This window comes from Yoonia sediminilitoris, from assembly GCF_003058085.1.
Classification (GTDB): domain Bacteria; phylum Pseudomonadota; class Alphaproteobacteria; order Rhodobacterales; family Rhodobacteraceae; genus Yoonia; species Yoonia sediminilitoris.
Genome location: NZ_QBUD01000006.1, coordinates 1 through 206,659 on the forward strand (window position 1 = coordinate 1; position 206,659 = coordinate 206,659).

Genomic DNA, 206,659 nt, shown 5'->3' on the forward strand with positions numbered 1-206,659 from the left:
GACCAGCACCTCACCGGCACGCGGGCCGTCAAGGTTGACCTCCATGATCTCAAGCGGCTTTCCAGCTTCAACAGCAACGGCGGCACGTGTTCGCATGACAGGGGACCTTTACATTGAATTTCAGACATTGCACCGATTGTGGCACGCAAAAGTCGTAAGAGACAAGGACAAGACGGTCAAGCGAGCGCTGCATTTGGCCCCGGTTGGCTGTTCTTTTGCGCCAGCAAGCCTAATTCATGGTAAAAAGATCCGCAGCAAGGCAGGAAAAGGGCAGAGCATGGGTAAGCGTGAGCAGGTCGCCTTGGTACCCGAATGGGAGTATGTCGCGGATAGCGTGATGGGTGGCGTATCACAGGGCGAACTGACGTCCGGACGTGTTCAGGGCAGGACGGCGACACGACTGCATGGCCAAGTGTCATTAGAGAACAACGGCGGGTTCCTTCAGATGGCATTTGATCTGCGCCCTGATGGCGGTGCCGTTGATGTCAGCGCGTGGTCAGGCATCGAAATGGACGTTTTTGGCAATGACGAAACCTATGACCTGCGGTTGCGGACAACCCAGTTGGCCCGTCCGTGGCAATCTTTTCGCGCTACTTTTGAGGCCCCGAATGTCTGGACAGCCTTGCGCGTGCCCTTTGCCACATTCAAGCCGCACAGGATTGATGCAGACTTTGATCCGACCGGTTTGCGGCGCATGGGCGTGCTTGCCGTCGGTCGTATATTCACCGCCGACGTAGCTGTGGCGGGCGTCAGGCTCTACCGGTGATCTTTGTCACGCAGATGGGTCAAGACCCATCTTACGCTGCTTCAAAAGCTGATTTCGAAAGTCGCCCCTGACCCTTTGACCAGCCGTATTTCCGCCCCATGCGCCGCCAGCATCCGCTGCACGATTGCCAGCCCCATCCCGGTGCCCCCACCATCGCGGTTGGTGGTGAAAAACGGTTCAAAAATGCGCGCCTGATTACCCGGTGAAATCCCCGGACCATCGTCAGACACAAGTAGCCGGTCAAGATAACACGACATGGTTACACTTGCGGCGCCATAGGTTTGCGCGTTCCCGATCAGATGCGTGCAGACCACATGCATCATATCATAGCTGAGCGGGATCACCCCGTCCTGCGCCACGCTGACGATGGGCCAGTCCGATACCAACTCAGACAATCTGCACCTGCCTGACTGCATCGGCTCATGCGCCCGCGCAAAGGCTTTTTGCTTTTCCAACAGCCCTTCCATACGGGCCGACGCGGTTGCTATGTTTCCCAGTAGTTTAGTGCGATCCTGCGCCGTCAGCCCGTCACTATCCAAGAGTTCTGCCGCCCCGCGGATCGCGCTAAGGGGCGATTTCAACTCGTGGGTTACGTGATCCGCGTAGGACCGCAATACAGCCTCGCGCCCTCGCAGGGTTGCTGTCATCCGCAGAACAGCCTCGCCCAGTTCCGAAAACTCTGGCGTGCCAAAGTGCGCGGGCGGGTCAATCTGCCCTTCGCTGCGCGCAAAAGCGGTCAGGCTGCGCATCGGCTGCAAGACAAGACGCCACAGAAAATAGCCCAGCACGGCTGTCGCCACAAATGCCATCCAGCCGATCATCCATGCCGTTTCGCCCCAGCCCAATACACTGCCCGCGACCCGGAAATATCCAATGCCGACCAGCGGCAGAAAAAACACCGCCGCCAGCGTGCCCCCCAGCACAAAGGCCAAAGGAGGCCGCCATTTGGTGGTTATCCGCCGCGGCATGTGCCCATCCGAATGCCGACGCCATGCACTGTTTCGATCGCATCCGCGCAACCTGCCGCCCCGAGTTTATTGCGCAGATTACGTAGGTGACTGTCCATGGTGCGGTCACTGACATGGACGTTTGTGCCATAGATCGCATCCACCAGTTGCGGCCGCGACAAGACATTGTCAGGATAGCGCATGAGTTGCGCAATCAGCTCCATCTCGCGGGCCGTCAGCGTCACCGGCGCATCATTGATATGGCAAAGGTGCCTGTCAGGATCGATGCTGAGCACGCCGCGCCGCATCACAACCTGACCCGGTGCGGCAGGTGCTGTACGCTTCATGATCGCGCGGACCCGTGCCACCAGTTCACGTGGCGAAAACGGTTTTGGCACGTAGTCATCGGCCCCCAGTTCAAACCCCACCACGCGGTCAATCTCGTCCGCCTGGGCCGTCAGGAACAAGACAGGCACGTCCGAATCCTTGCGCAATTCGCGGCAGACGCTCAGCCCGTCCATTTCGGGCATCCCGATATCCAGCACAATCAGATCGGGGGTCAGGCTTTGCGCCTTTTCCAATGCCTCGCGCCCATCGACAGCCTCGGCCACCGCGAACCCGGCTTGCGTCAGCGCAATCCGCACCACATCGCGGATTTGCATATCATCATCGGCCACCAAAATCATTGCGACACCTCCAATTGCGCCAAACTACGGCGCAGCATCGCATTGCGGTAGCCCCATTCGCGCCAATCCTGCGGGATATGCAAGCGCGGGCGGCTGCGGTGGCATGGTGACGTGCCCTGCGCAAGCTCGAATGCGACAATCGCAGGCAGCGCCCCTTCGCTGAGCGTGCAAACATAGTGGTCACGCGGTCTGTCGTCGGCCAGATTATGCCGCGCGATGATCCCGTCGATGCTGACCAGCGACATCATATAAAGCGCCAACACCCCCAGCCCGCCTGCCCGCAGACCAAACCAACCGACTGTCTTGCGGCCTATCATCTGCACCAGCATCAACAGCAACCCAACAGCAACGACACACATCCAGACCAGCGCCGCCACCCGCAGCCGCGTCAACCCGTAAGCGTCGATATAAAGGTCGAGCCGCAAGAGCGAGGAGACAACCAGCAAGACTGTTTGCCCAACCCAAAGGTACATCAACCCACGCACCCACGGCCGATCTGTCAGGAATGGCTGTGCAATCAACGCAAAAACCCCCGCCAGCAGCGCCGTTACCAGCAGCGGATAGGCACCTTGGTGCGTGTACCGGGCATATGTCATTCCACCGGGCAAGCTGACGCCGCCCCAGATGACCCCAATATCCATGAAGGTCTGCACCGCAAAGATCAGGTTGAAGACCACAAGTGCGCGCAGCACAGACCGGGCGTTGAACAAGCCAAGTTCAAAAGCCCTGAACTGCCGCTTTGACGGGTGCTGAAGTCCAAGCACGGACAACCGCAGGAACGGCCAGACCATCAGGGCGACGCCCAGCCAGAACAGGTGACGTGGCAGATCAAGTGAAACCCGGTTCAATAGCGCCATGGATCGCATCCAACCTTCGACAATCGGGTTGGCCGCCACAAGCAGCAGCAGGAACACGCCGCCGACCCCGACAGGCAGCAACCAATCGAACAGGGCGGATTTCACTGTGCCGCCTGTCGGGACCGCAAAGCGAATGCCCATCGCGTCACGCCATACCTGCACGGCTCCGCGCCCTGGCAGACGAAACATGGCGGAGAGGATTGCCACCATCGGGGGCTTTCCAAGCGCTGCATGCGCGGCAAATCCCAAAAGCCCCGCAATGGCCAAACATACTGACAGAAATTGAACCTGTATAAATGCGGGGATCAGACAAACTGTCAGCGCGCCCCAGCCAATGGCCAGATGCGACCAGCCAGTCTTGCCACTCAGCGTCATGTGGATCGCCGCTGCAATTGCGATAATCCAGCCAACAAGCCCAAGTCCCGCATCAGCGTGCCACAACAAGACATCAGCCAGCGCGACAATCACCAACATCACGACTGCAGGCGCACGCCACTTGCCTTGGCCATCATCGTCCAACCACCAACCGTCTTTTGCCAAACCTCGGGGCACGCCTCGCACAACCATTTTTCTAATCCTTCACTGCTCTTGTTGAGCGATGTGTTAAGGATCAAACGTGCATGTCAGGTCAGACAAATGTGCAGAAAATGCTTAGAGCGCGTTGATTGTATTCCAGCCGCTCGACGAATCCGTTCCCGCCCGGCTTTTGGGCCGGGCAGCCCCCGCCCCTCCCGTCGCGCCAGAGGCACGCCAATTGAATGCGGCATGCCTTCGGCATGACGGGAGGGGGCTTAACCCCACCCGGGGTCAGGGGCTGCCGTCGGATTGGTGCATGCCGCTTGTCAGGACACCTTATTGCTGCGCCGCTACACGGATCGCACGGATGTTGTCGCCATAGGGCGCGGGATTGGCGACGGAGCCACCCCGAAACACGGCTGAACCGGCAACCAGTACATCGGCTCCTGCATCGACAACCAGCGGTGTAGTCGTCGGATCGACACCGCCATCAATCTCGATATGGACCGGGCGATCACCGATCATCGCGCGCAAGGCACGAATTTTCGACGTCATATCAATGAACTTCTGGCCACCGAATCCGGGGTTGACCGTCATCACGCAAACCAGATCAACCATGTCCAGCAGTTCCGATACGGCTTCGGCAGGGGTGCCGGGGTTCAGGGCAACGCCTGCCTTCATACCCGCACCACGGATAGCTTGCAGGGTGCGGTGAATATGCGGGCCTGCCTCCACATGGGCGGTCAATACATCGGCCCCGGCTTTCGCGAAATCGTCGATATAGGGGTCCACCGGCGCAATCATCAGATGCACATCCATCACACCCTTGATATGGGGGCGGATGGCCGCGCAGGTGGCGGCCCCAAAAGTGATGTTGGGCACAAAATGGCCATCCATCACATCCACATGAATCCAGTCCGCGCCTTGCGCTTCGACAGCCGCACATTCGGCACCGAAATTTGCAAAGTCAGACGCAAGGATCGACGGGGCGATTTTAACGGTGCGATCAAAGGACATGTGGAACCTCATATTCAGTTGGGTGGGCCATAGCATGCACAAGGCAGAGTCTGGAATACCCCAACGCCATCCGATTGCCTGAAATTCGCGCATTTCGTCCACGCAGACGATTTATGCTGCGCCGCAGCAACCCATCTGCTAGTTTGTCCCTATGTTATTTACATTGAAACACAGCGATATCTTGAACGGGAATGCGCAGGTGCATCTGGCGCGGGCGACATTGACGCCAACCCGGCCCAAGGCGCTGCATGATCACGATTTTTTCGAACTGTTTTGGGTGCAGAACGGCAAGGTCCGGCATCATCTGCAAGATCGGGCGGAAACGCTGACCGAAGGCGACTTGATCTTTATGCGTCCCGGACAGCCACATGCACTGCAAGGGCGGGGGGAACATGCGCTGATCGTGTCTATCTCGATCCATCCGGGGACGATCAAGGCGCTTGTCAAACGCCACCCCGGTCTATGCGGCCACCTTTTCTGGGCCAAGGGGCCCATTGCGCAGACACACCGGAACATCCGGCAACTGGCCGCGCTGAACCATGCGGCCGTGCAATTGGAGCAAAGCGACTGCGGATCGCTGGCCGCCGAAGGGTTTCTTTTGCCACTTTGCGCCGAATTGACCGCCGACAACTTCCCCCCGGACATGCCAGGCTGGCTGACCGAGGCCTGCCGCGCGGCCAAAGACCCCGCGACCTTCAGGGACGGCGCCGCCGGACTGGTGGCCCTGACCGGCAAGGCACATCCTCACGTCAGCCGGATGATGCGCAAGCATCTTGGCATCACCCCATCGGATTACGTGAACCAGCAGCGCATGGCGTTTGCCGCCCGCGCACTCATCACAGACGCTGAACCCGTCGGACAGATCGCGGCAGACTGCGGACTGCCCAATATGTCGCATTTTCACAAGCTGTTCAGGGCCGCCTATGGGCACACGCCACTGCAATATCGACAAAAATACCAGCGGCAGATTATCCAGCCGGTCTAAACATTTGACCGTCCGGTCAAAACTTGCCAAGACACTGCCAAAGTGTAACGCTGTGATGGCAATGCGAGGGAGGCCGACTTGCAAACAACCCAATCCCCGACCTTGACAACATCGCAGTTGCCGCAGGTCCACGAACCCCGCAATGACGGCATCCCGCTTGATCTTGATTGGGTGATGTCGGCGCAAGCCAACACATCGGCCATTGAGCGGCGCGCAAAGACCCTGCCTGGAAGGCGCAGCGTCAAGAAGGATTATCAGGCCGCATGGCTGTGCAAGGCCATCAGCCTGATGGACCTGACAACCCTTTCCGGCGACGATAGCGAGGGCCGCGTGCGCCGCCTGTGCGCCAAGGCCCGCCAACCTGTGCGCGCCGACATTCTAGAGGCCTTGGGCATGCCGGACCTGACGACCGGGGCAATCTGCGTCTATCACGAGATGGTCGCCACCGCCGTTGATGCTTTGCAAGGGTCGGGCATTCCTGTTGCGGCTGTCTCCACCGGGTTTCCCGCAGGTCTGTCGCCGTTCCACCTGCGCATCGCTGAAATTGGCGAAAGCGTTGCCGCCGGAGCGGCCGAAATCGACATCGTGATCAGCCGCCGCCATGTGCTGACGGGCAACTGGCAGGCGCTCTACGATGAAATGCGCGAAATGCGCGCCGCTTGCGGTGATGCCCACGTCAAGGCGATCCTTGCCACGGGCGAGCTTGGCACGCTGCGCAACGTCGCCCGCGCCAGCCTGGTCTGCATGATGGCGGGCGCTGATTTCATCAAGACGTCTACCGGCAAAGAGCCCGTTAACGCCACCCTGCCTGTGACCCTGACAATGATCCGCGCAATCCGCGACTATCAGGACCGCACAGGCATCAAGGTCGGATACAAACCCGCAGGCGGCATCAGCAAAGCCAAGGACGCGTTGGTCTATCTGTCGATGATCAAGGACGAACTGGGCGACCGCTGGCTGCAACCTGACCTGTTCCGTTTCGGCGCATCCAGCCTGCTGGGCGATATCGAACGCCAACTCGAACATCATGTCACTGGCGCCTACAGCGCCCAGTGGCGGCACGCAATCGGATGAGCGCGCACCAATCTCACGCAATCCGCCCGGCGGTACGCTGGGCAACCCCCGACCGGCCCCGTCACATTGAAACTGTGCTGGGAAGACGTCGGCGGGGGCTTCACCACCACCCGCGGCCGGGAGCCGCCCTCAGCACTTGGGCAGCAGCATCATGACTATCAAAGAAATCTTCGACACTATGGACTACGGCCCCGCCCCCGAAAGCAGCGCCGAAGCCCTGCAATGGCTGGCTGACCATGGCGGCATCGCCGGCCATTACATCAACGGCAAATGGGGCACGTTGCGCGACGACTTCCCCTCCAACAACCCGGCCACGGGTGAAAAGCTGGCAGGCGTCACCAAAGGCACGGCAGAGGAGGTCGCCGAGGCGGTCAAGGCCGCGCGCAAGGCGCAACCCGCGTGGGCCAAGTCGGGCCATAAACGCGCGCGCGTCCTCTATGCCATCGCGCGGCTGATGCAGAAACATGCGCGTTTGCTGGCCGTCATGGAAACGCTCGACAACGGCAAACCGATCCGGGAGTCCCGCGACATCGACGTGCCCCTTGCGATCAGGCACTTCTACCATCACGCAGGCTTTGCCCAACTGATGAAAGACGAACTGCCTGACCGCGCGGCTTTGGGTGTTTGCGGCCAAATCATCCCGTGGAACTTTCCCTTGCTGATGTTGGCATGGAAAATCGCACCCGCCCTCGCGATGGGCAATACGGTCGTCCTGAAACCGGCTGAATACACCTCGCTCACTGCGATGATCTTTGCGGAGATCTGCACAGAAGCAGGCGTGCCCCCCGGCGTGGTCAACATCGTGACCGGCGACGGCGAAACCGGTGCGGCGCTGGTCAACGCCGATGTCGACAAGATCGCTTTCACAGGCTCTACCGAAGTCGGGCGCAAAATCCGCGAGGCCACAGCCGGGTCAGGCAAGGCCCTGTCCTTAGAACTGGGCGGCAAGTCGCCCTACATCGTCTTTGACGACGCCGACATGGATTCAGCGGTCGAAGGGCTGGTCGACGCCATCTGGTTCAATCAGGGGCAAGTCTGCTGTGCAGGGTCGCGCCTTCTGGTGCAGGAAGGCATCGCCGGCCGCTTCTATGCCAAGCTGAAATCGCGGATGGACGGGCTGCGCATCGGCGACCCGCTGGACAAATGCATCGACGTGGGTGCCATCGTGGACCCGGTGCAGCTGGACCAGATCACAAGAATGGTCGGCGACAATACCGAAGGCGAAACATACCAGACCAAAGCACCCGCCGGCTGCTTCTATCCGCCCACGCTTATCACCGGCCTGTCCCCAGCATCAACGCTGATGCAAGAGGAAATCTTTGGCCCGGTGCTTGCCGCAACGACCTTCCGGACACCGTCCGAGGCGGTGCAAATCGCCAACAACACGCGCTATGGGCTGGCTGCATCGGTCTGGTCGGAAAACATCAATCTGGCGCTTGATGTCGCCCCCAAACTTGCCGCCGGGATCGTCTGGGTCAACGGCACCAACATGATGGATGCCGCTGCTGGCTTTGGCGGGGTCCGCGAAAGCGGCTTCGGGCGCGAAGGCGGCTGGGAGGGATTGTCTGGCTACACCAGACCCAAGCGCGACAGTAAACCGCTCAGGAAAATCGCGGCCTTCACGACCGAAGACGGCACCCCCGCCGACCCGCTTGACCGGACCGCCAAACTCTACATCGGCGGCAAACAGGCACGACCCGATGGTGGCTATTCCAAGCCGGTCTACAGCCCGAAAGGCAAGCTTCTGGGGCATGCATCCACAGCCAACCGCAAAGATATCCGCAACGCGGTCGAGGCCTGCAATGCGGCCAAAGGCTGGTCAAAGACCACCGGCCACCTGCGGGCGCAAATTCTCTATTACATCGCTGAAAACCTCTCGGCCCGCAGCGACGAATTCGCAACCCGGATCAACAATATGACCGGCAACAAAACCGGCGCGGATGAAGTTGAAACCGGCATCCGGACGCTCTTCACATATGCTGCATGGGCCGATAAATATGACGGGCAGGTGCATGGAGTGCCAATTCGCGGCGTGGCACTGGCCATGAAAGAACCGGTCGGGAACATCGGTATCCTGTGCGACGACGGACAACCGCTCGCCGGACTGATCAACGCAATGGCGCCAGCCATCGCCATGGGCAACCGCGTGGTGCTCGCTGCCAGCGAACCCTTCCCGCTTGCCGCGACTGACTTCATCCAAATCCTTGAAACGTCTGATGTGCCCGGCGGTGTTGTCAACATCATCACCGGTAGCCATTCCGAATTGGCACCAACGCTGGCCAGCCATCTGGACATTGATGCCGTCTGGTCCTTTTCGAGCAGCGACCTGAGCGGTGTGATCGAAAGGGCAAGTGCCGGAAACCTCAAACGCACGTGGGTCAACAACCAACAGGCCATCACACCAAGCGCGCAAGATTACCTTGCCGCCAGCACCGAGGTCAAAAACATCTGGATCCCCTACGGCGAATAGCCCCGGCTTCTTATGGCCAAAAATATCCTGGGGGAGGCCGCAAGGCCGGGGGCAACGCCCCCATCCCAAAAATCATGTCGGCGCAGCCGTCATTTCTTTGAACGCCACGTGTCCAGCCAGCGGCGCAAACGCCCGCGCTGCTCGGCCACGCCAGCCTGCACTTCGTCCAGCTGATCGCCCGCCGCATCCATCAACGGATCAACCGAACGTTCACGGAACTGCGCCCAGGCTGCACGCACAAACATCAACGCCACCATCAGAAAGATGAAGAACGCGATATTGACCCAAGGGATGGGACGGTAGTCAGGACTGTCGATCTCACGGATCGAAATCGCGTTGGGGAAGATCGTCAGGAACCGGTTGCGCCAGCCATAATGGGTAATCACAACCCATTTGGGCGCCTCAGCGGTCGAGACCAGTTGCTTGGCCTCACCCTGCAAATCACGGGTATCGAACTTGAAATAGGGCGGCCAGATAAACCCCGTATCCTCGTTGCGATAGATCATCACATCGTTGACTTCGCTGCCACGGATCAGGCCAAACAGGTAGGTCGGGCGCCGCACCGCATCAATGAACAGCACATCGCGGTTGGCGGCCTCGGCACTGCCGCTGTCGGCCTGCGCAAAAAAGATGCGGTTGAACCGCCCGAAATCCTGCCGAATTGTATCGGTGCCGGTGATGCGGCCCACATCCTGACCGGGCAGCACATAATGCAGCAGGCTGCCAAGCAGCACGAACACCACAATGCGAATGATCATCTTGAACTTTTGCATGGGTCTGCCTTCTCGTTAGTTGACGATATAGATGATCACCGAAATCGCGATCACGGGAACAACAAAAACCAAACCAATCAGTTTGGGGCGGATGGAGTTTTCATATTCAGTCATACCCTTGGCGACGAACGCATCCCTGTCCTCAGGGCCTGCGCCTTCGGGGGGGTCTTCGTCAAACTGGTCTTCCAACCGTTCGCGCCGGACCGACTTTGAATAGAGCGAAATTGAAAAATAGATGATCGTCAGGGCGATTGCACCAAACACAACCAACTTGATGAATTGCATCAACGTCTCCTTCCGACGGCACCCCATGGGCCCACTCGGGTGATCAAGTCAGCCCGTGGCCGCGCCTCTGGCTCTTCCATCGCGGCCTCGTGACCGAACAATTCCGCACGGGCCCCTGCCTTATCGACTTGGTACTCGCGGGCAAGAAAATCAACGACATAGTCCTTCTTTTCATCCGGCCAGTGCGCGTATGACCGATAAAACAGTTCTTTGTGGCAGATGAACAACTGCCTGATGTCCAGCGGCGACAACTCCGCCAACAGCCTGTTGACCAAATCGGCGTCCGCATGGGGTTTGGCGCGCAAAGTGTAGAAATAGGCCGGATGCTCTGATGTGATCTTGGGCCATGGCCCGTCATCTTCTGCCCAGCGCACAAGTGCGGCCAGACCCTGCCACTCCTGAGGAAGGTCACGCGCATATTGTTGCCCCAGACGGCGCAGGTCGCGGCGGGTCGCGCGGGTCAAATCCGCGCCCATGTCGGCTGCAACGGACATGACGATAAAATCCATCTTCTGGCGCAGAATGGCCGAGGCGTCGATCCCTCGGGCCTTGATCACGCTTTCCGTCAGGTCGTTCAATTTCAGGAACTTGGCGATGGCAGACCGATCATCAAGGGTGAAGGTATAGGGAATGGGCAGATCATCCAATCTGTCACCTCCCACAATCGCCGCCGGGTGCGGGACTGACCGAAAGACATAAATCCCGCCAAAATGATCGGTCCAGAAGTTGTCCTGCGAAAATTCCATCCGCTTGAGCCGGACCGGATTGCGCATCACATCGCCCGTCTTTTTGGCCATGCCGATCATCTGGGCGATCAGCACATCATTATGCCATGCGTCATCCTCGGTCTTGAAGCGGTTGATCATCTGGCCCAGTTTTTCGGCATCGGCCACAGTGCCGCTGGTGGTGTCGGCTTCGACCCTGACCTTGCGGATATCAAACAGGCGCGCGGGCGTATCCGACAGGTAGACCGAATTTACCAACTCGCCCGCGACCGCGTCACGGGTTGTCAGGGCGAACAGTTGTGCTTGGTTTTCCATAATGAACTGCCGCAGGATGCTGCGCGACGTGGAGAATTTCGCATTCAGCAAAGGGGCTGTCACCTGATCGGTCGTCAACAAAATGAACTGCCGGTTCACGCCCTGATGGTTCAGGTACAGATCATCGCCAAGCTCGTCCCCGACTTCCGGCGAATAGCCCGAAATATCGATATGAAACACATCCAGCGCGGTTTGTTTGCCGCACAGATGCATCAATGCCCGATTGTACCGTTCAACCAGCACCGGACTGTCCACGCGGACCAGATTGCCAAACATCAGGCCTTTTTCAATCAAACGGTGCATTCATATTCCCCAAGACCCAGAGGGCATCAACCCCGCGGCCCAACCCATGTGTATCATGCTACCACGTTTCCTTCACCCATTTGCGCGGCAACCCCGCGACCGACAGGATCATGATCGGTGCCCAGATCATCGCGGCAATCAACCCAAGTCGTCCGAAAAAGACGATATTGGCAAGCGCGCCCGCAGCCATAATTTCCGCCATCGGGGCGCCCTGCCACAGATACAGACAGAAAAAGAACGCAGCGCTGGCAGCGAAAAGCAGGATGCTGGACAGGAACGCATTGAGGAACAGCGGCTTGACTCCTTCCGGTAGAAATCGCGCCAGAATGCGCGGCACGGCAAACCCCAACGCGGCCAAAACAAGCGCAGGCAAGAACAGACTATCTGACAAAAGCTGCTCCATCAGCGCGCCTTACTCTGGCCGGCCACCTGCCGTGCGCCTTGCATCAGTCTTGCCCCTCCAGATACCGCCTTTTCGCTTCTTCCTGCCGTCCGAAATCGCGCACCATATTTGCGATCGCGACCTCGTCGGACTTGTCAGCATAGCGGAATTCGCTGTCGGCGTAGCGGTTGATTTCCTGTATCACCATGTCCACCGTAATTGGCTGGCGCAACTCTTCGATCATCGCCTTTTTGGTGTCGTAGTCTTTGAACAGGAACAACTCGGGGTCTTCCATCCATTCATCGGGCAGCTCAAAGTCCATCGCCCGCACCTTCACGGCATCCGTGATGTTCTTGATCGCGCGACCGGTGAAACGTTCGTCAGCCTCCTGAATAGCCTTCAGATAGGTCCCCATCTTGGCGATGGTATCCAACGTACCAATCTCGGCCGACACGCGGTCATAGACGTTCAGCAACCCCTGCTCTTTGGGGCGGGCGTGGCCTGCAAAGGAAGCCGCGACCGCTTTCTTGATCTCTTGCGCGCTGAAAACCTCATGTGCGCCAACGGGGATGTCATGGTTCTTGCCCATCAGCAGATACAGGATGTCGATGTAATCTTCGCGGGTTTGCGGCCCATCGACAAGAAAGCGGGCACCGGCGCGTTGGCGTAGCGCATCATCGACGTTTTCGGGATAGTTCGAAAACATCCCGAAGGTGCAGTTGCCCCGCACCACCGTGTTGGCCCCCGCAAAGCTTTCCATCAGGACAGCGGTAATTTCCAACTGGCCAGCCGATGATTGCCTGTCACCGCGCTTGCCCGCAAGTTGGTCAATATCGTCAATGGTGCCAAAGCCGATGACACGGGGATCAAGCACATTGTTGATAAAGGCCTTGGCATTCTGGCCCGACTTGCCCTGATAACTGTCGATATTGTCAGTGCTCAGGTTCTGATAGCGGAACGGATAGCCCGCGACCTGACAATAGTCGTTGATCAGACCCGCCATCATCTGGATCAGGGTCGTTTTCCCCGTCCCCGGCTTGCCGTCACCCATAAAGGTAAAGATGAAACCGCCCAGTTCGGCGAAGGGGTTCAGTTTGCGGTCAAAATCATAGGCCATGACCATCTTGGCCAGCTTCATCGCCTGATATTTGGCGATGTGATTGCCCACCACTTCGTTCGGCTTCTTGAACGTCATGGTCAGGGTAGAACCCTTGGCCTGACGGGCGGGCGAAAAGCCGTTGATCGTCAGATCATCCGCCTCGACCCGCCATGAGGCGTTGTTGAAGCTTTCCAACCGTCCCGCTGTGCTGGCACGGGCAGCGGCCTTTTCCATCAGTTGCTCGCAATAGGTCAGCGTCGTGGCGATGAATGTCGGTTCATCCTTGGCGAACTGGCCCAGTTTCTGGTCTAATTCCCACAGCGCACCGTGCAAGGCCAACGGCGCATTGTCGGTCAGCACCTCATCGACGCTGCCCACGTCAACGCTGGATTCGGTGGCATAGGTGGCCAGCAGGAAAGAGGTCGCATTGGCAAATGTATAAAGGGCGACAAGCGATTCGGCGGCCAGAAACTCGGTGAAGGCAACCGACTGCGCCTCTGGCAGGCGGCCTTCGAGGTTCTGGCGCTTCATTTCGGTCAGCGCAGTCATGTCCGAGAAATTATCCGCGACAGTAAGCGCTATCGACAGGGCGCGGCGCAAAGCATGGCCTACCGCCGCCTGCGCAGGCGAAGTCAGCGGATCATCATCATCAGTTTCGGCAATCCGGTCCAACAGGCGCACGCCACTGGCCGGTGCGGATGTACGGGACAACATGCCGGGCGTCGTGGATCGAAAGCGACGGCGCGTCGCGGCAACATCGGGGGACTTTTCAGGGGTCGTGACGGTCAGGCGGGGTTTGGCAATGCGCGGACTATGGTCCAGTTGCATCAACATTTCTGACGCCGGAATGTAATGCGCACGAATATCATCCTCGCGCAGTTCCATTTGATCACTTGATTGGCTCATGATGTCTCCGGAGTTTTCTACTTCAAAATATCGCGGTGTTCGGACAGGGCGACCCGTGCGATGACGTCTTGGGCACCGGACGAAAATGACGTGTCGGCAGCAGGTCCATCAATCTGGAACACCGGGGCCCGGTCGGGTGCCGGGGTGCAGGCCGCAAGCCAGACACCAAGAAAGCAGAGTCGGATCAGCATTATGACCTCCCTTTTAGCGATAACTCAGCACGCGTCCGCCATCATTGACGACAAACTTGCGCACATCATGAAACCCCGGCGGGTTGCGTTCGGCCAGCGCCTGATAGGGGCGTTCCGGCATAATCAGGGCGCGCTCCATGCGGCTGGCCCCGGTGTCGCCACCACCACCCGCAAACGGATCAAGCGCAAAAATCTGACGCTCGACCGACCCGAACCAGCCGGATTTCACATTCTCGACCCGCTCTGACACCAAATCCTCTTCGGTCCAGACCAGCGCCCAGTCGTCGCCTGCAGGCGCGTTGGCGGCGCGCAGCACATCGCGTAACGGGCCCGACTGCCGCGTAAAGGCGTTGGAGTACATCGGCCCGATGTGAAAACGACGCAGCCGCGTTGGGTGCAGGTCGTCAAAATCCTCGTCAAAACCGCGCGCGATGGTCAGCAGTTTCAGCCCGGCCACAGATTGCGCCATCAAATGCGCCTGCGCTTGAGGCCAGCGGGCTTCGTCCTTGGGCAGGCCTGTGCGACCTGTGTCCGCGACATCCATCAGATAGATCGTCGGCAGGTTGACCTGACTGTCATAGACCGCCCAATGGACCTGAAACATCCGTCTGTCATCGGCATTCCGAAGCCAGACTGCTTGCGGGTCATTGCGCGCCCAGAATAAATCGCCCTTCGCCAATTCTTCGTAATAAAGCCGTTGGGACAGGGCATATTGCAGTTTGGTTGGAATCTCCTGTTCGCCAAGGATCACACGGACCATTTCATCCTTCAGCGCTGCGACAGATGGTTGCGTCGCCAGATGCCTGTCGGCCTGCTGGGCATCATTGGCCATCTCAAGCAGTTCCTGATAGACAGGAAAGCCACTTTCGACCCGGTCAAACGTCAGCGCACCCGCATGGGCATAGCGGCCCGCAAAATGGTATTTGTGTGCCATCGCCCGAAAGGTCCAGTTCAACCCCGTCAGGTAACGGGCCAGAATTTCGATCTCGCGCCGGTCAAAACGCCCTTCGGCCTGCATCGTCGCGGCCACTTTGGTCAGATGCTGGGTGATCTTGGCGAACTTACCGAAATAGCGGCGGGTGACGCGGGTATCTTCCAGCTTCATGTGGTCGGATTGGAGGTCGGCTTGGGTCATGTCCTAATCCAACTCAAAACCAAGGTTCGTGCACTGCCGGCGATGCCGGGCCAAGACAACAAGTCAGCTCTCTGCCCCGTACTGGTTGCTATCGTGCTTCTCCACGATCTTCTGGAACCGGCGGATAAAGCGTTCGTCGGCCTTTGCTTTCTGTTCCAGCACATCGCGGGCAAAGACCATATGGTCTTCGTGGGCTTCCAGCATGTCGGCCATGCGTGCGTTGGTCGCCGACCCGATAGCGGCCATGGCTGTCTGTGCCTCTTGGTCCGTCTGCACGCCGATTTCGTTTATCTTGTGCGCCACGTCCTGCTGCTGGGCCGTCTTGAGCGACTTGAGCAAGGCGTCATAAAGCACAACCCGCTGCTTGGTATCTGTTTGCAACTTGTTAATCAGAACCATCTGCGTCGCTGCCTGATTTTGCAGTGAATCAATCCAGGTTTTGCCCTTTTCGATATAGCGTTCCAGCGTCTGCGATTTGGCAAGATAGACCTGCTCTTGCTGGACCATCTCGTTATATTTACCATTCAGCGCCTGCAATTCGGTTTCAAGGGCTGTGCGAGCGGCAGCATCCTGTTCGACGGCAATCTTGCCCTCCAGCGTGATAATCTCCGGATCGGCAGCCATGATATCGGCACGGATTTTTTCAAGATCGGCGACCGTTGCCTCGCGCTCTTCCAATGTGGCGCCAAGGTTCTTGTTCACCGTCTCTTTTTGTTCATTCAGGACTGCCAACTGCCCTTCGAGCAGTTGCATGATCACGTCTGATTTGCTGATCAGGTCCTGCAACTTGTCATCAATGGATGCCGTGCGCATCCGCTCCTGCCGCATGCTGTCGGCTTTGCCCTTGCTGAAAATCCCGATGAAGGTTTCCATCCCGGTTTTTGAGCGCATTTCATCGAAGTCTTTGGAAAAGGCGGATGTGACATCATCCAGACCCATGATCAGCTCGGCGATATTGGCATCCATTGCGGCGGTATGCGCGTGCACCTCGTCCAGCGTGGCATTTTCGATATCGACGGAAATATCCGTGCCCTCGGCCATTTTCTGGCGCGCGGCTTCTATCCGGCTGGTCATCGCAGAAATCTTTGACTGGGCCTCGGCGACCTGCTTTTGCGATTCCTGAATCTGGGTCTCAAAATTTGCCATTCACAATCCCTCTTTTTTATTCGCTCCCAGATACTTATGCACCGGGTCACAGGTATTCAATGAAATCACGTGCCTCGCACGCTCCCGTTTGGGGCGAGTGTGACCCGACAAAATGGCAAAGAAAAGGCCCCTAGCTTTCGTCAAAGACGGGTGGGCGATCCAGCGCTTCGGCCTCTGGCCCCAGCAATTCCTCGGCCGAGATAATCTTGGGTGGAAGTTCGACCCCGCGCTCATAATTTTCAGGATCAACGCGCAGCGATTCCTCGCGCGAGCGGATGTTGACCTGCATCGGCACCTCGATCTGGTCAAACAGGTGGATCACATCCTGATTGAACATGCGAATGCATCCGGCCGAACCGGAATTCCCAATGGAATCCAGATCGTTCGTGCCATGGATCCGGTAGAATGTGTCGCGATTGCCCCGGAACAGATAAAGCGCGCGTGCCCCCAGCGGGCTGCGCAAGCCCCCCGGGATACCGCCACGAAAGTCGCCGTAGACCTCTGGCTCGGTACGCAGCATGTTCTGCGTCGGTGTCCAGCCCGGCCACTTCCGCTTGAGCTTGATCGTGGCCATCCCGCGAATGGACCGCCCCGCGCGCCCGACGCCGACAGGATAGCGGGTCGTCGTGCCATCGGCCCGCACATGATACAGGAATTTGGCATAGGGATCGACATCGAGCGTATTCGGCCCCTGTTCTCCATTGTAAATGCCGGACATCCGGCGGTTCACGCCTTGCAGGTATCGGCTGGGAATGCCCGGCAGATTATAGCCTGAGTCTTCGATTGGTCCGTAGCCATCGATGAAATTGGTTGAACCAGCCGGCCCGGAGACCACAGGCGGCTGCGAGCAGGCGGCGACCGTGCCCAACATCATTGCACCAAAGGACCGTCTGGTCAGTTCACCTGTCGTTATCATTCGTCAAACACCTGTCTTGCGCGAATCATCAGATAGCATCACGGCACTCAAAGGCGATAGCCGCGGACGCATTACGCTTTGATTCTGTTGCAAAACGCGCGCTTTTGCGCTGTCTCGCACATATTGACCGCCGGATTATTCAGCGAAACCCAGCCTTTTGCCCAGATTTAGCCCGCGCAAAGCCTCTGCCGTTGGCATTGCCCGCTTGCCGGGACGTTGCAGATATGTGATTTCAACCGCCCCCTCGCCGCAGGCCACGGTAAAGTCGCCCAATAGGTCACCGGGCGCACCGCCACCCATCGCAAGCCGCGACCCAAGCAGTTTGACCCGCTCGCCCGATATGTCACACCAAGCGCCCGGAAAAGGCGAGAGCCCCCGGATCATCCGGTCTATCCGTTTGGCAGACTGGTGCCAGTCGATACGGGCCTCGGCCTTGTCGATCTTGGCCGCGTAGGTGACGCCTTCCTCAGGCTGCGGCGCAGGAGTCAGGTTAGGCAATTGATCCAAAGCGCGAACAATCGCAGCAGCACCCATGGCCGACAACCTGTCATGCAGTTCACCGGTTGTTTCTTCGAGGCCAATGTCGGTTTCTTCGCGCAACAAAACGGGTCCTGTATCCAATCCCGCCTCCATCTGCATGATGCAAACGCCCGTTTTGGCATCCCCCGCCATGATCGCACGGTGAATGGGGGCAGCCCCGCGCCAGCGCGGCAACAAAGATGCGTGGATATTGAGGCACCCCAATCGCGGCGCATCCAGAACCGCTTGGGGCAGGATCAACCCATAGGCAACCACAACGGCAATATCGGCGCCCAGCGCGGCAAAATCATCCTGCGATTGTGCATCTTTCAATGATGCGGGGCAACGCACGGGCAACCCCAGCGCCTCGGCCCGTTTTTGCACCGGGCTGGGCCTGTCTTTCTTGCCACGCCCTGCCGGGCGCGGCGGTTGGCAATAGACGGCCACAATCTCGTGCCCCGCCCCGACCAGCGCATCAAGCACCGGGACAGAAAATTCCGGGGTTCCCATAAAGACGATGCGCACTTGGTTTACCCCTTTGCTTGCGGTGCTACGGGCGCAGTAGGGCAAAACCGCTGGCTTCGCAAATACCGCCCGCGCAGTATCTACCCTGCGCGTAGCTTGCGGGCCTTCTTGATCAGCATATCGCGCTTGACCCGTGTGAGCCTGTCAAAGATCATCTTTCCGGCCAGATGATCGATCTGGTGCTGAACAGACGTCGCCCAAAGCCCGACGAAATCCTTTTCCTCGGTGACGCCCTCGGCATTCAGAAAACTGACCGTCACAGCGCGCGGGCGGCTGAGTTTCGCCCAGACACCGGGCAGATTTGGTGACCCTTCCTCGTGGTCGCGCAGTTGTGTGCTGGCGTGCAAAATGCGGGGGTTTGCCATGCGCACTGCCTGCCCGCGCGTGTCAGATGCATCGACAACGGCCAAGGCCAGCCCAACGCCCAATTGTGGGGCCGCCAGTCCGACACCGGGCATGGTGTCCATGGCGATGATCATCTCGTCCCACAGGGCGCGCACGTCATCGGTGATCTCGGACACGGGCACTGCAGGCGTTTTCAGGGATGGATGCGGCCACATCACATAGGGACGATGGGTCATTGTTCTGTCCCTGTCTGGGTAATCAGTTTGCCGTCCAGATGGTCAAGTTCGTGGCAAATGCAGACCGCTTCAACATCTTCAAAACGCCCAGTCTTTTGCTGGCCATCCAAGTCCTGCCACGTCAGGTCAATCCAATGGGGGCGGGGCACAGCAAACGTGCGATCCGGGATCGAAAGACACCCTTCGGTGCCGACGGCCAAGTCAGCCGACATGTCGGTGATCCGTGGATTGACAAAAGCGCGGGGTGTCTTTGGCCCCTCTTTCCACGTTGTATCAATAACAAAGAGACGGTCGGTCACGCCAATCTGCGGGGCGGCCAACCCACGGCCCGGGGCGGCGTACATCGTTTCAAACATATCCGCGACGAGGCCATCCAGACCGGCATCAAAATGACGCACCGGGGTGCAAACCTGCGCCAAAACCGGATCACCAATATAGCGCAGCGCTAGGACAGCCACGGCTAACCCCTTGCCATTTCGCGCTTCAGCTTTTGCATTTTGCGGGTGATCATCTGGCGCTTGAGCGGCTTGAGGTAATCAATGAACAACTTGCCATCGAGATGGTCGATCTCGTGCTGCAAACAGGTGGCCCACAGCCCGTCAAACTTCTCGCGCTGGGTTTTGCCATCAAGTCGCATCCATTCGATCTCGACCTCTTTGGGCCGTTCCACTTCGGCATATTGGTCAGGGATCGACAGGCACCCTTCCTCGTAGACAGATTTGTCGGGCGACGTCCAAACGACGGTTGGGTTGATCAGAACCAACGGGTTCGGGCTCGCATCCTCGTCCTTTTCACAATCTGCAACGACCAGCCGCGACATGACGGCAACCTGCGGCGCGGCCAGACCAATGCCCGGTGCATTATACATCGTTTCAAGCATATCATCAGCCAACTGGCGCAAGTCATCGCTGACATTTGCCACAGGGTCAGCCATCTTTTTCAGGCGCGGGTCGGGATGGATAAGGATATTTCGTAAAGCCATGCGCGTGATTTAGTCTTTCAATCCGCTCACCGCAAGAAGCAGTGCAAATTCGCCTTGCACCTGACGGCTGCGTGCGTAGCTTGCCGCGTGACCAAACCGGAGAAAGCCCATGTCATTCGATAACGCCCCTGACCGCCGTAACACCCATTGTGAAAAATGGGACGGCATGGAGGCGATTTATGGTGTCAGCCCCGATGAAGGCATTGCCATGTGGGTGGCCGATACTGAGTTTCAGGCGCCCGATTGCATACAAAAGGCCGTCCAGGGCATGGTTGATCATGGGGTCTATGGCTATTTTGGCGATAACAGCGCGTATCTGGATGCGATCGGCTGGTGGATGGACACGCGCCATGGCTGGAAAATCGACCCTGCGTGGATCTTTACCACGCATGGGCTGGTGAACGGCACCGCAATGTGCGTCGATACCTTCACCAAACCCGGCGACGGGATCGTGCTTTTCACACCGGTCTATCACGCGTTTGAGCGGGTCATCAAAGCGGCTGGCCGCGAGGTCGTCTCGTGCGAGCTGGTCAACAACAATGGCCGCTACGAAATGGATTTTGCCGCCTATGACGCACAGATGACAGGCAAAGAAAGCATGCTGATCCTCTGTTCGCCGCATAACCCCGGCGGGCGGGTCTGGTCGCGGGCCGAACTGGAAGATGTAGCTGCCTTCGCGCAGCGCCATGGCCTTATGTTGGTGTCAGATGAGATTCACCATGACCTGACGATGCCCGGTCAGCGCCATACCCCCATGGCTCTTATAGATGGAATTACCGACCGTCTGGTCATGATGACGGCCCCCACAAAGACCTTTAACATCGCGGGCTGCCACACTGGCAACGTGATTATCGAAGACCCTGATCTGCGCGCGCGATTCGCGGGCCGCATGGCCGCGTTGGGAATATCACCCAACAGCTTTGGCTTATTCATGACGACAGCAGCCTACAGCCCCGAAGGTGCGGCCTGGGTTGATGATTTACAGGCCTATCTGGATGGCAACCGCAAGCTGTTCGACGCCGGGGTCAACGCCATCCCCGGACTGGCATCAATGCCCCTTGAGGCGACCTATCTGGCGTGGGTCGATTTTTCGGGGACCGGCATGAGCAGTGACGAATTTACCGCCCGCGTCGAAAATCAGGCGAAGATCGCTGCAAACCGCGGACCAACCTTCGGGAAGGGCGGCGACAGCTTCCTGCGGTTCAACCTTGGCGCGCCACGGGCCCAGATTTCAGAGGCCGTGACACGGCTGCAAAGCGCATTTGGTGACTTGCAGTAGTTCAGGCACGGGGCAGAAACACCCCTACCCTCAATTGCTTACCGCGCGGCTGCAAACAGCCCCTTGCATGACCAGTTAGTCGCTAATTTTCCAGCAACCCGGCTGGCACAAAATCAGGCCGGACAAAATCAGCAGCAGGCTGGGTGACGACCGGGGTCGCCCACTTGAATTCAAAAACGCGCTCATCACCATCATCCGCAGACGACACGACAAGGCACTTATACAAATGCTGGGGACCATCATAAATATCAACATAGCCGCGCAGCCGGTCAGATCCATCAAGATCAAGCGCAAAGCCACTGTCCCAGAACCGACGGATACGGTACGTCTGATCACCATCATGTACAGAAAGACGACCTTTCGCTCGCCGCGCTGACTTTCGCGCCTCTTCCAGACCAAGGCGTACGGCCTCCGGTAAAAAACTAAACATCACAAACCCTTTCCACACTCCACCAATCATGGACTCCAAAAGGTAAATATCAAGTGACAAAATCCGCCGCATCGCGGCATAAACGTTGGAAATACCTTATTAACTTGCGTTAACCTTTGGGCGCAAAACATGCGGACGGGCCGCATCATAGAGCGCGCTATCAGGGAATCCGTGCGAATCGCTGAGGGCTGGGCCAACAAGGATCAAGGCAGTGCGTGTGATCTTGGCCGCGCGCACTTTTTCGCGGACATCGGTCAGAGTGCCTCTGATGATCTGCTGATCCGGCCAGCCGACCCGATAGATGATGGCCACAGGGCAGTCCGCACCATAAAACGGGATTAACTGCCGCTCGATCTCGCGCAAGGCGCGCACGCCCAGATGAATAGCCAATGTCGCACCGGTGCGGGCAAAATTCTCAAGCGTTTCACCCGCAGGCATCGCGGTCGATTTCATCGACATGCGGGTCAGGATGATGGATTGGGCCACCTCCGGGATCGTCAGTTCGGTACCCAAAGCGGCGGCAGCAGCAGCATAGGCGGGCACGCCGGGAATGATCTGGTAATCGATGCCATCCGCCTTCAGGCGCCGTATCTGCTCGGCAATGGCGCCATAAAGTGACGGATCACCCGAATGCACACGGGCCACATTTTGCCCCTGCCTATGGGCCTCCAATATTGCCGCATGGGTTTGATCCAGCGTCATGGGGGCCGTATCCATGATACGGGCACCCGATGGGGCGCAGGCCACAACCTCTGACGGCACAAGCGACCCTGCATATAGGCACACAGGACATTCCCCGATAATCCGCGCTGCCTTGAGTGTCAGCAACTCCGGGTCGCCAGGTCCGGCACCAATAAAGAAAACGGTCATATCATCACCTCCAACGGGATGGCGGGTGGGGCGCATGTCGCATAGCGACACAGCGTCACCCTGCCAGATCCCCATCAATCTTGCGGGCATAGCCGCGCGGCGTGTACATGCGCGGCCCCTCACCCAATGCCGCCAACCGCGAATGGGACGACCCCACCAGAACCACGGTCAGCATATCAACCTCATCCACCTCAAGCGCATCAAGACGGCGATAGCGGATTTCTTCCTCGGGGCGCCCCAATGACGATGCAAGCATCACCGGCGTATCTGCCGGGCGATGCTGTAACAAAATATCACGCGCCTCGGCCAGCAAGGTCCGGCGGCGCTTCGACACCGGATTATAGAAGGCAATGACAAAATCGCCTGCGGCGGCGGCCTTCAGACGCTTGAGAATATCATCTCGCGGGGTCAGCAAATCCGACAATGAAATGGCGCAGAAATCATGGCCCAGCGGGGCACCTGCACGGGCAGCCGCCCCTTGCAACGCACTAACACCGGGCGAACAAATCACCTCAACCCTGCGGGCAGCGTCAGAGACACCCATCTGATCCTGTGCGCGGTCCAGCAATTCAAACACCAGCGCACCCATCGCGTAAATCCCCGCATCGCCAGAGCATACAAGTGCGACATTCTTGCCTTTCCCCGCTTGTTCCAATGCATAGCGGCAGCGGTCCTCTTCTCCGCCCAGCGGAAAGTCCGACCGCTCTTTCCCGACGGCTAGCGGCCCCAACAGATCAATATATAGCCCGTAGCCCACCAGCTCTTCCGCCTCGGACACCAGCCTTGATACTTCCGGCGTCCGCCATGCCGCCTGTCCGGGACCGATGCCGACAACAGACAAGCGCCCGCGCGACCGGCCACCCAACCCACTAATCGGCGCGTCAGTCTGCGCAAGCGCACAGGTCGCATTTCCCGATTTACGTTTTGGCAGACGCAGCGTCCCGGCCGTACCGGCCTGCGCCAGCGCCGCCGCTTCAGACACGCCATGTGTGCCCACTTCGGCAAAGACAACGTCTGACGGATGCATCAGACGGTCAGTCAATGCTTCCAGCTCGGCAGGCTCAAAGACACGCAATGGCACGTCAAATGCAGTGGCCAGTGCGATCACACCTGGCTCATCCGCTTTCAGCGACAGCGTATTGACAGAGTGGATAGCGGCAGGGGCAACACCCGCTTCTGCCAGCCCATTGGCTACCAGATCGGCCAGTTCCTCCACAGGACAATTACGGGCACATCCGACGCCCAGCGCGAACCGCTGCGGCGCAAACTGGATATGACCGGTGCCCAAGTCCGGCACAGGTGCAACAGAACAGGTAATGCGCAAGCCATCCCCCTGTGGCAGGCCCTGCAACCACGTGGCCTCTCCTGCCTCGGGCCCTTCCAACTGTGCGCCCGCACCCGACAGCAAAATCGCCATCGCCTCTTTGGCGTGCTGCGGGTTGACCAATCGCCAGCCCGCAGGCGGCTCATCCAGCGCCACGCCAAGGGCCACATCGCCTGCCGTCGTCACGGCCGCAACGGCACCCAGCGCATGCGATACCTCGCGCGCCAAACGGTTGGCACCGCGATGCCCGCCCAAAAGCGGCACCACGACCGCGCCATCATCAGACACCGAAATAACCGGCGGCTCTGTCACTTTATCGGACAGCAAAGGCGCAACCGCGCGGATTAGAATGCCTGATGCACACACGCCGATAACCGGCACACCCGCTGCAAAAAGATCGCGCATATGATCTAGTGCATTCGCAAAAAATGCATCGGCCCTGTCAACACGTCCCGCACGGCCATGCACCTGCGCACCCAAGGTGGCTGCGACGCGGTGGGCCACAGCCTCGCCCGCGCGTGACAGGGCCAAAACAACCGGTTTCAAAGCCATGGATCGGCCCCCTTGGTCAGAAGTATCATCGAAAAATAAGGCGCTTTGTCGGGGGCATCCGCCAAAGGCAATATAACCTCATCAGGCAATGTCGCGCGCGCGGCATAACGGGCCTTAGCCGTCAGGCCCAAATCAGCGATGACAGCGCGTATCTTGGGCAAATGGCGGCCAACTTTCATGATCACCACGCTCTCTGCCCCTTCAATGCGGGTCCGCAGTTCAGCCTCGGGCAATGGGCCCGGCAGGATCGTCAGACGTTCATTGCGGGCCACCAACGGCATGCCTGCCCGCGCGGCACAGGCTGTCACCGACGTGACACCCGGCACGACCTCAACATGATATCGGTCGCTCAAACGGGCGAACAGATACATGAAAGAGCCGTAGAAAAACGGGTCACCCTCGCACAGGCAAATCACGTCCTCTCCTGCATCCAGCGCCAGCGCAATCGATGCGGCGCCAGTATCATAAGCCGCCTGTGCCGGCGCACGTTCAACAGACATCGGGACATCCATCGCAATCTCTTGCGCATCATCCGCAATCAGGTCAGCCGCAATCGCGCGGGCAAAACTTTGCGCACCCGCCAAGGTCGGGTAAGCCACAACGCGGGCCGCCGCGATCAATCGGGCGGCGCGCAATGTGATCAGATCCGGGGCACCGGGGCCAAGGCCCACACCATACAGCGTCCCCTTGCGGGACGGCGGGTGGGACGATGACGCCAGCCGAGTGTCACCGTCCGTCATCGCTTCACCAAACTCCATTGGGTGACAGGCATCGACGGGCGCCAGCCGGTCATGCTGCCAACAGGTTCTGCGCGATGGACCGACAGCTTCACCAAATCACCGCCATATTCCTTTTGCAGCGCAATCAACACAGCTTCGCTTTCCAGCGTCACGGCATTGGCCACCAAACGGCCCAAAGGACGCAGGGCCGCCCATGCAGCGTCAAAGGTCTGCACACTCAAACCGCCGCCAATGAAAATCGCATCCGGCGGCGCCAATCCGTCCAGCGCCTCAGGCACAGTGCCGTCAATCAACTCCAGCTTTGGGACACCCAGGGCCAGTGCATTGGCCGCGGCCATGGCGCGCCGGTCCGCGCGCGGCTCAATCCCTACTGCACGTGCATAGCGGGCGGCGCGCATCCATTCGATGGCAACCGATCCGCAGCCGCTGCCAATGTCCCACAGTAACGCCCCGCGCATTGGCATCAGCTTGGCAACCGTTGCTGCGCGCACCTCTTGCTTGGTCATCGTGCCGTCAGACTGAAACAAATCATCGGCCAGCCCCGGCACACGTGGCAGCAAGGCCGCATCAGGGGCGGCAACACATTCCACCGCCAGCGTGTTGAAGGCCGGCACGGTATGGTCCCAGCTTTCTGCCACCCCGTCAAAGCGCGCCTCATCCTTGCCACCCATCGCTGCAAGCACGGTCATCCGCGACGCACCAAATCCCCGCGCAGTCAAAAACTGCGCAATTTGTGATGGTGTCTCGGCCCCTGTGGTGAGGATCAACAGACGCACATCCGGCTGGATAAAGGCGATCATCTGCTCGACCGGGCGACCATGCACGGTCAGCGTCTCCACATCAGGCAAGGACCAGCCCATGCGGGCCGCTGCCAGTTGAAAGGCCGACAATTGCGGATGATAGACAATCTCGGCAGGCGGAATTGACCGGCCAATGCGGGCGCCGACCGAATACCAAAGCGGATCACCTGTGGCCAACACGACAACGCGCTGGCCGCGCATCTTCTCGATCGTGGCAATCAGCGCATCAAACGGATGCGGCCAAGCAACGCGCCTGGCAGTCAGATTATCGGCCAGTGAATGGTGACGCTCCCCCCCCACAATGACCTCTGCCGCTTCTACAACGGCACGGCTGGCGGGGGTCAGACCGTCCATGCCATCTTCGCCGATCCCGACAATATGCAGCCAAGGGTCAGCCATCTTCGGGCACCCCCACAGCCAAGGCATTCACAGCCGCAGACGCCATCGCAGACCCCCCGCGTCTGCCGCGCAGGGCCGCAAAGGCACAGCCGCGCGGGTTTGCAGCCAGTTCGGCCTTGCTTTCGGCAGCCCCCACAAACCCCACGGGAAAGCCAAGGATCACCGCAGGGCGGGGCCAGCCTGCGTCAAGCAACTCCAGCAGATGAAACAGGGAAGTCGGCGCATTTCCGATGGCGACGACAGCCCCGTCAATGTGATCGCGCCAAAGCTCAACCGCTGCAGCAGAGCGCGTATTGCCAATGCTGGCAGCCAAGTCCGGCACGGCGGGATCATTCAGGGTGACGATCACATCATTTTCGGCAGGCAAATAGCGCCGGATGATCCCCGCGCCGACCATTTCACAGTCACACAGCACAGGCGCGCCCGCTTCAAGTGCGGCGCGACCGGCGGCTGCAACGTCAGCGGAATAGGCAAGACGGTCAGCCACTTCAACCATACCGCAGGCGTGAATGAGCCGCGTCAGTAGCGGATGCAGATCAGGCGGAAAACGGTCCAGCCGGGCCTCGGCCCGGACTGTCGCAAAGCTTTGCGCATAGATTGCTGCGGGGTTTGTTTCGTAGGGACGCACGGGCGGTCCTTGGCAAAGAAGGGTTTGTGCCGGGGCAACCGGCAGAATGATGAGCGACAAAAAGAGCGTTACGCCTTTTTCGTTTTACGTGCGCTTTCCGGACCGTGCGGATGGTGCGCATGGGGATAGACGGCGTGGTGATGATGGTGGTGGTCATGATCGTGATCGTGGCTATGCCCGTGATCATGGTGGTGGTGATGGTCGTGCTGCGCCTCAAGTCGGCAAAGCCCTGTGCAGAACGTGTCACACAGGGCGCAATCGGCCACGTTTGACCCCGGTGCATTGGCACCCTGCCCTTCAACGTGGTGATGGTGACTTTCCTGCACCGCGCCGACCTCGCTTTCAAAGCCAACAACCTGTGTGCGGTATTTGCAAAGGACACAGGTGGGCGGCGGCACTTCTCCAAAGGCCGGATGGGTGCGGTCTGCTGCGCTGATTGTCCGCGTCGTGCCGTTTTCAAGTGCCAACACCTGACTGCGATAGCCGCACAGGCCACAGTTGGGCGGCGGATTGTCACTGTTCTGTTCCTTGATCCGTTCGGCAAAGGTTTCCAGAACCTTTGGATGATCGCCCAGATAACCCGCCTTGACGAAATCAATATCGGAGTGTTCTGCAGCGACCTGATCGGTAAAGCCGTAAATCCGGTCAATCAGGATGCCCGAAAACAGAAAATAGGGAAAGACAATGACGCGCTTGTAAGGCAGGCGCGCCACATGTTGCAGGCAGGGTTCGACAAGCGGGAACGTCACCCCCGAATAGCCGACCTCGCACCAGCCAAAACCCATGCCTTCCTGGACCATACGGGCGATCTTGGCGACATTGCCATTCGCATCCGGGTCAGAGGCACCACGACCAATCACGACCAGACAGGTTTCGGCCAACGGCAGTTCGCCCAAATCGGCATTCGCTTTGTCCACAGCCTCTTGCACCCGCCCGGCGGCGGCGGCGATCATCTTGGGATCGACGCCCAGCTCACGCCCGTAGGATACGGCAATATCATGCTTGGCGGCATAGGTATTGAGGACCGTGGGGATGTCGTTCTTGGCGTGCATCGCCGCGAAAAGCATACCGGGGACGGCAAGAATACGGTCGCAACCGGCGTCGCGCAAACGGTCCAGACCGTCACGGATGACCGGATTGGCAAATTCCAGATAGCCATAATCCGTGACCCAATCGTCAGGTAGATAGGCGGGCAACTTTTCGGCCAGCGTGGCAAATTCATCCACGGCTGACTGGCTGCGCGACCCATGCCCACAGATCATGACACCGGTTTTCATGCGGCTTCCTCTTCCATCTCTTCTTCGGCCTCAGCGTCAGATTCGGCCTTCTTGCCCTTCAGGGCGCCCCAGATCGCGGCAAGGCCAGCCAGTCCGATGGCCGCGCCGGCAACCCAATGGTCATGACCCGCAACATCAGCCCAGTGGCCGGGGTGTGCCGCCGCCGCAGTGGCCGCAAAGATCATGATCATGGACAGTCCAAATCGCATGTCGCATTCCTCTGTTTTCGCGTGACCAGAGGACCGGTAAACCGGTGTTCGGACGACGTGGTGCTTTGGCCCCCGTTCTGGGTCGACCGCGACACCTCCAACCGCTCTGGCCCACGTCGGGCTTCGTCATTCGTCGGTATAGCCACACAGTACAGGCGGGGCAAACCCATAAACGACAATCCGGGCAACGGTCCCGTCAGGGTGCTATTGTGCATATGCGCACCGTTCCTGCGCCCTGAGCGGTCTTTGTTCATCAAGGCTCATCGCCTATCTGACGGCAAACGAACTTTGAAAGGAACACAGAAATGGGCCAACTTGTAGACGGCATCTGGCACGATGTTTGGTACGACACCAAGAAATCCGGCGGGGCCTTTGTCCGGTCGACCGCGAAATTCCGCAACTGGATCACGGCAGATGGCTCTGCCGGGCCATCAGGAGATGCCGGGTTCAAGGCAGAAAGCGGACGCTATCATCTTTACGTGTCCTATGCCTGTCCGTGGGCCCACCGCACGTTGATCTTTCGTTCCCTCAAAGGGCTGACCGAGCACATCAGCGTTTCTGTCGTGCACCCGGACATGTTGTCAGACGGATGGACATTCGAGACAGACGATCATGGTGCCACGGGCGACACCCTGTTTGGCCTGCCGTTTGCGCGCGACATCTATCTGCGGGCCGACCCCAAGATTTCAGGGCGCGTTACCGTGCCTATTCTGTGGGACAAACAGCAGAACACCATCGTGTCGAATGAAAGCTCCGAGATTATTCGCATGTTCAACAGCGCATTTGACGAGATAACCGGCAACACCGACGACTACTGGCCACAAGACCTGCGCGCCGAGATCGAGCCAATCAATGCACGGATCTATGACACGTTGAACAACGGGGTCTACAAAAGCGGCTTTGCGACCACCCAAGAGGCCTATGACGCGGCTGTAGGCCCCCTGTTTGACACGCTTGACTGGCTTGAAGACCATCTGGGGAAGAATCGCTATCTGATGGGTGACAGGATCACCGAAGCAGACTGGCGGCTTTGGACAACATTGGTGCGGTTCGACATGGTCTACCACCTGCATTTCAAATGTAATCGCAAGCGGATCATGGATTATCCCAATATCATGGGATTTGCGCGCGAATTATATCAGTGGGACGGCGTGGAAGAAACAGTGAACATGGACCATATCGTCCGGCATTATCACTACAGTCACGATACGATTAACCCCAACCGGATCATTCCGACCAATCCGATAATCAACTGGCACGCTCCACACCAGCGTGGCTAGGGCACCCATAATGATGGACAATCGCGGCCAGGTCAGCTGGCGGGGTCGCGGTTTCAATCAGGGCGCGGGCATTCGCGCTGTGTGAAAAGATCGACCCATCAGAAAAGAACGTCGTATCGGTGACAAAGACCACGTTGGCGCGCGGCTGTCGGAACTGAACAAAATCGGCGACAGTCAGTGGGCTGCCCTCTTTCAACACAAGATCAATGACGACCACGTCGAAGGAGTCGCTTTGGACCAGAGCCAGCGCGTGCTGTCCCGTTTCGACATGAACGACCCGGGCGTTCAAACGCTCTAGGTGTCGCTTCCATATCTTGCCGAGTTCGGCGTTGCTCTGTACAATCAGGACGTGCATTTTTACTCCAGCAGCCTATGATTTCTTCACATAAGAACGGGATTCACTCAAAAAATAAATCCCAAATTCGCACTAAAATCTATGAATTCAGGTGTGTGCTGAAATCCCTAACGAAGTGTTAACACGCATTAAGATCCTTTACCAAAAGACAGGGATGGATAGCAAACCTTGTGATTCCGGCTGGAATCCGCTTGAAAGACCGCACGCAGAATGGGCGAATAGAAATGACGACATGGATCACGACGTGCGACACATGCAAATTGGACGGTTGGGAAGGTCGCGATACGGCCAAGACCGATGGTGAGTCTTTTGCGGAATTGATCGAAACTGCGGCCGCAGGGCAGGTCGCCGTCCGCACCCGCCGCGTGTCTTGCCTGATGGGATGCAAGAATGCCTGCAACGTCGCCATTCAGGGAAAAGGCAAGCTGAACTACACTTTAGGGGCTTTTGTCCCCTCGCATGAGGCCGCCGAAGGCATTGTGGCCTATGCCTTAGCCCATGCCGAAAGTGACACAGGTCGGATGCCTTTTCGCGAATGGCCCCAAGCGATCAAAGGCCATTTTGTGACGCGCCACCCACCACTGCCGGACGATTCATGAACCTGAAACGCGATCACGGTGGCGGGCTGGATGCGGCGATTGCCAGATATGGGGGAACGCGCGCGGACTGGCTGGACCTTTCCACGGGAATTAATCCCATGCCCTACCCAATGCCACGCCTGCCTGCCGATGCGTGGACGGCGCTGCCTGACGCTGCCGCGTTTGACAGGCTTTATGGGCTGGCACGCGGGTTTTGGCAGGTCCCCCAGAGGGCCGCTATTCTGGGCGCGAGTGGCGCTTCTCCCATTATTGCAGCCCTGCCGCGCATACTTCCCAAGGGCGAAGTCAGCATCTCGGGTCCGACCTATAATGAGCATGGCGCGGCCTTTCAGGCGGCTGGCTGGGACTTGGGTCAAGACCCAAGCCACGTGCTTGTTGCGGTGCACCCCAACAATCCCGACGGATACCTTTGGCACGCGGATCAACTGACCGCCCCCTATACCATCATCGACGAAAGCTTTGCCGATGTTGATCCTGCCGGATCCCTCATCCATCTGGCTGACCGTCCCGGCACGATCATCCTGAAGAGTTTCGGCAAGTTCTGGGGGTTTGCCGGACTGCGGCTGGGGTTTGCCATTGGCGACCCTGATCTTATTGCGCAACTGGCAGAGATCATCGGCCCCTGGCAGGTGTCCGGACCAGCGATTGCCATCGGTGCCGAGGCACTGGCTGACCCGCAGTGGGCCGATGAAACCCGCGCCCGCCTGTCCACCGATTCCGCACGCCTTGATAATCTGATGACCAGCAAAGGCGCAGAACTCGTCGGCGGCACGACCCTGTTCAGGCTCTACAAGGTGCAGGATGCCGCCGCAGCCCAGGCCCATCTGGCCAAAAGCCACGTCTGGTCACGCATATTCCCTTATGCCGGTGACTGGCTGCGTCTTGGCCTGCCCGGCCATGGCCGCTGGGCGCAACTGGAAAGTGCCCTTTGACACTGATCCTTGGCATGTTGCTGGATGCGGTTTTGGGTGAGCCACGCTGGCTTTGGTCGCGTCTGCCGCACCCGGCGATCCTGATGGGCCAGCTCGTTGGCTGGTTTGACCGGCATTATAACAGCGGCCAACACCGGCGGCTGTCTGGTGTGTTGGCAATGTTGGTCCTATGTGCCCTTGCAGGTGCATCAGGCTGGGTCCTGCACATGCTGCCCGGGCAAATTGTCGACATCGTGATCCTCGCCATTCTGCTGGCCCAGAAATCGCTTGTGCAACATGTTCAGGCCGTGAGTGATGCCTTGCGCCTGTCACTGGGTGATGGCAGGCGCGCCGTGGCCATGATCGTTGGGCGCGACACCCGCGACCAAGATGCCCCTGCTGTGGCGCGCGCAGCGATCGAAAGCGCGGCCGAGAATATGTCCGATGGCGTTATTGCCCCGATCTTCTGGTTTGCCGTCGCGGGGCTGCCCGGATTGCTGATCTACAAGATCACAAACACTGCCGACAGCATGATTGGCTACAAAACCCCCCGCCACAAGGCCTTTGGCTGGGCGGCCGCACGGCTGGATGATCTGTTGAACCTGATTCCCGCACGGCTGACGGCCCTACTGATCTGGCTCGTCACAAACCGGCCCGATGCCCGCGCCATTATTGCCGAAGCGCCCCTGCATCGGTCCCCCAATGCAGGCTGGCCCGAGGCTGCGATGGCCCACGGTCTGAATGTCGCCCTGAGTGGACCGCGCTGCTATGCGGGACAGATCATGGACTATCCCTTTGTGAATGATGAAGGTGAGCGCACCCTTGAGCCTGACCATATTGACCAAGCCGTGCAAGTGCTGTGGCGCACATGGGCGCTGGCGCTACTGGGCTTTGGCGCAATTGCGCTGCTGTAGTTTGCGCCCTTGCAAACGCCTGCTAGGGTTGCGTGAACCGAACGGAGTATCGTCATGCGCCTTGTCACTGCCCTTGCTTTTTCATTGCTCACCGGCGCTGCGTCCGCCCAGACTTGCGGCGGTCCGGTGCCCGCCTTTATCGCAGGCATCAAGGCCGAGGCGCAGTCCAAAGGCATTCCCGCCGCCACGATAGATGCATTTTTCCAAGGCGCGCAAATTGATCAAGGCGTGTTGAAAGCAGACCGCGCTCAGGGGGTATTTCAAAAGGATTTCATCAGTTTTTCCCGCGCCCTGATCAGCCAGAACCGGATTGATAACGGGCGCATCTACGGACAGCGCAACGATGCAACCTTTCGCGAGATCGAGCGGCGCTTTGGCATCCCGCGCGGCGTGCTTCTGGCCTTCTGGGCGTTTGAAACCGACTATGGCCAAGTCCAGGGCAGCTTCAACACCCGCAACGCGCTGCTGACGCTGGCGCATGATTGCCGCAGGCCCGACCTGTTCCGCCCGCAACTGATCGCGGCGATTGAGCTTTATCGGCGCGGCGGGATGGACCCGGCAAGTACAACGGGTGCGTGGGCCGGAGAAATCGGGCAGTTGCAGAAATTGCCCCGCGAGATCGTCGAAAAGGGACTGGACGGCGATGGCGACGGTGTGGTGAACCTCAAGACCTCATCCGCAGACGCGCTGATGACAGGGGCCAATGTACTGTCGTCGCTTGGATGGCGCCCGAATGAACCATGGCTCCAGGAAATCATCGTGCCCGCCGGATTGGACTGGTCGCAAACCGGACTGAACCACAAGGCGCGCGTGTCCGACTGGGCCGCACGTGGCGTGCAGGCACGTCAAGGGTCGCTGGGCCCTGCGAACCTGCCCGCTTCCATCTTGCTGCCAATGGGGCGCAACGGGCCTGCATTTATCGCCTATCCGAATTTTGAGGTCTATTTCGACTGGAACAAAAGCTTTGTCTACGTCACCACCGCCGCCTATTTCGGCACAAGGCTGCAAGGCGCGCCTGTCTATAACGCAGGCAACCCGTCCGCCCCGCTTAGCGGGCCACAGATGCAGCAGTTGCAACAAAAGCTGACAACACTTGGATATGACGTCGGAGGGATCGACGGAATTCTTGGGGCAAAGACACGCGAAGCCGTGCAGGCTGTACAGATCAGGTTGGGATTGCCCGCCGACGCATGGCCAACTGTCCAGTTGCTGAATGCGCTTTGATTTCCCGATGATTGCCTAGCTCCTGCACATCTCGTTTGTCTGCTCTGCAGGACAAAGCAGCCGGATGCTGACGCAGGTTTTATCCATTCGAGACCACTCAGAAAGGTCACTGCGATATATAAATCTTTAACGGAAAATGGCGCGGACTTGTATGCTCAAGTCAGCTTGTTGATTAAAAAGGGGGCGCTTGGCCCCCTCAGAATAGTGCCTTCAAACGTCAATCTTTCTCCGCGACGTTCTTCTTGCCCTTATCATTTGCTGGTCCGGCAATGTTACCCCAACCGCCCGTGAAATTTTTTGCTGGAACGCTTGCATTATCCCCAGATTGCAATGCGTCTCTCATATTTTGAGCCTTGTCTTTCTGAGTATGCCCGTCCGCGAATGCAGCGGTACACAACGCGACGGCGGTCACAGCGGAAATTGTGATAAGTTTCATCTTGCCTTCTCCCATTTGGTTAACATAGACTTGTACGCCGTGATGTAATTTTCGGATCACATTTTTTCCGATTGTAGCTTTGACCGCACGATGGTCATCCTTTGCCTGTTGCCGGATAATCGTCATGCTTTCTCCGGAAGAAGTGACATCGCCTATGAGATGGGACCGCTCCGGGCTGCAAGCAGACATTTGCACAAAGACCTCATTGGCGCGGAATTAAGATGGAGTCGCCGCCACAGCGTCTCTTGTCGTGGCGGTGTAGCCTTGGTGCGGCTAAGCCACCATCGCTGACGCCTTTTTCAGATCGACGGACACCAGTTGCGACACGCCCTGTTCGCCCATTGTCACGCCGAACAGACGATCCATCCTGCTCATCGTGACAGCGTGGTGCGTGATGATCAGGAAACGTGTGTCGGTGCGGCGGGTCATTTCGTCCAGCAGGTCGCAGAAACGGGTGACGTTGGCGTCGTCCAAGGGCGCGTCGACCTCATCCAGCACACAAATCGGGGCGGGGTTGGCAAGGAACACCGCAAATATCAGCGCCAGCGCCGTCAGCGTCTGTTCGCCCCCTGACAGCAGCGACAGGGTGCTGAGTTTCTTGCCCGGCGGTTGGCACATGATTTCCAGCCCCGCCTCAAGCGGATCATCGGATTCCACCAAGACCAGCTTGGCCTCACCGCCGCCGAACAGATGGGTAAAGAGCAGTCCGAAATTTTCGTTCACCTGCTCAAACGCTGTCAGCAACCGCTCGCGACCTTCCTTGTTCAGACTGGCAATGCCAGAGCGCAAAGCCGCAATGGCCGCTTCAAGGTCTGTCTTTTCGGACACCAGCGCGTCATGTTCGACCTGCACTTCCTTGGCGTCTTCTTCGGCGCGCAGGTTGACGGCGCCCAACGCGTCACGCTGGCGTTTCAGCGCATTGACCTGCCCTTCGACCACATCAGATGCGGGCATGTCATCGACCGCAACATCCAGTGTTTCCAACAGCTTGTCCGGCGTCACATCCTGTGCCTCAACAATACGCTGTGCTGCATAGGCGACGGTTTCGCGGGCTGCATCTGCGCGAGCTTCGGACCGTGCGCGGGCCTCGCGGGCCTCTGACGCCAGCCGTTCTGCGTCTCGCTCGTGATGGCTGATATCGCGCAGCACGGTTTCGGCTTCGGCCAGAACGTCGGCAGACTGTCTGCGCCGCTCTTCCGCTTCATCAATCGCGTCGGCCAGTTCCGACCGTTTGGCAGCAATCAGCTCCGGCGCTTCGGTGGCTTCGGCCAGTTCAGCCTCGGACGCGGCTTTGCGTTCGGCCAGTTCCGCCGTGCGCTTGTTTGCTGTCTCAAGGCGGTGCTTCCAGCCAGAGATTTCCTTCGTGATTTCCTGACTGCGCTTGAGGCGCGCTTCACCTTCGCGACGCACCTCGTCATGGGCAGAGCGGCGGGACATCATCGTGATGCGCGCCGCCTCTACAGTCATTTTGACATCTTCGACAGAGGCGCGGGCGGCATCCAGATCACCCAGATCACGGGCGGCTTTTTCCGCCTCTGCCAACGCCCTGCGCGCCGCAATCGCTTCCTCTTCGTGACGTTTCATCGCAAGGCCAAAGCTTTCCAGCTTGCCTTGGCTCAGGTTGCGGTCGGCCTCGGCGCGGCTGGCGGCGCGGTTTGCCTCGCCCACTTCGCGGTCAGCATTGCGGCGAGCCACACGGGCGGCATGGTCGGCTTCGGTCAGATCTTTCAACAGATCCGTCAGCCCCTCATGGGCCTCGGCTGCGGCCTCGGCTTTGGCGGTCGCGGTTTCCAGATCGCCCCGTAGCTCCGACAAGCGGTTCAGTTGCTGCAAGCGCAGCGCCGCCGCCGATGGTGCATCTTCGGCACCGGCGCGGAAACCGTCCCAGCGCCACAAATCGCCTTGCAATGACACAAGCCGCTGGCCGGGCTTCAGATCGGCTTGCAGGCGGGGGCCGTCGGCCTGTTCGACCAGACCAACTTGCGACATGCGGCGCGCCAGCACGTCGGGCACGGTGACATGGTCCGTCAGCACGGTGACATTATCGGGCAAGGGTTGCGCGGCAGAATAGGCAGGCAGCAAAGCCCAGCCCGACGGCGCATCGCCCCCCACGGCAGGCGCGCGCAAATCATCGGCCAAGGCCGCGCCCAGCGCTTTCTCGTAGCCGCTATCGACCCCCAACAGATCAAGGACCTGCCCACCCTCGGCGGTGTCACGCTCGACCATTTTGGCCAATGCATTGACCTCGGCACGCAGCGCGTTTGCCTCGCCTTCCGCCTCGGAGCGCAAGCCGCGCGCGTCACTTTCGCGGGCCTGTGTATCGGCGCGGGCTGCCTCTGCTTCGGTCAGCGCATCCTCGGCGGCCTCTGCGGCGGCGACAGCCTGTGCTTCTGCCTCACTGGCCGCAGCAAAATCGGCTTCGGCCGTAGCAAGGGCGGTCTGTGCTTGTGCCATGGCGTCTTTGGCGCGGGCGGCTTCGGCTTCACTCTTCTCAAGAGTGGTCCGGTTATCATCCAACAGACGCTGCGCCGATTGGTGGCGCGCGGCCAGGCGGGCAACATCCTCCGTCAACTGGGCTGAGTCAGCTTCACGCTGTTGCAGAATGCCTGCGGCTTCGCGGGCGGCTGCATGGGCTTCTTCCAGACGTTCCTCGTGGCCCTGACCTGCCTTGGCAATCTCGCGCGCTTCCCATTCAAGCCGCTCAATGGTTTCGCCAGCATCCTTGTTCAACCCGCTTTCACGGTCCATATCGCGGCCCAACTGGTCAATCCGGGCGCGCAAGGTCTCGATCATCTCGAGCGCACGTTCCTCCTGATCCTTCAGCGTATCACGCTGGACCTGCAGCCGCTGCAAGACAGCGGCAGCAATCGCTTCCTCTTCACGCAACGCAGGCAAGGCGTCCTCGGCGGTCTGCCGGCTTTTCGATGTCTCGCGGGCTGTTTTTTCGGCTTGCGCTGCGGCTGTGGTGCGGGCACGCAGCTGTTCTGTCGCGGCAAACAGAGCTTCATCCGCTTCCTTCCAGCGGCGGTACAGCAGCATACCTTCCGCTTTGCGCAGCTTTTCACCGATATCGCGGTATCGGGCCGCCTGTCGGGCCTGCCGGGCCAACTGCCCCAGTTGCGTAGCCAACTGCTCGATCACGTCGTCGACACGGGTCAGGTTTGTTTCCGCACCTTTCAGCTTCAGTTCGGCTTCGTGGCGCCGCTGATAAAGGCCCGAGATACCTGCAGCCTCTTCCAGAATCCGACGACGGGCCTTGGGTTTGGCGTTGATCAGTTCCGAAATCTGGCCCTGCCGGACAAGTGCCGGCGAATGGGCCCCGGTCGAGGCATCGGCAAACAGCATCTGCACATCTCGGGCGCGGACATCCTTGACGCCTACCTTATAGGCAGAGCCTGCGTCACGGGTGATCCGGCGCACAATCTCAAGCTGGTCGGAATCGTTGAAGCTGGCAGGCGCAAGACGTTCGCTATTATCGATGATCAACGAAACTTCTGCGAAATTCCTCGCAGGCCGGGTCGAGGCCCCGGCGAAAATGACATCCTCCATGCCACCGCCGCGCATCGCCTTGGGGCGGTTTTCCCCCATGACCCAGCGCAAGGCCTCCAACAGATTGGACTTGCCGCAACCATTGGGACCGACAACACCTGTCAGCCCATCCGCGATAATCAAATCGGTGGGGTCAACAAAGCTTTTGAAGCCATTCAACCTGAGCTTACTAAACCGCAACGGTATTCCGCCTTCTGATTCCACGAGGTAGGAAAAGTTGACCCATCTGCGGCACCACTGTCAACGCAGCCCCGCAGCATCTGGTCAAAAGTAGCGACTTATCCCCAAGATATTGCGGTTCTCCGCTTCTTATGGCCGAAAATATCCGGCCTTATGTATCAAATGCACCAAGTTCAGTCGAACAAATCATCTTGGTCGTTCAAGTCTTCCAGAACCTCCTTTACGGATTCAACCGCATAGGTTTCTGAAATAAGTTCATTGTCATAGCCATAGCGCATTTCAACCGCCACCATGCAGCGAAGTGCGTCTCCGGGCCTTACATCTTGTTTTCTGCTTTGGAAAGAATCAACGAACTCGCTGTCCTCCATGCGCACAGAAATGGACCTCTTCCCGTGACGAAGTTCCCATTTGGAATTTCCAAGGTAGTCAGGCTTTTTAACAGCAAGTATCATTTCCGCAGGCGGCATCTTGATTGTTTCTTTCGTCGCCAGTTCTGCCAATTCTTCTGGGTTAATATCCACAGTCAGATCAACCTCGACGCGACCTTCATCTCCCTCAAAGAAAATTCTGTCGTTAGGGCCAAGCATTTTCTTTGCATCTTGAAGCTGCTTCGCGATTTCCACTAGCCCAGACGGGTCAGGTGGCGCGTAGTCTGGCAATCGCCGTACATCTGTTTCAGCCGCTAGATCGCGTATCTCTTTTCTCAGTTCTTGAAGACTTCTAGGCGCATCGTCCTGATCTACCCACCGCAATACAACGTATTTGGCGCGAACTAAATACTTCCCAACGGCAGGTCGCCAATCGAGGTCCTTTAGGGCTTGGTCATCTGTTGATCTGAGTGCGTTCTTTAGCCAGACTTTCAAGCTACCAATTTCGACGTCTTCTAGGACCATTACAGGTGTGATGCTGGAATCTACCGATTTAGCAAGTATCCGGTCCAAAGCCTCAAAAGATCGAATTAGTTCAGTGGCGGCTGTGAACACTCTAGTTGGCGATTCCTCGCCCTTTTTGAAGTCCACAATGACAGCGAAGTCCGCATCTTCTGGCTTGCCAGGGTCGCGATCCGTGGTTGTAATCTTCGCCATTCATGTGCGCCTTTTCCTATAAGCGGATTTCTAAGCAACCTATTGACTCTAAACATAGAATCATAAACGCGGCTGAAAATCCACCCCTACTGATCTTATTGTTTAGGTTCCGCTCATTTTCCTGAACTCCCTTTTCAGAAAGTAGTGCGGCCAGTTGTGCATATGTTACACCCCGCCTCTTTAACTCACCCTTAAGCAGGTTTTTTGCCTTAGCCTCAAACTCAACATTTACAGGGTCTGACTTACGCAGCGTCATTTATCACCTCAAAATATCATCGTATTTAATGACATACACCCTTGTAATTGCCGATACAAGTATCCATATATGATGCACAACATCATCGGATATGGATACAATGGCCCAACACTTCCTCCTTTCAGCAGCATCTCGGACGCTTTCTTTGCGTTCGATTTACAAGGCTGGTGAGGATGCGGCCTATGAGACGTTCTGTCAGATGCGCTGGCCTGAGACAGGCGGTGAAGCCGTATGCCCATGCTGCGGCTTTGATGAAGCCTACAAGATCACCACGCGCCGCAAGTTCAAGTGTAAGGCGTGCCACCACCAGTTCAGCGTGACCAGCGGCACAATCTTTGCCAGCCGCAAAATGGACTTTGTGGACCTGCTGGCGGCGATCTGCATTCTTGTGAACGCTTCCAAGGGCGTGAGCATGGTTCAGCTTTCCCGTGATCTGGACTGCCAGTACAAAACGGCTTTTGTTCTGGCCCACAAAATCCGTGAGGCGATGGCGACAGAGGTCCACACGGGCGAAGTTCTTGAAGGTCACGTTGAGATTGATGGTGCATACTTTGGCGGTCACATCCGCCCTGAGAACGCCAAGAAGGACCGCAAGGACCGTCGCTTGAAGCGTCACCAGACAGGCAAGCGCCGCGTTGTAATTGCCATGCGTGAGCGTGAGGGACGTACCCTGCCATTCGTGGGCCAGTCTGAGGCCGAAGGTGTCGCGCTGGCGAACGAGAACGTCTCGCGCATGTCCACCATGTCAGCGGATGAAGCAAGTCACTGGGATGAATTGCACATGGGATGGCACGTTGACCGCGTGAACCACTCCGATATTTACAGCGACCACGGCAAGCACACCAACATGGTGGAAAGCTTCTTTAGCCGCCTGCGCAACATGATCGAAGGCCAGCACCACGGTGTTAGCCCCAAGTACCTGCACCAGTATGCAAACCACTCTGCATGGTTGGAAGACAACCGCCGCACCGACAACGGCACACTGGCGCATATCGTTGTGTCTAATGCCATGGACGCGCCCGTAAGCCGTAACTGGAAGGGTTACTGGCAGCGGGCAGCATAGTGACAGATGTTGTGAGAACATTTGTGAACGATACTAGACGACGCGATTATGGATATGGTAAACAAAAAATTGAGGCGGTCAGGTCACTACACCTGCCGCCTCTGTTTCGAACCAGCCATTTGGGGGCTAGTTTGTGTGATCACTCCATCTTTTCGCATGGGGGAGTCGCATCGTCAAGTCTCCAGATGGCGTTACCGTAACGCCAAAAAAGGAGATTTATCCTATGGCAAGCTTTCTTATTTCTTACGACCTCAACGGGCCGAATCCGTCTCACAAGCAGATGGATGATCTGATTCCGAAGATCGCGGCAACATATGGCCGCGTTCTCGAAACAGTATGGTGGGTTGAGTACTCGGGGACTGCAATGCAGCTTCGTGACCGGCTTCGCACCACTCTCCGGAAAGAGGATTCTCTAATGGTGTGTGAGTGTAAGGTCGCCGCATGGCACAATCTCCTGATTAATGATGCTGCCCTCAAGAAAGCAATTGAAGCAGCCTAAAGTAAGGCGACAAAATGACTCGGGGCTGGCCTCTTACTGGGCCAGCTTCCACAAACACCCATCCGGCCCACCCTCGCGCACAACCTTGCCATTGTCCTCTAGCCTCAAAAGCGCCTGATACGCGCGATTTCTGGCCGCTCTGAGCGATATCTCTGGCCTGTGGTCCATGACAAGGTGCGAAAGCTGCCACGTGCTTTGCGGACCGATCCTGAGACCGTCCATCACGATCCGCTTGGCCATACCCCGCTTTAGTGGCGCATTATGGGCGATCCCCGACCATTCAACGCCACGCATTAGCAGTAAGCCTTCTGCCACCTTGCCTTGTGGTCCGCCCTGCTTTGCCAGCGCCAATAGCGCGTTGTTGATTGTCCTGTCCTGCATGGGGGCAGCTTATCGCATTCCCCCACTGGGGGATTCACAAAAGTTGGTGCATTTGATACATAAGGCCGAAAATATCCCCGCCGGAGGCATCTGATCTGTCAACCTGCGCCGCCATCAACCCTGTAAATGTCGGTTTCCACCTTGACGCCTGCCCTTCCAAGGGCGCACAACATAAGCGCACGGTTCCCCGACAGCGCCAAGCGCCAGGGGATCAAATGGGAATGTGGAATGGTCGATCCGTACAGGAGACCACACGCCACAGCCGCCCCCGCGACTGTATGCGGAGAGTGCCTTGCTAAAGAGCCACTGGGCAACCGGGAAGGCAGCAAGGTGCATCGACCCGCAAGCCAGGAGACCAGCCATGCACCGGAGCAGTTGCTTCGGACGACAACAACGGACGGGGTGTTCCGTGGGGGTAAGGTCGCCGGACAGGTGGCCACTCCATGAAATCCCCCCTTTATTCACGATCCTAAAGGGGACAGACATGAAAAAGATTTTGACAACAGCGGGCTTGATTTTGGCCGCGACACCCGCTCTTGCACACCACCCGCTGGGCGGCCTGCCGATGGAGACCTTTACCCATGGGCTTGCGTCCGGTGTGGGCCACCCTGTGCTCGGGTTTGACCACCTGTTCTTTGTGGTCGCCATGGGTATCGCCGCACTCTTCACCGCCAACCGTCTGGCAACGCCTGCCGCCTATATTGGCGCGATGCTGGCGGGTTGCGCCCTGATGTATGCGGGCATCGCCATGCCCATCGCTGAAACCATGATTGTGCTGTCACTGATCGTGGTAGGGGGCATTGTGCTGTCCGGCAAGGCGCTGTCAACGCCGGTTGCGATGCTGGTCTTTGCAGGCTTTGGTCTGTTTCACGGGTCGGCCTTTGGGGCTTCCATCGCAGGCCAGGAAGGCGGCATCGGCGGCGCGGTTCTGCTTGGCTACCTGATCGGGCTGGGTGCGATCCAGTATCTGATCGCCGTCGGCGCTGGCTGGGCGATCCGGAAACTGGGCGCATCCGATGCACGGGCGATGAACGCACGCCTAGGCGGAGCGATGGTTGCAGGCGTCGGCCTGTTCCTTGCCCTCGAAATCGTCGAAGGCCCGCTGGTCGCGTTGATCGCAGCCTAAGACGCTCGCAAATCGACCTTGTGGCGGTCCCCTGCGGGGGCCGTCATTTGGCTTTGTCTACCCTGTCAGGAAACACCAAATGCCCGCCAAAATCCCCGCCACTGTGGTCACAGGCTTTCTTGGGGCCGGAAAAACCACACTGATCCGCCACATGCTGCAAAACGCGAATGGCAAGAAAATCGCTCTGATTATCAATGAATTTGGCGATCTCGGGGTGGACGGCGACATCCTCAAGGGCTGTGGCGATGACGTCTGCACGCCCGACGATGTTGTGGAACTGTCCAACGGCTGTATCTGCTGCACGGTGGCTGATGATTTCATCCCGACGATGGAAAAACTGCTCAACCGCACGGACAAGCCCGACCATATCGTGATCGAAACCTCCGGTCTCGCCCTGCCGCAACCGCTGGTGCGCGCTTTCAACTGGCCGGGCATCTCCACCCGCGTCACCGTTGATGGGGTCGTGACCGTTGTGGATGGCCGCGCCGTCCACGACGGCCAGTTTGCCCATAACGTCGCGGCAGTAGATGCCCAGCGCGCGCAGGACGACAACCTTGACCATGACACGCCGCTTTCCGAATTATTCGAAGATCAGATTGCCTGCGCCGATATGATCGTCGTCAACAAGACAGACCTGCTGGACCCACCCGAGGCCGACGCGTTGACGTCCCGTTTGCAATCCCAAAGCCGCGCGGGCGTGCAGGTGGTCAAGGCCTCCATGGGTGCCCTGCCCGTTGATGTGTTGCTGGGGCAGGGAATCGGCGCAGAGGACGATCTGGCCGCCCGCCACGAAATCCATCACCACCATCATCACGATGATGACGAAGATGACCACGATCACGCCCATGAACACGGCCATGACGAGTTCGAGAGTTTCATTGTCAGCCGCGGCGAAATTACCGATGCAACCGCATTTGCAGGTCAAGTGGCTGAGGTGATCCGCAGCCACAATATCCTGCGCCTCAAGGGATTTGTGGCGGTCACAGGCAAGCCAATGCGCCAAACATTGCAGGCGGTCGGGCCACGGGTCGATACCTATTTCGATCAGCCCTTTGGCGACGCACCGCGCGAAACCCGGCTGGTTGTCATTGGCGAAGCCGGCCTTGATCAGACAGCCATCACCGCCGCCCTCCAAGCCTGAAACCCGCCATGATTATCGTCGAACGCAGCGACCCGCATCACCCGCAAGCCAAGGCTTTGCTCAAGCAAAGCCACGCCCTGATGCAGGCGCTGTTTCCGCCAGAGGATAATTTCTATCTGGAAATTGACGATCTGGTTGCCCCTGATATCCACTTCTATACCGGCCGGATCGGCGATGACATCCTCGGCACCGGGGCATTGCGCATCACTCCCCACTACGGCGAAGTCAAATCAATGTTCGTCTCCGAGGCCGCGCGCGGCAAGGGCATCGCCGACGCCATCCTGCGCCAGATCATCGATCAGGCCCGCGCAGAAGGGCTGCCGGTCGTCAAACTGGAAACGGGCGATGTCTTGCATGCGGCCCACAGGCTGTATGCGCGCCATGGTTTTGTGGAATGCGGCACCTTTGGGCAGTATCTGGATGTGAAGTCATCGCTCTTCATGGAATTGAAACTGTGAAAGCCCTCACTGTCAGCGTGGGCGACTTTGATAGGCACCAATCTTCTTTCTTTGCCTGCGTGCTTAGCTTGATCTTGCAAGGACACATCTGATGCATCTGCTTGCGGCCACCCCCGGCGCTATCTCTGACGGGACAGAGCCGGTTGATCTGGGACAGACCCCTGCAGATGTTGTGATCATCTCGGCTGCGGATACCGAACTTGCCGCCCTGTCAGAAGCACGCGCGCAAATGGACGCGCCCCCCGGCCTGCGTCTGGCCAACATGATGCATCTGACGCACCCGATGTCGGTTGATCTGCATCTGGACGATTGCGCCACAAAATCGCGACTGGTGATTGCACGCATCCTTGGCGGCGCGGGCTACTGGAAATACGGGCTGACGCAATATGCCGCGCGCCTGTTCGAAGCAGGTATCCCTTTTGCCGCCCTGCCCGGTGACGACAAGCCTGATCAGGAATTGCGCGACCTCTCGACCGTTGCGGCAGAAGACTACGACAATCTCTGGTCCTATTTCGTCGAAGGCGGGCCGGAAAACAGCACCAACCTGCTGCGCTATGCCAAGGCGATGCTTGACGGCAGCGATAAACCGCTTGGGCCTGCGCCACTGCTGCGGGCCGGTGTCTATTGGCCCGGTGCCGGACTGGCAGGGCTGGACACGGCCCGGGCAGCATGGACCAATGGCGCACCCATCGTGCCCATCATCTTTTACAGGGCCTTGGTGCAAGGGGGCGGGTTGAACCCGATTAACCGGCTCACGCGCAGCCTCAGCCGGGCGGGGCTGAATCCGCTACCCATATTCGTGGCCAGCCTCAAGGATCCGGTCAGCACGGCTACGCTGAACAGTCTTTTTACCGCAGTGCCACCCGATGTGATCTTGAATTGCACCGCTTTTGCCGTCGGCTCTGCGCATGATGGTGACAACAGTCCGCTCAATCCCCTGCTCGCCAACAATGCGCCTATCTTTCAGGTGATCCTGTCCGGCAGCACCGAAAGCACGTGGGCCGACGGCCTGCACGGGCTGACCGGGCGCGATATCGCCATGAACGTGGCCCTGCCCGAAGTGGACGGGCGCATCCTGTCGCGTGCGGTCAGCTTCAAGGGCGAAGCGTTCTTTGACGAGGCGACAGAATGCCCGATTGCGACATATCAGGCGCAAGGGGACAGAATCGACTTTGTCAGCCAACTGGCGAAAGGCTGGGCGCAACTACGCCAGACGCGCCCAGCCGATAAGAAGGTCGCACTGATTCTCGCCAATTATCCCAACAAAGACGGGCGTCTTGCCAACGGAGTCGGGCTTGATACGCCCGCGGCCACGGTGCATGTGCTCAACCTGCTGCAATCACAGGGTTATGCGGTGACGCCGCCCGATGATAGCCGCGCCCTGATGGACCAATTGATGACAGGACCGACCAATTGGCTGACCGATCGCGCGGACAAGGAAGGCGGGGAATTTCTGACCCTCGACCTCTACCAGTCGTATTTCGCGGCACTACCATGGACGATCAAAGAACAGATCACGTCGCGCTGGGGCGCACCGGCGGATGATCCGTTCGTCCGGCCCGCGACAGATACGCAAAGCGCGGGGTTTGCGCTGTCGATCCACCGTTTTGGCAATGCGGTTGTCGGGCTGCAACCAGCACGCGGCTATAACATCGACCCGACCGATACCTACCATTCGCCTGACCTTGTGCCGCCGCACAACTATCTGGCCTTCTATTTCTGGCTGCGCCACCATTGGGGGGCCAATGCAGTTGTGCACATGGGCAAACACGGGAACCTCGAATGGCTGCCGGGAAAGGCGGTGGCCCTGTCGCAAGATTGCTGGCCAGAGGCCGTCTTTGGCCCCACACCACACATCTACCCTTTCATCGTCAATGATCCGGGCGAAGGCACGCAGGCCAAGCGGCGCACCGCTGCGGTCATCATCGACCACCTGACGCCACCACTGACACGGGCTGAAAGCTACGGTCCCCTGCGCGATCTTGAGGCGCTGGTTGATGAATATTACGAGGCCGCCGGGGTAGATCCGCGCAGGATCGACCATTTACGGCGCGAAATCCTGTCTTTGTCCGACGTAACAGGGTTGGCAAAGGATGCGGGCTTTACGGGGGACGGCGAAAGCGACCTTGGCAAGCTCGATGCGTATTTGTGCGAGTTGAAAGAGGCGCAAATCCGCGACGGGCTGCATATCTTTGGACAGTCGCCAGAAGGGCGGCAAGAGATCGATCTGGCCATCGCACTTGCGCGTGTCCCACGCGGCGACGGCAAAGCGGGCAATGCGTCGTTGCTTAGGGCATTGGCCCATGATCTTGGACTTGGCTTTGATCCCCTTGATTGCGACCTTGCAGGCATTGCTGCTGAAAAACCGCCTTTGCTGGACGATGGCACGACCTGGCGCACAAATGGCGACACAGTGGAAAAACTCGAAAATCTTTGCCAGCAACTCCTGCGGGATGGGGGGTGGGGCCATGTGGGGTTTGCCCCACGAGCGACACAACCCGTCCTTGACGCCATCAACAGCGACATTCTGCAAAGGATCAAAGCCTGCGGGCAGCTTGAGGGGGCGGGGCTCCTCAGCGCCCTCAAAGGACACTTCGTCGCCCCCGGCCCGTCCGGCGCACCGACCCGCGGGCGGCTCGATGTGCTGCCAACGGGACGAAACTTCTTTAGCGTGGACAGCCGGGCCGTCCCCACTCCAACAGCTTGGGCTCTTGGATGGAAGTCAGCAAATCTTTTGATTGAAAAACATCTTCAGGACCATGGCGATTGGCCACGCACAATGCTTGTCACGGCGTGGGGCACAGCAAATATGCGCACCGGCGGCGATGACATTGCCCAGGCACTGGCCCTGATGGGGGTCAAGCCAAAGTGGGATGCCGCCAACAGGCGGGTCACCGGCTTTGAAGTGCTGCCACAATCGGTTCTCGGTCGCCCTCGGGTGGATGTGACCTTGCGCATCTCGGGCTTTTTCCGGGATGCATTTCCGCAACTCATCGATCTGGTGGACAGTGCTGCGCGCGCTGTGCAATCGCTGGATGAACCCGCCGATCTGAACCCTGCGGCAGCCCGCACCCGGCAAGGTGAAAATGCAACGCGCGTCTTTGGGTCCAAACCCGGTGCCTACGGTGCTGGCCTGCAAGCACTGATTGATGAACGTATCTGGACCGACAAATCCGACTTTGCCGACGCCTATCTTGAATGGGGCAGCTATGCCTATGGGGCCGGTGCCGCCGGACGTCAGGACAGGACTGCGTTTGAAACACGGCTGTCACAGGCCGAGGCCCTCGTCCAGAATCAGGACAATCGCGAGCATGATATTCTTGACAGCGACGACTATTATCAGTTCGAGGGCGGTGCGGCGGCTGCCGTAAGCACATTGCAGGGCCGCGACCGGCCGATCTATCACAATGACCATTCCCGTCCGGAACGCCCTGTCATTCGCACCTTGGAAGACGAGATCGGTCGCGTTGTGCGCAGCCGCGTCGTGAACCCCAAGTGGATCGATGGAGTCAAGCGTCATGGCTACAAGGGCGCGTTTGAGATCGTGGCCACTGTCGATTACCTCTTTGCCTTTGCTGCCACGACAGGGACCGTCAGGAATCATCATTTCGATCTGGTCGAAGAGGCCTTTATCCAAGACGACACAACCCGCGACTTCATCGCTGATGCAAACGCCCCAGCCCTGAAAGAGATCGCCCAGCGCCTGCAAGAAGCCATTGACCGCAATCTGTGGCAGCCCAAATCAAACTCGGCCCGTGCCCGCATCGCGGGGCTGCTGTAGAAGGATGGGTCATGACCCATCTTACGCCCCTTCAAAGGTCGGCCCGGAACTGACAAAAATGGCGATCTGGCCACCTTTGGCTGTTGTACCATAGGCCAATTGATCGCCCCCCGTTACGCTTACACCGCAAAGGAGCCCCCGATGACCGAAGATACCGACCGCCACGCAATGAAAATGGCCAAGAAAAAGGCCGCCCGCGACAAGATCATGGCGACAAAGACCGACCAGAAGGGACTGATCATCGTACATACGGGCAAAGGTAAAGGCAAATCATCTGCCGCCTTTGGCATGATCTTTCGTTGCATTGCCCATGACATGAAATGTGCCGTGGTCCAGTTCATCAAGGGCGGCATGTCCACAGGCGAGCGGGATCTGATCCTGTCGAAGTTCACCGACATCTGCGCATTCCACACCATGGGCGAAGGCTTTACCTGGGAAACACAGGACAAATCCCGCGATACCGAAATGGCGCAAGCCGCCTGGGCCAAGGCCAAGGAACTGATTTTGGACGAAAGCAACCACATGGTGCTGCTGGACGAAATCAACATTGCCTTGCGATATGGCTATGTTGATATTGCCGATGTCGTCACATTCCTGCGTGACCACAAGCCTCACATGACCCATGTGGTCCTGACCGGGCGAAATGCGCACGAGGACCTGATTGAACTGGCCGATTTGGTCACGGAAATGGAACTGGTCAAGCATCCCTTCCGATCGGGAATCAAGGCGCAGATTGGGGTTGAATATTAAAACGTCACGCGAAAGGCCCGTCGTGCGGCAGGCGTGATGTGCTCTGAATCTGTAGGGTCAGAGCCCAAGGGCAGCCGAACCCTGGCCCCTGATTCAAATCAGGTCGCGGGGTACAATGAATGCCGCACAGGTCCCGGTTCCCCAATGCAATTGGGCCCAGTCATTGATGTCAAAGTCAATGACGGTCACAGCGCCGGTCGGATAGGCCGGGAATCGGTCATGATCCGGTGGTGTTGCGACCAACAGGTTTGCCGCAATGCCAATCCCCGGGTTATGTCCAATCAACCCAACAGTCTGCACCGTTTGCTTTCTGAGCAGATCAAGCAGCGTACCGGGTGCCGCATGATAGAGGTTTGGATCCAAAAGCAATTCCGGCGCATGTGACAGTTGCGCAAGGGCCAGCTTTGCAGTTTCCAGCGTCCGGGCGGAATCTGAACATAATACCAGATCAGGGCACAAACCCTGACCTGCCATCCAGTCACCGATAGCCGTTGCAGATTTCACCCCGCGATCGTTCAAGACCCGCGCGTGGTCGTCCGCATCAATGTCGTCCCAGCTTGATTTTGCATGCCGGATAAGTATCAGACGCTTTGTCATAGAAAGGCTTTCATGTGGAAGGCGGCTTGTTCCGGCAGGCGTCGCCCTTTGCCGACCGGGCAGGCATGCCGGGCAAGGCAGCCCGCTGTCATGCAGCTGTTTTCTGGCACCCGCAGGTGCGACTTGCAGGCCGCGACGTCATACCCATCAGCAAATGCGTCAACCGGGCAGGCAGACAGGCACGGCATGTCGGAACAGCTGTCGCAGGGTTTGGTGCCGCGGGCTGCCGGCATCTCTGCCTGCACCAGTAGGGCCCCGCGAAAAGACACAAACAAGCCCACTTGCGCATGAACCAGAAACCCGATGGGCGAGGCCCAGAACTGCCCGGTCCGCAAGGCCCATGTGTGGAATGGCTGATAGGGCGGCCCGCCAAACGGGTAAAGCGCGTGCCCCTGATATTCGCTGGCAATCCGGTCCAGATGCCTTCTTGACCAACGATCCAGCGCATCCGGCCCGCCACCTGCGTATTCAGAGCTTTGGCAGAAAGAGACCCAGAAATTGGGCTCGTCCGGCCCGATCAGCAGCAAGCTGCCTGTTTCCGCGGGCAGACCATCGGTGGGCGTTACAGCAAAGCTACCCAGATTTCGCAGGCCGATGTCACCAAGACTGTCGTCCAATTCAGTAGTGGTTTTCTTCATAAATGCGTCCAGCGTGGCGGTATACGTGGGGTCGGGCCATCACTGCCAACGATAACTGCGTTGCTACTGCACTGGTAGATGCCGCTGCCACCACCAAACATGCCTGTGTCCGAAGGAAAGGGGCTGTCAATGGTCTGCCCCATCACGCCAGCCGACCCGACAAGATCATATGTCGCTGTCTCAACCGCCCACGCCCCTGCCCCGCCCGCAAAACTGTCCGTATCAACCTGCCATGTGCCAAGCAGGCAATCATCAATGGCGAAACCGGCGGTGGCAGACAGGCACAGGGCGGCAGCCGTTGGCAAGATACGCATGATGCGCTTTTCCTTTGCGAGACGTCAGCAAACGATAACATGCGCAGCAAATTATGAAATGTCATAAAATCAGCGCGGTTCGCGGATGATCGATCCCGCACCATGTTCGGTGAAAAGTTCAAGCAGGCTGGCGTTTGGCAGACGCCCATCCAGAATCACGACGGCCCGCACGCCCTTTTCCAGTGCCTCAAGCGCTGTTTCGGTCTTGGGGATCATCCCGCCCGCGATTGATCCATCCGCGATCATGGCGCGCACCTGATCTGGCGACAGTTGTGTCACCACTTCGCCGCTGGCGTCTTTGACGCCCGGCACATCCGTCAGCAGCAAAAGCCGGTCAGCCCGCAGCGCGCCCGCGATGGCCCCGGCGGCCGTATCCCCATTGACGTTGAATGTCTCAAGCATGTCCATGCCCGTCGCCACGGGCGCCACAACGGGAATGATGCCCGCACTGAACAAATCGCGCAGCACCTGCACATTCATCTCGACCGGCTTGCCTACAAACCCCAGTTCCGGGCCGTCCGCTTCGGCCACCATCAGGTCATCGTCTTTGCCAGACAACCCAACGGCGCGACCGCCTTCATCCATGATCGCCTGCACGATGCGTTTGTTGACCAGCCCGGTAAGGACCATTTCCACCACTTCGACGGTATTTTTGTCAGTGACCCGCTTGCCCCGGATGAATTCGGATTTGATCCCCAGCTTGTCCAGCATTTCGTTGATCATGGGCCCGCCACCATGCACGACCACCGGGTTCATGCCGACCTGCTTCATCAACACGATGTCGCGGGCAAATTCCGCCATCGCAGTGGCGTCCCCCATGGCATTCCCGCCGAACTTCACTACCACGATTGCCCCAGAATAGCGCTGCAAATAAGGAAGCGCCTCGGAAAGCGTTCTTGCGGTTGCGATCCAGTCACGGTTCATATCTTGGGTCCTTGTCTTCATGCGATACCTGCGATGATGGCGCGCAGTGTCTTGATCCCGTCGCCCTTCTCCGAAGAGGTCAGGATCAGTTCAGGGTATGCGGCGGGGTGTTTGGCCAGTGCGGCGCGAGTCTTGGCCAGACTGTCCTCAAGCGCCTTGCCCTTGAGCTTGTCCACCTTCGTCATGACCACCTGAAATGTCACCGCAGAGCTGTCGAGCAGCGACATGATTTCTTCGTCCACGGCCTTTGCACCGTGACGCGCATCAATCAGCACGAAAACACGGCGCAGGGTCTGGCGCCCGGACAGATATTGTTTCAGCAAACGCTGCCACTTTTCGACGACAGGCAGCGGCGCATTGGCAAAGCCATAGCCGGGCAGATCGACCACATAGATGTCACCCGCCGTGAAAAAGTTGATCTCCTGCGTGCGGCCCGGCGTGTTGGAGGCGCGCGCCAGCCCCTTGCGGCCAGTCAGCGCGTTGATCAGCGAGGATTTACCGACGTTGGAGCGGCCTGCAAAGCAAATCTCGACCCGGTCCGCGGGGGGCAGACCATCCATCGCCACGACACCTTTGACGAATTCAGTTTCGCCTGCGAACAGCAGACGTCCCTTTTCCATCATGGCATCGTCAGGCTGCTTTGCCTCCGGGAAACGCATTTCCATTAATTCAGCACCTCTGCCCTGTCATTTATCGCGATCGTACCGGACTTGGTCACAGTGGCATAGATGCCAAAATTCTGGTGGTTCCAGCCTCTCCGCAATGCATCCAGTGTGTCGGCATCGCGCTTACCGGTGCGCGGATTGGCCATCGTCGCCTTGCAGCGTTGGATGGGGGATTGCACATGTAATTCTGCGCTGCCGATCCGCAGGGTCTTGCCGACCCAATTTTCTTCTTCCCATGCGTCAGTGCCATCAAGCCAGATGTTGCCCCGCCAGCGTTCGGTTTCCAGCGGTTGGCTCAATTGCGCCGCAACTGCTTTGTGGGACGCGCGCGTCATGATCGAAATTGAGGGAAAGTCAGTATCTGTCATGCCTCTTTGCGGGGCGGCGACCACAGCCTGTGGCTGCGCCCGGTCTGCAGGGCACAGGGGCGCGACCCATGACAGGAACCCTGCGTGTTCCGCAGGGTCATCGGGCCGAAAGCTGTGGCTGCCCAGTTGGTCATGCCGCAAGGTAACGGTGCCTGTGGTTTCATCAACTGTCGCCCAAATGCCCGCGAGCGTGGGCGTGCCCGTTGTAATCATAAAATTCCGGCACATGGCCCATTGCGGATCGTCGGCATTCCACTTGCTGGCGTCATGGGTCACGGCCCAACGCCTGTCCCAAGGCATTGTCTGCCCTTGGGCAAGCGTCACCGTTTCAAGCGCCTCGCGGCCGTGACTTTTGATCGGATGCCGCCAAAGCGCGGCGACAGTGACCATTTACTTGTCCTCGGACTTGCCTGTGGTCGCAGATTTGCCCCGCTTGAACCCGGATTTGATGTTTCCAAACACATCAGGTTTGTTCCCGAGGCTCCGCAGGATCACATACTGCTGGCCAAAGGTGATGATGTTGTTGGTAATCCAGTAAACCACCAGACCGGAGGCAAACGACCCAAGCATGAACATAAAGACCCACGGCATCCACGCAAAGATCATCTGTTGCGTCGGATCAGTTGGGGCGGGGTTCAGTTTTTGCTGCAACCACATCGAAACACCAAGCAGGATCGGCAGGATACCAATCATAATCAGCGCAAGGAACGACCCCGGCTCTGGCGCGGCCCATGGCAGCAGCCCAAACAGGTTCATCAGCGATGACGGGTCAGGCGCGCTTAGGTCCTTGATCCAGCCAAACCACGGGGCGTGACGCAATTCGATCGTGACAAAGATCACCTTGTAGAGCGAAAAGAAGATCGGAATTTGCAGAAGAATAGGCAAACAACCGGCAGCCGGGTTTACTTTCTTTTCCTTGTACAGCTTCATCATGCCCTGCTGCATGGCCGCGCGGTCGTCGCCGGCCTTTTCTTTCAGGGCTTCCATTTCGGGCTGCAATTCCTTCATGCGGGCCATGGAAACGGATGATTTATAGGTCAGCGGCAGCACCAGCGCCTTGAGGATAAAGGTCAGCGCAATGATCGACCAACCCATGTTGCCGATAAAGGCATTGAGGTAGTGCAGCAGCGCAAAAATCGGCTTGGTCAGGAAAAAGAACCAACCCCAGTCAATGCTGTCCAGAAATCCTGGAACCGGCGCTTCGGAGTCATCTTGGTAGTTGCGGATCGATTCCCATTCCTTTGCGCCCGCAAAAAAGCGGGTCGAAACAGTCGCCGTACCGCCTGCAGACACCACCTGAGGGGCCATGATTGCTTCGGCCTGATAAATGTCGCGATTGTCGAAATAACGCACGCTGGCCCGGAACGGCGCTTCGGCAGCAGGGATCAGGTTTGTCATCCAATAGTGGTCGGTCCAGCCGATCCAGCCGTTTTGCGTCACTTCCTTGCGCGCGTCGGGCCCATCTGGCTCGAAATCAACGATGTCGTCATAGTCTGTTTCGGTCAACTCACCGTCTGTCATCTGCACCAGACCTTCGTGCAGGATGAAGAAGTTCTTCATGTCGTCAGGTTCGGAATAACGCCGGATCAGGCCATAGGGCCGTGACGTGAAATCACCTGATCCATTGTTGATGACCGACTGATCAAAAGTGAACATGAACTCATCGTCAACAGAGATACGGGTCTGGAACTGCTGCCCCTGCCCGTTGTCCCAACCCAGCGTAACAGGCGTGTCAGGGGTCAGCGTGTCACCTTCGATCAATGACCAGATCGTTTCGTCGTTGGGGGCGCTTTCCGCGTCACCTGTCCAGCCAAACAGCGCCAGATAGGCATCTGTTTCGCCCACAGGCCGCATCAGGCGTACGGTGTCGGCACCCGGATCAAGCGTTTCGCGGTAGTTGGTCAGCGCCAGATCATCTATGCGACCGCCCCGCAGTGACAAGGACCCCGAAAACTGTGCAGTTTCAATTACGACACGCGCCGCGTCGGCACGGTCTGCGGGCGCTGTCGGGTCTGCGGCACCGCCGGACACTGCACCGTCACCGGTACCACTTTCCACAATTGGCACGGTTGACCCAGTTGCCGTTTCGCCCGCGACTTCGGCGGGCACATCGACGGGTGCCTCTGGTGGCGGAAAAATCAAGGTCCAAGCCAGAATAACGGCAAAGCTCAGCACCGTGGCAAGGATAAGGTTCTTGTTCTGGTCGTCCATGCGATAACCGCCCATTTTTCCGCGTCAAAGTCTGGGGGCCGTTCAACCCGCGCAGGGCGCAAAGGTCAAGCGGTTTTGGCCGAATAATGGGCAAATCCCCTAGTTGTTATAGGCGCGGGTCACATCTATTGACCCGATCACGTGTCGTTTTCACCCCTTTCAAGTTTGTTGGCAACATGAACCATTGCATGACCGCAGGTAGCTAACTACCGTCGCGCATTGGGTATTGGAGGAAACTGTGCTTGGCACACTAGACCACAAACTTGACGTAAAGCTGATTGGCCTGTTTTCCATGACAGGTCCCGATGCGCAGTCCGTTCTGCCAAAATCCCGCAAATCGTTGGGGCTTTTGGCGTTTCTGGCCTTCAACTACGACAAGCCAATATCGCGGTCTCGCCTGATTGACCTGTTCTGGCATGACCGTGACCCCGAGCAGGGGCGCGGCAGCCTGCGACAGTGCCTGCATGAATTGCGCAAATGTCTGGGTCCGGACCATCTGGATGCGCTTGAGGTGTCGCGCAATACGGTGCTTTTGCGCTCAGACGGGATCAATTTCGACCTGTGGGACCGTGACGGGCAGCTTGACTATACATTGTGCGAACCCCTTCTGGATGATCTCGACCCCGTCGCACCTGTGTTCGACGACTGGTTGTTTGAATGCAGGCGGGTTGTTCTGGCCGGGCAGATGCGCGAGGCCGAAAAGGACCTTGATGCACTTGATGTTACGCGCGACTCCGAGCAGGCGGAATTGATCGCACAAGCGATGACCACACTTGACCCCACCAACGAACCTGCCAGCCGCAGCCTGATGACCGCCCTTGCCGCACAAGGCAAATTGTCGGCTGTGCGCGCTGAATTCGACCGGTTGGAGCGCGCGCTGAAAGCAGACGGGTTCACTATCACCGAAACAACCAACCTTTTGTTTCGGTCATTGCAGGCCAGCCCGGACAGCCCGACCAGTCAGACAGTCGCCGCACACCCGATCAACCAGATACCCGCCATTGCATTGCAACTGACAAACACGCCCGGCGATGACAGCGTTGTCCAGATCTACGCACAGCCCTTGCTTGACGAATGTCTGATGCGCATGTCCAGCGTGCCAGAGTTGCGCATTGTCGCCCAAAGCGGCGATGATCTGTCTGCGGAAGTCAGCTTTGTGTTCGAATGCGGTATTCGCCAGAAGGACAACATCTGTCTATGTACGTTGCGCCTGATCGAGCGAAACACACGGCAAATCGTCTGGAGTTCGCGGCAGTCGATTGACGCGGACAAGTTTCATGAGCAGCTGGATGTGGTCGCAGATCTGACCACATCGGCCGTCATCGCAGCCATCGAGCGGTTCGAAACCCGACAGATGCACGCTCAAAACCTGCCGCCGCAAACACCCTACGCCTATTACCTGCGCTCCAAGGATACGTTCTTTAAGGCCGCTGATCCGGGCTACGTGAAGTCGGTCGAGGCCGATCTTGTAACGGCGCTTGAGATCGACCCAGAGTTCGAGCCAGCCTGCGCCCAGCTGATACAGATCTGGAACACCGGTGCATTCATGAGCGAACCGGGGCTTGATATGCAGCCCGGGCGGGTCAAGGCGCGCGCCTTGGCCGAAAGGTTACTCACGATCAATTCGATGCATCCAAACGCGCATATCGCGATGTCGTGGTGTCAGATGTGGACGCAAAATTTCGTCTCCGCCGAACGCCATATCGAACGCGCCATCGCATTGGCCCCCTATGAGGCGCACAGGCTGAACGCCATCGGCACCGCGCTTGTCTATCTTGGCCGTCTGGAAGATGCCGAACATTGGTATCATCAGGCACAAAGCCGGATGCTGCACGAACTGGACTACCAGCGTACCGATTACGGAGAGCTTTATTATTTCAAGCGGGATTATGAACTTGCGCTGAGCTGGCTGAACTTCGGCGAACGGCGCGCACCCTACCGCACCCATTTCTGGACCGCCCTGACGCTGGCCCAATTGGGCCACCTGAGCGGCGCAATGGCCGAGGTCGAGGCAATGACGTCATTGGTCGAAAAACGATGGGTCGGCACCACGCCCTGTAATGCCGCGAGCGTTGCAGAGTGGCTGTTGCAAACAGTCCCCCTGCGCCGCGAAACCGACCGCGATGTTCTGCGCGAAGGGCTCAGCAAGATCGGTCTTGGCAACGTGAAGTTCTAGGGGCAACCCCGTTCATTCTGACCCTATGGCTCGAACACCGCGCGGCGCATTCTTTTGTAGGACGGGGTCAGCGGCGGTGCAAAACTTTGGGAGATTGCGGGCAGTTCGCGGGTCTTGTCCTTGGAGATACGGTTAAGCATCGCAATCGCATCAAGGCGCTTTCGTTGCACATGCGCCTGCGCAAGCAGTGTTTGCAGCTTCTCGGCAGCGCTTTGGTCCGTGGACCCTTCGGCAGCAACCTTCGACCATGTGCGTTTGGGGTAATAGATCTTGCGAGATTTCTCGCTCAGCCGTTGGACCTCGAATGCGGTCAGCATACCCCTGTTGCGCAAAGCGTCCAATGTCGCATCAACGTCGACCTGTGCCACGTTCAGCGCAGGGTATCCCAACTCTGCCGGACCATGGTTGACGGCCACCTCGGCATCGGACTCCAGCCTGCCGTCATGGTAGGCCTCAAACACTTCGCCAATACCGATCATTCCGTAGGTTGACAGTTCGCTCGCGCGCAAGGCCCCCATGGAAGCCGCGCCATAGACGTGGCAACCAGCCGACAGCGCCTCAAGGATTTCCTTGTGCAATACCCCCGGACGAGACCCGAAAAACCCATCGACAATTCCGATAAACCGCGGCGGGCGATTGTTCTTCAGTAACCGCAGGACATCGCCACGCCCCACGGGGGGCATGAATTGCATCTGCGGGAATGTTTCGCGGTCCCTTCTGGTCAGGCTTGGTCCGGCAAAGATGATGGCAGAGTTATTCATGGTCCGCGCTCCTGTAACGATTACCGCGCGTTGGACCTTTGCTGGTGAGATACCCAAGACCGGGAACAAAGACGCGCACAACGTGGATCGGTAGATCCGCTTTACTCAGATCGACCACATAGATTTTTTCCAATCCGGCTGCGGTCAGTTTCCGGGTCAGAATATCGAGATCACCCATTGGCGATGTGCCTGCCGCGCACGCATCAAAACATCTTGTCTTGTCAGCGGTTTGCAGGTCTGCGGCCATTTCCAGAAGACGGCCCAGATTACCGTCAGCGATTGTGTCATAGCGGCGATCCGTCAGGTCATCGCGGGCACCCGCGATGCAGGTCAGCCGACTTTGCGCGGCTTCGGTGATCGCGCGCACAAGGGCAGTCTGCGGGTCAAGGTGACAGCCACAGCCCAAGCCCGGTTGCGCCCTCGGCCGCCCATGACCAGGCACGGACTGGTCGACCGAAAACAGGGTCGCACGCATGGCAGGCACGCCAATGTCGTTGGTCAGATCGTGGATAAAGACGTGGAAACCGGCACTTGCGATCAAATCCAACAGGGTCTTTGCATCCCCGGTGCACGCATCCAGCATGTGGGGATGGCACAGACGCGCGGCGCGATCCTGTGGGGTCATGTGGGCGAAATCGGCGATGCAGTCACGCTCGATCAATTCGTGCAGGCCGGACACGATCGCCTCAGTCAGGCTGTTGCCAGACGCCAGACCATTCGTTGTCCGATGAAAACCCTTGTGTTGCGGCGCTTGAGTGTAATCCTTGCCGATCAGATCAATCGGCAGCGCGACTACGCGGTCTGCTATGATGTCGCGCCCCTCCAGAATAGTTAACTCCTGATCCCAGACGGGCGGGTCTGACATCGGCAGACTCTCCAGATCGGTTGCCTCCATCAGGTCCAAGCCGCTGATTTGCTGGAATGGACCATCAAGGTTTTCGGCGTGCCAACCCTCAGCCGCCTCCATCGCGGCAGAAACACGGGCAGCGGGCAGCGTCATGCCCTTGCCCTGCGCCACAGACAAGGACCGCCCCAAAGGCCGAATAGCCTGTGCCACCGGAATGCCGATGCGGTCAAGCCCGGTGATATCGGCAAGCCGTGTTATCCCCATTCTGGGCAGATAGGGCGTGATTTTTTCCAGCGTGTCCTGTGGCGGACAAATCCGATGTTGCCAGCATTTCTGGCGGGTGTCGGTCAGGGCAGTCTGTACCCCGCCCGACACATCGGAAGAGCGCGTCTTAGTCATCAGAGTCTGCTGCATCGCCGAAGTCGGCCGCGTCGCCGAAATCTGCCGCATCGCCAAAGTCGGCCGCGTCACCAAAGTCGGCTGCATCCCCCGAACCCTTGATATTCGCGTCCTCACGCCCCGCGAACACGGCGGAAAAGGCGACCTCTTCCAGCGCGAAATCAGCAAGCTGGTCTTTGGTGATCCCTTCGTCATTGTCGCGGGTACGGCGCAATGCGGCAAGTGCACTGGCGTTTTCGGCCGAGGTCCGCAGAACATAGCAACAGCGCTTGTCATCCGCCGCAAGCCCTAGTGGGACAAAGCCGCGCGCCACAAAATAGGTGCCCACCGGATCATCGGGCTGCCGGAAAACAACCAGATGCGGGTTCCTCAATCCGCCGCCACTTGCCAAATTCACCTCTCCGAACCGCTCGTGGCGCTTTTCCGTGAAATCCTCGACGTTTGTAATGTTGCCCGCCAAGCCGGGAATCACATCATCACCAAGCGGGGTGACGCCCGTGCCGGTCACCTGATTGATCCATTCCTTTGTCGCGATGGCGGCTTTTCCGTTCTGTGTGTAAACAACTGCAAATATTTCTGACATTACTCTTCCCTTGGTTCACATTTCTTGCTGGGCGCCTTGCGCCCTTATTTTGTCGGCTATCTGGGGCAGTTGTTCAAGAAACCGCGCCTTTGCCTGGCTGTCGGGCAGGCTGGCATGAAGTGCCGCACTGATCCGGACCACATTCTCGTCGAATTGAACATCGGACCCATAGCTGATGACATCTGCGCCTCGGGCGGCCGCTGCGGCATCATGCGGGATCATATGCTGAATGACCTCCTGTTGCAGATTGATCAGCCAGCGCAGGTCCGGGCGATCTGCGATGCCAAGCTTCAGCCCGGGATCCCTCAGCAGGGCAAGCAGCTCCCGCGTGCCCCGATCTGCCGTGTGCCCGTCGAAATCGTCGGTATAGCGGATGGCCTGCATCAGTTCAGCCAGTTCACTGTGCTTGAGGATTGACGAAACTTTCTCCGTGGCCGGACCAAAAATCGGGCTTGCGTCGTCTGACTGGTAACTCACAAAAACGGGCCACGCATAAACAGGCCGCCCGACTTTGGGCAAATAGACGGTCTGAAAGGTGAAATCATGCCCGCCGCCGGGATGGTCATGCAGCCAGCCGGGGCGCACAAAGGGTATTGGCGTCCGGAACTCGACCTGCCCGTTGGGCAGCGTTGTAACGCTGGCCCTTTGCAACTGATTCATCCCGCCGCGACCGCCTAGCCGGATCGGCCTGAGTTTGTATTCGTATGACCTGCCGCGTCCGACATCCGACCAAGGGTCGCGGGATTCGCGCCTGACCAACAGGAACAACCGCCCCGACCCGAACCGAAAATCCAGATCATGGCCCATGCCCGTCACCATGTCAGCAGCGCCGCGCATCACGACGGTGCCCGTCAGCGGCTCGTAACAGGTCTTGAGCGACCCGTTCGCGTAATATTTGGCCAGAAAAACCTTGCGGTCGTTTGATCTGTCGAACCGGTCTGGGTCTACATCCAGTTCCATTTTCATCAGAAAATCACCCATGCTCGGGTTTGATTTGATCTTTAGCTTGGCCCGGCGACTATCGGAAAAAGCGCGCTGACCGGCGGCAATCTGGTCAAACGGGGCATGAAACAACTGCATTTTTTCGCGGGCTGTAAAATCAACACCGGCATCGGGCGCAAGGGACGCCTTGAAGGCGCGGTCAGAGCGGACGCTGCGCGCACGACTGCGCGCCGGCGCATCATTGATCGACGCAAAGTAATAGTCCATGACGCTGCCCAGCGGGTAAAAGGCCCCATAGTTGGTCCAAGACCTTGCGTGCGGTTCGCTGCGGCCCAAGGCAGGCCCAAAAAGATTACGCTGCCATGGGTGCGGCAGGTTCAGCAAATGTGTCAGTTCATGCAAGACCGCAAAGCGGATACGGTATCCAATGGCCTTGATATCCGCTTCGCTGGCTGTTGCGTGATCAAAGGGCACGTCGTTTTGCGCATTATAGGCTGTGATATAGCTCGACAGGATTTCATACGGAAAGATCGCGGCAACCGTGCGGTTTTGATGGGTCTGAACAGGGTTTGAAAGGCCCGGCACACGGCCCTGCGGGATATTGTTTTCATCGTCATCATCGTTCAGTGCCGAATAAAAAATATCGAAGGTGAACGGATGCTCTGGCGGGGCGTCCAACGCCCGCAAATAGCCATCAAGGCTGCCCAGAACAGGTTTACCAAAGACCTTGCCACCTTTGATTTTCTCGACCTTTGCGATTTCGACTGACACTCCCGTCTGGCTAAAGCTGTCCAGAACATCAAAATTCTCAGTCTCCGGCAGATATTTCCCCAACGCGAAATCAAGGACATGCTGCATGAACAGGTCCTTATAAAGTGTCTCGTCCAAGGCAGCGCGCAGAAAGATACGGCGGAAGGTGGGGGAATGACCAACCTGTTTCGACAGCGCACCATCCAGCGCTTTTTTGTCCCCGTTTATCAGGGAAAACTGGCAGTCACGAAGCGTGGCTGTTGGGGCAGTCTCATCAAACCGGCATGTGAGTACCAGCTTTTCACGGCGGCGTGTGCGCCCCTTTGATCGGGTCACGGCGCAGACAGCGGCCACGTCCCAACCCAAAGTATCCCTTGGCAGATACAGCGCCTCACTGCGCCAGGACATCATCCATTTGTCGGCGCGTTCATCCTCTGGCGTGGTGCCATCAAACAAGTCACCGCTGATCATGGCGTTGTCAGGATCGACGCGCAAAATCATGAGGCATTGCTTCTGGTGCGCACCACTCTGGAGCGTTACCACCAACTCGTAGCGGCCCTTGCGGGGGACAAGCAGCCCGCAATCCGCACTTTCCGCAGGGGCATAAAGCGTAGGATCATCCAAGAGCTGTTCAATTTGATTCATGCATTTTTCTCTCACCTAAGCCATTCAATGCGCAAACCATGGCCAAGGTTTGTCGATCACAAAAAAAGCTGCGTTGGCACACCATGGGGGACAAACATGGCGGCCAACGCAGGTGACGCGCAAGTCTAGGGGAGGTCAAGAACGCGCATCAAACTTTCAAAACTTTCAATCGTTACGCCGGAAATGGCTGTACTGTCTGTGGGGTGCCACAGCCCGGTCGTCGCACCACGCTGAAGGAGGGCGGAAGCATGATCGTTACTCAAAATACCAACTAACGTCTCTGCCACGAGGGTTGAGCCAAGTGGACCTAATCGTTTGCCCTGTCCGAGGATTTCAGCCTCTTTCAGGATGTAGACACAAAGTGGGGTCTGGCGGGCAAAAGTGCGCACAGCCGTCAGATCTGTTGGTGCGATGACAGGAATCTCTGTACCCTGTGTCTTGTTCAATTGTGCTATGCAGGCCTGCGCGGATGGCAGATTCAACCGCTGGTTCTGGTACAATGTGCGGCTGTCCAGTTTGCGGGATGTCGCTTGGCTGTCTGTGTTGGTCAGATGCGCCAAAGCGGGGGGAATCCCAAGCTTGAACTCCAACGGGATCGGCTGGTGCTCTGGCGCCGCCAACCGGCAGCCTGCCCGAAAGGCGCGGTAGAGGGTGGCACGGCCGTCCAGAACGCGCTTTAACACATCGCGGTCACAAATTTGCGGCAGATAATCGTGCAAGATGAGCCAATGATAATGCAGCCGCACCTCGCGACGTGCCCAGGCATGTACCTGCGCATAATCGTTGTCGGCACGGGGCAGTGGATAGCAATCCACGAATGCGTTGTGCAGACTCAGCAGCGCCAGATGCAGGGCCGATAGGTCTGGCGACCTGTCATTGCGGCTGTCGCCGATGACAGCGCGGTGCAGGTTCAGTGCGCCATCACGCCGGATGAACAATTCACGGGCATCTTGCGGCAAATCCAGAAGGTCTTTGCGTGTGATTGCCTCGTCTGCGCCCTGCTTCATCACCTGATGCAGGCGCACCAGATCGTGCGGCCCTTTCTGGCGCAACGCTGTGGCTGTGGCAGTCGCAGTCACTTCCGTCGGCGTGAACCGGCCAATCCGCATTTTTGCAGGGTCATTGCTGTCGCGCAACAGCGCGCTGAACCTGCGCAACGCGGGATGGGTGACACGCGGATTACCATATATACTGTCCAGCGCCAGACGACCCGACTTTTCATTGACCAGTACATGTCTGATCCGATTGCGGGCGCGCGGCGTGACCTGCGAGCCTGTCACGCGCAGATATTCGGGGTCAGTTGCTGTCTGTTGCGCAATATCGTTGAGGATAAACCGGCCGATATGGGCCATTGCCGCAGGCATCTGCCGTGGGCGTGCCGGTGTCAGTTCCGCGCAAAGCGCGTCAAGGCCGCCCAACGTAGTGTGATCGTAAGCTGCGCCATCGGCATCCGGAAACATATAATCGAAACCGGTGCAGTCGTCGGTGTCATGATCATGATGAGGGGCCCTTTCGTGTGGGGTCATGCAGTACATGCCTATTTGCCTTTGCCGTTAGGTTCTGTTGGTGCCCCGAAGGTCGAAAGCCCCGGGATCAAAGTTAACATCATCAAAAAGCACGCCCGTTAACGCTGGGTCAGCCAAACGCTACTAAATCGTTAAAACGACAGACCCCACGAAATTTGATAAAGCGGTTCAAATCCATATTTGCGCCGAAAAATCACGCAAAAACAGATACCTATAAGAATTTCAAATTTATTAACGTGGATTTGACGCGGGGTTCACCCGCACCTGATTAACTGTCTTTGCAGGCCAATATCGGGGCCAGCCGCACTGCATTCACAGTGTGTTTTGACGGTTAACCCTTGCGTTGCACAGGCAACCTGTGAGGACGATTGAGATGATGAATTTGACTGCATATGACCACACCCGGAGCCGCCAGTACCATCCTGATCCCGCGCTCGGACGCAGGCAGCACGCGGACTATCTTGACAGTCAAAGGCGGATGGCGACCCGCGTGGGGCTGGTTGCCATGGGGTTGCCCGTGCTGCTGGCCGCTGGTGCGCTGATTAGCGCAGCCTGTTTCCACGACTCGATGAGCCACTTTTATTACGCGCCTGTTCTGGGAAGCGTCTTTGTCGGGGGGCTGATATTGATTGGCGCCTTTCTGTTGGCCTACCAAGGCGAAAACAGCACCGAGAAATGGCTCGCGTCAATAGCCGGGATCGGCGCAATTGGTGTCGCGGTCATACCTGCAAACGGGCCCGGGTGCGCAATGACCGAATTGCATCTGCGCACCTCTGTCATCCTGTCGTGGGACGCGGAACTGATGCAGTTTGTGCCCGCGCAAGGCACCCCGATGACATTTGCCATGTTTCAGTATGCCCATATGCTGCATTCCCTCAGCGCAATCGGGCTGTTTCTATTCATGGCCTACTACGCATTCTTTGTCTTTACGCGGGTGGTGCCAGAGCGGCATTTGGAAAAAGACGGCAGGCTGACGCCTGCCAAGGCCGCGCGGAACCGGGCCTATCGTCTTTTTGGCGTTCTGATTCTGATCGGCATGGTCGGTTTGGCAGTGCGCGCCATTCTCTTTCCTCCCCAGCCGACGATTGATCCGGATTGGTGGAACCAGCATAATCTGACTTTCTGGCTGGAAGCGCTGGCAATCTGGGCGTTCGGGCTAAGCTGGGTGGTCAAGGGCCATGGGTGCGCGTTTCTCTGGCCCGACCCACAACCTGACAGACAAATGATGCCGCGGCGTTTAGGTGGCGCCGCGCTTGCTTTGGTGAGCTAGGCCACCTTTTCCAACCGCCACGCCTCCGATCGAGGCTTTTTTTGTTTCAGGATGAGCCGGTTGCCCTGTTTGCGAATGAGGGCGTTGCGCTGGCTCGTTCTGGCGCGCTACGCGCCTGACCCACCGGCAATTGCATCAGATCAACCGGAGACATGGGACGATGCAGTGCATAGCCCTGCACGAGGTCGACACCCGCCTTTTGCAAGCATGCGACATTGGATTCGGTTTCAACCCCTTCGGCGAGCAGCAGAAAGCCATTCGTTCGGGCCAGTTTTTGCAGCGGTCAATGATGATCCTGTTACTGGGCGCGGTTTCGATGTTTTCCACCAGTGACTTATCGATCTTGATCATCTCGCTCGGGTAGCGGGTGATGTAGGCCAGTGGTGAATATCCGCTGGCGAAATCATCGGTCGCTATTCTGATCCCCTGTTTTCGCAACGCAGACAGGTTCCAATGGACTGTTGGACTGTCCAACAGCAATTTGGTTTCCGTGACCTCAAGATACAGCCGGTTCGGGGCAAAACCCGTCCGGCGCAAGGTATCGGCAACGCGCTTTTCCAACGAATCCACCTGTAAATCCGCAGAGCTCATGTTGACGGTCAGGAAGCAGTTCGCGGGCCACCAACGCGTCTTTGCCAAGGTTTTCCGCGATTTTCCGGGCAAGTTCCCGGATCAATGCATCACCGGCGGCATGACCGAGATGATCATTGATTGTCTTCAGGTTGTCGGCGTCCGCAAAGATCATAACCGCACGGTTTACGACAAAGTCCGTTTCGGCCAAACGGGCCAGCGCGCGCTTGTTCAACTCGTTAGTGTTTAACAGTCCCCTCATGGTGTCATGGGTTGCCAGATGCAGAATCTTGGCGTCGGCCGTTGCCTCTGCGGTGACATCCTTGACCTACCCGCGTCAGGCTTGCCGGCCAGCCGGATCACCCGTGCGCCCTTTGTTTTCAAATGATTTCAGATGTTCTGGAAATCTTGCCCGTCGAAGGTTGCAGCGCACTCATCATCTTTTCAAAGTTTGCATTCAGCGTTGCCGCACCTGAAAGCTCAAGAATACCGCGCAAATTTGTCGGTGTTCTGTCGGGCGCGCGCGGACTCGCTGCCTCGCGCCTGGGACCGCGACGAAAGCGACGTGCAATGCGCCATCCAAAAACTGCAAAACAAATGACGATACCGGCCCAAACAAGAGTCAGATTTGTCAGTGTCCCGACATGGAGCTCAAGGCTGACCAACGCCGTGGCGTTCAGAATATTTGCAGTCATCATCAGTTCGGAGGTCGCAACGCGTATTTAATTATTATCACCAAAAGGTAAACGCAGCATCATGAAGGGCGCGAGTCGCTTCTACCTACCGGACTTTTTCAAAGGAAATGGCGACATCACCAATGTCGATGCCGTACCGCTTAACGTAGGCGCGATTGAATAGCCGGTCCTCGGACAGCAGCCACATCCAGTCGTCAAAGGTCACACGCATCGTCTCCACTGTGCCATCTGCGGATGGAATGGGCAGGTCGATCTCGTATTTCCAGTTGAACCGATTGTCCTGTTCCGTACCTGTGGCGGCTCCAATGACACCGGGTGCTGTGCCTTGCCAACTGTCCGGGCCGGTTTTTGTCAGTGTCCATATGCGTTGTTCCGTGGCGCCATCCTCGTAGTCGAAATCCTCGACCAGCCGGAGGCGGGACCCGTCCCAATCGCCCGTGATTGTCACCACAAAGCTGCGGCGCACTGTGCCAAAGATGTCCTGAAATTGCCCATAGGCCACAAGCTCGCCATCAAAGAATTCCTCAAGGTTCAGCTTTCGGTCACTGAGACTGGGGTCGTCGAATGACGGTTTGCCCGTGCAGGCCGTCAAAACAACAAGGGCGAGAACGATTAAACAGCGCATGGCATTTCCTTCAAAGTTGCCCTTTCTACGTCAGGTCGGTGCCATCAGATCAGAAACAGCGGCAAGATAGATCAGGCGGGGGTCGGTCGCATCGCCAAAGCGGAGATGGTCTGGCTTGCGAAAAGTCCGGCCACCGCCAAAGCGAACGGCCGCAAAGATGCACCATCTGCGTAACAAGCCAACACCAGATGATTTCATCGTGGCCAGCATCACCCTGTCGGCAAACCTCCTATCGCATCCGTTTGCCGTCCCGCCCGGTATCCCCTGCCACGCAACATAGAGGAAATCATGGACAATCGCGGCCTCCAGTCACAGGCCAGCACGGCTGACCAAGCTTCGAAACAGCGCGGGGACGCTGGTCAGGTCGGTGACAAATCCCGGCGGCACCGTGATTTCATGGGCCTGCCCATCCGCGCAAAGCCAGCGCAGACCAAGGGGCGCGCCAGTCAGATAAAGGTCCTCGCCCGCACGCGAGGCGCTGCCGTCGCGGGCAATGATCCCTTCGCTGGGGCGAAACAGGACAAGACTTTTGGTCAGACATGCATCCGTGACCGGGGTGTCTGTGACGGGGTATGGGTTCTGCGGGTCATAGGCGCAATCAAAGCATTTCATGGCAGGTCTTTCGCATTTTGGGAATGCGGGCCAGTCTATCGGGTGAGTTCGGTTCGCCGGGTAAACGGACCGCGCGCAGATTGCCCCTTGCCCGCACCGCGCCACGGGATTACGCCGGTGCTATGCTAGACGATGCTGATGATATCCACCCGCTGTTCCACGGCGCGCCCAAGACCACCGAGTTCAAGAAGCTACGCAAACGTATCGTCAAATACGTGCGTGAAGCAGTTGAACAATACGGAATGATCGAGCGCGACGCGCGCTGGCTTGTCTGCCTCTCTGGCGGCAAGGACAGCTATACCCTGCTGGCCGTGCTGTATGAGCTGAAATGGCGCGGCATCCTGCCTGTCGATATTCTGGCCTGCAACCTTGATCAGGGGCAGCCGGGTTTTCCGGCCACCGTCTTGCCTGCGTTTCTGGAAAAGATGGGCGTGCCGCACAGGATTGAATATCAGGACACCTATTCGATTGTGATGGACAAGGTACCGCAGGGACGCACCTATTGCGCGCTGTGTTCACGGTTGCGGCGCGGCAACCTGTACCGGATCGCACGCGAAGAGGGCTGTAGCGCCGTTGTGCTGGGGCATCACCGCGATGACATTCTGGAAACCTTCATGATGAACCTGTTTCACGGCGGCCGGTTGGCAACAATGCCGCCCAAACTGGTCAATGAAGAAGGCGATCTGTTCGTCTACCGGCCATTGGCACATGTGGCCGAGGCAGACTGTGAAAAGTTCGCAACGGCAATGAATTACCCGATTATTCCCTGCGACCTGTGTGGTTCGCAAGACGGGCTGCAGCGCCAGCAGGTCAAACAGATTCTTGACGGGTGGGAAGCAAATTCGCCGGGGCGCCGTCAGGTCATGTTCCGCGCCTTGATGAATGCGCGCCCGTCGCACCTGCTTGACCCCAAGCTGTTTGATTTTGCCGGGTTGGCCAGGTCTGACGACACGCAGCTAGATAGATAAAGGCCGACAAAGGCTTTGTTAAATGTCATGCCGGCTTGCGGTTTGAACGGCCCAGGGACGAAGCCGCTGGAGCGGCAACGGCACGTTTGCCGGATGTTGTGCTTTAGCCATAAGACAACTCGTTTTGCTATCTGTCGAATCCGTTTGATGATCGGTACCTATCAATCGTCAATCATCAGGTTCATGACAGAGGTGATAATGAGCCCGTCCCACTGCCCTTCGCAGGCCATACGCACGACACCCTGAAATCCCGCTTCCTGACCCGCATCAGAAAATCTGCATCAATACAGACCTGCAAGACTATTTGTGCGGGGTTCACACCGCTTAATTCAAGAAGGCCGCAACCTTTTGTTGCAGACTTCTTGATAACCGACAAAGCAAAGGTCGATTAATTATCGCCGTTCGTCTCTGACACCAGCGCACCGTCGGACCAGATGCCGGTGCTTTCCTGACCGTTGGCGAATGTCATTGTGCCCTCGCCTTCGCGGCGGCTGCGCACGAATGTACCTTCGTAGACGTCACCGTTGGAATAGGTGGCCACACCTTTGCCGTTGATTTCACCGTCGGCCCATTCGCCCGTATATGTGAAACCGTCAAGCATGGTGATTTCGCCCTGACCGTCGCGTTGTCCGTTGCGGAATTCGCCAACATAGACCGTGCCGTCGGCATAAGTAGCGGTGCCTGTCCCGTTACGCTGCCCTTCGGCCCATTCGCCTTCGTAGACGTACCCGTTGGCATAGGTCATCTTGCCTTGCCCGTGTGTTTTTCCGTCAAGGAACGCGCCCTCGTAGACCAGGCCATTGACGTAGGTGGCGACACCTTCACCGTTGATCACGCCGTCTTTCCACGATCCTTCGTAGACGGAGCCGTCAGGATAGGTGATCTTGCCGCTGCCATCCGCCACATCGTTCGCAAAGGTGCCCACGTAGACGGACCCGTCAGGATAGGTGACTTCGCCCTCGCCTTCGATCTGGCCGTCGACCCATTGACCGACGTAAACATATCCATCGCTGCCCCTGAATGTGCCAGTGCCATTACGCCTGTCGTTGACGAAAGAGCCTTCGTAGGTGTCGCCGTTGACATAGGTGACTTTGCCTTCGCCTTCGCGGCGGCTGTCAACCAGCGTGCCTTCGTAGATATCACCGTTTGCGTGGGTCAGCGTCCCTGCGCCCTGGATTTTTCCATCAACCCACTGGCCGCTGTAAACGACGCCGTCGGCCATGGTCATCGTGCCGATGCCGTCACGTTCACCGGCGACAAGCGTACCTTGGTAGACAGAGCCGTCCGCATAAGTGACGGTGCCTTCGCCTTCCTTGATGCCGTTGATCCAGTTGCCTTCGTAGATATAGCCATCGGGGCTGGTCATGGTGCCAACGCCATTGTGCATGGCGTTCCGGAACTCGCCCTCGTAGATAACACCATTGGCATAGGTCATTTTTCCATCACCGGTCATGTTACCATCGACCCAGTCGCCTTCATAGACGCTGCCATCGGTGAAGGTGATTCGGCCCTGCCCCTCGGGCTTGCCTGCGGCAAATTTGCCCTCGTAAACCGACCCGTTGGGGAATCGCGCCGTACCTTGGCCCCTGATTTCGCCTGCGACCCATTCGCCGGTGTATTCGAAACCGTTGGGCAGGCGGTAAGTGCCGGTGCCGTCCTGCTTACCATCGACAAAGGTGCCCTCGTAGACGCCGCCATCGTCATACTGCTTTGTTTGGACTTCTTGTGCGTGCGCGCCCACTGCCAACCCGGATGTCAGCAACCCGACGACGAGTGCCTTTGATAATCCAACCCTATGCATCAATATTCTCCGATCCGCTCCCTGCCCGCAAAATCCTAGTTGAGCGCTAACAGTCTGACAACGCCTAACCTGTGTTGAGCTGCGCAACTCTGACCTTCCGGCTTTTCACCGGGTGACATTCTGATACATGCATTGCAGCCTATTGGGACAAAACTATGACAAAAAAATTCCGGTTAACGCTTGCGCAACTGAACCCGACTGTCGGTGATTTGGCAGGAAATACAGCACAGGCGCGCGACGCATGGGAGCAGGCCAAGGCCGCAGGGGCCGATATGGTCGCCCTGCCCGAGATGTTCGTGACCGGCTATCAGACGCAGGATTTGGTGGCACGTCCGGCATTCGTCGCAGAATCGATGGTGCGTATTCGCAGCCTTGCGCTGGATTGTGCGGACGGTCCCGCCTTGGCGATCGGCGGCCCTATGCAAGAAGAGGACCGGCTCTATAACTGCTATTTCATTCTGCAGGGCGGCAAGATCAGCGCCATTATGCGCAAGCACTTCTTGCCGAATTTCAATGTTTTCGATGAAGTCCGTCTATTCAAAAGCGATGCCATTGCAGGGCCCTATACCATCGAGGACGGCCCCCGCATCGGCAGCCCGATTTGCGAAGACGCATGGTATCCCGACGTTTGCGAAACGATGGTCGAAAGCGGCGCGGAGATCCTTGTTGTCCCCAACGGGTCGCCATATTTCCGGGACAAGTTCGCGATCCGGATGAACAACATGGTCGCCCGTGTGGTCGAGAATGACAGGCCCCTTGTCTATCTGAATATGGTGGGCGGTCAGGATGACCAAATGTTTGACGGCGGTTCATTTGTGTTGAACCGTGGCGGCAGATTGGCCATGCAATTACCTGTCTTTCGCAGCACAATCGCCCATGTTGATTTCACACTGACCGATCAGGGTTGGGAAGCGGACGCGGGTGAAAAAGCCACACTTCCTGACAATCTTGAGCAAGACTACCATGTCATGGTCGAGACCTTGCGCGACTACATGCGCAAGACAGGGTTCACAAAGGTCCTGCTGGGGCTTTCCGGCGGCATAGATAGCGCCATTGTGGCCGCCATCGCGACAGATGCGCTTGGGCCCGAAAATGTGCGCTGCGTCATGCTGCCTTCGGAATACACCAGCCAAGGGTCGCTGGACGATGCTGCCGCAGCGGCCAAGGCGCTTGGCGTCAAGTATGATACGGTCAGCATTGCTGGCCCCCGCGCCGCCGTAACAGAGGCGCTCGCCCCGCTCTTTGGCGACATGCCCGCCGACCTGACCGAAGAGAACATCCAGTCCCGGATCAGGGGGTTGTTGCTGATGGCACAATCCAACAAGTTCGGAGAAATGTTGCTGACCACAGGCAACAAGTCAGAGGTCGCGGTCGGCTATGCCACAATCTATGGTGATATGGCGGGCGGATATAACCCCATTAAAGACATGTATAAGACGCGGGTTTTCGCATCATGTCGCTGGCGAAACGAAAATCATCGCGACTGGATGAAAGGACCCGCGGGAGAAGTGATCCCTGTAGCGATCATCAACAAGCCCCCGTCAGCGGAATTGCGGCCCGACCAGAAAGACGAGGACAGCCTGCCGCCCTATGACATCCTTGACGGCATTCTTAAGATGCTGGTCGATGATGAAGCATCCGTCGCGGAATGCGTCGCCGCCGGTTATGACCGGGAAGTGGTAAAAAAAATCGAACATCTGATCTACATCAGCGAATACAAGCGCTTTCAATCCGCCCCCGGCCCGCGCTTGTCCAACCGCGCTTTCTGGCTGGACCGTAGATATCCGATCGTAAACCGTTGGCGCGACAGCAGCTAAGGCAGATCGCAAATAGCGTGATTTCATGCTAGCGTTCCTTTTGCCTTGAATAGTGCAAAGCGGGGCGCGGCAATGGCTGAGAATAAGACCCATTTCAATGACGCATCGGTTGCTGGCTTCCTGCAAGCGGTCGCACACCCTGTGCGACGGGCAGATGCCTTGGCGCTGGACGCCATGTTCCGGCGCGTGTCCGGGTTTGAACCCAGGATGTTTGGCCCCACAATCGTGGGATACGGCCGCTATGCCTACACCTACGGTTCGGGCTACTCAGGCACCTGTCAGGCCACGGGGTTCAGCCCCAGAAAGGCGCATCAGGTTATCTATATCATGCCCGGCTATCAGGATTTCAGTCACATCCTGAAGCGTCTGGGCAAGCACAAGCTGGGCAAATCCTGCCTCTACATCAACAAGCTCGCTGATGTGGAGATGGCCGTGCTCGAAGAGTTGGTGGCAGCCGGATTGGCGGACCTTGGCAAGCGCTGGCTCGTGGAACCGACATGAGTTCAGGATGAATGGGCACTGACCTTGGTGAGTCCAGCCACCAAAGATGGACAATCGCATGCAGTCGTGACAAAGCACCCCTAATCAGGAGACACGCCATGACGACCACCAGATTCGCCCCTTCCCCGACAGGCTGGTTGCATATCGGCAACCTGCGTGCGGCCTTGTTCAACTATGCCATCGCCCGCCAGAATGGGGGCACCTTTATCCTGCGGATCGACGACACCGATCAGGAACGGTCGAAAGACGAATATATTCAGGGGATCAAGGATGATCTGACCTGGCTGGGTATGGATTGGGACCGGGTCGAACATCAGTCAAAACGTTTCGACCGTTATCAGGCCGCCAAACAGCGGCTAATCGACATGGGGCGACTATATGAGTGTTTCGAAACCCCCGTTGAACTGGACCTGAAGCGCAAAAAGCAGCTCAACATGGGCAAACCGCCGGTCTATGACCGGGCGGCGCTGTCGCTGTCGGACGAGGAAAAAGACAAACTGCGCGCAGAACGCGGATCGCATTGGCGATTCAAGCTTGATCAGGAACGGATCGAATGGACAGACGGGATCATCGGCGACATCTCCATTGATGCGGCCTCGGTCAGCGACCCGGTCCTGTTCAAGAACGATGGGCAAATCTTGTATACACTGGCGTCTGTGGTGGATGACACCGAAATGGGTATCACCGATGTTGTGCGCGGGTCCGACCATGTCACAAACACGGCCACGCAAATCCAGATGATCATGGCACTGGGCGGCACTGTGCCCCGCTTCGCACACCATTCGTTGCTCACCGGCCCGCAGGGCGAGGCGCTGTCAAAACGGCTGGGGACATTGGCGCTGCGGGATCTGCGCAAAAGCGGAATCGCACCACAGGCGATCCTGTCGTTGATGGCCAGATTAGGGTCGTCAGACCCGGTAGAACTACGGACAGACATCCGGGACGTTGTCGATAACTTCGACATATCAAAGTTCGGGTCGGCACCAACAAAGTTTGACGCCGAAGACCTCAAACCCCTCACCGCCCGATACCTGGGGACGCTCAGCCACCAGGACGTGGCCGACGTTTTAACGTCGGCTGGGGTGCCGGATGCTTTGCATGAACCCTTCTGGGAAGTCGTGCGCGACAATATCGGGACACTTGACGATGTTGCAGGCTGGTGGGCTCTCTTCCGCGACGGTGCAACGCCTCTGGTCGCTGAGGAAGACAAGGACTTTATTGCCAAAGCGTTGTTCCTGCTTGATAATCCGCCCTACAACCCGGACACATGGGCGCACTGGACGCAACTGGTAAAAGAAGAAACCGGGCGCAAGGGCAAAGCCCTGTTCATGCCGCTGCGCAAGGCTGTCACCGGGTTGGAACGTGGCCCGGAAATGGCAGACGTGATGCCGCTGCTGCAAACAAAGCCGCGTGTCTGAGTCTGGCAAACAAATAACCATTCGCCGCGAGCGCGGCTTTTTTGCGATCTTTCGCAAGCTGATTATCGATGTTGACGGCACGCCTGTCCTGAAAATCAAGGCCGGCGAGGAACATGCAACCTGCCTGCCCTCAAATGCGTCTCGACTTTGGATGCGTTTGGGCGGACAGCGATCTGAACCTTTTGACCTTGATCAGGTGAAAGAGCGGGAGCAGCTCGTGATTTATATCATACCGCAAAGCTTTCAGGACATGCGCAAAAGTAAATCGATCCCCTTCGGGATCAGGATTGAGCAGAGCTGAATGGTTGAACAGAAAGCCGTCTTTACCCAAGGAAACCTGTTTCGCCATATCACGGTGATGTCCGTGACCTCATCGGTCGGTTTGATGGCGATTTTCTTTGTGGATCTGGTGGACATGATTTTCATCTCCATGCTGGGCAAGGCCGAATTGGCCGCCGCCGTGGGGTACGCAGGCGCGGTTCTGTTCTTCACCACATCTTTCGGCATCGGCATGGCGATTGCCGCAGGCGCGCTCGTGGCCCGCGCATTGGGCGCAAATGACACCGATGAAGCCCGCCGTCGCGCGACCAACTCTTTGGTTTACGGCGTGGTATTTGGTGCCGTCTTTGCGGCTGTCGTCTGGTACAATCTGGATTTCCTTGTCAGTCTTTTAGGGGCGACAGGCGAAACGCGCGGTCTCGCGGTCCATTACTTGCAGATTATCGTGCCCTCGCTGCCATTTCTGATGATCGGCATGATCGGCGGTGCCATCTTGCGGGCACATGGCGATGCCCGCAGGGCCATGATGGCAACAATCTGGGGCGGCACCGTCAATGCCGTGCTTGATCCGATCCTGATCTTCGGGCTTGACTTGGAACTGACCGGAGCCGCTTTGGCAAGCGTTGCCGCGCGGCTGACCATCGCCGGCGTGGCGCTGTTGCCACTGGTCCGCAACCACGGCGGCCTGGACAAGCCAAGCATTGGCAGTCTGCATCTTGATCTGCGACCGATCCTTGCCATCGCCCTTCCAGCGATCCTGACCCAATTGGCAACCCCAATCGGGCAGGCCTATGTCACACGGGCAATGGCCGAATACGGGGAAGAGGCCGTCGCAGGCATGGCGATCATCGCGCGCATTACACCCGTTGGCTTTGGCATTATCTTTGCGCTGTCAGGTGCGATCGGCCCGGTCATTGGCCAGAACGCCGGCGCGGGCCTGACAGACCGGGTCAGCCGTGCATTTCGCGACGGGATCATCTTTACCGCTTTGGTCGTGATCATCGCGTCAACATTGTTCTTTCTTGCCCGACCGCTGCTGGCGTCGGTGTTCGAACTGGATGGCATCGCGCTGTCGCTGGTGTTCTTGTTCGCGGGTCCATTGTCATTGATGTTCTTCTTCAATGGGGTTTTGTTCGTTGCCAATGCCGCGTTCAACAACCTTGGCCGTCCCCTCTATTCAACAATCCTGAATTGGGGCCGGCACACATTGGGAACGATCCCCTTCGTCATGGTTGGCGCGGCGTGGTACGGGGCACCGGGCGTGTTGATTGGGCAATATGTCGGAGGTGCCGTCTTTGCTGTTCTCGCGCTGGTATTGGCCCGCCGCGTTCTGGCCGAACAAGGTCCACGCGATACTGTCGAACCGTTCGCGCGGCAGGCACGCCTGTTCAGTCTCTTTAACCGCCGCCACTAGGCGTTAGCAGAAACACCCCCGTCAGCTTTCATCCAAGCCGCTTGAGGTGATGATCAACCAAAGCCGTTTCCACAGCCGTCAGGCTTTGATGCCTTGGATAGCGGGGCGCGTCCCGATCATCCACAACCCCGGTTTCCCAGCCTGTCGTGGTGGAAAAGAAGTCCTCTACACCCTGTTCCCCGAACTGTTGCAGGAAACCTTGTGCAACAACGTCCAGGTAGCTTCGCAGGATCGGCTTTTTCTGCCCTTCTTCAGCCAGATTTTTCGGGCTGACCTGATAAATTGCGACCGGTCCAGCATGATCAAGCGTGCCGGTAATGTCGTGGCGGTCATAGGCCGCCTCCCTTTCATCAAGGGCCGCCCAGTCGGCACCCGGTACATGGGCCAGAATACCGTCAATCGCGTAGTCCTCGGACCGCTCGACTGACAGAAAGGCCGCGTCATAGTGTGTGGATGTACGCCAGATCCGATGCCATCCGCCCAAGCGAACAGGGCGCGATGCCGCGTAATTATGGGTGGCCAGATTGACCAGACTGCCATAGCCGAAAAATGCAGGATCGTTCATTCGCGTGCCCTGAGTACTTGTGCCGGTTTTGCCGCCAATGGCCGCCATGCAAAGGCAAGCCCTGCCAGCAGTGATGCCATAACCCCGCCAAAGATAATCAGCAAGGCATTGGACCAGATGACACTGTAGTCGCTTTCCATGATAAAGGTCGACACAGCCCACCCACCCAGAATGCCCGCGCCCAGCGCCACGACGCCCGCAGCCAGCCCCAATAGCCCGGCACGTAACGCAAAACTGGTCATGATCCGCCCGCGTGATGCCCCCAGCGTTTTCAGCACAGCCGATTCAAAAGTGCGCGCCCGCTCGCCTGCTGCTGCGGCCCCGATAAGGACAAGGAAACCCGTGACCAGAGTGATCAGCGCGCCATACCGGGTCGCAGCAGAAATACCGCCCACAAGTTCGATCACCTGATCAATTGCATCCCTGATCCGAATGGCCGTGATGTTGGGATAGGAGGTGGCCAGGTCACGCAGAATCTGCGCCTCGGCTTGTTCTTCTGCGTAGACAGTTGAAATCCAGCTATGCGGCGCGCCTGCAAGGGCCGCTTCGTTCATTGCCAGAACAAAACCAATGCCTGCGTCTTCCCAGCTGACGTTGCGAAAGCTGGTGACTTTACCCGTGATGTCGCGCCCCAACACATTGATCGTGAGCGTGTCGCCCAATTCCAGACCGATCTCTCGCGCCTCTTCCTCGGCAAAGCTGATTTGGGGTGGGCCGGTGTAGCCTTCTGGCCACCATGCCCCGCGTGTGACCTCTGTCCCCTTCGGCATCGCATCGGCATAGGTGATGCCCCTGTCGCCGCGAATAACCCAATGGCCGCCCGCCACCTCGGTTGCGGATTGGCCGTTGATCTGGGTGATGATGCCGCGCAGCATCGGGGCGGTATCGACCCGGCTGACGGCCTCATCGCCGTTCAGCCGATCCATGAAACCGTCGATTTGGTCTGGCTGGATATCAACAAAGAAATAACTTGGTGCGACCTCTGGCAAGTCATCGGCAAAAGAGCTGCGCAGGTTTCCGTCAATCTGTCCAACCGCAGCCAGCACAGTCAGCCCGAGACCCAGCGACAGGACCACGGATGTCGCTTCGCCGCCGCGCGCACCAATCGACCCTAGCGCCAGCCGGAGCGCAGGACGACCACGCGCAGGTTTGCGAAATCGCCGTGCGATCCAGCGGATAATGACTGCAGCGACCACGAGAATTGCAAGTGATCCCGCAATCCCGCCCGCCGTCCACAATGTCAGGAAAACCGTGCCGGAAAACCAAATCGCCGCACCGATGAGCGCCGCAATGAGCACCGCAATCGCCACGAGGTACTTGGGGGCAGGCAGGCTGCTGGACCCGGCGAACGCGTCGCGAAACAGCGTGGCTGCGCGAATCTCCTCGGTCTTGGCCAAAGGCCAGAGCGTAAATACAAGCGCCGCCAGCAGCCCGTAAATCGCGGCCTCGACCAGCGGCATGGGGTAGATGGCAAAGGCCGCCGGGATGGGCAATTGCGCCTCGATCACCGGAGCGAAAAGCACTGGCAGTCCGGCCCCAACGACCAAACCGATCATGATCCCCACAAGGGTCAGCACACCGACCTGCAAGAAGTAGGTCAAAAAGATCGTCTGGCGGGTTGCGCCAAGCGTTTTCAATGTCGCAATCACGCCGGTCTTGCCTGCCAGATATGACCGCACAGCGGCAGACACCCCCACCCCGCCGACAGCCAACCCGGACAGGCCAACCAGAATCAGAAACGCACCGATACGTTCCACGAATCGCGCGGCACCACCGGCCCCGCGACGGCTATCGCGCCAGCGCATCCCAGTGTCCCGAAATTGCGCCTCTGCGCTGGCTTCAAGCGCCTGCAGATCAGCGCCGGGCGGCAGGTCAAGCCTGTATTCGGTCGAGAAAAGCGTGCCCTCACTGATCAGTCCGGAATTCGCCAGATCATCCGTCAGCACAATTGTCCGTGGCCCGAGGCCGAAACCACCGGCCGAATTGTCGGGATAGCGGTCAAGCACTGCGCGCAGGGTAAAATCCTGCGTGCCAAGCCTGAAACTGTCGCCGGGGGTCAGGCCCAGCCGGTCGACCAGCACCCTTTCCATCACGGCGCCCTTGTCGGCCAATGCATCTGCCATCGACATATCGGGGGAAAGCTGCACGGCGCCAATCAGCGGGTACGCATCATCCACCGCCCTGATCTGGGTCAAGCCGCGCTCGGCCTCGCCGTTTCGCTCAACGACGGCCATGGACCGAAAATCGACCGTTTCAGAATATTCGTCCGAAATGCCTTCGATCCACGCCAATTCGGCGTCGCGGGCAAAACGGTAGGTGAATTCCACCTCTGCGTCGCCACCCAGAAGGGCAGCACCATCACGTTTCAACCCAGCCTCGATTCCTGCGCGTACGGTGCCGACAGCGGCAATCGCGGCGACACCAAGGGCAAGACAAGCCAGAAAAACGCGAAAACCGCGCAAACCGCCGCGCAATTCGCGTAGGGCGAACCGTGATGCGATGCGCAAACTCATTCTGCAGCCTGCGCCATGCCGGTGTCGACATGCCCGTCACGCAGGCGCACAATCCGGTCGCAACGCGCGGCGAGTTCCGCCGAGTGTGTCACCATGACCAATGTGGCACCGTGCCTGCCGCGCAAATCGAACAGCAAATCCATGATGGCCTTGCCGTTGGTTTCATCCAGATTCCCCGTCGGTTCATCCGCCAACAGCAAACGCGGGCGCGGTGCCGATGCGCGCGCAAGGGCGACCCGCTGTTGTTCGCCACCGGACATCTGGCTGGGATAATGGTCAATGCGGTCGCCAAGGCCGACAGCACGTAATTCCGCCTCTGCCCGGTCAAATGCGTCCTTTGCGCCGGCCAGTTCCAGCGGGGTTGCGACATTTTCCAACGCAGTCATTGTCGGGATAAGGTGGAAAGATTGGAACACCACCCCCATATTGTCCCTGCGAAAGCGGGCCAGCTGGTCCTCGTTCATTGCGGTCAGTTCCTGGTCCAAGGCCAGAATACTGCCCGACGATGCCTGTTCCAGCCCGCCCATCAGCATAAGGAGCGACGACTTGCCCGACCCACTTGGCCCGATGAGGCCCAATGTTTCCCCCGCCGCAACGGTCAGCGAGATGTCATGCAGGATGTCGACACGGCCCGCATTGCCATCAAGCGACAGGCTGGCATCAGTGATTGTCAAAACGGGGTCGGTCATGAAGCGTGCCTTTTTCGGGGTCGGTTCAACTGGATATGGGGCAATTCGCGCCCTGCGCAACCTGACAACGGCGGTTTTGCTAACAACTGGTGCGGCACAGGCGGATTCCCTCACGATTGCAGCACTGGGTGACAGTCTGACGGCAGGGTATGGTCTGCCACAGGGCGAAGGGCTGGTACCCCAGCTTCAAGAGTGGCTGGACGCACAGGGCGCGCAGGTGCGCATCATCAATGCAGGCGTCTCTGGTGATACGACAGCGGGCGGTTTGTCGCGGGTTGACTGGACGCTCACGCCGGACGTTGATGCGATGATCGTGACGCTTGGCGGCAACGACTATTTGCGCGGAATTGACCCGGCGGTGAGCAGGGCCAATCTGGACGGGATCCTGGCCAAGGGCCAAGCAGCCGGGGTCGACATGCTGCTGGTCGGCGTGAACGCCGGGTCAAACTATGGGCCGGATTATCAGGTCGCTTTCGAAGCGATGTACGAAGAACTAGCCGCGGAATATGATGTGCCGCTCTACCCGGGTTTCTTTGACGGGCTGCGTGCTGCGGCCGGATCGCTGGACGGGATTTCGGCATACATGCAAGCGGATGGGATTCACCCGAACAAGGCTGGCGTTGCACAAATCGTGCAGGATCTCGGGCCAGCGGTTCTTTCCCTGATCAGGGGCTGACGCAAAATCGTCTGGCGTGCGCTGGAACGCCAAATAACAGCTGGCTTGAAATTGAATTGAAACGCAAAAGGGCGCCTTGGCAGGCGCCCTTTTCGCAAAACTCCGTATCAACCATGAAAACAGGGCCGCCTATTGCGGCGCTGATCGCGGTTTGTGCAAATCCAGAATACCGGGCTTTGCGAAACCTTCAGTCGGCCAAAGTCAGGTTGATCGCGCTTTCGCGACCGTCGCGTCCTGCTTCAATATCGAAATTGACTTTCTGATCGTCCTTGAGACCCGTCATGCCTGACCGCTCAACGGCAGAAATATGAACGAAAACGTCCTTTGATCCGCCATCAGGTGCGATAAAGCCGTAGCCTTTTGTGGTGTTGAACCATTTGACAGTGCCTGAAGCCATGTCCTTGTCTTCCTTTTTTAGTGTCCGCTCGCGGGAGTGCAGCGGGGTGGCTCGTCAAACTTGGATCGATTGACTGGGCCTGAAAAGGTAAACAGTGGTCGATAGATTAACGTCGCGTCGTCAGCATGCCAAGAATGGCAACAAAATCAAGAAAATTGCAGAATTGTGATAAAAAACGGCGCCAAAGCGCCGCTTGAACGCGGTGTGCATAAAAATGCGCACCGCTTCGATTAAGAATTGCCCTTAGGCGAGTGCGATATTCACTGCTGATTCGCGACCATCACGGCCAGCTTCGACGTCAAAAGTGACCTTTTGATCATCGGCCAGACCTGTCAGGCCGGAACGCTCAACAGCTGAGATATGAACGAATACGTCCTTGCTGCCGCCTTCAGGGGCGATGAAGCCGAAGCCTTTAGTTGCGTTGAACCATTTCACGGTGCCATTAGCCATCGTGTTTTCCTTTGTTTTAGATGCTACCCGCGTGAATGCGGCAGCCTGGCGTAGTCAGATCAAAATCGAGAGACTGTAGCCGTAAGGGAAAACAGTGGGTCGAGTTGGATAACGTCTGCAACTCCCACTTGGGGCCTCTGGCTTAAGAATGCAAGGTAAATCGTTGTATACAAGCCAGGGGATGGATTGAAATCCATCTTACGGCCTTGCGCTGTTCCGCCTTACCAGTGCGGGGGTCGCTGGTCCGACAGAGGGACTGTACCCCCTGCGTCCAGTTCACGCGATGCTTCGCGTTCCATCAGAATGGCCAGCCTGCGGGTGACCAATGCAAGTTCGGTTTCCTGCCGCGCGACGATATCCGACAATTCGTCGACCGTGCGTGTCAGATGGGCGATTTGTTCTTCCAGATCAATCATGCTTGCCATGGCGGTTCTTTATATGGATTGAGGGGCTTCGAAAAGGGCAGAGGTCCGTGCAGGCCACGTTGATCGACCGGACGCATTGCCCCTGTGCCACAGGCGCGCTAAACGGCCCCAGAAGATGCAACCGGCAGGACAACTCATGGCCAAGCAAAAGAAACAACCCCGCCCCAAGGCGCTGCCGCCCAAGGGCTTTCGCGATTATTTCGGTGCCGAGGTAGAGGATCGCACAGCGATGCTGCGCAAGATTGCCGAGGTTTATCATCGCTATGGGTTTGATGCGCTGGAAACATCCGCTGTCGAAACGGTCGAGGCGCTGGGCAAGTTCCTGCCCGACGTGGACCGCCCCAACGAAGGCGTGTTTGCATGGGAAGAAGACAAGGACTGGCTGGCGCTGCGCTATGACCTGACGGCCCCTTTGGCCCGCGTTTATGCGCAGTATCGCAACGACCTGCCAACGCCCTATCGCCGCTATGCGATGGGCCCTGTCTGGCGCAATGAAAAGCCCGGACCGGGCCGGTTTCGCCAGTTTTATCAATGTGATGCCGATACGGTTGGGTCTGGATCAGTCGCCGCAGACGCCGAGATTTGCGCGATGCTGGCGGATACGCTTGAGGCTGTGGGGATTCCCCGTGGTGACTATGTGATCCGTGTGAATAACCGCAAGGTTCTGAACGGAGTAATGGAAGTTGCGGGGTTGTCCGGCGACGACAAGGAAGCCGAGCGTGGGATCGTTCTGCGCGCGATCGACAAGTTGGACAGACTTGGCACGGACGGCGTGCGCGCTTTGCTAGGTGATGGTCGTAAGGATGACAGCGGCGACTTTACCAAAGGGGCTGGCTTGAATGACGAACAAGCTGAGGTTGTGATGGGCTTTATGGATGCCAAGCGCGATACGGGCGTTGCGACGGTCGCACGTTTGCGCGAATTGGTTGGCGGTTCGACGATTGGGGCCGATGGTGTTGCCGAGCTTGAGATGATTGCTGGTCTGCTCGATGCCCAAGGATACACGTCAGACCGGATCGAAATTGACCCCTCCGTCGTGCGCGGCCTTGGCTATTATACCGGCCCAGTATACGAAGCCGAACTCACCTTCGAAATCGAGGATGAAAAGGGCCGTCCGCAGCGCTTTGGCTCTGTTGCCGGTGGCGGCCGTTATGACGATCTGGTCAAGCGCTTTACCGGACAACAAGTGCCTGCGACGGGTGTGTCGATAGGCGTTGACCGCTTGCTGGCCGCCTTGCGCGCCAAGGGGCGGATCAAGAGCACCGAAGTCGGCCCCGTTGTTGTCACCGTGATGGACCGTGACCGGATGGCCGACTATCAGGCGATGGTGGCCGAACTGCGCAACGCCGGTATTCGGGCCGAGGTCTATCTGGGCAATCCCAAGAGCTTTGGCAACCAGTTGAAATATGCCGATAAGCGCAATTCCCCTGCCGCTGTCATCGTCGGCAGTGACGAGATGGAAAAAGGCGTCGTGCAGATCAAGGACCTGATCCTCGGGGCAGAAATCGCCAAGAACGCGACGCTTGAGGAATGGAAAGACCGCCCCAGCCAGTATGAAGTGCCGCGCGACCAGATGGTCGCCAAGCTGCGCGAAATTCTGAATGGGCAGGGCTAATGCCAAACAGTCCCGAAACACGGACCGAGGCGCGGCGGCTGCGTGATCTGTTTGCCGCGATGGGCGCGCAGGTGGTCAAGGCGGATGTGCTGCAATCTGCTGACACGCTGCTTGACCTTTATGGCGAAGACATTCGCGCGCGTGCCTATCTGACCTCTGACCCGTTGCGCGGTGAAATGGTGCTGCGCCCTGATTTCACTGTGCCTGTCGTGCAGATGCATATGGAAAGTCAGGCGGACCCCGCGCGCTATACCTATTCAGGCAAGGTTTTCCGCAAGCAGGAAACCGACGAGAGCCGCGCAAACGAATATGTGCAGGTGGGCTTTGAAGTCTTTGACGGTCGCGACCCGGCCCGTGCAGATGCCGAAGTGTTTGCCAGTATCGCGGACGCGCTGGGCAGCCTTCCAGTACAGGCCGCCACGGGCGATATCGGCCTGCTGAAGGCCGCTGTCGAAGGCTTGCAGACAACCGATGCGCGCAAAAGTGCGCTGGTGCGGCACATCTGGCGGCCACGCCGTTTTCGCAACCTGCTGAACCGCTATGCGGGAAAGCTGCCGCCCCCTGCCACGCGGGTTGCCTTGCTGGGCAATCCCGACCCGTTTGCGGATGCAGGGCCGGAAATCGGTCTGCGCAGCCGGGCAGAAGTGGAAGCGCGCATTGACGCTTTGCGTGCGGATGCGGCCGCGCCGCATATTTCTGGCGAAGAGTTGGGCCTGATTGATGCAATCCTCAGGCTGCATGAGACAACGCCGAATGTTCTGGTTGAACTGGGTGACATCGCCGTCGATATGCCATCCATTCAGGCAGCAGTGGACCGGATGAGTGCCCGCACGGATGCGCTTGCCGCACGCGGTGTTGATGTGAACGGTCTGTCGTTCGAGGGCAGCTATGGCCGCACGTCGCTTGAATATTATGACGGGTTTGTCTTTGGTTTCACCGCCGTGGACAGGCCCGACATGCCGCCGATTGCCACGGGTGGCCGCTACGACGCGCTTACGGCGCAGCTAGGGCGAGGCCGTGCCGTGCCCGCCGTTGGCGGTGTCATTCGCCCTGATCTGGTGCTGGAGGTGGCGCAATGCTGAAATTTGGCGTGCCCTCCAAGGGGCGCTTGATGGAAAAAACCTTTGACTGGTTCGGTGCGCGCGGGATCACGCTGCGCAAGTCCGGCTCCGAGCGCGAATATGCGGGCGCGGTGGACGGAATCGACGGGGTTGAACTGGTGCTGCTGTCAGCAGGTGAAATCCCCCGCGAACTGGCCGCTGGCAACATCCACCTTGGGGTCACAGGGTCAGATTTGGTGCGCGAAAAACTGGCCAATTGGAATAGTCGCGTGGCAGAACTGGCCCCTATGGGGTTTGGCGGGGCTGACCTGATTATTGCTGTGCCGCAGGCGTGGGTCGATGTGGATACGCTTGACGATCTGGATGCGGCGGCGGCGGCCTTTCGCAAGACCCACGGCTTCAGGCTGCGGATCGCCACGAAATATCACCGGCTTGTGCGTGAGTTCCTGCGCGAAAACGGGGTGGCCGATTATCAGCTGGTCGACAGTCAGGGCGCAACCGAAGGCACGGTCAAGAACGAGACGGCAGAGGCGATTGCAGACATCACATCAACCGGAGAAACCCTGCGGGCAAACGGTTTGAAGATCTTGTCTGACGGAATGATCCACGCCAGTCAGGCGACACTTTTCCGAGGACGTCGCGAAGGTTGGACGAATGCCCAAAGGTCGAGCCTGAAAACCCTGCAAGAGCGTTTGCGTATTTCCTGACCTACATCCCGGCTGCCTGTACCCCATCGCGGCAGGCCCGGTCGAGCGAACTTGGCGCGTGGCGAGCCGTGGAAAGAGACTGTGCGAGGTCTTTTCCTTCCACAGCAGAACCGGCAGTTCTGGCCAGACTATAAGTCGCAACCTGCGCCGTCCCTTTCAATACCTGCCGGGACAGCGCCTGCACACCAAGATAGTCAAGATGACTGGCCAGCAATCCCGCACCTGCGGCTTCTTCACCTGCTGCATTCTGTTCACAGGCGCTGGCATCCGTTGACAGGAACGACCGGCAAATCATCGGCCGCGCATCATAGGCACGGCAAGTGCGGGTCGCCGGGTCAAGCGCGGGACAGGCATTTTCGTGCCACTCCCGTCCGTCAGGTTGGCCCTGCAAGGGGGCAAGTGCGGCGTGCAGGCGCTCTGCCTCGACTTCGGTGATCAAACCACCTTCGCCGCCGGTCAGGATACAGCAAAAGGCGCAGCCCTTCTGGCACGCGGCATTGCGCACCGCATCTGGTGGCGCCTTGAGCAATTCATCGCGCACAGCCATGCCCAAACGCCACGCAGCCTGGCCGTTGGCCATTTCCCCGATGACGTCCTTTGGCGGCAAACCATGGGCAAATGCGGTCTGAAGATAGGACAACAGGATGCGCTTGGTGCGACTCTCAAAGCTGGCGCTGACCCCTTTCATGTGCGCGCGCTCGACCCGCGATATCAGATCGGCAATCGTCACAGGGCCAGCTTTCGCGGCCTTGTTCGCAAGTCTTCGGGCAGCACGGGCAGAGGTTGGCTTCATCGTGATCGGCTCAGCCCTCTGCCGCGACCTGATCGCGCAAAAACCGGCGCAGGATTTTTCCTGACGCTGATTTCGGGATTTCATCGACCCAGCGTATCTGGTGCAACTGCTTGTAATGGGCGAGCGTTTCGTCGAAAATCTTGTTGATGGCAGCCTCATCCGGGGCATTTTCACCCTTCACCACAAAGGCGATTGGTTTTTCCCCACATTCGGGGTCAGGCAACCCAATGACGGCGGCATCGGTGATCCCGTCCATTGCGACCAGCGTTGCCTCAAGTTCGGCGGGGGCCACCTGGAACCCCTTGAATTTGATCAGTTCCTTGAGACGGTCAACGATGAACATATAGCCATCCGCGTCAATCATCGCGATGTCGCCGGTGCGCAGCCAGCCATCTTCGACAATGGTGTCTGCTGTGGCTTTGGGATTGTTCAGGTAGCCTTGCATGACTTGCGGGCCTTTGATCCACAACTCGCCCTCTTGGCCGACGCCAAGGTCTGCGCCGCTTTCGGGGTCAACGATGCGGCACAGCGTGTTCGGACATGCTTGCCCGGCGGCACCGGGACGGTTGGCCGCCACTTCTGTCAGATGTGACACGGGCGAGAGTTCTGTCATCCCATAGCCCTGCAACGACACGCAATTCAGCCGGTTGCCAACGGCGTTGGACAGTTCTGCGCCCAAGGGGGCGGCACCTGAAAACACCTGTTCGATCGACGACAGATCATAATTATCGATCAGTGGATGTTTTGCCAGCGCCAGCGCGACGGGCGGGACGATCCACATGCGGCGCGATTTGTAATCCTGACATATCTGCAAGAACAAAGGCAGATCAAAGCGCGGCAACGTGACCACGGCGCCGCCACCCGCAAGGTGGACATTCATGATGACCGTCATGCCATAGATATGGAAGAATGGCAGGAAACCCGCCGCTACTTCGCCCTTATAGAAGCCGCCGCCAGCAATAATCTGATCGACATTCACCACCAGATTGCGGTGCGACAGCATCACCCCCTTGGGCAGGCCCGTCGTACCCGAAGAATAGGGCAGAACGACAGTATGATGATCCAGATCAACGGGGACCTGCGCGGCCAGCGGATCACCCATCAGGGCCGCAAATTCCGGCGTGCCGATGGCAATGACATCCAGATCACCCGCCCCTGCGCGGGCCGTGTCCATGAAATCCGGAATGGTGAGCAAAATCTCGGCCTGCGAATCCGACAGCTGATGTTTGACCTCGTTTGCGGTGTAGGTCGGGTTTAGCGTCGTGATGGTGCCGCCCGCCCAAGCGACAGCATGAAAGATGACGCAATATTCGGGGATATTGGGGGCCATCAGGGCAACGGTATGGCCAGCACCCAGACCTGCCGCAGTCAACCCACCTGCCAGCCGCTTTACCTGATCCATGAACGCGGCCGCCGTCATCGTGCGCCCGCTTGGACCATCTATCAGCACGACTTCGTCCGGACGGTCGACAAGACCTGCAAAGACCCGCTCTGTAATGGATTGATCGTTAAGCGCCACGTCGGCGAAAGGGCTGGTAAATATTGTCATGTGCGTTCTCCTCCGCTTTCAATCATGGCACAGGAGCGCGGATGGGGCGAGACACTTTTGCGCGGAAGTTGCGCTGCAGCAAACCCGCAATGGCCGCGCGCGCCAAAGGCGCTGAAGTGCGGGATGAATAGGTCCTGACCCTAGCGCACACCGATAGCCGCGAGTGCCTTTGACAATTCGGGTGGAAGCGCCTCTTCGGCCTGTCGCCCATCGGGCAAGTCGTCGGGCGCATCATCAACCGGCAAGTACCGCCAGCCCTGAAAAGCGCGCTTTGGCGTCGCCTCAACCCGGATCAGACCGGGTTTGCAGCAAATCGCACAACGCCGGATCCCATCGGCGCCGATATATTCATCAAGGCGCAGTATCGGCTGGCGACACAGGATTACACCTTTGATGACCCAGAAGATGGAGCCGCCATTGAGGATTTCATCAGCCCGTTTCGGCCACATGCGTGTGATGTGGCGCGGCAAGCCATCGTCAGTCTGGGCGCGCTTGGTGTTTTGCCATGCGCTCAAGCCCGCCACGTCTTCGGTGCCGACAGAGAGCTTGAGAAGATGCACAGTTTTCGTCATTCGTCCCCCCCGGGATGAACCCTAGATGTAAAGCCATTGGGTGGCCAATCAATAGCCAGAATGCAAAAGGTTTATTTGGTATAAGTATGGATTTCAATCACAATATGTGGTATGCGAGTTCTCCTTTTCGAATCCTGCTCACCCCTTTATGGTGGGCTTCTGCCGTTCCCAAGCCAAGCATGAAAGTACCCGCAATGACCCGTTTCTCTGCCCCAATTGCCGAACAAATCTGGGATATGAAGTATCGGTTCAAGGAGGCCGACGGCACACCGATTGACGACACTGTCGAAGACACATGGCACCGGATCGCGAAAGCACTGGCAGCGGTGGAAAAAGACCCAAGCGCGTGGGAGCCGAAATTCTACGACGCGCTATCGGATTTCAAATTCCTGCCTGCTGGCCGCATTACAGCGGGCGCTGGGACGGCCCGGTCGGTCACGCTGTTCAATTGCTTTGTAATGGGCACGATACCCGACAGCATGGGGGGCATTTTTGAGATGCTCAAAGAGGCGGCCCTCACGATGCAGCAAGGTGGTGGCATCGGCTATGATTTCAGCACAATCCGACCAAGGGGCGCGGGCGTTAAAGGTGTGGCGGCGGATGCATCCGGCCCGCTGTCATTCATGGATGTGTGGGACGCGATGTGCCGCACAATCATGTCAGCAGGGTCGCGCCGGGGCGCCATGATGGCAACCATGCGCTGCGATCACCCCGATGTTGAGGACTTCATCACCGCCAAGTCGGACCCTGCCCGCTTGCGGATGTTCAACATGTCGGTTTTGATCACTGATCCTTTCATGGAAGCGGTCAAGGCGGATGGCCCGTGGGATCTGGTCTTTGACGGCGATATCTACCGGACCGTGCGCGCCCGCGACCTGTGGGACGGCATTATGCAATCCACCTATGATTATGCTGAACCGGGGGTGATTTTCATCGACCGGATCAACCAGATGAACAACCTGAGCTATTGCGAGACGATTGCGGCCACCAATCCTTGTGGCGAACAGCCGCTGCCACCGTATGGGGCATGCCTGCTGGGGTCGATCAATATGGCACGGCTTGTGGCCAATCCATTTGATCAGGGCGCATCGCTGGACGAAGATGCACTTGTCGATCTGGTCGCGACGGCTGTCCGCATGATGGACAACGTGGTCGATGCATCGCGCTTCCCGCTTGAAGCCCAGAAAGCCGAAGCAAAGGCCAAACGGCGCATCGGCCTTGGGGTCACCGGGCTGGCCGATGCGCTGTTGATGGTCGGGCTGCGCTATGGCTCGGCAGAGGCGGCGCGTCAGACCGACCGCTGGATGCACGCCATCGCCCGCGCCGCTTATCTGGCGTCGGTCGATTTGGCACGCGAAAAAGGGTCGTTCCCATTGTTTGATGCGGATGCTTTTCTTGCGAGCGGAGCAATGCAGGATATGGATGATGATGTAAAAGACAAAATACGTCAAAATGGCATACGTAATGCGCTTTTGACCTCGATTGCACCAACCGGGACAATCAGCCTTTATGCGGGCAATGTATCGTCGGGTATCGAACCTGTGTTTGCCTACAGCTACACCCGCAAGGTCCTTCAAAAGGATGGGTCCCGAACCGAAGAGGAGGTCGTCGACTATGCTGTGCAGATGTGGCGTGACCTGAAAGGCGACGCACCCCTGCCTGACTATTTTGTGAATGCCCAAACGCTTGCACCGCTGGATCACGTGCGGATGCAGGCAGCGGCCCAGAAATGGATCGACAGTAGCATTTCCAAAACGATCAATTGCCCCGAGGACATCAGCTTCGATGCGTTCAAAGAGGTGTACATGGCCGCATGGGATCAGGGCTGCAAGGGCTGCACGACATACCGGCCCAACGATGTGACAGGATCGGTCTTGTCTGTGTCTGACGAAAGCGCCCCCTCTGAAGCGCCCGAGCAGGTCCGCAATAGCGGCGACGGCGCAGAGGTCGTCTATATGTCAGAGCCGCTTGATCGTCCGCAGGAACTGGAAGGCGCCACCTACAAATTGAAATGGCCGGACAGCGAACATGCGATCTATATCACGGTGAATGACCTGGTCATTGCTGGCCACAGGCGCCCATTCGAAGTGTTCATCAACTCAAAGAACATGGAGCATTTCGCCTGGACAGTCGCCCTGACCCGCATGATCAGTGCGGTATTCCGTAGAGGCGGCGATGTATCTTTTGTCGTCGAAGAACTGAAAGCGGTCTTTGACCCCCGCGGCGGGGCCTGGATGGGGGGGAAATACGTTCCATCCATTCTGGCCGCGATTGGGGGGGTGATCGAAAAGCACATGATCTCCATCGGGTTTCTGGCGGGCGAAGGGATGGGCTTGAAGGCTGACCCAACGGCTGATGTAGTGGCCATCAATCATGGCCAGCGCGGTAAAGCATGCAGTTCTTGCGGAGCGTATGATTTGAGAATGGTTGAGGGCTGCATGACTTGCGGGTCGTGCGGCTATTCCAAATGTGGCTAGGCCTGCAAAAGGCGCGTTGTTGTTTGAAACGGCTGGCAATTCAGTGCCACTTTGGCTGAATTGTCTGCCACTTTTCAGGACTATTTCTTCCACTCCCCGCTAAGTCATTGAAATTGCTGAATGCTGAAAGCGCTGATCCGAATGGGTCGGCGCTTTCTTTTTGACGCCGCCAAGTCCGGTGGCACACCTTGCCCCCACCGCGAAAAACGGTGTTTGTTCAGGATATGAAAACGCACCGCCATACCCGCGCCATACGGGTTTCCTGATCTGCCTCCCCGTCGGGAGCGGTATCAAAGACATGCGACTTCATCTTCCCCGCCTCTTGTCGCGTGCTGTTGTTTCCCATCTTTCCTTGCCGGATATGGAAACTGACCATGAAACTTATCAAGACTATCGACATCCCCCCATTATGAAACCGATCCGAAAGTGATCGTTGAACACCTGACCACATTTTAGAAGAATATGCGAAAGGACAAAGTCGCGGCTGATCTCATCGGCGACGAAGAGCGATCCGGCGACTTCGACGTGACAGACTTCGAAATCTTCGGAGACGAATTGTCCGATACACACATCGGGTCGTGATCTCGAACCACCGACTGGTCCGTGCGGATGTCGATAGTGTGGCGTTCCTTTGGAAAGACTACCGTGTCAAAACTGGTGACCGCCAAAAGGTCATGCGCCTCGGGAGCTTTTGAAGCGCGCAGGATCATCGATGGCAGCTTTGAAAGTAAGGGCCGCAATCGGGCCAACGTCCGGAACAGTCATCATCCGCAGGCAGACGTTATCATTGCGGGCCGCGTTTGACCCGCCGATCCACGGCAAGATAGTATTGAAATATCGCAACGCGCGCGTCCAACAGCGGCAGCATTGCCTGAGACATTACCTCATCGGCGGCGATCAAAGGGCGCACGAGGTCGTCAAAGCTACCATGCTGGACAGTTTTTGGCAGGCGCTGTCCGAAGAACTTCAAAAATCCACGAACCTCGTTTGCCAGATCAATGGTTTTGTTGAGCAGGGCTTTGCAGCAGTTCAACAGAGCGCGTATTTTGTGGGCTTCACGGCTCTTCATATGAACCGGACTGAACCAACCTGTCCGCAATATTTGCGCAACCCCATGGACATCATTCTTATCTGCCTTGCTACGCATCGCAGACAGCCCGACGCTGACCTGCCGGGCTTCCATGCCGACAACGTCAAATCCGTCGTTGGTCAATCCATAGAACAGATGTTGACGCATCGTGCCCGCTTCAAAACCGATCCGAACAACTGGATGTGCGAAGCCTTTCAAGCAGTCCGTGATCTCATCAACGTCACATGCCAACTCGCGCTCGAAAATGATCGCGCCTTTGGTATCTACAATGCATAGCGCGCAGGTCCGCAGCGACACATCCGGTCCCGCGAAATAATCCATCGCCTTTCTCCCTTGTTCACAGCAATCCTGTGATCATAACGGGAGCTCGACCTCACAACAGAGGCAGCCCAATTACGCATGCTATGGGCCATCCTCGCTTGGTATTGGCTGTCAGGTTCATTATCGCGGCGACCCCCAAGTTTCTTGTAAAGAAAGACGCAGTTTGTATACGATCCAGAAAGACGGCCTTCGTTCTTAAGCAGCTCGTTCGGCGCCACGCACCGCGCGCCGGAACATGAGCTGCATCAACATATCTCGAGCCTCCTGATCCTGCATGAAGGCATTCTGCATCGCCCCATCTCGATGGAATGCCTGGATTGTACGGCGTATGAATTCAGCTTCAAATCGAGGTTGAACATCCCTAGGGTCATTGTTTAGAAGCATTTCCGCCCATGTGTCATCGTCGAGGATATCCTGGTTCACAGCCTCGAAACGGATGTAGTCTTCCTCACTGAACTCTGCTCCATGGCGTGAATTAAAGGCCTCGATGATCTCAGAAAGGGTTTTGGCTTCCTCCTCGGTGAACTGGTTCGCACCGAACCAATCGATTGGGCTGAATGAGGCATTGTCATCAGCTCCAAGGCTGGCATCTTGAGGGTCGCCCTGCTTCTCAAGCTTGTAGGCGTCCAGCTCCAGCATATCAACGGTAACCTCTGCACCCTGAGGTGCCTGACGGGTGTTCGAATTGTTTCGCTCAATCCAAACGATCGTCCGGAAATCTAGCCGGACTATCTTTCAACCGAACGTGACAAGCTGCTCGCGGCACCGGCTGTAAAACTGACCCGAAAGATTATAGCCCAGCGGGCGCTTTCGTCGCTTGAGGCGGAAGAGTTCAAACTGGTGCCGCAATACCAAGCCGATCACGAACTGGTAAAGACGGCGGGCGACATCGCGTCGACAATTTTTCACCCGGTGGTGACGGCACGCATGGGTGCGGATCCGGACGCAGTGGTTGAGGGTGCGCTCCGCGTGAACGGGCTTGCAGGCATTCGAGTCGTCGATGCTTCCGTGATGCCGCGCATTACATCCGGCAACACCAATTCTCCGACGATCATAATTGCCGAGAAGGCAGCTGAAATGATCAACGCCGCAGCGAAATCCCATGCTGGGGTCTAATTTTCAGTCACCGCGACTGGGAAAAGTAGGCCTTGGGCGTTTCTTTGCAGCGCATTCCACAAGAAACATCCAAAACGCCTCCCGAAACCATAGATTGCACAAATCGACTAGGAATACAGGCGCGCCGCACGTTAGAGGATTGCCAGCTTCCGACCATACCCAGCGCGAAGGCGAAGAACGCATTGAGGTCATCAATATGCACGTCGACGCTCTAGGCAATGCGGGCGTCTTCAGCCTGACGCTGGGCCAGTTCGGCCAGCGTGAGAGTGGCGAACGCGGCGGCCATGGCGGCGGCGGCAAGAAGGGTTTCATTTCGGCTGACCTTTGTTCTGTATCCCGCATCCCAGTGGTGCGATGGGCAGAACAAAGGCCGGTCAAATTCAGCCGAATAGCGATCAAAGCACATCCGAGGTTTTTATGTCTTCTACGGCGAAGTCGATCAGCGCGCGGATCTTTCGGGGAAGCGCCCGACCCTCCAGATAGACGGCGTTCACGGCTGTCGTGTCGCCGGCATAGGCCTCCATCAGCTCGACAAGGGTGCCGGCTGAAAGCCCATCACAAATCGCAAAACGAGGGGCGTAGGCGATGCCTAACCCGTTGGCAGCCAACTCTACCGCTGCACGGGCGGAATTGACATGGAAGCGCCCCTGCACCTGCGCTTCCAAATGCCCTTCACCCTTGTGAAAGACCCAGCGGCGTGGCGCGCGGCGGTTGGTGTCAATAATACAGGCATGATGCGCCAGGTCCCGCGGGTGTTCGGGGCGGCCCTGCTTGGTCAGATAGGCCGGGCTTGCGACCAGAAGAGAGCGAAGTTCGCCCAATTTGCGTTCCTTGAGCGAGAGCATCTCGGACCGCCCTATGCGGAAGGCAAGGTCGATACCGTCGCGAGCAAGGTCAGCATAACTGTCGCTCAGGCGCAAATCGAAGGTGAGGCCGGGATGGCCCTCGGCAAACCGTCGCAGCATCCCGACGACGTATAGCTCGCCGAAGGTGACCGGTGCGGAAATGCGGATGACCCCGGAAAAACCGCGCGAGCCCTCGGCCACTTCGGCCAGAAGATCATCAAGATCGTCAAGCAAAGCGGGAGCACGGGTCAGAAGGTCCTCCCCCGCCGGGGTGAGGCCGACCTTGCGCGTGGTGCGCTGAAAGAGCCGCACGCCAAGCCGCCTCTCCAACTCGGCTACGTATTTGGAGGTCAACCGGTTTGACACCCCGAGCTGAACGGCGGCGGCGGTGAAGGAACCGGTCTGTGCGGTGGCCACAAAGGCCTTGAGTTCATCAGTAAGGTCCATGGCTGCAAATTGCGAACATTTTGTTGATAGTCATTCAATAACTTCGCCATTTTGTTGAATGTTTGCAAGCCGTAAACAAGGGGCAGAACGCAAGTCGCATAGCGCTGCGGGAAAAAAGGAAAACAGACATGAAAATTGCAGTTATTGGAAATGGGAATGCCGGGTCAGGACTTGCCGCAGTGTTACCCGAGGCCGGGCACGATGTGGGCGTTTATGGCCGGGGTGACGATCTGGCACGCGAACGCGTGAAGCGCCTCGCGGGAGAGATCGGCCTTGTTCCCTTTGATGCCGGACCACTGAAAAACGCCCGCTACCTCGAGTCGATGGGCTTCACGAACATCCAGTTCGGCGACTTACTTGGCCACGGCGACGAGAACGCGCCGCAATGGCTTGCTACCTGAGCTTTAGAGGGAGACAAGATGATGACCAAATTTTCCAATGCCGAATACGCGGCGACCGTGCTGCGCGTGTCGACCGGTGTGTTGTTTCTGGCCCACGGGCTTCTGAAAGTGAACGTGTTCACCGTTGCGGGCACCGTCGGCTATTTCGAGAGCCTCGGCCTTCCCGGATTTTTCGCCTATCTTACCATCTTCGCCGAGCTGGCGGGGGGTGCGGCCTTGATCATGGGCCTGGCCACCCGGTTGGCCGCGCTGGGGTTGATCCCCGTACTGCTAGGCGCGACCTGGGTGCACTCGGCCAACGGCTGGCTGTTTTCGGGTGAAGGCGGCGGATGGGAATTCCCGCTTTACTGGGCCTTTGTGCTTGGAGCCATCGCCCTGCTCGGAAGCGGCGCCTATGCGTTAAAAATCCCAGGCCTGCAAAACGTGTTGGGCCGTTTCGCCTGAGCCATCGGGGGTGCCAAGAGGTGCCCTCACGCGACCTACGGAGTAATTTCATGTCTACTGCACAAGCCCTCAACGACCTAAAGGAGCAGCTCTCTCCGAGCGATCGGATGCCGCTTGTTTTTCTCGGTCATGGCAGCCCAATGAATGCCATCGAAGATACCGAATACAGCCGCGCCTGGACAAAGCTGGGCCGCACACTGCCTCGGCCCAAGGCGATCCTTGTTGTTTCGGCACATTGGATGACCAAGGGAACGACGCTGGTGGACGTTTCGGCCATGCCACGCACAATCCACGATTTCTACGGGTTTCCGGAAGCGCTTTTCGCAGAGCAGTACCCCGCCAAAGGTAAACCGGGGCTGGCGCGCGAAGTGGTTTCGCTGCTGGCCAGCCACCATGCGGAGGAAGACGATACCTGGGGCCTCGACCACGGGGCCTGGACGGTGCTGAAATACCTGTATCCTGATGCCGACGTTCCGGTGTTTCAGGTCTCGATCGACATGGGACGGGACCTTGATTACCAGCTTCAGATCGGCAAGGCGCTCTCAGACCTGCGCGATCGGGGTGTTCTGATCCTCGGGTCGGGCAACATCGTGCACAACCTGCGCGCCGTCCGTTGGGATGCGGGCAGCGCGCCGCATGAATTCGCACTTGAATTCGACACGCTCTTCGCTGAAAAGCTGGAGGATCGCAATTTTGCAGCACTGGCCGACCGGGAACGTCTGGGATCGTTGCTGCGCATGGCACATCCTTCGGTAGATCACTACCTGCCCGCACTCACCATTGCAGGCGCCTCTGACAACCGCGACGCGCTGACCTTCATGACCGACGATATTGACCTGGGATCGATCTCGATGCGCTCTTACGTGTTCCATGCGGCCTGAGGGGGACGAGAAGATGCTGGTCGATGGTAAATGTATGGAAAACGGGCAGCCGATGCAAAAGGCCGACGAAAAGGGCCGCTTCGTTCGGCAGGTGTCGCGCTTTCGGAACTGGATCACGCCCGACGGCAGCGCTGGGCCGACCGGCAAGGCTGGCTTCAAAACCGAAGCTGGACGCTACCGTCTCTATGTCGTGCTGATCTGTCCTTGGGCCTCGCGCACGCTGATTGCACCGCAAACTCAAGGGACTTGATGCAGTGATCGCCGATCACCGTGGTCGACCCGGTGATCGGCGATCACTGCTGATCCTTTGGCGGCTATCCTGGCAGCGACGAGGACCCACTGTTCGGCGCGCGCCATATGCACGAGATCTACACCCGCGCCGACCCGCACTTCACCGGGCGTGCCACGGTGCCGGTTCTGTGGGACGAAAAGTTGGGCGTGATGGTGAACATCGAGAGCGCCGATATCCTGCGCATGTTCGATACTACCTTCGAGCATATCGTGCCGTCCGACTACCGGCTTTACCCTCAGGCGCAGCGCACCGAGATCAACGCGCTGAATGCCGGGATCTATGACATGCTCGACAATGGCGTTTACAAATATGGCTTTGCGGGCACGCAAGAGGCCTATGACGAGGCCGTGGAGGGCGTCTTCTCGACGCTGGCGATGTTGGAAGATCGGCTGGAGGGGGACTGCCTTTTCGGCGACCTCCTGACCGAGACCGATATTCGCATTTTCGTCACCCTGATCCGATTTGACGCCGCCTATCACGGTCTCTTCAAGACGAACCGCCGACAGATTGCGGCCTATCCCCGGTTGTCGGCTTTGATGACGCGCATTTATCACCTGCCGGGCATAGCCGAGACGGCGAACATGGATCACATCACGCGCGGCTACCACTCAATCAAGGCGCTCGCCCCATAGGGCAGCCGTACCACCGGCCCCGACCCAATAATGGCGATGATTTTGGCTGAGTAAACGCTGGTACACTGTCCCCTTGGAGCATTGCGCCGGAGCGCGAAGTTCTTCGCTCCGACCGATTGCGGTTCAGGTCACACGGCTCCGTGTCAGATAGACCGGATCATCCCACAGCCGGTTGTCAAGGATATCCTGCAGGATGGTCGCGGCCTGCACGACATCTGCCGCGTCAATGAATAGGGGGGTGAAGCCAAAGCGCATGACATTCAGTGCCCGGAAGTCACCAATGACCCCCCGCGCAATCAGGGCCTGCATGGCCGGATAACCATTGTCATAGGCAAAAGACACCTGACTGCCGCGCTGCGCCCCATTGCGCGGGCTGATCAGGGTTAATGCGGGGCACCGCGTTTCGACCTCTTGAATGAACAGATCACATAGCGCGACAGAGGCAGCGCGCACATCACGCATGGTCGTCACGTCCCAGACGTTCAGCGCCTGCTCCAACGCGGCCATTTGCAGCACAGGTGGTGTGCCTACGCGCATCCGCTCAATCCCCGCGCCGGGCGTGTATGTCTGGTCAAAAGCAAAGGGGGCAGCATGACCCAGCCAGCCTGCAAGGGCCGGTTTGACAACATCCGCCAGATCAGGGCGCACATAGATGAATGCGGGCGCGCCGGGCCCACCGTTAAGGTATTTATAGGTACAGCCCACGGCGAATTCACAATTTGCGGCGGTCAGATCGACCTCCAGCGCGCCTGCACTGTGGGCCAGATCCCAGACCATAACCGCGCCTGCCCCGTGGGCCGCCTGCGTTATTGCCTGCATATCATGCTTGCGCCCGGTCCGGTAATCCACCTCTGTCAGCATCACCACGGCAACGCTGTCATCAATCGCATCAGCGACGGCTTCGGGGTCAACCACCTTTAGCCGATAGCCCTGCCCTTTGAGGTCGATCAGACCTTCGGCCATGTAAAGATCACTGGGGAAATTCCCATTGTCCGACAGGATCACCTTGCGGTCTGGGCGCATGGCCAACCCGGCCGCCAGCGCCTGAAAAACCTTGATCGACAAAGTGTCGCCCATCACGACCGACCCTGCAGACGCCCCGATCAAGTGCCCGACCCTATCACCGACGACTGCTGGCTGTGCCATCCAGCCGCAACTGTTCCAGCCCTTGATCAACTGGCCGCCCCATTGCGCCACAACCGCATCCTGCACCGCCGCGGCCACACCTTTCGGCAGGGGGCCAAGCGAATTGCCGTCAAGATAGATCATCCCTTCAGGAATATCGAAAAGATCTTTGCGGGGCAGAGTCATCGGATAACCTCTTGGGTCAGCGGACCATCGGGCTTGGCCAGCGACCCTATGACCGTAAAATGATCTTGGCCCGCCTCATAGACACTTCGCACATCTGCGCCTTTGCCTGCCCATCGTTCAGCTGCCATCCGGTTTTGGCGCAGGAACTCTGGCCGCTCATCCGCGCCGACCCAGAAGGTGACCGGCACGCCCGGCGCGGGATCAAGCTCAACCGGGCTTTCGCGCAATGCCTCGGTTTCAGTCAATTGCAGCGTATCGTTCATGGTCGTCTGCAAAAGCGGCGTCAGGTGATGCACCCCGCTGATCGGAAAAACGCGCGCAAGCCGTTGGGTGATATCATCGGGCAAGACGCCTTTGCAGGCCATCCGCGCGACCAGATGCCCCCCTGCCGAGTGTCCGGCAAGGACAAGCGGCCCTTTGGTTTGATCGGCCACGTTACGCACCGCCGCGGTGATGGATTGCGTAATTTCGCTGATCCGCGCTTGTGGTGCCAACGGATAGCTGGGGATTGCCACCTGCCAGCCATGCGCCAGACAGCCTGCCGCAAGATGCGACCAATATGATTTGTCCATCATGTGCCAATAGCCGCCATGCACAAACACCAGCGTGCCCTTGGGCGTTCCAACGGGCGCAAAAATATCCATCACCTCGCGTGGATCAGCACCGTAGGTCAGGTCAATCTGCGCCCGGCCCTGCGGCAGCAATTCATCACGCAACCGTGCGGCCTGTTGCACCCAGTCTGCGCGGATCGCCTCTGCTTCGGGGACGTAGCCCGAATTGTCGAACGCATCATTCCAGTCGATCATTGTCACGCTTTCCCCACCGCCTTGAGAGCAAATGCATAAGACCGCGCCGCATCCTCCAGCGCTGCAAACCGCCCGCTTTTGCCAAAATGCCCGGATGTCATGTTGGTGCGCAGCAGCAGGATGTTGTCGTCGGTCTTGGTGACGCGCAGTTTCGCCACCCATTTGGCCGGTTCCCAATAGGTGACGCGCGGATCTGACACCCCCGCCGTGACCAGCATTGCCGGGTAATCCTGTGCTGTGACATTGTCGTAAGGCGAATATCCTTTGATATCCGCAAACGCGTCTTTGCTTTCAATCGGGTTGCCCCATTGCGACCATTCGCCGGGTGTCAGGGGCAGCGTGTCGTCAAGGATCGTGTTCAAGACATCGACAAAGGGCACATCGCCAATCATCCCGGCCAACAGGTCCGGACGCATGTTCACGACAGACCCCACTAACAATCCGCCTGCAGAGCCGCCCTGAATGACGATCTGGCCCTTGCTGGTGTAGTGGGCCGCAATCAGCGCCTCGGCTGCGGCGATGAAATCATGGAAGCTATTGACCTTTTTGCCAAATTTTGCGTCCTCGTACCAGGCACGGCCCTTTTCTTCGCCGCCGCGAATATGGGCGATGGCATAGACAAAGCCGCGATCAACCAGCGACAGGCGGTTGGCCGAAAAGGACGCGGGCATGCTCATCCCGTAGGATCCATAACCATAAAGCAGGCAAGGCGCGCTGCCATCAATCGCTGTGTCCTTGTGATGCAGGATCGTCACCGGTACGGCAGCCCCGTCATGGCTGGGGGCCATGATGCGTCGCGTGACGTAGTCCGCGGGGTCGTGACCAGAGGGGATTTCCGTCGTTTTCCGCAAGGTACGCACGCCCGTCTCTAAATCAAAATCAAAAACTTGCCCCGGCGTCGTCGGCGATGAATAGGTAAAGCGGAACGCATTGGTATCATATTCGGGGCTGGGGTCCGCGCCCAGCGCATAGGCTTCCTCGTCAAAGGAAATAACCTGATGCGACGTGACCGGCTGCCCTTTGGCCAGATAGCAGATGCGCGGCAGCGCATTCGCCCGTTCCACCCAGATCATCCAGTCCTTGTGCGCAGACATGCTCACAATCATCCGGCCGGGTTCGTGCGGCAGCACATCCACCCAGTTTTCGCGCGACGGGGATGCTATTGGGGCTTTCACGATCTTGAAATCAACCGCATCGTCGGCATTGGTGCGGATCAGGAAGTGATCGCCTTGTTCTTCAAGTGAGTATTGAATGCCCGCACTGCGCGGCTCGATCAGTTTGGGGGCGGCCTCTGGCGTCTCAGTCGGGATGATCCAGACTTCGTTTTCGTCATTCATGCCGGTGTAGATGCCGATAAAGGCGCCTGACCGCGACCGGCCCACACCCAGACCGTAACGGGGGTCTTTTTCTTCATAGACCAGAACATCACTGGCGGGATCAGTGCCCAACACATGCCGGAACACTTTGGTCGGGCGGTGGTTTTCATCGACCTTGCTGTAGAACAGGGTCGTATTGTCGGCCCACGCGACGGACCCGACATCGGCGATCTGGTAATCACTGTCCTGACCGGTTGCCAAATCGCGGATGTGCAATGAATAAAACTCGGACCCGTTTGTATCTGCGGCCCATGTCATCAGGCTGTGGCCAGGCGACACTTCGATGTCGCCATATTCGAAATAGTCGTGTGTGGCGGCTTCGGCATTGGCATCAAACAACACGGTCTCATCCCCGCCATCGCGCGGGGTGCGCAGATAGACCGGATGTTCCGCCCCTTCCGCGTAGCGCCATTGATACGCATAGGGGCCGTGCTTGCGGGGGACACTTGAATCGTCTTCCTTGATGCGTCCGCGCATTTCCGCGATCAGCGTTTCCTGCAAAGTGGCAGTGTCGGCCATCGCCGCATCGTAATAGGCATTCTCAGCCTGCAAATAGGCTTTGATATCCTCGGGCAGTTTGTCAGGCTCGCGCATCGCCTCTTGCCAGTTTTCCGCGCGCAGCCATGCGTAATCATCACAAAGCGTGACCCCGTGGAAGGTCGCCGTTGCAGAGCGTTTGTCGGCCAGCGGCGCGCCGTCGATTGCGGGGAATGTCGGCTTCATGGGTCACCTCTTTGACGTTGTTTGTTGCGCAACCTAAAGACCAGAGGCGCAGCTGCAATGACCATTGTAATGCGCGCGATATGCATCAGGGACACAAAGGCCACGTTCTGACCCAATGCCAGTGTCAGCAACGCCATTTCGGTCAGCCCGCCGGGGGAATAGGCCAGAAAGGCCTGCGCCAACGGCATCCCGCTGAGCATTGAAATGGCTTCGGCAAAGACAACGGCAATCAGCAGCATCAGGAGCGACGCCAGCGCCGCTAGGCCAAGGTCGCGGCGGATTTCATGCAAGGTTGCCCCTGCAAAACGGGTCCCGATAATTGTGCCCATGGTGATTTGCGCTGCAATCACAAAAACGGTCGGCGGAGCAACTGTGACGATCTCGGTGACATGCGCAATCCCGCTGAAAATCATCGGGCCAAAGACGGGTGCCGCAGGCAGGCGCGCCACTTTCCCGAACCAGACCCCAAGCACCGCGCAAAGCGCCAACAAGACGTAATCGCGCACTCCGATCTCTGCCAGCCCGATCCAGTTGCTGGAGGATCCCCCTGTTGACACACCCAGCACGGCCCCGAAAAAAAGTGCCACGAACCCTATGACCAACAAAACTCGTGCGGCGTGTGCAAGGGCAATCCGGCGTTCGTCGCCGCCAGCTTCTCCTCCGATCACCAGCATTTCGTTCAAACCGCCCGGCGCAGCCGAAAAAAACGCCGTGACCGGATCGTACCCGCCGACCCGCCGGTAGACGAGGTAAGCCACACTGCCCGCAATCAGCAAAAACACCGGAAGCAGGATCAAGGTCGGCAACCATGTGGGTATCAAAGCCACCACTTCTGCCGTGACGCCAGCCCCCAGCATGACACCGATCACGGGGATTACAAAAGGGCGCAACCGGTTGGGTCCCGCAATTGGCGCACGCGCCAATGCTGCGATGGTATTGCCGATCATCGGCCCCAACATCCAGGGCAACGGCAAGCCCGCCACATAGGCGCAAAACCCGCAGGCCAGCCCGATAGCCAATGCCAGAAATTGTGGTGTCAATCCCGACATGCAAGACCCTTCATGCAAGCTACGGCATTCTGCACCTGTCGCGCGACTTTTTCTTGGCCGTTCATCAGCAGCACAGGTCTGGCCCACATTATATCCGGCGAAGCAAGTGGCACCGCACAAATCAGAGGAAATTTATCCATGATCAACCTATGGCCCCGCGAGAGAGGAGGGTCAACGGTTGGGCGGCTGTTCTCGCCACAGGCAGACCGCTGGTGGGCCACCCGCCCTAGGGTCAGGACCCATTCATCCTGCGTCGTCAGCGGATCAATATGGATCCGATGCCCATGTTCAGGTAGCAACCCGACATCATTGCGCAGATGCGCGCTCAGACCATCAATGCGCAGCGCTTGATCTGTCGTCACAGGGTCTGGCGGGTACTGCTTGCGGAACAACCGCGCGGCAACTGCCAGAAAGACCCTGTTGAAGCCGTGGTTCGCGATGAGTTCGTCTATGACAGCACCGGGTGATGATGACGATTTGAGAGGTAGAGCGTTCATAACTATCCCTTGTCCGCAGATACACTGCGGCCGTTGTTTTTAGGTTGGAAGTTGACTACGCACGACGCAGACGGACTGCGGCCATGGGCGCTTTACGGTTTTGATCGTGTTGGGGTTTGGTCGCCAAGCGACTGGAGGCGGCTACCGGTTTTGATCGCCTTGTTGTGACATGGTCACGGCTGCCAAAGTCGCGAAACGCCAATGGGTGATGTGTGAATTGTAGTACTTCATTAACACCCTCCCCTTAGCTGGCGTGTTTCGACCGGCAGTTGCTGAGCCTGTCCGGGAAAAAAACAAGTCCCTTTGTTTCGCATTCGGCCAACTGCGCCTTTGTGGCACTCACAAAGCGCATGGTTCACAGATCAGACTCCGCCGATATGATGCGTGCCGCGTTGTTTGGCCAAAGTCATTTGCTTCTGCCGCTCGCGAAAGCGGGCTTTGTCTGCATCGCTGGTTTCATCTGCGCATTGGTGACAGGCAACACCCTGTTCAAACTTGGGATGCTCCTGATCCGCAGGCACCAGCGGACGGCGACAGGCGTGGCACAGGATATGCGGTCCCTCGGACAGCCCGTGCCCGACACTGACGCGGGCATCAAAGACAAAACAGTCGCCATCCCATTTGCTGTCTTCCTGCGGCACTTCTTCGAGGTATTTCAGGATACCGCCCTTGAGGTGATAAACCTCATCCACCCCCTGCCCCATCAGATAGTTGGTGGATTTTTCGCAACGGATACCGCCCGTGCAGAACATGGCGATTTTCTTATTGTGGAAACGGTGTTTGTTTTCCTCCCACCACGCGGGGAATTCGCCAAAGCTCTTGGTTTGCGGGTCAATTGCCCCGTCAAAGGTGCCGATTGCGACTTCGTAGTCATTGCGCGTGTCAATGACGGCCACGTCCGGTGCGCTGATCAATTCGTTCCAGTCGGCGGGGGCCACATAGTTGCCCACGCGCGCCACCGGATCAACATCCGGCTGGCCCATGGTAACAATCTCGCGCTTGAGCCGCACTTTCATCCGGTGAAACGGCGGCGTGCTGGCGGTGCTTTCCTTCCACTCCAGATCGGCGCACCCCGGCAGCCCCTTGATATGGGCGAGCACTGCGTCGATCCCCGCACGGCTGCCCGCGATGGTGCCATTGATCCCCTCGCCTGCCAGCAACAGTGTGCCGTGGATGTCGTTGGCCTTGCACAAGCCAAGCAACGGCCCCTGTATGGCAGCGGGGTCTTCAAAGCGGGTGAAGTGATAGAGGGCGGCGACTGTAAACATGCCCCCGATTTACGCCTACGGGACATTTTTGCAAGGGGCCGCTACGCTTTTGATGCAGCAATCGCCAACCCGTCGGCCACGGCGGTAAAGGCTTCCGCCCTTTCAGGTAACGCATCCGGGAACATCGCCGTCATCACGTTTTCCACGACGTGTAATAGGCTAGAGCCGCCAACAAAGACGATCTTGGCAACCTTGTCCGGGGTCACATTGGCCATTTTCAGGGTTTCATCGGCGCAAGCACGGATTTGCGCCGCATGGTCCGCCAGCAGTTCGCCCATGCGCGCCTTGCTGAATTGCGCCCAAAGCTGCGGTTCGATCACGCGCAAATCAATGCCAGCTTCGGTCATATCGGGGCTGTTGATCTTGATCTTGCCCGCCTCGACTGCAAAGGCGATGTCATGGCCCAATTCCATCTCAAGCACGGTTTTCAGCCGCCAAAAGGGGATGGGGTCAATGCCCAGCTTGGCAAAATCCGCCGCCATCGACCGATTTTCAGCGGTATAGACAAAGGGGATTTTCTGCCATGTGGCCAGATCGTTGAAAATCGCGTTGGGGGCCGCGTGCCGACCATTGCCCAGCGCATTACGCACTTCACGGCCCCGCCCCAGCAACGGCATGACCTCTGCGATGCTGATGGCACGGTCAAAGTCCGTACCGCCCACGCGGACGCCGTGGCTGGCGATGATGTTGGTCTTGTCGCCCTCGCGCGCAAAGACCGAAAAGTCAGAAGTCCCGCCGCCAATATCGACGATCAGTCCAAGGTCGCCCTTGGCCAACGGGCCGCTTGCCAGTGCGGCGGCTTCGGGTTCGAACATGAACAACACGTCCTTGTAGCCCGCGACCATGTAAGCCTCGCGCAGGTCCGCTTCGGCTTGGGCATTGCGGGCCATATCGGTGGAATGAAACTGCACCGGACGCCCTGAAAGTGCCCGGTCATAGGTCTGGCCTGTCTGCGCCTCTGCGCGTTCGCGCAACATCTGCAGAAATCGCGCGACAACCTCGATAAGGGTCAGCCGTTCATAGGCAATCTGGCGCTTTTCGCGCATGAGCGGCGTGCCCAGCACGGATTTGAGCGCCCGCATGAAGCGCCCTTCGCGCCCGTCGATCAGGGCTGCGTTGGCAACCGATCCATAGGTCGTCACCTTGCGGTCGTAGTCAAAGAACACCGATGTCGGCAACGTTTTCCGCCCCGGCTCGACCTCGATCAGGTAAGGGCGATCGCCAGCCATGATACCAGCGGCGGTGTTCGAGGTCCCAAAGTCGATCCCAAGCGTCGCCATCAATGACCCCATTTTCGATGCGGAAAGACGCGCCGTTTAGGCGATTCACGCCATCACTGCAAGTCTGGTTGGGAGAGGGCGCAATGACCTTGACCGAACCTACAGGCACTTTCGGCGTGGCAAAGGGAAGACCGAGCAACTCCTATGAAAAAGGGGATGGAGAGGTATTCCCGAACAAGAAGTGCCAAAAGAGCCCCGACATCAGACATTACACAGCAGGTTAGAGCAGTCGGTTGGCTCAACCTATGCTGCGATCAACTTTTTCCATGCCTCGGTGTTTTCCAACCTCAGTGATGAGACAATTGCATTTCGGTTCGTTTCATCACTGCATCGCTCAGCGGCAGGGCGAGCAGAAAGCTGATCAAAATCGAGGGTTCGACCATCGGTGACTTGTGCACCGATACACCGATGATCCGCCAAGCCGTCAACAGCGCTGCAAAAAAGTGTCCTACCGGCGCTGATGGTCTCGATAGCGACAAGCCCATAAGCTTCCCAACGTGAAGGCATGATGACAGCGTCGACCTTTCGGTAGGCCTCTACCGGATTGGATGCCATGCCAGCAAAATGAATGCGCGGATCGCCTTGTGCAAGCGCGCGCAGGGATGTTTCTTCTTCGCCTTCTCCGAATATTGTAAGCCGCAAGTTGGCATTGTTGCTCTTGCGAAAGGCCTCAATCAGCAGATCAAAACCCTTTTGCCGGTCCAGACGTCCGATTGCTCCAAAATGCCTTAGATCGCCGCTCGCAGCAGGAAGCTTAAGAAATGCGCCTAGATCAGTATATGACCGCACGAGTGACAGCTTGTGGTCGGCAACAAGTGCATCATCGCGCATCCATTGACGCTGCCCATCGCTTACGGCGACGATCCTGTCAAAGAGCCCAAAACCTAGCCGAAGCAGGCTTTTGAAACGGCGTTCTTTTGCGACATTGTACTCCATAAAGGCGCGGGTATAGCTGTGCTCAACATGAATGAGTTTTGTTTGAGGATGAAAAAGACGCAAGGCCAACAGCGCCGGCAGCGTCCGCCAACTGATGGATAGATGCGATACAATCACGTCCGCATCAAAGCCTTTGAAAGCGACCTTTCCACGTGCAACCTGCCTCATGACGTGCGTGGCTTCCTTTGCCAGCTCGGGCGACGTCACAACATGATCAATTACGCGCATTACTCCGCCTGCGGTGGTATCGTCGATCAAGTGAACAACGCGCTGTTTTTCTGGCCGAACCATCACACCCGTCCTAGCCTAAGGGCGGAAAGCCCGTGCAATGTCTTTTGTCCCAGCGCCCTAAGCGCCAGAACCGCGGCATATGTTTCCACCGATTTCCATGGCTCTTCGATAAATGTCCACTTCGATGCGGCAAACCATCGGTCAGACCAGATACGTGCCTTGTCGCAGTCAAGGTCACTTACAGCACGTCTGCAAAGGTACCGCATCTGGTATGCGCGCGCTATTGGCGCATGTTTCGCAAAGAAGTCAGGGGCAATGGGCGTCAGTTTAGCCACCATTCGCTCCCACGCCGCCAGTTGCTTGTCTGTGCTTGCTGACAGCCCGCCCTGATTGATCCGGTAACGGGTCAGTCGTCCCTTTATGCCTTCAAATCTCCAGCTGGTGGTCAAAGCGATCCGAAGCCAACATTCGATATCCTCGGACTGTCGGAAAGTTTCGTCAAAATACCAGTCACGCTTGCTTTCATATCTTGGCCTATAGGCGATGTCTGCAAACACTTCAGCACGGATAACAGGGGCAGAGCCGTTGCCTACGGGATTGCGCTTTAGAATATGCACCGCGTCGACCCCCTGCAGGCGGGGCTGCTGTGCCCTTTTGATCGGACGTCCATTCTCATGCATCAGCTGGGAACCGGCGTAACTGACACCAATGGATGGATCTGCTTCAAGATGTCTGACGTGTGCCTCAAGTTTATGATGATCCCAAAGGTCATCGGCATCACAAAAGCCGATATATGCGCCTTTCGCGTGGGCGATCCCTGTGTTGCGCGCGCCCGCAAGGCCGCGGTTTGGCTGCCGCACGATACGTAACCTTGGATTTTCGGCAAAGCTTTGTGCGATTTGGAGGGTTTCATCCGATGACCCATCGTCGACAACGATGATTTCGAAATGCTGATAGGTCTGAACCAGAAGGGACCTGAGCGTTTCGGCAAGCGTGTTTGCGACGTTAAAGGCAGGGACAACGATGGTGGCAAGTTTCATGGCAAGTTCTCTTTCAAATTAGGAAAATAGGGCCCGCGCAACGCGGCGGGGCATCAGCGTGTTGGCGAAGGCACCCAATACAGTCAGCGCACCCCGTCGCGGCGGGGTCATAAAACCCCGAGGACTTTGCGCCAGCCCCGCAAGCGCAAATTTGAGTGTCAGAAATTTCCCATGACCCATGCGCAGCGCGCGTCGGGCAAGATAACGCTGGTGGATCGCATTGGCTTGACGCGTTGGCTTGGCCCCAAAACGTTTGGCGGTTGCAATTGCGAGCCTGCGCCCGGCTTCCATTGCCTTAAGGTTTGCCGACAATCCTGTCGGGCTGGCACGATACCAGACTTGCTGTGACTTACGCCCCAAGATCACACCACCCTGTCCGACGATGCGGATGAGCCACTCAAGGTCTTCGTTGTGAACCACGGCCTCATCGAAGGAACCATAGCGCTGCAAGCTGGACCGGCGAATGCTCAGGTTCGACATCGTGCAAACCGGGTTTTCACCAAGCAGATCATTGATCGAAAGCGCCTTGTCTGGAACTGTTGAAAACACGCGAGCGTCTGATGGATTGTTGTCAAAGAACGCAATCTGGCCAAAAGTTCCATCGCAGTGCGTGGTTTGAAAGAAAGCATCAACCTCTGCCAGCTTGGTCGTTGACCAAAGATCATCAGCATCACAGAAGGATATGATTGACCCTTGCGCGACAAGTTCGGCCCCAAAGTTACGTGCCGCGCTTGGCCCCTTGCCCGGGTTTTCAACCAGTTTGATCCGGTCGTCGTTCTTTGCAGCGTCGAGGATGCGCAGACGTGTGTCATCTGTCGATCCGTCATCGACACAGATCACCTCCCAATCCGAAACGGTTTGCAGACGAATACTCTCAAGGGTCTCGGAAAGTGTGTCTGCGGCGTTGAAACACGGAATGATGACAGAGAATTTCGGCATATCAGGCCCCTTGTTGCGTTGGGCCGATGTTGGCCAGAATCGTAGGAAGCGAAGCAATGGCCATCAAGATGAAGCTGGTGATGGCGTAGCCAGTTGCGACGGCCTGTAATCCATATGGTGACAAAATGACCGTGCTGAGGGACAGCCCCAGTGTAATTCCCACGGTGTTGAGAAGTTCGACTTGCGGTCGCCCTTCGCTCCGCAACCAACCAGCGGCGGCAGACCACATCGTCGTTGGAATGGCGACAAGGCATAGGACAGCGACGATACCGGCGACATCGTCCCAACCTGACCCGAAAAGGATCGGGACATAATAAGGCGCGAGCGCTGATTGCATCACGACAACCGGTGTGATCAGCGCAAGACCCAAGAGCATACTTTGCCGCAATGCTGCGACCTTGTTTCCGGCTTGACTGAGGTGAGGGAAAAGCACGGTCGAGAATGCCGTTGAAAACGCATTTGATAGGCTCAAGCCTGCATTAAACGCCATAAAATACAGGCCAAGTGCTTCTGCCCCCATCAGCGCGCCGACGATGATCTTATCTGCCTGCAGGCGCAGCGCTTTGACGACTTCAACACCGAGAACGGCCCAGCCAAACGTCACGAAAGGCATGAGCGGGGCGCAACTTGTGTTGCTGTCACGTTGCCAAGGGTGAAGCCTGCGCATCGCAATTAGCCAAATTGGCGCGGCCAGGAGCTTCGGCAGAACCAACGCAATGGCGCTGGGCCAGATCACGACAAGGACAACAGACATCAGGTTGGCTCCCACAATCTGTGCCCCCGAAATACCGGCCGTCGCGCGCAGCTTGCCTGCTCTCATGGCGAGTGCGGCCTGCACCAAGCCTGCGGGCATGAACAAGTACTCTGCAGCCAAGACAACGATGAGGGCGAATAGCATCGCGCTACTACCCCATGCGAAAATGATCGCGCCTATCGCCGTTTGCAGGACGAACAAGGCAATGCACCACGCCCAGAAAATCCGGTGCGCTGTGGCGCAGACCGACGAAAGATCCCTGTCCTTGGCTGCGATGATCCTTTGGCCTACGCCATTTTCTGTCACGGCCTTCAAGACGTCCCCAGCTGCAAATGCGGCAGCGGCCATGCCGATTTCTGCCAACTCCAACGTGCGTGCGACGGCGATAACCACGAGCAAGCGCGACGCTTTTGCCGCAACTTCAGAGGCGCCGTAAGCGATCAGGTTCTGTGCAAGTGTTTTCGTGGTCCAGGTCATGACGTGGGCTTTCCGTTGGTTGCCCTTCCTTAGACCGCACTTTGCCACCTTGTCGCTGTCCTGTTAGGCGAGGCTGAAGGCGCAAAAGCAAACACCGCTATCCGTTTGGGTAGGCCCGCTTTCTGATTGCCTGATGGACCGCTGTTCGCTGTTATCGTAACAAGGTGGCAGAATTTCATTAGTGGAGGGCGAAATGCCCAACCGATCTCGCTTTGGCATCCTTTTGTCCGCAATCCTCGCGGCTGGCTGCACCAGTTATGATGTACCCGACAATCTAGAGGGCATCGAAGTGGGAGAAGGTTATCAGGCGCAATATCGCGATATCGATGTTGCACGCGGTGACGCATCATTCCTGAGGTCGGCGGCAATCAACGCCAGCAAGTGCCTGCCTTTGCGTGGCGGATTGGATGCTGATGGCTTTGATGGCAAAGGCCGCGGCATCGCGGCCTTTGCGCTAGAGGGTGAGCGGCTGACGCGGAATGACCTTGTCGATATTCGCGTGGGAACTGACGAGACGTTCAATGGAAGTTTCGTCATCTCGCGCGACGGTACGCTCAAGCTTCCGTTTTTGCAGCCAATCCGCGCCCAAGGGCGCACCACAATCGAGATCGAAGACGACATCGCTCGCCAACTGCTGGACGATGCGTTCTATACAGAACGGCCAAGAATATCGGTCCGGGTTGCTGACTTTGCCTCTGTCACTGTCGGCGTGTTCGGCGCAGTCTTTGAGCCCCGGTCGGTTGAGATTGGTGGCGTATCTGGTGATCAGGTTGATGGCCGCAGACAAGATGCTCTGGGTGCCTCAAGCGAAGCCCGGAATCTGTCGGCCGCCTTGCGCGCGGCCGGTGGGGTGCGACCGGATGCTGATATTTCCGCGGTCGAAGTCCGGCGCGGCTCATCGCTTTTTCAACTTGATATGCGTGGTGTCTTTGAAGGGCGTAATGTCGTCGACATCATGCTTTTGACCGGTGACGAAATCCGTGTGCCCAGTCGCCAGTGTTTTCAAGAAAACCTGATGCGGCCTAGCCCGATCAGCCCGCCGGGGGTCAGCCTGTTCTTGTCCAACCTGACCCAACCGGCCACGAACAATGCATCCTCAGCCATTGGCCGCAGCGTACGCGAAGTCCCATATGGCACGCGTTATATCCAAGCCGTGGTGGACAGCAATTGTGTTGGCGGGGCCCGCAGCACAAGCGCCGACCGTTCGTCTGTTCTGTTTTCGCGCAACCCGATCACAGACGTGTCGGTGGTGATTGAACGTGATATCGAGGATTTGTTGCGCCGCGCGGATCGCGACGATTTCGACCCGTATTTGCTGCCGGGCGATGCCTTGGCATGCTACGACAGCACCATCACAAACGTGACTGAAATTGGCCGGGTGATCGGTATCGTTGGTGCGGCGGCTTTTCTGGGTCAGTGAACCCTAAAGGCTTGCTTTGGTGGTGAGCCAAACAGATTCGATTGCGCCAATAGTTAACCTGACACTATCGGGCTGACCAGAGTCCGCGGCATTCTCGACCGCGATAAGTGCATCGCGATATTGGGTTGCCCCAAAAACAGCTGCACTTCCAGCGATCTTGTGGCAACGAACCGCGATTTCCGGCAAGTCCTGTAGGTCGTCTAATTGTAGCCAGCGATTCAAATTTTCGGCCTCTACCATGAAGCTGCCCCTTAGTTTGTCGAAGGCTGCGGCTCCCAGCACCTCGCGCATTTCGTTCTGATGTTCGCTCTCCACCGGACTACCTTCAGGCGCACGCAATTTCGCCACCAGAGATCGGATCGCTTCTTGCAATGCGGCGCGCGACAATGGCTTCACCAAGACACCGTCCATGCCATCGGCAAGAAAAGCCGCTTGCTCTGACGCCATGGCATTCGCAGTCAGCGCAAGAATTGGCGTCTGGGCGTTTGGACTATTGCCATTGCGGATTTTGCGGGTTGCGGATCGACCATCCATAATGGGCATACTGATATCCATGAGGATCAAATCGAATGTTTCATGCTGAACCCGTGAAACTGCTGCGGCCCCATCGTAGACCTCTGCTGTTGTATGCCCCTCGGCTAGCAACATCTCACGGGCGACGGCACAGTTGATTTCGTTGTCTTCGGCAATCAAAATGCGCAGGCTCTCGATCATCTGGGGGGCTTTGGGTTTCGCCCGCTTCTGCACAACGGGGTGTGCCTTTTTCAAGTTGAGGCGTACTTCGAAAGTGCTGCCAACATGTGGCGCGCTTTCGACGTCAATCTCGCCGCCCATGGCCTTCACTGATCTTCTGACAATACCCAACCCCAAACCGGTACCACCAACGTTTCTATCGTAGGCTACACTGCCAGTGACAAAATCATCAAAGATTCGAGTTTTCAGCTCGCCCGCAATTCCAATGCCTGTATCACTCACGCGAAATATAAAATCAGCGCTGCCTTCGGTCATATTTTCGGTTTCCAATGTAATGGAAACACAGCCTTCATTTGTAAATTTGACGGCGTTCCCGACCAAATTCATGAGCACATGCTGAAGCGCGTCAGGATCACAAAGCACCCAATTGCTGGGCGGCCCCAACCAATCCCATTCAATTGTTGTGTTGTTCTTTGCCGCCATCCCGCTTTGATTATCGACAATCGACTGCACGAATGACGCCAAATTCATCGGGATCTCGCGCATTTTGGTGTACCCGACATCATAGCGCGACAGATCAAGAACATCCGTCACATGCTTGCGGAGCAGTTCACCGGATGTTTCCATATTCCTGATATATCGCATCTGCTGCGAATTCAGCTTTGTGTCTTGCATCAGCGTCAGATTGCCCAAAAAGCCGTTCAACGGCGTTCTGATTTCATGGCTCATGATTGTAAGAAACTCGGACTTCAGCCTATCTGCCGCTAGTGCCTGATCACGCGCTTCGATCAGTTCTTTCTCGGCGGCGACACGTATCGAGATATCGCGCAAGAAGGCGATAAAGATTTTGCCCGTTTCTGTTTCAGCGCTTTGGATAGCCAATTCGACGGGGAACAATCTGCCACTACTATGCTTTGCTTCCAGCTGAACTCGACCTTTGCCAACGACACGTTTCTCTCCGCCGGCCTTCATACGCGCCATACCGGCATCATGTGCTTCGATCATATGATCCGGTACAATAAGCGGACCGAGCGCTTTACCGATGACGTCTTCGGCAGCATGCCCGAAAATCTTCTCAGCGGCGGCATTGAAGGCAAGGATATTGCCGTCTTCATTTGCCACGATGACCCCATCCAGAGAGGTTTGAATAACAGTATCCATCCGCGCGGCGGTTTCCGCGGTTTCTCTTTGCTGTCTCGTTTTCTGTATGTTGAGGCGCCGCAAGTAGTACACGGTCAGCCCAAGCGCCAAGACGAGCAAAATAACTGCAACCGCAAGCTTAACAAGCGTCTGCGCAAAGTCGCTACGGCGTTGATCAGCGGCAGCGGCAAAGGAATCCAATGACGAATTTGCCAAACGGCGCACTGCAGCACGGGGCACATCCGAGTTCTCGATGATACTCGGCAAGGCCGCATTCAAAGCGGGGTCGTCGGCGTCTATGAATTGCACGGTGGTATCAAGGAACCTGCGCACCGCTGCCAATGCCTGTGAATAGGCCTCATTTTCAAGCAACGACCGGTAGACCGACGCGTTCTCCAATGTGTTGATCCTACTGTAGAATACGTCAAATCGTTGACGCACCATCGCAAGGTCTGCAGCCGATCCGTCACCGGTTACATGCAGCTGTTGGGAGAATTCCAGAAATTCAACTTCTGACTGGGCCAGCGTCCACTGGACGTTATCAGATCGCGCAGATTCGAGCTGGCGCAAGTCTTGAACCACAGAGACGGCAAGAAAACTAAAACCGATCAAAATGGCAAGAACCGCCAGCGCAAGATATGCGCGACGGATCCATCGCCTATTTGTTCGGGACGTTTTCAAACGCTCATCCTATTTGCCATTACAAGAGGCTTACTCGACTACTTCGATCCGGTCGAGTTGCCAAATACTGCGCGAATATATGACTTCTGACCGGTAGGCCGCACTGCTGTCATATGGGTAGACGACCCACAGTGGCCCCTTATCGCGCAGCGACATTGTCGCGTCGTTCAGCTTGTACGCGATGATCGGGCCACCCGCGACCGCATCAGAGACGGGGATTTCAACGGTATAGTCGTTGATTGCAGTGGCCAACAGCGTGCCTTGGGTGACGCCTATTGAGTCCATCAGCACATCTAATGCAACGCCTTGAAAAACTTGCTTACCCTCTGTCCAGATGGTGGCTGTTTCAATGACCGTGGCATCCAGTTCCATCAGCATCGCCAGATCGAAAACCACGGGATCTTTGTCGACCGTTCCGGTTATAGTCAACACCACCTCACCAGTCGGAACGGAGGCAGACTGCGCGGATGCGGTCGGCGCGACGAGGATGGCAAGGGTTGTCCAAAGCGCAAGAGCGCGAAAATAAGAAAGCATGTGATTGCTCCAAATATGAGTGCTGGAAACCAATGACATGATGCTTGCCGAAATTCACGGGCGTATAAGAGTAGCCACCTATCCATTCGGATAGGTGGCCCTAGATCACGCCGCCTGCTGCAATCCGGCTTGAAGCCCGTTCAGAAACTCTGCGTATTCTCCCGACAGTTCGGCGCGGTCCAATGCGAATTGCGTTGTCGCCTGCACAAAGCCCTGCACAGACCCACAATCAAACCGCTGCCCCGCAAAGCGAAAACCACAAACGCCCGCATCCGCCACATCCGCGTTGATGGCATCCGTGAGTTGCAGTTCACCACCAGCACCCGGGCCTTGAACGGCCAAGCGATCAAAAATTGACGGCTGAAGAATATAGCGCCCAATCACTGCCAGCGTTGACGGTGCCACTTCCGGGCGTGGTTTTTCGACCATCCCCCGCGCCTTTGCGATCTTGCCATTTTCACTATCGACATCAAGCACCCCATACGACGAAGTTTTGGCGCGCGGCACATTCATTGTCGCAACCATATGACCGCCGGTTTGTGCGTGCGCTTCAACCATTTGTGCAAGCGCACCGCGTGGCGCGCGAATAACATCATCTGGCAATAGTACGGCGAAAGGTTCATCCCCTACCGCGCGTCTGGCCAGCTTGACGGCATGCCCCAAACCGCGCGGTTGATCCTGACGCACGAAGGACAAAGTCCCCTCCGGCATCCGCGTTTGCTCAAGCGTTGCCAAGGCGTCCTTCTTGCCGTTCTTAGCAAGGCGCTGTTCAAGTGCAGCGGCCGTGTCAAAATAGTCTTCCAGCGCGCCTTTGCCTGCAGCAGTGACGAATATGAACTCTTCGATCCCGGCTTGGCGCGCTTCGTCCACAGCGTATTGGATCAATGGGCGGTCGACCAGCGGCAGCATCTCTTTGGGGACAGATTTCGTTGCAGGCAGAAAACGGGTGCCAAGACCGGCAACAGGGAAGACAGCTTTGCGGATATGGGTCATAGGATTGTCCATTAAAAACAGTTTATTAGTAAGCACCACGGCCGGAAATGACGGCACGAAATGTTAGAAGAATGAGGATGAGGTCAAGCATGATAGTTCTTGAGCGCGCATAGATCAGGTCCATTTCGACCATCTTGTCAAAGCTGACATTTGCCCGACCGGAAACTTGCCAGATGCCGGTGATACCAGGCTTCACTGCCAACCGGCCAAGTGCACGTGCGGGGTAAAGTGCGACTTCGCGAGGGAGTGCTGGCCGCGGCCCGACAATCGACATTTCGCCGCGCAAGACATTGATGATCTGTGGCAGCTCATCTATCGAAGTGCGCCTGATGAAACGCCCAACATAAGTAACCCGTGGATCGTTCCGTGCTTTGAAACATACGCCTTCGCGATCGGAGTCGCCCAAAACGGCGGACAGCCGAGCCTCTGCGTCGACATGCATCGAACGGAACTTGAGCATCGGAAACGTTTGTCCGTCCTTGCCCACGCGGGTTTGCCGGAAAAGCACCGAACCACCGGAGTCCAGTTTGATCGCCATGGCCGCTCCGAGCAGGACGGGCGACAATACAATCAACGCTGTAGTTGCAATGGCAATGTCCATTGCGCGGTTTGCCATTTGCTGCGCGGTCGTTTGGCGCATCGCACACCATGCAGCACGCGCAAGAAAAGTGATGTTGCCTACCAGATAGCGCTTACACATCCGCTTGGGTTCCATGGCCAGTCGCCAGATCCATTCCAACTTGGCCCGACGCACGAGTTTTGGCGCACGCATGACATTCCCTGCCAGAAAATCGAGCGCGGCACCGACGCCCAAGCACAATTGTGCATTCAATTGATCGGCATGGCGGTCGATCCAGAGTTCTTGCATTGGAACGCCAAGCGCAACGATGACAATATCCGCGCCGCTGCGGTTGATGTCCGCAATCACCGCGTCATTGTCACGCGCGCCTTCGAAACCGTCGCATGTTCCGGCAATCCTGAGATGGCGGATCATAGTCTGAAGTTTTGCGGCGGCCGCGTCTGCCGTGCCGGGCTTTCCGCCAAAGAGGTAGACAGATTTCCCCTGATCGGCTGCCGTTGCCAGCAATGCAGGTGTCAGATCTGTCCCGTTCAGGTTTTCGGTCAACTTGTCGCCTGTCATATGACCGGCAAGCGATACGCCAATGCCGTCTGGCAGCAGCATATCGGCACGGCGCACGGCATCAGCATACTGGCGGTCTTTCGACATGATGTTGCAGCAATGTGCATTCATAAAAAATGCATGGCGGCGGCCAGGTGCGAGCAGTGCTGACACTGCGGTCAACTGGTCGGCGTCAGCCAGGGTCAAGCCAAGGCTTGGCAAAAAGGCTGTGCTGATACCAGATTCAATTTTTGGTCGCTGCGCAGCTTGAAGGTCAAAAGTTGCATGTTTCATTTCGGTCGTCCCAAACTTGGTTGCGTTGGCGTCAAGCTGTGGGAAGCGCTGAAACTTCTCAACGAAGCGACCGGACAGGTCTGCGGGTCAGAAGAAGCTGAAATGGCACTTGTGGGGATCGATTGCGTCAAATTTGAAAGGCCTATACCCATTAGGGTAGTGGTCCTCACCCTATTGGCTGGTGACGTGGACGGAAAAATCAGTGCATAAAGAAATTGTAGGCACGCTATTGGAAAAGGAAGAGATGTTGCGGGTACTAATTGCGGATGATCATGACCTGCTGCGGGATACGCTCGTGCTATTTCTTGAAAGCGGAAACGGTATCAAGGCAGAGGCCGTCGGCACCTTGGACGAGGCGCACAAGCGTATCATGGTAGACGAACCCTATGATCTCATTCTCCTGGACTACAACATGCCGGGCATGAATGGTCTCAATGGCTTGTCCGAAACACTTGCCATGGAAGGCGGCCAAAGGGTCGCTTTGATCTCTGGTGAGGCAAAGCGCGAAATCGCCGAGCAAGCACTTGAGGCAGGCGCCGCAGGCTTCGTGCCAAAGACACTTGCTGCGAAGTCGATGATCAATGCAGTGCGCTTCATGGCGATGGGAGAACAATACGCCCCCGTTGATTTTATGACCGCAGTCGAAGATACACCAAACAACACCTTGGCTGACAAGTTGTCCCAGCGCGAACTTGAGGTTCTCAAAGGGTTAACCGAAGGCAAGTCAAACAAGGAAATTGCCCGCGATCTCGACATCACAGAACCGACGGTCAAATTGCACATGAAGACGCTTTTCAGGAAAGTAGATGCGACCAACCGAACGCAGGCCGCAATGATCGCCCGTGAAGCCGGGTTGTTCTGAACTATCCATTCGAATAGGCGCGGTTGCCGTTTGCGTTCAGGTTCGCGCCTTTCGCGCGCAAGCATTAACGGTACCGAGGCGTTAATGACATTTGGCAAGGAGATGCCAAATGACAATCGCGACCCATCCACCACTCACAGCCCCGACCGCCAAGCTCACTCATGGGTGGCTACGGCGCATTGTCATGGGCGGCAAGATAGGCGACCTGGGACGGTTGCCGCGCTACCTCGCGTTTGCTTTTCTGGGTGCTGCGGCTATCTGGGGCCCGATCACCGGATATCTGAAGACCGCTCCGCTTTCCTACAAATCATACACATCGCTCATTCTGCCCGGTTCAGGCGCTTCTGCATCGATGAATTTAAATGGCATTGGTCAGGCTTCTTCATTTGCAAACTCGCCTTTTTCCAGCAACGCGGTTAGCCCGACCGAGACCTACAAGAGGTTGCTGAATGCAGACCGTATATTGGACGCCGCAGCAACAACATTGAACATTTCACGGGCGGAGTTGGGCAAACCACGTGTCAATCTTGTCGATCAAACCAGTCTTATTCACTTCGAAATGACCGGCACATCGCCGATCGAGGCGCAGAAGCGTGGCGATGCAATTCTGGACGCCTTCTTTGCTGAACTGGATGCGCTTCGCGTTGACGAACAACAAACCCGCGAAGATAGCGGTTTGGCTGCCATTGTTGACTACCGCCGGTCAGTCGCGACAACCCGTGATGACATAGAAAGGCTCCAATCAGAGACGAACCTGCTTTCCGTTGTGCAATATGATGCTCTGCTCGCGAAACAAACCGAGCTAGAATCCGATGTGCGTCGCCAGCAAGCGGCGACTCTCGAAATGAAGGGTGCGGTAACAACGCTTGAAACTAGTCTTGGCATCGATGCCAAGACTGCTGCGATTACACTCAAGCTATTTGCCGATGACCAATATCGTGAGCTTCTGGCACAAGTTGCCCAACATGCAGCGGTTCTCTCTGACGTATCGGCGCAGTTTGGTGCGCAGCATCCCAAGGTAATTGATGCGCATCGCGCGAAATCGCATTCAGAAGATGCTGTAACGGCTCGTGCGGTCCAGTTGACAGGTCTGGCCGAAGCGCAGTTGGGCGCACTTGATGTTGCTCCAGACGGTGTGCGCGCGGCACTTCTTGCGGATCTGGTCGAGATGGACGCAAAACGGACGGGTGCGAAAGAACAGCTGGCGGCCATGGCAGCGCAGCTCGATGAACAGGCGGCGCGACTTTCGCAAATGTCATCGGCTGCGGCACGCCTACAAGATTTGCAGCGGGATTTTTCGGTGGCCGAGGCTGTATTCGCGACGGCAATTGCGCGGGCCGAGACGACAAAATCTGACGTCTATGCTTCTTACCCGCTAGTTCAGATTCTCGAAAACCCGTCCCTGCCGGAAAATCCATCTTCGCCCAATCGCAAACTCGCGATTGCAGCAGGCGCGGTCGCAACCTTGATGATGCTATTTGGTTTGATCCTTGGTTGGACAAGATCTGCCATCATCGGAACCCTTATCAAGAAGACGACAACAGCAAGATGACCGCCCTCAATCCGGCAGAACGACTGATCTACCGCACGTTGGTTTACACTTGGCCCCTCTATGCCGTTGGTGCCCTTTATGTGGTTGGACCAGTGCTGGCCTGGCTGTTGGGTTGTTTGGCAGCGCTATCTCTTTATCTTGGGCCGGCGATGCGTCCGGACTTACGTTCTACAGGGTCGATCCCACCGGTCATCTGGGCGTGGTTCATCGGTATGTTCGTCATGCTTGTTGCATTATGGGTCGGACATTTGGACTGGGCGATGGGGCTAAAGCAGACCATTAAATCCTCTATTGGATGGGCGAAGGGATGGGCCCTTATGGCACTGTTTCCGCTTGCGGGCGCCGTTTTGCCAATCAGACGCGAGGTTCTGATCAGGGGGCAATGTGTCATCGGACTAGGCACACTGGTTCTGGCACCAGTTCTCATAATCGCGCCTTACATCGGGCTTCCGGAAAGGATCTTTACCTCGCCACTTAAGGCGATCGGGGGTCCGGGACCGGAATATTTCAGCGTCTATTTCTTTACATTCGACCCGGCAAGCTGGACGCCACGTTGGCAATTCTATGCACCATGGTCACCCTTTGCTGCACTGCTAGGGGTGGTCATGGTCCTCTTCGCCCTCGAAGAACAGTCCCTTAAATGGAAGTCAATCGGGATTGCGGCTGGCACACTGATGATCCTCGCATCAAAGTCTCGCATGGGCTTGGTCGGTCTTGTCGCGTGCACAATAGGGCCGCGCATGATGCCCCTCATTTTGCGGGGATGGATGTGGCAGGTGGTAGCTGGCCTCACTGCATCGCTGGCGGTTCTTGGCCCTACACTGGTAAGTGCCGGGGCCGATGCTGTTGCTGCCTTCAAGGGCGCGCGCGCTGACAGCACCCGTGTACGCGAAACATTGCAAAGAATTGCAGGGGAACGTTGGATCAACGAAGCATTCTGGTTCGGGCATGCACGTGTCCAACCTGGATCACATGCGGTTGAGTATATGCCGATCGGCAGCCACCACACTTGGTGGGGCTTGCTGTTTGTCAAAGGTGTCGTGGGGTTTCTGGCGTTGCTTGTACCATTCGTTTGGCAGACCTGCCTAGCTCTGATCGATGCGGCCAAAGGGCCAAGAGGGCGTTTGCCGCTAGGGATCATGATGACGTTGACGTTGCTTTCATTTGGTGAAAACGTCGAGATTGAAGCGTACTTGCTTTGGCCTGGGCTTGTGGTGTTGGGGATTCACGCGCGGGAGTTAGGGCCCTAGTTAACGTGACCCCGGTGTCTGACGTCCACGTTTATGAACCATAGATCCGGATGGTTGGGTTCTGATTACCACCAACCTATCGTTTTCAAACGGTGCATTTCCATCAGACAATATCCGGCCTCCGCTCCTTCCCCCCGATGTAAAGGGGAAGGCCCTTCGATTTGAGATCGGTATCCACACGATGCCTTTTTCGGTGGCCAGCCGCTTTGGCACCCGCAAGCTACACACCGACTCTGATGAAATGCTGTTCAGTGCGACACAGCCTTGCCTGCTCAACGGCATTCCTGATCTGGCGCACCGTCCAGACCTCGCGGATCGCGCAATCGACGTCACGCTGCCGGTCATTACAGCGGCTATGCATTACTGCTATTCGCTGCGCCTGCAAAATCAAGCAACTGGCTAATTCACAGAGTGCGGGACAAAGCGTTCTTTCGCAGCGCGATGCATCGGTGCAGACCATGCGAGCACTAGATGTCGTCTGGAAGGTTTATAAAATCTCTAGGAGCACTCCCGTTATCGTGCTTAGCTCTTCTCAGTTTGTTCGGAAGTTCAAAACACAAAGGGGTTCACAGCATGCAGGTAATTGATTGGGATGCGATGTCTGCACCCTGGCTAAAGTCCGAGAGGGGCCTTGAGGCGGCGCACCAGACTGTTCTGGATGGCCTGATGCATCGTGCAGGACTTGAGACTGGTCAGAGGGTCCTTGACATCGGATGTGGGACAGGTGCCAGCCTTCTGGCTGCGGCTGAGGTTGTTGGAATGACCGGCCAAGTGACAGGCGTAGATATTGCCCCACCGTTGGCGGCTCGCGCACGAGATCGAGCCCCTGAAACGGTCGATGTCCTTGTAGGGGACGCGGGCACGCTCGAACATGACCGGGCGTTTGATGCGGCGATTTCACTGTTTGGCACGATGTTCTTCACGGATACTCCGGCAGCATTCGCAACTATCCGAAAAGCGTTGAAGCCCGGAGCCAAGTTCGTCTTCTCTGCATGGGGCTCTCCGCCACGAAACCCATGGTTTGGTATTCCGCGTTCTTCGGTAGAGGCACATGTTGGTGAACTTCCAAAACCCGACCCGACAGCGCCAGGTCCGTTTCGCTTCGCCGATGCACAGGCCATCGTCGAGGCACTTTCGTCTGTTGGCTGGGATGTGAGTGTTGACAGCGAAGCACTACTATTGCGGACGGGACAAGACTCAAATGGCCTGGCCGAGATGCACCTCAACATTGCTGAAGCGTTGATGCTGGCAAATCATGATCTGTCTCAGAACGACCGGGACGCAATCCGAGAGAACCTCCGAGTCGGCTTTAGTAATCACCAGGGCGAAGACGGTGTCCAAGTTCCTGCGGAGGTCCATTTCTTCACTGCGATCGCGGTCGACTGATCACCTTTCTTGCTGAGTCCTCAAGTTAACGGCGAAGCGCCCACCTTGATTTTGAGCTCCATGCTGCAGGCTGGGGGGATAGTGTCCAAAACTTGTGCTGGATGGTGGTGCTCACGTCATTGCTGCAACTCGGTTGATTTGGGCTCTCAGCCGCCGTTAGATCGGTCGCAGCATTTTGCCTGTCAGGTACCGCCACCGCCGTAAGGATCGGCCCAAACCTGCCGTTCACGCAAGCTCTCGACGCTGCAGCGCAGCTTCCCAGAAGCAGACATAGAGCTGCCAGTTCAGCGAAGGCGCTCTGGCGCGGCATCCGCAATCTCAGTTCGCCGCTGTCATTCCGACCATCATAAGATTTGTTGCAAATAAGACTCGAATTTGTGAGGGGTAGAATTGACTGAGTTCAGTTCAATTGCAGAATACGTGAATGTCGGTATGGTCGTGCCCATCGCTTTAGTACATTTCACCTTCGACGGGACTGTATTCCCTTAACTCGAAGGATATGAACGGCAGTGGGAAATAACAGTTTCCCACTTGCCGAAGCGATAACGCAGATAAGCGCGCACGCTCACTGGCCTAGGCCAAGCACAATGTGCCATATTTTCACCTCTTTAACTTACATCGAAAAACAGTTCGACACTCGTGGTTCACCTCGTGCGTTCCACATATCGGAGGCATTCGGTTCTAAGAGGATGTGCGATGGGCACCTGACACTAATATAAGTTCAGACTGTAGTCGGCAAGTAATTGCCTGATCAATTCGCGTTATTTGCTTTTCGTGCGTTTCTTGCACCCTGAGACGAAATCAGGACCCAAGCCGAGAAAGCCTTTTTGTCGACGTTGTTAGCCGTTCTCAAGCTGGTCACGCTAAGTCGCGCAATTTCGTACCAAGTCTCCGCATCGGCCTTGCTAAACCGAAGATTTGGATCGTAGTCAGCCTTGTGCCGATATTCCTGTAACTGTTGAAACGCATCTGCAAACTCGTGGATGCAAGCTGGAAATTCTACAGTGTTTGCTTGTTCGCATGCCTTCTTACAGATTCCATGGTTTAGACCACGGTAAACTTCCACCCATGCCTTGTTGGGCCGCTGACTTGGGGTTCTTCCGACCAAAGAGTTTGCACAAGTCCTAGCTAACGCATGAAACACAGCATAGTATGCTGAACTGATAGAACGGCGAATTTCGGATTGCGTCGGTCTTTTGGTCGTTGCCAACCGTTTCGCGACGGCAAGATGCCCGTCGGCAAGTTTAGCGTCAGGCATGCATGCCTGAGTTGATTTGTGGTGTAATCACCGGGAAGAATCCGGACCAATCAGAACCCAGAGCCTCGCGCACTTTTCCTGTCAAGCCAAAGTAACTTTTGGCCAACATTTCAGGGCGTTCTGTCGTTGTAATCAAGAGTTCGATCCGAATCTTGAGTTCATCTTGATCGACTTCGATTGAAGTCACTTCAATATTTGATGCATCATCAAGGTCAAATTTCGTCCGAATTACTGCTAAAATTTCGTCAGCCACAACCTTGTCCAACTTAGTTGGTGCAGTCATCACTTTCTCTCCCATTGGTAACGCCATGTTCATCCGACGTTTGTCGAAACACTATACACAGCTTTCGATGGTGTACACCGTATATGTAGGCTCATTGTGTCGCATTCAAGGCAAACGAGGGTAACGCGGAGTCAGATGTGATCACGAATTGGTTAAATTAGTATGAATGCTTTGCAATTTGGACTGGTTGACCAAACGTAACACAAAAGGCACAACAAACTCAGCATATCGCTAACAATTCCTGCCACCCCATACTCTATCCTGAGCAAAGTTGCTCAACTCAAAAATCATGATTTGTAAAATAAATCAAATAGATGGCCCCGTGGTTCAGCTGGATAGAGCAGCCTCCTCCTAAGCAAGGGCTTTGCCAGTGGTTTATAGATGACCGCTTGTCCCGTTCAACCGACTGGGTCTCGCAACTGCAGCGAAGGTCCCCAATCGGCCCTCTCAACCCTTTTCGCCCTTACTCTGTAGCACCGGCTCGCTGGGTGCAAACGCGCAAAGCACCCGTTGGAGCGTTAGTGTGTTGTTTTATTTTTATATTTCTTGGTAGCAGGAGCACGCAACTGACATTCCTGTCCGGCGGGTCGGCCGGCACTGACCTGACGCAAATCATCGGTTGGGGCGAACCGGCCCCCGACCTTGGGCCCGGTCCCGACCCAGACCCACAGCCCGGCAGCAACGATGACATCTTTATCATCGACAGCAGCTTTGTCAGAAACTGGACCGTGTCCCGCAGCAAGGTCGAAGACACAGACGGCGGCAACGACACTGATGCCCTTGATATCGCCTTCCTGTCGCGCGTCGATGGTGCGTTGACCTTGACGGAAGACTGGTTCGCTTGACGCGTTTGGCAGCAAGCCAAAGGACAAGAAACGCCTAAAAAAGCGTCACGAAAAGCCGGTATCGGGTTTTGTGTGAAACGCGTCAAAAGGGGTAATTGCCTCTGGACAAGTAGCTGTTAAATCCCGCACCTTGTACGCCATCAACAAAGTTGTCTGGGAGGACAGTAATGAATAAATTTTTGACAGCCGCCTGCGTGGCTGCATTCGCCTTGGCACCCGGTCTTGCGTCGGCTGCCTGTGACGACGGTGAAATCGTGATCAAGTTCAGCCACGTCACGAACACGGACAAACACCCCAAAGGTATCGCCGCCACGTTGCTAGAACAGCGCGTCAACGACGAGATGAACGGCACCGCCTGTATGGAGGTATTCCCCAACTCGACACTCTACACAGATGAAAAAGCGCTCGAAGCCCTGCTTGCCGGTGAAATCCAGTTGGCCGCACCGTCGCTGTCCCTGTTTGAACCCTTCACCAAGCAATTCCGCCTTTTCGATTTGCCCTTCATGTTCAAGGACATTGCCGCCGTTGACGCATTTCAGGCGTCCGAGACCGGGCAGGCCCTGAAGGATTCCATGCAGCGCCGTGGTTTGCAGGGCTTGCAGTTCTGGCACAACGGGATGAAGCAGATGTCGGCCAATGTGCCGCTGGTTGCACCGACTGACGCAAACGGCCTGAAATTCCGCGTACAGCCTTCCGATGTGCTGGTTGCCCAGATGGAAGCCATCGGTGGTGCGCCACAGAAAATGGCCTTTGCCGAAGTTTACGGCGCGTTGCAGCAGGGTGTTGTCGACGGGCAGGAAAACACGTGGTCCAACATCTTTGGCCGCAAGTTTTTCGAAGTACAGGACGGCGTGACCGAAACCAACCACGGCATCATCGACTATCTGGTCGTGACCAACGTGGACTGGCTTGAAGGTCTGGACGCCGATGTGCGCGACCAGTTCCTGACCATTCTGGAAGAAGTGACCACACTGCGGAACGCGGAATCCACAGCCGTGAACGAAGAAGCCAAGCAAAGCATTATTGCAGCTGGCGGCGTCGTGCGCACACTTGATGCGGACCAGCGTGCAGCATGGGTCGAAGCCATGAAACCCGTCTGGGCACAGTTCGAAGGCGACGTCGGCGCAGACAACATCGCAGCCGCACAATCGTTCAATAACTAAAGCAAAACGGGCCTCGCGGAAACGCGGGGCCCATTCCATGGGGGGGACGCGATGCATCACGACAGTTCATTCATAGATACGATCGAAGAAACACTGATCGCCGCAATCCTTGGCATCATGACATTGATCACCTTTGCCAATGTCGTCACCCGATATGTATTCAATTTCAATATCTTATGGGCGCTGGAAGTCACCGTTTTCCTGTTTGCCTGGCTTGTCATTCTGGGTGCATCCTATGCGTTGAAGAAAAGCGCCCATCTGGGTGTGGACGCGATTATCAACGCGGTTTCGCCTGCGGCCCGCCGGACACTTGGCCTGATGGCGGGCGCGTCTGTCCTGTTGTTCAGCACCATGATGCTCAAGGGCGCATGGGATTTCTGGGCCCCCTTCGGCGAGATGAAAGCAACATCCGGTCGCTGGTTCCCAACAGGTCTGGAAGACGTGCGCGGGCGCGGTTGGCTGGAAACGACATCGACCCCGATTCCCGATTTCATGCGCTTTCTTGAACCCATCTTCAACGAAGGCGAAAGCTACGACAAAATGCCACGGCTGGTCCCCTATCTGGTGTTGCCGCTTGGGATGGGGCTGATGTTCCTGCGCGCCTGTCAGGCAATGTGGAAGCTCTGGACCGGCGAAATCACCACTGTGATCGTCAGCCACGAGGCCGAAGAAGACGTCAAAGAAGCCGCAGCTACATTGAGCAGGAACTAAATCATGGAAATCGTACTGCTTTTTACGCTGGTCATCGGCTTTATGTTGATCGGCGTGCCGATATCGATGTCACTTGGCCTGTCATCCATCCTGTTCCTGCTGTGGTTCTCGGATGCATCGCTGGCATCGGTTGCCGCAACCCTGTTTGAAGCATTTGAGGGTCACTTTACCCTTCTTGCCATTCCCTTCTTTATTCTGGCGTCCAGTTTCATGTCGACCGGTGGCGTGGCCAAACGGATCATCCGTTTTTCCATCGCCTGTGTGGGCCATTTGCGCGGCGGTCTGGCCATCGCCGGCGTCTTTGCCTGCATGATGTTCGCCGCCTTGTCCGGGTCCAGCCCGGCCACTGTGGTCGCCATCGGGACAATCGTGATCGCCGCCATGACGCAGGCTGGCTATACCAAGGATTTCGCCGCTGGCGTGATCTGTAACGCAGGCACACTTGGCATTTTGATACCGCCTTCCATCGTCATGGTTGTCTATGCCGCTGCGGTCGAGGTGTCGGTCGGGCGCATGTTCCTTGCGGGCGTGATCCCCGGCTTGATGGCCGGTTTCATGCTCATGGTCGCGATCTATGTGATGGCGCGGGTCAAGAACATGCCTGCCGGTGACTTTGCGGGCTTTGGCGAGATTTTCGAAAGCTTCGCCGATGCCTTCTGGGGCTTGCTTCTGATCATCATCATCATGGTCGGCATCTACGGTATTCCCGGCATCACCGGGGCAATCTTTACCCCGACCGAGGCAGCCGCCGTGGCATCTATGTATGCCTTCTTTGTGGCCTGCTTTATCTACAAGGACATGGGCCCCCTGCGCCGTGGCGAAGAACGGCTGCGGTTCTATCAAAACCCCAAATCGATCATCACCGCCTTTTTCCACAAGGACACGCAGCGCACCCTGTTCGAAGCAGGCAAACTGACGATCACGTTGATGTTCGTGATCGCCAATGCGCTGATCCTCAAGCATGTCCTGACCGATGAACAGATTCCGCAAAAGCTGACGGCGATCCTTCTGGATGCGGGCTTTGGGCCGATCATGTTCCTCGTCATTGTGAACATTATCCTGCTGATCGGCGGCCAATTCATGGAGCCGTCCGGCCTGCTGGTGATTGTTGCGCCGCTGGTGTTTCCCATCGCGATCGAGTTGGGGATCGACCCCATTCATCTTGGGATCATCATGGTGGTCAACATGGAAATCGGGATGATCACGCCGCCTGTGGGGCTGAACCTGTTTGTGACCTCTGGTGTCGCAGGCATGCCGATGATGCGGGTGGTCAAGGCGTCGCTGCCTTTCCTTGCCGTGCTGTTCGTTTTCCTGATTATGGTGACATACATTCCCGCGATTTCGACAACCTTGCCGAATGCTGTCATGGGGCCGGAACTGATCATCGACTGACGGGGATTAATCCTCGATAAAGCCGGTGATCAGGTTTTCGCGCATCAACCGTTGCTGCAACGACCCGCGCGGAATGGCGATGGCTGACAGGTAGTCGGTCATCACGGCATCGCGCGTACGCACCAGTTTCACCGCCTCTTCAGGACTGATCGCGGCAAAGCGCAGAGTGCCCCCCGCTCGCAACTGACACAGCCGGTCCTGATCCACAGCAGCGACAACCGCGATTTTCGGATAGCCCCCCGTTGTGCCATGATCTGCCAGCAACACAGTAGGCACGCCATCACCCGCAACCTGTACTGAACCGCGCAAAATCGGCTCTGACGGGATACCAAGAGCGTCTTTCAATTCCAGCTTTGGCCCGGCAAGCCGCACACCCATCCGGTCGTAAGCATCTGTCAGCGCCCAGGTCTCGCCCAGAAACGCATCCAGCGCGCTTTGCTGAAAAAACTGGTCCTGCGGGCCCATAACGACACGCATCGGCCCGTCCGTCCGGTCAAATTCGGGGCGGGCAATATCGCCAATCCGTGCGTCCTCGACCCGCGGGTTTTGCACATCGAACATATCCCCTGTCCGCACGCGGCCACCGCCCAGCCCGGACAGGGCATGTGTTGCCGTATGGCCCAGCCATTGCGGCACATCGACGTCGCCTGCAAAAGCCAGATAAGCCCAACTGCCGGACGTGCCGGGACGAATAGTCAGCTTTTCACCCGGCTGCGCGGTAAACACGCTCCACGCCAGTCCCTGCTGCGCGCCAAAGTCACCGCCCGCGAGCGCAAGACTGATCGGCCCTTCCAGACACTCCAGCACCAAGCCGCCCATCGATACCTCAATCGTGGTGGCCCCGGCAGGATTGCCCAGCGCCGTGTTGGCGGCAGCAAATGACAACCTGTCCATCGGGCCAGAGCCGGGCACGCCAAAGCGCAGATGTCCGGTACGGCCTGCATCCTGAAAGCTGACATGCGGCCCTGCGAAGGTTATGCGGAACTTAGCCATTTGCGCGCACCGCCTTTTCATAGCTGTCGCGATCGATCCGCGTAAAACGCACCGGATCGCCCACATCAAACAAGAATGGCCTTGCAGGATCATCGCGCAGTATTTCGGTGGGCGACCGCCCGATAATCCACCAGCCCGTCGGCATCGTGACCGTCGAAACCAGACATTGCGCGCCAGCAATCAGCACACTGCCCTTGGGCACGTCACGCACAGGCGCCTGTTTGCGCGGCAGATGAAGGGCTTCGGGAACACCTGTCATATAGGCATAGCCCGGTGCAAACCCATACATGACCACATGCAATTCGCCAGCCAAATGGGCATCGATCACAGCTTCCTCGCTCAGTCCGGTCTGGTCGGCAACGGTGGCCAGATCAGGGGCAAGGTCGGCATCAAAACACACCTGCACCTCGCGCAATGTCCCTTCGGTTGAGCCGGCGACCTCGGTGCCCAGCAATGCCTGCACGGCGGCCTGCATCGCCGCATGATCGGTCACAAGCGGATCAAACACGACCATCAGGTTTACAAAGGCTGGCACAACCTCGACCAGACCATGGGGCGGATGTTGCGCCAGCACACGGTCAAGGCGCAGGACCGCATCATGCACCTGAGGGGTCATGCTATCGCCAAAAGCGACCAGCAACCCGTTGTCAGACACAGGCTTGAAGTCAGGAAATCCCATAATCAGATCTTTATAAACGGTTGCGGCGTGCGGCCCGCATCGCTTAGCCGCTGGCGAATTTCACCGGCCATTGCCACGGCGGCGGGTCCGTCGCCATGCACACAGATCGAATGTGCGTCCAGCTTGATCGGATCACCGTCGATGACAGGCATCAGGCCACAGTCAAGAAACGCCAACAGCCTGTCCGCGGCCTCACCTGCGTCATGGATCATCGCCTTGGGATGGCTGCGCGGCACCAACTGTCCAGACGACAGGTACCCCCGGTCCGCAAAGATTTCCGAATAGACCTTGGCCCCGCCCGCCTTGGCCACTTTTTCCAACTGCGTGCCGGAAATCGCAAGAATAGCAAGATCAGGGTCAATCGCGCGGATCGCATCGAAAATCGCCTGCGCAACCTGAGTATCAGCGGCGGCGAGGTTGGCAAGCGCCCCGTGCGGTTTCACATAGGCCACCTTCACCGGCACCAAGGCCGCCACGCCCATCAGCGCACCGATTTGCGCCGCCACCATGCGCCCGATTTCATCGGGGGCCATCGGGATCACGCGGCGACCGAACCCTTCGCGATCATTATAACCCGGATGCGCGCCCACAGTCACACCATGCGCTGCCGCAAGCGCCAGCGTCCGATACATTGTCTGCGGGTCGCTAGCATGGCCGCCGCAGGCGATATTTGCACTGGTCACGATCTGTAGCATGGCCGCATCATCACCCATGGGCCAAGGGCCAAACCCTTCGCCCAGATCGGAATTCAGATCAATCGCCATAAGTGCCCCCGGTGTTTTCCGAACGTCATGATAGAAACATTTTACAGGGATGGAAGCGGCTACACTGATTAACTGGCCATAAGAAGTCTTATAATGCGTCAGGATTGTTGCCGTGCCCGCCAGAGTGTGAAGAGCCCTGCGCTAACAACAATTGCGGCCCCGATGGCGACATTCGGCCGCAGCGTTTCACCCAGCAGGAAAATGCCGATGCCGCTGGCAAAGACCATTTGCAGATAGGCAAAGGGCTGGACTGCGCTTGCCTCGGCCACTTCGTAGCATTTGATCAGCAACCAGTGTCCGGCTGCACCAGTGATGCACAGCGTGATCATCCATCCCCAATCGGGGCCGGTCATTGGTTCCCAATACCAGATCCCGATTGCGGTCATGATCACCGCACCCGTTGTCCCGGTCCAAAAGAAGGATGTCGTCGCGCTGTCCCTGCGCGCCGCATAGCGCGTCAGCAGCCCGTAAAGCGCAAACATGAAGGCAGAGAGCAGGGGAATGACCGCCGCAGGCGCAAAAACGGTCGTGCCCGGTTGCAGGATCACCAGCACGCCAACAAAGCCGATCCCGATGGCGACCCAACGACGCCATCCGACCTTTTCACCAAGGATTGGCCCTGACAGGGCCGCAATCAGCAACGGGTAGCAGGCAAAGATCGCATGGCTTTCCACCAGCCCCAGCAGCACAAAGCCGCTGACCATGACACAGATTTCCAAGGCCAGCAGCGCGCCGCGCAGGATTTGCAATAGCGGCTGTTGGGTCGCTGCCGCCGCCGTGATCGACCCGCTCTGCCTTTTGGCGATGCTGATCACGAAGGCTGCGAAGAACCAATAGCGGATCATCACCACCATGATGACGTTATAATTGAGCGATAAATGCCGCGAAATCGCGTCCTGCACCGCAAAGACAATGGTTGTGGCGATCATCAGGATGATGCCGAGCCGGGTGTTATTCTGCATCGGGCATCCATGCGCGGGTCATGTGGCGTTTGCGGCCATAGCCTTTGGTGCGCTCGACTGTAAAACCCGCATCGGACAATGATTGCCGGACATGCCCGGCCGCACTATAGGTTGCGGCGGTGCCACCGGGCTTGGTGTGCTTTCCCACCTCGTACAGCAGATCAGATTCCCACAGTTTTGGGTTTTTTGCAGGTGAAAAACCGTCAAGATACCATGCATCAGCCTTGCTGCCCCAAGCAGGTACCGTGTCACGCGCATCCCCGATGATCACCTGCAAGACCGGCCCGTCAGGCAGAGCGATTGCGCCGGAATCAGGCGTCCACTCTGCCAGCAGTTTCGCCGCAAGAGGCGCGAGCGTGGGGAAGTGGCTAAGCGCGCTTTGCATGTCTTGCCCTGCCATCGGGAATGCCTCAAACGATGTAAACAGCAGTGGTCCGGGGCGGCCCGCGTCGATCCACGCTTGCCAAGTCACCAGAAAATTCAGCCCTGTGCCGAAACCAAGTTCGGCCACATGAAAACCGGGTGTGAACCGCGCTGGCAGGTCATTGCCGCCAAGGAACACATGCGTCGTCTCCGCCAGCCCATCGTCGAGCGAGAAGTACGGGTCGTCGAAGGCCCTTGCAATCGGCACTCCGTCCCGCCAGTCGAGTTTTGCTGTCTGGTCTGCCATGCGTCCATGCCCTAGATGTCAGCGCATCTTTGGGCGGAAGGGCGCGGAATGGCAACGGCTGATGTGACGGTAATGGGTGCGGGCATCTTCGGACTATCTGTCGCTTATGCTTGCGCGCGGCGTGGGGCCCGGGTGCGCGTGGTTGATCCTAATGGTGTCGCCTACGGTGCCAGCGGCGGACTTGTTGGTGCCCTTGCCCCCCACGTGCCCGAAAACTGGAATGAAAAGAAAGCGTTTCAATTCGACAGCCTGATCATGGCTGCGGAATTCTGGGCGGACGTCGAAACGTTGACAGGGCAAAAGGTCGGCTATGCCCGGTCCGGCCGGTTGCAGCCGCTTGCTGACGGTCGCGCCGTGGAACTGGCACGCGCCCGTGCCGTGACCGCGCAAGAGCTTTGGCAGGGCAAAGCACTGTGGGAGGTCCAGCCCGCAGGAGAGGCCGCATGGATGCCCCCGTCGCCAACCGGACTGGTGGTGCGCGATACGCTGTCAGCCCTGATCCACCCGCGCCGCGCAACGCAGGCGCTGGCACGAGCAGTCGTGGCGCTGGGTGGTGAGGTGACAAAAGATGCACGGCCCGAAGGTCAGGTCGTCTGGGCGACCGGGTGGCAAGGGATCGCCGCATTGGGCGGCGCAGGCGTAAAAGGGCAGGCAGCATTGCTCCGTTATGCTGCGGCGGGGCAACCACAACTCTTTGCCGATGCGCTGCACATCATTCCGCACGGGGATGGCACCGTCGCCGTCGGGTCCACCTCAGAGCGTGACTTTGATGATCCGCTGAGCACAGATGCCGGTTTGGACGATGTGCTGGCGCGGGCCGTGGCAGCCTTTCCTGTGCTGGCAAACGCACCTGTGATTGAACGCTGGGCCGGCGTGCGGCCCCGCAGCCGCAGCCGCGCGCCGTATCTGGGGCGGCATCCCGAGTTAGAGGGGCAGTTCGTGGCGAATGGTGGCTTCAAGATCGGGTTCGGAATGGCCCCCAAGGTAGGGCAGGTCATGGCTGATCTGCTGCTGGAAGGGCGTGATGTTATTCCAGACGGGTTCAAAGCGCTGGCAGGCTAAGAAGTGGTCCGATCACGCCATTCAAGGCGCGTTTGAAATAAGAGTACCCAACCAATTAAAAGTTACGATACCTTTGACCTCTTAGTGATTTGGTGATCCCGCAAACGACCTGTTGGCCGACTGCCTATCACAACCAGCTGATTTTTGATTGCACCGGGACGCGAAAACGCGGTCTACAATGTCGGGTCAATTGACCACTTTTGAGAAGTATACCAGCCTATCAACAGTCCAATGTTGTGTCCCGTTCCCATTGCGTCAAATGTTGACAATATTGGGTCCACTCGCGATGTCTCAGGTTCAGGAAGGCGGTCGAAAACTCGTTCCCTATGGCGCTGACAAGTGTCTTGTCCCGTTCGAATGCGCGTAATGCATCGAGCATATTGAGCGGCAGTTTCCTGGCCCCGCGCACCTTGTGGCCTTCGGTGTACATATCGATGTCCAGACGCTTACCGGCGTCCAGTTTCCGTTCGATCCCGTCAAGACCCGAGGCGAGCACCACTGCCTGCAAGAGATAGGGGTTGGCCGCGCCATCGGCGAGGCGCAGTTCCATCCGGCCGCCATCGGGGATGCGCACCATATGGGTGCGGTTGTTGCCGCCGTAGGTCACCGATTGCGGTGACCAGGTGGACCCCGATAGCGTCGTCGGCGCATTGATCCGCTTGTAGCTGTTCACTGTGGGATTTGTGATGGCGCACATGCCCTGCCCGTGCGCCATCAGCCCGCCGAGGAAGTGATAGGCCACATCAGACAGGCCCATTTCGTCATCTCCATCAAAGACGCAGGTTTTACCGTCCGTTGTCCAAAGCGAGTGGTGGACGTGGCAGCCGTTCCCGGTGAGATGGCTGAAGGGCTTCGGCATGAAAGTCGCACGCAGCCCGTGCTTTTCCGCGATCTCCTTGACCATAAACTTGAAAAAGGCGTGCTGGTCCGCAGTTTGCAGACAGGGGCCAAAGTCCCAGTTAATCTCGAACTGGCCATTCGCGTCTTCGTGGTCATTTTGGTATGGGCCCCAGCCAAGTGCGATCATGGTCGAGCAGATCTCGGCAATAACCTCATACCGCCGCATCAGGGCGGATTGGTCATAGCAAGGCTTTTCCTGCGTATCGCGCGCGTCGGAAATGTCAGAGCCATCAGGATTGATCAGATGGAACTCCGGCTCAACGCCGGATTGCAGCATAAAGCCCAAGTCAGCGGCTTTGCTAACGAGGTTCTTTAGCACGATGCGCGGGGCTTGTTCGACAGGCTTGCCGTCCATCCATGGATCGCCCGCGACCCAGGCGAGTTCTGGTTTCCAAGGCAGTTGAATGACACTGCCAGGGTCAGGCATCACCAACAAATCGGGGTCTGCCGGTGTCATGTCCAGCCATGCAGCAAAGCCTGCAAAGCCCGCGCCGCCTTTTTGTACACCCGCGATAGCTTCGGTCGGAACAAGCTTCGCCCGTTGCACGCCAAATAGGTCGGTGAAGTTACACAGGAAGAACTTGACGCCCCTCTCGGCGGCCCATGCGGCTAGGTCAGTCATCAGAAATCTCCCTTTCGTCCAGGTATCCAGTCGGTGCCCGCCAGTGGAACGCCTGCCATGGCGGCGGCTTCTATCGTCAAGGCGCAAAGGTCCTCGGGTTCAAGGTTGAGCACATGGTTCTTGCCGTTGGCGCGGGCGATGGTTTGCGCCTCCAGCGTCATAACCTTCAGGTAGTTCGCCAAGCGTCGGCCAGCCTGCAACGGGTCGAGCCTTGCAGCAAGGACAGGGTCTTGCGTGGTAATCCCGGCGGGGTCTTGACCCTCGTGCCAATCGTCATAGGCGCCGGCAGTGGTCCCAAGCTTTTGGTATTCTTCTTCAAGCGCAGGGTCATTGTCACCAAGGGCGATCAGCGCAGCAGACCCGATAGAAACCGCGTCCGCCCCAAGCGCCAGCGCTTTCGCCACGTCCGCTCCGGTACGCACCCCGCCAGAGACGACCAACTGCACTTCGCGGTGCATATCGAGGTCCTGCAGCGCCTGAACGGCGGGGCGGATGCAGGCCAAAGTCGGTTGACCGACGTGTTCGATAAACACGTCCTGCGTCGCTGCCGTGCCACCCTGCATCCCGTCAAGGACGACAACGTCAGCCCCGGCCTTCACCGCCAATGTCGTGTCAAAATATGGCCGTGCGCCGCCTACCTTGATAAAGATTGGTACCTTCCAGCCTGTGATCTCTCGTAATTCAAGGATCTTGATTTCCAAATCATCGGGCCCGGTCCAATCCGGGTGCCGACAGGCAGAGCGTTGGTCGATCCCTTTCGGCAAGTTCCGCATCTCGGCCACGCGGTCGCTGATCTTCTGGCCCAAGAGCATGCCGCCCCCGCCGGGTTTCGCACCTTGGCCCACGACGATCTCGATTGCGTCGGCCTTGCGCAGATCGTCGGGGTTCATCCCGTAGCGCGAGGGGAGGTATTGATAGACCAGCTTTTCGGAATGCCCGCGTTCCTCTGGTGTCATGCCGCCGTCGCCGGTGGTGGTCGAGGTGCCGGCGGCAGAGGCACCGCGCCCCAGTGCCTCTTTCGCCTGCCCGGACAAAGCGCCAAAGCTCATGCCCGCGATCGTGATCGGGATATCCAGCTCAATCGGGTTCTTTGCAAAGCGTGTGCCAAGGGTCACGCCCGTTCCGCATGCCTCGCGATAGCCTTCAAGGGGGTAGCGTGACATGGAGGCGCCAAGGAACAAAAGATCATCGAAATGTGGCACGCGTCGCTTTGATCCGCCGCCTCTGATGTCATAAATCCCGGTCGCGGCCGCCCGGCGGATGTAGGACGTCGTGTAATCGTCGAATGTCCACGGTTTGACCGGATGGGTCTTGGGTGTCTGATCCATCAATAAGCCCCCGCGTTGTCGATGTCGAAATTGTAAAGCTTTCTGGCAGATCCATAGCGGCGGAACTCTGATGGGTCTGCCTCGCTTTCGGCCTCTGCCAGCAGCGCGGCGAGCTTTTCGATATGCTCTGGCCGCATCTCCTTTTCGATGCAATCGGCCCCCAGCGATTTCACCGAGCCCCGCACAAAAAGCTGCGCTTCATAGATACTATCGCCAAGCGCATCACCCGCATCGCCGCAGACAACCAGCGTGCCGGATTGCGCCATGAACGCGCTCATATGGCCGATGTTGCGGTGCACAACGATGTCGATGCCCTTCATCGAAATCCCGCAGCGGCTGGAAGCATTGCCTTTGATCACCAGCAGCCCGCCATGCCCGGTCGCGCCCGCGTACTGGCTGGCGTCGCCTTCAACGACGACCTTGCCGGACATCATATTCTCGCAAACGCCGGGGCCGACAGAGCCCTTGACCCGAACCATCGCGCTTTTGTTCATGCCGGCGCAATAATAACCGGTAGAGCCTTTCACGGTGACCTCAATTCCAGCATCCAGCCCACAGGCGATGGCGTGCGCGCCCTTTGGATTGATGATCTCCCATGTGGTCTGGTTGGTCTGCGCGCCCTGCGATTGCAAGGTTGCGTTCACATCGCGCAGGGTGTCTTTCTCAAGATCAAGCGTTTGCATCAATGGCTCCAGAAATAGACGGTGGCGGGCTCGGGCTCCCAAACCTTGGCTGCGTCGATCCCCGGCAGGTTCACCAGCGCACGGTATTCAGACCCAAAGGCGACATATTGATCGGTTTCGGCAAGTACGGCAGGCTTGCAGGCAATCGGGTCGCGTAAGACGCCGAAGCCGTCCTTCGTGCCAACGACAAAGGTATAGAACCCGTCCAGGTCGTCCAGACCAGCCTCGAGCGCTTCGCCCAGATTATCACCCTGTTCCATCCGGTGGGTCAGATAGGCGGCGGCAACCTCTGTGTCATTCTGTGTCTGCACATGGGTGCCTTTACGGGCGAGGGCGCGGCGCAAGCGGTTGTGGTTCGAGAGGGAGCCGTTGTGCACAAGGCACTGATCCGCTCCGGTAGAAAACGGGTGCGCGCCCAAAGTCGTTACTGCGCTTTCCGTTGCCATGCGGGTGTGGCCTATGCCGTGACTGCCCGACAGATTGGGGATAGCAAAGCGGTCCGCGACGGTCTGCGGCATCCCGACCTCTTTGTAGATCTCGATCGCCTCGCCCCGCGACATGATCCGCAGGCCGGGATGATCGGCGGCAATCTTGGCCAGTACCGCTGCCACAATGTGACTGGGCATGCAGAGGATTGCATGGGTGTCGACCACTTGAATCTCAACGCCAAGTGCCTCGGCAAGACCCGCAAAGTCGGTGTTTGGATCGGCTGATTGAACTGTGATCTTGGTCCCCTCGCGATCGCGACGGTAGACGGCGATCCCGGCGCTGTCGGGGCCTCGGTCGGACATGGTGACAAGCATATCCGTCAACATCCCGCCCAGCCTTGGCTGCAGCGACTCATCCTTCAGGAACAATCCAACAATGCCGCACATATCGCCCCCGGAATTTGATTTTCTCGAAATTAGCCGGATGGTCGGAGATGTCGAGTGAATATCAACTGTGAAGAACCATTTATTCCCATTAGGAAATATTCGTCACCGATCATTCCTGCGAGTAACAGATAATCGACAGATACCGCGCTGGAAGCTTGGTCAACCGTTCCGGCCCGTGGGGTGCATCCGCATCAAAATAAAGGCTGTCACCGGGGCGCAGCACAAACGTCTCGGCCCCATGGCGGTAGGTCACTTCCCCTTCGAGCATATAAATGAACTCCATCCCGATGTGCTGGAAGGTTTCAAAGGTGTCGGATGTCTCGGTCAAAGTGATGAGATATGGCTCGACCAGTACAGAGCTCGATTGCGCACCAAGATGCCCCAAAAGCGTATAGTGATGCCCGGCGCGTGTGCCGGCACGCTCTGCCTCAACACCTTCCCCCGATTTGACATGCATCACCGGGCGATGTTCCTCAAAGCCTTGAAAGAGCGCGGTCAACGGCACGGAAAGCGTGTTTGAAATGACTTGCAGCATCGAGAGCGAAGGCGAAACCTGCCCGTTCTCGATCTTGGAAATCATCCCTTCACTCACGTCCATTTCGGATGCGAATTGCGCGATTGTCCAACCACGCTGCTTGCGCAGTACGCGTGTCTGGCGACCAATGGCCGCCTCCAATTGCTTTTCGCGAAACTGCGTCGTGTTGTGAGGGTCTTGTGAAAGCAGAGTTTTCATTGGTGCAGTATACCAAGACTGCACAGCACTGTCAGCCAGCCCATTCTTTATGCTCCTTCGGCTTCTGTTGCGCTTCCGGCGAATGCCAGTTGCTCCAGTAGCCAGGTCCGAAACTGCATCGCCTGCGCATTCCCTTCGTCAATCGACAGGTAATATCCTTCATTCCCGGGAATAGATGCGGGATGGGCGTGTTCAATCACCCCCGCTTCAACGGCATACTGTATCAGGAGTTCGCTCACCAACGCGACACCGTTGCCTTGTGAGGCGAGGTGCAGCGCCACTCCGTATGAATCGGCAAAGAGTTGCGGCTCGGGCACCTTCCCAATCTTGGCCGCCCATTCTTTCCAGCCGCTGGAGGTGCCTACGGCTTCGATGAGTGGCAGACTGTGCAGATCGCCGGCTACCGAAGGTGCCTTTACCGCGACCAAACGATTGGGGTTCAGTCGTTTGGCGTTCTTTCCGGCCTGCTTTTCTGATCCAAAGCGTATCTCTACATCTGCGCGGGCCGAGTTGAAGTCGTCGGGCCAGATCGCACTCAGGAACCGGATGCGAATATTGGGGTGTCTTTGCGTAAACGCGGCTAAGTTCGGGGCAATAACCCATTGGGTAACACTGATTGAAGCGGCGATGGTCAACAAGTTTGCGGCGGGGCCGGTATCAAAGGTGTCTGTTGCTGCGGATAAAATCCCTAATGCCGAGCCGACCTGAGGCAGCAATTTTCGCCCGTCATCCGTCAGTGACAACCCCCGCGCATGACGTGTGAACAAGGCCACACGGAGCCGTGTTTCCAATGCCTTGACATGTTGGCTCACTGCGGATTGCGTCAGCCCGATCTCATCTGCTGCGGCCGTGAAACTCAGATGCCGCGCTGCGGCTTCAAACGCACGGAACCAGGTCAGCGGGGGAAGTGATTTCTTCATGGGTCAAGTTAGCCAGTAATGTTTTTAATACCTAAGCCTACAAAACATTCGTTTGTCAAAAAAGCACTGTTCCTGAACAATCCCTCTCAGCGAGCAGGAGAGTGACATGCAGCCCGAGATCAGAAAGATCGTGACCTATGATGAACAGGTCTTCATCGAGGGGTTCAAAGCCACTGACCATCCTTGGCGGATGTTTGCCGTCGCGGCGGTCGTGAGAAACCCTTGGGCCGGGCGGTATGTTGATAATCTCAAGCCGGAAATTCAGGCCTATGGCCCTGTGCTGGGTGAGATGATGACAAATCGCATGATCGCTTTGGCAGGGAGTGGTGACGCGATTGAGGCCTATGGGAAGGCCGCCGTGGTCGGGCTGAATGGCGAGGTCGAACATGCCTCGGGCCTGATCCACACGTTGCGGTTCGGCAACTTCTATCGTGAAGCGGTCGGCGCGAAATCCTATCTGGTCTTCACCAATACGCGCGGCCCGGCCAATGCGCCCATCATGGTGCCCTTGATGGACAAGAACGATGCAGGCCGCCGTTCGCATTATTTGACCATTCAGTTTTCCATCCCGGATGCGCCGCGCGATGACGAAATCGTCGTGGTGCTTGGCGCCGCCACAAGCGGACGCCCGCATCACCGGATCGGAGACCGCTACCAAGACCTGAAGGACCTGGGCCATGACCTGGACAACCCGGCCGCGGTCTGACTTCGGCGCTCTGCGTGCGATCATAGCCGGAGATGGGCCAACCGTTCTGTTTATCCATGGTGTCGGCTTGCGGGCCGAGGCGTGGAATGCACAGATTGATGCGATGTCCGAACGGTTTCGAGTTGTTGCGGTGGACATGCCCGGCCACGGCGAAAGCCCCCCGCCCGGAGAGGATTTGAACCTGTCGGACTACACCGACGCTATCGCCCAAGGACTGGAGGCCCCAGCGTTGGTCATTGGCCATTCCATGGGTGCAATGATTGCGCTCGATATGGCCATGCGTCATCCTCATTTGGTGCGAGGCGTGGTCGCGATGAACGCAATTTTCCAACGGGACCATGCGGCTTCCAAGGCAGTACAAACCCGCGCGCGCAGCCTTGATGGGGTTACGGTGGCTGGCCCAAGCGGTCCTTTGACCCGATGGTTCGGGGACGCACCATCACCAGAACAAAGCGCGTGCCAGCGATGGCTGACAAGTGTTGATCCAGCAGGGTACCGCATGGCCTATACCGTGTTCGCCCATGAGAACGGACCCAGACCTTCCGCGTTGGCCGCGCTGACCTGCCCTGCCCTGTTCGTGACCGGGCAAGATGAGCCGAACTCGACCCCTGCCATGTCAAAAGCGATGGCCAATCTGGCTCCGAAAGGCCGCACGCAGATCATTGAGGGCGCTGCCCACATGATGCCAATGACCCATGTAGCGCAGGTGAACGCGGCTCTGTTGGATTTCGCCCAAGAGATCACGACATGAGTTTCCTTGAAACCCGCACCCGCAGCTTTGGCCTCTACCACGACGACACCCGGCGCGGCGACGCGCACTGCCTGACCGAAAGGACCTGACCCATGGAGTTTTCGCTTTTTGCGCATATGGAGCGCGTGACGCCTGACCAATCACACGAACAGCTGAACAATGAATTCATTGACCTGTGCAAAATGGCCGATGACGCAAGGATGCGTGCAGTGTGGACCGGCGAACACCACGGGATGGATTTCACCATCACGCCGAACCCGTTGCTTGCGCTGGTGAACTTGGCGAACCACACCAGCCACATCAAACTGGGCACGGGGACTGTGATTGCACCCTTCTGGCACCCGATCAAATTGGCGGGCGAAGCGGCCTCGGCTGACTTGATCACCAATGGGCGCATCGAGTTGGGCATCGCACGGGGTGCGTATTCCTACGAATATGAACGGCTTATGCCCGGCATGGACGCGTGGGAGGCCGGCCAGCGGATGCGTGAAATCGCGCCGCTGATCCCCAAGCTATGGGAAGGCGACTGCGCCCATGAGGGCACGTTCTTCCAGTTTCCCGCGACCACCTCGGCCCCAAAACCGATACAGGAGGGGGGGCCGCCTATCTGGATCGCCGCGCGCGACCCCAACAGCCATGAATTCGGCGTTCATAACGGATTCAACATACAGGTCACGCCACTCTGGCAGGGGATGGAGGAAATCGAAAGCCTCATGGACCGCTTCAACGCCGCCTGCGCCAGCTACGATGGCAAGCGCCCGAAGATCATGCTGCTGCATCACACTTATGTGGGCAAGGATGCAGCGGATGTGGAGCGCGCCGCCAAGGAACTGTCGCGATTCTACATTTATTTCGGCGCATGGTTCCAGAACAAGCGCCCGGTATCCCAGGGGTTGATCCAGGAACTCACCGAAGAAGAAATTGCTGCCAACACGATGATGACGCCCGAGAACATGAAGCGCGACCTGACCATCGGCACCGCGCAGGATGTCATCGACCAAATCAAACGCTATGAAGATCTGGGATATGATGAATACGCGTTCTGGATTGACAGCGGGATGAGCTTTGAACGCAAGCGCGAGTCTCTTGCGCGGTTCATCGATGACGTCATGCCAGCCTTTCAGTGAGAGATCAGATGGAACAGAAACCGCATTACCAGCTATTCATTGACGGCACGTGGGTCGACGGGGCCGAAGGCCAGATCATGGCGTCTGAAAATCCGGCCACGGGCGAGGACTGGGCGACATTCGCCTGCGCTGCGCCTGCGGATGTGGACCGTGCCATCGGTGCTGCGCGCCGCGCACTGGATGATCCTGCGTGGCGTGACATGACGCAGACCCAGCGGGGAAAGCTACTGTATCGCTTGGCCGATCTGATCGAAGAACATGCGCAAGGAATTGGCCGCGTGGAAACCATCGACAGCGGCAAGCTGTTGGCCGAAACCGCGACGCAATCGGCCTATGTGGGGGACTATTATCGGTATTACGCGGGTCTTGCGGACAAGATAGAAGGTGCTGTACTGCCCATCGACAAGCCGAACATGCATGTCTTTACCCGCCGCGAACCAATCGGCGTTGTCGTCGCCATCGTGCCGTGGAATGCACAGATGTTCCTGACGGCGACCAAGTTGGGCCCAGCGCTGGCGGCGGGCTGTTCGGTCGTGCTGAAAGCCTCCGAGGTGGCCCCTGCCCCAATGCTCGAATTCGCCCGGCTGATCGAGGCGGCAGGCTTTCCGCCCGGAGTGGTGTCTGTCATCACCGGGGATGCGGAAAACTGCGCCATCCCACTGACGCGCCATCCCGATGTAGACCGGATCGCCTTTACCGGCGGGCCCGAAACGGCGCGCCATGTTGTGCGAAATTCCGCAGAAAACTTTGCTGTCACCACGCTGGAACTGGGGGGGAAATCGCCCATTCTGGTGTTTGACGATGCCGATCTGGACGGTGCGGCCAATGGGCTGATCGCGGGGAATTTTGGTGCGTCCGGGCAAAGCTGTGTCGCGGGCAGTCGCGGTCTGATCCACAGCTCTGTCATCGAGGAATTGGCCGCACGGATCGAGGAAAAGATGAAAGACATCAAGATCGGTGATCCTCTGGCGGCGGACACACATATAGGCCCGCTTTGCACCGCCGCCCAGATCACCAAGATCGAAGCGACCTTGGACGCTGCCCGCGCGGGCGGCGCGCGCATCCGCTTTGGTGGTGCCAGAATTGACCGGCCTGGCAATTATATGGCCCCCACACTGGTGGAATGTCCGGACACCAGCATCGAAACGCTCAAGATCGAAATGTTCGGTCCGGTTATGTCCTTGCTGCCATTCGACACCGAAGAAGAAGCTATCGCCATGGCCAACGCGACACCGTTCGGGCTCGGTTCCGGAGTATTCACCCAAAACGTGGCCCGAGCCCATCGCGTATCCGCGCGGCTGAAGGCGGGGATTTGCTGGGTCAACACCTATCGCGCCGTGTCCCCGATTGCGCCTTTTGGCGGCTTTGACCAATCCGGATACGGGCGCGAGGCCGGAATGGACGCAGTGCTCGACTACACGCGGACCAAAACAACCTGGATCAGCACATCTGACACACCTATGGCCAATCCATTTGTCATGCGTTGATTGCAGTCCTGCCCGAATGCTGAACGCCTCAACAGTTGCTACGCCTTCGGCGCCCGGTCGGTAGGGACGTTTACTTTCCTTCAAAGTCCCAAGGACTGGAAGAAAGGCGGCCAGCGTGAAGCAATTGTGGTGCGATGGGTGCAATATTTTCAGCGCATGGCGAGCGTCGTGTGATCAGAGACAGGAAGTTGAATTTATACGGTGGTTCAGAAGGATCACCTGAATGCCCGGATCACTCTGCGCGCCGCTGCTTCGACCGGATCGTGAGTTTCCCTCAGGATCGTGACCCGGTCGAACCGGTCCGGGTCGGCATTCACTGCCTCGCGCAGGGCGGCGCCGAATGCCATGCGCAGTTCCGTGCCGATGTTGAACTTGCAAATCGCCGTATTGCGGGACAAGCGCTTGCGTTGCTCTATCGGCACGCCCGAGCCGCCATGGATCACCAAAGGCAGGTCGGTCACCGCCTCGATTGCGGCAATACGGGCCTCGTCCAGACCACCTTCCTTGTCCTGCTGCAAATGCACATTGCCCACAGATATGGCCATGGCATCTACGCCACTTTCGCGGGCAAAAACCGCGGCCTCTTCCGGATCGGTCCCATCTGATCCTTCACCGCCTGAATAGCCGACGAACCCGATCTCGCCCTCGCACGAAATGCCCGCCCCATGGGCCATTTCCGCAATGCGGGCGGTTTCGTCGATGTTCTGGCTCAGCGGCTTGCGCGAGCCATCATACATCAGCGAGGTAAAACCACTTTCCAGAGCGATCCTGCATTCGTCAAACGTATAGCCGTGGTCGAGATGGGCAACGACAGGCACCGACGCGCCTTCGGCCAGATGCCGAAACATCTTGCCCAAGATCGGCAGCGGCGTGTGTTGCCGGCAGGACGGGCCAGCTTGCAGTATCACCGGCGCGCCTTCGGCCTCGGCCGCAGCCACGTAGGCGCGCATGTCTTCCCAACCCAGCGTCACGAGCCCGCCAACGGCGTAACCCTGCGCAAGGGCCGGTTTCAGAACGTCTGACAGTGTGGCGAGCGTCATTTGAACTTCGCGATCATATCCTTGATGCCCGGGATCGTTTCGATCTGATAGGCATGGGTCGGCTGGAAATATTGTACCAGGCTGCGTTGGGTCAGACCGCCAAGGATGGTGAAATAATACATCTCGTACCCCGGCAGTACGGCGCAAGGATGATAGCCGTTGTCGATACAGATCGTCGATCCGTCGACGATGTGATAGGCATCACCCGGTTTGTTGTCCTCGCGTTGCAGCATCTGCACCCCCGAACCCCAGTTCGGCTTGAAGCGGAAATTGTAGGTCTCGTCATGCCGGGTTTCGTCCGGAAGTCGATTGGTGTCGTGCTTGTGCGACGGGAACCCGGACCAGCCGCCCTGCCCGACGGTGAACAGCTCACTCACCAGCAGGCGCCCCACTTTGTCATGCTGTTTCTGCCCGAGGATATGCTTGATCTTGCGGTGGGTCTTGGTGTCGTCGGAGCCGTATTGCACAAGGTCATGTTGTCGTACGTCAAATGGGTCCAGCACCTTGTCATATCTGGCTCCGGCGACAAATGTCTCGGTCGCGTCGGAAACGCAGACAATCGTGACCTTGGCCCCGACGGGAATATACACCCCTTCAGGTTCGCCATCCCAGACATCTTCGCCCCGGTTTCCTAGTGCGGCGAAAGAGACGCCCTCAACCTCCACATCGACGCTCCCGGTGGCGGGAACAATGCAGGTCTCGTATCCGGGAACCTGATATTCAAAGGCCTCGCCCCGCTTGAGCTTGACAATGTTGAAGTAGTTCAACGGCACCGTCGGGTCTTCGGCATCAACGATGGGTTTGTTCTGGTTATCAAAGGGGGCAATATGCATTTCGGGTCCTTTCAGGCCGCTGTCGGGCCGGGATGTTGTTCGAGGAAAGCATCCAGTTGCGCAGTCGTGGGCATGGCCGGAGCGCAGCCGGGCTGGCTGACGACGATCGATGCGCAGGCTGAACCGCGCAGAACCGCGTCCTTCAAGGAATGCCCGTCTGCGATCGAGGCCAACAGTCCGGCCATGAAACTGTCTCCGGCACCGTTGGGCTTGACCGCCGTGACCGGATAGATGCCGGTGCGAAACTCTTCGCCGTCTGCCATGGTGATCGCGCCGGCTTCGCCCATCTTGTAGATCACCATCCTGCCCTCAGCGGCCAGTTCGCGAGCCTTGTCCAGCCCTTTTTCGATCCCACCAGCCATGAAGCCAAACTCTTCGTCGTTGCCCACGATCAGGTCGCTCTCGGCGCCAGCGCGGCTCAGCACTTTGGCGGCAACCTCGGGCGACGGCCAGCTATAAGGGCGATAGTCAATGTCGAAGATCACCGGCAGCCCGACCTTGCGGGCGTTTTCAAAAGCGCGAAAGGTGGCCGAACGTGATGGTTCTGCCGCGAACACGGTTCCAGCGGTGATCAACGCTGAATGGGCACCATAATCGACCCGATCCATATCCTCCTCGGTCACCTGAAAATCCACCGCGCCGTTGCGGTAGATCACGTTCTGGAAATCCTCCATGCAGCTTTCATAAACCGCCAGAGACAAACGATACTCGCCGCCCAGCACCCGAATATGAGAGGTGTCCACGCCGTAATGTCTGAGCCGGTTCAACGCGAACCGCCCCACTGCATCGTCGGACACGGAGGTAATCAAAGCCGCCTTGCTCCCCAGTTTGACCAGCCCCGCACAGATATTGGCGGACGATCCGCCCAGATCAGCCCGAAAATGCGCGGCCTCTTCGCTTTTTACGCCCAAAGGATCGGCGAACATATCCATGCCCGCCCGCCCAAAAACGGCAAAGCAGTTGCCTTTGATCCCGTCCATCAGCGCAGACATCAGACGCCCTTCCGTTGCTTGTCTCGGGTACTTTCCCACTCCAGATGGGCCGCGCGCACCTTGTCGTTGTCTGTCACATGTGGCGTGCCGACCTCCCACCATGCGTGGCCTTCGGTGGTCCAGCCCTCATAGGCGTCGACCTTCATGACGATCACGTAGGTCTTGTCGGAGGTTTGCGCACGTTTGAACGCCTCGGCCAATTCGGCGGGGTTTGCAACAGTTTCTGCCGCTGCCCCCATCGCGGTGGCATGGGCTTCGAAGTCCACGCCAAAGGCGTGGGGGATCGTCGGCGCATCGGCAAGCAGGTTGTTGAAGCTTTCGTTGCCGGTGTTGTTCTGCAGCTTGTTGATGACGGCAAAACCGCCATTATCCAGCACCAGCAAGATCATCTTTTTCTGCGTGAGCACCGACGAATAGATATCCGAGTTCAGCATCAGATAAGATCCATCACCGCAAAAGCTGATCGTGTCCCGCTCGGGTTCGCGTTCGCTTTGCGCAATGCGGGCACCCCATGCGCCTGCGATCTCGTATCCCATGCAGGAAAATCCGAACTCCACGTCCACGGTCCCGATATCAAGCGTGCGCCAGTTGGCCGTGACCTCGGCGGGCAATCCGCCGGCTGCGGCCACCACCCGGTCGCGCCGGTCGCAAAGCGCATTCACTACGCCAATCGCCTGGGCATAGGAATTGGGCCGGTTGTCCCCGTAAGAGACGTTGTCCGCGACATAAGCGTCCCACTTGGCGCGTTCTTCCTGCGCGAATGTGATCCATTCTGCCGGAGCGTTGTAACCGGCCACAGCCGCGCCCAGTGCGCCCAGCGACAGCTTGGCATCCCCCACCACCGGCAGCGACATGTGCTTGCCCGCGTCATGGCGCGCCGCATTCACAGAGATAAACCGCGCGTCCTTGGCAAAGGCGGTCCACGATCCGGTGGTAAAGTCCTGCAAACGCGTGCCGACCGCAAGGATCACATCGGCCTTTTGAGCAATGGCATTTGCACTGTCAGAGCCGGTCACGCCGATCGGTCCGATATTGAGCGGATGATCATTAAGCATGTTGGCCCTGCCTGCGATGGTCTCTACCACCGGAATCTGGTGGGTTTCAGCAACCTCGGTCAGCGCGGCCACCGCTTTGGAATATTGCACACCGCCCCCCGCGATGATCATGGGGCGTTCGGCGGCTTTCAGCAGTGCCGCGGCATCGGCAATCTCGTCGGCATCCGGTGTCTGACGCCGAATGCGGTGCACCTTCTTTTCAAAAAACACTGCGGGGTAGTCATAGGTCCAGCCTTGAACATCCTGCGGCAAGCCCAGAAAGGCCGGCCCGCAATCGCCCGGATCCAGCATCGTGGCGATGGCGGCGGGCAGCGACTGGATGATCTGTGCCGGATGGGTGATGCGATCCCAGTAGCGTGTGATCGGTTTGAACGCGTCATTGGCACCAAAGGTGGGGTCGTTGAAATTCTCCATCTGTTGGAGCACCGGATCGGGCAGCCGTGTCAGGAATGTATCACCGCACAGCATGAGCATCGGCAGGCGGTTGGCATGGGCCAGCGCCGATGCCGTGACAAGGTTCAGCGTGCCCGGCCCGGCGCTGGCGGTGCAGAACATGAAGCGTTGGCGCAGCCATTGTTTGGCATAGCCCGCAGCTGCAAAGCCCATGCTCTGCTCGTTCTGACCGCGGTAAAGCGGCAGTTCTTCTTGGTGGTCATAAAGCGCTTCGCCCAGACAGGTAACATTGCCATGGCCGAAAATGCCGAATCCGCCACCACACAGACGCCATTGCTTGCCGTCGATCTCGATGTACTGGTTGGCCAGCCAACGGATGATAGCCTGGGCCGTGGTCAACTTTATTGATTTGTCCGCCACTTGGTTGCTCCTGCCAGATTGCCTTGAAATTCCGCTGTACGAATTGCCGCTTGCACGCATCCGAGTCGCAAGTTACAGCTTTTGCAATCGGTTGCAAATATTTTCCACGCTGAAAAAGAGGACGAGATGAGCGCATTGGGAGTAGGCATTGTGGGCGGCGGCTACATGGGCAAGGCACACTCCGTGGCCATGGCTTCGGTCGGGGCGGTTTTCAACACCAAATTGCGACCAAAACTGGAAATGATCGCCGCATCTTCCGTCGAAAGTGCCGAACGGTATCGCGAGCAATTCGGCTTTTCCCGCGCTGCGCCAAACTGGCAGGCGCTGGTCGCAGATTCGAAGGTTGGCGCCGTCGTCATCGCCTCGCCTCAGGACACGCATCGCGAGATTGCAGAGGCCGCGCTGGCACTGGGCAAGCCGGTGCTGTGCGAAAAGCCCCTGGCGGACACGCTGGAGGACGCCCGCGCCATGGTCGCTGCGGCCAAGGCCGCTGGCGTGGTCAATATGATGGGGTTCAACTATATCCGCACCCCCGCAAGCCAGTTCGTCCGTCAATTGCTTGATGACGGGGCAATCGGCGATGTCACATGGTTTCGCGGCGAACATACCGAGGATTTCCTGGCCGATCAGGCCGTGCCGCACAACTGGCGTTGTGAAGGCATCGCCAATGGCAATATGGGTGATCTGGCGCCGCATCCGATCAATGCGGCGCTGGCTCTGATGGGCCCGATTGCCGAAGTCATGGCCGAGATTGAAACCGTCCATCGCACCCGCCCGGGCGGCGCGGTCACCAATGATGATCACGCACAGATCATGTGCCGCTTTGCCAGTGGCGTGAAGGGCCACATCTATTCCAGCCGCGTCGCAACGGGGCGGAAAATGGGCTACGCCTACGAGATCCACGGAACCAAGGGTGCGATCCGCTTTGATCAGGAGGATCAGAACGCCGTCTGGCTGTACAAGGCAGAGGGGCCCGAAGCGACGCGTGGTTTTACCAAGATCCTGACAGGGCCCGCCCATCCCGATTATGAACCCTTCTGCCTTGGTCCGGGCCATGGCACGGGCTATCAGGACCAGATCATCATCGAGGCCAAGGATTTCTTGACCGCAATCGAAACCGGCGAAGCCCGCTGGCCCACGTTCCGCGACGGACTTGCCGTCGCCGAAGTGATCGACGCCGCATGGCATTCCGCGCAAAACGGGGCATGGGCTCCGGTTACGCAAGACTAAGGAGACCGCAGACATGACCATTCGCATCGGCAACGCCCCCTGTTCCTGGGGTGTTGAATTTGCAGACGATCCCCGCAATCCAGCCTGGCGCACCGTTCTGAAAGAATGTGCCGAAGCAGGATACAAAGGGATCGAGTTGGGCCCCGTGGGATTCATGCCAGAAGACCCTGCCGTGCTGGCCGAGGCGCTGGACGAATGCGATCTGGAACTGATCGGCGGCGTGGTCTTCCGGGCCTTTCACGATCCGGCGCAGTGGGACGACGTGCTGGATGGCACGCACCGCACCTGCAAGGCTCTCAAGGCCCACGGGGCGCAACATCTGGTCCTGATCGATTCCATCTCGGAGCGTCGCGCCCCGACCGCCGGGCGGGCGGGTGAAGCCGAACAAATGGACCCCACCGAATGGACCGCCTATCGCGCCCGTATCGCGGAAGCTGCACGCATCGGATCGCAGGACTACGGGCTGACCGTAGGCATCCATGCCCATGCCGCCGGTTTCATGGATTTCGAACCCGAACTGGAGCGCCTTCTGGATGAGGTCGACAGCGATATCCTCAATATCTGCTTTGATACCGGCCACCATTCATATGCCGGGTTCGATCCCGTGGCCTTTATGCAGCGCCATATCGACCGGATTTCCTATATGCATTTCAAGGACATCAACCCGGCTGTCAAAGCCGATGTCATTGCCAAGCGAACCGGGTTCTATGACGCCTGCGGCCAGGGGATTTTCTGCAATCTGGGTGACGGCGATGTCGACTTCCCCGCTGTGCGCCAGATCCTTCTGGATAACGGCTTTTCGGGGTGGTGTACCGTCGAGCAGGATTGCGACCCCACACTTGACCCCGACCCCGTCGGCGATGCCCGGCTCAATCGCGAATATCTTGAAAGCATCGGCTTCAACTAAGGAACAACGACCATGGCAAAGCTGAAATGGGGTATGATCGGCGGCGGAGAAGGCAGCCAGATCGGGCCGGCACACCGTCTGGGCGCACAGGCTGACGGGCTGTTTGAATTCGTGGCAGGGGCATTGGACCACCGCCCGGATGCCGGGCGCGCATACGCGCAGCGCCTTGGCGTCGCGGCAGATCGTGCCTATGGCGATTGGCAGGAAATGCTGGCGGGCGAAAAGGACCGCGACGACCGGATCGACCTCGTAACCGTCGCCACCCCCAACGCCACACATTTCGAGATCACCAAGGCCTTTCTTGAAGCCGGTTTCAACGTGCTGTGTGAAAAGCCGATGACCATGACAGTGGAGGAGGGTGAGGAAATCGTCCGCGTGGCCGGGAAATCCGGCAAGGTCATGGCCGTGAACTATGCCTATTCCGCCTATCCGATGGTGCGGCAGGCGCGCGCCATGGTCCGCGCCGGTGAGATCGGCAAGGTCCGTTTGGTGGTGAGCAATTTCAGCCATGGTCATCATGCGGATGCCGGCGACGCCGACAATCCGCGCGTCCGCTGGCGCTATGACCCGGTCATGGCAGGCGTGTCCGGTCAATTCGCCGACTGCGGCATTCACGCCATGCATATGGCAAGCTTCATCTGTGATGACGAGGTCGCAAGCCTGTCTGCGGACTTTGCTTCGACCATCGCCTCGCGCACGTTGGAAGATGACGCAATGGTCAATTTCCGCATGTCCGGCGGCACGGTAGGTCGGCTTTGGACATCGTCTGTGGCCATCGGTCGCCAGCACGGGTTCGAAATCCAGATATTTGGCGAAACCGGCGGTTTGAAATGGCACGCGGAACAGCCCAACCAACTGATCTATACCCCACTTGGTGGACGCACCCAGATCATGGAAAAGGGCGAAGGCGGGCTGCATGAGGACGCACAGCGTCTCTCTCGCGTGGCGATTGCTCATCCAGAGGGCTTCCCGCTGGCTGTGGCCAATATCTATTGTGATCTGGCAGATGCAATCCGCGGTGAAACGCGCGATGGCTTGCCCGGCGCTGCGGCTGGCGTGCGGTCCATGGCGGCGGTGCATACCGCGGTGGCCTCGGCCAAGGACGGGGGCGCATGGGTGGACGCAAGACCACCAATGTTTCGTTAAAGCGTTTCGCCCTTAGCCTGAGGCATCAGATAAAGGCGAAACGCCCAAAATATATGAACATTACAGTTCATTTCCCGAGGAGATGTGAGAAAGGTTCTTTGCGAAAAGCTGCAGGCTATTCTGTGCAGCGTGCAGCGCTCGACGATCCCGATATCACACCGCCGTTCGCCCGCATACGATAATGTCGATGCCGATGATATTCGTTTGAGGACCTGCAGAAATCCGACCGAAACTATGCATGACGCCTCTCCCCCGCGCACTCGGCCACTTTTTTCAACTTGATCGCCACAAACGTCCTGTCCAAGCGCACCGGTTCTTTGCTTGGAAGGGCGGATCGTCCGTCATCCATCGCGTTCTGCGATCCATTCGACTTCGGGCGCAAGGACAAATCGCCATTTGCGCAGCGGCCCGGCCATGACGTTGAGGTAATACATGTCAAACCCGTAAGGCGCACCGCACGGGTGGTGGCCGCGCGGGACACAGACGACGTCACCGTCCCTGACCGCCATGGTCTCGTCGAGGCTGCCATCATCGGTATAGACCCGCTGTATCCCGAACCCGTCGGATGGGTTCAGGCGATGGTAATAGGTTTCCTCAAGATAGGTGATACGGGGAAAGTCATCTTCATCATGTCGGTGGCTGGGGAAACTCGACCAGTGACCGTTTGGCGTAAACACCTCGGTCACCAGAAGCGCATCGCAATAATCCTCGGCTTCCATGGCAATATTGTTGATATAGCGCGTATTCGCGCCCGTGCCTCGCTCGGTCAGGGCAATTCCCTCGGGGCCAATCCGGCGTGCCGGATGCCCGCCCTCGCCCGGGGCCGAACAGACCGCGATCACGCAATCGGTTTCCGCCACGGCCTCCCAATCGGTTCCGTTTGGCAGGTAAAGGCAATGGGGCGGGGTTCTTTCGAACACATCCATGCGATCACCCAGAACGCCCCAATCCTGTCCGGCACCTCTGATGCGCGCCTTGCCTTCGACCATGACAAGGATCACTTCACGCGCGCCCGTCTCTTCGGCCACCGTGTCACCTGCGCGCAGGCGATAAAGACCAAAGCCTACGTATGTCCAACCGGCATTTGCAGGGGTTATGTCATGCACCTTGCCATGGGTGCCCGCGGGTCTCTTCAAAAGTTCGGCCATGGCGTCTCCCGATTATGGTAGCCTTTTGTGCTGATTTTCCATCAGAGCCGCCGCAAAATCGGCCTCGCTCATGCTTTCATCAAGCGCGCGCGCGAAAAGCTCTGCCTGACTTTCCGAGGCGAGCCCGCCAATGGGTGGATCGGTATCAAGATTGGTCGGAAACGGATAACCCTCGGCGCAGGCACCGATCACGGCGGCTCGGTCCTGTTCGCCTAGTCCCAGATCGCGCAGCGCCGGATAAAGCGCGCGGGTCATTGCTGTGCGGTCTATGCGCTCAAGGGTGCGGCCCATGGGTGATCCGATCTGCATCAGATTTGCCATGCGATTGATATCCTCCGAAGTATTGTCACCCGCCGCATGAAATAGCGCTGGATTGAAGAACAGCCCGTCACCCTTTTCCAGCGGCGCCTGCACATGGCGCTCTTCGAAAAGCGCGCGGAACGCGGGCAGCAAGGCCGCAACATAACCCGGCCCATACCGTTGCGAGTTTGGCAACAGCTTGGTCGGACCGCTTTCGATGGGCATGTCGCAATGGGCGACCGCCCCTTGCAGGGTCAGGGCCGGTGACAGGCGATGGGCATGGGCGGGAAACGACTGCGCCTGCGCCTCCGTCATGAAGCCAAGGTGATAGTCGCGGTGGCAGGTCTGCGCCTTGCCGCCGGGGCGCACGACGTTGATCTGGTTGGTCATCTGGTACCACGGGCCAAGCCATGCCTCACTTACCGCCGCGATGGCGGGTGCGGCGAAATACCGGGCAAAGACATCAGGGGCCCGCAGACACAGCTTTTGCAAGGAATTCCAAATCCGGTCGTTCGCGCCGCGTTCACCGAAATGATCGCCCCCGCTGCCGCCTGCGCGTTCCTCTTCGATGATCTGCTCGAAGACCGCCGTGGCCTGATCCACGGCCTCCAGATCCGGAACCGCGCCCTTTAGCACGACAACCCCGGACAGGTCACCGAGGACCTGCGCCCATTCTGCCATCAGCGCCTGCCGGTCGGCGCGATTGCCCAGCGCAGCGCTGGTATCAGCAGCCGTGTAAACCGGGATGTTCTGGACGACATCCGAGGCGAACCGCAGGTTTGATGCATCCAGCGGCTCTGAAATCAGCGCCTCGAACGCCTCGATCCTGCAATCGTCGGTCGCATAATACCCTGCCATCATATCTTCCTATCCGGGCTGCACGGCCGCGCCCGTTTCAACGGATTTCAACGCCGCCTCGGCAAGCTCCAGCGCCTTTAACCCGTCAAGTCCGGTGGTCGGCATGTCCGACCCGCTCTCCAAAGCCTGAACAAACGCGGCAATCTCGTTTGCATAGGCAGTCACATAACGGGTCATGAAGAAATTGAGCAGCGGCGGCCGGTGATAGCCAGAGGCGTCCGCGATCTCGATATTGGCCTCATGTGTGTTGCGCGCCGAAACGGACCCGTTTGAGCCGTGCACTTCGATCCGCTGGTCATAACCATAGGCCGCACGGCGCGTGTTGGTGATCGTGCATTGCTTGCCCGAGTCTGTGGTCAGGATCACGTTGACGCTGTCGTAATCGCCCAGCCTGCCGATCTCCGGGTCCGTCAACACCGAGGCGGCGGCCTGTACAGACGTGACCTCTTCCCCCAGAAGCCAGCGTGCGACATCGAAGTCATGGATCATCATGTCGCGAAAAATTCCGCCCGACCGGGTAATGTAGTCATAGGGCGGTGGCCCGGGATCACGAGAGGTGAGCGTGATCATCTCGACCTTTCCGATCCGACCATCATCAATCGCTGCCCTGAGCGCCATGAAATCGGGATCAAACCGACGGTTAAACCCCAGCATCAGACGGCCGCCAGTTGCCTCCACATTCTTTAGGCAGGTGCGCACGCGCGCCACGTTCAGATCTATCGGCTTTTCACAAAAGACAGCCTTGCCCGCCGCCGTGAACTGCTCGATCAGATTCGCGTGGGTGTCGGTCGGAGTGCAGATCACAACGGCGTCCACATCATCGGATGCAGCGATCTGGTCAATCTCGCGAATGTCGCAGTCAAACTCAGCGCGGATCTGCTTGGCCGCCTCGGCCATGGGTTCGGCCACAGCGACAAGTGCGGCGCCGGGCACAGAAGCAACCGCGCGGGCATGAACCTTCCCGATCCGGCCCGCGCCAAGAATGGCTATGCGCAGTGTCATCAGGTTGCAGTCTCCATGTATTCCTCGCCGGTTTTCGCACCGGTGATATAAGACACCACGTCCTCGCCGGTATAATCACCGCTCTTGATATCAAGATCGGCACAAATCCGGCCTCGGCGAAATACGATGATCCGGTCCACAAGATCAAAGACCTGACGCATGTTGTGCGAAATCAGAATGAGCGGCTCATTGGCTTCCTTCAGCGTGCGGATGATGTTTTCCACCTGCGCGGTTTCCTGCACCCCCAGCGCCGCCGTGGGTTCGTCCATGATCGTCAGCTTGGAGTGGAACGATGCTGTGCGCGCAATGGCCACACATTGGCGCTGCCCGCCAGACATGCGTTCGATCGTGTTGCGGATGTTGGGAATTTTCACCCCGGTCCGCTCCAGCGCATCCAGCGTATCCTGCCGCATCGCCTTGTAATCCAGCAAACGGAATGGTCCCAGCCAGTCCCACTTCGTCTTTTCGCGCCCGAGAAACAGGTTGTCCGGCACGTCCAGATGATCGGCCAACGCCAGCGTCTGGAATACAGTTTCAATACCCGCTTCGCGCGCGTCCAGCGGGCCCGCGAAATCCACTTCTTTGCCATAAAGCCAGACCTTGCCACGCGTGCGTTGCTCCACGCCGGTGATCTGGCGGACAAAGGTGGATTTGCCCGCACCATTGTCGCCCATGATGGCGACATGTTCGCCACTCCTGAGCTCGAAATTCGCGCCTTCCAGCGCATGAACCCCGCCATAATGCTTGGTCAGGTCTTCTGTTTTCAGAACAATGTCACTCATGCGACGCCCTCCTCACGCTCGGCTTCTTTGTCGGTACTGGTCCAGAACGACCGCCGCGATGATGATGCTGCCCATGGCCATAAGCTGATAAGAGCCATCGAGTTTGATGTAGGTGAACCCCGAACGGATCACGCCCAGAACCAGTGCGCCCAGAACCGTGCCGATGATCGACCCGCGACCGCCTTGCAGGCTGATCCCGCCGATCACCGCCATGGCGATGGCGAAGAGTTCGTAAAACTCGCCCATGCCGGCCTGTGCGGTCGAGGCTTTCGCGCTCAGCACGATACCCGCAAATGCCGCCAGCATGGATGCGATCATGTAAACCATCACCTTGTGACGTTTGACATTGATCCCCGACATGCGGGCCGCCTCTTCGTTTGATCCAATGGCATAGGTGTGCTTGCCATAGACGGTGTAGCGCATGATCAAATGGAAGATGATCGCCAGCAGGACGAACCAGACCACGGGCATCATACCCGAGCCGATAAAGGCGAATTGCTCGGTCGGGAAAGATACCGGATTACCGCCCGACCACCATAGCGCGATGCCACGGCAAACCAGGAACATACCCAGCGTCGCGATGAAGGGCGGAATTCGCAGAACGGCGATGAAGGTGCCGTTTATCGCGCCTATCAAGGCACCAAAGGCTAACCCAATAACGATGGGTATAAAGACAGGCAGGTCCATGGCCCAGGGGCCAAAGAGAGCCTTGGGGTTGGGGTTGCCATTGACCAACTCGGTCTGCGCAAAGCTCATCGCGATCATGGCCGTTGCCGCGACCAGCGGGCCGGAGGAAAGATCAATCCCCGCCGTGATGATCACCTGCGTGACGCCCAAAGCGATGATACCGATGACCGCGACTTGCAGAATGATAATCTGCAAACGGGCTTCGTTGAAAATGCTGTCAAAGCGGTCTTTTGTGTCAAACAGGAAGCTTTGTCCGCGCATATAGGGTGCAAGTTGGCCGATGAGCTCGAACACGACGATGATGATGATCAACGCCAGCAGGATGTTCATCTCGTTTGGCCAGGTTCTTTTGGATTTGTCGAAGGTCAGACCGCCGGTGCCGTGGCTGGTATCTGCCATGCTCGCCTCCTGTTCCTTAAAGAAGTTGAAGGGCGGCGCGCAGCCACGCCACCCCAGTTGTTTGGAAGCTTAGTTCTTGTCGAGGAACTCGTCCATGTTCTCAGGCGTCACCAAAACGAAGGGAATGTAGACTTTCGAGTCCACTTTTTCGCCTGCGATCAGCTTGAGTGCGGCATCAATCGAGCCGGTGCCCTGACCCACGGAATCCTGAAAGACCGTGACGTCATAGTCGCCCGCTGCCATCACAACCAGCGCGTCCTGCGACGCGTCAACACCGCCGACCTGAACGTCGGCCATGTCCATGCCGCTCGCTTTCATGGCCTGGATCGCACCGATAGCCATCTCGTCGTTGTTGGCCAGAACGAAGTCAAACGGCTCGCCCGACGACATCCAGTTGGTCATAAGATCCTGTGCTTCATCGCGCGACCAGTTTGCAGGCTGTTCGTCGATGATTTCCATGAAGTTGCACATGTCCATGCCGATCACGTCGTGCACGTCTTTCGAGCGCTGGACAGCAGCCTGGTTCGAAAGCTGACCGTTCATCAGGTAGCCCCGCGCGCCGTTGCCTTTGCCCGCAGCACGCAGATTTTTGCAGACCTCAAAGGCTGAAAGCGTACCGGATTCGATTTCATTGGACGCCACGAACGCTTGGGTTGGCGGCAGTTCGTTCACGTTGTCCGGCTCGCGGTTTACATAGACCAGCGGCACATTGCCAGCCGCAGCGGACACGGCTGCACCTGCGGAAGTGTCCACGATGTTCACGATGATCGCGTCCGCGCCATTGGCGACGAAGTTTTTCACCTGGTCGATTTGCTTGGCCAGATCGTCGGTTGCGTCGACCTGCTGGTATGACAGGCCGTCGATTGTGCCTGCATATTCGGTCATGCCATTGCGCAGGACGGTCAGCCAGTTGTCGTCGAACCGCGAGAAGGTCGCGCCGATTTCCTGAGCCATTGCGCCTGTCGCAGTCAATGCCATCAAGCTTGCTGCAATTAGAGTCTTTTTCATTTTGTTTCCTCCCAAAATTGGTGTCCGGTACACCCGTTATCTCACCGGATGGCCCCCATCAGGGCAATTCACCCCCGCGCCATGCAGCTATGCCCTGCACATGCGAAGATACGAAATTCATGGATTTTCCGGTTGCGCCTTCCATCTGCCCCACAAGGGCTTCTGCGTCCGACAGGCACGGATCATCGCGGACCTCAAGCCACACCATATCCAGACACGCCGCAGCATCGACGTATTCGCCGACAGACACGTTGGTCATCGTGTCTTGGTTCAACCCGAAGTCGAGCATGTCTCTCCCTGTCCGTCCGTGTTCGCGTTCTTTTGTCCGAGAATCTTGCGACGTGCCCAGAGTGCGTTTAACCCACCGCCCGCGTCAACAGGTTTTTGCAATCGGTTGCAAAAGTTCTACTCTCAACTGATTTCAGCCGCCAGATTTCGGGGATTGGATTCGACGCCTGCCCCGCTATCCGGCAAGTTTGCCCCAAAGCAGGAGGATCATCAGGATACATAAGAAGGCAGATACCCAGCGCGCGGCGCGGTGGTTTGCATCCGATGGCCAAGGTCGTAAACGGTCGTCCCAGTGAGATGGCCTTGCGAGGGATTTCCACGGGGACGAAGCTATTACCGAACTCTTCGCCTCTGGTGCCTACTAAGCGTTGGTCGCTCTCCCGAAAGTTTCAAAGGCCAAACGGTCCGTCAGCGCGGGCTGGTGCTGACGATGGATATGCTGCCCGCAGGCTTCCACCGACAAACAAGACATCTTTCATGAATTACATCTCTTTTGTGTTACAGGCGGGGTGAGCAGCCCCATCCCGAAACAGTAAAACGCGTCGCAAGCACATCGGTGGAATTGCCGCCCACAAATACGTCAAAGGCGCTGGCGTCCTGAACCCAGTCCCGGGTGGCCGCGCTCCAATAGCGGAGTTCATCCGGCCCAAGCGTTAAACTCACCGTCTCTGTCGCACCTGCGGCGATCGTCACGCGGCGGAAGCCCTTGAGCTCTTTAACAGGGCGCGCGGAGGTGCCGAAGCGCTGGTGAATATAAAGCTGCACGACTTCATCGGCATCTACATCCCCCGTATTTGACACATCAACCGACACTTGAAGCGTATCACCTACAGCCATTCCATCCGCCGATAGCCGCAGATTATCATAGGCGAAGGTGGTATAGCTCAGACCGTAGCCGAATGGATAAAGCGGGGTGTTTGGATTGTTCCAATACCGCATCTCGGCCTCTTGCGGCTTGAAAGAGCGCAGATGGGCATAGGGCAGTGGAACCTGACCGATGTTGCGCGGCCAGTTATAGGGCAGCTTACCGCCCGGCACTGCATCTCCGAAGAGCAGGTTCGCCACCGCTTCACCCCCACGGGTGCCGGGATACCAGATCATCAAACTGGCATCGGTCTGCGCACCTTTGAGGTCTACAGGCCGTCCCGTCATGATCAAAAGAACCGTGGGCGTGCCCGTGGCCAGCACCGCCTCAAGCAGTTCCTGCTGACGCCCCGGCAGATCAAGCGTATCCCGCGAGGCGTTTTCGCCAATCATGATCTCCGCTTCGCCCAGCACCAGCACAGCGACCTCGGCCTCATTGGCCATTTTCACAGCGCGGGCAATCTCGGCGTCATCGTCCAGCTCGGGCCGAGGCGCCTGTACGGTGAAGGGATTTTCAAAGATCGACTGGTGCAGGCGCTTTGGGACCGTCACGCCGGGGGCGTGATCGACGCGCGTGCCGTTGCCGACCGCGTCGCGGATACCCGCAAGCATTGTCACCGTCTCACTGTCATCCTGCTCAAATATCCACGGGCCGGAGGTATCGCGGGCGGCATCGGCAAAGGGTCCGATGACCGCGATGGAGCCGATATCGCGCGACAGTGGAAGCAAATCGCCTTCGTTGCGCAGCAAGACGGCAGAGCGTTCGGCGGCACGTCTTGCCACATCTCGATGTGCGGGGGTGTCCAGAATGCGCAACGCCTCACCTTGATCGACATAAGGGTTGTCAAACAGACCCATGCGGAACTTTATCATCAGCACGCGGCGCACCGCGGTGTCGAGTTGCCCCTCAGTGATGCGGCCCCCCTCCAGCGCCTTGGGCAGTGTGGTATAGGCAGCATCCGAGCCCGATGGCGGAGCCATTTCCATGTCGATGCCGGCTGTCAGTGCCCGCACCGCCGCATCTTCGAGGTCGGAAGCATAGTGGTGGGTTTCCAGATCGGCTGCCGCGCCCGCATCAGTCACGACGAAACCGTCAAACCCCCAGGTATCGCGCAGCACGTCCGTCAGCAGCCACTTATTACCAGAGGCCGGCACACCGTTCAGGCCCATATAGGCGCTCATTATATTGCCTGCGCCTGCGTCGATGGCGGCCTTGAAGGGTGGCAAGTGAATGTTCCACAACTCATTGTCGGACAGGTCCGCCTCATCATAGTCGCGCCCGCCAAGTGAGGCGCCATAGCCTGCAAAATGCTTTGGCCCGGCAATCACGCGACCGGGTGCTCCGATGCGTTCCCCCTGAAAACCGCGGACCTGCGCGACAGCTATGACAGAGCCCAGATATGGGTCCTCGCCCGCGCCTTCGATCATCCGGCCCCACCGCGGGTCGCGTGCGATATCCACCATCGGTGCGAAGGTCCAGTGCAGGCCGATGGCGCGGGCCTCTGCCGCAGCGACGGCCTGGGCATCCTCGGCGACCTGCGGGTCCCAGCTTGCTGCCATTGCCAGCGGCACGGGCATCACGGTGCGGAACCCGTGAATGACGTCGTAGCCAAAGAGGACAGGGATACCCAGACGGCTTTCTTCGACCGCGATGTGCTGCAACCTGTCGATCTCGTCCGCCTTCTTGACGAAGAGCAATGAGCCAGCACGCCCTGCACGCAATTCCGTCTCAATCTTTTCCAGCGCGGGCTCGTTGCCGGGAAAGGTAAAATACTGGGTCAGCTGACCAGCCTTTTCGGCGACCGTCATCTTGGCCATTAGCGCCGCGACGCGATCTCCGATTTCAGCATCGCTGAGCGGGGTGCTGGACATGTGCATTCTCCGTCATGTTTGTGGGGCCAGTAAAAGGCCAAAGTCGAGTTGTCGCAAGATCTGCGCAGGCCCCACAGCAGCATAGCAGGGCCTATGGTTTCTCAGCCGCCAAGATGCAGCAGGATCAGAACCGTATCACGCGTTCGGGCTTCGGGGTTGCAAAGACAGCCTCACCCGGCTGAAAGGTGCGGTGCCCTTCAACACGCGCGAGGAAATTGCCAAGGCGGTCATTCGATAGATGCATGGTGTTATCTGCGCCCAGACGTTCCACATGGCGCACGGCACCGGGCCATTTACCTTCGGTTGCGGACAGCTCGACATGTTCCGGCCGGATGCCATAGGCCTTATCCGCGCCCAGTTCCTTGGCGATTTCGCCCTCGAAAAGATTCATCTTCGGACTTCCGATGAACCTGGCCACGAATGGTGTCGCGGGGTTGTCGTAAAGCTCCATCGGGGATTCCGACCTGTTCGATCTTGCCGCCGTTGAGAACACCGTTCTTGTCGGCCATGGTCATCGCCTCGACCTGATCGTGGGTGACGTAAATCATCGTCGCGCCCAGACGTGCGTGCAGTTCTGTCAGTTCGATCCGCATTTGTGACCGCAATGCAGCATCAAGGTTTGAAAGCGATTCATCAAACAGAAAGACCTTCAGGTTGCGCACGATGCAACGTCCGATAGCGACCCGCTGCCGTTGCCCGCCTGACAATGCTTTTGGCTTACGATCCAAGAGCGCCTCAAGCTGAAGGACCTTGGCGACCTCATCCGCAGAAGCATGGATTTGTCACAGCCCGAAGGCCCTACGAAGACGCAAAATTCACCGGGTTCGATGGACAGGTCGATACCCTTGATGACCTCGACACTAGGGCAGCATGTCGGATACCGCGCGTGGCACGTCAGCCGGAATATCGCAGTCGTCGATCAGATAAGGACCAGCCGTACCGTTAGTTGCCACGGTCAATTCACAGGCTTCCTCGGATGGCAGGAAGTTCAGGAACCCTTTCGCTGCTTCGATATTTTCGCTGCTCTGCGGAACAAAGGCACCCTGCGAAATCCAGACCGTCAGGCCATTTTCAGCACTGTCGCCGGGCTAGGCAAAGAAACCTACATCATTTATCAGGTCGAGGCTATTCTGCTGGATCGTTGCAACAGCAAAGGTCAGCATTGGGTAATGCACACCCTCACCGGTGGCCACCATCCGTATCCCGTCTTCCAGCACAGCCGCACCGAAGTCTTCATGCAGATAGCCGGACTAATTGACTTCCTGCAGGCGGGCAAAACCACCACGCGCGGCAGGCGTGGCTGCAAACTTTGCTTCGTTATTCGTAAAGGAATCCGCGAACCCGGATCCGATACTATGATACCCTTTTCATACTCTCTTCCTTCTGCTCCGGGGTCCTCGGTGGCCGCATTCAACTGTTCGAGACGATGAGGAGAGACGGTGCTGGCTTGCTAGCAAACGTGGTCAAGCCACAAGGCTCAGACGCCATACACCGCCCCGTCAGCAACCTCGGCGAAGGCGGCTGACGGGGGCTGACGGGGGCAACATAGCAAACCACAGATAACGAAGGATCAGGACCCCAGCGCAGCGCCTCGGCCAACGCGCCGATGATCATATCGGTTCGACGATCTTCCGGTCCCAGCATCTGATTGGTCAGGAAGGCGATCCCAATCTCGTGTTCGGGGTCCACGAATGATAGCCGTCCACCTGCACCGCCGTGGGCGAAACTGCGATCTGTCGGGAAGGTCAGCTGCTCTGACGATAACTGGAACCCGACACCCCAACGGCCATACGGTGGTGGCGCGTCAAAGTATGTTGGCCCTTCCGAGACTGTCTGCGTCGCCGCCTTACGCGTTGGATCATTCAAAAACCGGACATCTGCGGTTTCTGTCACACAGGCCGACATGATGCGCGCAAGGCCCCGTTGAAACCGCCATCTTCGGTGACAAGGCATTCCGGCATTGCTGCACCCAGCGTTATTGTACGGTAGGGCCCATAAATCCCTTCCCCGACATTCTTTTCACGCTCTGCTTTGGCGACCACTTCCATCCCCGGCATGGCGACAGAAGGCGCCACGCGTGGCAATTCGGATGCGGGGACTCCGACCCAGACGTCCGCCCCGAGCGGTGTTGTGACAAGTGTCGAAAGATACTGGCCCGGCATCTGTCCGGTAATACGGCGGATCACCTCACCCGCCAACCGGCCATGCGTGATCAAATGATAGGTATAGGTTGTCCCTGGCGCCCAAAGCGGCGCCTGTGTAGCGAAAAGTTTCGTAACATAGTCCCAATCAGTCGCCTCTTACGCGGTGATCGGCACCGCCAACCCCGGCAAACCCGCGCAGTGGCCCAGCAACTCTGCCACTGTGATCGTTTCTTTCACCGCAGCAGCGAATTCCGGCCAACCTCGGCCACCTTTGTATCGAATGAGAGGCAACCGTCTTGCCCAAGACGGGCGATGAGAACCAACATCAGTCCCTTGTTGCAGGAGAACATCAGCGTCAGCGTATCAGCCGCCCAAGCCGTGCCGTCACGGGCGTCCGCGACCCCGCCCCAAAGATCCACGACCTGTTTACACTGTTGGTAGACGCAAAGGGCACCCCCACATACCGGGATGCGTCGCGAGGATGTCGTCGAAAACCGCCGAGAGACCGGAAAATCGCTCGGTTGTGTATGGCGTGTTCATAATGGGCCTCTTTTCAAATCTGAGGGCAAATATCGAAGCAGCGGGCAAGGCACTAGGCCGCTTGCTGCAACCACGCTTTGGCATATGCATGCAGCGGCGGCGGAGCCGAACTGAAAGTTGCTTCATCCTTTCCCAAACCGTGTTTGAGGTCAGGGTTGGCGAGCAAGGCCGCCCCGTGGCTCGTTCCTGTTGCACCGTTGGCCACGGTCACGGGACATCCGGTCGCGGCGACAAGCATCTGACAATAGGCGGTGTTCCTTGCAAACGGCCCCTCGACGACAATTGGACCGGTGTGCCCGATCAGATTGAGACAGGTCGCGGTCATCATCGCCAGATAGAAGCTTGCGGCCACTGTCCTTGCTCCGGTTCCGAGGCGTGGCTCCGGACCAGACCATCGCGCTGGCCAGCCAGAAAAAGGACCCGAGTCCGTAACGATCGCAGGCATCAGCATAATCTGCTCCGACAGCACGTGGCTGACATCTGCTTCGGTCGGTTCTGCATATTGACCGGAAATCAGGATCTCGAATTCGCGCCCACCCATGAAACGGGCTGATGGGACAGGATCGCCAATTGCGCTGACGTTGATCAGCGTGTCGCGTGCGGGATCGAGTGATCGCGCACGACTGCCCACGGCCATCGCGATAACCCATGTCCCTGTTGACACCACAGAAAAGGGTGCCGCGCGCCCAAGAATGTGTGGCAACAGCGAGGCGTTGGAATCGTGAATACCACAATAGACCGGCGTTTCGGGATGCAGCCCGGTGCGCGCGGCAATCTCTGGCAGAATTGGCCCCAGTACATCGGACGCCGGACGCGCAGGTGCCATCTTGCCTGCAAGCCCGAGGCGATCCACGAGCAACGAGAACTTTCGCGCGTCAGGGTTCCAAAGGTCGGTATGACAGCCAAGCGATGACACGTCGCTTGCACTGATACCCGTCAACCTGAAGCCCCAGTATTGCGGATAAGTCAAAACTGTCGCCACGCGATCTCTTAAGCCGGGATCGGTCGCGAACATCCAGTAAAGCTGCGCCCCAAGGTTCAGCCCCATCGGCAAGCGCGGCGAACCGGTTTCTGCGAAATCGGGACGGATCGCGTCATATCCGATCGCCAGATCATCCGGCCCGTTGAATTCGTATTCAAGTATCGGGGCCGCCAATTGGCCATCGGCCTCCAATAACGCCCCACAAGCGCCATGTGTCGTCACTGTAATCGCTGCCACACCGTAAGCACGGTGAAACTGCGCCAGACTCTCCAGCAAAAAGGCCCAGTGACCCTCCACATCAAAATGGGGCCACGGCGGTCCTGACAAGACGGTGTTAGGTCGCGTGAGTACCGCAACCTCGGACATTGTTTGCAAATCGACAAGCGCAAGCTTGGCATTGGTCTTGCCGATATCGATGACAGCGATGTGTGTCATGGCATGGATGCGTTTGTTTCAGGTTTCACCCCGAATAGAACGCGCTGCATTTGAGGGGACTTGGCAGTAAATGCGCCTACCCGTCGCTGGCCGAAAGCAACCAGTCCGTGATCATCTTCCATACCGTCGGATCGCGGCCAAATTCTCGACATATATTGGGTGACCCTACATTGGTTCGCTTCGCGGCGATGGTTTCCGCCACGCACGCGGCACGCCTTGTTTTGGATATGCAGTGTCGCAATATCGCGGCGGCTTCTTGCCTCTGACGCGCCTGTCAGCGAGCAAAGATCAATCACGCCAACAAATCGGCGATACTGAACAGCGGACAAAATCCCTGTATGTTGTTCTGTCTCGTGCAATTCATTCTCCGCTCGATGCCAAATCCTGCGAAAATTCTGAAGATATGTCAATCACAACCCATCAATACCGATCATATATACCCACATAATGATTGCTTATGGTTGTATCTGATTGGCATTCCTCTGCGGAGATTGAAGCGCCAGATGCTCAAGACCGTTCAGAACAATTACTTGAAAACCTATGGGACGACAGTGCTGCCTCCATGATGTCTGAATCGGAAAAAGCTTCTTTATGGCTCCAACCTGTTGGGGGCGGACAAACGGATCACCAATGACGGCGGCGGGAACACATCTGCAAAGGTGACGGGGCGTGACCCGCTGAATGGGAATGACGTCGCGGTGCTTTGGCTCAAGGGCTCTGGCGGCGACATCGGTTCAATCAAGATGGACGGTTTTGCCACGCTCGACATAGACAAACTGAACGCGCTCAAAGAAATTTATCGCAGCATGGATCTCGAGGACGAAGCGGCATCTCAGTCCACCGGCAATCACACGGGTCGCGCCCGCACACCGGACGAACTGCGGGCGGATCTGGAATTCGCTCATGGCCATATCCCGCGCAAATAGCGGCTGAACCTGCATGCGATCTATATGCATACCGACGAAACGCCGGTCCAGCGTAGTCGATCCGTCGAAGCAAAAGGCAGAAGAGCGGGCGCGCAGTCTAGAGACTTGTCTCAGTCAACACGGACAGGACGCATGCCTTTCCAGAAAGCGTCCGATCAAATTATGGGGCTGCATGCACAGGGGACTAACACTCCAAAATATCGTAGAATGTTAAAGCCGAACGCTTGATCGGCGGCGAGGTATCTCCCAGCACTTCACATTGCGCAGATACCAGAAGCACATCTCAAGGCCCCGAGTCTGCCAATTGGTCGTCGCCTGCACAAACCAATCCGCATTCACGGTCATCTCCTGCCTCTGCGATGGCCCTACCGCTCTTTTCTAAGGGCTTCCATCGCCTTGATCTGCGACAAGCATGGTTATTCCATGCACAAGCGGCACATGCTGCCGAGATGATGTGAAATCACCGCTCACGGAGCAGGATTAATAGGTCCTGACCTCAAGTCGGCTTCAATCATGGACGCCGCTGCATTATCGAGCGCGACGCTTGATCCATCTATCGACGGCCCTTTCAAACCAAGTTATTCGACACTTTGTCAGGGGCGCACACCAGATTGGCGGTGCGCTACCAATAATCCCTTGCCACATCGCCCTAACCCTCCTATACGGCCCACTTCTACACCCACTCCACCGGAGAATCGGGTCACGCACGTGTGCGGCCTGCCGGTGATGTTGACAAAGGAATATGGCGATGGATGCCAAAGAACTGCGGGACAAGACGCCCGACCAGCTTCGTGAAGAGCTGGTGAACCTGAAAAAAGAATCTTTCAACCTGCGTTTCCAGCAAGCGACTGGCCAGCTTGAAAACACTGCTGGTATTCGTGCGGCCCGCCGCAACGCTGCCAAAGTGAAAACCATTCTGAACGAAAAAGCAGCTGCCGCTGCATCGGAGGCTTAACCTATGCCTAAGCGTATCCTTGCAGGGGTTGTCACAAGCAACCAGAACGAACAGACGGTCACAGTATCGGTCGAGCGTCGTTTCAAGCACCCGCTGCTTCAGAAAACCGTGCGTAAGTCCAAGAAGTACCGCGCGCACGACGAAAACAACACATTCAACGTGGGCGACCAGGTCCGCATCCAGGAATGTGCACCAAAATCAAAAACGAAACGCTGGGAGGTTATTGCTTCCTAAGCAATAACACCCGGTTCAAACGAAACCCTGGGCCCCCGGACAGAAATCGGGACTTGCTCATAGGTCGGAAGGAAACCAAATGATCCAGATGCAGACCAATCTGGATGTTGCTGACAACAGCGGCGCACGCCGTGTTCAGTGCATCAAGGTTCTGGGTGGTTCTCACCGTCGTTACGCCAGTGTTGGAGACATCATTGTCGTTTCGGTGAAGGAAGCCATTCCACGTGGTCGCGTAAAGAAAGGTGACGTCCGTAAGGCCGTCGTCGTACGCACCGCCAAAGAAGTACGCCGCGAAGATGGCACAGCCATCCGCTTTGACAGCAACGCGGCTGTCATCCTCAACAACAACAACGAGCCGATCGGTACACGTATCTTTGGCCCAGTTGTGCGTGAGTTGCGTGGCAAGAACTTCATGAAGATTATCTCGCTTGCGCCGGAGGTCCTGTAATCATGGCTGCAAAACTCCGTAAAGGTGATGAAGTCATCGTTCTGGTTGGCAAAGACAAAGGCCAGAAGGGTACGATTTCATCCATTGATCCGAAGGCTGGTAAAGCTGTTGTTGAGGGTATCAACATCGCGATCCGCCATCAGAAGCAATCACAGGCTACGCAAGGGGGCCGTACCCCCAAGGCGATGCCGATCAACCTGTCCAATCTGGCCATCGTTGACAAGAACGGCAAAGCATCGCGCGTTGGCTTCCGTATGGATGGCGACAATAAGGTGCGTTTCGCCAAGACAACAGGGGATGCGATCTGATGCTTGATACCGCAAACTACACCCCGCGCTTGAAGGCCGAGTACACTTCCAAAATTCGCGCTGCGATGAAGGAAGAGTTCGGTTACAAGAACGAAATGCAGATTCCGAAGCTGGACAAGATTGTTCTGAACATCGGCTGCGGTGCAGAAGCTGTTCGTGACAGCAAGAAAGCAAAATCCGCACAGGAAGATCTGACAACCATCGCTGGTCAGAAGGCCATGACAACACGCGCCAAGAAATCCATCGCGGGTTTCCGGGTTCGTGAAGACATGCCGCTGGGGGCGAAAGTCACCCTGCGTGGCGAACGGATGTATGAATTCCTTGACCGTCTGATCACCGTTGCAATGCCCCGTATCCGCGACTTCCGCGGCGTATCGGGCAAGTCCTTTGACGGTCGTGGCAACTACGCCACCGGCCTGAAAGAGCATCTGGTGTTCCCCGAGATCAACTTCGACAAGATCGATGAGAACTGGGGCATGGACATCGTTATCTGCACAACAGCGAACACTGACGCTGAAGCAAAGGCACTGTTGAAGCACTTCAACATGCCGTTCAACAGCTAAGCGCTCAGGGAGAAAAGAGATATGGCTAAGAAATCCATGATCGCACGCGAAGTGAAGCGTGAAAAGCTGGTCAAGCAGTATGCCCAAAAGCGTGCCGACTTGAAGGCAATCATCAACGACAAAGAAAAGCCCGTGGAAGAGCGGTTCAAGGCGACACTTGAGCTGGCCAAACTGCCACGGAACTCTTCTGCGACCCGTTTGCACAACCGCTGCCAGCTCACCGGGCGTCCACACGCCTATTACCGCAAACTCAAGATCAGCCGGATCGCGCTGCGGGACCTTGGTTCCAATGGCGAAATTCCCGGTATGGTCAAGTCAAGCTGGTAAGGAGAGCATAAGATGAACGATCCTATCGGTGATATGCTGACACGTATCCGTAACGGTCAAATGCGCGGCAAAGCTGCGGTGGAAACACCTGCATCGAAACTGCGCGGCTGGGTGTTGGATGTGTTGTCAGACGAAGGCTACATTCGCGGTTATGAAAAGAAGGACGGCAAAGACGGCCACCCTGCTTTCAATATCGAGCTGAAGTACTACGAGGGCACTCCTGTTATTCGCGAAGTGAAGCGGGTTTCCAAACCCGGCCGTCGCGTTTACCTGGGCGCCAATGACATCCCATCAGTCCGTCAGGGCTTGGGTGTGTCGATTGTCTCCACCTCTCAGGGTGTGATGTCGGACGCAAAAGCACGGGCAGCCAATGTTGGCGGCGAAGTGCTCTGCACCGTATTCTAAGGAGCATTAGATGTCTCGTATTGGTAAGAAACCGGTTGAACTACCCTCTGGCGTAACTGCCAGCGTGTCAGGACAGACCGTTGAAGTGAAAGGCCCCAAAGGGACCCGTAGTTTCAAAGCAACCGACGATGTAACCCTGACAGTTGACGGCAATGTCGTTTCGGTCGAACCACGCGGCAAGTCCAAGCGTGCGCGCCAGCAGTGGGGCATGAGCCGCACGATGGTCGCGAACCTGGCAACCGGCGTATCGACAGGGTTCAAGAAAGAGCTTGAACTGTCCGGTGTTGGTTATCGCGCACAGATGCAGGGTAACACCCTGAAGCTGTCATTGGGCTATAGCCACGATGTGAATTTCGAAGTGCCAGAGGGTGTCACAGTGACAGCCGCAAAGCCCACCGAAATCACAGTGGAAGGTATCGACGAGCAACTTGTTGGTCAGGTCGCGGCGAACATTCGCGAATGGCGTAAGCCCGAGCCCTACAAGGGCAAGGGTATCAAGTACAAAGGCGAATATATCTTCCGCAAAGAAGGTAAGAAGAAGTAAGGAACGCGAAAATGGCAAACAGCAAAAGAACTCTGTTTCTGAAGCGCCGTATGCGCGTTCGGAACAAGCTGCGCGGCGTCACCGCCAATCAGGGCCGTGCCCGTCTGTCGGTGCACCGCAGCAACAAAAACATCAGCGTCCAGCTGATCGACGATGTGAACGGCGTGACACTCGCGTCCGCCTCGTCGCTCGAGAAAGATCTGGGCGTGGTTGGCAAGAACAACATCGAAGCGGCCACAAAGGTTGGTTCTGCGATTGCAGAGCGTGCCAAGAAAGCCGGTGTCGAGGTTGCTTACTTCGACCGTGGTGGTTTCCTGTTTCACGGCAAGATCAAGGCTTTGGCCGAGGCAGCCCGTGAAGGTGGCTTGAAAATCTAAAAGGTGAGATGGGTTAAAACCCATCTTACGACCTTGCAGCTGTCCCGCAAATCTGGCGGTGCGGCTCGATGATCCGGGGCGTGTCGCCACCGCGATTGGACAACGCCCGTAAGGGCACGAACACAAAGGACGCCATCAATGGCAGAACGTGAAAACCGCGGCCGTGGCCGCAACCGTGAAGAACAGGCCCCCGAATTTGCCGACCGTCTGGTCGCGATTAACCGGGTGTCCAAGACCGTAAAGGGTGGTAAGCGCTTTGGCTTTGCCGCACTTGTCGTTGTTGGCGACCAAAAGGGCCGCGTCGGCTTTGGTAAAGGGAAGGCCAAGGAAGTTCCTGAAGCGATCCGCAAAGCCACAGAGCAGGCCAAGCGCCAGATGATCCGCGTTGCACTGCGCGATGGTCGTACATTGCACCATGATATCGAGGGCCGTCATGGCGCTGGTAAAGTGGTCATGCGCACAGCCCCCGTTGGTACTGGTATCATCGCCGGTGGTCCGATGCGTGCTGTCTTTGAAATGCTGGGCGTACAGGACGTGGTATCAAAGTCGATCGGTTCACAGAACCCTTACAACATGATCCGCGCCACGATGAACGGCCTGTCCAAAGAGCAATCACCACGCAACGTCGCACAGCGTCGTGGCAAGAAGGTTGCTGACATTCTGCCCAAGCGGGACGAGGCTCCGGCCGCCGCCCCTGCTGAAGCTGACGCATAAGGAGACCGCGATATGGCTAAAACAATCGTCGTCAAGCAGGTGGGTTCTCCCATCCGTCGCCCTGAAAAGCAGCGTGCTACGCTGATCGGTCTGGGCCTGAACAAGATGAACCGTACACGCGAACTGGAAGATACACCTTCTGTCCGTGGCATGGTCAACAGCATTCCCCACCTCGTCGAGATCATCGAAGAGCGCGGGTAAACCCTACACTGTTCCGGAGCTTATCCGGCAACTGTTTTGGAAAACGCCCTCGGGAAACCGGGGGCGTTTTTTTGTAGGGATATGCTTAGTGGATCTACCCGCTTCGTTAACCGCTCATGAGAAATCAGAAGGCCTGAACGTGAACCTTGTCAGCCGCCCGCCCCAGAAATGATCGCCTACGCTGGTTTGTTTTTGTCGGCGTTGATAGCGGCCACGATCCTGCCCATGCAGTCAGAGGCGGTGCTGGTCGGTCTATTGCTGCAAGGCGAACGCACAGTCGTTTGGCTGCTGGTGATTGCGACCACCGGGAATGTCCTTGGGTCGCTGATTAACTGGTATTTGGGGCGCTTCTTGCTGCGGTTTCGCGACAGATCGTGGTTTCCGGCGTCTAACCAGCAATTAACGCGGGCAGAAGGGTGGTATCATCGCTATGGCCGCTGGTCATTGCTGGGAAGCTGGTTGCCGATTGTCGGTGATCCGCTCACCGTTGTTGCGGGCATCCTGCGCGAACCGCTGCCCACGTTCCTGCTGCTGGTAACGCTGGCCAAGGGCACCCGCTATGTTGTGCTGGCGGCGCTGACACTTGCATGGTTTTAACAGCCAAACGCTGTTTCAGTCGGGCACGTTGTCTATGCCACTACCGCCCCATGGATGGCACCGCATGATCCGCCGGACGGTCAACCAGCCGCCTTTGAGTCCACCATGCTTTGATAATGCCTCTAGTGCATAGGCCGAGCAGGTGGGTTGATAGCGGCAACCGTGCCCGACCCAGGGCGACCAGATCAACCGGTAGGCCCGCACCGGCAGTGAAAAGACGTAGGCGAGCGGGCTCATCCATGGACCTTGCGCAACGCGCGTTCAAGGTCGGTGACGAGGGTCTGAAAGGGCAGCGTCGCTGTTGTGGTCTTGCGCCCCACAAGCACATAATCCCAGCCATCGCGCCCCAGCTTGGGCAGAACCAGACGCGCGACCTCGCGCAGGCGTCGCTTGGCGCGGTTCCGCGCCACGGCATTACCGACTTTTTTGGAACAGGTGTAACCCACGCGGATGCCCTGACCCTCGCCCTCGGCCCGTTTGCGCGCCTGAAGATGGATACCCGGGGTGCCGCATCTACGCGCACCAGCGGCCCGCACAAAGTCTGCGCGCTTTTTGAGGACAGTCAGACGAACAGAAACCGCCGGTGTGCCAACCAGAGGCGCCACCGGCGGTTTCAAATCAGTCAACGCAGCAAAAGGGCGCTTACGCGCTCAACTTTGCGCGGCCCTTGGCGCGACGTGCGTTCAGGATCTTGCGGCCAGCCTTAGTGGCCATCCGTGCGCGAAATCCGTGGCGGTTCTTGCGAACCCGGTTTGATGGTTGGAACGTGCGCTTCATCGCAGTTTCTCCGGTTGTTGGCCAAACCCAAGCGAGGGATTCGAAGCCGGTCACATATCAGACCTGTCGTTTAGTGGGGGTCATGCCGCATGTCAACGCGCCTGTCGCGCTGAAATTGCAACAAATTGCGGCCGGGATCACGTTAAATGTTTCAATCAGGCCGGGCAAACCCCCCGAAAATGAAATATGTGCATGACGTTTCATCAATGCGCCGTGATGTGGGTATCGCGAAAGGTCGGTTGCGTTCATCTAGGCAGCAACCGAAGCCCCAGCAGGATTTGAAAGATGACCGATATGCCTGACGCCGCCACCCACCCGATTCTCAGCAAGCTGCCATTAATCGTAATCGCAGTTGTTGCCGTCTTTGGGGCCTACTTCCTGCGCGATTATCTGACTTTTGAAGCGTTGGCCCAGAACCGCGAAGCGCTGATTGCCTTTCGCGATGCGAACTATCTTTTGACCGTGTTGGTGTTTATCGCGGCCTATGTCGTCATTGTGGCATTTTCGCTCCCCGGGGCGACAATCGCCACGCTGACAGGCGGGTTTCTTTTTGCGACCTTTCCGGGAGCCTTGTTCAACGTAACGGGTGCAACACTGGGGGCCACGGCGATCTTTCTGGCGGCGCGCTGGGGGTTTGGCGAAAGCCTTGGCAGGAAATTGGAAGGGTCAGACGGCATTGTCAAAAAAATCAAGGACGGGATTGATGAAAACCAGTGGTCCATGTTGTTCCTGATCCGTCTGGTTCCTGCCGTGCCGTTTTTTCTGGCGAACCTTATACCGTCATTTCTTGAGGTGCCGCTGCGCCGCTTCATGATCTCGACGTTCTTTGGCATCATTCCGGGGGCTGTCGTCTATACATCCGTGGGTGCCGGACTGGGCGAGATTTTCGCGAAGGGCGAAACCCCGAACCTTGGCATCATTTTTGAGCCGCAGATCATCTTTCCCATCATTGGTCTGTGCGTCCTTGCGGCCTTGCCAATCATTCTGAAAACCATTCGCGGTAAAAAGGGGCTTTGAGCTATGAACCGGATCAAGACAGACATTTGCATCATCGGTGGCGGCTCTGGCGGATTGTCCATCGCGGCGGGTGCAGTCCAGATGGGGGCAAAGGTTGTCCTGCTGGAAGGGCATAAGATGGGCGGTGATTGCCTGAATTACGGATGTGTCCCGTCCAAAGCGCTGATCGCATCGGCCAAGCAGGCTTATGCGATGTCGCACGGGGCAAGATACGGCGTGGGCGAGGTTGAGGCTCAAGTCGACTATGCCGCCGCCAAGGACCACGTGCATGACGTTATTGCCACGATTGCCCCCGTGGACAGCGTGGAGCGTTTCGAAGGGCTTGGCGTGCAGGTCATTGAGGAATTCGGCAAGTTCATCTCGAAAACCGAAGTGCAGGCCGGTGAGACCATCATCGAGGCGCGCCGCTTTGTCGTGTCCACTGGGTCCGGCCCGTTTGTGCCGCCGATTTCCGGTCTGGATGATGTCGCCTACTACACGAACGAGAACATCTTTGATCTGCGCGAAAAGCCCGCCCACCTGATCATTATCGGTGGTGGCCCTATCGGCATGGAAATGGCACAGGCGCATCGCCGGCTGGGCTGCGAGGTCACGGTGATTGAAGGGGCCAAGGCGTTTGGCAAGGACGACCCTGAGATGGCCGAAATCGTGTTGGAGAACCTGCGCGCCGAGGGCATCAACATTGTGGAAGAAGCGCAGGCCGAAAAGATCACCGGCACGGGTCAGGCGATCACTGTCCATACACCCAAGGGTGACTTCACCGGCTCGCACCTGCTGATGGCAGTAGGGCGCAAGGTGAACACCGACAAGCTTGACCTTGATGCTGGCGGGATTGCGCATGACCGCAGCGGTCTGAAAGTCGGGGCTGATTTGCGGTCTGTCACGAATAAAAAGGTCTATGCCGCAGGGGATGTCGCCGGAGGGCTGCAATTCACCCATGTTGCGGGCTATCACGCGGGGGTTCTGATCCGGTCGATGCTGTTTGGCTTGCCGTCAAAGCAGCGCACCGATCATATCCCGTGGGCGACCTATACAGACCCAGAACTGGCACAGGTTGGACTGACCGAAGCGCAGGCAAAAAAGAAGTTTGGCGCGCAGCTTGAGGTCGTCCGGTTCGATTTTCACCACAATGATCGGCTGATTGCAGAACGCAAAACCAAGGGCCTGATCAAAGTAATGGTGGTCAAAGGGCGGCCTGTTGGCGCGTCAATTGCAGGGCATATGGCGGGCGAATTGATTGGCATGTGGGCGATGGCCATTGCCAACAAAATGAAAATGTCAGCCATTGCGAATACGGTTTTGCCCTATCCGACCGTCAGTGAGGTTAACAAACGCGCAGCGGGTGCCTATTTTACCCCTAGATTGTTTGAAAGCCCGACCGTTAAACGTGTAGTCGGCTTTGTGCAGCGGTGGCTGCCCTAATGCGCTGAGGTTCTATGTTCAATTCGCTCTCAGGCCGCTTCCTGATCCTCACGATCATCTTCGTGATGCTGGCCGAGGTATTGATTTTCGTGCCGTCGGTGGCGCGCTTTCGTGAAGACTATCTGTTGGCGCGGCTTGAGCGGGCACAGATCGCTTCGCTGGCGCTTGAGGCTGACGCAATGCTTGACCCCGCGCTTGAGGTTGAGCTGCTGCGGAATGCAGAAGTCTATAACGTTGTGTTGCGGCGCGACGAGGTGCGCCAACTGGCCCTGTCTTCACCACTGCCTGCGCCCGTGGCGGCCAGCTATGACATGCGGAATCCATCGGGGCTGACACTGATTGCGGATGCAATGCGGACACTGGTGAATACCGATGATGATATCATCCGCGTCTTTGGAAATCCTGTGCGCGAGGGCGGGTTGATGATCGAAGTCACAATGGATGAAATGCCTTTGCGTGACGCCATGCTCGCCTATGGACGCAATATCCTGATCCTGTCGGCATTCATTTCGATTGTAACGGCATGCTTGCTCTTTCTGGCGGTACAGGTGTTGCTGGTCCGCCCGATCAAAGGCGTCGTGGACCACATGCAAAGCTACGCCAAAGCCCCCGAAGATGCCCGTCAGATCATAACGCCGACCGCAGGCGTGCGCGAACTGCGGGACGCCGAAGAGGCGCTTCAAACCATGCAGCAACAGTTGACTGGCGCGCTCAAGCAAAAGGAAAGGCTGGCCCAATTGGGGGGTGCAGTGGCAAAGGTCAGCCACGATTTGCGCAATATCCTGACCTCTGCGCAGCTTTTCACGGACCGGATCGAAGGGTCCGATGATCCGCTGGTCATCCGCATGGCGCCGAAGCTGGTCAATTCCATCACCCGGGCCGTGAATCTATGCGAAACGACGCTGGCGTTCGGCCGGGTCGAGGAACCCGCGCCGGCCCTGGCACGGGTCAATCTGGCGCAAATTGTCGATGATGTGGTCGATAGCGAACGTCTCGCGGCTGGTGACTATGATCTGGTGATTACCGACGAAATACCGCCCATGCTAACCCTGCGGGCAGATGGCGAGCAGCTCTATCGCGTTCTGTCCAATCTGGTGCGCAATGCGCGCCAGGCGATAATGGCGTCGGGCAATGCCGGTGAAATCATCCTGCGCGCATCAGAGGACGATCAGGCCTGGTCCATCTTGGTGCGCGACACCGGACCCGGACTACCCAAAAAAGCGCAAGAGCATCTTTTCCAAGCGTTTCAGGGCAGTGTGCGCAAGGGTGGGTCCGGCTTGGGGCTCGTCATCGCGGCTGATCTGGTGCGCGGCCATGGTGGCCGGCTTGAGCTTCTAGAGACTTCTGAAAACGGGACCAGCTTCCTGATCAAGCTACCCAAAGCTGATCTGGCGCTCACGTCTGCTGCTGAATGAAAGAGTTTTGCAATTCGGTCTTGCATCGGATCGCCACTGGGGCTAAATGCAACGCCACGCGGATTGGTAGCTCAGTTGGATAGAGTACTTGACTACGAATCAAGGGGTCGGGGGTTCGAATCCTCCCCAGTCCGCCAAAGAATTCAAAGGCTTAGCGAGAGATCGCTAGGCCTTTTTCAGTTCTTAGTCTCTTTTTAGTCGCATAAATGTGATGAGAAATCGCGTTTTGCCATGTGCAGCTATGAGCGGATTCGCAGCCGCCTCAGTGCCGACGACAGCTTGATCCACAGCCATAAGCTGCTAGCCTGCCACTTCCTCGGGGAACTTGTCGAAACCCGAGCATCGCGATGCTCTTCTATCTAGGAGAGATCGTGATGAAGATACTTTCAAAACGCCAGGTCAAGGAGTTGGTCTTGTACTCACCGCAACACACTGCACGTCTGGAGAAGGCAGGCCTATTCCCCAAGCGGGTACAGCTGGGCCCGAACCGCGTGGGCTGGGTTGAGAGTGAAGTGCTGGAGTGGCTTGAACTACGTCTGGCGCAACGCGAAGTGCTGAACTGACACTCCTGAAAGGGAGCTGGGTGGCCGGGGTTGCAAACTTGGCCACCCGACAGTTTCGGCCCTAACCGGACCTCCGTAGATTTTGCAGTGAACAGCGGCTTCGAGCCATTGACATATGTTGCAATCTAGCAAGCGTCCTGCTTGCCGGCTTAAATCCGTGCGACTGTGGCGAAGCCTCGGACGTGTCCGCCTCAGTTCGTTCATAGTTCTAACAGGTAACCGAGCAGACATTCTATCGTTGGCGTAAGCAGTATGGCGGCATGGGTACCGACCAACTCAAAGAACTGAAGCGTCTACAGAAGGAGAATGATCGGCTGCGTCGTGCCGTATCGGACCTGACGCTGGATAAGTTGATCCTGTCGGAGGCCGCACGGGGAAACTACTGAGCCCCTCACGTCGCCGTGCCTGCATTAACCATGTGCGGAGCCAGTTCCACATCTCGGAGCGTCGTGCTTGTCGTGTTTTGGGGCAACACCGATCAACACATAGGCGGTTGCCAGTTGAGCGTGCCGATGAGGAGCTTTTGGTGGCCGACATGATCGAACTGACGCGCCAGTATGGTCGGTATGGCTATCGCCGGATCGCAGCTTTGCTCAGAGACGCTGGATGGCTTGTGAACGACAAGCGTGTCGAACGCTTATGGCGACGTGAAGGGCTTAAAGTACCAATGAAACAGCCCAAGAAAGGACGGCTCTGGCTCAACGATGGCTCGTGTGTCCGGTTGCGGCCAGAAGATGCCAGCTTTTGCGTTGAGGTGCTGGAGGAAGCCATCGCCAGATATGGAAAGCCGGAAATAATGAACACGGACCAGGGCAGCCAATATACGGGCACAGGCTGGATCACGACGCTGACAAAGGCTGAGATCAAAATCTCAATGGATGGGCGCGGTCGTTATCTCGACAACATCTTCATCGAACGGCTCTGGCGATCCCTCAAGCAGGAAGCCGTCTACTTGCACGAAATCACTGACGGGTTCCAAGCAAAACGGATCATCGATAACTGGATCGAGTTCTACAACCACGAGCGGCCTCACACCGCGCTCGACAAACGGACGCCAGACACCGCATACTTCACCCAAGCGGAGATACGAAAAGCGGCATGAACACAAACCAGATGCATCTTAGCCAAGCCGCAAACCTGTCCTAAAAAGCAGGACCACTTCACATGCTTGGCCGCCGACACAACCAATATGGCTTTTGCAATGATGAAACCTACCTTCGGCATAGTTCTTTCCAGAACAAGCTTGGCCAACGATCTGTTGAGCGTGGGAAAGCTATAAGCCCCGCTCAAGCAATCCGTTCCTGCAAGCGAAAACGTTTTTCTGTCAAGACTGAAGGGGACAACTCCACACCCAAACGAAGCAAAGTTTATGAGTTGGCTCCAAGAATGCCTTAGCTGAATTTTAGCCCAAGAGTATAAATTGCAGCGGAGAGCTTTAGATTTTCTTTGACGATCCATATTCGTAGATTCGGAAAACCCACCGTCACCCGAGACCAATCAAGTCATGTGTGCAATAGTGGCATGCCCAATATGGGCTGAAATGCGCAACGTTCGGCTTGAATACATCCAATTATCATTGTCACCATCCGAATTTCTCTAAGCACTATTTTTATCGTGTCCATTACTGGCATTCGAATAAAATGAATGGACCCTATAAATGAGTGAGCAGAGACCGAGCAAAATAAAGCTCAGTGCGATTGGTCTTTCTACAAAAATCAGTAATCCATGATCCGACAATAAGAGCGATTGCCGGAATGCTTGCTCCGCCCCACCTGCCAGGACGAAAGAGATAACGAAAGCTGCTGGATTAAAGTCGAACCGTTTCATCAACCATCCGAGGAACCCAGCGGCCACCATAACCCAAACGTCAAAAAGATTTGTTCTAGAAGAATATGCTGTAATGAATGCTGTCAATAGTACAATCGGGTACAGTATGTTGACCGGCACCTTAGTAATAAAACGACCAATCCATGCAGCCCCGAAATATCCGATCAGTCCATAGGCGCAGATGCCGATCAAACCTGCAGCCATCAGATTATAAACAAGATCTTTTGACGTGACGAACAACGTCGGGCCGATTTGAATTCCGTGAATAAGAAAAACGCCCACCATGATCGCGCCAATTGTGGACCCTGGAATTCCGAGCGTCAGCAACGGGGCCATGGAAGGACCGGAGACAGCATTGTTAGCGGCCTCTGGTGCGGCCACTCCTTCGAGCGCACCGTGACCCCATTCATCCCTATTTTTGGCCCTGCGTTTACCTTCGCCGTAGGCGATAAAGGCGGCGATTGCTGATCCGAGTCCGGGAAGAAGGCCGATGCCTGCGCCAATGAATGACGATCGAACGACATGCGGAACACAAGGCCGAAATTCGGTCCAAGTTAAACCATTTCGCACGGCTGCACCTTTGGGGTCATCATCAAGCACTTCATGTGCAACTGGCATGAGCCGATTTTCAATTTGGGCAAACACCTCACCCAGCACAAAAATTCCGACCATTATCGGCACCAACTCGATGCCACCCAAAAGGTCCGAATTACCGAAAGTAAATCGCTGCGTCGACGTGATCGGATCGATCCCCACCATGTTGACCAGTACGCCCAACAATGCGCTTGCAAGACCACGAATGACAGACTTTCCGAGGACAGAACCAATAACAATAAAAGCGGCCAAATAGACCGCGAAGAGCTCGGGCGGACCAAAGCGCAATGTCAGCGCCGCGATATAGCCGACCCCGACGATCAACAGAAGCTCTCCGATAAAATCGCCCATGACTGACGATATCGTTGCAACCTTCATCGCCTTTGATGACAGTCCTTTCTTTGCAAGAGGATATCCATCAATTTGCGTAGCCGCCGACGCCGCAGTTCCAGGTGTGTTAAACAGAATTGCCGAGATGGAGCCCCCGTAGCGTCCTGACTTTCCAATAACATAAAGAAAGGCGAGTGCTGCGAGCGGTTCCATGTAAAACGTCATGGGAAGCAGCATTGCAATTGCAGCTGATGCTGTAAGACCTGGTATTGCCCCCACAACCGTACCCACCACGGCTGCAAGCAGGACCCAGCCCATTAAGGCAGGGGACGTGAAAATCGTTTCTAGACCATAAAATATTTCCAAGTTTCAGCGCCTCGTCAACCAATCGTAAACATCGAACCACTCCCCAAAGGGAGGGAAGATCGCGAGACCCACGAAAAAAATCATATGGTAGAGAACTGGGGTGACCAAAGCTGCCAACAAAAGTCCAAGTCTATGTCGCATCCCAAAAAGCCACATTCCTGCGACTGCCGCGAGACCGGTGCTAAGGTGATAGCCAATTGCGCCAATCAAAAAGCCGTAGGTTACGCATAGAACCAGTAGGGCCAATACGTACTTCAAGTATCGATTATCGGATTGCGTAGCGCCTGCGCCCATCGAGCCTCTCCGAGAAACGGAAGCTCCACGAAGCATTTCCAGGAGGCCTAGCATGCAAAGACCCAGAGCGGCAATAAGTGGTACTGTTTGCCCTCCCGCGTCGCCACGTGGCGACACCGGTATTTGCAGACTAAGAATTGTTGCGACGCTGCCAACAGTCGCCATTGCTGCTCCAACTATGATGACGGACCAGCGATGTTCCAATCGGCTCACTGATCAGCTACCGAAGCCCCGAGATCACGGGCTCTGTAGCGACCTGCATATCTCGCAGTGATTGTTCAGCATCCGCGCCGGTCATGTATCGCGGGAACGTCCCTCGTGCTGCGATCATCTCCATAAACATGGGATGTTCAGTGATCGTTTTCATGGCCGCTTCTATTCCTGAAACCGTCTCAGGGCTGACGCCATTGGGCGCAAACAGGATGATCGGGTTAGACACACTTGGCACATCGTAACCAGCCTCAAAAAACGTCGGGACAGTATCCGCATACGCATCCCGTTCACTGTCGGCAATTACCAGAACGCGCATGAGGTCCTCGAACCCAATCGCTTGGTGGATGCCGATGCCACCAAAATCAACTTGTCCACCGATCAGAGCGGTACGAGATGCACCACCACCAGTGAACGGAACATCCACAGCTTCCAAACCATAGGTGTTCAAAAAGGTCTGGGCCATGACATGAAACCCTGACCCTTGACCATTGTGAGACCAGCGCAGTGTCCCCGGCGCGGCACGCATGGCTTCTACAAGATCATTGATCGTTTCGTAAGGGCTGTCAGCGGGCACCGCGATTGAGCCCTTGAGCGTTCCGACCTGTGCAATTGTTTGAAAACTATCAAAGGGGTTAACCTCCGTATCGTTCAGCATGTGGCCCAGTAAGAACGAACCTGCTGCGGTCATCATAATCGTGTTTCCATCGGGGCGTACATTCGCGGCCTCAATCGTGCCACTCATCCCTCCTGCACCGGGCTTGTTAACGATGACAACAGGGACAGGCAAAACGTCGGTCGCGGCAGCGGCGATAGCGCGGGCATAGAGATCTGTGCCGCCGCCAGCATTAAAAGGCACAATGATCGTAAGCGGTTGCCGTGGTTCCCATTCTGCAGAGGCGGGCACTGCGGCACCCACCACCAACGTCAGAACCAATCCAATTTTCGAAATATGTTCCCAGATCATTGCGTACCTCCCAGTAACGGCTGAATTCATCTTCCGACTGACATTATCTGGATTCAATGTATGATAATAATAGAATTATCGTAAGTCTATATCAGGAAATTGGAAGATGAACGTCAAAGGTATGCGGGCTTTTATCTATACGGTTGAGGAAGGATCACTGAATGCCGCTGCCGTTCGGATGAATCTGAGCCAACCGGCGGTTAGCCGGCTCATCCAGATCCTTGAAGAACAAGTTGATGCCAAGTTGTTCTATAGGAACAGAAAAAGCCTTTCCCCCACGCGAGAGGCCAGCCTGCTTTACCCCGAGGCCCTTAAGATCATATCAGCAATCGACGACTTCCCGACCCAGTTTGACCGAATGCGAACCAACACACTCGCCCCGCTGCAGGTGTTCAGCCAAGCACGTGCCGCGAATAGCATCGTGTTACCGGCGATAAGTATGTTCGCTCAAATGTTCCCTAATATTAAGATCAATCTAGAAATTGTACCGCGACGGGAACTCCGAAAATCAGTTATAGAACACCGGATTGACGTTGCAGTCCACGTAGCGCCCTTCCCGGTTTCGGGCATGATCCTGCACGAGGCTGCGCGGTTTCCTCTCTTTGTCCTGCTCCATAGGGATCATCCGCTCGCCACGCGGCAGTCAATCACGATTGCTGAGCTTCAGGCTGAGCGCTACATCGCACTCAAACGTGGCTTAATGGTTCGCGAACTGATTGACCAAGAGCTTGCGAAAACCGGCCAGCAACTCGCAGTCTTCCATCAAGCCTCAGGCATGGACGCGGCGCAGCAACTTGTTGCGGCGCGGCTCGGGTATACGTTCTGTGACACGACAGCGATCCTTCCGCATTTGAGAGATCACCTCGTCCTCGTTCCATGTTCTTCCAACATGAACATAGACCTTGGAATCTATTGCCCCAGTGAAAGTGAAAGCGATCCACATGAGGCGACGCTGGCATTCATGGATTGCATCAAGTCGATCATTTCTGACATCCGGTCGCGCGATTAGCCTCTTCAGTTTTTCTGATGCTCGCTTAGGAGAATTCAATTTTCTGTATGTCTATCAATCCTGTAATCAAGTGGCGTGAATAAAATAGAGGGCGCGACATGCCGCATACATTACCAAACCAACTCATCATTATGTCGGATGAGCATTCGCGAAAAGTGTTGAAGTGCTATGGAAACAGCGTGGTTGAGACACCAAATATTGACAGGCTCGCCGCCCGTGGCACGTTGTTTGAAAACGCCTACACGTCGGTTCCAATATGCGTTCCCGCTCGGGCGACATTCGCGACAGGTCAATACGGGCACGCAACCGGTCACTGGGATAACGCGACGCCATATAACGGCGAACCCGACTCTTGGGGGCATGCGTTGCAAGAGGCCGGTATTGATGTAGGTTCTATCGGCAAACTCCACTATCGAAACGCCGAAGACCCGACGGGTCTCGATTTTCAAGAGATACCGATGCATGTTATGAATGGTATTGGCGACGTACTTGGGTGCGTAAGAGAACCCCTGCCAAAGCGCTGGAAGTCGCAAAACCTGGCGCTAAACATCGGCGCGGGCCGGACCGACTACAGCGAATACGACAAGCATATTTCGGAGCGGGCTATTGAGTGGATCACAACACGGGCAACGAATGATAACCCCTGGGTCCTTTTTGTCTCTTTCATATGCCCGCATTTCCCCTTGATTGCACCTGAGGAGTTTTTTGCACTTTATGACGGCAAAGGTCTGATGCCAACGAAACCCAGATCCGTACCAGAACATCCATGGCTGGCTGCACAACGTGAGTGCTTTGCCTACGATAATTTCAACGAAGAGAGAGTCGGTACGGCGCTTGCGGCCTATTATGGTCTTGTAACGTTTATCGACTCGCTCGTCGGCAGCATCCTTGATGCTTTAGATCGCGCCGGATTAACCGAGAAAACGATTGTCTATTACCTTAGTGATCACGGCGATAACATGGGCGAGAGAGATATGTGGGGAAAATCAAACATGTACGAGGAATCCGTAGGAATTCCTATCGTCATATCGGGCCCGAACGTATCAAGAGATCATGTCTGTCGCACACCTGTTAGTCTTATCGATATGCATCCGACAATTCTGAATGCGGCGGGTCTGAAGGCGGCATCAAATCGACCGGGTTCATCCTTGCTGGAGATCGCCTGCCGAGACGACGATGCGGATCGTGCGGTCTTCTCCGAATATCACGCTATGGGGTCGATCTCTGGCGCCTTCATGCTTCGCAAAGGAAAATGGAAACTGATATACTATGTGGGGTTACTCCCCGAGCTATATGACCTTACGACCGATCCAGAAGAGCTTTTCAATCTTGGGCAAGCCGCCGAATATGCAACAGTACGAGCAGAATTAGAGAAAGAACTGCGCTTAATCTGCGATCCAGAACAAATTGATGCGCAAGCCAAGGCCGCCCAGCGAAAAATTATAGAACAACATGGCGGCGTAGATGCAGTTGTTGAGAAGGGTGGATTTGGTGGCACACCGGTTCCAAATTGAGGCAACAGTTTGGTGAACGGGGACCGCTGCGTTAACTGATAGTTTTAGTCAATATTCTGCTCTTATGGTGTATGATGTCACGTCGAGATCCATTCAAACCCCATCGTTTCTCTCGAGATATTGTTCTTTTGGCGGTGCGCTGGTATTGTCGCTGCCCGCTTTGATATCAAGATGTGGTTGATCTTCTTGAAGAGCGTGGCGTAGAGGTGGATCTCTCCACAATCTTCAGATGGGTACAGAGGTTTGGAGCAGAGATTGCGAAGCGCGCGGAAAAGCATCTGCGCCATGCCAGTTTGGCTTGGCATGTAGACAAAACTTACATTCGCGTTGGTGGAAAATGGCGTAATCGGTGGCGTGCGGCTGATGCGCACGGACAACTGATGGATTTCAGATTGACCACGCGGCGCGACCCGAAAGCTGCGAAGGTCTTTATAAGCAAGGCGATTGAGCGTGTTAGACTGCACCGCCCATCTGGGCCACGACGGATAAAGCCCCACCTATCCAAAGGCCATTCATGACATGTCTTGAATAGACTACATCGGTTTCAGTAGTATAGCTCGATCCGTGGCAACCTTTGGGTCACAACATACAAACTACCCCAGAGCTAGAAGTCACCTCATGTTCCTTGCTGATAAGTTTCGGCCTCTGGCAACCTTTGGGTCACAACACGCGAAACCAAATAGAGCTAGAAGACACCGTATGACCAGGCGTGATAAAAGGTCGATCTCTGGCAACCCCTGGGTCACAACACACATCGAACAAATTTGCTAGAAGTCGCCGCATCACTCACCCTGATAAATGGTCGATCTCTGTGAAGGGTTGGGTCACCAACGATGACACCCTGCGTGTCAACAACAAGGGTAGCCATAGAAACAAGGACAACTTCAGTGTTCTAAGAGTTCGGCGACGTGCCAATGTGGTGTAATGCTGAGACTGTGAAAATATCAAAAAACGCCTTATTCTAAAGCGTTTAGGAAAGTTCGGCCATTTTTGGAGGGGTCAAGCAGCTATGAGCAATTTAGAGCTCTTTTGTGTGATCTTCTCGCCTCGAACGTCTTCCCAATCATTCACGATCAACCGTACTTCACCGGGCAATAGATGCCGGACGCAAAACGCATTTTGCAAAAGTTCTCGCCGCTCTGCCCGTGTCCCCGCTCGGTAGGTGTCGACCAAGCTGCTGAACAGTTTGATGTATTCAGCCTGCTCATTCCTCAGTTCAGTGGGATTTGGCATTAAGTCCAGCTGACCTCTGAGTTGAGAGAGCTCAAAGTTGGTGGTCTGCTTGGAGGATTCGAAAGACTGTTTGTCTAGTGTACCATCGATCAAGAGGTCGGTCATACGTGCCAGTTTTGTTTCGCAAGCTTCGATCCGGGCGACAACTGATCTACGGTTCGCGTCAATGTCCTTGTGAGCGTCCCCTGCATCGCAGCGATCTTTGATTTGCCTGATATCACTTGGCGTGAACTCCGCCTCTGACAGTTGTGACAGCAGGGCGCGTTCAATGCGATCTTCCCGCATGCTGGTCATCTTGCATCGCTTTGAGGTGCAGCGATAGTATACGTGACCTTTCTGCAGTTCCGGCACCATTGGCCCATCACATAGTCCACAACGGAAGATCCCCTGGAACGGGTGGTTATGTCGCGTAACTTTTGGTCCAGAACGTCCCGCCTTTATCAGTTGTACCTGGGCAAACTGCCGCTTCGTCACCAATGGCTTATGCTTGCCGTCAAATGTCTCGCCCGTGCGTGCGATGGTGATCAGGCCATGATAGAACGTGTTGCTGAGAATTTTCTCAATGCCGTGCAGGCTGACAGGTTTGCCAGAAAAGCCCCGTAACCCACGCCGATTCATCTCCGCATGCAGGCTGCGCAGCGAGTGCTGACCGCTCAGATAGAGGGCGTAGAGTTCTTTGATGAGAGGGCCATTCTTGGGGCAAGGTGCCTTGGCTTGGCCTCTGCCAGTGTCGAGGTAGCCCAAGGGCGCTTTGAAGGGGTAGAGGCCTTGTTTGAGGCGTCCATAGAGACCTTTCCTAGTCTCTTCCCGCTGGTTACGGGAGAAGTCAGCGGCAATAACCGCGAGAAAGTCAGCTGTCATGCGACCACCACGCGTGGTGAAGTCGATGGGCTCTGTCGCAATGTGAAAAACGATGTTCACGTCCATCAGTGCGGAGACGATCGCCCAGTCGTGCAAGTTGCGGGCAGAGCGGTCGAGTTTATGAACAACCAGTCCTTCCGCATGCCCATGCCGCAATCGTTTGATCATCTGGTTGAAAACCGGCCGCCCGGCCTTAGACGCGGTTTCTTTTTCTTCAAACCATTCAGAGATGATGAGCCCGCGCTTGTGTGCACAGTCTTCAATTGCTGAACGCTGTTCTTGCAGGGAGACTCCTTCCCCTTGGCGGACGGTGCTCACACGGAGATATCCAAAGCATGAAATCATAGGTCAGGTGTTTGTTCTTGGAATCTATCATGAGTCTGCGATTCACGCGAATCTTGCCATGGCCATTTTCCTTCTGCCAAGAGCCGCCGGTAGATCCGGTCACAAAGGTCCAAATGTTTTTGCAGGCGTTCGTCGCGTGTCATGGATGTACTGTATCGAAGCTGAAATGGAGTTGTAGCAGGCAGCCTATGCCACCAACCTATATGGTGGATACATTGACGCGGTAAACGGCGCGAGCCGCTCACCATTCTGCATCACCTGAACAGCCGCCCTGTAGTTGGGCTGGTTCTGCAAATCATGTGCATCAAATGGCGCAAGCATGTGCTGCAGTCGAGGGGCATCCTTGGCCCCCACCCGGAATGCCACCATGCTGCCGACATTCCCGAATATCGCGTCAGAGACATCTGTATCGATCTGCGACAAGTGCTGATGCGCCAAAACCAATCCAAGGCCGTATTTGCGGGCCTCAGACAGCATGCCAGCAAAGGACTTGGTGGTCAGGTTTGGAAATTCATCGACGTACAAGAAAAACGGTCGCCGTGCGGCTTCAGGTAGCCCGTGTCGGGTTGATGCGGCATGCATCAGTGTCGACGTGATCAGACCTCCAAGCACGTTGGTGATATCAGCGCCCAGCCGTCCTTTGGACAGGTTCACAATCAACACCTGCCCCGTATCCATAATCTGCCGAAACCGCAGCGGGTCGCTTGGTTCGCATAGCGCGGTACGCACCGCCGGTTGGGCCAAAAACGCACCCAGCTTGTTGGCGATGGGGGCCACCCCATCGGCGCTCCCTTGGTAGTTCATGGTAGGAAACTCGACCTTCCAAAAGAACAGCACCTGAGGATCTGTGACTTGGTCGATCACCTGCCGTCTGAACCCTTTGTATGTCAGCAGCTTGAGAATATCGCGCAGGTCCGCGGTCGGCTGTTCCAGCAGAGCCAGAATGGCAAAGCGCAAGATGTGTTCCATCCGAGCGCCCCAAGCATCGGGCCATTGTTTCTTGAGCGTTTCGATCAGGCCTGAGGCAACCAGTGGTCGGTGTATCGTGGCGACCTTGGCCAATGGGTTGTATCCAAAGGAGCAAGCGGGATCCGCGACGTCCCAATACAAGTGTGGCACCATCAAACTGCGATGCAAGCTTTCGGCGACATCCCCATGTGGATCGATGAGGCAAAACCCGGTGCCATATCTGGCGTCCTGCCATGCGAGATTCTGAAGCAGTGTCGACTTCCCAGTTCCGGTTTGCCCGACGATATACAGATGCTGCAGACGGTCTTTGGGGGCGAGCCCAAAGGCACCGGACGATTGGTATCGCCGATAGGCAAACCCAAGGATGTAGCGGTGCGACGCAAGCATGAGCTGATCGTCTCGCAGTTGGCAGGTCAACACTAGCAGCTTGGGTATCTTGCCTGTCGATAGGCTGACTGCTTTGTACCTCTCACCCTATCGCGCATCATGATGTCAGATCAGTTCTTCATCCGGATCGCCTCTCGTCGGGTCCGTCCAAGCATCCTGCTTGGCCGCGCCCTATCGAAAGGAGATCCACGATGGGTATCAAAGAAGACACCACACCCGAAACAATCAACAGTGTTCCAATCTGCCGCAGCTGCGGGTCTGAGCGGGTCGCAAAGGACGCCTGGGCCTGTTTTAACCGGCACAGCGGCCTGTGGGAGCTAGAGACAGTTTTTGATGCTGAGCATTGTCATCAGTGCGAGGGCGAAACCAAGCTGGATTGGGTAGAGGCTGACGCCCTGCAAAACCGGCGGATTCGTGAGCTGAATGATCGCTTCCGGACCGAAGGCTTAGGCAACGGCTCGATCTTGATCACGCCCGGCATTCAAGCCCTCGGGGGCGATGCAGTCGTTTCCATCATCGGTGAGGTGCGCGCGTTTGCTGAGTTTACCGACGACAATGATCCCTGGAAGCAGCATGATTTTGGGGCCTTAGAACATGCTGGAGAGAAGGTCTTTTGGAAAATCGACTGTTACGACCCCAGCTGCACCTACGGCTCTGAAAACCCGGCCAATGAAGCCCTCACCCATCGGGCGCTGACCATCATGCTCGCCTCTGAATATTGATGTATGGGCTGAGAGTATACGCTGCCCCCTAGCGGGGGCAGCGTTTTTGTTTTGTGACGTTTAAATCGTGAAAGATTTTGGCTGAAAATACGTCAAGGCTTGTACAGCTACAGGATCGGGCCGGCCGCTCGTTCTGGGCTGTTTGCATCAGTCGCTTTCTGTTGCGCAGCCGATCCGTGTGAATCGTTGGATGTATCTTGGTGGGAAGCGGGCGTTTGTCGCCAGAATACGGCTAGTATTCTGGTCTCTATCGCTCCGCACACCGCTAGATGTGCGTCCGCTTTTCCAGCTTCCACTCACCGCATCAGGGTGCCCGATATTCTGCCTGCTAGGATGTCGCTATCTCTCAAAGTAGACTGAAGCTCTAGACGTTTATCAAATAAGCAAAAGTCTATGAGTACCCAATTTGCCCTCGACCTGCGCCTTGCACGCAGGAAGGCGGGCTATACCCAAGGAGATGTGGCCCATCTCCTGTCCAGTCACCAGTCATTGGTGTCTGATCTCGAGCACGGTCGACGCAGGCCAAGCCTTGAGCAAATTATCGAGCTGTCACTGATTTACGGACGCTCGTTTGAAAGCTTTTTTGGCGAGTTGCTCGCTGAACGTCAGCAGGTTCTTCAAGAGCGCCTCAAGCGACTGCCAGAGCCCGGCAAACCGACTGCGCAGACTTTTAATCGCACCAGTTCGCTTGCACGTCTAACCAAGCGTCTGGCTAGCCAACTTGAGCATGGCAGTGCTTAGCGTTCTTGCGATTGCGGTTGCCTCTGGCAAGGCCGGCTATGTGTTCCTGCAAAGGGGTCAATTGCAGGACTGGGGCATCACAGTGAAGGCGGCTGGCAGCAGCGCAGAATTGGTCGGGTTTGCCCAAGGCCTGATCAATGAATTGCGCCCGGATGTCGTGGTGACAGAAGATTGCACCAAGAATTGCCGGAAAGGTAAAAAGAGCAAACGCCTGATCCGATCTCTGGCGGAACTCGCCAGTCACAACTCGGTGCTGGACGTCAGTGTGCCGCGACCACGCCTGTTCCAATCAAAGTATGAGGAAGCGCAAAGACTGGCGAAGGATCATCCTGAGATCGCGGGATACCTCCCCGCACAGAAGCGTCGGATCTTTGATTTTGAACCGCGCAGCATGGTGTTGTTTGAAGCACTGGCTTTAGCGCAAGAGGTCATGAAAGGCCCGCCGACACGACTGGCGGCCTCGATGGGATAGCCCGTCCTGTGTTCTTCGAAACTGCTCCATCAGGGGCAGTTTCGATGTGTGCCTGTCTGTGGTGCCGCGTTCCCCTTCAAGTTGAGGACCTGATCCACGCCGCCTCACCATCAGTATCGACCCAGTCCATTCAAACTTTCGCCTTATTTGTGCGCAACCTTCGCTCTGCACAACGAATGATTGTGCAATGACCTAATTTAGCGAGGAGCATATTTCCATGAAATCATACGAAACCGCCCGCAACCTATTCAGCTTTCTTGGCTTTTGCGCCGGAGCGCTCATCGTATTGGGCGTGGTCGTTGCCCTGATGGGCGGGTCAGCCACGCAGTCATTTGGCCGTAACGCAGGACCCGCGCAGTTCATCCTTGGCGCTATGCCAGGCATCATGATGGCGGCAGTTGGTGTCATCGGGCAGGCGATGGTGCAGATGGGCCGCGCATCCGTCGATACGGCAGAGTTCACCCAGCAATCTCTTGATGTGTCGCGCAAGCATATGGAGCTGTCCAAACAGCTTCTGGAGCAAGGCAAGACAACAGCCGCGTCCTTTGCGTCGCTGAGCGCTCAACGACCGGCGGCAACACCCGACAAACAATCCGACCAAGATCAAGGCGTCAGCTATAGCAACCAGCCAACCCAGGCATCAGCCGTCGCAGAGACCAAGAGCAAGCCTGCCGCTATCCCAGCAGCATCAACCTCAACCGCCAAAGCGATCACAAAAGAAGAGCAGATATCGCTCACGCCCTTGTCGCCTGAGACCGTCTACAAAGATGGGAAATACCTGGTCGGAGGGAAACCATTTTGGTCCAAAGAGGAAGCCACGGAATACCAAAAGTCTCTGGCCCCGATCCCGGCAAAATGACCCCCATGCAGACCCCCATCCCCTATGGGGGTCAAGCATGGGTACCAGCGCTGAACATGACGACACATCGTTGAACAAATACCATCTGTCGTTTGCGTGACTTCACCTGCTTTCGCAGGTGAATATCCCCACCCTCCCTTGCATTGCATTCCCTTAGCCTAATTCTGAACCCCAAAGGAAATTCCACCACCATGCGTGTCTCAATCAAACATGAAACTGTCAGGCGGGGTGCTGTCTTTAAAAAGACGTTCTATGAGGTCTGGATAACTGTCTTGCTGACGCATGAAGAGATCCAAATCGTGCGGCAGCGCAACTTGCTTGAAACCAAGCTAATGGACAGGCGACCAGCCAACGCCAAGGTGGATGACCGAGATGACAAATTCGCTCTGTTCGTCAAAAGCATCATCAACGGCAAGACGGACCGCTTTCTGTGTGCCACGCCGTCTGACGCCAAGCGATATGAAGAGCACATGCTGGATACTCTCTCCCAACTGAAACTCTGGATCAGCGACAACGCTGAAACCAGCGAAGGCATCGTGGTGGAATTCTGATGGGTGGTAATCTCTCTGACCAGGTCTCAGGGCTGGTGATCAGCGTCATCATTGTCGGCGTTCTTCTGATGGCCGCGCTGATGGTCACACCAGTCTTCTTGCTTGGCGCTGGCGGCTATGTCGGCGTCCGGCTCTATCTCGAAAGCCCGGCGCGGGCCGAACGGTTGGCCAAAGAAGAGACCATGCGGCTCTACCAGCATGCGATGTCTGGTCGGGTAGGGCTCAGCGATCTTGAGATCGACCAAGCGCTGTCAGCCTATTGGCCAGCCTCAACACCTGATCCGTTACAGGTACAACTTTTGGATGTGGGTCGCGCACTCTTCAAGGCCGAGGGCCTGAGCCCAGACGTCCCTCCACCGCCGGTGCTGTGCAATACGGTCGAAGGCGGTCGCTATCGCGATCTTCTGGCCAAGCAGGGGCAAGCCCGCAACGATCCGCAAATGCTCAAAGCGGCGCTGGATGTAATCAGCCAAGCGCTCGCACCCATCGCCAAAGCTGCACCGCCAATGAAAGGCGATGTGCTCGTCTCAGTCTCGCAGTTTCTCACCCCGCACAATGCGGTGATTGATGCGATTGTCACACCCTTCTTCCAGGACAACGGGTACAACCACTTCAAAGATCTGCGTCAGCAGCTAGATAACAACCTGCGCCAAACGCACCGTACCAACCCCGTCTTTCCGCGCGACTATCGTGGCGACGATGCCGTTGATACATACCTTAAGGGCACGTTGCTGCGCGATCTGTTTGATCTGCGCACACCGTTTGAAATCCCCGAAGAACTCCGCTTTGAGCATACACATATGGTGGCAGGCAGCGGGCACGGCAAAACCCAGACCCTGCAGTATCTCATTGCGAAGGATTTGCCGGATGTGGCAGCAGGCGCAAAGTCGGTAGTGGTGATCGACAGTCAAGGTGATCTGATCGGGAACATCTTGAGGGCAAAGGTGCTGGACCCCGAAGACATCGTACTCATCAATCCCGAAGACATTGCGTACCCTGTGTCACTGAACTTGTTCTCGGTCGGACAAGAGCGCTTGGATGCCTATTCCCCCCTCGAGCGTGAGCGGCTCACCAATTCGATCATCGAACTCTATGACTTTGTATTGGGATCGCTGCTCTCAGCCGGCATGACCGCCAAGCAAAGCGTTGTGTTCCGCTATGTCACGCGCCTGATGTTCTATATCCCGGACGCCACGATTCATACACTGTGTGATCTGATGGAAGCTGGCGGTACCGCCAAATACCAGGAACACATCGCCAAGCTTGAAGGCACACCACGCCGGTTCTTTGAGACTGAATTCGAAAGCAAGGAATTTGCGGCCACCAAGACCCAGGTGCTGCGTCGTCTCTATGGCGTGCTCGAAAACCAGACCTTCGAACGCATGTTTGCCAACCCTGAGTCCAAGTTTGATATGTTCACTGAGTTGAACGCGGGCAAGCTGATCTTGATCAATACGTCAAAGTCCTTGCTGAAAGAACAAGGGACCGAAATCTTTGGCCGGTTCTTCATTGCGCTGATCGCACAAGCCGCACAAGAACGGGCTACATTGCGCCAACAAGACCGTTTGCCCGCCATGATCTACATCGATGAGGCTCAAGACTACTTCGATGTCAATATCGGGGTGATCTTGTCTCAGGCCCGTAAATATCGGGTGGGTATGGTAATGGCCCACCAATACTTGGGACAGCTCTCCAGCGGCCTTGCAGAGGCCTTTGAGGCCAATACTTCAATCAAGCTGGCTGGTGGTGTGTCCGCCAGAGATGCCCGCACACTGTCGAGCCAAATGCACGCCACACCTGAGTTGATCCAGCAGCAACCGAAGGGTTCATTCGCCACCTATCTGCGCGGTCTAACGGACAAAGCCGTTCCAATTGCTTTCCCGTTCTTCGAACTCGAAAACTTGCCACGCACAACAAAAGAAGAGCGTGCGGCCATCCTGCAACACAGCCGGGACACCTATGCCCAACCATGGGAACGCAAGGCTGAACATAGTGCGCCAGAGCACGAAGAGGCTGAAATACTGCCGCCAGAAAACGACGATGATGATCCATTCGCACCTTCCCCGGAGTTGTGAGGGCGTGAATAAATGGGGGCATGAAACATACACGTTCTTCCCCGATACGTCTCAAATTCGACGTTCAACCGACAGCTCGGGAACTGCGCTGGTTTGCGCACATCGACCGCCACGGACCGCAATCGTCTGAATTTCTATATGAGTGTACGCGCGACACCCACCGGTGCCGGGACACAGCACTGCGGCGCCTGCAAGCTCTGCGCGAAGCTGGCTATTTGCGATTGCCGCCACAACAGCGCCAGATCGCCAAGGCGGACTTCAATCCCTATGTGTACGATCTGACCAGACTTGGCTGGGACATCTTGGCTGGCCATAAAAACTTGGAAAAACACGGCAGACCTACGGGACATTGGTGGCACGGATACTGGGTGTCTTCGGTGTCGAGCGCAATTGAAATTGGTGCGGTGCGCGCTGGTCTGACATTCATCCCGGCGGCGCAGATTTTGGCGATCAAAGGTGTAGAGCTGGGCATTCCGCTGTCGGGGTCCAAAGTGATCCCAGATCAGTTGTTTGCAATCAAGTATCCCGATGGCTATCGGGCATTTGCTTTGGAAGTTGATCGTGGGACTGAGCCGGTGCGATCAACGGCCGCAAGAAAGTCGCTGCAGCGGTCCGTGGCGCAATACCAGCAGCTCCTGCACGAAAAACTCTATCAATCCCACTTCGGGCTCAAATCCAAGTTGCGCGTGCTGTGGGTATTCCAAAATGCGCAACGCGGGAAGCAATTCGGCGGACTTCTCTGCCAAGATGATCAACGGTTTGCGGCAATAGTTGCATCAAGGCCCGAACCCAGATGGAGAAATCTACAGAACGCTAGGCTGCAATTGGGAATAGAGTAGTTTTGACGGTTGGCGGTTGGCTGCGTTTGCGCGGATTTAGTTCTGTGGGGGCCATGTCCGTTCTGTGTGCTTTCGAGCAAAAGAGGGCATCTGTCGCAACCCAGTTTAGAACGAGCCAATTTGGGCCAGAAACATGGCAAATATATCCTATGTCAAATTCCCCGATCAATTAAGCGGGATCATGCCTTTTTCTCGATAACCACGGCGCTCGATCAGTTTGTTCGACCAGGCATTTACATTTGGCAAATCAGGCCGTTCAAATTCCATCGAATGCCAGCGATATGCTGAGCTTCGCAACGGAATGTCTGCCATGCTTGGATTCTCTCCAAAAAGGAAGTCGCGGGTGGCGAGGTGTTGATCCAGAATTGACCAAAACTATGACGCTTCGGCGACCGCGGTATCGACTTTTGGACCTGTCGCGGTTTGATGCCGCTCCTTTGATAGCATTTACTGCAACAAAGGAGATTGACTATGGGACTGAAACGGACGGACGAATTCCGCCAGGATGCGGTGCGTATCGCGCTGACCAGTGGGCTTACTCGTAAGCAGGTGGCTGATGATTTGGGTGTCGGGATGTCGACGCTGAACAAATGGATCACAGCCCATCGGGACACAGATGTAGTGTCGAAAGAGGATCTGAGCCTCGCCAAAGAGAATGATCGGCTTCGTCGTGAGGTCCGGCTCCTCAAGGAGGAGAGGGACATCCTAAAAAAAGCCACCCAGTTCTTCGCGGGCCTAAAGCAATGAGATTTAGGTTTATCGAAGATCACAGAGCCAGCTTTCCAGCTAATCGCCTGTGCGATGTCGTTGGTGTCAGCGCACGCGGTCTGCGTGCTTTCCGAAGCCGCCCCGCAAGCCGCAGACAGCGATCCGATCTCGTCACGCTGGCACATATCAAAGAACAATCTCGTCTCAGCTTGGGCAGCTACGGCAGGCCACGGATGACGGAAGAGCTGAAGGAAATCGGCTTGGACGTCGGGCATCGCCGAGTTGGCAGGTTGATGCGCCAGAATGGTATATCCGTCGTCAGAACCCGTAAACACAAGGTCACCACAGACAGCAATCACAAGTTCAACATTGCGCCGAACCTGCTGGATCGTGACATCAGCTATGTTTGGACCCAAGATGGTTGGCTTTATCTTGCGGTGATCCTGGACCTGCATTCACGCCGTGTCATTGGCTGGGCGGTCAGCAATCGGATGAAACGGGACTTGGCGATCCGTGCGTTGAAAATGGCCATTGCGTTCAGAACACCGCCCAGAGGCTGCGTCCACCACACCGATCGCGGGTCGCAATACTGTTCTCATGACTATCAGAAAATCCTGCGCCAGCATGGGTTCAAGGTATCGATGTCTGGCAAAGGTAATTGCTACGATAATGCAGCTGTCGAGACGTTCTTCAAAACCATCAAAGCAGAACTGATCTGGCGGCATCCTTGGGAGACACGGCGCAAGGCAGAGATGGCCATCTTCGAATACATCAATGGGTTCTATAATCCGCGACGCCGCCACTCAGCACTCGGATGGAAAAGCCCAGTCGCTTTCGAACGAAAGGTGGCTTAAACGAGCACTTGGAGCGGCACTAAAACGTGACAGGTCCATTTCGCCTCGTCGCGCACCAGGGCTTCAGTCCAAATAAGTTGTCAAAACAAAACCGTCATTGGCGCGTGCAACGTCGTAAGCTACAAGTCCATCCACTGCCCGGCCAATGCAATTTCTTGCACTGATGGCAATTTCCAGTCGCCGCTCCCGTACTGATCGCAAAGATAACGAACAATCGCTTTGGATTCCCGAAGCACAAAGTCGCCATGAACATCGTCCCGCGCCATAACGACGCCAAGTTCTGCGGCGCACCACATGACCTTTTGCACATTGGCTGAATTGTCACGCTCGAGAACTCTGATCGTTGCCCTACCCAGTCTTTCATAACCAAATTATTGAGGTTGCAACCGTTCAACCTGCAGGGATGTCCGTCGTGTAAACTGGTACGTGATAGCCTTTTTGAACCGCATCGCGCGCCAGAACACGGCGATACCATGCGCGAACATTCGGATAATCGGCCAAGTTGATCTGGTGCCACTCATGGCGCGAAACCCATGGCCAGCTGGCCATATCTGCGATGGAATATGCGCCGCAAATGTAATCCTGCCCTTCGAGTTGCCTATTGAGCACACGGTAAAGCCGCGCGACTTCGGTTTTGAAGCGATCTTCGGCATAGGGGGCCTTGCCGGGATTGTTTTTCACGAAATGGTGGGTTTGTCCGGCCATTGGCCCCAGCCCGCCCATTTGCCACATCAGCCATTGTATGACCTCAGCCTTTGCTTGCAGATCCTTGGGAAAGAACTTCCCGTGCTTTTCGGCTAGATAGAGAAGAATAGCGCCGGACTCGAACAGCGCGATGTCAGTGTTATGGTCAACAATCGCTGGCACCTTATTGTTGGGACTGATCGCAAGAAATTCCGGCGTGTTCTGCGCGCCTTCATTGATGTTGATGGGAAGGACATTGTATGGCACTGCGAGTTCTTCGAGCAGGATCGAGACCTTCCGGCAATTCGGCGTGGTCCAAGTGTAGAAATCAATCATTCGATAGGTCCTTATTATCGATCAGGTTTGGAGGGCTGGATATCGCGCCGGTCCCGTATCAAGCTATCTGGCCGAGGAAATTCTTGGTCCGCGCGTGTTGCGAGTTTCCAAATAATAGTTCCGGCGTGTTTTCTTCAACGATCTGGCCGTGGTTTATGAAAATGACACGATCCACGACGGCCCGCACGCCCCCATTTCGTGAGTCACACAGCTCATAGTCATTCCATATTGGGCGTGTGCAGGTGTGGATGGCCGTAGCACGACCGATAGTCCCTATGCAGCTGATCGGCCATTATGAAGCGAACGTTCTTGGCTTTGGTCATGGTTCACCTGATTGAATAGGGTAAAAGGGTCGCGATCATCGGAACGGAAAAGACCAGCACCAGACCGATCAGCAACGCGAAGACAAAGGGTGTCACACCCCTAAAGATATCGGCAAGCCGGACATCAGGCAGGACGGATTTGACGACGAAGGCATTCATCCCGATCGGTGGCGTGATCAGGCCGATTTCCGTCACAAGCACCACGATGATGCCGAACCAGATCATGTCAACGCCCGTCTGGGACAGAGCTGGCAGAAAGACCGGCACAAGAAGGACAAGGATGCCGATGGATTCGAACACCATGCCCATCACCAGCGCGATGACGATGATGAACAGAACCAGTTGCGTGGAGGTGAATTCGGAATCCTCGACAAAGTCGAGGATGTCATAGGGCAGCCCTGAGAGGTTTATGAATTGCGAAAAGACGACAGCACCCATCAGGACGATGAAGATTTTCGATGTCGTGATACCCGCATCCACAAGGCACAGACGCCATGAGTCGATGCTGCGCAGATGGCCGCGCAGGAAGGCAATCACCGCGGCCCCGACCGCCCCGATGCCCGAGGCTTCGGTCGCGGTGAATATGCCGCCATAGATGCCCCCCAGCACAACAAGGAACAGGGTCAGAACCGGGATCGTGCCGCGCCGCGCAACCTTGCGCCGTTCAGGATCCAGCGGAGGGGAGGCCGGCGCAGCGTCGGGGTCAAGGCGTACCATGATCGCCACAGCCAGCATAAACAGCGTCACCAGCAACAACCCCGGCAGGATGCCTGCGATGAACAGCAGTCCAATGTCCTGCTCGGCGATGATTCCGTAGATCACCAGCGGAACCGACGGCGGGATCATGATCCCAAGCGTCCCGCCCGCCGCGATGGTGCCCGCTGCCAGCTTGTCGCTGTAATTGAACGCCTTCATCTGCGGCATAGCGACCTTGGACATGGTGGCCGCGGTTGCAAGGGTGCTCCCGCAGACGGCCGAGAAGCCGCCACAAGCAAGAACTGTCGCCAGGGCCAGACCGCCCTTGAATTTGCCAAGCGCCGCGTAAGCGGTGTCATAAAGATCGCTGCTGACGTCCGAGCGATAGATGAACACGCCCATCAAGATGAACAGCGGAATGACCGACAGGTTGTAATTCATCGAATCTTCGGCGATCTGCTGGGCTGTCATGGCCAGGCTGGCCGAGAAGCCGCGTTCCAGCGCAAAGCCGACGAACCCCACGATCAGCGTGGCAAAGCCAACCCGAAATCCGATGAAGCATAGCGCAAGAAGCGCGGCAAAGCCAATAAGTGCAATGGTCATAACCCGTACTCCATTTTGTCACCCGCAGGGGTTTTCATGCGCAGGTAGATTCCCGCAATCATTGACAGGGTGCTTATGAAGGCCAGCAAGGCCACGAGGCCTGTGGTCAGGAAAAGCGGGATCTCAAGGACATAGGTGCGTGCTTCCTGGTGGTATGAGATCAGCGCATGTTCGCAGAGCACGAAGGCGATAAGGCCCATCGCGAAAACCGAAAAGAGTTGGATGACCGCATCGTAAAGGCGCGGGGCCATTCGGCGGATCTGACTGTCGACAAGCTCAACGACGATGTGGTCGTCGCGGGCGTTGGTCACGCCAAGACCCGCAAAAATCACAATCGCCAGAAGGGAAGAGATCATCTCTCCGGCCCCGAAGATCGGGGAGTGGAACATATAACGCCCAATCACATCGGCGAAGGTCAGCACCATCATGATCGCGATTGCCACGCTCGAGATGTTCTCGAGCGTGGCAATCGCCTTAACCAAAAGGGCACTGAGCACCCCACCCTGATGTTCAGGCTCTGTCATTTCGACAATTCCGCGACACGCTGCCTGTAGAATGCAAGCGCGGCCTCACCATCGATGCCATTGGATGCAGCGGCCTCGAACCATTTGGCCGTGATCGGCGCGGCTGCGTCCATCAAGGCCGCCTCTAGCGCTGGATCCGCATCGACAACCGAAATCCCGAGGTCTGGAAATGACGCCATGACCTCGGCAGCGGTACGATCCCAGGAGCCGCCTGCGATCATGCCGAAGGCAGGACCACTCAGCTCCATGATCGCTGCCTGGTCTTCCGGCGAGATCTCGGCCCACTTGTCCTTGTTCATCACCAGCGAGAAGCTCGTAGTGTAAACTGGGGACGAGAACCTGGTCATCGAATTCACATAAGGAGCGATCTGGAAGGCCTTGATCGCATCACCGTTGAGCCCGAGGTGACTGTCGACAACGCCGTTGGCAATAAACTCGTTGGACTGCACGGCCGGAGATGCAACGACCGCTGCACCAAGCGCGGTTGCCATGGCGGCAAGCGGTCCGGGCAGGGCCCACATCTTGCGTGACGCGAAGTCTTCCACGGTGATGATCGGCGTGTCGGTGCCACTGAACAACAGACCCGGCGAAATCGTCCACATTGACAGCAATTCCACCGTGTCGAATTCGTCCGCGAAAAATTTCTCACGGGTCTCCCAGAGCGCCTGAGATAAGACAGGCGCGTTGTCAATGCCAGAAAACGGTTGCATTGCGACAAGCGGGCCAGAGACACGGTTGCCGATTAGGCCGTTGAACTGAACTGCGACGTCCACGATCCCCTTTTCGACCGAGGCAAGCTGCTCGGCCGGCGGGGCGACGGACTTGGGCGGAATGTTTCCGCGCACGCGCCCGTCGGTAGCTTCTTCCACGGCGTCCAGCCAATCGGGCAGCAGCTTGCTGCACACGTCATGCTGGGGCGGCCAGAAGCAGTTGACAATCAAGCGCGTGTCAGCGCTTGCCGATCCGGCAGCCATCAACAGGCCAGCCGCTAGTCCGACTAATTTCTTGTTCATTGGTATCCTCCCTGGATAGTTGAATGGGTCAAAGTGCCTAATCTTTACGCCAGATCACCTCGAGCTTCGTGCCCCCCGCCATGAACAGCTTGGACAACGGGCAAAATTCTTCAGTCTCGACAGCCACAAGATCAAGCTCTACCTGCTTGGCAGGACCCGACGCCGCGACCGATAGCTTAATCGCCTTAAACGGAACCTCGATTTTCTCGGCCAGCGTGACGCCCCAACGATCAAAGTCGCAGCCGGCGTCGATGCCGAATTGGCCGATATCGGGCCCAACTTTCGTTGCGCATTTCTTGGCTTTGACGTTGGTGCAGCCCACCAGCGCCGCAATCACCGTCTCGCTCGGGGTAAGGCCATGGCTGGACCCATCCCGTTCAACCTGTTCGTCAATCGTAGAGACAGGACCGCGCATCCCGCCATCACTACGCGAATGGGACGTGCAGACCGCCTTCTTGCGCAGCTTTACGATGGTTTTTTGTCTTACTATTGCCATGGCATCCTCATGCGAAGCTGCAAACCTTGTCAAAGCCGAACCGCGGAAGCTTCTGGAACAGAGCCGTTTCGTCCGCATATCCAAGATTGCACAGGAAGTTGGATTTCAGGCTGGTACCCGCAAAGAATTCCTCGTCGACGGATTGATTGGAAAAGCCGGACATCCCACCGACATCGAGACCGAGCGCGCGCGCTGCAATCATGAGATATGCACCCTGCAAGGTACCGTTGCGAAATGCGGTGGTAGCGATGAACGGGGCCTTGCCCTCGAACAGGTGACGGCGATCCTCATGCGGAAAGAGGAACGGCAGCTCGGTCCAGAATTCCAGATCATGGGCAACGATCACCGTGACGGGGGCGCCCAGCATCTTTGCGACATTCGCAGGCTTGAGTGATTTGGCGAGCCGTTCCTTGCCCGCGTCACTGGTCACAAAGACAAAACGCGCTGGGCAGGTATTCATGCTGGTCGGCCCAGAGGCGGCGATGTCGTAGATCGCGCGCAGCGTATCTTCGCTGATGGGCTTGGCAGTCCAGGCGTAATGCGAGCGCGCCTCTCGTAGAATCAGGTCAATCTCGTTGTCCCCAAGCTGGTCGATGCGCGCCCGAAGATCGCGGATGTCCGCCTGCGCCTTTGCGCGCACCGAAGTAAGGGCTGTTTCGGTAGGGGCGTTCATCACAGGGCCTCACGTCTTGTCAGGTTTATTTCATCGAGGATGGGGCTTGCGCAGATACCGATCCCCTCGATTTCGCATTCGACGGTTTCGCCCGGGCGCAGCCAGCGCGGCGGGGTCTTGGCATGGCCCACACCCGGGGGCGTGCCCATCGCAAGGTAATCGCCGGAAACCAGCGTGGTGTATTGCGAGACAAGAGCGATGGTCTTGGCGACCGACCACATCATGTCCGAGGTGCTTGCGCTTTGCAGGATCTCATCGCCCACGCGCGACTCGATCTTGAGGTCGACCGCACCTTCGGGCAGTTCATCAGGGGTGACCGAGATCGGGCCGATGGCCCCGGTGTCGTCAAAGTTCTTGCCGGGAGTCCATTGGTGGGTCTTACGCTGGAAATCCCGCACGGATCCATCGTTGAAAACGGTGTAGGCGAAGACGTGGTCAAGCGCCGATTCTTCAGAGATGTGACGCCCGCCTTTGCCGACGATCACCATCAACTCGACTTCATAGTCAAGCTTTTCGGACACAGTCGGGCGCACCATGGGCGCACCGGCGGCCATCAGCGACTGACGACCGCGCATGAAAAGTGCCGGATATTCCGGGATGTCATAGCCGCCTTCCTTGATGTGATCGACGTAGTTCAGGCCAAGGCAAATGATCTTGCCCGGATTTTCGATGGGCAGGGCGGGGGTGATGTCGTTGATTGCAGCGCGCGGGGCGCTTGCGGCCTTGGCGGCCACTTCGTCCAGCAGGCCATCCGTGTTTATAAGGCCCATCAGGTCGCTGCCGACCCGCGCATCCAGTGCCGACAGATTCACGGCCTTGTCACCGTCCATCGAATAGACCGCTGTGCCGTCAGAGCTCGTACCGACTAGAAACCTCATACTATCATCCTTGCTAGCATGGAAATATTTTGCCAATAATTTATCAACAAGTCAATTAATATCGATTTTTTTAGATTTTTTATATTTTAGACTACAATTTTTGAAGTGCTGGACCTTGCACGTTTGCCCCTGGTTGTGAGCATGTCCGGGTCCAGGGTCGTGACAGAACCAAAGGTAGGCCATGAACGTTATTGAAAATTCGACCACCGGGGACGTCTCTGCCACGCAGGGGGCCTTGGAATGCCCCATCTGAATTGGTCCACCGTTATATTTAGGAAACGGAGGACAGCGAATGGCGAACAAGCGACACAAGCCAGAGGAAGTAGTTCAGAATTTGCGGCAGGTTGACGTGCTTGTCGCTTTCGCAGCAGCCATCGGTGGGCTGCTTGGACTTGTCGAACTTCTGGGCGGGGGCCCTGCGGCAGGCCTTGTCGGCACGATCCCGCATTACAAATCGCCGACCTATGCACTCAGCATCTTGCCGATGTTGATCTTCATCGGGTTTCTCGCTTACCACGCGGGCATGACCGGCGCGCTCTTCGATGCGGCTCGAAAGTGGGCCGTAGGTTTGCCATCTTAGTCCGGCGGTATCTCCATGCAGAGCGCGAACCGTGTTTCCTCTGCGTGCAGCGTTGCCGTGGCCTGGACCAGAGAGTTGGCCGCCTCAAACCACGTATCGCCGCGATGTGCTTCAAAGGCGTGATCATCCGCCTCCAGTTGCAGATACCCCCACCGCAAATGCCCAAACCCGGCACCCGCGTGCACATGGCTATACGCCACCGTTCCAGGCGGGAACGCCACCTCAACCAGCCGAACGACACAAGTGAAATCGACGGATATCCATTCCGACGCAATAGCAGCGGCTTCTGCGGCGGGACTGGTGCATTGACTGTTCCATCTCACAATAAGTGCTTTATCCTAGAGTTAACTGCCCATTTTTTACAGATGTGTCACGATTTTTATCGCACTCTGGATGCCAGACACAAAGTTGTGGATGTGTTGATTTTTAATTGTTCGGATAACTTAAATACCTTGCAATGTTGCTTTGGCCGTTCGCAGCAATCTGAAGCTTTGCCGGAAACCAAGTAATCGTTTCAACGTTAAGTGATCACTTTCAATCCAATTTTTTCGCCACTTTTTGTCAACATGCTTTATACTTTCAAAATGAGGGCCGTAGCGGCAATTGATGTGATGAATGACCTTGGGATAGGTGGGGGCTTTATCCGTCGTGAACCAGATGGGCGGTGCAGTCCAACACGCTCAATCGCCTTGCTTAGAAAGACCTTCGCAGCTTTCGCGTCGCGCCGGGCGGTCATTCTAAAATCCATCAGTTGTCCGTGCGCATCAGCCGCACGCCACCGATTACGCCATTTTCCACCAACCCGAATGTAAGTTTTGTCTACATGCCAATCCAAACTGGCAAGGCGCAGATGCTTTTCCGCGCGCTTCGCAATCTCTGGTCCAAACCTCTGTACCCATCTGAAGATTGTGGAGAGATCCACCTCGACGCCACGCTCTCCAAGAAGACCAACCACATCTTGATATCAAAGCGGGAAGCGACAATACCAACGCACCGCCAAAAGAACAATATCTCGAAAGAAACGATGGGGTTTGAATGGATCTCGACGTGCCATCATACACCATAAGAGCAGAATATTGACCAAAACTATCAGTTAACGTAACAGTCCCCATCGCCGCATTGCTGATCTCGGCCACGACACGGATTCCTCCCAACACGCTCAGCTGGTCCTGGAACCTGCGCTGCGCTCTACTGTGCCATGCCTGTGTCATCCTCCTGTTCGTCATGACCGGATGAGGACCAAAATCGGGCGAGACATGGCCGGACTTTTAATCGATATTTTATTCACAGATAATTAAAATCGATAATTGATAGACAGAATAGTCTTCTCGCGTTAGTCTTGCCCTGTAATCGAGGGAGGATTGACGTGCGGTTATTTATTCTTGCCGCAGTTGTTGCCGCAGTTAGAACCGGCACGACCATCGCCGAAGAGCTGCGAATTGGGACAGCCAGCCTGGGCGGCGCTTTCGATCCAATGGGTCAGTTAATTTCCAACCTAGTCAACAAGCACGCGGGCAATGACATCTCTATGGTCTCGGTCGTGACCGGCGGTTCGGCACAAAACCCGCGGCTGACCGACAGCGGCGAGGTGGAAATTTCCATCACGAACAACAACCTCGCCAAGCTGGCCGTGGCAGGCGCTGGCTCTTACAGCTCTGTTCCGATCGACATCAAGGCCGTGGCGGCGCTGCAACCACAGAGGGTCTGAAATATGCATAGAGAATTCCGCCGGATTGTGACCGGCCATGACGAAAACGGCAAAGCCATTGTCGTGAGCGATCTGGTCGCCACGCAATATCTCGAGAGGCCCAGCCGCCCAGGTGTGCGCCTGACCAATTTCTGGATCGAGCGAGGCACCCCTGCCGAATATGATGGGCCGACGGAAACGTGCTCCGGCGATTTCGAGCTGCACCCACCGCCCGTTGGGTCGACGTTCCGCTGCGTCGAATTCTTGCCGGAAGATCCCGAGGTGCTGGCCGAGCTCGACGGAAAGACCGCTTTCGGAGAGATGGGGGCAAGTTCCAACATCGTCGAAGATGGACGACATCCTTTCATGCACCGCACCGACAGCGTCGATTACGCCATCGTGCTTTCAGGCGAGATCTGGATGATGATGGATGAGGAAGAGGACGACCTGTTGCTCAAGGCCGGTGACGTTGTCATCCAGCGCGGCAACAACCACGCATGGTCAAACCGCGGAACAGAGCCGTGTGTTATCGCCTTCGTCCTGATCGATGGCGTGACTCAGCGGGGTGCCCCTGCGGATCGGGCCAAGGGCAAACCACGACGGGACTGACACCCGCGTATGTCCCTGGACGCTATGCACAAAGCGCCTAGGGACGACTTCAACTGAAAATCAGACGCCGTGAAGGTCAATGATCCGACGCCCTCGATGGTCGCTTCCATGACGTCGCCCTTGACCACCGCGTTGACCCCCGGAAGGGTTTCCGGCCATGATGACATCGCCGGCGGCCAGCTTGAAATAGTCCGACAGACAAGAGATCATTTAGGGGACCTTCCAGATCATCTGGTTCAGGTCGCCCTCTTAGCGAAGTTCACGGTTCAAGTTCAGCGCTATGCGCCCGTGATCGTACTTCAGTACCTTGAGCAGCATATCGCCAATCCTACCGACGCCAGTCGGTAGGGGTTTAATCGTCTTCAGGCGCTACGAAACCCACCTTGCACGTCTCAAGCTGGATCGCTCTGACAGTGCCCATTAGAGAAGTGCAAGACTGAGGATCGGGAATTCGATCAGAATGAACAGGACTATCAACATCACGAAAGCGAATGGCAGCGCCCCCATGAAGACATCCTTAAGCGAGATGCTGTCATCATTCAGCGTCGATTTGATCACGAAACACGATATCCCCAAGGGCGGTGTCAGCAAACCAATTTCAGCGCCCACCACTGTGACAATGCCAAACCAGATCAGCGACATATCCATTACCTCTACCAATGGCAGGAACAGCGGCACGACGATCAGGATGATCGATGTAGTGTCGAGGATTGTGCCGAGAAAGATCATCAGCAAGATATGGAGCAGCATCACCGTCCAGAAGGATGCGGAATTGCCTGCCAGCAGGTCCTGCAATTGATTGGGTAAGCCCGCCAGCCCCAGCATGCGGCTATAGATAGAGGCCGCAGTGATCAGGAACAAAATAGCAGCAGTGATATGGCCAGTTTCCAGAAGGGCCTCCCAAAACCCGCTCAAAGACAAGGAGCGGCGGACAAGTGCGATAACCAGCGCAACAAGCGACCCTGAAGCCCCGGCTTCAACTGCCGTAAGCCAGCCAGTGTAAATCCCGCCCAAAACGATCATGATTAGACCGATAGTCGGCAATGTCTTTGACGCAATCTCGCCTCTGGACATCCATTCTGTATCGTCGACAACGCGGCCTCCGACGAAGTTAGGCGTATAGCGTCCCATGAACCAGATTGCGGCCACATAAGCGATAGCCAGCAGAATCCCCGGGATAACCCCGGCCAAGAACATATCGCCAACCGATTGTTCGGCGACAAAGCTATAAATGATCAACATGGCAGACGGTGGGATAATCATCCCCAAAACGGAACTGCCCGCCACAACGCCCACTGCAAAGCGCGGGTTATAGTTCTGGGCGATCATCTGCGGGACCGAGACTTTGGCAAAGACAGACGCCGAGGCGATGGACGATCCGGTCACTGCAGCAAACACGGCATTTGCACCCACGGTTGCCATACCGATCCCGCCTTTGGTTTTGCGGAACCGCATCGTCATAACTTCGTAGATGTCCCGGCCTAACCCCGCTTTCGATACAATTAATCCCATGAAGGTGAATAGCGGGATCGTGGCAAAGCTATAGACCATGGCGCTGTCGCCAACGGCAACCTTTAGAAGGTTCAGGGACAGGGTGAAATTGTCGCGCATCAGCCAAATCGACACCAGCGACACCATGCCAAGAGCGATAGGAATATAGACACCCGAATAGATCAAAAAGACGATGGCGACGACCGAAATCAGGCCAATTTCGATGGGGGTCATGTGTTAAGTCCGCCTCTTTCGGTCGTTTTATGCTCTGGCATACGAACCAGCTGTGGGCGATCTTGGGCGGTGATCACCTTGAGAGCGAAGATTAGGCAAGCAAGCGCACTGCCGCCGGCGATGACCAGTTTGACGGGCCACCACGGCACGGTGAAAATGCCAGGGATACCAAAGAAATCCTGCGTGCCCCACATCTTGAGGAATTCCGGGAACATAATGTACGCAATCAGACCCATGAAAATCGCCGAAACCGCATTGATGATCCGTCGCAGGTTTGCCGCTAGCCGCGGAAGATGACCATGGAGCAGATTAAGGAACCCGTCCGACCTTGTCAGACGGTCAACTCGTACCACGTCGGCCAGTTGCAGAAATACAATGAGTACGACCGAAAGCTGGACGATTTCGTAGGTGCCCCGCAAGGGAGCGTTGAAAAGCCCCCGCGCGATCACGTCGGCGTTCAGGATAACCACCAACGCAAGCACAGTGAGTGTGCCCAAGACATTGGCGGCGATCGCAAAAGAGTTGGCGACCCGAGACAGGCCATTGATTGCTGATGTAAGCATCATGTTGCCCCTTCTCGGGTCGGTCAGATTTTAGGGCTGGGTCCAATCACGGACGCCTACGAAACCTGCCGCTTCAAGTTTGGCGAGGTAAGACTCAAGCATACCGGTGCCGTCCTCACCATTGCCATTTAGTGTCGCGGCCAGCTCTTGTGCAACGTTCGGCATTGAGGCACCCCAAGCGGCACGCTCATCAGCTGAGATATCGATGATTGTGCCACCAGTTTCTAAGTAGGTCGCTTCGGCTGCGGCAGCGTTATCCATCGCGATAGATGCAAGGTGGTCGCGATAGTCGATGGCAACTGCACGCAACACATCTTTAACTTCGTCAGGTAGCGCGTTCCAGTAGTCCTGATTGACAGTAACAGTCTTGGTGTTCACCGCTCCGAAATCTGTGCGGATCATGTATGGCCCCACTTCGGAGATGTTGAAGCTTGCTGCCGCCTCGGGCCACAGCATCGCGCAGTCAACCAGACCGGTTTGTAGCATATTATAGAAATCGGTCAGACCGCCACGTACGCCTGCTGCGTCCTTGATACCTTCAAGATACCGCAGATTCACGCCAGCCCCCGCCACCTTGCGGCCTTCCAGATCGGAAATACTCTCAATCGGGTCGGAGCAGAACATCTGATAGCTGTTTAGAACAACGCCGGTTGCCAGATAGACTTGATTCTGTGCGGCGAATTCGTTCTGCATGACAGGGTATTCGCGGGCAATCTCGTCCACAGCGCGGGCTACGGCGCGGGCATCAGAGGACACAAACGGCGTGACAGCCGCCAGACCCTGACTTGGCAGTTTGGACGAATGAAAGATCGTGGTGACAATACCGATATCACCCAGCCCCAGCTGGATGCCTTCTAGAACGCCGCGTGGTTTCACGATGGAACCGCCGTAGTTTTCCTGCCAGCTCATGGCATAGTTGCCGGTCTCGGCAAGACGGCGGTCGACTTCTGGAATAAAGAAGTTGGTGAATTCGCGCACCCAAAGCGCACGATCCGGATATCCGTCAATTACCACCGCCGAAACAGTTTCTTGCGCGACGGCAGGCCCAGCCGTCATTGTCGCAATTACGGCAGCCACCAGGCTGCATTTCTTCCATGTTATCATCTTGTCTCCTCCCAAGAATGCGGGCTCCTCCGCCCAGTAGATTCAAAGCTGGCTTGCGCCGGTAACTAAGTAATTGGTGATCAGTGGGGCTTTCGTCAGTAACTTCGGTTCATCGCGGTCTTGTTCATGCAAAGCTGCACACCTGATCGAACGCGAAGCGTGGCAGTTTCTGGAACAACGCTGTTTCGTCCGCGTAGCCAATGTTGCAAAGAAAGTTGGATTTCAGGTTTGTTCCCGCAAAGAACTCTTCGTCGACGATGGCGTTCGAAAAGCCGGACATCGCCCCCACATCAAGGCCCAATGCACGCGCGGCTATCATGAAATATGCGCCTTGCAGTGTCCCATTGCGATAGGCGGTATCAGCGCAGTACTCGGGCTTGCCGTCAAACAGATGGCGGCGGTCATCATGGGGGAACAGGAACGGCAGTTCCTTCCAGAAATCCAGATCATGCGCAATAATGGCTGTCACAGGTGCGCCCATCATCTTGGGCACGTTTTGCGGCTTGAGTGACTTGGCCAACCGCTCTTTGCCTTCAGGTGTTTTCACGAAAACAAAGCGCGCCGGCAGCGTGTTCATACTGGTCGGGCCGTTGATCATGATCTCGTAAATCTCGTGCAATAGAGCGTCTGCAATCGGGCGGTCAGTCCAAGCGTAATGCGATCGCGCATTGCGCAGAATGAGGTCAATGGCATCGTCCGATAGCCGGTTTATCCGGCTGTGCAGGGCACGGTGATTTTCCTGCGCCTTGGCGCGCAATTCATCCAGCTCTTTTACTTCAGGCGCGTTCATTCTGCCGCAACCGATGCGGTGTGGTCCTTTTCATCAATGATTGGGCTGGCACAAATGCCGATGTCTTCGATCTCGACCTCCACCACTTCGCCAGGCATTAGCCAGCGAGGCTTCGGCTTTTTGGCATGGCCGA

Annotated in this window: 210 protein-coding genes, 1 tRNA gene, 10 pseudogenes and 1 riboswitch; of the genes and pseudogenes, 91 read left to right on the top strand and 130 right to left on the bottom strand. The window is 57.2% G+C overall.

Annotated elements, in window-relative coordinates:
- Nucleotides 1–277: 277 nt before the first annotated feature.
- The gene (locus C8N45_RS12345; protein WP_108386757.1) at nucleotides 278–766 is read left to right on the top strand and encodes a CIA30 family protein; all 489 of its coding nucleotides are present in this window, start codon (nucleotides 278–280) and stop codon (nucleotides 764–766) included.
- A gap of 41 nt (nucleotides 767–807) precedes the next feature.
- On the opposite strand, the gene C8N45_RS12350 is transcribed toward C8N45_RS12345, so the two are convergent.
- The 4 genes from C8N45_RS12350 to rpe form a co-directional block, all read right to left on the bottom strand.
- Nucleotides 808–1,734, bottom strand: coding sequence for a sensor histidine kinase (locus C8N45_RS12350; RefSeq protein ID WP_108386573.1), 927 nt, complete (start codon nucleotides 1,732–1,734; stop codon nucleotides 808–810).
- On the bottom strand, nucleotides 1,719–2,399 hold the full coding sequence (locus tag C8N45_RS12355; RefSeq protein ID WP_108386574.1) for a response regulator transcription factor: 681 nt from the start codon (nucleotides 2,397–2,399) through the stop codon (nucleotides 1,719–1,721). The genes C8N45_RS12350 and C8N45_RS12355 overlap by 16 nt, the downstream gene beginning before the upstream one ends.
- On the bottom strand, nucleotides 2,396–3,823 hold the full coding sequence (locus C8N45_RS12360; protein ID WP_108386575.1) for a DUF4153 domain-containing protein: 1,428 nt from the start codon (nucleotides 3,821–3,823) through the stop codon (nucleotides 2,396–2,398). The genes C8N45_RS12355 and C8N45_RS12360 overlap by 4 nt, the downstream gene beginning before the upstream one ends.
- A 285-nt stretch (nucleotides 3,824–4,108) precedes the next feature.
- On the bottom strand, nucleotides 4,109–4,789 hold the full coding sequence (gene rpe, locus C8N45_RS12365; RefSeq protein WP_108386576.1) for a ribulose-phosphate 3-epimerase: 681 nt from the start codon (nucleotides 4,787–4,789) through the stop codon (nucleotides 4,109–4,111).
- Nucleotides 4,790–4,940: 151 nt separating this feature from the next.
- Here rpe and C8N45_RS12370 point away from each other — a divergent pair, with 151 nt between their 5' ends.
- From C8N45_RS12370 to C8N45_RS12380, 3 genes are all read left to right on the top strand, one after another.
- Nucleotides 4,941–5,774, top strand: a complete 834-nt coding sequence (locus C8N45_RS12370) for a helix-turn-helix transcriptional regulator (RefSeq protein WP_108386577.1) — start codon at nucleotides 4,941–4,943, stop codon at nucleotides 5,772–5,774.
- Nucleotides 5,775–5,948: 174 nt separating this feature from the next.
- Complete coding sequence (deoC, locus tag C8N45_RS12375) at nucleotides 5,949–6,848, top strand: deoxyribose-phosphate aldolase (RefSeq protein WP_245882668.1); 900 nt, start codon at nucleotides 5,949–5,951, stop codon at nucleotides 6,846–6,848.
- Between the two features lie 151 nt (nucleotides 6,849–6,999).
- The gene (locus C8N45_RS12380; protein ID WP_108386578.1) at nucleotides 7,000–9,318 is read left to right on the top strand and encodes an aldehyde dehydrogenase family protein; all 2,319 of its coding nucleotides are present in this window, start codon (nucleotides 7,000–7,002) and stop codon (nucleotides 9,316–9,318) included.
- An 89-nt stretch (nucleotides 9,319–9,407) separates the two neighbouring features.
- On the opposite strand, the gene C8N45_RS12385 is transcribed toward C8N45_RS12380, so the two are convergent.
- The 13 genes from C8N45_RS12385 to def (C8N45_RS12440) all read right to left on the bottom strand — a co-directional run bounded on the left by C8N45_RS12385 (nucleotide 9,408) and on the right by def (C8N45_RS12440) (nucleotide 20,101).
- Nucleotides 9,408–10,091, bottom strand: coding sequence for a DUF1523 family protein (locus C8N45_RS12385; protein WP_108386579.1), 684 nt, complete (start codon nucleotides 10,089–10,091; stop codon nucleotides 9,408–9,410).
- Nucleotides 10,092–10,106: 15 nt separating this feature from the next.
- Nucleotides 10,107–10,376, bottom strand: a complete 270-nt coding sequence (locus C8N45_RS12390; protein WP_108386580.1) for a hypothetical protein — start codon at nucleotides 10,374–10,376, stop codon at nucleotides 10,107–10,109.
- Nucleotides 10,376–11,719, bottom strand: a complete 1,344-nt coding sequence (locus tag C8N45_RS12395; RefSeq protein WP_108386581.1) for a DUF6638 family protein — start codon at nucleotides 11,717–11,719, stop codon at nucleotides 10,376–10,378. The genes C8N45_RS12390 and C8N45_RS12395 overlap by 1 nt, the downstream gene beginning before the upstream one ends.
- A 58-nt stretch (nucleotides 11,720–11,777) precedes the next feature.
- Nucleotides 11,778–12,122 (bottom strand): hypothetical protein, encoded by a 345-nt coding sequence (locus C8N45_RS12400; protein WP_108386582.1) that lies wholly within the window; start codon nucleotides 12,120–12,122, stop codon nucleotides 11,778–11,780.
- 43 nt (nucleotides 12,123–12,165) lie between these two features.
- Nucleotides 12,166–14,106, bottom strand: coding sequence for an ATP-binding protein (locus C8N45_RS12405; RefSeq protein WP_108386583.1), 1,941 nt, complete (start codon nucleotides 14,104–14,106; stop codon nucleotides 12,166–12,168).
- A 17-nt stretch (nucleotides 14,107–14,123) separates the two neighbouring features.
- Complete coding sequence (locus C8N45_RS23245; RefSeq protein ID WP_168769471.1) at nucleotides 14,124–14,297, bottom strand: hypothetical protein; 174 nt, start codon at nucleotides 14,295–14,297, stop codon at nucleotides 14,124–14,126.
- Between the two features lie 13 nt (nucleotides 14,298–14,310).
- Nucleotides 14,311–15,432 (bottom strand): hypothetical protein, encoded by a 1,122-nt coding sequence (locus tag C8N45_RS12410; RefSeq protein WP_108386584.1) that lies wholly within the window; start codon nucleotides 15,430–15,432, stop codon nucleotides 14,311–14,313.
- A gap of 63 nt (nucleotides 15,433–15,495) precedes the next feature.
- Nucleotides 15,496–16,578 (bottom strand): coiled-coil domain-containing protein, encoded by a 1,083-nt coding sequence (locus C8N45_RS12415; RefSeq protein ID WP_108386585.1) that lies wholly within the window; start codon nucleotides 16,576–16,578, stop codon nucleotides 15,496–15,498.
- Nucleotides 16,579–16,708: 130 nt separating this feature from the next.
- Complete coding sequence (locus C8N45_RS12420) at nucleotides 16,709–17,494, bottom strand: L,D-transpeptidase (protein ID WP_108386586.1); 786 nt, start codon at nucleotides 17,492–17,494, stop codon at nucleotides 16,709–16,711.
- Nucleotides 17,495–17,629: 135 nt separating this feature from the next.
- A complete protein-coding gene (fmt, locus tag C8N45_RS12425; protein WP_108386759.1) occupies nucleotides 17,630–18,538 on the bottom strand; it encodes a methionyl-tRNA formyltransferase in 909 nt (302 codons plus the stop codon).
- 80 nt (nucleotides 18,539–18,618) lie between these two features.
- Entirely contained in the window at nucleotides 18,619–19,119 is a 501-nt protein-coding gene (gene def / locus C8N45_RS12430; RefSeq protein ID WP_108386587.1) for a peptide deformylase, read from the bottom strand.
- On the bottom strand, nucleotides 19,116–19,577 hold the full coding sequence (gene def, locus C8N45_RS12435; protein WP_108386588.1) for a peptide deformylase: 462 nt from the start codon (nucleotides 19,575–19,577) through the stop codon (nucleotides 19,116–19,118). Before def (C8N45_RS12435) ends, def (C8N45_RS12430) begins: the two co-directional genes overlap by 4 nt.
- A 2-nt stretch (nucleotides 19,578–19,579) precedes the next feature.
- A complete protein-coding gene (gene def / locus C8N45_RS12440) occupies nucleotides 19,580–20,101 on the bottom strand; it encodes a peptide deformylase (protein ID WP_108386589.1) in 522 nt (173 codons plus the stop codon).
- 109 nt (nucleotides 20,102–20,210) lie between these two features.
- Here def (C8N45_RS12440) and C8N45_RS12445 point away from each other — a divergent pair, with 109 nt between their 5' ends.
- Nucleotides 20,211–21,380, top strand: a complete 1,170-nt coding sequence (locus tag C8N45_RS12445) for a MalY/PatB family protein (RefSeq protein ID WP_108386590.1) — start codon at nucleotides 20,211–20,213, stop codon at nucleotides 21,378–21,380.
- An 82-nt stretch (nucleotides 21,381–21,462) separates the two neighbouring features.
- Here the strand turns inward: C8N45_RS12445 and C8N45_RS12450 are convergent, their stop codons facing one another.
- The 8 genes from C8N45_RS12450 to C8N45_RS12485 all read right to left on the bottom strand — a co-directional run bounded on the left by C8N45_RS12450 (nucleotide 21,463) and on the right by C8N45_RS12485 (nucleotide 28,609).
- Entirely contained in the window at nucleotides 21,463–21,810 is a 348-nt protein-coding gene (locus C8N45_RS12450) for a hypothetical protein (RefSeq protein ID WP_108386760.1), read from the bottom strand.
- A 99-nt stretch (nucleotides 21,811–21,909) separates the two neighbouring features.
- Complete coding sequence (cobM, locus tag C8N45_RS12455; RefSeq protein WP_108386761.1) at nucleotides 21,910–22,680, bottom strand: precorrin-4 C(11)-methyltransferase; 771 nt, start codon at nucleotides 22,678–22,680, stop codon at nucleotides 21,910–21,912.
- 55 nt (nucleotides 22,681–22,735) lie between these two features.
- Nucleotides 22,736–24,556 carry a precorrin-3B C(17)-methyltransferase gene (gene cobJ / locus C8N45_RS12460; RefSeq protein WP_108386591.1) on the bottom strand — a complete coding sequence of 607 codons (1,821 nt, stop codon included), beginning with the start codon at nucleotides 24,554–24,556 and terminating at the stop codon, nucleotides 22,736–22,738.
- On the bottom strand, nucleotides 24,547–25,296 hold the full coding sequence (gene cobI / locus C8N45_RS12465; protein WP_108386762.1) for a precorrin-2 C(20)-methyltransferase: 750 nt from the start codon (nucleotides 25,294–25,296) through the stop codon (nucleotides 24,547–24,549). The genes cobJ and cobI overlap by 10 nt, the downstream gene beginning before the upstream one ends.
- Nucleotides 25,293–26,495, bottom strand: a complete 1,203-nt coding sequence (cbiE, locus tag C8N45_RS12470) for a precorrin-6y C5,15-methyltransferase (decarboxylating) subunit CbiE (RefSeq protein ID WP_108386592.1) — start codon at nucleotides 26,493–26,495, stop codon at nucleotides 25,293–25,295. The genes cobI and cbiE overlap by 4 nt, the downstream gene beginning before the upstream one ends.
- On the bottom strand, nucleotides 26,488–27,123 hold the full coding sequence (locus C8N45_RS12475) for a precorrin-8X methylmutase (RefSeq protein ID WP_108386593.1): 636 nt from the start codon (nucleotides 27,121–27,123) through the stop codon (nucleotides 26,488–26,490). Before C8N45_RS12475 ends, cbiE begins: the two co-directional genes overlap by 8 nt.
- Nucleotides 27,124–27,191: 68 nt before the next feature.
- Nucleotides 27,192–28,400 (bottom strand): sirohydrochlorin chelatase, encoded by a 1,209-nt coding sequence (locus C8N45_RS12480; RefSeq protein ID WP_108386594.1) that lies wholly within the window; start codon nucleotides 28,398–28,400, stop codon nucleotides 27,192–27,194.
- A complete protein-coding gene (locus C8N45_RS12485) occupies nucleotides 28,397–28,609 on the bottom strand; it encodes a DUF6732 family protein (RefSeq protein ID WP_108386595.1) in 213 nt (70 codons plus the stop codon). Before C8N45_RS12485 ends, C8N45_RS12480 begins: the two co-directional genes overlap by 4 nt.
- Nucleotides 28,610–28,914: 305 nt before the next feature.
- Here C8N45_RS12485 and C8N45_RS12490 point away from each other — a divergent pair, with 305 nt between their 5' ends.
- Nucleotides 28,915–29,889, top strand: coding sequence for a glutathione S-transferase family protein (locus tag C8N45_RS12490; RefSeq protein ID WP_108386596.1), 975 nt, complete (start codon nucleotides 28,915–28,917; stop codon nucleotides 29,887–29,889).
- Here C8N45_RS12490 and C8N45_RS12495 read toward each other — a convergent pair.
- Nucleotides 29,858–30,244, bottom strand: a complete 387-nt coding sequence (locus C8N45_RS12495) for a response regulator (protein WP_108386597.1) — start codon at nucleotides 30,242–30,244, stop codon at nucleotides 29,858–29,860. The two genes, C8N45_RS12490 and C8N45_RS12495, sit on opposite strands and share 32 nt — an antisense overlap.
- A gap of 224 nt (nucleotides 30,245–30,468) precedes the next feature.
- Between C8N45_RS12495 and C8N45_RS12500 the strand changes: the two genes are divergently transcribed.
- The 4 genes from C8N45_RS12500 to C8N45_RS12515 are packed head-to-tail and all read left to right on the top strand — an operon-like array spanning nucleotide 30,469 to nucleotide 33,892.
- The gene (locus C8N45_RS12500) at nucleotides 30,469–30,843 is read left to right on the top strand and encodes a DUF1636 family protein (RefSeq protein WP_108386598.1); all 375 of its coding nucleotides are present in this window, start codon (nucleotides 30,469–30,471) and stop codon (nucleotides 30,841–30,843) included.
- Nucleotides 30,840–31,775: a threonine-phosphate decarboxylase gene (locus tag C8N45_RS12505; RefSeq protein WP_108386599.1), complete on the top strand. Its 936-nt coding sequence runs from the start codon at nucleotides 30,840–30,842 to the stop codon at nucleotides 31,773–31,775. Before C8N45_RS12500 ends, C8N45_RS12505 begins: the two co-directional genes overlap by 4 nt.
- Nucleotides 31,772–32,668 (top strand): adenosylcobinamide-phosphate synthase CbiB, encoded by an 897-nt coding sequence (gene cbiB / locus C8N45_RS12510; RefSeq protein ID WP_245882653.1) that lies wholly within the window; start codon nucleotides 31,772–31,774, stop codon nucleotides 32,666–32,668. The genes C8N45_RS12505 and cbiB overlap by 4 nt, the downstream gene beginning before the upstream one ends.
- A gap of 54 nt (nucleotides 32,669–32,722) precedes the next feature.
- Entirely contained in the window at nucleotides 32,723–33,892 is a 1,170-nt protein-coding gene (locus tag C8N45_RS12515) for a lytic murein transglycosylase (RefSeq protein WP_108386600.1), read from the top strand.
- Between the two features lie 217 nt (nucleotides 33,893–34,109).
- Here the strand turns inward: C8N45_RS12515 and C8N45_RS12520 are convergent, their stop codons facing one another.
- From C8N45_RS12520 to C8N45_RS23640, 4 genes are all read right to left on the bottom strand, one after another.
- Entirely contained in the window at nucleotides 34,110–34,454 is a 345-nt protein-coding gene (locus C8N45_RS12520) for a hypothetical protein (RefSeq protein ID WP_108386601.1), read from the bottom strand.
- A 147-nt stretch (nucleotides 34,455–34,601) separates the two neighbouring features.
- Nucleotides 34,602–38,057 (bottom strand): chromosome segregation protein SMC, encoded by a 3,456-nt coding sequence (smc, locus tag C8N45_RS12525; RefSeq protein ID WP_108386602.1) that lies wholly within the window; start codon nucleotides 38,055–38,057, stop codon nucleotides 34,602–34,604.
- A 173-nt stretch (nucleotides 38,058–38,230) separates the two neighbouring features.
- A complete protein-coding gene (locus tag C8N45_RS12530; protein WP_108386603.1) occupies nucleotides 38,231–39,142 on the bottom strand; it encodes an LAPAL motif-containing putative phage structural protein in 912 nt (303 codons plus the stop codon).
- Nucleotides 39,143–39,158: 16 nt separating this feature from the next.
- Entirely contained in the window at nucleotides 39,159–39,398 is a 240-nt protein-coding gene (locus C8N45_RS23640) for a DUF6471 domain-containing protein (RefSeq protein WP_108386604.1), read from the bottom strand.
- A 100-nt stretch (nucleotides 39,399–39,498) separates the two neighbouring features.
- Here C8N45_RS23640 and C8N45_RS12540 point away from each other — a divergent pair, with 100 nt between their 5' ends.
- Nucleotides 39,499–40,461, top strand: coding sequence for an IS1595 family transposase (locus C8N45_RS12540; protein WP_108386764.1), 963 nt, complete (start codon nucleotides 39,499–39,501; stop codon nucleotides 40,459–40,461).
- A gap of 223 nt (nucleotides 40,462–40,684) precedes the next feature.
- A complete protein-coding gene (locus tag C8N45_RS12545) occupies nucleotides 40,685–40,960 on the top strand; it encodes a hypothetical protein (protein WP_108386605.1) in 276 nt (91 codons plus the stop codon).
- A 33-nt stretch (nucleotides 40,961–40,993) separates the two neighbouring features.
- Here C8N45_RS12545 and C8N45_RS12550 read toward each other — a convergent pair whose 3' ends face one another.
- The gene (locus C8N45_RS12550; protein ID WP_108386606.1) at nucleotides 40,994–41,341 is read right to left on the bottom strand and encodes a hypothetical protein; all 348 of its coding nucleotides are present in this window, start codon (nucleotides 41,339–41,341) and stop codon (nucleotides 40,994–40,996) included.
- Nucleotides 41,342–41,504: 163 nt separating this feature from the next.
- A riboswitch (cobalamin riboswitch) is annotated at nucleotides 41,505–41,719 on the top strand.
- 106 nt (nucleotides 41,720–41,825) lie between these two features.
- Between C8N45_RS12550 and C8N45_RS12555 the strand changes: the two genes are divergently transcribed.
- From C8N45_RS12555 to cobO, 5 genes are all read left to right on the top strand, one after another.
- The gene (locus tag C8N45_RS12555) at nucleotides 41,826–42,467 is read left to right on the top strand and encodes a HupE/UreJ family protein (RefSeq protein WP_108386607.1); all 642 of its coding nucleotides are present in this window, start codon (nucleotides 41,826–41,828) and stop codon (nucleotides 42,465–42,467) included.
- Between the two features lie 79 nt (nucleotides 42,468–42,546).
- Nucleotides 42,547–43,608 (top strand): cobalamin biosynthesis protein CobW, encoded by a 1,062-nt coding sequence (gene cobW, locus C8N45_RS12560; protein WP_108386608.1) that lies wholly within the window; start codon nucleotides 42,547–42,549, stop codon nucleotides 43,606–43,608.
- Nucleotides 43,609–43,616: 8 nt separating this feature from the next.
- Nucleotides 43,617–44,066, top strand: coding sequence for a GNAT family N-acetyltransferase (locus C8N45_RS12565; protein WP_108386609.1), 450 nt, complete (start codon nucleotides 43,617–43,619; stop codon nucleotides 44,064–44,066).
- 91 nt (nucleotides 44,067–44,157) lie between these two features.
- Entirely contained in the window at nucleotides 44,158–47,847 is a 3,690-nt protein-coding gene (gene cobN / locus C8N45_RS12570) for a cobaltochelatase subunit CobN (protein WP_108386610.1), read from the top strand.
- Nucleotides 47,848–47,988: 141 nt separating this feature from the next.
- Nucleotides 47,989–48,597, top strand: a complete 609-nt coding sequence (gene cobO / locus C8N45_RS12575; protein ID WP_108386611.1) for a cob(I)yrinic acid a,c-diamide adenosyltransferase — start codon at nucleotides 47,989–47,991, stop codon at nucleotides 48,595–48,597.
- Between the two features lie 93 nt (nucleotides 48,598–48,690).
- Here the strand turns inward: cobO and C8N45_RS12580 are convergent, their stop codons facing one another.
- From C8N45_RS12580 to yidC, 7 genes are all read right to left on the bottom strand, one after another.
- Complete coding sequence (locus tag C8N45_RS12580) at nucleotides 48,691–49,194, bottom strand: SixA phosphatase family protein (protein WP_108386612.1); 504 nt, start codon at nucleotides 49,192–49,194, stop codon at nucleotides 48,691–48,693.
- On the bottom strand, nucleotides 49,191–49,832 hold the full coding sequence (locus C8N45_RS12585; RefSeq protein WP_108386613.1) for a ferredoxin: 642 nt from the start codon (nucleotides 49,830–49,832) through the stop codon (nucleotides 49,191–49,193). The genes C8N45_RS12580 and C8N45_RS12585 overlap by 4 nt, the downstream gene beginning before the upstream one ends.
- A complete protein-coding gene (locus tag C8N45_RS12590; RefSeq protein WP_108386614.1) occupies nucleotides 49,829–50,146 on the bottom strand; it encodes a hypothetical protein in 318 nt (105 codons plus the stop codon). The genes C8N45_RS12585 and C8N45_RS12590 overlap by 4 nt, the downstream gene beginning before the upstream one ends.
- A 69-nt stretch (nucleotides 50,147–50,215) precedes the next feature.
- Complete coding sequence (gene argB, locus C8N45_RS12595) at nucleotides 50,216–51,070, bottom strand: acetylglutamate kinase (protein ID WP_245882654.1); 855 nt, start codon at nucleotides 51,068–51,070, stop codon at nucleotides 50,216–50,218.
- Between the two features lie 17 nt (nucleotides 51,071–51,087).
- Nucleotides 51,088–51,735 carry a ribosome biogenesis GTP-binding protein YihA/YsxC gene (gene yihA / locus C8N45_RS12600; RefSeq protein WP_108386616.1) on the bottom strand — a complete coding sequence of 216 codons (648 nt, stop codon included), beginning with the start codon at nucleotides 51,733–51,735 and terminating at the stop codon, nucleotides 51,088–51,090.
- Nucleotides 51,735–52,493, bottom strand: a complete 759-nt coding sequence (locus C8N45_RS12605; RefSeq protein WP_108386617.1) for an MOSC domain-containing protein — start codon at nucleotides 52,491–52,493, stop codon at nucleotides 51,735–51,737. The genes yihA and C8N45_RS12605 overlap by 1 nt, the downstream gene beginning before the upstream one ends.
- Complete coding sequence (gene yidC / locus C8N45_RS12610; RefSeq protein WP_108386765.1) at nucleotides 52,494–54,314, bottom strand: membrane protein insertase YidC; 1,821 nt, start codon at nucleotides 54,312–54,314, stop codon at nucleotides 52,494–52,496.
- A 238-nt stretch (nucleotides 54,315–54,552) separates the two neighbouring features.
- On the opposite strand from yidC, the gene C8N45_RS12615 reads away from it, so the two are divergent.
- The gene (locus tag C8N45_RS12615) at nucleotides 54,553–56,490 is read left to right on the top strand and encodes an AfsR/SARP family transcriptional regulator (protein ID WP_133175976.1); all 1,938 of its coding nucleotides are present in this window, start codon (nucleotides 54,553–54,555) and stop codon (nucleotides 56,488–56,490) included.
- 23 nt (nucleotides 56,491–56,513) lie between these two features.
- Here the strand turns inward: C8N45_RS12615 and C8N45_RS12620 are convergent, their stop codons facing one another.
- From C8N45_RS12620 to C8N45_RS12635, 5 genes are all read right to left on the bottom strand, one after another.
- Entirely contained in the window at nucleotides 56,514–57,251 is a 738-nt protein-coding gene (locus tag C8N45_RS12620; RefSeq protein ID WP_108386619.1) for a TfuA-like protein, read from the bottom strand.
- Nucleotides 57,244–58,497: a YcaO-like family protein gene (locus C8N45_RS23250; RefSeq protein ID WP_168769472.1), complete on the bottom strand. Its 1,254-nt coding sequence runs from the start codon at nucleotides 58,495–58,497 to the stop codon at nucleotides 57,244–57,246. The genes C8N45_RS12620 and C8N45_RS23250 overlap by 8 nt, the downstream gene beginning before the upstream one ends.
- Complete coding sequence (locus C8N45_RS23435; protein ID WP_181868938.1) at nucleotides 58,490–59,080, bottom strand: hypothetical protein; 591 nt, start codon at nucleotides 59,078–59,080, stop codon at nucleotides 58,490–58,492. The genes C8N45_RS23250 and C8N45_RS23435 overlap by 8 nt, the downstream gene beginning before the upstream one ends.
- Nucleotides 59,081–59,095: 15 nt before the next feature.
- Nucleotides 59,096–61,417 (bottom strand): hypothetical protein, encoded by a 2,322-nt coding sequence (locus C8N45_RS12630; RefSeq protein WP_108386620.1) that lies wholly within the window; start codon nucleotides 61,415–61,417, stop codon nucleotides 59,096–59,098.
- Nucleotides 61,418–61,542: 125 nt separating this feature from the next.
- A complete protein-coding gene (locus tag C8N45_RS12635) occupies nucleotides 61,543–62,943 on the bottom strand; it encodes a peroxidase family protein (protein ID WP_108386621.1) in 1,401 nt (466 codons plus the stop codon).
- 373 nt (nucleotides 62,944–63,316) lie between these two features.
- On the opposite strand from C8N45_RS12635, the gene C8N45_RS12640 reads away from it, so the two are divergent.
- A complete protein-coding gene (locus C8N45_RS12640; RefSeq protein WP_108386622.1) occupies nucleotides 63,317–64,213 on the top strand; it encodes a hypothetical protein in 897 nt (298 codons plus the stop codon).
- Nucleotides 64,214–64,259: 46 nt separating this feature from the next.
- Here the strand turns inward: C8N45_RS12640 and C8N45_RS24105 are convergent, their stop codons facing one another.
- The 5 genes and pseudogenes from C8N45_RS24105 to C8N45_RS24115 all read right to left on the bottom strand — a co-directional run bounded on the left by C8N45_RS24105 (nucleotide 64,260) and on the right by C8N45_RS24115 (nucleotide 66,715).
- Nucleotides 64,260–64,493 carry an EAL domain-containing protein gene (locus C8N45_RS24105; protein WP_108386623.1) on the bottom strand — a complete coding sequence of 78 codons (234 nt, stop codon included), beginning with the start codon at nucleotides 64,491–64,493 and terminating at the stop codon, nucleotides 64,260–64,262.
- 59 nt (nucleotides 64,494–64,552) lie between these two features.
- Nucleotides 64,553–64,804, bottom strand: a pseudogene (locus C8N45_RS24110) (EAL domain-containing protein); the annotation flags it as partial.
- Nucleotides 64,710–65,072 carry a GGDEF domain-containing protein gene (locus C8N45_RS12655; protein WP_309498963.1) on the bottom strand — a complete coding sequence of 121 codons (363 nt, stop codon included), beginning with the start codon at nucleotides 65,070–65,072 and terminating at the stop codon, nucleotides 64,710–64,712. The gene C8N45_RS12655 and the pseudogene C8N45_RS24110, both read right to left, overlap by 95 nt.
- Before the next feature lie 491 nt (nucleotides 65,073–65,563).
- Nucleotides 65,564–66,103 (bottom strand): DUF3833 family protein, encoded by a 540-nt coding sequence (locus C8N45_RS12665; protein WP_108386627.1) that lies wholly within the window; start codon nucleotides 66,101–66,103, stop codon nucleotides 65,564–65,566.
- 30 nt (nucleotides 66,104–66,133) lie between these two features.
- Nucleotides 66,134–66,715, bottom strand: a pseudogene (locus tag C8N45_RS24115) (DUF1353 domain-containing protein).
- Nucleotides 66,716–66,837: 122 nt separating this feature from the next.
- Here C8N45_RS24115 and ttcA point away from each other — a divergent pair.
- Nucleotides 66,838–67,683: a tRNA 2-thiocytidine(32) synthetase TtcA gene (ttcA, locus tag C8N45_RS12680; protein WP_108386766.1), complete on the top strand. Its 846-nt coding sequence runs from the start codon at nucleotides 66,838–66,840 to the stop codon at nucleotides 67,681–67,683.
- 388 nt (nucleotides 67,684–68,071) lie between these two features.
- On the opposite strand, the gene C8N45_RS12685 is transcribed toward ttcA, so the two are convergent.
- The gene (locus C8N45_RS12685) at nucleotides 68,072–69,484 is read right to left on the bottom strand and encodes an MORN repeat-containing protein (protein WP_108386630.1); all 1,413 of its coding nucleotides are present in this window, start codon (nucleotides 69,482–69,484) and stop codon (nucleotides 68,072–68,074) included.
- A 155-nt stretch (nucleotides 69,485–69,639) separates the two neighbouring features.
- Here C8N45_RS12685 and C8N45_RS12690 point away from each other — a divergent pair, with 155 nt between their 5' ends.
- From C8N45_RS12690 to C8N45_RS12710, 5 genes are all read left to right on the top strand, one after another.
- The gene (locus C8N45_RS12690; RefSeq protein ID WP_108386631.1) at nucleotides 69,640–71,301 is read left to right on the top strand and encodes an NAD+ synthase; all 1,662 of its coding nucleotides are present in this window, start codon (nucleotides 69,640–69,642) and stop codon (nucleotides 71,299–71,301) included.
- Between the two features lie 72 nt (nucleotides 71,302–71,373).
- Nucleotides 71,374–71,802, top strand: a complete 429-nt coding sequence (locus tag C8N45_RS12695) for a DUF1801 domain-containing protein (RefSeq protein ID WP_108386632.1) — start codon at nucleotides 71,374–71,376, stop codon at nucleotides 71,800–71,802.
- A 98-nt stretch (nucleotides 71,803–71,900) separates the two neighbouring features.
- Complete coding sequence (gltX, locus tag C8N45_RS12700; RefSeq protein ID WP_108386633.1) at nucleotides 71,901–73,220, top strand: glutamate--tRNA ligase; 1,320 nt, start codon at nucleotides 71,901–71,903, stop codon at nucleotides 73,218–73,220.
- Complete coding sequence (locus C8N45_RS12705) at nucleotides 73,213–73,521, top strand: hypothetical protein (RefSeq protein ID WP_108386634.1); 309 nt, start codon at nucleotides 73,213–73,215, stop codon at nucleotides 73,519–73,521. Before gltX ends, C8N45_RS12705 begins: the two co-directional genes overlap by 8 nt.
- Nucleotides 73,522–74,913, top strand: coding sequence for an MATE family efflux transporter (locus tag C8N45_RS12710; RefSeq protein WP_108386635.1), 1,392 nt, complete (start codon nucleotides 73,522–73,524; stop codon nucleotides 74,911–74,913).
- Between the two features lie 28 nt (nucleotides 74,914–74,941).
- Here C8N45_RS12710 and C8N45_RS12715 read toward each other — a convergent pair whose 3' ends face one another.
- The 3 genes from C8N45_RS12715 to C8N45_RS12725 are packed head-to-tail and all read right to left on the bottom strand — an operon-like array spanning nucleotide 74,942 to nucleotide 78,680.
- Nucleotides 74,942–75,478 (bottom strand): gamma-glutamylcyclotransferase family protein, encoded by a 537-nt coding sequence (locus tag C8N45_RS12715; protein WP_108386636.1) that lies wholly within the window; start codon nucleotides 75,476–75,478, stop codon nucleotides 74,942–74,944.
- Nucleotides 75,475–77,991: an ABC transporter permease gene (locus C8N45_RS12720; RefSeq protein WP_108386637.1), complete on the bottom strand. Its 2,517-nt coding sequence runs from the start codon at nucleotides 77,989–77,991 to the stop codon at nucleotides 75,475–75,477. The genes C8N45_RS12715 and C8N45_RS12720 overlap by 4 nt, the downstream gene beginning before the upstream one ends.
- Nucleotides 77,988–78,680 (bottom strand): ABC transporter ATP-binding protein, encoded by a 693-nt coding sequence (locus C8N45_RS12725; RefSeq protein ID WP_108386638.1) that lies wholly within the window; start codon nucleotides 78,678–78,680, stop codon nucleotides 77,988–77,990. Before C8N45_RS12725 ends, C8N45_RS12720 begins: the two co-directional genes overlap by 4 nt.
- Between C8N45_RS12725 and C8N45_RS12730 the strand changes: the two genes are divergently transcribed.
- Nucleotides 78,679–79,356: an arylesterase gene (locus C8N45_RS12730; RefSeq protein ID WP_108386639.1), complete on the top strand. Its 678-nt coding sequence runs from the start codon at nucleotides 78,679–78,681 to the stop codon at nucleotides 79,354–79,356. The two genes, C8N45_RS12725 and C8N45_RS12730, sit on opposite strands and share 2 nt — an antisense overlap.
- A gap of 187 nt (nucleotides 79,357–79,543) precedes the next feature.
- Here the strand turns inward: C8N45_RS12730 and C8N45_RS12735 are convergent, their stop codons facing one another.
- The 3 genes from C8N45_RS12735 to C8N45_RS12745 form a co-directional block, all read right to left on the bottom strand.
- Complete coding sequence (locus C8N45_RS12735; RefSeq protein ID WP_108386640.1) at nucleotides 79,544–79,753, bottom strand: cold-shock protein; 210 nt, start codon at nucleotides 79,751–79,753, stop codon at nucleotides 79,544–79,546.
- A gap of 243 nt (nucleotides 79,754–79,996) precedes the next feature.
- The gene (locus C8N45_RS12740; protein ID WP_108386641.1) at nucleotides 79,997–80,203 is read right to left on the bottom strand and encodes a cold-shock protein; all 207 of its coding nucleotides are present in this window, start codon (nucleotides 80,201–80,203) and stop codon (nucleotides 79,997–79,999) included.
- 221 nt (nucleotides 80,204–80,424) lie between these two features.
- Nucleotides 80,425–80,628 (bottom strand): SlyX family protein, encoded by a 204-nt coding sequence (locus C8N45_RS12745; RefSeq protein WP_108386642.1) that lies wholly within the window; start codon nucleotides 80,626–80,628, stop codon nucleotides 80,425–80,427.
- Between the two features lie 136 nt (nucleotides 80,629–80,764).
- Between C8N45_RS12745 and hisS the strand changes: the two genes are divergently transcribed.
- The 3 genes from hisS to hisG are packed head-to-tail and all read left to right on the top strand — an operon-like array spanning nucleotide 80,765 to nucleotide 84,011.
- Nucleotides 80,765–82,243: a histidine--tRNA ligase gene (hisS, locus tag C8N45_RS12750; RefSeq protein ID WP_108386767.1), complete on the top strand. Its 1,479-nt coding sequence runs from the start codon at nucleotides 80,765–80,767 to the stop codon at nucleotides 82,241–82,243.
- Nucleotides 82,243–83,325, top strand: coding sequence for an ATP phosphoribosyltransferase regulatory subunit (locus tag C8N45_RS12755; RefSeq protein ID WP_108386643.1), 1,083 nt, complete (start codon nucleotides 82,243–82,245; stop codon nucleotides 83,323–83,325). The genes hisS and C8N45_RS12755 overlap by 1 nt, the downstream gene beginning before the upstream one ends.
- A complete protein-coding gene (gene hisG, locus C8N45_RS12760) occupies nucleotides 83,319–84,011 on the top strand; it encodes an ATP phosphoribosyltransferase (protein WP_108386644.1) in 693 nt (230 codons plus the stop codon). Before C8N45_RS12755 ends, hisG begins: the two co-directional genes overlap by 7 nt.
- A gap of 1 nt (nucleotide 84,012) precedes the next feature.
- Here hisG and C8N45_RS12765 read toward each other — a convergent pair whose 3' ends face one another.
- From C8N45_RS12765 to C8N45_RS12775, 3 genes are all read right to left on the bottom strand, one after another.
- Nucleotides 84,013–84,804, bottom strand: coding sequence for a YkgJ family cysteine cluster protein (locus C8N45_RS12765; protein WP_168769474.1), 792 nt, complete (start codon nucleotides 84,802–84,804; stop codon nucleotides 84,013–84,015).
- A gap of 10 nt (nucleotides 84,805–84,814) precedes the next feature.
- The gene (locus C8N45_RS12770) at nucleotides 84,815–86,353 is read right to left on the bottom strand and encodes an AMP-binding protein (RefSeq protein ID WP_108386646.1); all 1,539 of its coding nucleotides are present in this window, start codon (nucleotides 86,351–86,353) and stop codon (nucleotides 84,815–84,817) included.
- A 140-nt stretch (nucleotides 86,354–86,493) separates the two neighbouring features.
- The gene (locus tag C8N45_RS12775; RefSeq protein WP_108386647.1) at nucleotides 86,494–86,925 is read right to left on the bottom strand and encodes a DUF1489 family protein; all 432 of its coding nucleotides are present in this window, start codon (nucleotides 86,923–86,925) and stop codon (nucleotides 86,494–86,496) included.
- Nucleotides 86,926–87,119: 194 nt separating this feature from the next.
- On the opposite strand from C8N45_RS12775, the gene C8N45_RS12780 reads away from it, so the two are divergent.
- A complete protein-coding gene (locus tag C8N45_RS12780) occupies nucleotides 87,120–89,402 on the top strand; it encodes an adenosylcobalamin-dependent ribonucleoside-diphosphate reductase (RefSeq protein ID WP_108386768.1) in 2,283 nt (760 codons plus the stop codon).
- Nucleotides 89,403–89,962: 560 nt separating this feature from the next.
- Nucleotides 89,963–90,085, top strand: a pseudogene (locus tag C8N45_RS12790) (transposase); the annotation flags it as partial.
- Nucleotides 90,086–90,186: 101 nt separating this feature from the next.
- Here C8N45_RS12790 and C8N45_RS12795 read toward each other — a convergent pair.
- The gene (locus C8N45_RS12795) at nucleotides 90,187–90,813 is read right to left on the bottom strand and encodes an IS110 family transposase (RefSeq protein ID WP_245882657.1); all 627 of its coding nucleotides are present in this window, start codon (nucleotides 90,811–90,813) and stop codon (nucleotides 90,187–90,189) included.
- Nucleotides 90,814–91,008: 195 nt separating this feature from the next.
- A complete protein-coding gene (locus tag C8N45_RS22995) occupies nucleotides 91,009–91,452 on the bottom strand; it encodes a MoaD/ThiS family protein (RefSeq protein WP_133175977.1) in 444 nt (147 codons plus the stop codon).
- Nucleotides 91,453–91,548: 96 nt separating this feature from the next.
- On the opposite strand from C8N45_RS22995, the pseudogene C8N45_RS23650 reads away from it, so the two are divergent.
- Nucleotides 91,549–91,929 (top strand): annotated as a pseudogene (locus tag C8N45_RS23650) (GMC oxidoreductase); the annotation flags it as partial.
- A 211-nt stretch (nucleotides 91,930–92,140) separates the two neighbouring features.
- Here the strand turns inward: C8N45_RS23650 and C8N45_RS12810 are convergent.
- Both C8N45_RS12810 and C8N45_RS12815 read right to left on the bottom strand, forming a co-directional pair.
- Entirely contained in the window at nucleotides 92,141–92,335 is a 195-nt protein-coding gene (locus tag C8N45_RS12810) for a hypothetical protein (RefSeq protein ID WP_108386650.1), read from the bottom strand.
- Nucleotides 92,325–93,221, bottom strand: a complete 897-nt coding sequence (locus C8N45_RS12815; RefSeq protein WP_108386651.1) for a LysR family transcriptional regulator — start codon at nucleotides 93,219–93,221, stop codon at nucleotides 92,325–92,327. The genes C8N45_RS12810 and C8N45_RS12815 overlap by 11 nt, the downstream gene beginning before the upstream one ends.
- Before the next feature lie 128 nt (nucleotides 93,222–93,349).
- Between C8N45_RS12815 and C8N45_RS12820 the strand changes: the two genes are divergently transcribed.
- The 5 genes from C8N45_RS12820 to C8N45_RS23660 all read left to right on the top strand — a co-directional run bounded on the left by C8N45_RS12820 (nucleotide 93,350) and on the right by C8N45_RS23660 (nucleotide 95,871).
- Nucleotides 93,350–93,622 (top strand): NAD(P)-binding domain-containing protein, encoded by a 273-nt coding sequence (locus C8N45_RS12820; RefSeq protein WP_108386769.1) that lies wholly within the window; start codon nucleotides 93,350–93,352, stop codon nucleotides 93,620–93,622.
- Between the two features lie 18 nt (nucleotides 93,623–93,640).
- On the top strand, nucleotides 93,641–94,066 hold the full coding sequence (locus C8N45_RS12825; protein WP_108386652.1) for a DoxX family protein: 426 nt from the start codon (nucleotides 93,641–93,643) through the stop codon (nucleotides 94,064–94,066).
- Nucleotides 94,067–94,116: 50 nt separating this feature from the next.
- Nucleotides 94,117–94,947 (top strand): 4,5-DOPA-extradiol-dioxygenase, encoded by an 831-nt coding sequence (gene ygiD, locus C8N45_RS12830; protein WP_108386653.1) that lies wholly within the window; start codon nucleotides 94,117–94,119, stop codon nucleotides 94,945–94,947.
- A 13-nt stretch (nucleotides 94,948–94,960) separates the two neighbouring features.
- Nucleotides 94,961–95,197: a hypothetical protein gene (locus C8N45_RS23655; protein ID WP_245882658.1), complete on the top strand. Its 237-nt coding sequence runs from the start codon at nucleotides 94,961–94,963 to the stop codon at nucleotides 95,195–95,197.
- A gap of 107 nt (nucleotides 95,198–95,304) precedes the next feature.
- Nucleotides 95,305–95,871: a glutathione S-transferase C-terminal domain-containing protein gene (locus C8N45_RS23660; protein ID WP_245882659.1), complete on the top strand. Its 567-nt coding sequence runs from the start codon at nucleotides 95,305–95,307 to the stop codon at nucleotides 95,869–95,871.
- A 123-nt stretch (nucleotides 95,872–95,994) separates the two neighbouring features.
- Here the strand turns inward: C8N45_RS23660 and kynU are convergent, their stop codons facing one another.
- The 11 genes from kynU to C8N45_RS12890 form a co-directional block, all read right to left on the bottom strand.
- Nucleotides 95,995–97,182 (bottom strand): kynureninase, encoded by a 1,188-nt coding sequence (gene kynU / locus C8N45_RS12840; RefSeq protein WP_108386654.1) that lies wholly within the window; start codon nucleotides 97,180–97,182, stop codon nucleotides 95,995–95,997.
- On the bottom strand, nucleotides 97,179–97,988 hold the full coding sequence (locus C8N45_RS12845; RefSeq protein WP_108386655.1) for a hormone-sensitive lipase: 810 nt from the start codon (nucleotides 97,986–97,988) through the stop codon (nucleotides 97,179–97,181). The genes kynU and C8N45_RS12845 overlap by 4 nt, the downstream gene beginning before the upstream one ends.
- 2 nt (nucleotides 97,989–97,990) lie before the next feature.
- Nucleotides 97,991–100,087, bottom strand: coding sequence for a S9 family peptidase (locus tag C8N45_RS12850; RefSeq protein ID WP_108386656.1), 2,097 nt, complete (start codon nucleotides 100,085–100,087; stop codon nucleotides 97,991–97,993).
- Nucleotides 100,084–101,136, bottom strand: coding sequence for an AbrB family protein (locus C8N45_RS12855; RefSeq protein ID WP_108386657.1), 1,053 nt, complete (start codon nucleotides 101,134–101,136; stop codon nucleotides 100,084–100,086). Before C8N45_RS12855 ends, C8N45_RS12850 begins: the two co-directional genes overlap by 4 nt.
- Entirely contained in the window at nucleotides 101,124–101,633 is a 510-nt protein-coding gene (locus tag C8N45_RS12860) for a hypothetical protein (RefSeq protein ID WP_108386658.1), read from the bottom strand. Before C8N45_RS12860 ends, C8N45_RS12855 begins: the two co-directional genes overlap by 13 nt.
- Nucleotides 101,634–101,995: 362 nt before the next feature.
- Nucleotides 101,996–102,901 (bottom strand): oxygen-dependent tRNA uridine(34) hydroxylase TrhO, encoded by a 906-nt coding sequence (gene trhO / locus C8N45_RS12865; RefSeq protein WP_108386659.1) that lies wholly within the window; start codon nucleotides 102,899–102,901, stop codon nucleotides 101,996–101,998.
- A gap of 41 nt (nucleotides 102,902–102,942) precedes the next feature.
- Complete coding sequence (locus tag C8N45_RS12870) at nucleotides 102,943–104,181, bottom strand: Hsp70 family protein (protein WP_108386770.1); 1,239 nt, start codon at nucleotides 104,179–104,181, stop codon at nucleotides 102,943–102,945.
- 243 nt (nucleotides 104,182–104,424) lie between these two features.
- Complete coding sequence (locus C8N45_RS12875; RefSeq protein WP_168769475.1) at nucleotides 104,425–105,375, bottom strand: glycosyltransferase; 951 nt, start codon at nucleotides 105,373–105,375, stop codon at nucleotides 104,425–104,427.
- A gap of 32 nt (nucleotides 105,376–105,407) precedes the next feature.
- Entirely contained in the window at nucleotides 105,408–106,388 is a 981-nt protein-coding gene (locus tag C8N45_RS12880; protein ID WP_108386661.1) for a glycosyltransferase family 2 protein, read from the bottom strand.
- Between the two features lie 18 nt (nucleotides 106,389–106,406).
- Nucleotides 106,407–107,327 (bottom strand): glycosyltransferase family 2 protein, encoded by a 921-nt coding sequence (locus C8N45_RS12885; protein ID WP_108386662.1) that lies wholly within the window; start codon nucleotides 107,325–107,327, stop codon nucleotides 106,407–106,409.
- A 1-nt stretch (nucleotide 107,328) separates the two neighbouring features.
- Complete coding sequence (locus C8N45_RS12890) at nucleotides 107,329–108,558, bottom strand: oligosaccharide flippase family protein (RefSeq protein WP_108386771.1); 1,230 nt, start codon at nucleotides 108,556–108,558, stop codon at nucleotides 107,329–107,331.
- A 193-nt stretch (nucleotides 108,559–108,751) separates the two neighbouring features.
- Between C8N45_RS12890 and C8N45_RS12895 the strand changes: the two genes are divergently transcribed.
- Nucleotides 108,752–109,978: a polysaccharide biosynthesis/export family protein gene (locus tag C8N45_RS12895; RefSeq protein ID WP_108386663.1), complete on the top strand. Its 1,227-nt coding sequence runs from the start codon at nucleotides 108,752–108,754 to the stop codon at nucleotides 109,976–109,978.
- 3 nt (nucleotides 109,979–109,981) lie between these two features.
- Here C8N45_RS12895 and C8N45_RS12900 read toward each other — a convergent pair whose 3' ends face one another.
- The 4 genes from C8N45_RS12900 to C8N45_RS12915 all read right to left on the bottom strand — a co-directional run bounded on the left by C8N45_RS12900 (nucleotide 109,982) and on the right by C8N45_RS12915 (nucleotide 115,433).
- Complete coding sequence (locus C8N45_RS12900; RefSeq protein ID WP_245882660.1) at nucleotides 109,982–112,090, bottom strand: ATP-binding protein; 2,109 nt, start codon at nucleotides 112,088–112,090, stop codon at nucleotides 109,982–109,984.
- Between the two features lie 432 nt (nucleotides 112,091–112,522).
- The gene (locus C8N45_RS12905; RefSeq protein ID WP_108386664.1) at nucleotides 112,523–113,026 is read right to left on the bottom strand and encodes a putative pterin-binding protein; all 504 of its coding nucleotides are present in this window, start codon (nucleotides 113,024–113,026) and stop codon (nucleotides 112,523–112,525) included.
- Between the two features lie 105 nt (nucleotides 113,027–113,131).
- On the bottom strand, nucleotides 113,132–114,019 hold the full coding sequence (locus C8N45_RS12910; protein ID WP_108386773.1) for a UTP--glucose-1-phosphate uridylyltransferase: 888 nt from the start codon (nucleotides 114,017–114,019) through the stop codon (nucleotides 113,132–113,134).
- 25 nt (nucleotides 114,020–114,044) lie between these two features.
- A complete protein-coding gene (locus C8N45_RS12915; RefSeq protein WP_108386665.1) occupies nucleotides 114,045–115,433 on the bottom strand; it encodes a WecB/TagA/CpsF family glycosyltransferase in 1,389 nt (462 codons plus the stop codon).
- Between the two features lie 247 nt (nucleotides 115,434–115,680).
- Between C8N45_RS12915 and C8N45_RS12925 the strand changes: the two genes are divergently transcribed.
- From C8N45_RS12925 to C8N45_RS12945, 5 genes are all read left to right on the top strand, one after another.
- Nucleotides 115,681–116,295 carry a response regulator transcription factor gene (locus tag C8N45_RS12925; protein ID WP_108386774.1) on the top strand — a complete coding sequence of 205 codons (615 nt, stop codon included), beginning with the start codon at nucleotides 115,681–115,683 and terminating at the stop codon, nucleotides 116,293–116,295.
- Between the two features lie 109 nt (nucleotides 116,296–116,404).
- Entirely contained in the window at nucleotides 116,405–117,847 is a 1,443-nt protein-coding gene (locus tag C8N45_RS12930; RefSeq protein WP_108386667.1) for a GumC family protein, read from the top strand.
- Entirely contained in the window at nucleotides 117,844–119,097 is a 1,254-nt protein-coding gene (locus C8N45_RS12935; RefSeq protein WP_108386668.1) for a capsular biosynthesis protein, read from the top strand. The genes C8N45_RS12930 and C8N45_RS12935 overlap by 4 nt, the downstream gene beginning before the upstream one ends.
- Nucleotides 119,098–119,278: 181 nt before the next feature.
- On the top strand, nucleotides 119,279–119,500 hold the full coding sequence (locus C8N45_RS23440; RefSeq protein WP_181868939.1) for a hypothetical protein: 222 nt from the start codon (nucleotides 119,279–119,281) through the stop codon (nucleotides 119,498–119,500).
- A 170-nt stretch (nucleotides 119,501–119,670) separates the two neighbouring features.
- Nucleotides 119,671–120,483: a class I SAM-dependent methyltransferase gene (locus C8N45_RS12945; RefSeq protein ID WP_168769476.1), complete on the top strand. Its 813-nt coding sequence runs from the start codon at nucleotides 119,671–119,673 to the stop codon at nucleotides 120,481–120,483.
- A gap of 1,250 nt (nucleotides 120,484–121,733) precedes the next feature.
- Here the strand turns inward: C8N45_RS12945 and C8N45_RS12960 are convergent.
- Nucleotides 121,734–122,039 carry a hypothetical protein gene (locus C8N45_RS12960; protein ID WP_108386672.1) on the bottom strand — a complete coding sequence of 102 codons (306 nt, stop codon included), beginning with the start codon at nucleotides 122,037–122,039 and terminating at the stop codon, nucleotides 121,734–121,736.
- Between the two features lie 506 nt (nucleotides 122,040–122,545).
- Here C8N45_RS12960 and C8N45_RS12965 point away from each other — a divergent pair.
- The 4 genes from C8N45_RS12965 to C8N45_RS12980 all read left to right on the top strand — a co-directional run bounded on the left by C8N45_RS12965 (nucleotide 122,546) and on the right by C8N45_RS12980 (nucleotide 126,135).
- The gene (locus tag C8N45_RS12965) at nucleotides 122,546–122,869 is read left to right on the top strand and encodes a hypothetical protein (protein ID WP_108386673.1); all 324 of its coding nucleotides are present in this window, start codon (nucleotides 122,546–122,548) and stop codon (nucleotides 122,867–122,869) included.
- Nucleotides 122,870–123,036: 167 nt separating this feature from the next.
- Nucleotides 123,037–124,032 (top strand): DctP family TRAP transporter solute-binding subunit, encoded by a 996-nt coding sequence (locus C8N45_RS12970; RefSeq protein ID WP_108386674.1) that lies wholly within the window; start codon nucleotides 123,037–123,039, stop codon nucleotides 124,030–124,032.
- A gap of 51 nt (nucleotides 124,033–124,083) precedes the next feature.
- Nucleotides 124,084–124,743: a TRAP transporter small permease gene (locus C8N45_RS12975; RefSeq protein WP_108386675.1), complete on the top strand. Its 660-nt coding sequence runs from the start codon at nucleotides 124,084–124,086 to the stop codon at nucleotides 124,741–124,743.
- A gap of 3 nt (nucleotides 124,744–124,746) precedes the next feature.
- Nucleotides 124,747–126,135 (top strand): TRAP transporter large permease, encoded by a 1,389-nt coding sequence (locus C8N45_RS12980; RefSeq protein WP_108386676.1) that lies wholly within the window; start codon nucleotides 124,747–124,749, stop codon nucleotides 126,133–126,135.
- Nucleotides 126,136–126,141: 6 nt separating this feature from the next.
- Here the strand turns inward: C8N45_RS12980 and C8N45_RS12985 are convergent, their stop codons facing one another.
- The 5 genes from C8N45_RS12985 to mnmC2 all read right to left on the bottom strand — a co-directional run bounded on the left by C8N45_RS12985 (nucleotide 126,142) and on the right by mnmC2 (nucleotide 130,203).
- Nucleotides 126,142–127,128, bottom strand: coding sequence for a 5-oxoprolinase subunit C family protein (locus tag C8N45_RS12985; RefSeq protein ID WP_108386677.1), 987 nt, complete (start codon nucleotides 127,126–127,128; stop codon nucleotides 126,142–126,144).
- Nucleotides 127,121–127,807 carry a 5-oxoprolinase subunit B family protein gene (locus C8N45_RS12990; RefSeq protein ID WP_108386678.1) on the bottom strand — a complete coding sequence of 229 codons (687 nt, stop codon included), beginning with the start codon at nucleotides 127,805–127,807 and terminating at the stop codon, nucleotides 127,121–127,123. The genes C8N45_RS12985 and C8N45_RS12990 overlap by 8 nt, the downstream gene beginning before the upstream one ends.
- Nucleotides 127,808–127,809: 2 nt before the next feature.
- Complete coding sequence (locus C8N45_RS12995) at nucleotides 127,810–128,571, bottom strand: LamB/YcsF family protein (protein ID WP_108386679.1); 762 nt, start codon at nucleotides 128,569–128,571, stop codon at nucleotides 127,810–127,812.
- 98 nt (nucleotides 128,572–128,669) lie between these two features.
- Nucleotides 128,670–129,533 (bottom strand): DMT family transporter, encoded by an 864-nt coding sequence (locus tag C8N45_RS13000; RefSeq protein ID WP_108386680.1) that lies wholly within the window; start codon nucleotides 129,531–129,533, stop codon nucleotides 128,670–128,672.
- Nucleotides 129,523–130,203 (bottom strand): tRNA (5-methylaminomethyl-2-thiouridine)(34)-methyltransferase MnmC2, encoded by a 681-nt coding sequence (gene mnmC2, locus C8N45_RS13005; RefSeq protein WP_108386681.1) that lies wholly within the window; start codon nucleotides 130,201–130,203, stop codon nucleotides 129,523–129,525. Before mnmC2 ends, C8N45_RS13000 begins: the two co-directional genes overlap by 11 nt.
- Before the next feature lie 48 nt (nucleotides 130,204–130,251).
- On the opposite strand from mnmC2, the gene C8N45_RS13010 reads away from it, so the two are divergent.
- A complete protein-coding gene (locus C8N45_RS13010) occupies nucleotides 130,252–131,265 on the top strand; it encodes an NAD(P)/FAD-dependent oxidoreductase (RefSeq protein ID WP_108386775.1) in 1,014 nt (337 codons plus the stop codon).
- A gap of 220 nt (nucleotides 131,266–131,485) precedes the next feature.
- Here C8N45_RS13010 and glnT read toward each other — a convergent pair whose 3' ends face one another.
- From glnT to C8N45_RS13040, 6 genes are all read right to left on the bottom strand, one after another.
- Nucleotides 131,486–132,790, bottom strand: coding sequence for a type III glutamate--ammonia ligase (glnT, locus tag C8N45_RS13015; RefSeq protein ID WP_108386776.1), 1,305 nt, complete (start codon nucleotides 132,788–132,790; stop codon nucleotides 131,486–131,488).
- Nucleotides 132,787–134,115: an FMN-binding glutamate synthase family protein gene (locus C8N45_RS13020; RefSeq protein WP_108386682.1), complete on the bottom strand. Its 1,329-nt coding sequence runs from the start codon at nucleotides 134,113–134,115 to the stop codon at nucleotides 132,787–132,789. The genes glnT and C8N45_RS13020 overlap by 4 nt, the downstream gene beginning before the upstream one ends.
- A complete protein-coding gene (locus tag C8N45_RS13025; RefSeq protein ID WP_108386683.1) occupies nucleotides 134,115–134,798 on the bottom strand; it encodes a GltB/FmdC/FwdC-like GXGXG domain-containing protein in 684 nt (227 codons plus the stop codon). Before C8N45_RS13025 ends, C8N45_RS13020 begins: the two co-directional genes overlap by 1 nt.
- Entirely contained in the window at nucleotides 134,798–135,673 is an 876-nt protein-coding gene (locus C8N45_RS13030) for a class II glutamine amidotransferase (RefSeq protein WP_108386684.1), read from the bottom strand. Before C8N45_RS13030 ends, C8N45_RS13025 begins: the two co-directional genes overlap by 1 nt.
- Before the next feature lie 109 nt (nucleotides 135,674–135,782).
- The gene (locus tag C8N45_RS13035; protein WP_108386685.1) at nucleotides 135,783–136,406 is read right to left on the bottom strand and encodes a helix-turn-helix domain-containing protein; all 624 of its coding nucleotides are present in this window, start codon (nucleotides 136,404–136,406) and stop codon (nucleotides 135,783–135,785) included.
- Between the two features lie 47 nt (nucleotides 136,407–136,453).
- Nucleotides 136,454–137,326 carry a LysR family transcriptional regulator gene (locus C8N45_RS13040; protein WP_108386686.1) on the bottom strand — a complete coding sequence of 291 codons (873 nt, stop codon included), beginning with the start codon at nucleotides 137,324–137,326 and terminating at the stop codon, nucleotides 136,454–136,456.
- A gap of 106 nt (nucleotides 137,327–137,432) precedes the next feature.
- On the opposite strand from C8N45_RS13040, the gene C8N45_RS13045 reads away from it, so the two are divergent.
- From C8N45_RS13045 to C8N45_RS13060, 4 genes are all read left to right on the top strand, one after another.
- The gene (locus tag C8N45_RS13045) at nucleotides 137,433–138,032 is read left to right on the top strand and encodes an amino acid synthesis family protein (RefSeq protein WP_108386687.1); all 600 of its coding nucleotides are present in this window, start codon (nucleotides 137,433–137,435) and stop codon (nucleotides 138,030–138,032) included.
- A complete protein-coding gene (locus tag C8N45_RS13050; RefSeq protein WP_108386688.1) occupies nucleotides 138,004–138,783 on the top strand; it encodes an alpha/beta fold hydrolase in 780 nt (259 codons plus the stop codon). Before C8N45_RS13045 ends, C8N45_RS13050 begins: the two co-directional genes overlap by 29 nt.
- 92 nt (nucleotides 138,784–138,875) lie before the next feature.
- Nucleotides 138,876–139,910, top strand: coding sequence for an LLM class flavin-dependent oxidoreductase (locus C8N45_RS13055; protein ID WP_108386689.1), 1,035 nt, complete (start codon nucleotides 138,876–138,878; stop codon nucleotides 139,908–139,910).
- 8 nt (nucleotides 139,911–139,918) lie between these two features.
- Nucleotides 139,919–141,397: an aldehyde dehydrogenase gene (locus C8N45_RS13060; protein WP_108386690.1), complete on the top strand. Its 1,479-nt coding sequence runs from the start codon at nucleotides 139,919–139,921 to the stop codon at nucleotides 141,395–141,397.
- A 215-nt stretch (nucleotides 141,398–141,612) separates the two neighbouring features.
- On the opposite strand, the gene C8N45_RS13065 is transcribed toward C8N45_RS13060, so the two are convergent.
- Genes C8N45_RS13065 through iolD form a run of 4 tightly spaced genes read right to left on the bottom strand, consistent with a single transcriptional unit; the run spans nucleotide 141,613 to nucleotide 146,130 of the window.
- A complete protein-coding gene (locus C8N45_RS13065) occupies nucleotides 141,613–142,437 on the bottom strand; it encodes a class II fructose-bisphosphate aldolase (protein WP_108386691.1) in 825 nt (274 codons plus the stop codon).
- Nucleotides 142,434–143,270 carry a 5-deoxy-glucuronate isomerase gene (locus C8N45_RS13070; protein ID WP_108386692.1) on the bottom strand — a complete coding sequence of 279 codons (837 nt, stop codon included), beginning with the start codon at nucleotides 143,268–143,270 and terminating at the stop codon, nucleotides 142,434–142,436. Before C8N45_RS13070 ends, C8N45_RS13065 begins: the two co-directional genes overlap by 4 nt.
- Nucleotides 143,271–143,281: 11 nt before the next feature.
- A complete protein-coding gene (locus C8N45_RS13075; protein ID WP_108386693.1) occupies nucleotides 143,282–144,262 on the bottom strand; it encodes a PfkB family carbohydrate kinase in 981 nt (326 codons plus the stop codon).
- The gene (iolD, locus tag C8N45_RS13080; protein ID WP_245882661.1) at nucleotides 144,262–146,130 is read right to left on the bottom strand and encodes a 3D-(3,5/4)-trihydroxycyclohexane-1,2-dione acylhydrolase (decyclizing); all 1,869 of its coding nucleotides are present in this window, start codon (nucleotides 146,128–146,130) and stop codon (nucleotides 144,262–144,264) included. The genes C8N45_RS13075 and iolD overlap by 1 nt, the downstream gene beginning before the upstream one ends.
- Before the next feature lie 126 nt (nucleotides 146,131–146,256).
- Here iolD and C8N45_RS13085 point away from each other — a divergent pair, with 126 nt between their 5' ends.
- From C8N45_RS13085 to C8N45_RS13095, 3 genes are read left to right on the top strand one after another with little or no spacing between them, the layout of a single operon-like run.
- Entirely contained in the window at nucleotides 146,257–147,360 is a 1,104-nt protein-coding gene (locus tag C8N45_RS13085; RefSeq protein WP_108386777.1) for a Gfo/Idh/MocA family protein, read from the top strand.
- Nucleotides 147,361–147,373: 13 nt separating this feature from the next.
- Nucleotides 147,374–148,267 carry a TIM barrel protein gene (locus C8N45_RS13090; protein ID WP_108386695.1) on the top strand — a complete coding sequence of 298 codons (894 nt, stop codon included), beginning with the start codon at nucleotides 147,374–147,376 and terminating at the stop codon, nucleotides 148,265–148,267.
- 12 nt (nucleotides 148,268–148,279) lie between these two features.
- Entirely contained in the window at nucleotides 148,280–149,413 is a 1,134-nt protein-coding gene (locus tag C8N45_RS13095; RefSeq protein WP_108386696.1) for a Gfo/Idh/MocA family protein, read from the top strand.
- A 341-nt stretch (nucleotides 149,414–149,754) separates the two neighbouring features.
- On the opposite strand, the gene iolB is transcribed toward C8N45_RS13095, so the two are convergent.
- The 9 genes and pseudogenes from iolB to C8N45_RS13140 form a co-directional block, all read right to left on the bottom strand.
- Entirely contained in the window at nucleotides 149,755–150,561 is an 807-nt protein-coding gene (gene iolB / locus C8N45_RS13100; RefSeq protein ID WP_108386697.1) for a 5-deoxy-glucuronate isomerase, read from the bottom strand.
- Between the two features lie 12 nt (nucleotides 150,562–150,573).
- Nucleotides 150,574–151,719: a phytanoyl-CoA dioxygenase family protein gene (locus C8N45_RS13105; protein ID WP_245882662.1), complete on the bottom strand. Its 1,146-nt coding sequence runs from the start codon at nucleotides 151,717–151,719 to the stop codon at nucleotides 150,574–150,576.
- A gap of 9 nt (nucleotides 151,720–151,728) precedes the next feature.
- Nucleotides 151,729–152,721 (bottom strand): inositol 2-dehydrogenase, encoded by a 993-nt coding sequence (gene iolG, locus C8N45_RS13110; protein ID WP_108386699.1) that lies wholly within the window; start codon nucleotides 152,719–152,721, stop codon nucleotides 151,729–151,731.
- On the bottom strand, nucleotides 152,721–153,503 hold the full coding sequence (locus tag C8N45_RS13115; RefSeq protein ID WP_108386700.1) for an ATP-binding cassette domain-containing protein: 783 nt from the start codon (nucleotides 153,501–153,503) through the stop codon (nucleotides 152,721–152,723). Before C8N45_RS13115 ends, iolG begins: the two co-directional genes overlap by 1 nt.
- A 12-nt stretch (nucleotides 153,504–153,515) precedes the next feature.
- A complete protein-coding gene (locus C8N45_RS13120; protein WP_108386701.1) occupies nucleotides 153,516–154,589 on the bottom strand; it encodes an ABC transporter permease in 1,074 nt (357 codons plus the stop codon).
- A 69-nt stretch (nucleotides 154,590–154,658) separates the two neighbouring features.
- Entirely contained in the window at nucleotides 154,659–155,597 is a 939-nt protein-coding gene (locus C8N45_RS13125) for a substrate-binding domain-containing protein (RefSeq protein WP_108386702.1), read from the bottom strand.
- 58 nt (nucleotides 155,598–155,655) lie between these two features.
- Nucleotides 155,656–155,886, bottom strand: a complete 231-nt coding sequence (locus C8N45_RS13130) for a hypothetical protein (RefSeq protein ID WP_114427832.1) — start codon at nucleotides 155,884–155,886, stop codon at nucleotides 155,656–155,658.
- Between the two features lie 497 nt (nucleotides 155,887–156,383).
- Complete coding sequence (gene bglX, locus C8N45_RS13135; protein ID WP_211095469.1) at nucleotides 156,384–158,621, bottom strand: beta-glucosidase BglX; 2,238 nt, start codon at nucleotides 158,619–158,621, stop codon at nucleotides 156,384–156,386.
- A 124-nt stretch (nucleotides 158,622–158,745) separates the two neighbouring features.
- A pseudogene (locus C8N45_RS13140) lies at nucleotides 158,746–159,519 on the bottom strand (ABC transporter ATP-binding protein).
- On the opposite strand from C8N45_RS13140, the gene C8N45_RS13145 reads away from it, so the two are divergent.
- Complete coding sequence (locus C8N45_RS13145) at nucleotides 159,470–160,051, top strand: hypothetical protein (protein ID WP_133175978.1); 582 nt, start codon at nucleotides 159,470–159,472, stop codon at nucleotides 160,049–160,051. The pseudogene C8N45_RS13140 and the gene C8N45_RS13145 sit on opposite strands and share 50 nt — an antisense overlap.
- Here the strand turns inward: C8N45_RS13145 and C8N45_RS24120 are convergent.
- The 5 genes and pseudogenes from C8N45_RS24120 to C8N45_RS24125 all read right to left on the bottom strand — a co-directional run bounded on the left by C8N45_RS24120 (nucleotide 160,032) and on the right by C8N45_RS24125 (nucleotide 163,132).
- A complete protein-coding gene (locus C8N45_RS24120) occupies nucleotides 160,032–160,574 on the bottom strand; it encodes a serine hydrolase (protein ID WP_108386706.1) in 543 nt (180 codons plus the stop codon). The genes C8N45_RS13145 and C8N45_RS24120 overlap by 20 nt on opposite strands.
- Nucleotides 160,511–160,903 (bottom strand): annotated as a pseudogene (locus C8N45_RS23920) (serine hydrolase domain-containing protein); the annotation flags it as partial. The pseudogene C8N45_RS23920 and the gene C8N45_RS24120, both read right to left, overlap by 64 nt.
- 95 nt (nucleotides 160,904–160,998) lie before the next feature.
- Nucleotides 160,999–161,235: a serine hydrolase domain-containing protein gene (locus C8N45_RS23925; protein WP_108386708.1), complete on the bottom strand. Its 237-nt coding sequence runs from the start codon at nucleotides 161,233–161,235 to the stop codon at nucleotides 160,999–161,001.
- Between the two features lie 122 nt (nucleotides 161,236–161,357).
- Nucleotides 161,358–162,722, bottom strand: a complete 1,365-nt coding sequence (locus tag C8N45_RS13165; RefSeq protein WP_181868940.1) for an FGGY-family carbohydrate kinase — start codon at nucleotides 162,720–162,722, stop codon at nucleotides 161,358–161,360.
- On the bottom strand, nucleotides 162,719–163,132 hold the full coding sequence (locus C8N45_RS24125) for a DeoR family transcriptional regulator (protein WP_375342470.1): 414 nt from the start codon (nucleotides 163,130–163,132) through the stop codon (nucleotides 162,719–162,721). Before C8N45_RS24125 ends, C8N45_RS13165 begins: the two co-directional genes overlap by 4 nt.
- Before the next feature lie 152 nt (nucleotides 163,133–163,284).
- Here C8N45_RS24125 and C8N45_RS13175 point away from each other — a divergent pair.
- The 13 genes and pseudogenes from C8N45_RS13175 to C8N45_RS13235 form a co-directional block, all read left to right on the top strand.
- Nucleotides 163,285–163,645, top strand: a pseudogene (locus C8N45_RS13175) (bifunctional rhamnulose-1-phosphate aldolase/short-chain dehydrogenase); the annotation flags it as partial.
- Nucleotides 163,646–164,396: 751 nt separating this feature from the next.
- Nucleotides 164,397–164,603, top strand: a complete 207-nt coding sequence (rpmC, locus tag C8N45_RS13180; RefSeq protein WP_108386778.1) for a 50S ribosomal protein L29 — start codon at nucleotides 164,397–164,399, stop codon at nucleotides 164,601–164,603.
- 3 nt (nucleotides 164,604–164,606) lie between these two features.
- Nucleotides 164,607–164,837 carry a 30S ribosomal protein S17 gene (gene rpsQ, locus C8N45_RS13185; protein ID WP_108386711.1) on the top strand — a complete coding sequence of 77 codons (231 nt, stop codon included), beginning with the start codon at nucleotides 164,607–164,609 and terminating at the stop codon, nucleotides 164,835–164,837.
- A 79-nt stretch (nucleotides 164,838–164,916) separates the two neighbouring features.
- The gene (gene rplN / locus C8N45_RS13190) at nucleotides 164,917–165,285 is read left to right on the top strand and encodes a 50S ribosomal protein L14 (RefSeq protein WP_108386712.1); all 369 of its coding nucleotides are present in this window, start codon (nucleotides 164,917–164,919) and stop codon (nucleotides 165,283–165,285) included.
- A 2-nt stretch (nucleotides 165,286–165,287) separates the two neighbouring features.
- On the top strand, nucleotides 165,288–165,593 hold the full coding sequence (gene rplX, locus C8N45_RS13195) for a 50S ribosomal protein L24 (RefSeq protein WP_108386713.1): 306 nt from the start codon (nucleotides 165,288–165,290) through the stop codon (nucleotides 165,591–165,593).
- Nucleotides 165,593–166,156, top strand: coding sequence for a 50S ribosomal protein L5 (gene rplE, locus C8N45_RS13200; RefSeq protein WP_108386714.1), 564 nt, complete (start codon nucleotides 165,593–165,595; stop codon nucleotides 166,154–166,156). Before rplX ends, rplE begins: the two co-directional genes overlap by 1 nt.
- A 21-nt stretch (nucleotides 166,157–166,177) precedes the next feature.
- Entirely contained in the window at nucleotides 166,178–166,483 is a 306-nt protein-coding gene (gene rpsN / locus C8N45_RS13205; RefSeq protein WP_108386715.1) for a 30S ribosomal protein S14, read from the top strand.
- A 12-nt stretch (nucleotides 166,484–166,495) separates the two neighbouring features.
- Nucleotides 166,496–166,888: a 30S ribosomal protein S8 gene (gene rpsH, locus C8N45_RS13210; RefSeq protein WP_108386716.1), complete on the top strand. Its 393-nt coding sequence runs from the start codon at nucleotides 166,496–166,498 to the stop codon at nucleotides 166,886–166,888.
- 10 nt (nucleotides 166,889–166,898) lie between these two features.
- Nucleotides 166,899–167,432: a 50S ribosomal protein L6 gene (rplF, locus tag C8N45_RS13215; RefSeq protein WP_108386717.1), complete on the top strand. Its 534-nt coding sequence runs from the start codon at nucleotides 166,899–166,901 to the stop codon at nucleotides 167,430–167,432.
- Between the two features lie 11 nt (nucleotides 167,433–167,443).
- Complete coding sequence (gene rplR / locus C8N45_RS13220) at nucleotides 167,444–167,809, top strand: 50S ribosomal protein L18 (RefSeq protein ID WP_108386718.1); 366 nt, start codon at nucleotides 167,444–167,446, stop codon at nucleotides 167,807–167,809.
- Nucleotides 167,810–167,947: 138 nt separating this feature from the next.
- Nucleotides 167,948–168,523 (top strand): 30S ribosomal protein S5, encoded by a 576-nt coding sequence (gene rpsE / locus C8N45_RS13225; protein WP_108386719.1) that lies wholly within the window; start codon nucleotides 167,948–167,950, stop codon nucleotides 168,521–168,523.
- A 12-nt stretch (nucleotides 168,524–168,535) separates the two neighbouring features.
- On the top strand, nucleotides 168,536–168,724 hold the full coding sequence (gene rpmD, locus C8N45_RS13230; RefSeq protein WP_108386720.1) for a 50S ribosomal protein L30: 189 nt from the start codon (nucleotides 168,536–168,538) through the stop codon (nucleotides 168,722–168,724).
- Between the two features lie 168 nt (nucleotides 168,725–168,892).
- Nucleotides 168,893–169,321 carry a YqaA family protein gene (locus tag C8N45_RS13235; protein ID WP_108386721.1) on the top strand — a complete coding sequence of 143 codons (429 nt, stop codon included), beginning with the start codon at nucleotides 168,893–168,895 and terminating at the stop codon, nucleotides 169,319–169,321.
- Between the two features lie 15 nt (nucleotides 169,322–169,336).
- Here C8N45_RS13235 and yidD read toward each other — a convergent pair whose 3' ends face one another.
- From yidD to rpmH, 3 genes are read right to left on the bottom strand one after another with little or no spacing between them, the layout of a single operon-like run.
- The gene (gene yidD / locus C8N45_RS13240; RefSeq protein ID WP_108386722.1) at nucleotides 169,337–169,558 is read right to left on the bottom strand and encodes a membrane protein insertion efficiency factor YidD; all 222 of its coding nucleotides are present in this window, start codon (nucleotides 169,556–169,558) and stop codon (nucleotides 169,337–169,339) included.
- Nucleotides 169,555–169,938 carry a ribonuclease P protein component gene (gene rnpA / locus C8N45_RS13245; protein ID WP_375342472.1) on the bottom strand — a complete coding sequence of 128 codons (384 nt, stop codon included), beginning with the start codon at nucleotides 169,936–169,938 and terminating at the stop codon, nucleotides 169,555–169,557. Before rnpA ends, yidD begins: the two co-directional genes overlap by 4 nt.
- A 25-nt stretch (nucleotides 169,939–169,963) precedes the next feature.
- Complete coding sequence (gene rpmH, locus C8N45_RS13250; protein WP_007204042.1) at nucleotides 169,964–170,098, bottom strand: 50S ribosomal protein L34; 135 nt, start codon at nucleotides 170,096–170,098, stop codon at nucleotides 169,964–169,966.
- Nucleotides 170,099–170,383: 285 nt separating this feature from the next.
- Here rpmH and C8N45_RS13260 point away from each other — a divergent pair, with 285 nt between their 5' ends.
- From C8N45_RS13260 to C8N45_RS23685, 7 genes and pseudogenes are all read left to right on the top strand, one after another.
- On the top strand, nucleotides 170,384–171,115 hold the full coding sequence (locus C8N45_RS13260; RefSeq protein ID WP_108386725.1) for a TVP38/TMEM64 family protein: 732 nt from the start codon (nucleotides 170,384–170,386) through the stop codon (nucleotides 171,113–171,115).
- A gap of 3 nt (nucleotides 171,116–171,118) precedes the next feature.
- A complete protein-coding gene (locus tag C8N45_RS13265) occupies nucleotides 171,119–172,537 on the top strand; it encodes a dihydrolipoyl dehydrogenase family protein (protein ID WP_108386726.1) in 1,419 nt (472 codons plus the stop codon).
- Between the two features lie 14 nt (nucleotides 172,538–172,551).
- Nucleotides 172,552–173,952, top strand: a complete 1,401-nt coding sequence (locus C8N45_RS13270; RefSeq protein ID WP_108386727.1) for a sensor histidine kinase — start codon at nucleotides 172,552–172,554, stop codon at nucleotides 173,950–173,952.
- A gap of 60 nt (nucleotides 173,953–174,012) precedes the next feature.
- A tRNA-Arg gene (locus C8N45_RS13275) sits at nucleotides 174,013–174,089 on the top strand.
- Nucleotides 174,090–174,326: 237 nt separating this feature from the next.
- Nucleotides 174,327–174,515 (top strand): helix-turn-helix transcriptional regulator, encoded by a 189-nt coding sequence (locus C8N45_RS13280; protein WP_108386779.1) that lies wholly within the window; start codon nucleotides 174,327–174,329, stop codon nucleotides 174,513–174,515.
- 215 nt (nucleotides 174,516–174,730) lie between these two features.
- Nucleotides 174,731–175,248, top strand: a pseudogene (locus C8N45_RS23680) (IS3 family transposase); the annotation flags it as partial.
- Nucleotides 175,237–175,617, top strand: coding sequence for an integrase core domain-containing protein (locus tag C8N45_RS23685; RefSeq protein WP_375342473.1), 381 nt, complete (start codon nucleotides 175,237–175,239; stop codon nucleotides 175,615–175,617). The pseudogene C8N45_RS23680 and the gene C8N45_RS23685, both read left to right, overlap by 12 nt.
- 494 nt (nucleotides 175,618–176,111) lie before the next feature.
- Here the strand turns inward: C8N45_RS23685 and C8N45_RS13290 are convergent, their stop codons facing one another.
- From C8N45_RS13290 to C8N45_RS13300, 3 genes are read right to left on the bottom strand one after another with little or no spacing between them, the layout of a single operon-like run.
- Nucleotides 176,112–177,632, bottom strand: coding sequence for a tripartite tricarboxylate transporter permease (locus tag C8N45_RS13290; RefSeq protein ID WP_108386728.1), 1,521 nt, complete (start codon nucleotides 177,630–177,632; stop codon nucleotides 176,112–176,114).
- Nucleotides 177,633–177,635: 3 nt separating this feature from the next.
- On the bottom strand, nucleotides 177,636–178,139 hold the full coding sequence (locus C8N45_RS24130; protein WP_375342471.1) for a tripartite tricarboxylate transporter TctB family protein: 504 nt from the start codon (nucleotides 178,137–178,139) through the stop codon (nucleotides 177,636–177,638).
- Nucleotides 178,140–178,146: 7 nt separating this feature from the next.
- Nucleotides 178,147–179,103: a tripartite tricarboxylate transporter substrate binding protein gene (locus C8N45_RS13300; RefSeq protein ID WP_108386730.1), complete on the bottom strand. Its 957-nt coding sequence runs from the start codon at nucleotides 179,101–179,103 to the stop codon at nucleotides 178,147–178,149.
- Between the two features lie 106 nt (nucleotides 179,104–179,209).
- Here C8N45_RS13300 and C8N45_RS13305 point away from each other — a divergent pair, with 106 nt between their 5' ends.
- The 3 genes from C8N45_RS13305 (at nucleotide 179,210) to C8N45_RS13315 (ending at nucleotide 182,144) form a co-directional block, all read left to right on the top strand.
- A complete protein-coding gene (locus tag C8N45_RS13305) occupies nucleotides 179,210–180,112 on the top strand; it encodes a LysR family transcriptional regulator (RefSeq protein WP_108386731.1) in 903 nt (300 codons plus the stop codon).
- 98 nt (nucleotides 180,113–180,210) lie between these two features.
- Nucleotides 180,211–181,626 (top strand): sulfatase-like hydrolase/transferase, encoded by a 1,416-nt coding sequence (locus tag C8N45_RS13310; RefSeq protein ID WP_108386732.1) that lies wholly within the window; start codon nucleotides 180,211–180,213, stop codon nucleotides 181,624–181,626.
- Between the two features lie 206 nt (nucleotides 181,627–181,832).
- The gene (locus C8N45_RS13315; protein WP_245882673.1) at nucleotides 181,833–182,144 is read left to right on the top strand and encodes a DDE-type integrase/transposase/recombinase; all 312 of its coding nucleotides are present in this window, start codon (nucleotides 181,833–181,835) and stop codon (nucleotides 182,142–182,144) included.
- A 481-nt stretch (nucleotides 182,145–182,625) separates the two neighbouring features.
- Here the strand turns inward: C8N45_RS13315 and C8N45_RS13320 are convergent, their stop codons facing one another.
- Together C8N45_RS13320 and C8N45_RS13325 are read right to left on the bottom strand one after the other, a co-directional pair.
- On the bottom strand, nucleotides 182,626–184,065 hold the full coding sequence (locus C8N45_RS13320; protein ID WP_108386734.1) for a recombinase family protein: 1,440 nt from the start codon (nucleotides 184,063–184,065) through the stop codon (nucleotides 182,626–182,628).
- Between the two features lie 186 nt (nucleotides 184,066–184,251).
- The gene (locus C8N45_RS13325; protein WP_108386735.1) at nucleotides 184,252–185,421 is read right to left on the bottom strand and encodes a type IV secretory system conjugative DNA transfer family protein; all 1,170 of its coding nucleotides are present in this window, start codon (nucleotides 185,419–185,421) and stop codon (nucleotides 184,252–184,254) included.
- A 191-nt stretch (nucleotides 185,422–185,612) separates the two neighbouring features.
- Here C8N45_RS13325 and C8N45_RS23455 point away from each other — a divergent pair, with 191 nt between their 5' ends.
- The 7 genes from C8N45_RS23455 (at nucleotide 185,613) to C8N45_RS13360 (ending at nucleotide 191,680) form a co-directional block, all read left to right on the top strand.
- Entirely contained in the window at nucleotides 185,613–186,143 is a 531-nt protein-coding gene (locus C8N45_RS23455; protein WP_181868941.1) for a DUF3768 domain-containing protein, read from the top strand.
- Nucleotides 186,144–186,536: 393 nt separating this feature from the next.
- The gene (locus C8N45_RS13335; protein WP_108386736.1) at nucleotides 186,537–186,884 is read left to right on the top strand and encodes a helix-turn-helix transcriptional regulator; all 348 of its coding nucleotides are present in this window, start codon (nucleotides 186,537–186,539) and stop codon (nucleotides 186,882–186,884) included.
- Nucleotides 186,885–186,945: 61 nt separating this feature from the next.
- A complete protein-coding gene (locus C8N45_RS13340; RefSeq protein WP_245882664.1) occupies nucleotides 186,946–187,356 on the top strand; it encodes a hypothetical protein in 411 nt (136 codons plus the stop codon).
- Nucleotides 187,357–187,573: 217 nt separating this feature from the next.
- On the top strand, nucleotides 187,574–188,215 hold the full coding sequence (locus C8N45_RS13345; RefSeq protein ID WP_108386738.1) for a hypothetical protein: 642 nt from the start codon (nucleotides 187,574–187,576) through the stop codon (nucleotides 188,213–188,215).
- A 191-nt stretch (nucleotides 188,216–188,406) separates the two neighbouring features.
- Entirely contained in the window at nucleotides 188,407–188,766 is a 360-nt protein-coding gene (locus tag C8N45_RS13350) for a hypothetical protein (RefSeq protein ID WP_108386739.1), read from the top strand.
- Nucleotides 188,766–190,841: a type IV secretory system conjugative DNA transfer family protein gene (locus C8N45_RS13355; RefSeq protein WP_181868942.1), complete on the top strand. Its 2,076-nt coding sequence runs from the start codon at nucleotides 188,766–188,768 to the stop codon at nucleotides 190,839–190,841. Before C8N45_RS13350 ends, C8N45_RS13355 begins: the two co-directional genes overlap by 1 nt.
- Nucleotides 190,842–190,861: 20 nt before the next feature.
- Entirely contained in the window at nucleotides 190,862–191,680 is an 819-nt protein-coding gene (locus tag C8N45_RS13360; protein ID WP_108386740.1) for a replication-relaxation family protein, read from the top strand.
- Nucleotides 191,681–191,845: 165 nt separating this feature from the next.
- Here the strand turns inward: C8N45_RS13360 and C8N45_RS13365 are convergent, their stop codons facing one another.
- Nucleotides 191,846–192,046, bottom strand: a complete 201-nt coding sequence (locus C8N45_RS13365; RefSeq protein ID WP_108386741.1) for a glutathione S-transferase C-terminal domain-containing protein — start codon at nucleotides 192,044–192,046, stop codon at nucleotides 191,846–191,848.
- Between the two features lie 105 nt (nucleotides 192,047–192,151).
- On the opposite strand from C8N45_RS13365, the gene C8N45_RS13370 reads away from it, so the two are divergent.
- A protein-coding gene (locus C8N45_RS13370) for an IS3 family transposase (RefSeq protein WP_108386742.1) occupies nucleotides 192,152–193,242 on the top strand; the annotation gives its coding sequence in 2 pieces (ribosomal slippage) (nucleotides 192,152–192,386 and nucleotides 192,386–193,242; 1,092 coding nt in all).
- Between the two features lie 390 nt (nucleotides 193,243–193,632).
- Here C8N45_RS13370 and C8N45_RS13380 read toward each other — a convergent pair.
- The 8 genes and pseudogenes from C8N45_RS13380 to C8N45_RS13410 all read right to left on the bottom strand — a co-directional run bounded on the left by C8N45_RS13380 (nucleotide 193,633) and on the right by C8N45_RS13410 (nucleotide 199,468).
- Nucleotides 193,633–194,262: a glutathione S-transferase family protein gene (locus tag C8N45_RS13380; protein ID WP_108386743.1), complete on the bottom strand. Its 630-nt coding sequence runs from the start codon at nucleotides 194,260–194,262 to the stop codon at nucleotides 193,633–193,635.
- Between the two features lie 58 nt (nucleotides 194,263–194,320).
- Nucleotides 194,321–194,496 (bottom strand): annotated as a pseudogene (gene glnQ, locus C8N45_RS23690) (glutamine ABC transporter ATP-binding protein GlnQ); the annotation flags it as partial.
- A gap of 92 nt (nucleotides 194,497–194,588) precedes the next feature.
- Entirely contained in the window at nucleotides 194,589–195,884 is a 1,296-nt protein-coding gene (locus C8N45_RS13385; protein WP_108386744.1) for a TRAP transporter large permease, read from the bottom strand.
- Nucleotides 195,881–196,408, bottom strand: coding sequence for a TRAP transporter small permease (locus C8N45_RS13390; protein ID WP_108386745.1), 528 nt, complete (start codon nucleotides 196,406–196,408; stop codon nucleotides 195,881–195,883). The genes C8N45_RS13385 and C8N45_RS13390 overlap by 4 nt, the downstream gene beginning before the upstream one ends.
- Entirely contained in the window at nucleotides 196,405–197,421 is a 1,017-nt protein-coding gene (locus C8N45_RS13395) for a type 2 periplasmic-binding domain-containing protein (protein WP_108386746.1), read from the bottom strand. The genes C8N45_RS13390 and C8N45_RS13395 overlap by 4 nt, the downstream gene beginning before the upstream one ends.
- Nucleotides 197,422–197,458: 37 nt before the next feature.
- Entirely contained in the window at nucleotides 197,459–197,917 is a 459-nt protein-coding gene (locus tag C8N45_RS13400) for an OsmC family protein (protein ID WP_108386747.1), read from the bottom strand.
- 7 nt (nucleotides 197,918–197,924) lie between these two features.
- Nucleotides 197,925–198,590 carry a malonic semialdehyde reductase gene (locus tag C8N45_RS13405; protein ID WP_108386748.1) on the bottom strand — a complete coding sequence of 222 codons (666 nt, stop codon included), beginning with the start codon at nucleotides 198,588–198,590 and terminating at the stop codon, nucleotides 197,925–197,927.
- On the bottom strand, nucleotides 198,590–199,468 hold the full coding sequence (locus C8N45_RS13410; RefSeq protein WP_108386749.1) for a fumarylacetoacetate hydrolase family protein: 879 nt from the start codon (nucleotides 199,466–199,468) through the stop codon (nucleotides 198,590–198,592). The genes C8N45_RS13405 and C8N45_RS13410 overlap by 1 nt, the downstream gene beginning before the upstream one ends.
- Before the next feature lie 292 nt (nucleotides 199,469–199,760).
- Here C8N45_RS13410 and C8N45_RS13415 point away from each other — a divergent pair, with 292 nt between their 5' ends.
- Nucleotides 199,761–200,048 carry a hypothetical protein gene (locus C8N45_RS13415; RefSeq protein ID WP_181868943.1) on the top strand — a complete coding sequence of 96 codons (288 nt, stop codon included), beginning with the start codon at nucleotides 199,761–199,763 and terminating at the stop codon, nucleotides 200,046–200,048.
- Here the strand turns inward: C8N45_RS13415 and C8N45_RS13420 are convergent.
- Together C8N45_RS13420 and C8N45_RS13430 are read right to left on the bottom strand one after the other, a co-directional pair.
- Nucleotides 200,045–200,371, bottom strand: a complete 327-nt coding sequence (locus tag C8N45_RS13420; protein WP_133175980.1) for a cupin domain-containing protein — start codon at nucleotides 200,369–200,371, stop codon at nucleotides 200,045–200,047. The genes C8N45_RS13415 and C8N45_RS13420 overlap by 4 nt on opposite strands.
- A 36-nt stretch (nucleotides 200,372–200,407) precedes the next feature.
- Nucleotides 200,408–201,102 (bottom strand): annotated as a pseudogene (locus C8N45_RS13430) (IS6 family transposase).
- Nucleotides 201,103–201,414: 312 nt separating this feature from the next.
- Between C8N45_RS13430 and C8N45_RS13435 the strand changes: the two are divergent.
- From C8N45_RS13435 to C8N45_RS13445, 3 genes are all read left to right on the top strand, one after another.
- Complete coding sequence (locus C8N45_RS13435) at nucleotides 201,415–201,756, top strand: TAXI family TRAP transporter solute-binding subunit (RefSeq protein ID WP_245882666.1); 342 nt, start codon at nucleotides 201,415–201,417, stop codon at nucleotides 201,754–201,756.
- Between the two features lie 3 nt (nucleotides 201,757–201,759).
- Nucleotides 201,760–202,344 carry a cupin domain-containing protein gene (locus C8N45_RS13440; RefSeq protein ID WP_108386752.1) on the top strand — a complete coding sequence of 195 codons (585 nt, stop codon included), beginning with the start codon at nucleotides 201,760–201,762 and terminating at the stop codon, nucleotides 202,342–202,344.
- Nucleotides 202,345–202,413: 69 nt separating this feature from the next.
- Complete coding sequence (locus tag C8N45_RS13445; RefSeq protein WP_114427834.1) at nucleotides 202,414–202,692, top strand: hypothetical protein; 279 nt, start codon at nucleotides 202,414–202,416, stop codon at nucleotides 202,690–202,692.
- A 72-nt stretch (nucleotides 202,693–202,764) separates the two neighbouring features.
- On the opposite strand, the gene C8N45_RS13450 is transcribed toward C8N45_RS13445, so the two are convergent.
- The 4 genes from C8N45_RS13450 to C8N45_RS13465 form a co-directional block, all read right to left on the bottom strand.
- Nucleotides 202,765–204,069, bottom strand: a complete 1,305-nt coding sequence (locus C8N45_RS13450; protein WP_108386754.1) for a TRAP transporter large permease — start codon at nucleotides 204,067–204,069, stop codon at nucleotides 202,765–202,767.
- Entirely contained in the window at nucleotides 204,066–204,635 is a 570-nt protein-coding gene (locus C8N45_RS13455) for a TRAP transporter small permease subunit (RefSeq protein WP_245882667.1), read from the bottom strand. The genes C8N45_RS13450 and C8N45_RS13455 overlap by 4 nt, the downstream gene beginning before the upstream one ends.
- Before the next feature lie 27 nt (nucleotides 204,636–204,662).
- The gene (locus C8N45_RS13460; protein ID WP_108386755.1) at nucleotides 204,663–205,736 is read right to left on the bottom strand and encodes a C4-dicarboxylate TRAP transporter substrate-binding protein; all 1,074 of its coding nucleotides are present in this window, start codon (nucleotides 205,734–205,736) and stop codon (nucleotides 204,663–204,665) included.
- 124 nt (nucleotides 205,737–205,860) lie between these two features.
- The gene (locus C8N45_RS13465; protein ID WP_108386756.1) at nucleotides 205,861–206,526 is read right to left on the bottom strand and encodes a malonic semialdehyde reductase; all 666 of its coding nucleotides are present in this window, start codon (nucleotides 206,524–206,526) and stop codon (nucleotides 205,861–205,863) included.
- Between the last annotated feature and the right edge of the window lie 133 nt (nucleotides 206,527–206,659).

Excerpts from the sequence above, each read along its gene's own strand:
- C8N45_RS12345 (WP_108386757.1), top strand. The coding sequence starts at position 278 with ATGGGTAAGCGTGAGCAGGTCGCCTTGGTACCCGAATGGGAGTATGTC.
- C8N45_RS12350 (WP_108386573.1), bottom strand. The coding sequence starts at position 1,734 with ATGCCGCGGCGGATAACCACCAAATGGCGGCCTCCTTTGGCCTTTGTG.
- C8N45_RS12355 (WP_108386574.1), bottom strand. The coding sequence starts at position 2,399 with ATGATTTTGGTGGCCGATGATGATATGCAAATCCGCGATGTGGTGCGG.
- C8N45_RS12360 (WP_108386575.1), bottom strand. The coding sequence starts at position 3,823 with ATGGTTGTGCGAGGCGTGCCCCGAGGTTTGGCAAAAGACGGTTGGTGG.
- rpe (WP_108386576.1), bottom strand. The coding sequence starts at position 4,789 with ATGTCCTTTGATCGCACCGTTAAAATCGCCCCGTCGATCCTTGCGTCT.
- C8N45_RS12370 (WP_108386577.1), top strand. The coding sequence starts at position 4,941 with ATGTTATTTACATTGAAACACAGCGATATCTTGAACGGGAATGCGCAG.
- deoC (WP_245882668.1), top strand. The coding sequence starts at position 5,949 with ATGTCGGCGCAAGCCAACACATCGGCCATTGAGCGGCGCGCAAAGACC.
- C8N45_RS12380 (WP_108386578.1), top strand. The coding sequence starts at position 7,000 with ATGACTATCAAAGAAATCTTCGACACTATGGACTACGGCCCCGCCCCC.
- C8N45_RS12385 (WP_108386579.1), bottom strand. The coding sequence starts at position 10,091 with ATGCAAAAGTTCAAGATGATCATTCGCATTGTGGTGTTCGTGCTGCTT.
- C8N45_RS12390 (WP_108386580.1), bottom strand. The coding sequence starts at position 10,376 with ATGCAATTCATCAAGTTGGTTGTGTTTGGTGCAATCGCCCTGACGATC.
- C8N45_RS12395 (WP_108386581.1), bottom strand. The coding sequence starts at position 11,719 with ATGCACCGTTTGATTGAAAAAGGCCTGATGTTTGGCAATCTGGTCCGC.
- C8N45_RS12400 (WP_108386582.1), bottom strand. The coding sequence starts at position 12,122 with ATGGAGCAGCTTTTGTCAGATAGTCTGTTCTTGCCTGCGCTTGTTTTG.
- C8N45_RS12405 (WP_108386583.1), bottom strand. The coding sequence starts at position 14,106 with ATGAGCCAATCAAGTGATCAAATGGAACTGCGCGAGGATGATATTCGT.
- C8N45_RS23245 (WP_168769471.1), bottom strand. The coding sequence starts at position 14,297 with ATGCTGATCCGACTCTGCTTTCTTGGTGTCTGGCTTGCGGCCTGCACC.
- C8N45_RS12410 (WP_108386584.1), bottom strand. The coding sequence starts at position 15,432 with ATGACCCAAGCCGACCTCCAATCCGACCACATGAAGCTGGAAGATACC.
- C8N45_RS12415 (WP_108386585.1), bottom strand. The coding sequence starts at position 16,578 with ATGGCAAATTTTGAGACCCAGATTCAGGAATCGCAAAAGCAGGTCGCC.
- C8N45_RS12420 (WP_108386586.1), bottom strand. The coding sequence starts at position 17,494 with ATGATAACGACAGGTGAACTGACCAGACGGTCCTTTGGTGCAATGATG.
- def (WP_108386587.1), bottom strand. The coding sequence starts at position 19,119 with ATGACCCATCGTCCCTATGTGATGTGGCCGCATCCATCCCTGAAAACG.
- def (WP_108386589.1), bottom strand. The coding sequence starts at position 20,101 with ATGGCTTTACGAAATATCCTTATCCATCCCGACCCGCGCCTGAAAAAG.
- C8N45_RS12445 (WP_108386590.1), top strand. The coding sequence starts at position 20,211 with ATGTCATTCGATAACGCCCCTGACCGCCGTAACACCCATTGTGAAAAA.
- C8N45_RS12450 (WP_108386760.1), bottom strand. The coding sequence starts at position 21,810 with ATGTTTAGTTTTTTACCGGAGGCCGTACGCCTTGGTCTGGAAGAGGCG.
- cobM (WP_108386761.1), bottom strand. The coding sequence starts at position 22,680 with ATGACCGTTTTCTTTATTGGTGCCGGACCTGGCGACCCGGAGTTGCTG.
- cobJ (WP_108386591.1), bottom strand. The coding sequence starts at position 24,556 with ATGGCTTTGAAACCGGTTGTTTTGGCCCTGTCACGCGCGGGCGAGGCT.
- cobI (WP_108386762.1), bottom strand. The coding sequence starts at position 25,296 with ATGACGGACGGTGACACTCGGCTGGCGTCATCGTCCCACCCGCCGTCC.
- cbiE (WP_108386592.1), bottom strand. The coding sequence starts at position 26,495 with ATGGCTGACCCTTGGCTGCATATTGTCGGGATCGGCGAAGATGGCATG.
- C8N45_RS12480 (WP_108386594.1), bottom strand. The coding sequence starts at position 28,400 with ATGAAAACCGGTGTCATGATCTGTGGGCATGGGTCGCGCAGCCAGTCA.
- C8N45_RS12485 (WP_108386595.1), bottom strand. The coding sequence starts at position 28,609 with ATGCGATTTGGACTGTCCATGATCATGATCTTTGCGGCCACTGCGGCG.
- C8N45_RS12490 (WP_108386596.1), top strand. The coding sequence starts at position 28,915 with ATGGGCCAACTTGTAGACGGCATCTGGCACGATGTTTGGTACGACACC.
- C8N45_RS12495 (WP_108386597.1), bottom strand. The coding sequence starts at position 30,244 with ATGCACGTCCTGATTGTACAGAGCAACGCCGAACTCGGCAAGATATGG.
- C8N45_RS12500 (WP_108386598.1), top strand. The coding sequence starts at position 30,469 with ATGACGACATGGATCACGACGTGCGACACATGCAAATTGGACGGTTGG.
- C8N45_RS12505 (WP_108386599.1), top strand. The coding sequence starts at position 30,840 with ATGAACCTGAAACGCGATCACGGTGGCGGGCTGGATGCGGCGATTGCC.
- C8N45_RS12515 (WP_108386600.1), top strand. The coding sequence starts at position 32,723 with ATGCGCCTTGTCACTGCCCTTGCTTTTTCATTGCTCACCGGCGCTGCG.
- C8N45_RS12520 (WP_108386601.1), bottom strand. The coding sequence starts at position 34,454 with ATGACGATTATCCGGCAACAGGCAAAGGATGACCATCGTGCGGTCAAA.
- C8N45_RS12530 (WP_108386603.1), bottom strand. The coding sequence starts at position 39,142 with ATGGCGAAGATTACAACCACGGATCGCGACCCTGGCAAGCCAGAAGAT.
- C8N45_RS23640 (WP_108386604.1), bottom strand. The coding sequence starts at position 39,398 with ATGACGCTGCGTAAGTCAGACCCTGTAAATGTTGAGTTTGAGGCTAAG.
- C8N45_RS12540 (WP_108386764.1), top strand. The coding sequence starts at position 39,499 with ATGGCCCAACACTTCCTCCTTTCAGCAGCATCTCGGACGCTTTCTTTG.
- C8N45_RS12545 (WP_108386605.1), top strand. The coding sequence starts at position 40,685 with ATGGCAAGCTTTCTTATTTCTTACGACCTCAACGGGCCGAATCCGTCT.
- C8N45_RS12550 (WP_108386606.1), bottom strand. The coding sequence starts at position 41,341 with ATGCAGGACAGGACAATCAACAACGCGCTATTGGCGCTGGCAAAGCAG.
- C8N45_RS12555 (WP_108386607.1), top strand. The coding sequence starts at position 41,826 with ATGAAAAAGATTTTGACAACAGCGGGCTTGATTTTGGCCGCGACACCC.
- cobW (WP_108386608.1), top strand. The coding sequence starts at position 42,547 with ATGCCCGCCAAAATCCCCGCCACTGTGGTCACAGGCTTTCTTGGGGCC.
- C8N45_RS12565 (WP_108386609.1), top strand. The coding sequence starts at position 43,617 with ATGATTATCGTCGAACGCAGCGACCCGCATCACCCGCAAGCCAAGGCT.
- cobN (WP_108386610.1), top strand. The coding sequence starts at position 44,158 with ATGCATCTGCTTGCGGCCACCCCCGGCGCTATCTCTGACGGGACAGAG.
- cobO (WP_108386611.1), top strand. The coding sequence starts at position 47,989 with ATGACCGAAGATACCGACCGCCACGCAATGAAAATGGCCAAGAAAAAG.
- C8N45_RS12580 (WP_108386612.1), bottom strand. The coding sequence starts at position 49,194 with ATGACAAAGCGTCTGATACTTATCCGGCATGCAAAATCAAGCTGGGAC.
- C8N45_RS12585 (WP_108386613.1), bottom strand. The coding sequence starts at position 49,832 with ATGAAGAAAACCACTACTGAATTGGACGACAGTCTTGGTGACATCGGC.
- C8N45_RS12590 (WP_108386614.1), bottom strand. The coding sequence starts at position 50,146 with ATGCGTATCTTGCCAACGGCTGCCGCCCTGTGCCTGTCTGCCACCGCC.
- argB (WP_245882654.1), bottom strand. The coding sequence starts at position 51,070 with ATGAACCGTGACTGGATCGCAACCGCAAGAACGCTTTCCGAGGCGCTT.
- yihA (WP_108386616.1), bottom strand. The coding sequence starts at position 51,735 with ATGGAAATGCGTTTCCCGGAGGCAAAGCAGCCTGACGATGCCATGATG.
- C8N45_RS12605 (WP_108386617.1), bottom strand. The coding sequence starts at position 52,493 with ATGGTCACTGTCGCCGCGCTTTGGCGGCATCCGATCAAAAGTCACGGC.
- yidC (WP_108386765.1), bottom strand. The coding sequence starts at position 54,314 with ATGGACGACCAGAACAAGAACCTTATCCTTGCCACGGTGCTGAGCTTT.
- C8N45_RS12620 (WP_108386619.1), bottom strand. The coding sequence starts at position 57,251 with ATGAATAACTCTGCCATCATCTTTGCCGGACCAAGCCTGACCAGAAGG.
- C8N45_RS23250 (WP_168769472.1), bottom strand. The coding sequence starts at position 58,497 with ATGACTAAGACGCGCTCTTCCGATGTGTCGGGCGGGGTACAGACTGCC.
- C8N45_RS23435 (WP_181868938.1), bottom strand. The coding sequence starts at position 59,080 with ATGTCAGAAATATTTGCAGTTGTTTACACACAGAACGGAAAAGCCGCC.
- C8N45_RS12630 (WP_108386620.1), bottom strand. The coding sequence starts at position 61,417 with ATGAATCAAATTGAACAGCTCTTGGATGATCCTACGCTTTATGCCCCT.
- C8N45_RS12635 (WP_108386621.1), bottom strand. The coding sequence starts at position 62,943 with ATGACCCCACACGAAAGGGCCCCTCATCATGATCATGACACCGACGAC.
- C8N45_RS12640 (WP_108386622.1), top strand. The coding sequence starts at position 63,317 with ATGATGAATTTGACTGCATATGACCACACCCGGAGCCGCCAGTACCAT.
- C8N45_RS12665 (WP_108386627.1), bottom strand. The coding sequence starts at position 66,103 with ATGCGCTGTTTAATCGTTCTCGCCCTTGTTGTTTTGACGGCCTGCACG.
- ttcA (WP_108386766.1), top strand. The coding sequence starts at position 66,838 with ATGCTAGACGATGCTGATGATATCCACCCGCTGTTCCACGGCGCGCCC.
- C8N45_RS12685 (WP_108386630.1), bottom strand. The coding sequence starts at position 69,484 with ATGCATAGGGTTGGATTATCAAAGGCACTCGTCGTCGGGTTGCTGACA.
- C8N45_RS12690 (WP_108386631.1), top strand. The coding sequence starts at position 69,640 with ATGACAAAAAAATTCCGGTTAACGCTTGCGCAACTGAACCCGACTGTC.
- C8N45_RS12695 (WP_108386632.1), top strand. The coding sequence starts at position 71,374 with ATGGCTGAGAATAAGACCCATTTCAATGACGCATCGGTTGCTGGCTTC.
- gltX (WP_108386633.1), top strand. The coding sequence starts at position 71,901 with ATGACGACCACCAGATTCGCCCCTTCCCCGACAGGCTGGTTGCATATC.
- C8N45_RS12710 (WP_108386635.1), top strand. The coding sequence starts at position 73,522 with ATGGTTGAACAGAAAGCCGTCTTTACCCAAGGAAACCTGTTTCGCCAT.
- C8N45_RS12715 (WP_108386636.1), bottom strand. The coding sequence starts at position 75,478 with ATGAACGATCCTGCATTTTTCGGCTATGGCAGTCTGGTCAATCTGGCC.
- C8N45_RS12720 (WP_108386637.1), bottom strand. The coding sequence starts at position 77,991 with ATGAGTTTGCGCATCGCATCACGGTTCGCCCTACGCGAATTGCGCGGC.
- C8N45_RS12730 (WP_108386639.1), top strand. The coding sequence starts at position 78,679 with ATGAAGCGTGCCTTTTTCGGGGTCGGTTCAACTGGATATGGGGCAATT.
- C8N45_RS12725 (WP_108386638.1), bottom strand. The coding sequence starts at position 78,680 with ATGACCGACCCCGTTTTGACAATCACTGATGCCAGCCTGTCGCTTGAT.
- C8N45_RS12735 (WP_108386640.1), bottom strand. The coding sequence starts at position 79,753 with ATGGCTTCAGGCACTGTCAAATGGTTCAACACCACAAAAGGCTACGGC.
- C8N45_RS12740 (WP_108386641.1), bottom strand. The coding sequence starts at position 80,203 with ATGGCTAATGGCACCGTGAAATGGTTCAACGCAACTAAAGGCTTCGGC.
- C8N45_RS12745 (WP_108386642.1), bottom strand. The coding sequence starts at position 80,628 with ATGGCAAGCATGATTGATCTGGAAGAACAAATCGCCCATCTGACACGC.
- hisS (WP_108386767.1), top strand. The coding sequence starts at position 80,765 with ATGGCCAAGCAAAAGAAACAACCCCGCCCCAAGGCGCTGCCGCCCAAG.
- C8N45_RS12755 (WP_108386643.1), top strand. The coding sequence starts at position 82,243 with ATGCCAAACAGTCCCGAAACACGGACCGAGGCGCGGCGGCTGCGTGAT.
- hisG (WP_108386644.1), top strand. The coding sequence starts at position 83,319 with ATGCTGAAATTTGGCGTGCCCTCCAAGGGGCGCTTGATGGAAAAAACC.
- C8N45_RS12765 (WP_168769474.1), bottom strand. The coding sequence starts at position 84,804 with ATGAAGCCAACCTCTGCCCGTGCTGCCCGAAGACTTGCGAACAAGGCC.
- C8N45_RS12770 (WP_108386646.1), bottom strand. The coding sequence starts at position 86,353 with ATGACAATATTTACCAGCCCTTTCGCCGACGTGGCGCTTAACGATCAA.
- C8N45_RS12775 (WP_108386647.1), bottom strand. The coding sequence starts at position 86,925 with ATGACGAAAACTGTGCATCTTCTCAAGCTCTCTGTCGGCACCGAAGAC.
- C8N45_RS12780 (WP_108386768.1), top strand. The coding sequence starts at position 87,120 with ATGACCCGTTTCTCTGCCCCAATTGCCGAACAAATCTGGGATATGAAG.
- C8N45_RS12795 (WP_245882657.1), bottom strand. The coding sequence starts at position 90,813 with ATGGATTATTTCGCGGGACCGGATGTGTCGCTGCGGACCTGCGCGCTA.
- C8N45_RS22995 (WP_133175977.1), bottom strand. The coding sequence starts at position 91,452 with ATGCTGGAGCTGGACGCCTACAAGCTTGAGAAGCAGGGCGACCCTCAA.
- C8N45_RS12810 (WP_108386650.1), bottom strand. The coding sequence starts at position 92,335 with ATGTGCTTTGATCGCTATTCGGCTGAATTTGACCGGCCTTTGTTCTGC.
- C8N45_RS12815 (WP_108386651.1), bottom strand. The coding sequence starts at position 93,221 with ATGGACCTTACTGATGAACTCAAGGCCTTTGTGGCCACCGCACAGACC.
- C8N45_RS12820 (WP_108386769.1), top strand. The coding sequence starts at position 93,350 with ATGAAAATTGCAGTTATTGGAAATGGGAATGCCGGGTCAGGACTTGCC.
- C8N45_RS12825 (WP_108386652.1), top strand. The coding sequence starts at position 93,641 with ATGATGACCAAATTTTCCAATGCCGAATACGCGGCGACCGTGCTGCGC.
- ygiD (WP_108386653.1), top strand. The coding sequence starts at position 94,117 with ATGTCTACTGCACAAGCCCTCAACGACCTAAAGGAGCAGCTCTCTCCG.
- C8N45_RS23655 (WP_245882658.1), top strand. The coding sequence starts at position 94,961 with ATGCTGGTCGATGGTAAATGTATGGAAAACGGGCAGCCGATGCAAAAG.
- C8N45_RS23660 (WP_245882659.1), top strand. The coding sequence starts at position 95,305 with ATGCACGAGATCTACACCCGCGCCGACCCGCACTTCACCGGGCGTGCC.
- kynU (WP_108386654.1), bottom strand. The coding sequence starts at position 97,182 with ATGACTCTGCCCCGCAAAGATCTTTTCGATATTCCTGAAGGGATGATC.
- C8N45_RS12845 (WP_108386655.1), bottom strand. The coding sequence starts at position 97,988 with ATGATCGACTGGAATGATGCGTTCGACAATTCGGGCTACGTCCCCGAA.
- C8N45_RS12850 (WP_108386656.1), bottom strand. The coding sequence starts at position 100,087 with ATGAAGCCGACATTCCCCGCAATCGACGGCGCGCCGCTGGCCGACAAA.
- C8N45_RS12855 (WP_108386657.1), bottom strand. The coding sequence starts at position 101,136 with ATGTCGGGATTGACACCACAATTTCTGGCATTGGCTATCGGGCTGGCC.
- C8N45_RS12860 (WP_108386658.1), bottom strand. The coding sequence starts at position 101,633 with ATGAACGCTCTACCTCTCAAATCGTCATCATCACCCGGTGCTGTCATA.
- trhO (WP_108386659.1), bottom strand. The coding sequence starts at position 102,901 with ATGTTTACAGTCGCCGCCCTCTATCACTTCACCCGCTTTGAAGACCCC.
- C8N45_RS12870 (WP_108386770.1), bottom strand. The coding sequence starts at position 104,181 with ATGGCGACGCTTGGGATCGACTTTGGGACCTCGAACACCGCCGCTGGT.
- C8N45_RS12880 (WP_108386661.1), bottom strand. The coding sequence starts at position 106,388 with ATGAAACTTGCCACCATCGTTGTCCCTGCCTTTAACGTCGCAAACACG.
- C8N45_RS12885 (WP_108386662.1), bottom strand. The coding sequence starts at position 107,327 with ATGCCGAAATTCTCTGTCATCATTCCGTGTTTCAACGCCGCAGACACA.
- C8N45_RS12890 (WP_108386771.1), bottom strand. The coding sequence starts at position 108,558 with ATGACCTGGACCACGAAAACACTTGCACAGAACCTGATCGCTTACGGC.
- C8N45_RS12895 (WP_108386663.1), top strand. The coding sequence starts at position 108,752 with ATGCCCAACCGATCTCGCTTTGGCATCCTTTTGTCCGCAATCCTCGCG.
- C8N45_RS12905 (WP_108386664.1), bottom strand. The coding sequence starts at position 113,026 with ATGCTTTCTTATTTTCGCGCTCTTGCGCTTTGGACAACCCTTGCCATC.
- C8N45_RS12910 (WP_108386773.1), bottom strand. The coding sequence starts at position 114,019 with ATGACCCATATCCGCAAAGCTGTCTTCCCTGTTGCCGGTCTTGGCACC.
- C8N45_RS12915 (WP_108386665.1), bottom strand. The coding sequence starts at position 115,433 with ATGAAACATGCAACTTTTGACCTTCAAGCTGCGCAGCGACCAAAAATT.
- C8N45_RS12930 (WP_108386667.1), top strand. The coding sequence starts at position 116,405 with ATGACAATCGCGACCCATCCACCACTCACAGCCCCGACCGCCAAGCTC.
- C8N45_RS12935 (WP_108386668.1), top strand. The coding sequence starts at position 117,844 with ATGACCGCCCTCAATCCGGCAGAACGACTGATCTACCGCACGTTGGTT.
- C8N45_RS23440 (WP_181868939.1), top strand. The coding sequence starts at position 119,279 with ATGCCTTTTTCGGTGGCCAGCCGCTTTGGCACCCGCAAGCTACACACC.
- C8N45_RS12945 (WP_168769476.1), top strand. The coding sequence starts at position 119,671 with ATGCAGGTAATTGATTGGGATGCGATGTCTGCACCCTGGCTAAAGTCC.
- C8N45_RS12960 (WP_108386672.1), bottom strand. The coding sequence starts at position 122,039 with ATGGGAGAGAAAGTGATGACTGCACCAACTAAGTTGGACAAGGTTGTG.
- C8N45_RS12970 (WP_108386674.1), top strand. The coding sequence starts at position 123,037 with ATGAATAAATTTTTGACAGCCGCCTGCGTGGCTGCATTCGCCTTGGCA.
- C8N45_RS12975 (WP_108386675.1), top strand. The coding sequence starts at position 124,084 with ATGCATCACGACAGTTCATTCATAGATACGATCGAAGAAACACTGATC.
- C8N45_RS12980 (WP_108386676.1), top strand. The coding sequence starts at position 124,747 with ATGGAAATCGTACTGCTTTTTACGCTGGTCATCGGCTTTATGTTGATC.
- C8N45_RS12985 (WP_108386677.1), bottom strand. The coding sequence starts at position 127,128 with ATGGCTAAGTTCCGCATAACCTTCGCAGGGCCGCATGTCAGCTTTCAG.
- C8N45_RS12990 (WP_108386678.1), bottom strand. The coding sequence starts at position 127,807 with ATGGGATTTCCTGACTTCAAGCCTGTGTCTGACAACGGGTTGCTGGTC.
- C8N45_RS12995 (WP_108386679.1), bottom strand. The coding sequence starts at position 128,571 with ATGGCGATTGATCTGAATTCCGATCTGGGCGAAGGGTTTGGCCCTTGG.
- C8N45_RS13000 (WP_108386680.1), bottom strand. The coding sequence starts at position 129,533 with ATGCAGAATAACACCCGGCTCGGCATCATCCTGATGATCGCCACAACC.
- mnmC2 (WP_108386681.1), bottom strand. The coding sequence starts at position 130,203 with ATGGCAGACCAGACAGCAAAACTCGACTGGCGGGACGGAGTGCCGATT.
- C8N45_RS13010 (WP_108386775.1), top strand. The coding sequence starts at position 130,252 with ATGGCAACGGCTGATGTGACGGTAATGGGTGCGGGCATCTTCGGACTA.
- C8N45_RS13020 (WP_108386682.1), bottom strand. The coding sequence starts at position 134,115 with ATGGATCAGACACCCAAGACCCATCCGGTCAAACCGTGGACATTCGAC.
- C8N45_RS13025 (WP_108386683.1), bottom strand. The coding sequence starts at position 134,798 with ATGCAAACGCTTGATCTTGAGAAAGACACCCTGCGCGATGTGAACGCA.
- C8N45_RS13030 (WP_108386684.1), bottom strand. The coding sequence starts at position 135,673 with ATGTGCGGCATTGTTGGATTGTTCCTGAAGGATGAGTCGCTGCAGCCA.
- C8N45_RS13035 (WP_108386685.1), bottom strand. The coding sequence starts at position 136,406 with ATGAAAACTCTGCTTTCACAAGACCCTCACAACACGACGCAGTTTCGC.
- C8N45_RS13040 (WP_108386686.1), bottom strand. The coding sequence starts at position 137,326 with ATGAAGAAATCACTTCCCCCGCTGACCTGGTTCCGTGCGTTTGAAGCC.
- C8N45_RS13045 (WP_108386687.1), top strand. The coding sequence starts at position 137,433 with ATGCAGCCCGAGATCAGAAAGATCGTGACCTATGATGAACAGGTCTTC.
- C8N45_RS13050 (WP_108386688.1), top strand. The coding sequence starts at position 138,004 with ATGACCTGGACAACCCGGCCGCGGTCTGACTTCGGCGCTCTGCGTGCG.
- C8N45_RS13055 (WP_108386689.1), top strand. The coding sequence starts at position 138,876 with ATGGAGTTTTCGCTTTTTGCGCATATGGAGCGCGTGACGCCTGACCAA.
- C8N45_RS13060 (WP_108386690.1), top strand. The coding sequence starts at position 139,919 with ATGGAACAGAAACCGCATTACCAGCTATTCATTGACGGCACGTGGGTC.
- C8N45_RS13065 (WP_108386691.1), bottom strand. The coding sequence starts at position 142,437 with ATGACGCTCGCCACACTGTCAGACGTTCTGAAACCGGCCCTTGCGCAG.
- C8N45_RS13070 (WP_108386692.1), bottom strand. The coding sequence starts at position 143,270 with ATGCATATTGCCCCCTTTGATAACCAGAACAAACCCATCGTTGATGCC.
- C8N45_RS13075 (WP_108386693.1), bottom strand. The coding sequence starts at position 144,262 with ATGTCTGCGCTGATGGACGGGATCAAAGGCAACTGCTTTGCCGTTTTT.
- C8N45_RS13085 (WP_108386777.1), top strand. The coding sequence starts at position 146,257 with ATGAGCGCATTGGGAGTAGGCATTGTGGGCGGCGGCTACATGGGCAAG.
- C8N45_RS13090 (WP_108386695.1), top strand. The coding sequence starts at position 147,374 with ATGACCATTCGCATCGGCAACGCCCCCTGTTCCTGGGGTGTTGAATTT.
- C8N45_RS13095 (WP_108386696.1), top strand. The coding sequence starts at position 148,280 with ATGGCAAAGCTGAAATGGGGTATGATCGGCGGCGGAGAAGGCAGCCAG.
- iolB (WP_108386697.1), bottom strand. The coding sequence starts at position 150,561 with ATGGCCGAACTTTTGAAGAGACCCGCGGGCACCCATGGCAAGGTGCAT.
- C8N45_RS13105 (WP_245882662.1), bottom strand. The coding sequence starts at position 151,719 with ATGGCAGGGTATTATGCGACCGACGATTGCAGGATCGAGGCGTTCGAG.
- iolG (WP_108386699.1), bottom strand. The coding sequence starts at position 152,721 with ATGACACTGCGCATAGCCATTCTTGGCGCGGGCCGGATCGGGAAGGTT.
- C8N45_RS13115 (WP_108386700.1), bottom strand. The coding sequence starts at position 153,503 with ATGAGTGACATTGTTCTGAAAACAGAAGACCTGACCAAGCATTATGGC.
- C8N45_RS13120 (WP_108386701.1), bottom strand. The coding sequence starts at position 154,589 with ATGGCAGATACCAGCCACGGCACCGGCGGTCTGACCTTCGACAAATCC.
- C8N45_RS13125 (WP_108386702.1), bottom strand. The coding sequence starts at position 155,597 with ATGAAAAAGACTCTAATTGCAGCAAGCTTGATGGCATTGACTGCGACA.
- C8N45_RS13130 (WP_114427832.1), bottom strand. The coding sequence starts at position 155,886 with ATGCTCGACTTCGGGTTGAACCAAGACACGATGACCAACGTGTCTGTC.
- bglX (WP_211095469.1), bottom strand. The coding sequence starts at position 158,621 with ATGTCCAGCACCCCGCTCAGCGATGCTGAAATCGGAGATCGCGTCGCG.
- C8N45_RS13145 (WP_133175978.1), top strand. The coding sequence starts at position 159,470 with ATGACCTCGACACTAGGGCAGCATGTCGGATACCGCGCGTGGCACGTC.
- C8N45_RS24120 (WP_108386706.1), bottom strand. The coding sequence starts at position 160,574 with ATGCCTTGTCACCGAAGATGGCGGTTTCAACGGGGCCTTGCGCGCATC.
- C8N45_RS13165 (WP_181868940.1), bottom strand. The coding sequence starts at position 162,722 with ATGACACACATCGCTGTCATCGATATCGGCAAGACCAATGCCAAGCTT.
- rpmC (WP_108386778.1), top strand. The coding sequence starts at position 164,397 with ATGGATGCCAAAGAACTGCGGGACAAGACGCCCGACCAGCTTCGTGAA.
- rpsQ (WP_108386711.1), top strand. The coding sequence starts at position 164,607 with ATGCCTAAGCGTATCCTTGCAGGGGTTGTCACAAGCAACCAGAACGAA.
- rplN (WP_108386712.1), top strand. The coding sequence starts at position 164,917 with ATGATCCAGATGCAGACCAATCTGGATGTTGCTGACAACAGCGGCGCA.
- rplX (WP_108386713.1), top strand. The coding sequence starts at position 165,288 with ATGGCTGCAAAACTCCGTAAAGGTGATGAAGTCATCGTTCTGGTTGGC.
- rplE (WP_108386714.1), top strand. The coding sequence starts at position 165,593 with ATGCTTGATACCGCAAACTACACCCCGCGCTTGAAGGCCGAGTACACT.
- rpsN (WP_108386715.1), top strand. The coding sequence starts at position 166,178 with ATGGCTAAGAAATCCATGATCGCACGCGAAGTGAAGCGTGAAAAGCTG.
- rpsH (WP_108386716.1), top strand. The coding sequence starts at position 166,496 with ATGAACGATCCTATCGGTGATATGCTGACACGTATCCGTAACGGTCAA.
- rplF (WP_108386717.1), top strand. The coding sequence starts at position 166,899 with ATGTCTCGTATTGGTAAGAAACCGGTTGAACTACCCTCTGGCGTAACT.
- rplR (WP_108386718.1), top strand. The coding sequence starts at position 167,444 with ATGGCAAACAGCAAAAGAACTCTGTTTCTGAAGCGCCGTATGCGCGTT.
- rpsE (WP_108386719.1), top strand. The coding sequence starts at position 167,948 with ATGGCAGAACGTGAAAACCGCGGCCGTGGCCGCAACCGTGAAGAACAG.
- rpmD (WP_108386720.1), top strand. The coding sequence starts at position 168,536 with ATGGCTAAAACAATCGTCGTCAAGCAGGTGGGTTCTCCCATCCGTCGC.
- C8N45_RS13235 (WP_108386721.1), top strand. The coding sequence starts at position 168,893 with ATGATCGCCTACGCTGGTTTGTTTTTGTCGGCGTTGATAGCGGCCACG.
- yidD (WP_108386722.1), bottom strand. The coding sequence starts at position 169,558 with ATGAGCCCGCTCGCCTACGTCTTTTCACTGCCGGTGCGGGCCTACCGG.
- rpmH (WP_007204042.1), bottom strand. The coding sequence starts at position 170,098 with ATGAAGCGCACGTTCCAACCATCAAACCGGGTTCGCAAGAACCGCCAC.
- C8N45_RS13260 (WP_108386725.1), top strand. The coding sequence starts at position 170,384 with ATGACCGATATGCCTGACGCCGCCACCCACCCGATTCTCAGCAAGCTG.
- C8N45_RS13265 (WP_108386726.1), top strand. The coding sequence starts at position 171,119 with ATGAACCGGATCAAGACAGACATTTGCATCATCGGTGGCGGCTCTGGC.
- C8N45_RS13270 (WP_108386727.1), top strand. The coding sequence starts at position 172,552 with ATGTTCAATTCGCTCTCAGGCCGCTTCCTGATCCTCACGATCATCTTC.
- C8N45_RS13280 (WP_108386779.1), top strand. The coding sequence starts at position 174,327 with ATGAAGATACTTTCAAAACGCCAGGTCAAGGAGTTGGTCTTGTACTCA.
- C8N45_RS13300 (WP_108386730.1), bottom strand. The coding sequence starts at position 179,103 with ATGATCTGGGAACATATTTCGAAAATTGGATTGGTTCTGACGTTGGTG.
- C8N45_RS13305 (WP_108386731.1), top strand. The coding sequence starts at position 179,210 with ATGAACGTCAAAGGTATGCGGGCTTTTATCTATACGGTTGAGGAAGGA.
- C8N45_RS13310 (WP_108386732.1), top strand. The coding sequence starts at position 180,211 with ATGCCGCATACATTACCAAACCAACTCATCATTATGTCGGATGAGCAT.
- C8N45_RS13320 (WP_108386734.1), bottom strand. The coding sequence starts at position 184,065 with ATGATTTCATGCTTTGGATATCTCCGTGTGAGCACCGTCCGCCAAGGG.
- C8N45_RS13325 (WP_108386735.1), bottom strand. The coding sequence starts at position 185,421 with ATGCTTGCGTCGCACCGCTACATCCTTGGGTTTGCCTATCGGCGATAC.
- C8N45_RS23455 (WP_181868941.1), top strand. The coding sequence starts at position 185,613 with ATGGGTATCAAAGAAGACACCACACCCGAAACAATCAACAGTGTTCCA.
- C8N45_RS13335 (WP_108386736.1), top strand. The coding sequence starts at position 186,537 with ATGAGTACCCAATTTGCCCTCGACCTGCGCCTTGCACGCAGGAAGGCG.
- C8N45_RS13345 (WP_108386738.1), top strand. The coding sequence starts at position 187,574 with ATGAAATCATACGAAACCGCCCGCAACCTATTCAGCTTTCTTGGCTTT.
- C8N45_RS13350 (WP_108386739.1), top strand. The coding sequence starts at position 188,407 with ATGCGTGTCTCAATCAAACATGAAACTGTCAGGCGGGGTGCTGTCTTT.
- C8N45_RS13355 (WP_181868942.1), top strand. The coding sequence starts at position 188,766 with ATGGGTGGTAATCTCTCTGACCAGGTCTCAGGGCTGGTGATCAGCGTC.
- C8N45_RS13360 (WP_108386740.1), top strand. The coding sequence starts at position 190,862 with ATGAAACATACACGTTCTTCCCCGATACGTCTCAAATTCGACGTTCAA.
- C8N45_RS13380 (WP_108386743.1), bottom strand. The coding sequence starts at position 194,262 with ATGATTGATTTCTACACTTGGACCACGCCGAATTGCCGGAAGGTCTCG.
- C8N45_RS13385 (WP_108386744.1), bottom strand. The coding sequence starts at position 195,884 with ATGACCATTGCACTTATTGGCTTTGCCGCGCTTCTTGCGCTATGCTTC.
- C8N45_RS13390 (WP_108386745.1), bottom strand. The coding sequence starts at position 196,408 with ATGACAGAGCCTGAACATCAGGGTGGGGTGCTCAGTGCCCTTTTGGTT.
- C8N45_RS13395 (WP_108386746.1), bottom strand. The coding sequence starts at position 197,421 with ATGAACAAGAAATTAGTCGGACTAGCGGCTGGCCTGTTGATGGCTGCC.
- C8N45_RS13400 (WP_108386747.1), bottom strand. The coding sequence starts at position 197,917 with ATGGCAATAGTAAGACAAAAAACCATCGTAAAGCTGCGCAAGAAGGCG.
- C8N45_RS13405 (WP_108386748.1), bottom strand. The coding sequence starts at position 198,590 with ATGAACGCCCCTACCGAAACAGCCCTTACTTCGGTGCGCGCAAAGGCG.
- C8N45_RS13410 (WP_108386749.1), bottom strand. The coding sequence starts at position 199,468 with ATGAGGTTTCTAGTCGGTACGAGCTCTGACGGCACAGCGGTCTATTCG.
- C8N45_RS13415 (WP_181868943.1), top strand. The coding sequence starts at position 199,761 with ATGGCGAACAAGCGACACAAGCCAGAGGAAGTAGTTCAGAATTTGCGG.
- C8N45_RS13440 (WP_108386752.1), top strand. The coding sequence starts at position 201,760 with ATGCATAGAGAATTCCGCCGGATTGTGACCGGCCATGACGAAAACGGC.
- C8N45_RS13450 (WP_108386754.1), bottom strand. The coding sequence starts at position 204,069 with ATGACCCCCATCGAAATTGGCCTGATTTCGGTCGTCGCCATCGTCTTT.
- C8N45_RS13455 (WP_245882667.1), bottom strand. The coding sequence starts at position 204,635 with ATGATGCTTACATCAGCAATCAATGGCCTGTCTCGGGTCGCCAACTCT.
- C8N45_RS13460 (WP_108386755.1), bottom strand. The coding sequence starts at position 205,736 with ATGATAACATGGAAGAAATGCAGCCTGGTGGCTGCCGTAATTGCGACA.
- C8N45_RS13465 (WP_108386756.1), bottom strand. The coding sequence starts at position 206,526 with ATGAACGCGCCTGAAGTAAAAGAGCTGGATGAATTGCGCGCCAAGGCG.